Below are 230686 nucleotides of genomic sequence, written 5' to 3'. Positions count from 1 at the left end.
CGCGCCGATCAGGCCGTAGCCCGCGTTGTTCACGAGCACGTCGATCCTGCCGAAGCGCGCAAGCGCCGCCTCGACCGCAGCCGCGGCCGAGCTCTCGCTCGTCACGTCGAGCGCGACGGGCAAGAGGCCCTCCGCGTCCCCGAAGCGCTCGGCGATGCGCTTCGGATCACGCGCGGTCGCGACGACGTAGTCCCCCGCTGCCAGTGCGGCGCTCGTGATCTCCGCGCCGAGCCCTCGCGACGCCCCCGTGATGAACCAGACCCGCTTCGTTTGCTTCGTTTCCATGATGAGCTCCTTTCGACGAGGAGGAACCTAGCGCCGATCGATCGTGAAGAAAATCAGGCCAACGGTTGATGGGTCATGAAGTCCTGGTTCATAATCCGCCCATGGACGGCACATTCGACGGGCTCGCTGCGTTCCTCGCGGTGGCGAACCACAAGAGCTTCACGGCGGCCGCCGCCGGCATGGGGGTGTCGCCGACGGCGATGAGCCAGAAGATCAAGCTGCTCGAGCAACGCCTCGGCGTCGTGCTTTTCCAGCGCACGACGAGGCGTGTCTCGCTGACCGAGGCGGGGGCGAACCTCTTCGCGCGCCTGAAGCCCGCGCTCACGGAAGTCGAGGACGCGCTCGCCGCGCTCGGCGATTACCGCGGTCGCCCGTCGGGGCGGCTGCGCATCACGGCGCCGCGCGCGAGCGGAGCTTGGCTGCTCCCGCCGCTCGTCACGCGAATGGGTGAGCTCTATCCGGAGCTCTCCATCGAGATTTGCCTCGATGACGCCTTCATCGACCTCGTGGCGTCCGGCTTCGACGCGGGAATCCGGCTCGGGGACGCGATCGAGAAGGACATGGTGCGTGTCCCCATCACGAAGCACTCCGCGTGGTCGATCGTCGGCGCGCCGAGCTACCTCGCGCGGGCGGGGCGGCCGCGCAAACCCGAAGAGCTGCTCCGCCATCACGCCATCCGCCAGCGCATGATCACGACCGGCGTCGTCTATCGGTGGGAGCTCGAACGGCAGGGCAAGCCGATGACGATCGACGTTCCCGGCACCGTCGTCGTCAATGACATCGGCCTCATGGTCGCGCTGGCCCTCGAAGGCGCGGGGCTCGCGTACGTGCCCGACGAGGCGATCGCCGACGCCGTCGCCGAAGGCCGGCTCGAGCGCGTGCTGGAGCCCTTCGTGACCCCCGGTCCGGGGTTCTGCCTCTACTTTCCCGCGCGCATGCAGGAGCAACCCAAGATGAAGGTCCTCGTCGAAACCTTGAAAAGCATGCGCGATGACCTCCTCGCCCGTGTACGGGGCGCGACACCCAAAACCAAAACCACGAGCACTGCGTCGCGGAGCAAGTAGTCGCCCCGGACGCTCCAGCTCCGCGGGCCCGGGAGGCTTCTGGGCACATTGTCGCCGCTTCTTTCCTTGCTCCGCCCCGCCTCCGTATGCGATAGAAAGGTTCGTCATGGCGAGCAGCTCCAGCAAAGGGAAGCTCGCGGAAGGCGAGGTCTTCCGGTCGAGCCAGTTCGTGCTCATGCGAGAAGCCGGCGGCAAGCTCGTGCGCATCCGCCGGACCGACGTCCCCCTCGACGATGGGGCCATGTCCGACGTGCTCGCGTTTTTCGACCGGTTCTTCCCGCCGCTCATGCGCACCCAATTCGTCCTGCTGTTCGACTCGCGGGACGCGCCCATGGTCATCGATCGCGACATGGAGCGGCGTATCCACGAGGCCGGCGCGCGGCTCCTTTCGGGGTTCGCCCGTGCGGCCGTCCTTGTCGCGAGCGCCACGGGCAAGCTCCAGGCCGCGCGGATGACGCGCGAGAAGTCTCGGGCGCCCGTGTTCGTCAACGAGACCGAAGCGCTCGCGTACCTGCTTTCCGAGCTTTCATTCGATTGAAGCCGCTTGAGCCCACCGCCGAGACGCGGTAAGCAGGACCCACGAGGTCGGGCTCCCATGACGAAGCGAATGCGCAAGGTCGCGACCGTTGCCGCGTTGTCCGCCGCGCTCGGGGGTTGCAACGCGCGCGCGCTCGTGTACGGACCCGAGCCGCAGCTCTGGCAGCCGAGCGTCGAAATGTCCGGGCTCGGGAATGGCCGTGTCGTCGTCGAGAAGCTGCCGGAAGGTTGCGGCGTCGAGTGCCTCGATCATTGGGGCAAAGGGATCGCGCTCCGGCTGACGCCGGTCCCCGACGATCGTTCGACGTTCGTGGGCTGGGCCGGCGCGTGCTCTGGCACGGGCATCTGCGAGCTCATGCCTGATCAATTCTGGATGACGGCAACGGCTCGTTTTGCCGACCGCTCGTCGGTAGGGACGACCGTCGTCGCATCCCGAATCAACCCGAGCGGCGCCTGGAGCCTCGCTGTCACGGGCGACGGCGACGCGCTCGTCGGCGGCGCGGACACCGACTTTCTATCGCGCTTCGACGCCCGCGGCGCCCGCGTCTTTCGCCTCGACACCCGCGGCGCATCCGCCCGTGCGGTAGCATTCGATCCGGATGGCAACGCAATCGCCGTGGGTATCGCGCGGCGTCCCGGAGGCGACGCCGCGGAGGTCGCATGGCTCGGTCAGGTGGGCGACGCGTCGAGCGCATTCATCGCCAAGATCACGAGCAGCGGGCGCGTGTTGTGGTCGCGCACGTTTCCTGCATCGGTCCTCGCCTCGTTCGACGCGGTCGCCGTCGATCCGGCCGGCAATGCTTACGTCGCAGGCGGCTTTCAGGGACGAATGACGATCGGCAACGTCACATTCGAAGAGCCCACCGGGACCGGCCTCCTTGCACGGTTCCGACCGGACGGCTCACTCGTGTGGGCGCGCGCGTATGTGGGCGCCGGCGTGCGCATGGCCAGCATTGCCCTGACGCCCACGGGCGACGTCGTCGCCGCGACGGGGAGGCTCGCGTCGGAGCAGCGCCCCGTGGGCGCCGCCGTCGTCGCTTTCTCGACGCAAGGCGAAGAGCGCTGGAGCTGGCATAGTGATCCCGTCGAGCTGGACCTCGATGCGATCACCCCCTTGGCCGGAGGTGACGTCGTGGTCGGGGGTAAGATTCGAGGGCCGGTGCACTTGGCAGGTCGTGATTGGCCGCCGCTCGGGCGATTTTGGGAGGACGCCATCATGGTGCGGCTCGCCTCGCCCGGGGTCGAGCGATGGGCGCAGCGCTTTGGTGGGCCAGGACGTGATCGCGTGACGCACCTCGGCGGGGACGGGCATGGCGGACTGATTGCGACCGGTGCATTCACGGGCCCCATGCGCTTCGGTGATCAGGTGCTCGAAAGCGAGGCTTATCGCGTAGAGGAGCCCGGGGGCAGTACACCGCCGCCGGATGGGTTCGTCGTAGGCATCGGTCCCGAGGGCGAACAGCGCTGGGCGGAGCGTTTCGGCCACGCGGGGGACGACACGGTATGGGCCGCGAGCGTGGATACGCGCGGCACCCTCCGATTGCTGCTGGAACACCTGGACGTGCGCGAGCAGGTGCATGACACCGGAAAGACGATCTGGGGCGAGCACGAATATGCGCTCCTTGCGCGTAGCTACCCTTTCCGGTAATCGACAGCATCAAGGCGAAACTCGAGACGGCTCCGCTCGACGCGACCCATGCTCGACAACGTCCCTCCCGGAACCGATGGGCGTGCGCGTGGCCCCCGGATCATTGTGCGGTCGAGGTCCTGATCGACGGCGACGAGGACGCCCCGTACGAACACCTCGTGGACATCGCCCGGCGGATACTGCCGAAGCTCGACAATTTCGAGCACGTGGCCGATCGGCCACACTTTCTCTCAGGGTGACAGGGGTGAGGCGAGGACGAGCGGCACGCTGCGCCTGCATTGACGCATCGCGCAGCCTCGCATTCTGCAACCTGCGTCCTCGGTGGGCGAGTATACTGTGCTTTATGAGGACACAACGACGCAGAGTTCGGCTCGCAAGAGGTTCGCTGGTGCTCGCGTGCGCAGCGCTCACCGGCTGTGGTTCTGAGGTGATCGAACAGCCCCATCCACAGACCACGACGTCAGGGACCAGCACGGATGGGTGGACGACGCTCATCGACACGAGCTGGGAGATCGGTGGGGGCAGCGAAAGTTATTGGTGCGCGACCAAGACCTTCCACGAGGATCTCTACATCAACGCCTTTCGACCCCTCGGTTCGACGGGGACGCATCACACGCTGCTCTTGTGGTCCCACGGCAATCTGCCCGACAGCGAGAACGTCTGCGGACCGACGCTCCACGAGAGCTTGCTGTATGCATCGGGCATCGGCACGGACGACCTGGTTTTTCCTGAAGGGGTCGCGCTCAAGATCCCAGCAGGGACACAGCTCCTCTTGAACCTTCACCTCTTCAACACGACCACGGACCCACTCCCCGGCATTTCGGGCACGCTCGTCAAGACCCTCGCTCCTTCGGAGGTCAAGCAGGAGGCCGAAATGATCATGCCCGGCGCAAGCGGAATCTCCGTGCCCCCGAACAGCCCAGGCTCCGTGCAAGGCGACTGCGCCTTCCCGGGAGACGCGACCCTCATGAGCGTATGGCCCCACATGCACAAGTACGGCACCCATATGCGCGTGACGCACCAGATGAACACGGGCGAGGTCACCCTGCACGACGGGTCCTTCAGCTTTACGGAGCAGAAAAACTATCCGATCACGCCGGTCCCGGTTCTCACGGGAGAGCGCATCCACTTCGAGTGCTCGTACATGAACACGACCTCGAAGACGATCGGCTTTGGTATCAGTTCCGACGACGAGATGTGCTTCCTCGGCCTCTACCGATATCCCAAGCTCGCCTCCGCCTGCCAGTAGGGGCAGCGCGCCGGGCTCTCGAAGTCCGGGGTCGGTTCTCGACGTTCGGCGTGTTGGAAGGGGCGCGTGTCAGGGCTGATAGGGCTGCGTGTCGAACGCGCCGCCGTAATACAGCCCGACTTTCCGGTTCGATTCGGTCCCCGCGAGCCCACAGTTGCCGGCCGTGCCGTACACCTCCCCGGTGAAGTCGGTGTATGCGCAGAAATTGTCGTCGACGTTGTGCAGGCGAATCGGGAAGTTCGCGTCGAATCCGCCCTGCTCGTAGGCCTCGAGCTTCCACCGCTGCTCGTCGCTGTTGTTGCACGGGGCGGTGACCACGGTCCACGGGCCGGCCAGGATGCCGGATTGGGCCAGGCATTCTCCGTTCGAAACGTTTCGGAACCCGAAGGCGTCACCGTCGGGAAACATCTCCCATTGCTGCTTGGGATCCGTCGGCTCGCACGTGCTCGTGGACTCGACCTTGCCGTCGCCGAGGATCATGCACCGGTTTCCGACCTTGAAGCGAATGACGACGAAATCGGATTGGCTGTCGCAGACGTCGCCGACGCCGTCCTTGTCGATATCCGATTGGTCGGTGTTCGGATGCTCGGGGCAGTTGTCCTCGGTGTCGGGGATGGCGTCCCCATCGCCGTCGGCGCCCTGGCAGGAGCCCATGGCCGCGACCGGGCAGATATCACCGTGGCAGCTCCATTGCGGGAAATCGTAGGCGATCTTCGCGCCCCCCGGCGCGCACTCCTTCCCGTCCAGCGAATCGGCCGTGCAGGCGGCGTCGAAGCTGCCGCCGCTGCGCTTCTTGTCGCCGAGCACGATGCGCGACGTGACGCTGCCCGTGAAATCGCCGGAGAGCGTGACGGTCCCGCCCTCGTTGCCATTGCCGCTGAAATCGGTATCTTGAATCAACGTGCCCGTGCCCACGAGGTTGATCTTCCGCGGGACCATCACCCCGCCCTCCTCGACGTCGATCGTGACGGCGTGCGCGCAGGCGTCAAAGGTGAACTTGCTAATGGCGCGGAGGCCGCTCAAGCTCACGTCCCAGGCGACTTGCCCGGAATCGCACTGCTCGAGCCAATCGCCCGTACCCGAAGGATTCTCGCAGCCGTTCAGCATGCACTTCGTTTCGTCCTGCCAGACGGCGAATGCGCGCGCGAGCTCTTGATTCGACCATGGCACCACCGGCTCGCAGTTCTCCTTGCAAGCCTCGCTCTCGACTTTATAGTTGGCCTCGTCCGTGCCCTTCGACCACGCGATGCGGATCAGGTTGAACCCGCATTTGGGCACCGCAATCTGACGGCTCGCATCGAGCCGGTTCGTGCAGTTTCCGCCGTTCCACTCCGGCACCGTTCCATCGGTGGTGAAACAGATCACGGGCTCGTCATCGAGGTTGATCACCTTGACGAGGGAGTTCACCTCCGAGAGGGTGGTGGCGCTGGGAGGGTCGAAGTGCGGCACGGGGGTCTCGAGGCCACCCGTGCCGCAGCCCACGGCAGCAAATGTGAGGAATACAGGAGCAAACCAAGGACGCATGGCCCCAGCATATCGCCGTTCGAGGGCAGGCACTTTGGAAATTTGTTAAATCTTGTAGAGCCCGCCTGTCTGCTGCGCTGCGTCGTCCATCGCAAACGCGCATCTTCTGCGCGCAGAGCGCGCATCTCTGGAATTTCGCTTTCGCAGCCATGGTCCCGCCGGACGTGCCGATGAGGTGCTCCATCATCGTCGCCACGAAATCGAGGCGAGCGAGCGCCGCGGTCCGCTCGCGGACCCCGCGCAGCGTAGCGGGGCAAGAGGCCACGCCGATTCCGTGCTCGGCCAGGACACGAACCTTTCGTTCCTCTTGTCCAGGAATCGCGCTGAAGAAGACCAGCGGTACCCGGCTCGCGAGCGCCTCGGCAAGGGCGAGCCCGCCAGGCTTGGTGTTCACGACATCGGAGACCCCGACCCTTTCACCATGTTATGGTCGAAACCCTGGATCGCGCGGAGAGGCCTTCGATGGGCGTACCGGCGCGAGGCGCGTAAAGGCATCACATACGGCGCGGATGATGGCGTTGCGCTGGGTGAGCGCGACGCTCACATGGCCCCCGGGCAGGTGCCGCACCTCGGCGCCATGCCAATGCTCCGCGAGGCGCTGGGTGGAGTTCGGAGGGACGAAGCCGTCTTCCTGAGCGGCAAGGAGAATGGCGCCGTGGAGGGCGGGGGGCGGAGGAAGGGCCGTGATGGACGCCGGCGCGAGGACGTCACAAAGCTGCCTGCGAATGGCAGGAGACGCACCGCCTTCCGAGCCCAAAGCTCTCCAGTCGGCCATATCGGAGAGCACCCCCTCCTCGAAAATGGGAGCGATGGCGTGCGCGGCGGCGACGGGAATCACGGCGAGGGGTTCCGGATGCAGCGCGGCCGTGTAGGCGGCAAGGCTGCCCCCCATGCTGAAGCCCGAAATCCCGAGGCAGTCGTGGCCGCGCGCGCGCAGCCATTGCAGGAGGGCGAGGGACTCGACGGCGGCCGCACGAAACATGAGCAACAGGTCGATGACCGTACGAACCGCCACGCTCCGTTGCCCGGGAGGACGACGCGCACCATAATAAGGGTTTTCGAGGAGCAACGCGCCGATCCCGTGCAGCGCGAGGCCGTCGGCCAGCGAGCGGCGCCGACCAAACCCTTCGTCTCCCGAGGCGGCGAGGAGCAGGCACACAGGCGGACGCGCGCCGGCTCCAGCAGGCAACACGAGCTGAAATCGTGCGGCATGACAAACGGAAGGCATGAGCTCGCTCGCAGCGGGGCTCTTGAAGCGCCCCTCCTGCACGAGGAGTTGTCCCTCCCGCACGGCCCGCCCGATCACCAGGTCGTGGAGTACGGCAGGTGTCCGCTGTGGCTCGAGCAGCGCGTCGCGCTCGGAAAGCGGCCCCCACCCATCGGAAAAATATCGCGGGGATCGCGACAAGACGATCTGACCAAAAAGAGCATCGAGCCAATGAATTTGCATGGCTTCAGGGCACCGTGGAGGTGACGCGGCATATCACGAGGAGCATGAGGCCCGCGAGCGCCGCGAGCCATTGTGCCTGGTCGGTCACCATTCGTTTCTTGCGGCCCGACGGGAGCAGCACGAAGACCAGACTGAGCACAGCCACGACGAGCCCGACGATCAGCCTTTGCGTGCCCGAGAGGTTCAGGAGGACGAGCGACGCCACGCCCACCGAGGGCCAGACGAAGAGGTGCGGCAGCATGGGCTCGATACGCCGGACATCGAGCACCGAGGCGGTATTTCGGATGCCCGTCTTTCGGTCGACCTCGAAATCGCGGATCTCGTTCCACAGGTCGCCCGCCATGGAGATGGTGCAGATGAAGACGGCGCCCAGAGCGGCGGAACGAGGGAGCTCGGGGGCGCGGGCGTACGCGACGGTGAGAAACTGGAGCGTGCCCAGGAAGAGGCCATGGGAAACGAGATCGATGAAAGGCATGGCCTTGAGCCGGACTCGCTTGTACGAATACAAGAACCCGAGGGCGACGTTCACGGTTCCGAGGAGGACCACGCGCCCCCCGAAAGGCCAGAGGAGCGCGAGGCCCACGAGCACGGAGAGCCAGCTCAGCACGAGCGCCTGGCCCTGCGTGAGCAAACGAGCGCAGATGGGGTTGCGAACGACCTTTTGCGCATCCTTGCTATCGTCTTCGGCGTCCTCGACGTCGTTGATGGCAAAGGCGAAGATCGTCAGCAAGAGATTGCCCATGAAGAGCAGGGCGATGTCCGCTGCCGAAAGCCGCGGATTGAAGAGCGTCCCGAGCGCGACGAGGGCAATGGTGTTGCCGTAAAATTCCTCGACGCGGCTCAAGCGAAGGGTGCCCAGGAAAGGCCTGGTGCGTGTTGCGAGCTGGTTCATATAAGAACGGCTCCTGGAGCCCAGGCGAGGAGTAAGCGTTTGAGAACGTGGTTCTGTCAAGTCCCTTCGTAGCGGACCATGCAAACCAACCTCCGGGCACGCGTGACCTTCACGCTTCCTTCGAGAAGCTGGACGTCGATCTCACGCAGGCGCTCGACCTTTGCGCGAATCGTCACGGGGCGCGCTTGGATCTTGGCCTCGGTCCCATCCCCCGTTGGAAGGAGCAGTCTAAGCGGCTCGTCAGAGCGGCGACGCAACCCATTCGTAGAGGATCGTGTTCGGATCGTCCGCCTCCATCGCGGAGCGAGTGAATCCGAACTTTTTCAGGAGGCCGATCGAGGCGGCGTTCGCAGGCGAGACGAGCGCAATCACTTTGCGGAGCGCGAACACTTCGGCCGCGATCCGAAGCATCGCCGTTCCCGACTCGAAAGCGTACCCGCCGCCGCGAAACTCCGGCAAAAAGGCGTAGCCGATATCGATGTCCGTGTATTGCTCGCGCTTCAGCAGCCCCGACATACCGATCAGCTCACCCGTCGTCTGGAGGGCGACGCCCCAGAGTCCGTGCCCGTTGCGTTCATAGCTGGCGAGCGGTCCGTTGCGAAGGTACGCCTCGGCGTCTTCGAGCGTCCGCACGCCGCGATCGCCAATGTACCGTAGGAAGTCGGGATCATTGACCAGGCGAAAAATGAACGGAGCGTCTGCCAGCGTCAGTTTACGAATCTCGAGCCGTTCGGTCGTTGCGAGCGTGCCGTTCATGATGCCGCCTCTTATGGATGTATCGTGCCGTCAAAGCAAGCTCGTCGTAAAGACCATTCGCCCACTCGAACTGGGACTGCTCGAACGTACCGTCGACAGAGCGGCGTGTTCGGAGGAAGTCATCGTCGTTCATGGGATCCCACGGATGTTCAACGCACCGACGGAAGAGAACCGGCAAGCTCCCTGGACCACGAGGCCGCAAAGGGCGGTATGATGGTCCCGTACTCCTGCCGACACGGAGCAAATTTTCGACGGTTGACGACTGACTTAGTTATGTCAGGACACACTCTGTACGTCTGTTGCATGTAGTGGTGCTCGCGTGAGTTGCTCACGCGGGTGTGCCGGAGGGGGCCCGGAACGAACCAAGCTCGTAGGGGGGGCTTGCGGGGTCGTCGGGTCCGTTGCCGAAGTCATGAGGTTTGTGTCGTCTGCGGATGTTTCGCGGACGAATCGATAACATCCATCATCCGTGGGGAGCATCGCGCGGCTCGGTGTCTCCGGCATGTGCCGGAGCGCCCGCGCGAGACCGTCGACGCGCGATCCGGCACGCGCGAACGGTATTGCTCTGCCCGCAGGAGGCCGCAATGACAATGAATGTCGAACCCAACCGTTCGTTCGATCTGAGGGCTTACCTGAGCATCCGTCGAGCGAGGATCGATGCGACGCTGGAGAGCTATCTGGCCTTCGAAGAACCTCGCGCCCTCTACGAGGCCATGCGCTATTCCCTGCTCGCCGGCGGAAAGCGGCTGCGCCCCATCCTGTGCCTCGCGGCCTGCGAGCTCGCGGGCGCTCGGGCCGAGATCGCCCTGCCCACCGCTTGCGCCATCGAGATGATCCACACAATGTCGCTGATCCACGACGATCTGCCGGCGATGGACGACGGCGATTACAGGCGCGGCCGCCTCACGAACCACAAGATGTACGGAGAAGCGCTCGCCATCCTCGCCGGCGACAGCCTCCTCGCCCATTCGTTCGAGCTCATCGCCCGCCGCACCGTCGGCGTCCCGGCCCAACGAACGCTCGCGGTCATCGCCGAGCTCGGCCGCGCCGCAGGTCCGAGGGGGCTCGCCGGCGGCCAGGTGGAGGATCTCGCGCACGAAGGCAAATACGGCGTCGGCGTGGACGTGCTCGAGGACATTCATACCCGCAAGACGGGAGCGCTCCTCGAGGCGGCGGTGCTCTCCGGGGCGATCCTCGGCGGCGCGGATGCGCTCACCACGGCGCGTCTCCGCCGTTATGCGCAGAGGCTGGGGCTCGCCTTCCAGATCGTCGACGATATCCTCGACCTCACGTCCACGTGCGAGGCGATCGGCAAGAGCGTCGGGAAAGACGCATCCGCCCGCAAGGCGACGTATCCGAGCGTGCTGGGGCTCGCGGAGTCCCGCCGCCACGTGGAGCTGTTGATCGAGCACGCCATGAGCGACCTCGCCTGCTTCGGCGACCGCGCGACGCCGCTCGTGGCCCTGGCCGCGTCGCTCGCCCAAAGCCTTTGATGAGGCCCGGCACATAGAGGTTCGACATGAACACCTTCCCTTCCGACGTGCGGGCCGCGCGCGCCACGAAAAACCCCATCGCGCGCGAACTCTCGCTCTTCTGGTCGTTCGTCGCGGGCGACGTGTCTTCCGCGATCGTCCCGGCGTTCCTGTTCACGCTGGCGGCGTGGAAGACGACGGGCGCGGATCCGGCGCGGCTGCCGGGCGTGATCACGCGCAGCTTGCTTTACTTCTCCCTCTATCTTTATGCCTTTTGTCTCGCCAACCAGGCCACGGGGCTCGAAGAGGACCGGCGCAACAAGCCCCATCGGCCCCTGGTGAGGGGGCTCGTGTCGGTACGCGGCGCGTGGTTGCGCTGGGCCGTGGTGATGGCGCTGTTCACCCTGACGGGCGCGTGGCTCGGGGTCCTCGAGTATGCGATCGGCTGGCAGTTCATCATCCTCGTGCACAACGTCGTGCTCGGCGCGCGCAACTGGGTCGTCAAGAACCTTTGCATGTCGCTCGGGATCCTCGTTCAGCTCGCCGCGGCGTGGCAAATGGTCACGCCCCTCTCGCCGCTCGCGTGGCGGTGGATCCTCTTGCCAGCGGCCGTGATTTTTCCCCTGGTCTCCGTGCAGGACCTGCGCGACATGAATGGGGATCGCGCGGCTGGTCGGCTAACGTTCCCGCTCGTCTTCGGCGAGCGCGCAACACGAATCCTGCTCGCCGTGTCTTTCGGGCTCCTGCCGATCGCCGTTCACATCGCGCTCCTGGAGCCCGCGGGCGCGCGAGGGATCGTATGGGCCGCGGACACCGCCCTCGGCGCCGTCGCGCTCGCCATCGGCCTGCGCGTGGCTCTCTTCCGCACGCCGAGGGAGGATCACATCACCTATTTGCTCTTCACGGGCTGGTATTGCCTGCTCTTGACCACTGCCGTCGTCGTCCTCTGAAGGAATCGAGGTACACCCATGAAAACTGCATCTCCGCCTGGACCCAAAGGGCTGCCACTCCTGGGCAGCCTGCTCGACCTGCGAAAAGACAAGCTCGGCTTCCTGACGAGCCTCGCCAAAACGTACGGCGACTTCGTCCATTTTCGCGTCGGGCCTCGCAACGCATATCTCGTGAGCCGCCCCGATTGTGTCCACGAGGTCCTCGTCGAGCAGCCGAAGCGGACGCCGAAGGAATGGATTCACCAGCGGATCGTAGCGCCGTTCTTTGGCAACGGCGTCGTGACCTCGAACGGCGCGGTCCATGACCGGCAGCGGCGGCTGGCGCAGCCTGCCTTCCAGCCGCGGCGCCTCGACAATTATTGTCGGATCTTCGTGGAACAGGCGCTCGAGGGGATCCGCGAGTGGCGCTCGGGCGGCGAATACGAGATCGACACTGAAATGCTACGGATCACGATCCAGAATGTCTCCTTGACCCTCTTCAGCGCGGACGCGACTGACATCGTCCCTCGCGCCGCATCGGCGATGACCGACATCCTCGGGCTCCTCGGCAGGGAGTACGACATCGCGTTCCCGATCCCCATGTGGGTGCCGAGCGAGTACAACCGCCGCAAGCAAGCGGCCATCCGTGAGATCAACGAGATCGTGATGAAATTCGTGGAGGACTGGCGGAGGACCGGGCAAGACAAGGGCGACCTCCTGTCGATGTTGATGCTCGCCCACGGCGAACGCGGCGACGTGACGCACGACGACTTGCGCGACAACATGATCGCGATGTTCTCCGCGGGTCATGAGACGACCGCCTTCACGCTGGTATGGGCGTGGATTCTGCTTGCGCGACATCCCGAGGTGGAAGCCGCGCTATGGGAGGAGCTCGACCGCGTGCTCGGCGGGCGCCCCCCGACGGCCGACGATTACCCACGTCTCGCCTACACGACGATGATCATCAAAGAGACGTTGCGCATCTACCCGACGGGCTGGCTCTTGTTCCCGCGCGAGACGACCGAGGACCTCGTCCTCGGGGGGTATCCGATCCCGAAGGGGAGCATGCTCTACGTATCGCCCTACGTGATCCATCGGGACCCGACGTATTTCCCCGATCCCGAACGCTTCGATCCCGAGCGCTTCCGGTCGGGGGCCGAGAAGCAGCTCCCCCGGGGGGCCTACATTCCTTTCGGCCTTGGGCCGCGGGTATGCATGGGTCAGCACTTCGCCTTGATGGAAGCCGTGCTCACCCTCGCAACCGTGGCGCAACGTTATCGGGTGTCGATCCTCGCCAAACAACCGCTCGTGCCCAGCGGCAGCCTCGCCCTACGGCCGCCTCGAGGCGTGCAAGTGCGGGTCGACGCACGGTACCCCACGGCCGCTGCGGCGGCGTAATCGCGGATCGGGCGGATTTCTGCTACCTCCGCCCCTCTTCCCGCATGCGGCGCATGCAAAGCGCGAGCGCGTCGCGCAGGCTCGATAACGTGATGACGCTGGACATGTCGATGCCCATGCTGACCATGGTCTGCGCGACGTTCGGCCGGATGCCGGAGATGATCCCCTCGGCGCCGAGAAGGCGGACAGCCCCGATGATCGAAAACAGATGGCCGGCCGTGGCCGTATCGATGACGTCCACGCCCGTCAAATCGAGAATGGCGAACCGCGCGGACAAGCGGCTGACGGCGCCGAGCACGTCATCCATGACCCGCGCGGCGCGCCGGCTGTCGACGACGCCCACCATGGGCAGCGTGAGCACGTGGTCCCATACCTGGATGATGGGGGTCTCCAGGTTTCGGATCACCTCTTGCTGACGCTCGATGAGCGCGAGCTTCGTTTCGAGCTCGGCCTTGGCTTGCTGCAGCTCGGTGATGTTGAGCGACATGCCCACGGTCCCGATCACGTTCCCGTCCGCGTCCTGCACGGGGATGTCGCGGTTGTCCCAGTACTGGCCGTTGTCGCTGCTGACGTGCCGGGTCATCGTGCCTTCGAGGGCCTTCTTCAATCCCGTGGTGTTGTCCGGCGGGTAAAGCGCGAGGGCGTTCTTTCCGATGAGGTACTCGGGCTTGATGCTGGAGAGCTCCAGGCCTTTGCCGTCGGCATAGGTGCACACGCCTTCCTTATCGGTGGCCCATACCAGGATGGGGAGATTGTCGAGAACGACGCGCAGCACCTGCTCGCGGCGGCGCACGGACGACTGCTCCACGTCGACCTCCCCCTCCTTGGGCCGCAGCGACACGTGGACGCGGTCGCCGGAGGACGCGCGGCGCGCGTGGAGGACGAAGGCCCGGGCCTTCGCGCCCTTGCCGCCGAGGAGCACGGTGAACACGGACGGCTCGCTGCTCGCGACGATCGCTGCCCACTCCGAGAGGAAGTGCCCGAAATCCCCTGGATGTACCCGCTCGTAGAGCAAAGTCTCCGGCCTGACGTCGCCTCCGAGCGCGTTTGCGGCCGCCTCGTTGACGTGAAGACAATGCCCTTCGCGGCTGGCGACGATCAGCGCGTCGGGATGCTCACGGAAGAACTCTTGCAATCGTTCCGCGTCGTCGATGGTCTGCATGCTTCACCGAGAAAGCCTGACGACCACATCCCACCACACTTCATGATCTGCTGCTAGAACGAAAGCTCACCCGCCCGCGGTCGCGCAGGAGGCGCGGGGGAAAGAGCGAAGCATCTCACCGCCCTGAGAGGTTCACGAATCGGGGGAGTGCGTTCGGAGTGTCTCTTTACGTGACCTCACGATATTGGGTCGGACAGGTTCACGGTCCCATGTGGGCAGCCATGGGACCAAGCGTCTCGTTTCCACCGATCCTGGGATTGTCGAAATCTCTTGCACCGCGGGCCTATATGTGTATAGGCCCGCGCCGATCCGCCGCCTCCGATCGAATCCAGCCGCACCCGCGACCGCGAGCGAGTCGGAGCAGACTCGCTTCCCCTTGCCAGGCGGACGTGATGATCGGAAAGCCCAGGAGAAGCGTGATTCCCTGGCCGTGAACCTCGTAATGGATGGCGGGCAGACGACGTGACATGCCCGCTCCTCCCTTCAACGTTCGAGGAACCTCGCGATCGCGGAGCCGAGCCAGCGTCCGTCCTCGTAGGCGGGCGAGAGGGGCTCGCCGGTCATCACGGAGACGAGCTCCCAATAGCGCAGCGCGCGTGGATCCTGCGTCCTTCTCATCTGCTCCTCGAATGCGTCGTCGAGGTCCTTGCCGCTCGCCTTCGCGGCCCCGCGGACGAACCGCTCCGCGATCACGCGGGCCTCGGCGGAATCGGGCGCCAGGCCCCGTGCCCGCGCCTCGCGCGCGGCGGCGATGCCCTCGCTCTGCGCGCGGAGAAGCGCCGCTTGGTCGACCTCTTTGCTCCACGTGACGGCCGCCATCACGCGCATGTTCGCGATGAACGTCGGATCGGCGAGAATCTCCGCGAGCTCGATCCACGCTTCGAGCTGCGCGGGCGTGGGATCGTCCGGCAGCTTCGGGGCGCTCGCCTCGATCATTCCTCGCATCCACTCGCCGTCCATGGGCACGCCGTCGGCGACCTGGTCGTAAAAGCGGGAAATGACTGCTTTGCGTTCTTCATTGGAAAGTCGAGTCACGGTCCACAACCTCCTCAAATCGTTTTCGCTGGTCTCTCCCCGAAGCGCGGCGCGCAGCGCGGCGGCGATACGCGAGAGCGAGGCCACGTGGGCTTCGACCGCCGTGAGGCGCAAGCGGAGCGCGTCCTCGAGCGATAGATTCCTGGCGAGCACCTTGCGGATCGTCGCGAGGTCGACCCCCGCTTCGCGGAGCGTCCGCACGAGCTCGACACGAACCACCTGCTCCTCGTCGTAAAGCCGATAATTGGCGCGAGATCGCCGTACCGGCGGCAAGAGCCCCTCGTCCGAGTAGAATCGGAGCGTCTTGACGGGGATCCCCGTCCGCCGCGCCAGCTCCCCGATGGTGAGCGCCTCCCTCTTCGGCATGGCGGCCACTCTGAGGTCTCCACCTGCTGGAGAGTCAAGCAAGAAAAATGTTCACGGGATCCGCGATGCGCGACGCGCGTGGTACCCGGCTTCCGTGATGTGCCCGTCAGATGTTCCTGCAAGAGAAGCGATTGAGAGCTTCGACCCGTCGTTGCTGAGCACGCCTCGACGACGACCGCTTCCGTATCATCTTGAACGGGGAGCGGATTCATGAGGTACGTTTGGCCGATGCTCGCCTGCGCCATCACGCTGCACGCGGAGACCACGTCGGCCTCGGGCTTCGTGCGCGCGGCCGGAGGCCGCTTTCAGCGCGATGGGAAGCCCTACACCTTTCTCGGAGCGAATTTCTGGTATGGCATGAACCTCGGCGCCGAGGGACCTTCGGGAAATCGGGAAAGGCTCTCGCGGGAGCTCGATCGCCTCGCGGCCCTCGGGGTGACGAACCTGCGTATCCTCGCGGCCACCGAAGGCCCGGAGTCCGCGCCCTGGCGGATCCTCCCCGTGCTCCAGCCCTCCCCGCGTGAATACCGCGAAGAGCTCCTCCTCGGCCTGGATTTTCTGCTGAAAGAGATGAAAACGCGCGGCATGGTCGCCGTGGTTTGCCTGAACAATTTCTGGCCCTGGTCCGGCGGCATGGCGCAATACCTCCGCTGGAGCGGCGCGGGGCCGATTCCTTATCCCCCGCCCGAGCCCGGAGGGAGCTGGGGCGCCTATCAGGCCTATACCGAGGCGTTTTATTCGACCCCGGCCGCCGTCGAAGCATCTCACGATCTCGTGCGGATGCTGCTGAGCCGGACGAACCGATATACCGGCGTGCGATACGCGGACGACCCGACGATCATGGCCTGGGAGCTCGCGAACGAGCCTCGGGGCGGGACGAACGTCGAAGCGTTCCACCGATGGATCGAGCGCACGTCGGGCCTCATGAAATCGCTCGATGCCCAGCACCTCGTGACCACCGGCTCCGAGGGCGAGACGCCTTGGCCTCGCGCGAGTGGCCTCGACGTCGTCACGAACCACCGGTTCTCCTCGATCGATTACGTCACGGCGCACGTTTGGCCGCAAAACTGGGGCTGGTACGATCCAGCGAGGCCCCGGGAGACCTACGAGGTCGCTGTACGTGAAATGCGATCCTATCTCCAGCGGCATATCGAAAAGGCGCGTATCCTGGGAAAACCCATCGTGGTCGAGGAATTCGGGTTCCCGCGCGATGCCCGCAGCCACGATCCCGGCGCGACCACGACAGCGCGCGATCGATATTATCGTGCCGTCTTCGACGTGGTGCTCGACGCCGTGCGCGCGGGCGCGCCCGTGGGCGGGGTCAATGTTTGGGCCTGGGCCGGAGGAGGCCGTCCGCGCAGGGCCGGCGGCCTTTGGCAAAGGAACGACCCGTTCATCGGCGATCCACCACACGAAGCGCAAGGTTGGTACGGTATTTACGATACAGACCATTCGACCCTGCGTGTGATCGCGGACTATGCACGCCAAATCGCCCTGGACTCGAGGCGATTGCCCGACTCATCAACCCCATGACGAAAAACGACGAACCAACGTGAGCCGCCATGCGAAAACTCTTGATGTATGGCCTGCGCAGGCAGTACATTCGTAACAGCGGCCACCTGCCACACACGCCAACGAGCGAGGGTTGGACTTGAACGAGCATCCCACGGAGACGCACCGGGACCAGGACCGGGAGACGCTTCTTGCCCGCATCGACCTGCTGGAGCGCGAAAATGTGACACTCCGACGAACCGCCCAGGAAGCGCAGCGGATCTTCGACGGCTCGTGCGATTTCTTGCAACGCTTCGACCTCGCCGGCAACTTCCTCTACATCTCCGCCGCCTGCCGCGCCGTCCTCGGCTACGAGCCCGACGAGATGATCGGAAAAGCTTCGTTCGAGTTCCTCCACCCGGACGACGTCGAACCCACGAAGAAGGAGCAACAGATCTTGCTCGCGGGCGGCCCGCCATCCCGGATCGAGCTGCGACTCCGGCGCAAGGACGGCGTGTACGTATGGATGGAGTGCCGCCCCGTGCTCATCCGGGGCCCGCACGGCGAGCCCCTCGAGTTCGTGGTGACCGCGCGCGAGGTGACCGAGCGCAAGCGCATGGAGGACCGGCTCCGCGCGAGTGAGGAGCGGTTCCGCGCGCTGCTCGCGGGCCTGCACGTGGGCGTGGTCATGCAGGAGCCGAGCGGGAAAAACGTCCTCTTCAACCCGCATGCCCTCACGTTGCTCGGCGTGACCGAGGATCAACTCCTCGGCCGGACCTCGTTCGATCCTCGCTGGGGCGCGGTGTACGAAGATGGCTCGCCGTGCCCGGGCGAGGTGCATCCGATCTCCGTGGCGCTGCGGACGGGCAAACCCGTGCGCAATTTCGTGCATGGAGTCGACCGCCCTGCGCTGGGCGATCGCGTCTGGCTCCTGGTGAGCGCGGCGCCGCAGTTCGACGAGCATGGCGTGGTGACGGGTGCCATCGCGACTTTCACGGATATCACGGCGCGCAAGGAGGCCGAGGATCTGGTGCGGTCGCAGGCCCATATGCTCGAAGAAATGTCGACGCCGCTCGTGCCCATCCGCGACGATATCGTGACGATGCCGCTCATCGGCACCGTGGACGCGCGGCGCGCCGATCTGGTGCTCGACACGCTGCTCACGGGTATCGCGCAGCGGGGCGCGCGCGTGGCGATCCTGGACATCACGGGCGTGAGCGTGGTCGATTCGCACGTGGCGACCACGCTGGTCCGCGCTGCGCAGGCGGCACGTCTCCTGGGCGCGCAGGTGGTGCTGACGGGCATCCGCGGGAGCGTGGCGCAAACACTCGTGGAGCTCGGCGTGGACCTCTCGGGGCTGGTGACGCGCAGCACGCTACAAGGCGGAATCGCCTGGGCGTTCGCGCGCCGCTCGTAAGTATTACTTCTTTTTGCGCCCGCCGATCGCGGCCGGGGCATTTCCGGCGCAGGTCGCGCCGGCGAGGTTGTACGGCGTGTCGAAGAACATGAACTCGTAGACCTTGTCGGCGGCGAGCGCCGCGGAATTGAAGCCCTCGCCGATGCGAATGCCGTTCGCCACCATGAGCACCTGGTGCCCCTCGGCGAGGGCGGTGGCCCGCGGGCCGGGGAACACCTCCATGGCGTAGGTATCCGAGGCGACGATGGCCGGACGGAATTGCGCGAGCCAATGGCATTCGGCGATCCACGGGCCAGGCGCAGCGCCGAGGTACGTCGGCCAGAGCGCCTCGTTCGCCCAGTAATGGCTCCAGCCCGTGCGGATGACGACCACGTCACCGGGCTCGATGCAATCGAGGTCCTCCCAATCCATCGTCGCCTGGAGATCGGCGATGGTGATGCGATATCCGGGCGCGAGGGATTTTCCGTTTGGCGCGATCGCGCTCATATGCCCAACCGCGCGCTTGTAGCCGAGCACGTCGAGGAGCAGGCCCCGCGTGACGATCGGCCCGATGTTCTGGATCCCGAGCGATTTCGTGCCCCCGAGGATGCTGCCCGGCCCGTAGTTCGCGGCCTCGGAATCAGCGCGGGCGAGGGCCTGCCGATCGAGCGGGTCGAGGATCTCGGGGCGCGGCGTGATCTGCTCGAAGCGGTGGCCGCCGTAGAACCAGCCGCCGAAGCTCGGATGACCGAAATCGTCGACCTGGGTCGCCTGCTGGAACGTGAAGGCCTCGAACCGCTCGTCCTGGTAGAAGAACTCGTTCTCCCCGACCGGCCCGTACGCGGCGATCCAGTAATCGGCGCGGCGCGGCGGATCGTGCGGGAAGGCCGGGGTTCCCGCGCGCATGGGTTCGCCAAGCGAATATACCTTCGCGTCACCGCGCGCCCCGAGCTTCAGCGCGTCCTTGCGCTTTGCCTCGTTGATCTCGACCAGCGTGCCGACGGTGTCACCCCACACGTCGAGATCATCCCAGCGCGAGAAGATCCAATCGAGGGTGACAGGGTCGTCGGTGAAGGGCCCGGCGGCGTGCGGGGGCGCAGGGCAAGGCGGGCTCGCGAGGGCGCGCCCCGGAATCATCTGCGCGAGGACGGAGGCGCCCGCCGCGCCCGCCGCGCCGCCGAGGAAATCACGACGGCTCACGCGCGCCTTGTCACCCTGGGCCGCGAACACGTGCTTCAAGAAACGCATAAGCGTTCTCCTTTCGTGCAGCGCAGCCGCAGTCTCGTGGCTACGCCAATCGAGCGTCCAGCGGATCGAACGGCAATGACCGTTCATGATTCACCAAACACGACGCAGCCGGAATTTGCAAGAAATTTCGTGAGGCCCGCGACGTCGCGCAAAAAACGCCGACGACGACGCGCAGGCCTCGTAGATCAGACGGGCGGGAGCAATGCGAGCAGCGCTCGCGCGCCGACCTTCTTGTCGACGACCAGCACGCTCCGAACCATTTTTGCGCTCCCGAACAGCGCCGTCCCCAGCGCTTCGCCTGAAATTTCGAGCCGGCACGCGAGGAGGCGCTGCGGGTAGCGGGAAAGGAGGGCGTCGCAGTCTCGATAAAATCGCTCGCTGCCGTCGTTCGCGAGAAACAGGATCCGCGACACACGGGCGTTCTGAGGGCTGTCAGGGGTTTTCTGATTCAGCGCGTCGAGGCCCTTCTGTTCACTGGCCAGCTTCTCGCTGATCAGCTCGAGGCCCTGGCAGGCGTGCCCGACGGCGAGCGCGCCTCGAAGCTCTGCGGCAAGCGCGTCGGTCATCGGGAGCGTCGCGACCTGACTCCGACCGCGCTCCCAAAGCAAACCCGCGTGCGCGGAGAGGAGGCGCACGAGCGCATCGTGGCGTGGATCGGCGACGACATCCTTCGGCAGCTTGAGGGCAGACATGGTTCGGCCAGGTCTAGCAGAACCTCGGCCCCCTGGCGAAGCGCAACGGTTTTGAAGGACGACGCGGAGAGGATCCGACTCACAACACGCGATCGAGGAGCGCCTCTCCCCGCTCGAACCGCCGCAGGTTGTCCAGGAAATGCCGCACGAGCGCGAGGTGCTCCCCGCGCCGCCCGCCCGCCGCATGCGGCGTGAGGAAGCAATTCGGCGCTGACCACAGGGGATGATCCGCCGGCAACGGCTCGACCTCGGTCACGTCGAGATAGGCGCCCCCGAGCCGCCCGCTCTGCAGCGCCTCCAGCAATGCGCTTTGATCCACCGTCGTTCCTCGCCCCACGTTGTACACGAATGCCCCTTCGCGCATCCGCGCGAGCCGCGCACGATCGAGAAAGCCGCGCGTCCTCTCGTTTTCCGGCAACACGTTCACCACGTGGTCCGCCTCGCCCAGCGCACGATCGATGTCCCCTTCGTGCACCACCGTCACGTGAGGGTCTCCCTCTGCGCGTCGACGAACCACCAGAAGCCGCATTTCGAAGGGCGCGAGCAGCTCCGCGAGCCGTCGTCCAATGGCACCGTATCCGAGGAGCAGCACGGTTTGTCCGCGCAGCAGAATCGACCGCTCGCGCCGCAACACGCTCTCCCAGGCGCGCGTCGTTCGTTGCGCGTCGAGCGACTCGGGCAGCCGCCGCGCCATGGACAACATCATGGCCAGCACGTGCTCGGCGCACGGATCGGCATACACCGTCGAGCTCGTCGTGAGCGCGACGCGTTTGGAGGTGAGCGCTACGCGAATCGCGTCGACGTCGTAACGGGTATACCCCGCGCTCGTCAGGTGCGCCCAGCGAAGGCGTGACGAACCGAGGAGCCCGTCCACGGCCGGCTGACCGAACGCGACGTCGGCCGTGAGCAGCGCGGGGTCGGGCGCTCCGCTCGCCAGATTGGAGGACGTCTTCGCGGAGCCGAACACGAGAGAATGACCGGCCGCCCCCTCCGAGAGCGCGCTGAGCGCCTCTTCCGGAAAGGTCGTGTCGCAAAAGATGGTCAGCTTCATCCGGGGTAACCTATCGCCGAAACAGCCGCCAAGCCTCGGCTCCGTCGAACGGTGGGGTGGGAATCAGGTTCAGCGCGATCAACGCAAGGTTCGTCCTCGTGAGCGTCGACGCGAGATCCCCGCCGAAGCCCCCCGAGGGCAGGAGGCTCGACCAGAGAGGCGCCGTGAGCAGCACCGCGAGCTGCGCGAGGACGCCGCCCCACGCGACGATCGCGCGCTGCTTCATGGTGACGTCTCCCGTCCAATCGCAAGACCCGCCGGCCGCGTGAACGTCGATCGAGAAGACGTGGCCCCCGACCGCACCGGCGAGCAACGCGTGACCGAGCTCGTGCACGAGGACGAGGATCAAAAACCCGAGCCATGCACCCGGCGCAAAGCTGAACCCACAGAGTACGAACGCGCCGAGCGGCATGCTCCAGTGGATGCGAATCGGTGCCCGCCGGAAGTGGCCGATCACGAGGTAGCCGTCACGAACGCGCATTGCCCTCTCCGCCGAGGAGTGTCCCTCGGGCGGCGAGATACGTCAACCTGCACGCGTCACGACGAGCGCTCGACTTCGCCGCCGAACGTTGCTATGAGCTCAGGACCTCGATGCAGATCCACGGCCAATGCCACTGTGCGAACATCTCGTTCACGCTCGTCTGGACACCGGAGCCCTCCGAGATTCCCGCGCGCGCCTGCACATGCTCGTTCTGCACCAAGCATGGCGGCGTGTGGACCTCCTGCCCGACCGGATCGCTCCGCGTGCGCGTGAACGAGCCCTCCCATGTGTCAAAATATGCATTTGGCACAAAAACCGCCGATTTCCACGTCTGCGCGAAGTGCGGCATCACGCCGGTGGTCACCTGCCGCATCGACGGTCGCCTCTACGCCGTCGTCAATGTCAACACGTTCGAAGACGTCGACCCGACGCTCCTCCGGCGCGGCGCTGCGAAGTTGGACCAGGAAAACGAAGAAGCCCGGCTCGCGCGTCGCAAACGGAACTGGATCGCCGAGGTGGAGTACGAGGATGCCACCCCGCGCGACGCCCCCTGATACGTTCGAGGTGCGCTCGGCGGGCTTGTCGCCGCGGGAACTTTCGGCGACCATGCGGTCTCTCTCGCGGAACGACCTCGTCCCCACGCGCCCATGAAGCCCTCTCCACCTGCCCCCAACTCCGCGCCGGCTCACGAGATTCTGAGCCTGCTCCACCCCGATCCGATCGCGCGGCCCGATCTCGAAGAGATGCGCCAGGCCCTCTCGTTCGCATTCGCGAGCGGCGTCTCCGGCGGGCTCTTCAGCCAGGCGCTCGATCGGGCGCCGCTCGCGCCGTCCACATGGGATCCGAAGAGCTTTGCGCAGGACCTGTTCCTGGAGGAGTTCGTCGCCCGTGGATTCCGCGTGCGCGCGGGCGGCGAGCGCGACACGGTCGTGAACCGAGCATTCATCCTCCGCGTCCTCGCGCATCCGCCGACCGACCCTCGCGTGGCGGATTTCCGGCGCGAAATTTTGCGCGAGCTCTCCAGCTCGACCGTCTTTCGCCGCCAGTTCGAGGAGCTTTACGTGCTCGCTTGCCGGCTGCGCGCGGCGCTCGAAGGCGCGACGGCGGGAAAGAAGTTCGACACGACGCGACGGCAGCTCGACGTGCTCGTGCTCGTCAAGGAGGCGTTCGATCGGATGAGCGAATCCTTCGACGGCGCGAAATCCGGCCTCTCGGGCCTGCGCGAATTCGGCGCGTCGGTCCGCGAGACCGAGGGCTATCGATCGATGGTCGATCTGCTCGACTACGACGAGCACCTCGCCACGCTCGGCGTGACCATCCGCGTCGGCGCCGACGGGCGCGTGCGCGGGTTCGAGGTCCGAAACCTCCGCGAGCGTCAGGACAACCCCTTCGTCCTGTCGCCGGCACGAAGGTGGCTCGCCAAGATCGAGATGTTCTTCCGCGGTTATCGCTTCAGCGACGGCGAGGTCATGGCGCGGCTGCTCGACGCGGTCTTCGAGGGCATCGAGGCGCACGTCCTACGGTTCATTCCGCTCCTCGGCGAGATGGAAGTGTACCTCGGTGCGCTCGGCTTTCGGGAGCTCGCGGAGGCCGCGGGCCTCGAGGTTTGCCTACCCGAGATTCGCCCGGCCGTGGAAGGCACGGAGGAACAGCCGCGCAAGCTAATCGGGCTCTTCAATCCGCTCCTCGTCGCGAGCGGCGTCCGCGCCGTGCCGTGTGATCTCGTGACGGATCGGACGAGCGCGACGGTGCTCATCACCGGGCCGAACTCCGGCGGCAAAACGCGGCTCTTGCAATCGGTCGCGCTGGCGCAACTCCTCGCGCAAGGGGGGATGTTCGTGCCCGCGCGCGAGGCGAGCCTCGTGCGGGTCCCCGGGCTCGTCGTATCGCTGATCCAGGAGACGCGGGTGGATCAGAGCGAGGGTCGGCTCGGAATGGAACTCGTGCGCATCCGGGCCCTCTTCGAAATGCTCGGCCCCGGCGCGATGGTCATGCTCGACGAGTTGTGTTCCGGGACGAACCCTTCCGAGGGCGAGGAGATTTTCGAGCTGGTGATCACGCTGCTCACAAAGCTGCGGCCGCAGGCGTTCATCACCACCCATTTCTTGACGTTTGCTGCGCGGCTCGCACGGGAAAATGCGATCGCGGGCCTCCGATTCATCCAGGTGGGGCTCGACGCGGCGCACCGGCCGACGTATCAGTTCGTCGCTGGTGTGGCCACGACATCGCTCGCATCGCATGCGGCGGCGCGACTCGGCGTGAGCCGCGACGAGCTGGAAGGACTCATCGATCGCAACATGCGCGCACCGGCCGCGCGGGCGCGGGAGAGCTGACGTGGCGACGTTTCTAGTGACGCCACGCATGAATCCGGCGCTCCGCGCGCGCGTGGAGCGGGCCGTCAGCCCCAAAGCAAGGGCGCGCCATCACGCGGCGGGCCTCAGCATGGCCTCGCCCTTCGCGAGCCGCGAGGGGTTCCGGCCGGCCAAACTCCTGCCGCTGCTCGCGATCGTGCTCATCGGAGGGCTTTTTGCGGCCATGACGATCCACGAGCGGCGGGAGCTGGAAGCAGATCGAGCCGCGCTCCTCGGCGAAATCGACGGGCTTCGGCCGGGTCTGCCGCCGGGGCACGAGGTGCTCGTCGCGGACACGGAGCGTCTCCTCGTGGAGGCTGCGGCGGACGGGGAACCGCCGGAGATCATCGATCCAGCGCTGCGCGCAGCGGGCGCGCTCGACGCGACCTTGCGCCGGCCTGCGCTTTATGTGCGCGCGCCGGCAGCCGAACTCCGCGAGGTGCGCGGCATCGACGATGCGGCGCGCGGCTCGGACAAAGACGCATTCCTCGTTTGCTTGATGTACCCGCCTACAGCGACATCGGAGCGTGATCTGCTCGCGAAGGTGCGGGGCGTGTACTTCGCCGGGGCGAAGGTCGACAACGAGACGGCGAACGTGCGACGGCTCGCGGAGCTGCGCGTGGGCCTCGCGGTGCTCGCGCCGGCATTCGAGAGCTCGGTGCGGACCGCGCAGGATCGCAATGTGCTGAAGAGAATGCGGAAAGACCTTCAGAAAGCTCCGGTGGATCTCGCCAAGAAGGCAGCCGCCGCGGAGCTGATGCTGGTCGTCGCGGACACCCCGGCCGGGGCACGCGTGACACTTTTTGATATGGCCGCGAAAAAGCCACTCCTGCGGGTGCTCCGGCGACACGAGGAGCTCACTTTGACTTCGCTGGGAGCGACCCACCGCGAAGAACTCGAAGCGTGCAGCTTGGCAGTCGCGGTGCGGCGCGCCGTGACGGAGTAAAGCTCGCGCAGGACGATCGCTTCACATCTTGGGCGAGAACCTCGACCGCATCATCTCGATGTAAGCCTCCTCCGAGGTTTGTCGCCGCGCCTCGACGAGCGGCGCAATGTCCTTCGTGGCGAGATACCGCAGCCGGTCGGTGCCGTCGGTCGCGGCTTCGAACACGACACGCGCGACTTCTTCCGACGTGGCGAGGCCGCGCGCCGCTCGAAGGTCCGCGAATACCTGGGCCGCGCCCTCGACGAACGGCGCGTAATCGGCGATTGGCTCCCTGTGACTCGCCTCCTTGCCGCTGCGCTCGCCGAAGCGCGTGCTCGTCACGCCGCCCGGCTCCACGATCTTCACCCGGATTCCGAGCGGCAAAAGCTCGTACGAGAGCGCCTCCGAGAACCCTTCCAGCGCGAACTTGCTCGCGCAATACGCGGACAGCATCGGGAGCGTGAACACCCCTGCGCCCGAGCTCACGTTCAGCACAACGCCGTATCGCTGCTTTCGCAGGGCCGGAAGGACGGCCCGCGTCACGTCCATCATCCCGAACACGTTTACCTCGAACTGCTCGTGGATCTTTTCGCGTGTCGTCTCCTCGAACACCCCGAAGAGACCAAAACCCGCGTTGTTGATAAGGACATCGATCGAGCCAAACCGGGCGAGCGTTGAGGCCACGGCGACATCGATGCTCACGCGATCCTGCACGTCGAGCCGCGTCACGCTCATTCGATCCGACGCATGAAGCTCCGTCTCCTGCTCCGGCGTGCGCATCGTCGCCGCGACGTTCCAGCCCTCCGCAGCGAACACCTTCGCGATGTCACGACCAAACCCCGACGAACAACCCGTCACGAGAACCGTCTTGCTCATGCCCTCGATCTAAAGTGCACCGACCGATGAAACAATCCGTGCAATCCGGCATGGTCTGATGCAAATTTTGGAACAATGATCCGCGCCAGCTTGATCGAGCTCGAAGCCGTGGTCGCCATCGCGAGCCAGAAGAGCTTCCGCGCCGCGGCCAGGCAACTCGAAATGTCGCCTTCTGCGTTGAGCCATGCGATCTCCGCGCTCGAACAGAGGCTCGGCGTCCGGCTGTTCCATCGCACGACGCGGAGCGTGTCGCTCTCGGCAGCCGGCGAGCATTTCGTCAGGCGCCTGCAGCCGGCGCTCCGGGAGGTCTCGTCCACGCTCGACGAGGTGCACGAGCTGCGTGACACGCCGAGCGGCACGCTGCGCATCAACACCTCGAAAGGCGCCGCGCAGATCGAGGTGCTTCCCATGATCCTCGAAATGCGACGTCGCCATCCCGACGTCCGCGTCGAGCTCGTCACGGAAGACCGCCTCGTCGACATCGTCGCCGAGGGCTTCGATGCAGGCGTGCGGCTCGCCGAGGCCGTGCCGCAGGACATGGTCGCGATCCCCTGCGGCGCGCACCTGAGCATGGCCGTGGTCGGCGCGCCGTCGTATTTCGCGGCCCGCCCGAAACCAACGAGGCCCAAGGACCTTCTCGACCACGAGTGCATCCGCCGCCGCATGGCGAGCGGCCAGGTCTACCGCTGGGAGCTCGAAAAACGCGGTCGCGAAGTGACCGTCGACATCCGCGGCGCGCTGACGCTCGACAACGACGACCTCATTCTGCAAGCGGCCCTCGAAGGCGCGGGCCTCGCGTTCGTGAGCGATCGCGCGGCCGCCGCTGACGTCGCAGCGGGACGCCTCGTTCGCGTACTCGCCGACTGGACGCCGCCGTTCCCCGGCCTTCGCTTGTTTCACCCGAGCCACCGGCTCGTCCGCGCGGCGCTGCGCGCGTTCATCGCGATCGTGCGAGAATCGACGCCCCGCGGGCGCGGTCATGGTAAAGCAGGGAATCCCAAGGAGCGGAACGCATCATGATGACAAACTTCGTCCGGCCCCACCTCGCGCTCCTCGTCGCCTCTGCCATTACGCTCGCCGCATCCTCCACGCGGGCCGAGGCCCCGCTGGGCGCCGCGTCTCCCTCGGACGCAGAGGTCACGCGGCGCATCGCCTTCCTCCAGGCGCGCCTCGACTCTGGCACCGCCGCGGCGAATCGATGGTGGTATGGCTGGTACACGGGGTGGAGCGTGCTGACCGTCGGACAGGGCGTCCTTGCCCTCGCCGTCACCGATCCCGGCCTCCGCGCCGACGCCGCCGTGGGCGCGGTCGGTTCGTCCCTCGGCCTGATTCCTCTCGGGCTCGCGCCGTTTCCCGCGCGTCATGCCGCCGCGGATCTACGAGCGATGCCGGGGTCTACGCCGGAGGAACGAAAGCTCAAGCTCGCGCGCGGCGAGCGGCTGCTCCGGGAAAGCGCCGCGTCAGAGGTGCTCCGCCGCAAATGGTTCAATCACGTGCTCTGCGGCACGGTATCGACGAGCGTCGGCCTGGTGCTGGCGTTGGGGTATGGCCGGCCGGTGACGGGCGCGTTGAGCGCGACGATCGGTATCGCACTCAGCGAGGCACAGATCTTCACGATGCCGACCGCGGCGATTGACGATTGGAACGAATACAGCAAGGAAGGCGGCGAGCGTGTCGGACGCGCGCGGCGGCCTGCGCCGAGTTTTTCGTGGTACGTCGCGCCGCTCGCGGGGGGCGGCGCGGTGGTGGGCGGAGCCTTTTGATGCATGATCCCGCGATGACGACGGTCCGGACGATTCACTATTGGGAAATGGTGAACGACATCAGCAGCGATGCGACCGTCGCGTCGTGCGCAAGAGACAAATGGAGCCCCGGGCTGTCCTCTGCCGGGGGTGGAACGACACGTTTCGCCATGTCGTCGAAGAGCGCCTGTGCTTCGCCACGCAAGCCGAAGCGTACGGCGAAATCGCCCAGGGCAAAGAGCCTCAAGGCAAGCGCAGAACTGTAGGAGGCGGCGTCGCTCTCGGTCGCGAGCCTGGCCCGCGCGCTCTCGATCCACGTGCGCACAATGGCTCGACCAACCTCGACGCTCGCACCGGGGTGCCCCGATGCATGAAACGCGAGCAGCCTCTCGTAGGCCGGCTGGAGCTCTTCCCACACGTAGCCGTGCTCCGCGTGCCCCGTGGAAGGGTTCCGCCTCTGCGCTTGCTCCGAGAGCCACGCACGCAGCTCGGCGTGATGTTCGACCCATTCGAGGTTTTCGGACAACACCGACGCGGCGCGCGTCTGGACCTGCCTCTTGTCGGTGTCGGGCCCGATCATGCTGTGCGTGTTGTCGCCGGTCGGATCCCATTCGGCGATGTCGGCTGGCCCCGCGCGCAACCACCGGAGCACGAGGCCCACGCGTTTGCTCTCCGGCGCGGCGCGGAGCCCGGTCGCGGCGCGCAAGCGACAGAATGCTTCGGAGCTGAACGCTACCTTGCTGCCTTGCGAAAGCGGCGCGACCATCCTGTCGAAGAGGCGGTCCGCGTCGCCGGGGAGCACCCATATCGCCTGCTCCCGCAGCACGTGGCAACGACCATACGAGAATTTCAGCTCCAGAAGCTCCCCGTCGAGGTCGCGCGTCCGCGCGGCAACGGCCTCGGCGGCGGGACGCGCCGGCGCAGGATCTCGGAGCCATTCCTCGTCTGGTCGGAAGACCTTGCGCGCAGGCGAAGGCAGCAGCGTCCTTACGCTGGTGCTGGTGTGCGGTGTCTCGAGGTCGAAAAGCGCGAGCCGCGCGGTGACCGCCAGATCACGCGCGGCTCCGGAAATGCCCCGCGTGAGCGGAAATTCTCCCCGCGCCGCGATCACGCTTTCGAGGAGCTTGCGCGCCTCGTCGGTCAGGCCGAGCTTGGTGCTGAAGACTCCCAGCGGCAACATGCGCTGGAGCACGATTTCGAGCGAGAGGGGGTCGGGCGGGCCCTGGAGCCGCCGCTGCATATCGGGAAGCCATGAGCGAAATAGGCCCTTGACCTGGTCGTCGATGGCGTGCCATGGGGTCCGGTAGATGGCCGTGTCGAGATAGCTCATCACCTTGTCGTGCAGGATCCACGCCGTGCGATCGTCCGTGGACGTCTGAAGCCGCCGGAAAAGCGCTTCCGCTTCGTGTAGGGGAATGCCGTCGCTCACGAGCATCGAGAGCGCCGCATATCGCACATACGATTTCGGCGGCGCTGGGCCGGACTCGCCGGGGGAAAACTGGTACGCGGACAGGCGCGCCTCGTCGAGCTCGGCGAGCCTTCGCAGATAGACGGTTTTTGCGTCCATCACGTCCCGCGTGCTCTGCAGGTCCCCCACGGCGCGGAGGCGCCCTATGAGCCAACGCGAAAACACGACCGGCGTCTCGTCGAACGTCGCCGCGGAAGCCGCGTCGACGAGATCCAAGCGGCATCGAGGTTCGTCGTGCAGGTTGCTGACATCGGGAAACAGCGAGGGGAGTTTTTCGAGGATGTGCGCGCCGACGAGCGGCGTCGCGGCCTCGGATCGTTCGAGCTCCCGGCGCACGAGGCGGAACATCTCGTCGGGCGTGGCGAGACCGACCTGGGGACAGGCGCCCGAGAGGCAAGGAGGAGGACGGCAGCACCCGAGCAGCGCCGTGCACGTCGCGAGGACAGCGAGGATCGAGGGGAACGCTTGCGCCACGCGCAATCCTAGCATCCTGATGCGTGGCGGAATACTTGCCCATCGAGGGAGAACCGTGCTCGGGTCGCGACGACCCCATGGCCACGCTCCATCCACAACGCCGACGCGCTTGGCGCACGCTCCTCGTCCTCGGCGCGGGCCTGCGCGCAAGCTGCGGCGCCGCGGACACGGGCCTCGGCGTAGCCGACGCGGCGCCGAAGCTCCCCGAAGCGCAGGCCGTCGCGTCGATCACCGAATTCAACGACGACCGTGGTTTGCCGGCGCTGCGCTTCCGCCTGCTCAAGCCCTCGGCGCCGTTTGATCGTCTCACGGTGCGCAGGAGCCGCGGCCCCATCGTTCCGAGCTCATGTGACGCGGGCGAACTCTTTGCCACGTTCCCGCAGGCGAAGCTCCGCGGCTCCCGCCTCACGCTGCCCACGACCGCGGAAAAACCGCTGTCGGACGGCGATTCGTACCGCGTTTGTGCTTATCGGAAGGAACGCCTGGTCGCGACCAGTACGCTCGCCGGTGAGCGCCACGTGCCTTGGCTCTCTGCGCACGCCTTGCCAGGGACCATCGAGGTCGGCGTGCGGGTCACGCCGCTCGACGACGACGCCGTCTCGTTTGCGCTCGTGCTCGCCGAAAAAGGAGAGCCGCTCGGCGGACTCGTGCGCATGAATTGCCGCGACGGACGGGTCGTACGCGAGGTCGGACGCGCCGTATTTGCAGCCGCGGGCGGCGACGATTTGACCCTCCCCATCCGGCTTGCTCTGCCGGAAATCCGCCGTGACCGGCGTTATGCGGTGCTCGGCTGCGTGCGCGACCGTGAAGGACGCCTGCACGCCGTGGACGACGCCTGGGGCTCGTCCGTCTCGCTCCTCGACGGCTCCGAGGAGCGCAATATCGTGGCGACGCCGTCCGGCGGCGTTCAGGCCGATCGGCTCGTCGTGGGGCATCACGTGCTTGCGTATGACGTCGCCAAGAAGAAACAGGTCACGACACGCGTACGCGCCGTACGTGAGAAGTCGTTCCCTTCGGTGTGGTTGCGCCTCGACGACGGACGGCGTATCCAGGTCCCTCAGGCGCGCGGGTTTTTCTTGCCAGACGCCGGGACGTTCCGAGCCGCGTCGAAGTTGCAAAAGGGTGACGTGCTCCTCACCTCGTCCGGGGCCCGCCCTCGCCTCGCCGCCGCCCCCAGCGACGCGGGACGGTTTCATGCGGCATGGCTCGACGTCGGCGCGCCGGACGATTGTTTCATCGACGATCTCCTCGTACGCGACGAACGGCCGAGCCAAGCGCGACCCGGTGAACCCGACAAACTCTCCCCTCCGCCGGCTGGCCCCATCGAGCTCGTGCCGGCGCCCTCCAGCTACGATTGCAGCCTCGATGTGACGCTCCGCGTCCGCGAGCTCCCACCGGAGGCCCGCGCCGTCGCCATCGTGGCCGCCCCGCAGGAAAAAGCGCCGGGCGCGCGCACCGCGCTCGCCTGCGACGCGGGCACCGTGGTTCGTACGCTCGATCGGCGGCTGCTCGACGCGCTCCTCGGCGAGCGCGCGCTCCGAACGGCGGACGGCGCGGAGCTCGATGTGCAGCTCTCCGGGGATCCCATCGATTGTGATGGCGGGTATCTGCTCATGCCCTGCTTGCGTGATGCCAAGGGCACGATGCGTCCGTCGACCCATGCCGTGCACGGGATCGCCGGCGCGTCCTGCTTCGCCGCGGGCACGCCCGTCACGACGCCGCGGGGCGAGGTGCCCATCGAGCGCCTGCGGCCCGGCGACGCCGTGATCGGTTATGATGTCGAAAGCTCCGCACGCCGCGTTTTGCAGGTGCGCCGCCTCGCCGAGCGCGAGGAGCGGCCGGTGGCGACGTTCCGGCTCTCGAATGGGGAGGAGTTACGCGTGACGGCCGAGCATCCCATCTTCGTGGTGGGTCGCGGATACCTTCGTGCGCGGGCCCTCGCAATCGGCGATGTTTTGCTCGGTGTGGATAGCGCGCCGGTGACGCTCGACGCGCGTACCGATTTCGACCATCGCACGACGGTGTACGACCTCTCCGTCGATGGCCTCCACAATTACTTCGCCGGCGGCGTCTTGGTGCACAACTACTGATCGGGGCCAAGGAAAACGGCACAGCGGACGAACCCCTCCAGCGGCTTGCCATCACGCGCCTATGCCTTCCTCGCGAGCTTGCGCCGCGTGCGCCATGCTCCCACGATGACACCCAGCCCGAAGCCCGCGACGAACACGACCGCTGCGATGCCGCCGAGGATACGAAGCGGGCTGCGCGCAGAGCGCTCGCCCGACGGCCCCGGTGGCTTTTCCGCGGCGGCCACGACCAGGTATCCGCGAGAACGGCCCGACACGAGGTCCGTCGTACGAATCGCCTTGTAAAGCGACTCGGTCGGCACCCAGGTGGGCGGATACTTGTATCGCGCGACGTCCATCACGAGCACGCGGTCCTTCGCGGAGTTGTAGGCGCCGAGCGGAGAATGGTGGCCCGTGTACTCCTGACCGACCTCCGACCGTAGATAATTCACGACGATGAAATTCGTCGGATCGGCGAGGTTCTCGGCGAGGCGCTTGCGAAAATCCTCCAGCGTCGTGTCCTCGCCGTGAACGACGTCGACGCGTACAGGATGGCAGCGGAGCAGATCCGCGAGCTGCGCCAGCGTGGTCCCGCCTCGCGCGACGGACTCGGGCGTGTAGACGGTGCGCGTGCACGAGTTGAAGAAATCGCCGTGCGTGAAGGTCTGGATGCCCAGTTTGTCGTCCAGCGGCGCGGGCACCTGAAGGGCGTTGAGAATCGTGACGGCGCTCGCAATGCCACACGCAGCAGGTGTCTCCTGCGTCGTGTGGTGTCCGGCAATGTGAAAGTAATCGGCGCGCGCGGCCGATTCGACGAGGAGCGCCTCGCCCTCGCGCGTGTCGAGCGCGACGAGGTCGGCCGGGAGCGCGCTTTGCTGCGCGCGTGCAGGCGCCGCGAGGAGCCAGGTCATCGTGGCAAGCGCCACCGCGGTTCGTCGAAGAACTCTCATTCGTCCCGTGTCGACCATCGGAGAACCTCCGCTCTTCATCACGCGGCGAGAAAGCCGCCGTCGACCGGCAGAGGCGCGCCGGTCACGTACCCCGCGCTGTCGGAGCACAACCAGAGCACGGCGCCAGCAATCTCCTCCTCGGTGGCCATCCGCGACATCGGATGCTGCGCGACGAGGTTTTGGACGATCTCGGGGGCAAACGTCTCGAACTGGCGCATGCTGGGCGTCGCGGTGACGCCCGCACAAATCGCATTGACACGGATTCCCCGGGTCGCATACTCCAGCGCCACCGACCGCGTCATTCCGATGACCGCGTGCTTGGAGGCGACGTACGCGTGCTGCGCAGGCCTCCCGGCCATCCCGAAAATCGAGCTGATGTTGACGATGGAACCTCCTCCCGACGCGATCATCGCCGGGATCTCATGGCGCATGGCGAGCCATACCCCCCGGGCATTGACGGCCATGACGTCGTCCCACACGCCCTGATCGGTGGCGTCGAGCGGAGCCATGTCCCCGCCGCCGGCGCAGTTCACCGCAAAATCGAGTCGGCCAAAATGCTTCACGGTCTCTTCCACGGCACGCGACACCGCGGCCTCCTCCCGCACGTCGGTCGGGACGAAAAGAACGCGCGCTCCCTCTGCTAGCAGCGCCGCGCAGGCCTCACGTCCCGCGTTTTCCCCGCGGGCGGCGATGGCGACACACGCGCCCGCCCGCGTGAATCCGCGCGCCGAAGCGAGCCCGATGCCCGAGCTGCCGCCGATGACGAGCGCGACGCGCCCCGAGAAATCGAATCGGATCATTCACAATTCCTTTCGGCGCTCGGGCTTCCCCGAGCCCAAGCCTTTTCGAATAAAATCGACGGCCTGATGGGCCAGCGCTCGACGGCGCTTGGGCCCGAGCCGCTTGCGGAGGGAATCCGATGCCAGCACTTCGTGGAGCTCGGCCCCGAGCTCCTGGAGCACCACGTCGGTCAATCCAGGGCCGATGATCGTGGCCACGAGGCGCGTCGCCACATCCAAATCGGGCGCATGGAGCGCGCCGCGCTCGGCGCCGACTTCGAGCACGGCCCGGAGTTCCTGAAGGCCTGCTTCGCAGATGGCCTTGTGCAGGCCGCGGACCTCCGGATTCGCCGTCGGATCGGCCGCAGCCGCAGAGAGCCGGGCGAGGCGCGGGTGCTCGACGAGGAACGCCATACCACGCTCGACGAAGTCCTCGAGACGCGTCCAGAAATCGCCTTCCGGGCTCGGCATTCCGACGAACGCGCGCTTCAGGCGCGGCGCCTCCTCGGTAAGGAGCCATCGGTAAAGGTCGAGTTTGTCCTCGAAGTATTGATAGACGCTGCCTTTGGGGATGTTCGCGCGGCGCACGATCTGCGATAGCGATGCCTCGGCGTACGTCCGATCGGCGAACTCGGCGATGGCCTCGTGCACGAGACGCGCGCGCCTCTCGTCGGGGAGCCGGAAAAATGTGCTCTTCGGCATGCGACCGATCAGTCATATGACCGATCGGTCGTACTGTCAAGGATGCCGTGGACGCCCGGCCGGCACGCGTCCGAGGCGCTCGCAACGTCGTGGGGCAACTTCGCGGGAATAGACGCAGGCGCGACCGGTTTCTGGCGTGATGGCCGAACCTCTTTCTGCTCACCCTTCCACCCCTCCCCCTGCGCCTTCGTCCTCGCCGTCGCCACTGTCGCGCCCGCGTCGCCGCCGTCACGTCCTCAAAGAGTTTCTGCCGATGGGCGTCGCCGCTGCCGTCATGCTCATGGCGCGGACCTCGCTCGCCGACCATTACATCGTGCCGAGCGGCTCGATGGAGCCGACGGTCCAGATCGGCGACCGTATCCTCGTCGACAAACGCGCGTTCGGAATTCGTTTGCCCGTGATCGACACGTATATCCTGCCGCTCGCTGAGCCGAAGCCGGGGGACGTGGTCGTCCTGGCGTCGCCCGAAAATGACAGCACGTTGTTGAAGCGGGTCGTTGCGGGGCCTGGAGACATGATCGCCGTGAAGGGCGGCCGCGTCACGCTCAATGGGCTGGAAGCACCCGTCACGCACGAGCGCGGCGGCGCCTGGGAGGCGCTCGGCGAGACGCGCCACCCCCTGCGCCTCGGCGGTCCGGATTTCGGCCCCGTGCGCGTCCCCGACGGCCATTACCTCGTGATGGGTGACAATCGCGGAAACAGCCACGACGGCCGGCTCTTCGGCTTCGTCGCGCGCGACGCGATCCGCGTGTTCCTCCGCAGCGGCGATTTCACCTGGAAAACGCTCTAGCCCGTCCGTCGCCTCGAATCATCCACGGGGCATACCGCAATCCCACCTAGATCCTGCACGTCGCATACCTCCTCGGCCCCGGACGTCCGAGCGTCGGAAATGGGGAGCCGGACGGCGAACGTCGCGCCCATTCCTTCACCGGCGCTCGTTACGCCCACGGTGCCGCCGTGGAGCTCGACCAGGTTCTTCACGATGGCGAGGCCGAGGCCAAGGCCGCCGTGCTCGCGCGTCGTCGAGCTGTCGGCCTGGCGAAACCGCTCGAAGACGTACGGCATGAACTCGGGTTTTATGCCTTGCCCCGTATCGGTGACGGTGATTTCGGCATGACCATCCACGCGGTCGAGCGTGACCTGCACCTTCCCGCCGCTTGGGGTGAATTTGACGGCATTGGTCACGAGGTTCGAGACGACCTGTTGCAGCCGGTTCGGATCCCCGCGCACCCTCCCCGAAAAAGGTCTCGACTGGGATTCGAGCTGGATCTGCTTTGCCGCAGCCGAAGGAGCGACAGACGAGAGGACGAGCGCGACCACATCGTGCAGGTCCACCGCTCGCATGTCCAGGTGCGCCTTCCCGGAGTTGATCCGGCCCATGTCGAGCAGGTCCTCGATGAGCTGTGTCAGGGCGCGGGCATTGCGATCGATGGCCATGAGCCCCCTGTGGAGGTCCTGGTCCTTGCCGTTTGCCCAGCGGCGTAACACCTGCGACCAACCGAGAATGGCAGTGAGCGGGGTGCGGAGTTCGTGACTCACCGTCGAAAGGAATTCATCTTTGAGGCGGCTCGCGCGCTCGGCGTCCGCGCGGGCGACCCGCTCGCTCTTCAGCAATCTCTCGCGCTCGTTCTCGGCTCGCTTGCGTGCCGTGATATCCATTCCGGAAGGGATCAGATGGGTGACGTGCCCCTCATCGTCGCGCAGCGGCGCGAGCTGAAAGTCGACGCAGATGAGTGAATCACCAGCCATACGCGCCGTCACGTCGAACCGAACGACCTCGCCGCGCCTGGCGCGGGCCATGGCATCGTGGAGCCGCGCCTGCGCTTCGGGCAAACCGCTCCACCAATAACAATCCCAAAATTTCTTTCCGAGGACATCGGCGGCAGAGATGTTCGCCGCTTCGAGCGGCGCGCGATTGCACTGGAGAAGCGTTCCGTCGAGGGCCATCACGCCCACGAATGCGAACAGGTTATCGAGGACACGGCGGACGTGCGCTTCGCTCTCGTGCAATGCCGCCTCGGCAAGCTTCCGCTCCGTGATGTCCCGGACGACCCCGAGCATCACGAGCTCGTCCCCCTTGTATTCGATGGCCCCGCTCGATTCCAGCCACACGACGGTACCGTCGGCGTGGATGACGCGATATTCATCCTTGTAGGAATGGGGACCACTCCCTCCGGACCGAGCCTGCTCGATGGCCTCGTTGACCGTCTTTCGGGCCAGCTCGCGGTCGTCTGGATGGACGCTCTCGATCCACCGCTCGTAATCGACCATGCAGCCCCCTCGATGGCCATAAAGCTCGCAGGCCTCCGTGGTCCAAAATGTCCTCCTCGTCGTGAGGTTCCACGTCCAGACGCCGGTCCGCCCCGCTCGGCTGGCGAGGCGCAGCCGTTCCTCGTTCTCGCGGAGCACCTCGCCCCTTCGCCATTCGTCCACGACGGCGGCCAGGACGAGCGTGGTCATTGCGGCCACGGCGACGAATTGCTGGAGAAGCACGAGCTGGAAATGATCTGCGAGGGTGGCAAATGCCCCATACCCTGCCGTCGTGCCCCAGACGGCGGCTGCTGCCACCGGGAGCATGGCCGTCGTCGCGCCCCGCACGCCCCCCGCCAACGCCCCCCACATGAGCGCCGGGAAAATCGCCCATGCGAGGGGGAGGCGGGGCACGTGAGGCCCGAAGATCAACCATGCAACGCTCCCGGCCGTCACCGTGCTCAACAAGAGTTGTAGCCACCACCGAAGGCTCCGGCCAATCGGCTCGCTGCGCGTCCAGCTCAGCACGAGGGGCGCGACGACCAGTACGCCCGCCACATTGCCCGCCCACCAGTTGAGCCACAACACGGGCGCCCACGCGAATGCATGCGCAACCACGCTGGCGAGCGCGACACTCCCGATGGTGGCGCCGACGGCCGAGCTGACGAGGCCGGCGCCGATCAAGGCCAGCACGTCGCGCAGGCGCGTCAGCGCGAGCCGGATACGAACGCGCTCCAGGATCCAGGCTCCGCCCACGGCAGCGAGCGCGTTTCCCATCGCAATGGTGGCCTGGGCCCAGAACGGAAGGGCACGCCCGTCCACGAGAAACGCCACCAGCCTGCCGGCGAACACGGCCGGCCATAAGCGCCGACCGCCGAGCAAAAGGCCGGCGAGGGCGACCCCCGCAGCGGGAAACACCGGCGAGCCCGCGCCGCGAACCGTCGCCCACCGCAGCCCCCAGTCCGCGAGGAGGAAGTAACTCGTGAACAACGCGGCGGCAGAACCAAGGGTGCGGGACCAGTCCGCCTTACCGCTTTTTCCCATGCGCCTACCCCACCGCTTCGTAATGCGCAGCGCCTGGAGTTGCCTCTGCCGTTCGTGGTGGTGTGGGAAGAATTTCGCCGGTCGAGCCGTGCAGCCCGTTCGTTTCGCGGGAAACCGAGCGACGTCAGCGCTCGAGGAGCCACGCCATGGCTTTGGCTATGATCTCGTCGATGTTGTCCGAATCGTGATGCCCCGCGCCGGGTACCCCACGGCCAAGGTCCGACCGATCACCGTGCGCGGACGTGACCATTGGCGCGGTGGATGCCGGTCCGTGGCAGTACGCCCATTTTCTCGGCGACTTCCACGTTGATTGCGTGAATCGCCGCCTGATCGTCTGCGGCCACGCCACGCTCGTGCATGGTCCGGGCGATCATGTTGATCGCCACGCGCACGCTGCAGGCGTGCCCGATGCTCCCGCCAAAGACCTCGGGCTTCACGAAACGAAGGTGTGCGCCGACACGCCGCTCGGCGTGCAGCTTGTAAACGAACGCGTCCTGCATGTGATTGAGCAGCTCGATGATGTCCCGCTCATGCACGTTGCCGTACCCGTCGCCGCCCTCGATCAGAGGGCAGAGCGCGATCTCGCCCGTCGCCTTGATACGCAACGTGGGGGCGGGGCGGAAAAAGTTCTTGCAGCGGAGCTCATCATTGGTGAACGCCGCGAGATCGCCGCGTGAGCGCCGGAGCTTCACGCCCCCGCCGACGTCGATGAAATTGCTCACGTAATTGGAGTCGTCCAGCACGAGCCGCTGCGCAGCCGTGAGATCGTCCGGCTCGGGACCATAGATGCGCCGCGAGAGGCCGGCCATCCACGGTCGCGTCTCCGCGCGGGAGGTGCCCATGCCGACCACGAGAGACACGCGTGGTTCGAGGCCGGCGTCGCGCACCTTGTCGAGCCCTTCGATCACGCGATCGTAGAGGCCCGGCACCCCGCGGCAAGCGTCGTGCACCGCGGCAGGGCCGTCGAGGCTGACAATGACGTGGGTGAGGCCGCGCGCCCGGAGATCACCCAGGTATTCGCGATCGTCGGCATAACGTTTTCCCGCCGCGCGAAAGTTCGTTTCGCCGAAGAACCACCCGCTCGTGATGACGGACGCGTGCGTGCCACCCTGCGCACGGATGTACGCGACGAGATCCAGCCATCCCTTACCGTACAGCGTGACCTCGCCGCCGATGAAATCGAAGCGGCCCAGGCCGAGCGGCACGACGGCGTCGACGACCCGCCGGAGCCGCGTCGGATCGGCCTCGGCGTGCGCTTCCAGGTTCGAATTGCGGCAATGATTGCAATCGAGGTTGCAGACCGTCGTGTACTCGAAGACCACGCGCCGGAGGTGCTCCAGCGGGTTGCGATCGTAACGCAGGCGAGCGGCGTCACGATCCATGCCTTCGGGGGCCGGCTCGATCATCCCGCGCGCGACGAGCGCCGAGAGCTCGGGGCTTTCGTCCTCGTCGAGGACGCCGCGAGAGAAGATCCGACCGAGCCGCCCCACGTCGTCCGCTTCGAGGGCCTGGTCGAGCGCGCCCGAGCGCGCGAGGTGCACGAGGTAGCGGTGCCCGTAGTTGCTGAGAATGAAGCGCATCGACGCCTCCCGCGCGGAGCATCGGAGTCTACTCGATTTCAGCCTCGGGCGCGACGAGATCCAGCGAGTTCCCGCTCATCCAGCCACGAGCGCCAAGAGGGGCAACTCCGGCCTGCAGGTGAACCGCACGGGCAGAACGCTCGTGCCGATGCCGCGGCTCACGTAAATGGGCCCCTTGGCCGTCGTATACATCCCCGATCGAAAGCGCCCCGATCCGGGCGGGAGCCATAGCGGCGCGCCGAAGGCCCGCACCTGTCCGCCATGCGTGTGTCCCGAGAGGCCGAGGTCGAAGCGCGGCGCGTCGCTGGGCAGCTCATCGAAAATGCCAGGCGCGTGCGTGAGAAACAGCCGCGCGGGTCCGGGGGGCGGGGCGCGCAACGCGGCGGAGAGATCGTCGTGCCCGCTGCAAAAATCGTCCGTGGCCACGACGGCAATGCCGCTCGTGAGCCGCGCTGATTCATTCCCGAGGAGCCTCGCGCCGACACGCACGAATGCCCGACGGAGGTCGTCCATCGGGACCTCGCCCCAGTGCTCCCAGTTCCCGACCGTCGCGACCACCTCGCGCCCCGTCGCGGCGAGCGCGCGGCAGAACTCCGAGAGCACGGCGAGCGCATTCGGATCCTCGACCGAGTCGCCGGTCAAGACGACGAGGTTTGGCTGGAACGACTTCATGGCCGCCAAAACGGCGTCGTGCACATGTCCGAGCGAACGCAGATGCAAATCTGAGAGGTGGGCGATGCGGAAGCCCTCGAGGCCCCGCGGGAGGCCTGGGACGGGGATGTCGTGCTCGACGATCTCCACCCAGGCAGGCTCGATCACGAGGGCATCGAGCGCGGCGATCCCGACCGCACAACAACCCGCGACGCGCAGGAGGTCTCGTCGCGTCAGGCGCTTCTGCATCCGAGATCCTAGCAGTCTCAACGGCCCCGCGCCCGTACCGCAGGAAAACGCCGCCGACGGGGTTGCGCGCCGGGGTCTGTCCCGGTACCGTTCGCTGCCATGAACCACAAGGCCCAAGGACGCTTCGATATCACCCGCACCGCCGAACCGCCCTACGATACCCGCGAAGGCGCCACGCTCGGGCGCAGCCGCTTCGAGAAACGATTCGAGGGCGGGCTCGTGGCCACGAGCATCGTGGAGATGATCAGCGCGGTGTCCGGCGTGAAGGGCTCGGCCGGATACGTGGCGATCGAGCGCGTGGAAGGCGCCCTCGACAGGCGCGCTGGGAGCTTCGTGCTGCAACACAGCGGCACGATGGACCGCGGGGCCGCCTCGCTTTCGGTGACCGTGGTGCCCGATACCGCCACGGGCGCCCTCACGGGGCTGCGCGGCCGAATGCAAATCGACATTGTGGGCGGCGAACACCGATACACGTTCGATTACGATCTGCCTGCCGAGCCCACGGCTCCGTGACGCGTAGACGAGCCGTTTGAGTTCGTGGGCTCCGTCGAATGCCGACCGTAGGCCGAGCTGAATGCTGGACCTATCTAGCAATGGGTCTTGGCGCAGGCGCGATCGCTGCACACATAACACCTCGCGCCCCCGTCGAGCCAAGTGACCTTGCAGTGGCCCGTGGTCCCGAAGGGTACGTGGCACTGGATCGACATCTCGCTCGGGCCGGGCGCGGAGCTCTGCAGGTCCTCCAGCGCGTAAAGCATGGTCGCGCCATACGCAGGATCGCAACCGACGAGCCCCCCGGCCGCGTGGATGCCGCAAGCCGCCAGCGTCGCGTCGTCCGTGATCTTGTCGCCCAGTTTGTACGCGACGAACGGTTTCGGTCCGTCGGCGGTGGCGACGTACTTGATGCCGTCGCTGGTCGTTGCGATGCGGATGTAACCCGCTGCATCGCCATAATGACGTCCCACGGCAGCGAGACGATCCGAACGCGAACTCGTCACCCGGGCGAGGGCAGTGCTCGCCGCGAGAAGGACGAAGAGTCCGAGCGCGCCTAGCTTCTTCAGGGGCGTTCTGCGTGTGGGAGTTTTCAATGCACGGCCCCGTCTCGCACAGGACGTGCCAGGCGAGGACAACGGGCGGCGATGGGCACTTGTCATTCCGGTCTACGAGCCCCCGATGTCCGGCGCGCAGAAGCGCTGTCACGAACGCGAAACACCGGGTGTCACGGCGGCGTGACAGTGTCGCGGCGCCGTGTCTCGCGGGGCGGGGCTGCGGCGCATGTTCCATGCGATGGAGCGTGCGCCCAATCGCCTTTCGGCCTGGCATGGGTCTTGTTATGATGGATCGTATCCACGCGACGGATGAAGACGTCGCCTGAACTTCAACTCAAGGACTTGACTGCCATGACGCCCCACCGCTCGCTCCTCCTTGCCGCTGTCATCGGTTCCGGTCTCCTCACGGCGGGGTGTCTCGCAGGGACCGAGGATGGGGTCCGTCCCATCGACGACGTCGGGCTCGAATCGCTCGAGCTCGGCGATCACGGAACCAACAGCCTCGGCACCGACGACTTCCACGAGCACGCGGATATGCTATGGGAAGCGGCGGACCTCAGCATCAACGCGCCGGAGAATACGGCCGTGGCCGCGCTGCTGGCCGACACGGGTAGCCGCACGCTCGCGTATGCAATCCGCTGCGCATTGCCGCAGGGAACCAAGGGGCCCGGCGGTCACGCCGGATGGGGCCACCTGAAGACCACGGCGTCGTGGGCGACGCGCGGCCTCACCCTCTCCGAGAAGCTGGACCTCTTCACGTGCATGATCGTGAACATCAACCCCAAGGAGACGCCGGTGGAGATTCGGCTCACGGGGGATTCTATCACCTCCAACGGCATGTCGTACTTTAATTCCATTAACTTCAACATCGAAGAGGCCCTTTGGGTGGCTCGCCTGTCGGACACGGGAGAACGCGAGTACATCGTCTGGCCCTTGGACGAGATCGTCCTGCCATGCCCGAACACGTACATGTCGCTGCTGACGCGAACGTGCACATCGGGGGACAACCCGGGCGACGCGATCCCCGGCTGCAATGTGGAAATGCGATCGACCCCGGATACGGATTGCACGCAGAACCCCGTCACGAAAAACTGGAGCTGCCTCGGCCGTCCGGCCATCAAGACCTGGCTCAGCACACTCAAAGTCATCGCCGCGGGCCCCAAAGACTGCAACGTTCCTTGATGAAGCAATCTCAGGGGCCGCGCACCGGTGCCTCCCGCGCAAGGCGCCGCGCGGCCTCGATGGCCTGCCGGTCCATCCTCTCGACGAGCGAATTCTCCCGGATGGCCGCCGAGAATGCCTCCAGGGACATCTTCGCGGCCTCCCGCGCGTCGCTCTCCCCCTTGGCCATCGATGCCCGCAGGAGCAAGAGCCTGCCCTTACACGCGAGGGCGCCTGGCATGCGGGGATGAATGGACAACGCCTGCGCGATGAACCCGAGCCCTTGTGTGATCTCGGACTCCGCGCCTCCGCCTCGCCCGCTCCGGAACCGGCCTCTGAGCTCGTAGATCTCGCCAAGCGCGACGTAAAGCCAAGGATCGGCGCGCGTCACGTCGAGGATCGGCAAAACCGAGGCGAGCGCCGCGTCGAAGGAAGCCTCGGTGGTCTTGTCTCGTTGCATCACCCAGCGTAGGGCGATCGTCTCCACCGTGGCGCTCCACACCCGATACTTGAGATCATTCGGCTTCGCCTTCATGGCTTTCTCGAAGGCATCCCTCGCTTCGAGGATGCAGGGCGACGGGTCCTCCCCACGCTCGATATGAAGCCGTGCGCGAATCGAGGCCGCTCTCCCGCGGAGCTTGTGCGTGAGGTTCGACGTCGGCGCGAGGCGCGCGTGCTCCGCGGTGTTTGCGTCGGCCCGGAGCAATGCAGGTGTCGGATCGCCGCCGGATTCGAGCAGGTACGTCGCTTCCATCAGCGCCAGCATGGCGCGAAAGCGATGCGGCACCGACGAGCGCGGCGATTGCTGCTGAAACGCATCGATCAGCGCCTCCGCTTCCGTCACGACGTCGCGCGGGGATTGCCCCATCGCCACCGCTTGCTCCGCCAGCAGCAATCGATGGTCGATCGCTGTGAGCTTCGCATAGGAAAAACTCGGGTCGATCTCGAGGGCCTTGTTGCAACGCCGAAGTCCCTCCTCGATGGAGCGGCGCGCGTCGATGCCATGCATGAATTCGTGCTGGGCACGGGAATAATACGCGGAGCAGCTTTCGTTCAGCGCCCACACGAAGACAGGGTCCCGCAAAAGCGCCTCGTCGTACGCCGCAATGGCGTGGTCGACGGCGGGCACCACATCGAGGCCGCGCTCGCTCGCGTGAAGGACCCGCGTCCGCCAAACCGCGGCCACGACGTACCACGCCATCGGCTCCTCGGCGCCCCTCTGCGCCGCCTTCTCCGCGTGCTCGAGGGCCTTCGCGATCGCGACCTCCGGCTGCTCGTCGGGCGCGTCCCCGACGGCGACATGCCACGCGAAATGCGAATGCAGTTGCGCCAATCGCAGGTGCCCGAGCGCGATCGCGGGGCTCGCGACGATAGCTCTCCCACACGCCTCCTTCGCCGCCTCGAAGCTCGGCCGGAGGGCCTTCTGCGCCGCGCGCGAGCCATTCATTTCCTGCGTGAAGAGCTCGCACATTGCGACGTGCACCGCCGGATCGCTGCTCCCGATGTCGGCGGCCGCGCGATACGCCTCCCCCGCCTGGCCGAACCAATGCGACATCTTTTCGTGATCGAACGCCGCGTCGTGGCCGTACTTCCTCCCCATCGCGAAGAGCACGTCCCCTTCGAGCTTCCGCGCCTCGTACAGCCAAGGCGCCTTCTCGAACGCCTCCCGCGCCTTCACGAGCGCCTCCTCGTGCCGCCCCTCATGAAACGCGATCAGCCCCTCCACGTACGCAGGCGCCTCGATCGCCTCCCCGAGCGCAGCTCTGAGGTGCACGAGCGCCGGCTCCTTGTATTCGGCCTCGATCACCGCGATACGTTGTCTCTTCCGCTCCCCCTCCATCCGCTTCGTGTCCGCGAGCTCTTTCGTGTAGATCTCGCTGAGCGCCATCCCCATCGAAGAATCGAGCCCCACCGACCGAAAGCCCGCGGCCTCCGCGCGCGTCAGGTGCGCGAGCGCCTCCGCGTATTCCTGCAGCGCGAGGTACCCACACCCGAGCGCGTAATGCCCCGGCCCCACGCCGATCTTCCCCAGGGCGTCCATCGAAGACGCGATCTCCTTCAGCCGCTCGCGCACGATCCTCCGCTCGCGATCCATGTCATGAAGCGGCATGCCGTAGGCGTTTCGGAGGAAAAGCTCCATCTCCTTCACGCTCTCGCCGAGTTCGCGCGAGAGCGTCATCTGCATGGAGGCCTGCTGTCGCTCGCGTATCCAGGCCCCGATGAGGACCGCCGCGACGACCAGCGCGACGCTCGCGAGCGCCACCCTGCCTTTGTGCCGCCGCGCGCGTTTCCACAGGACGTATCCGACCGATTGCCGCCGCGCCTCCACCGGATCCCCATCGAGGAACCGCTGCAGATCGTCGCCCAGCGCCTTCGCCGATTCGTATCGCGCCGAAGGCTCCTTTTCGAGGCATTTCATTACGATCGCCTCGAGGTCCCGGGGCACGTCGCGAAAGACCTTACGGACCGGCGGGGGCTCGTCGTGCACGATCCCCTGGAGCAACGACGTGAGGCTGTCAGCGACGATCGGCGGCCGGCCTGCGAGGACGTCGTAGAGCGTCGCGCCGAGGCCATACACGTCCGTGCGACGATCGAGGGAGCGCACCTTCCCCGCCGCCTGCTCGGGCGCCATGAACGACGGCGTTCCCATGAGCGCGCCCGTCACCGTCGCCCCGGTATCGCCCATTTCCCGCGCGAGGCCGAAATCCATGATGTAGGGCTTCCACGCCCCGTCCTCGCCGTGCTCCACCAGAATGTTCGCGGGTTTGACGTCGCGATGCACGAGCCCGAGCCGATGCGCCTCGTGCAAAGCCGATGCGACCTGTCGGACGACGCGCACCTTCTCTTCGAGCGTCATCGCCGACTTCGCCTTGTCGAGCGGCTCGCCATGCAGGAGCTGCATGACGATGAACCGGACATGATCGGCCGTCCCGGCCTCGTACACCTCACACACGTTTTCGTGGTCGATGCGCGCTTGCGAGCGGGCCTCGCGGAGCAGGCTGCCGCCGAGCTCGAAATCGGCGCCGAAGAGGAGCTTGATGGCGACCTCGCGGCCGAGACGAAAATCCCGCGCCTTGTACACGGCGCCCATTCCACCACGCCCGAGGAATTCGAACGCCTCGAAACGCGCATACAACGCCGGCGGGATCTCCGGCGTGTCGGCGTCCGCGTCCGGCGACGCATGTTCCGCGCGCACGCTCTGCGCAGGCGCGTCCAGCGTATGCGTGACGTCGGACGCCGCGCTCGGAGATGCGTGCTCCACGACGGGCGGCGCGCGAGGCGGCTCGGCCTGCTCGACCGTCACGTCCTGCGTTTGTCCGGGCTCGTCCCGTCGCAGCCGTCCGTATTTCATCGCGTCGATCAGGTCCGCCGCGCCGCCGTGCTCTCGGAGATGCCGTCCTTCGCGCGTATCCCGTGCCGGTCGAGCAACCGGTGAAGGAGCTGCCGCGAGACACCCATGGCCTCGGCCGCGCGCGAGATATTGCCGTCGTACTTGCGAAGCTTTGCCGTCGCGTACTTGCGTTCGAGCTCTGCCAGCACGGCCTCACGCGCCTCGGGCAGGGAAAGTTCGAGCAATTTGCCGAGCTTCAAATCCTCCGGATCCACCTTCGCCGCCTCGTCGGCGCGAACCGGCGCGGCGGTGGGCTCGGACGCGTAGCCCTCCTCCGGGCCCAGGATCTCGTGCAAGAGCTCGGGGAACAGCACGAGCCGCGCGATCACGTTCCGGAGCTCGCGCACGTTGCCCGGCCATTCGTATCCGAGCAACATCGGAAGGGTCTCGGGCGGCAGGTCCGAGGCTTTCAGCGGTGGATTGCGGCTCGAAAGGAAGCGCTCGACGAGCAGCGGAATGTCCTCCCGCCGCTCGCGCAGGGGCGGCACCTGGAGCTCGAGCACCGAGAGGCGGAAATACAGGTCCTGCCGGAACTTGCCCGCCGCCACCATGGCCTTGAGGTTCCGATGCGTGGCCGCGACGATGCGCACGTCGATGGCCCGCTCCTGCGTCGAACCGAGCCTCCGCACGGTCCGCGCCTCGAGCACGCGGAGCAATTTCTGCTGCGCTTCGAGCGGAACTTCGCCGATCTCGTCGATGAAGATCGTCCCCTGATGCGCTGCCTCGAAGAAGCCCGCCCGGTTCACCGCGCCGGTGGCCGCGCCCGCGACGGTCCCGAAGAGCTCGGCCTCGATGGTGGAGGACGGGATGGCCCCACAATCGACGATCACGTACGGGCCATGGGCGCGCCGGCTCTCCTGGTGAAGGGAGCGGGCGAGCACCTCCTTGCCCGTGCCGGATTCGCCGAGCAAGAGAATGGTCTCTTCGGATTTCGCCACGCGCTCCAGCCGCGCGAAGAGCGCCCGCATCGCGAGGCCTTCGCCGACCGCGTCGCCGAACGAGCCGCGCGTGGAGAGGGGAAGGACGGCGGCCCCACCGGACGGCTGCACGACGAGCGTCGAATCACCCACAGTGGCGGGCACGCCCGGCGGGAGGAGGGCCTCGACGATACGCACGTCACGAATGAAAGTACCATTCCGGCTCTGGATGTCCTTTAACAGGACGCCCTGCTCGGTGAGGCGGATCTCGCAATGCACCCGCGACACCTTGGGATCCGTGACCACGAGATCACATTCAGGGCTCTTGCCGAGCACGAGGGGCGCGAGCCCGAGGGGCGCCGTGAAGGTTTGCCGATCGGGGAGCGTGACGGTGGCCCGAAGGTTCGGCAGCCGCAGGGATCGTCCCTCGTCGAGGCTCGTCAAGGTGAAGGAAGCGTCTCGTTCGCTAGGCACGGCGGCATCCTAGCCCCCATCACCGCGGAATTTCAACCTTCGCGGCCGTCGGAGGCGTGCCCCGATAGCGTATCGGCGAGATGGCGCCGCAAGAGCCCGAAGCCGGGAATTTGGTGGCCGACGGCCCGCGGTCATTCCCGTCGCGGGGTCACTTCTCCCATATCGACCACGGCGCCCGCCGACGTGCCCGCGGGGAGCTTCGGCGCGTCGTAGCCTTGGCCGCCAGGGAGGCCCGGCTCGCGATGGAGGTGCGCCGCGGGGTAGCCGTGAAAATCCCGGGTCGTCAGGCGGATCTGGCAATCCGCCGCAGGGAGCTCCAGGATCGCGTGGGTGCCATTCACTTCGAGACCCGACTCGACGATCTCTTTCGTGGTCGGGCAAATGCCGACGAGGCAATCGCGCCGCCCCTTGCCCGTGCGGGCGCTGGGATCCGAGCCCCAGCCGTCGGGATTCGTGTACCGAACGGTGATCTTCGTCGAATCGGACGGGGGCCACCCGGCGGCGTCCCGCGTGCCGGTCTTGGAGAACGCCTGCCCGCGCGTCCAGCGAAACTCTTTACCGAGGTCGGCGTACGTCAGATCCTGCTGCTGGAGGAGCTCGCCGAGCGGACGCGGCGCCGGGGCATCCTGCGGAGGCTCGGTGCCCGTCGGCTTGCACGACAGGACCATCAGGCAGACTGCGATCGAGGCTCGATTCATTGCAAGTTCCCCATCATTTCGGCCCGACGAACGAGGCACGCTCGAAGGCGTCCATGTCGTCGTAATAACGGCGGACATTGTCGGCGTACACGGGGCGCGTGTACACATCGATCTGTGGATTGCGGATCGCGTCGATCACCACGTCGGCGACCTCGTCGACGCTCTGCGCGCCCGGCATGGATCGCGAATCGAGCCCGCCGTGCAGGGCATTGAGGCCGAACTCCGTCGCGACGATCCCCGGCGAGACGGTGGTGACGACGATCCCCGGGAACGTGTGCCTGAGCTCGGCGCGCAGGCCGGCGGTGAGGGCGTTCAGCGCGTGCTTGGAGGCCGAGTACGCGGCCCGGAGGGCGAAAAAGGGGATACGGCCGAGCATCGAGGAGACGTTGAGGATCTGCCCCGCGTTGCGCTCCTTGAAATGCGGCAGGATCGCCTGCATACCGTAGAGCGCGCTTTTCACGTTGTCGCGCATCATCATGTCGAGATCGTCGTCCGTGATTTCGGAGGGGGCGCGGGTGATGCCACGGCCGGCGTTGTTGATCCACACGTCGACCCGGCGGAACCGATCGACGGCCTGCCGCGCGAGAGATTCAACGTCGGAACGCACGGTCACGTCCGTGATCACCGCGAGCGCGTCGGGCCCGCACGCAGCGGCGACCTCGGAGAGCTCCTTCTGCCTGCGCGCAGCGAGCACGACGCGCGCGCCCTCGGCCGCCGCCTTGCGCGCGATCGCAGCGCCGATCCCCGCGCTCGCCCCCGTGATGACGATGATCTTGTCCTTCATGCGCACGAGCATGCACGAAGGACGCGCACAGGGGAAGCGCCCCGTCGTCACTTCGAATAGGCCGCGTCGAACTGCTGCCGGAGCGACGCCTTGCGCGCCGGCGGCACCATGAAAACGTTCAGCGATTTTCCGTTCAGATGCGGCACCACCCAGGCAGGGAGCTTCTGGTGCCGTTCGAGCTCCGTGGGCAAACTCTTCGAGCTGACCACGAAATCGTTGCTATAGCTGTTGCCCCCGAGACCGCCGACATACGGCGCCGAGGCCCAAAAGCGGTAGAGCGCGAGCCCTGCGCCGCGCGGGCCATACAGGAGCACCACGCCCGCGGGGCGGACCTCCTTCGGCTCGACCTCGAGGCCCGCCGCCGCGGCTTTCGCCAGCGCAGCCTTGTCCTTCTCGGGCGGCGCGAGGTTCACGGCCACCCCTCGGTCGAGGTCGATCGTCACGAAGTTCTGGCCGCGGATCCCATGCGCGCCGCCGTGGTAAGCATAGGTGTTGACGCTGGCCACGACGAACGGCCCCATGCCGCCCTCGAATCGCACGCCGACGCTGTACTCCTCGAGCGAGCTCTCGCATTGGGTCCCCATCGTCGGATACCCGTGGCCGTCTTTCCACGGCGCCACGCGCTTGCCGTCCTCGGCGCGCACGAGCTCGGGCATCTCCATGTTCGGGTTTTCCCGGACCGGCTGCCCGTTTCGAACGACGACCTGCCCCTCCGCGTCGAACGTGTACTGCGAGCACCCCTTCACGGTCGTCGTCCCGAGCGACCATATCGAGGTCGACGAGACAGCGAGAATCCCCGGGCGCTCCCCCTGGACGACGGGTTTGTCCGCAACCCGCTCCACCCACGACGAGCGAAACCCGCCCACGGCCTTGTCGTCCTTCTGCCAGACGATCACGGCCGTCACGGTCTCCGAATCGAACGGCGGCTCGGGCGCCGGAGCCGCCGCGCTCGGCGCCGCGTTCGACGAGGTAACCGGAGGCGGCGGCAGCGGGGCCACGGGCGCGACCGAAGCGCTCGGCGCCGCCGAAGAGGCCGAAGCGCGCGACGCCTCCGCCTCTCCCCCTCCCCGCTGGCAACCCGACACGACAAACGCGACGAGCAGACCCACACGACACGCGGCGCGCGCAGCTTCCATCGTCGAGGACGGTAGCACCCGCGGACGACGACCGAAATCGCCCGGGCGTTTTTGGTCCCGGAAACGACCGATGAGGTCGCTGGTCTGCTCGGGTGGATGCTCCTGACGGACGCGCGACGCGCGGCGCAGCTCCGCGAGGCCGGGGTGGAGCGGACATCCACGAGCCCGATCTGGAGGTGCCAGCCTCCATGCTTGGCGGTTGTCCCCCTCAACGGCGCCGCCATGAACGACTTGCGCCCCGGAGGCGCTCGCCATGTACATCGATGATTCGCGCGCGAATCGCGGAAATTACGCGGCCTGGTCCCTTTGGCACGACCGGTGCAATTGCCATGGTCACGAACGACGGGGGACGAAGCCCCCAAAGAAAAACACTCGAGCCCTCTCGGAGCTGACCATGAACCTCGCGCACAATCTCTCGCGTTTCGCCCTCTCGTTTGCCCTCTTCGCCCCGTTCATGTCGGGCTGCATTGCCGATAGCAGCGATCTCGACGCCGCGGACCTCTCCGAGGATTCGGTCGCCGAGACCGAGCAGGCCCTCGGCCCGCAGCCGCCGCCTCCGCCGCCCCCGCCGCCCCCGGCGACGTGCCAGGAGATCCGGAACCGGAACCCCAATGCCGGCGACGGTCCTTACCTCCTGCACATCGACCACGACGTGGCCAAGGGCTGGACGGCGTACTGCCACAACATGGCTTCCTCGCCGGCCGAGTACCTCACGCTGCCCAACACCAGCGCGTCGGCGAATTTCTCGCAGTACACCGTGGGCGGCGCCGTCTCGGGGTCGAACGTGCGGACGAGCTACACGAAGATCCGCATCGACCCGGATTCGCTGCTCGTCGATATCGGGGACCAGACATTCTCCTCGTCGAGCGGCCAGCTCACGCACGGCGGCGGGCCGGTCACCTCGATGCCGTTCGGTGTGGGCATGTCGTGCGACGCGTCGCCCTCGGGTGTTGGCAACATCGACCTCACCGGCACGCCGTTCGCGGTGGCGGAGGATGCGTTCCAGGTCGGCGGCGCAGGCTCCTCGGGCTCGGCGGTCTACAGCGTCGACAACCGCGTCGTGAATCTGAGCGGCGGCGGCTTCTGCGGCTGGATCTGCTCGAACCCGGCAACGTTCAACCCCTTCAATGACGCGGGTGACTTCCAGCTCGCCCTCGAGTTCGTCCCGCCCTCCTGAACCCGGATCGCGTCATCCCTCCGCATTGCGAAGGAGCGCCGCCATCCACGCCTCTTCTTCCGCGGCCAACCGCAACGACTTCTCCCGCGCGGCGGCGCGCACTTGCTCGGCCGGGGGGTCTTCGTCCGGATTGTGGTAGGCGCCCAAGAGCCCGATCGAGGTGAGCCATTCGAGTTCGTCGAAGCCGGCGCCGACCTTGCGCAAAAAATCTGCAATCACGAGCGTCAAGAGCTTGAAGTGGCCCTTGTAGGGCAGGCCGAGCGGCCGCACCGGCGCCTCTTCGCTGATCCAGACCGACGCGGTCACCACGAGCGCCTGCGCGGCGACGACCGGCTCGTCCGCGAGGATCTCGACGGCGTCGGCGATCATCGTGAGCGCGTTCGGATCGCGGAGCGCCATCATCCCTTTGCCTTCGAAGTGTCGCGCCTCGATCTCGACCGGCACGACGGTGGCACGGAGCGCGGCCTGCCCGTCGCGGTTTTCCCATACGGGAGAGATCTGGATCCCGGGCGCGCGCGTTTCGGTCCGAAGATTCACCGTGTGGAGTAGGATCGCTCGCGCGTCGTGCATCAAGTCGTCGACGTCCGGGAGCGCGTAGCCCTCCGGAAGCTGGAGGAAGGCGCGGGCGGAGGCTGCATCGAATTCCATGCCCCCCTTCTACCATCGATCGGCCTGGCTCCGCGAGATCGGCGTGCGGAGCGTGGCCTCGAGGACCTCGCCTGCGCCGTTTGGTGATCCCGACGGCCGACGTTTGCGATACCCTCGCCCTCGATGCAGGACGAACTCCCCGAAACGCCACCTACGAAGCCACGCCGCAGTCCGTTTCGGCGCCTCGTCCTGCTCGCGATCTTCGCGCTCACGCTCCCCTTCGATTGGGGAGAGCGCTCTTCGTGCCAGGGAGGCCCGAGGACGTTCACGGGGATCGAGATCCTCACCGAGCGTCCGGAAAACGGCATCAGCATCGCCGTCCTCGTCCTGACGCCGGTCGTGCTCGGCTTGCTACAGCCTCGCATCCGCAATGCCGTCGCGGGCCTGCTCACGGAGTTCGCCTCGATGCTGTTTGCCTCGCTCGGGACGATGTTTTGCTTCGTGAACGCCATCTTCGCGGGCGGCATCGCGCCGTCGAGCGGCCGCTTCTACCCGGCGCCGTGGGTCGCCACGTTGGCCTCGCTCCTCACAGTCATCGACGCATGCCAGGGCGCGGTCGAGCGCATCCGCGACATCGTCGCGGAACGAAAACGACGGGGCGCGATGGCCATGAACGACGAACCTGCAAAGCCTTCTCCCGAACCTTGAGGGCAGCGTTTCCAGGCGACGCTCTTGCTCTTCGCAAGGTCCACGACGGCGAGGCTTGAAGTGGCCTTCCTCTGCGCCCGGAAATACGCTTTACTGCCGCCCATGCGAACCCTGGCTCCCCTCCTCGGCGCGATCCTGCTCGCCGCATGTGGCGCGCCGCCGACGCCACCCCCCACGCCGCCGCCCGCCGCGACGGTCGCGACCGCCACGACGGAGGCCCCGCCGATGAGCAAGCCCGAGCCCAAGGTCGAGGATCCCTACCTCTGGCTCGAAGAGGTCCTCGGGGACAAGCCGCTCGCGTGGGTGGCCGAGCGAAACGCCACGTCGAAGGCAGAGCTCGAAGCCGCGCCCGGGTTCGGCGCGCTGCGCGATCGGTTGCGCCGCATCTACGATTCCAAGGATAAAATTCCCACGCCTCAGGTGCGGGGCAAGTACGTCTACAACTTCTGGCGCGACGACACGAATCCTCGCGGCCTCTACCGGCGCGCCACGCTCGCCGAGTACAAGAAGCCGGCCCCGAAATGGGAGGTCGTCCTCGACCTCGATGCCCTTGCCAAGGCCGAAAAAGAGAACTGGGTCTGGCACGGCGCGGAGTGCCTGTACCCGAAGTACGAGCGTTGCCTGCTGCACCTCTCGCGCGGCGGAGCGGACGCGTCCGTCCTCCGCGAGTTCGACACCGTCAAGAAGCAGATGGTCGAGGGCGGATTCACGCTGCCGGAGGCGAAAAGCTCGGTCCACTGGAAGGACATCGACACGGTGTACGTCGGGACCGACTTCGGCCCCGGTTCGCTCACGGATTCGGGATATCCGCGGATCGTGAAGGAGTGGAAACGCGGCACGAAGCTCGAAAGCGCGAAGACGTTGTTCGAGGGGCAAACGACCGACATGGTCGTGGGCGGCGAGCGCCAGTTCGACCACGGCAAGGAGTTCGACTGGATCTACCGCAAGCCGTCATTCTTCACGGAGGAGCTCCTCCTTCGCAACGGGGACAAATACGAGAAGATCGACAAACCCGAGGACGCGGAGGCGAGCGTCTGGGATGGCCAGCTCCTCCTGCGGCTGCGCAGCGCGTGGACCCTCGCGGGCAAGACGTGGCCGGCGGGCGCCCTGCTCAGCGCGCCGCTCGCGGACTACCGCGCCGGAAAACGTGAAATGACCATGCTCTTCGAGCCGAAGCCGAACACGTCGCTCGAGAGCTACATGGGCCTGAAGACGGCGTTCATGACGGTCGAGCTCGAAGACGTGAAGAGCTCGGTGTTCGTTCACACGCGTACGAAAAACGGGTTCGTCCGGACGAAGATCGACACGTCGCCCATGAGTTCGGTCTGGGCCTGGGCGTATGACGAGCACACGTCGGACGACTACTGGCTCATGGAGAGCAATTTCACGGCGCCGGAGACCCTGGCCCTCGGGAGCGCGACGAAAAAAACGCGCGCCGAGGCCGTGAAGAAGAATCCGGCTTTCTTCGAGGCGGCCGGGCTCGACGTCGTCCAGCGGTTCGCGACGTCGAAGGACGGGACGAAGGTGCCCTATTTCCAGATCGCCAAGAAAAACCTCCCGCTCGACGGCAGCGTGCCCACGCTCCTCGAAGGGTATGGCGGGTTCGAGGCGTCCATGACCCCGTCGTACCACGCGGCGACCGGCGCCGGGTGGCTCGAACGCGGCGGGGTCTACGTCGTGGCGAACATCCGCGGCGGCGGTGAATATGGCCCGGCCTGGCACAAGGCCGCCCTCAAGGAGAACCGGCAGCGCGCGTATGACGATTTCATCGCGATCGCCGAGGACCTCGTCGCGCGTAAGGTCACCACGACGTCGAAGCTCGGCATCATGGGCGGCTCCAATGGCGGCCTGCTCATGGGGGTCATGATGACCCAGCGGCCGGATCTCTTCGGCGCCATCGTGTGCCGCGTCCCCCTGCTCGACATGATGCGCTACCACAAGCTCCTCGCGGGCGCGTCGTGGATGGAGGAGTACGGCGACCCCGACAAACCCGAGGAGCGCGCGGCGCTCGCCAAGTTCTCGCCTTACCAGAACCTCAAGAGCGGCACGCGGTACCCGCGTACGCTCTTCACCACGTCGACGCGAGATGATCGCGTGCATCCGGGCCACGCGCGCAAGATGGTCGCGCGGCTCCTCGAGCTTGGGCAGGATTTGCTCTATTACGAGAACACCGAGGGCGGCCACGGCGGCGCCGCGAACAACGAGCAACGCGCCTACATGGACGCGCTCGCATTCACGTTCCTCGGCAAGCAGCTCGGCCTGCCGACCAAGTAACCCCCTCCCCTCGAATCCCCCCGCGCCGAGCGCTGCCCGGGCACGCGTGTTGCTCTTACGACCCCGAAATGGGCCCGAAACCCAGGTTCGAGATCGCGAGGTATGACATGCAAGGCAGGGCGACGAAGTGGATGTGTGGCATCGTGGCGACGCTCGGCGTGGTGGTCTTGGCGATGGGGTGCAGCGGGAGCGACGGGTATGGGGCGTGCCCGACGGACAACGGGAGCGATGAGGTTTGCGTATGGGAAGGCGGGATCACGTTCGTACCGGACAAGGTCTTGCTGGCCGACGGGTTCGTCTTCGTGCACGGCGAGATGATGTGGTCGCCTTGTTCCATGACCCCAGGCAAACAGATTCGCTCGTACGGCATCGACCCGATGACCGCGGTGACTAAGCGGATGGACGCGCCTGCCGACGCGGAGCCGGTGCCCATCCCCGCCCAAGGCAAGATCGAGGTGAAGCTGGAAGGGACCATGCGCCGCGTGGTCATCGACCCCGGCGCCGCCATCTCCGTGAACAAGTCGAAGCTCCCGATCGGAGAAGTCGTGAACGACGACAACGGAATCACCGTGCCGATCGAGCTCGAAGCCGTCTGCGATGAATGAACGGCCCAGGGTGGGGAACGGCTGCCCCAAGGGGTGGGGAACTCGTTCCCCACCCTGAGGCACGGTTTCGTAATGCGGAACGCCGCCGTTTTCCGCAAAATTCTGCGGATGTGGAGCGACGGCCCAATTTCGTGATCCACCCTCCAGGACGATGGGTCGGTACGCGCATTGCTGAATCGGTCGGCCATGCGAACGACGTCGAAGTGGGCCCTTGTCTCCAACGTGCTCGTCCTTGCCTGTGGCCTCGCGCTGAGCGGCTGCGGCGGCGAGCCGCCGGACGAGCTCGATCCGGCCTCGGCGCTCGGCGGCGACGAGTGGCTGGACGACGGCCCTCCGCCGGGAGAGGAAGCCGTGGACGAGGAGGTCGGCAGCACGAGCGAGGGCGTGAGCGACCTGCCCGCCTTCCAGCTCCCGTTCCCTTGCGGGCAGGTCTGGGCGGGACAAACCAGGACGAACCATAGCCCTCAGAACTCGGTCGATTTCAATCGCAACGACGACATCGGCGACGCGGTCGTAGCCTCGGCCGCCGGAAAGATCACGCGCGTCGCGAACGAGGGCAACACGAGCTACGGCCGCTGGATCGAGATCGACCACGGCAATGGGTATCGCAGCCGGTATGCGCACTTGAACTCGCAGCTCGTCTCGGTCGGGCAGAGCGTGAGCAAGGGCCAGAAGATCGGCACCGTGGGCAACACCGGCGGCTCGACCGGCGCGCACCTCCATTACGAAGTGCGCCGCAACGGCATCGCCATCCGGCCCGTCTTCAATGGCTCCACGGCGTTCTTCTACGGCACCAAGAACTACACGAGCAAGAATAGCTGTGGCGGCAGCGACGGCGGATCCGGCGGGACGTCCGTCACCGGCACCGTGAACACGAATGGCGCCGCTCTCACGGTGCGCGCGGACGCGAGCACGAGCAGCGCCGCGGTGGGCTCGGTCGCGGACGGCGCCAAGGTCACCATCACCTGCCAGAAGAAAGGGACCTCGGTGACGGGCACCTATGGCACGTCGACCCTCTGGGACTTCATTGGGAACGGCTACGTGTCGGACGCTTATGTTTCGACCGGCTCGGACGGTCAGGTCGCGCCGACCTGCAAGTAAGCCTGCCTTCGCCGGGTTCGTCCTGACAGAGAGCTTCCCGCCCGCATCCTCCGCTCCGCGTGTTCCTTGGTCTCCCGGTTGCAAGGGAGTTCGTCACGCGACCGGCGCCGCCTTGCGCATGTAGCGCTTGACGAGCGACGGCCTCCCGGGACCAAGGTAACGCGATGGGCCAGCCACCCAAAAACGGCCAGAAACAAGAGAGCCTCTCGGGTCCGGAGGCGCTCGCGATCGCCGATACGGTCGCGCCGTCTCCACCAGCAGAAAAAGCAGCCCCGATCACGGTGAAGCTGGCCCGCGAGAGGCGCCGCCGGCGCGGCGCGAACCGCGCAGACGAAACGCCGCCAGCGGAGAGCGCATCCCCCGCGGAGGCGCCCACCGAGGTCTCCGCCGACGCACCTGCCGAGATTCCCGCCGATCTGCCTGCCGTCTCCGAGCGCTCCCCGCTCGCGGATCCCAAGCGCTGGGATCGTTACGAGATCGTACGATTCCTCGGCCGAGGCGGCATGGGCTCCGTCTACGAGGCCCGCGACCGGCGGCTCGCGCGTCACGTGGCGATCAAGTTCATCCACGGGGCCGATCCCATCACGACGAAGCGCTTCCTCCAGGAGGCGCGGGCGCAGGCGCGCATCGATCATCCGAACGTCTGCAAGGTGCTCGAGGTAGGCGAGGTCGAGGACAAGGCGTACATCGCCATGCAGCTCGTCCAGGGCCTCTCGCTGAACGACGCGGCGCAGTCGATGTCGATCGACGACAAGGTCCGCGTGATGAAGACGGTCACCGAGGCCGTCCACGCCGCGCACCACATCGGCATCATTCACCGCGACATCAAGCCCGCGAACATCATGGTGGAGAAGAGCGCGGACGCGCCTCCCTCGTATCGACCCGTGCTCATGGACTTCGGCCTCGCGCGCGAGGCCAGCGAGACGAAGGGCCTGACCGAATCGGGCACGGTCATGGGGACGCCGGGGTACATGCCGCCCGAACAGGCGCGCGGCAGCGTCCGCAGCATCGATCCGCGCAGCGACGTCTACAGCCTCGGCGCGACGCTCTACGACATCCTCGCGGGCGCGCCGCCGTTCGTGGACGAGAGCGCCGTCAACGTCCTGCTGAAGGTGCTCATTCAGGACCCGGTGCCGCTGCGGGAAAAGGATCCGTCGATCCCGCTCGCCCTCGACATCATCGTCGGCAAGTGCCTGAACAAGGAGCCCCACCAGCGATATACGACCGCGGCCGAGCTCGCTGACGACCTCGATCGTTTCCTCAACCGCGAGCGCGTGCTCGCGCGCCGCCTCGGGCTGCCGACGCGCCTGTACTGGCGGGCCAAGCGAAACAAGCCGATGGCCTTCGCGGTGATAGCGCTGGTATCGAGCCTCGTGGCGTTCGCCGGCTACGGCGTCCGCACGGTGGTCGTCAATGCCCGGAACGAGGCGATCGCGCAGAAGCGCGCCGAACTCGGGCAAAAGCTCGGCCAGGCGGTGAAGGACCTCGAATGGCTGGTGCGCAGCGCGTACCTCGTGCCGCTGCACGACACGGGCCCCGAGAAAGCCGTCGTCCGCGCGCGCATGGCCGAGATCGAGGCCGAGATGCAGAGCTTCGGCGACCTCGCGGCGGGGCTCGATCGTTATGCCCTCGGCCGCGGCTACCTCGCGCTAAAGGAGTGGGACCAGGCGCACGCGGAGCTCGCGCTGGCCGCGACGCTCGGCGTGCGCGAGCCCGAGCTCGATTATGCGCTCGGGCGTGTGCTCGGCGAGCTCTACAGCCGGGCGATCGAGGACGCGCGCAAGAGCGGCGACAATAGTTACTTCGAGAAACGCAAGCAGGAGCTCGACAAGGAGTACCTCGAACCGGCGCTCGCCCACCTCACGCGCTGCCGGGGTTTGCCGACGGTGCCGGCGAGCTATCTCGAAGGCCTGATCCACTTCTACAACCGGCGCTACGACGAGGCCCTCGCGAGCGCGCGGAGCGCCCGCGGCGGTCTGTCGTGGCTCTACGAGGCCGAGAAGCTCGAAGGCGACGTGTACATGGCCCGCGCCCAGGGCGCAAAGGATCGCGGGGACAACGACGAGGCCGAGCGAGATTTCGCGCAGGCGGTGGCGCATTATGAGCAGGCCGCGGATATCGGGCGGAGTGATCACCAGATCTACGAGGCGCTCGCGGAGGCGTGGATCCGACAGGAGGAGATGGACCTCTACAGCGGCCGTGATCCCAAGCCGAAGCTCGACAAGGCCCTCGCCGTCGCGGACAAGGCGCTCGTGGCGGCCCCCGCGGAGTCGAACGGGCACACGAAAAAGGCATTCGCGTACAATTTCCAGGCGCAATTCGGCGAAGGTCATGGCGCGCCCCGTGAGGACGTCGAGCGACTGCGCCGAGCGCAGATCACCGCGGGAGAACAGGCGATCGCCGTGCACCCGGGAGACGCGTATGCGCACGAGATCATCGGCCTCGCGTACACGAAGCTGGCCGAATCCCTGCTCGACCGGGGACAACCCGTGCAGCCCTTGCTCGACAAGGCGCATGCGTATCTCGAGGGCGCGATCCGCCTGAACCCCAAGTTCCCGTGGGCCTACAATGACTATGGTCTCGCGCTCGGTTACTCGGCCGCGAGCAAGAAGCGACGCAACGAAGATTGCCAGGCGTTGCTCGAGAGGGCCATCGCGTCGACCCGGAAAGCGACCCAGCTCGATGAAGGGTACGTCATCGGCCACAACAATACGGCCGTCTGGCTGACGGACCTGGCCCAATGGCAATCCGACCATGGCCAGAATCCGGAGACGTCCGTGCTCGAGGCGGTGCAGACGGCAGAACGGGCCATTCAAATCAACCAGCGGAATCCCCTGGCGTACGTGAACGCCGGCCTGGCCAGCACGCTCCTCGCATCCTACCGACTGGACGCGGGAAAAGACGGGCGGGAGCTTGGCCGGGAGGCCATCGATCGCTTCAAGGCTGCCCTCGCGATCGACCCCAATTTCGTGTACGTCCAGCACGAGCTGGCCCGCGCGTATCACTTGCTGGGCGGCCACGAGCGGGCCCTCGGCCAGGACCCCCAGCCGAGCCTCGACGCGGGACTGCTCGCGCTCGCGCCTTGTTATCGTATCGAGCCAGAAAACCCCGACTGCAAGGCCGTGGAAGCCTTGCTACGGGCGGCGCGGGGGGCGTGGACGCGGCGCGAGGATCCTGTTTCGTTTTCGTCGCTCGAACAGGCCCAGAGCCTTGCGCGCGCGGCGACCCAAAAAGTCCCCGAGCGGGGAGATCTCTGGCTCTTGCTGGGGCAAGTTTCGCTCGAACGGGTCGAAGCTCTGCTCACGAGGGAGCGGCCGAAGGCGCCGCAGGAGCCGATCGTCGAAGAGGGGCTCCACGGAATCGAAGAGGCGCTCACACGTGCGCCGGGTTTCCCGCGCGCGCTGGCCATCCGCGGCGCGTTGTACCTGCGCAAAGCGCAGCTTCAGGTCGATCCGACACAGAAAAAAATGGCGCTGGAGCGCGCTCGAACGGACCTGTCACAGGCGTTCAAGGGAAACCCGCTGCTCGAACACCGCTACGGGCCGGCAGCTTCCGAGGCCGAACGGCTGGCCAAGGGGCCGTGAATGAGGCGAGCGGCAAGAAGCAAGAACGGGGGGAGGAAGAGGCGAGGAGGCGCGAAACGATTCACAGAGCCGGCGGGACGAAGGTCGTGAACACGTTCGTGTAGCTGCGATTGGGCTCGCGGGTCGAGAAGAACGAGGGGCAATACCAGATTCCGCTTCCAGCGTCGACCAGCGGTGCATTGCAGCGCTTGTTCGCGAAGTTCTGGTTGGGCGACCCCAGGATCGCGCCCGCCAGCACGATGCGGTGCGTGCAGTTCGCGTCGCCCTCGGCGCAGCAGTAATTGCCTTGCGTCGCGAAGCACGCCCGACCGCTGTCCACCGGGTCCGCGGTGTCCGGACCCGCGACGTACGCGGTGGGATTCGTGGCGAACAGGTTCCCGAAGAAGCCGCCCTCCCGGATGGTGAGGTTGGGATCGGTGCAGGCATCACTAAAAGGCGTTCCCCCCGGGCCGACGATGCAAAGCGCGAGCTCCTGGTTGTTCCCGTTGAGCAGCGAGAGCAGGCACGAACTCATGCGTTCGCGTTTGTCCTCGCCCGTGAGCCGATTGGACTTCCAGCCCGGGTAGAGCTCCCATTGCCCCGGGAACGTCTGCGTGCCGTCGTTCGTTGAAATCGTGAAGCTCGGCGCCACCGAGCACTTCGCGATTCCCTTCATCATCGGGGCGCGGTTCGTCCCGTCCGCGGACATCCACGACTCCCATTCCGGTTTCAGCGTGCAGCCCGTCGCGGTCACTGTGCCATTCTTGCAAAGCGGGAGCGGATCCGGGTTCGTGGACGACGTAATGCCAAAGCTGTTCGTCACGCTGCGCTTGAGGGGATCGCTGTCGACGGCAAAGGGCGGGAGGTTGTTACCGCCCGTCGGGCCGGTCGCCTGCACAGCCTCGTCCACGTCCCCCTCGAAATCCTCGATGTCGACGGGCTCACCTCCGCAGGCCGGAAGCGCCGCAGCCGACACGAGGAGCGCGCCTGCGAACCCGAACCGCGAAACCAGATGCGTGAGCTGCGTCGTCATGATGATCGTCCTCCTCGAAGTCCTTGGCATCTGGACTCTCCACGTTCTGTGCCAGCGCTCGAAGCGCCGCGAAAAAGGCCGCTCACGCAACGATTCCCCGCGCGCTCCGCGCTGTGTGGAGGGCCCGGCCTCCAGGCTTGGAGGAACGAACCTCCATCCCCTGGAGGCCCCAGCCTCCATGCCTGGAGGCCCGACCCTCCATCCCCTGGAGGCGCGTCCCTCCAGGGCGGCCGCCTCGACCCGCCACCCCGCCGCGAGCGCCGCGTGGTAACGTGCGGCCATGTCGACGGATGGCACCCTGCTCCTCCGCCCCAGCGCGAAAGAGCTGCGGCTCGAAGGTTTTTCGCTCACTGTGATCGAGGGCCCGGACACGGGGGCCTCGCTGCGCGCTCCGAAGAGCGAGGTCTCCGTGGGCACCGCGCAGGGCAACGACCTCGTGCTCTCCGACCCGACGGTCTCCCGCCACCATATCAGCATCACCGCCACACCCGACGGCTTTTTCCTGCGGGATTTCGATTCCTCGAACGGCACCTGGATCGGCAGCACCCGAATCCTCACGGGATACATCGACGACGGCGCGCGCGTCCGGGTCGGGCGCACCACGCTGCGCGTCGACCTCGTCGACGAGGACATCTGCGAGGCCTTGAGCCCCGAGGATCGATTCGGCTCCGTCCTCGGCGCGAGCGACGCCATGCGCCGCATCTTCGCCGCGTTGCCCCGCATCGCCCCGTCCGAGACCACCGTGCTGCTCGAAGGCGAGACCGGCACCGGGAAAGGTGTCCTCGCCGCGGCGATCCACGAGGCGAGCGCGCGCGCCCGCTCTCCGTTCGTGGTGCTCGACTGCACGGCCATCGCGCCCACGCTCATCGAGAGCGAGCTCTTCGGCCACGTGAAAGGCTCCTTCACCGGCGCGAGCGCCGATCGCCCCGGCGCCTTCGAGCAGGCCGCCGGCGGAACCATTTTCATCGACGAGATCGGCGAGCTTCCGCTCGACATGCAGCCAAAGCTCCTGCGCGCCCTCGAGGAGAAGACCGTCAAGCGCGTCGGCGGCAACCAGCGCATCCGGCTCGACGCGCGCGTCATCGCCGCGACGAACCGTGACCTCCGCACCGAGGTCAACCGCGGCACGTTTCGCGCGGATCTGTATTACCGCCTCAACGTCGTGCGCATTCACATCCCGCCGCTGCGCGAGCGCACCGGCGACGTCGAGCGGCTCGCGCGCCATTTTTATGCCGAGCTCGCGCCGCATCGGACCATGCCGGCCGATCTGCTCGAATCCTTCTGCCGGCAGGCGTGGCCGGGCAACGTGCGCGAGCTGCGGGCCGCCGTCGAGCGCGCGGTCCTGCTCGACGATCCGGCCCTCCTGGCGCTCGGGAGTGGACCTTCCGAGGGCGGCGCGGGCCCTGCCGCGGAAGGCGAATTCGATCTGCGCGTGCCCTACCGCATGGCGAAACAGAGGGCCGCGGACCGCTGGGAGGAGCGCTACGTGCGCGAACTGGTTTCGCGCGCCAAGGGCAACGTGTCCGAGGCGTCGCGGCTCGCGCGCATGGACCGGAGCCATTTGCGGACGTTGATCCGAAAATACGACATTCGCAGCGGGGACGAGGGCGACGGCGGCGAGGGATGAGGCCGAGACGGGCTCAGAAGTGGTGCGCGTCGATGAAATCGTGCGGGGCCAGGATCTGGTAGCCGTTCAGGCTGCACCCGTTGTTCGTCCCCGAGGCCGTGTACGATTCCGGCGCGTTCGCGAGGTCGGCATGCCCGAGCCCCGGGACGCCGCCGGATCCGTCGTATCCGCAGGCGCCTCCGCCGTTCAGGCCCGCGATCTTGTCGCAGAGGCTCTTCGGCGCGATGAAATAATGCAGGTGGGAGTTCGAGCCCTGGTCGAGGACCGTGCCGATTTGATCTCCGCGCTTGACGGTTTGTCCTGGGGAGACCGTGCGCGTGGCCAGGTGGCCATAAAATGAGCACACGCTCGTCCCGTCCGGCATCGGGTGCTGGATGAGGATCACGTTGACGTAAGAACTTCCGTTCGGCGCGGAGACAAGCACGACCCCGTCCGCCACCGACGAGACGGCCGCGTTCGCCGCGCCGGCCTTGCCGATGTCCTCGGCGAGGTGCGCCCCGCCATACACGTCCCAATAATGCCCGAGCACCTGCCAGACCTGCCAGCCGGCTCCACCCGCCGGGCTCGTGCTCTTGTCGCCCACGGGGTATCCGAAGGCTCCGCCGGTCGGCGGCTGTGAATTCGGGATCCCAGGGCCACAACACCCCGCCTTGCAATCCCACGTGAGGACGCCCGAGCCCTTGCAAGCGCCGTTGTTCCCATCGTCGCAGCTCGCGCTCGAATTGTAGAGCTGCGCGAGCACGCCGCACGAGGGGCTGCAGCAGCGCACGCAATCACTCGTCGGCGTCCCCGTCCCCGCGCACCAGTTGTGGGTGCCGTCGTCGCAGGTAAAGGTGCCCCCGGGCCAGCCATTGGCCTGGGCCAGATCCGCGCAGCTCGCTTGCCCCCCGCCACCGCTGCCGCTCGAGCCCGGGTTCGTGCTTCCCTCGACGAGCGCCTCGATCTGGCATTGCGCCACGGGGTTGCCCGGGTTGCCCCCGTTCTCCCCCTCGACGAACGTGAACGTCAGGACGCCGGGATCGTAGCCGTACACGGTGTATGTCCACGTATACGGCCCGGATCCCCCCACGCCGCCCCATTGCGAGGCGGGCGCCCCCGGCCCGGTCACCTTCATGTTGACGTAGGCATAGGGCGTCTGGTTCGTGTACGAGACCGTGAGGATCGGCGAGGTGATGGGATTGCTGTCGAACGCGAATCCCGCGTCGCACGGCAGCATCGGCAAGCTCCCGCCGCTCCCCGAGCCGGGCCCCACGCCCGTCGAGGACGTCATTCCGCCCATCCCACCGCCGCCGCCCATTCCCGCGCCGCCCGTGCCGGGCCCGGTCGTGCTGCTGCTGCCCCCTTCCCCTCCGCTGCCCGAGGACGACGACGCGCCCGGCGAGGAGCACGCGAGGGGGAGCATCGCCAGCAGAAAAAGACGCGAGCGCATGGTTCGTGACGCGAAGGGCATGGCACGGACGAGACTATCGAACGAATGGCGGTGAGGGAAGCCCTTTCACCCTCTCATGCCACGAGGAGACGCTCGATGATCGCGCCATACTGGACGAGGTGCCGAATCCCGAGAAATCGTTCCCGCACGCGCGCGCGCGCCGCGGCCCCGAGGCGCTCCGCCAAAGCCCGGTCCGCGAGGACCCGGTGCAGCTCGCCCGCGAACGTATCCAGATCGGTCGGATCTCGCAAAAGGACCCCGCTCACCCCGTCTTCGATCTGATCCTGGATCCCGCCGACGGCGCTGGCGATCACGGGCCGCGCCTTCCACATGGCCTCCGTCACCGTGAGGCCAAACCCCTCGTGTAGGCTCTTTTGCGCGACGATCGTCGCGTGGCGCTGCAGCGCATTGACGATCACCGCATTCTCCTCGACGTCCGCGGTCGGCAGCATCGCGAGGTGGACGTGCGCACGGATGGCCGGCGGTTGTTCGAGAAAGGCACGGTAGACGGCCTCGAAGACGGCGGGGCCCTCCGGATCGTCGGCCACCGCGCGCACGTTCGGGCCCGCGAGCACGAGGTCGACCGTGGGGGCGGCGTGGTTCTGGACCAGGATCGAAAAACCGCGCAACACGCCGAGCATGTCCTTCAGCGGGTCCCAGCGGGACACCTGCACGACGAGCGGCGTCTCCCAGGCGGACGCGCGCCCGAGCCGAAGGATGTCGGCCGATCGCTCCACGCGCCCGGGCGTGCCGTCGCTGCGCACGAACGCATAACGAGGCGATGGTGGCGGAGGCCCTTCGAGGATGCCCACGTGGACCAGAATCGAGCGGACGGTGTGCTCGTCGAGCTCGATGTTCTTCGCGGAGAACGCGTCGATGCTGGGCTGGACGATCGACGCCCGCCCGTCGCGATACCGCGCTGGGACGTACCTCTGCCGGGAAAAAATCATGCACCCGACGCCGTCGAGGTAACGGGCGAGGAACCGCCAGCCGAGCTCGACCTCTTCATTCGTCTCGTCCGCGCCGATGTGGCACCGCCAGAGGACCCGCGCGCCCGCGGCGAGCAGCATCGGCGCAAGTCCCGCGGGTTGTGGGTCGTGCAGCAACACCACGTCGCCGGGGCGGACGAGCTCGCGCAGCTCGACCGCATTGCGGGAGAGGGTCTTCGCGTATACGTGATGCGCGGCCTCGTCGAGCGCAGAGCCATCGCCGTGCTCGCCGTGAAGGGCATGGTGCAGGCGCTTCGTGATGCGAAAGAATTCGGGCGCGCCGCCGATGGTCAACCAGCGCACGTCGAGGCCCGCGCCGCGCGCGTACCCGAGGAGCGAATGCAGCATTTCCGCCACGCCGCCGCCCACGGCCGTCGAGTTGACGTTCCAGATGACGCCGCCGGCCAGCCGCTCGTGGAGACCCTGCGCGAGGGCTCGCGCCTCGTCGACCGCGGTTTGCCCCAGCAGGGGCACGAAGCGTTCGAGCGAGCGAACCTGCGCGGGGACTTCCTGCACGAGGGGCATCATCGGCCTTCTAAAGCCGACGACCCCGTTCAGGCGGACAGGCGGACGATTTTCTGCACCGCTTCCTCGTCGTGGCCCCCGAGCGCGATCACGTCGGGCGCCTCGGGCGGCTCGTACGGCAGGTCGAAGCCGGGCAGCCCCGAGACCTTGCCCTCGCGCGCCGCGGCATAAAGTCCTTTCGCGTCGCGCTCCGCGCAGCGCTCGGGTGAGGCGCGGACGTACACCTCGAAGAAGCGGGGCGCGACGGCGCGCGCCTTTTCCCGAAAGACACGCAGATGCGCCGTCGCCGGCACGAGCACCACGTGCCCTTGCCGCGCCAGCATCGCCGCCAGGTTCCCCAGCGTTTCATAGAAATGGGCCCGCGCCTCCTCGCCATACCCCGGCGGCGGCCGCATCGCCGCGCGCACCACGTCCCCGTCGAGCAGAATGCTCGGTCTGTGTTCCTCGACAAACTTCCGAAACGCCCGATCGGCCAGCGTCGATTTCCCCGCCGACGGGAGCCCCGTGATCCACACGACCGCGCCGTTCACGAGAAGAGCCCTTCCGCCTCGTCCGGATCGAAGCTCGGCGCGTCGAGGACACGCTCGACGAACCCGAGGAGCGCGTCCCGCGTGCTCGCGTGAATCGACGGATACCAGCGCGGATTGCAGAGCACGAGCGCCCGCCACGCGAAGAAGGGTGCGGCCACGGAGAAGAGCTCCCGATCCCCCGTCACGTCGAGGTACGTCTGGAAAAACGTCCGCCAGAGGGTCCGGAACGCGCCGTTCCACGAGCCGGGGGCTTCGAGCGCGAAGAACAGATAATTGATCGACAAACACGTGACGTCGTCCGCGGGTTCGCCGGCCGAGCCGCGGCTCGTGTCGAGGAGCCGAGGTTCACCCGCGCGATCGAAGACCACGTTGAACGGGTGGAAATCGCCGTGCGTGCGGCGGAGGCGCTCGCCGCGGCCCTTGAGCTTCCACCGCCACGCGAGGCACCGCTGCTCGATGCGGAAGAGCCGCTCGGGCGACGCCATCTCCACGCCCACCGGATACCCGTCGACGAGCCCGAAAATGCCCTCGCCGTGGCCGAGGAGGTCCCGGATCGCGCGCCGGTAGGTCGCGGGTCCGTCCTGACGAACCGCGTGGACCTCCGCGCAGAGCCGCGCGAGCGCCTCGCAGCGAGCGACGTCCCGGTCCGTGAGGGCGCGCTCGCGGGCGATCCGCCGGAGATCGTCGGCGTAGACGTGCCCCTCGACGTATTCCGTGACGAGGTAAAACTCGCCGCTCCGTCGCAAAGACGCGAGGCGGCCGTCGTCGAGGACCGCGCCCACGTCGAGCGCGCGTACGTGCCGCGGGATGCGCGCGAAGCTGTCGAACGCGAGGAGCAGGTTCGCGGCCCGGTCCGCGCGCCGGTCGTGCCCGAATTCGTCGGGTTTGGCCGTGTGCAGGCAGAGGTCGCTCTCCGCGCCGTCCGGCCTGCGCACCCGGATTCGCAAGGGCACGCCATATCCAATGGCCTTGCCCGTCGCCCCGCCGTCGTCGTCCTCGTCGGGGCCGAGCCGCGAGACCCGCAGCACGGCCGCGCCCGGCATGACGCCGGCGACGAGCTCGCTCACCTCGTCCTCGATCTCGGGCGGCTTGGCTCTCGTCATCACGTCACCTCCGAAAGGGTTCGGACGAACGGCGCGCGCCGTCATCCGTTGTCGTCGAGCGCGTCGGCCAGGGCGCGGAGCGCGTCGGTCGTCGTGAAAACGCCAACGACGTGCCCGTCATGCATCACGACGGCCGCGCCGTACCGGTGCTCCGCCATCTCGCGCGCCACGCCCGCGAGCGGGGTGCTCGGCGCGGCGGTGAACGGCAGCGGGGTCATCGCCTCCTCGACGCGGAGCTTGGCGGGATCCACGTCGCGGAGCGCCTCGACGAACGCGAGGTCCCGCTCGGAGAGGATTCCGATCAGCTTGCCGCCCCGAAGGACGGGCAGGTGCCGGATGTCGTGCTCACGCATGAGTTTGTGCGCCTGCACGAGCGTCTGATCGAAGCCGATCGAGTGAGGGCTCCGGGCCATGTAGTCCGAGACGGCGGGGTTCTTCGTGTTCATGGGGTCCTCTGCGGAGAAGCATAGCAAAACCGTGACCAGACGCGCTCGCGCGGCGCCTCACGGCGGCTCGTGGTCGCGCAGGCGCCAAACATGCGCCGCTGCGCAAACGGTGCGCTTCGCATCCCGCTTCGGGTCCGGCCTCCCGCTTCGCTTGTCGAGCCCGGACGTACCGGACACGCTTGTCGAGCCCGGACGTACCGGACACAATGGCGGTCGAGAGCCATGAAAGCCCCGGACGATCGACTCCAAGCCCTCGACGGCGCGCTCCAGAGCGCGCTGGACGCGCTCGCTGCGCATCCGTGGAAGAGCCGCGTGGACGACGTCGCCCGCGCCGTCGCCGCGACCGATGTCGGGCTGCGGGTGATCCTCGCCGCGCAGCTCACGGCGAACCTGTGGCATTCGCGCCAGTACGACGAGGACGAAGCGTATCGAGAGGAGCAGGATTCCTACGAGGGCGCGGTCGTCACGGCTGCAAGCGTGGCGCGGGAGCTGCTCGCGTACGAGGAGGTCGAGGGGTATATGCTCGCCCATCCCGGGAGCCGGGAGGTGCAGGGGCTCCTTTCGTACAAGGAGGCGACGGATCGAATGCGCGCGAGCGTGATGAGGCAATGCCGCGTCGCGCGGTGATCGAGGCCGGCGTCAGCTCCCCGTTTCGATCGAGATCGGCACGACCAAGGCCACGCCTTTGCCGGACGGCGGCGGAGGATACGTGCTGCTCCGGAGGACCCGCAAGACGCAGCCCTTCACGGGCTTCCAGGCGTGATGGTTCCCGGACACGTGGTGGACCGAGGAAAAGTCTGTTGCGCCAAACCGATCGATCATGAATCCGATCTCGAACGTGGTGACCCCGTCTCCCTCGGGCCCGGGTCCTGCGTCGTTGCATGGACGGAGGCGCGGGGAGAGGCGCTCGATGTGCTCCGCGAGGGCGACGGCAGGATAACCCCCTCCGAATGTCTTCCACGCGCCGAGGGTCACCTTGGCGCGCGGCCCTGGACCCGGCTTGGGCTCGGCGCCTGCCTCCGTGGCGTCGACCGCGGCCCCATGCTCGCGCGCGCTTCGTCGCTCCGCCGCGGCGAGGGCGAGCCTCATCCCGCACCGGCCCCGCGCGCCTGCATGGTCGCGACGACCTTCATACGGAATGTCGTTGCAATCGGTCAGCGGTACGTCCGGGAACAATGCTTCGACGTCGAATCCTCGGAGGTCGCAGGCGCGGGCGAACGCCTCGACGGCGTTATCGTCGCTGTGGGCCGTGATGAGGTGCTCGGCGAGCTTGTTGCATGCCTCGACCTGCCCCGCCTCGCATCCCGGACGATCCGCCTCGACCTCGGCGATCCAGCGCTTGCGTGTCCCGAGGCAGCTCCCGTCCTTGCCTCCGCCCTCCGGCAGCGCGCAATACCGCTCGGAAGCGGAGGCCGCGCGCGTGGCGTCTCGCCCGAGCATCAGGCGCGACAGCTCCTCGCAACGCGACGCGGCCCCAAGGGAGCAGGCCCGATCGATCAGATCCACGAGGCCCCGCTCGGCCTCTTCCACGAAGGGGTCCGACGGCGCGCCTTCGTGTTTCTGGGCGTAGCGCACCTGGGTCGCCTTCGCGCGGATGCCATCGATCGCCTCCGTGCACGCGGCGAGATGACCGCCGAGGCAACCCTTGCGGAAAGCCCCGAGCGCACCGTTTCCCCCGCCGGCCGCCTCCGGTTCTCGTTTCCGCTGGCCCAGCGTGTGACACCCGCCCTCGCCCGCGATCCCCTCGGCGCACGCGCGCTCGCATGCCTCCGTGTCGCCGGCGATGCAGGCGCGCGTCGGATCGGGCCGCGGTTTGCAGGCGCAAACCACGGCGATGGCGAGGAGAAGCGCGCGCATGACCCGATGGTACCCGCGCCTCCGTGCCACACAAAGTGTCGCACCGTGACCTCATGGGGAAGGATTGAACCCGAACCCGAGTAAGCGCTATCATCATCCTTGGGGGAAGTGTGCGCGCGAAGGCAGCGCCACTTCCGGGGTGCGCATGTCGAGGGAGAAAATTACGATGAAAGAGCAAGCATTGGGCGTCGAGGCGCTTCGTTCCGAGGTGGCGGACCTACGGAGGCGCCTGCAGGAAGCCGAGATGCGCAGCAGCACGCTCCGGGATCTCATCGACTGCGTGCCCGGCGCTGTGTGGGAAAGCTGGTTCGTCGAGGATCCGAGCCGCGGTCGTGTCGGTTATGTGAGCGGACAAATCCTGGACATGACCGGCTACACGCCGGACGAGTGGCTCGCGATGCCGAGCCTCTGGTCGGATCTGGCGCACCCGGAGGACAAAGGGAAAGTGCTCGTCTCGAACGAGCATCTCGAACGAGACGGCCGTACGGTCCTGCGATTCCGCTGGATCCGCCGGGACGGCAGGCTCCTCTGGATCGAAGCCCAGACCGTATGCGTACGCGAACCGGACGGACGCACCGTGGGGCTGCGGGGGATCATCATGGACGTGACCACCGCCGTCCGCGCGGATCAGGACCGCGCCGATGCCCTCCTTCAACAGGAAGCGCTCCGCGCTAAAGAGGCGACGCTCCTCGAGCTCTCCACGCCGCTCATCCCCGTGAGCGACGCGGTGATGGTCATGCCGCTCGTCGGCGACATCGACCCGGCGCGCGCGGAGCGGGCGATTACCGTCCTGCTGGAGGGCATGGCGAGAAGCGGAGCGCGCGTGGCGATCCTCGATATCACCGGCGTCCCGCAGGTCGACGCCGAGGTCGCCGACGCGCTCGTGCGCGCCGCGCGTTCGGTCACGCTCCTCGGGGCCGAGCCGATGCTGACGGGCATCCGCCCCGAGGTGGCGCAGACGCTCGTCTCGATGGGGATCGACCTCTCTGGAATCGGCACGCACAGCACCCTGCAAACGGGTATCGCCCATGCGATGCGTCGCGCCCGCACTGGATAAAAGAACAGCTCTTTCTCGAAAGCCGGGACGCACCCCGGGATCAGCGAATTCCTCCTACGATCACGCTGGCGAACGATGTAAAACTGTGCTGATGTATGGGGTTTCGAGGGGGGATCATGAAGAAGCAGCATACGCTCACCAGGGTGCAGTGGGGGTTTCTCGTGGCACATGCCTGGGCGGAGACCTCGTTCCGCCAGCAGCTCGAACAGGATCCTTCGAGCGCCATCAGAAACTTCGCAAAACAACAATTCGGGCTCGAAATCGACCACGACGTCGCGCTCCCGCTCGATTTGCCGTTGCCGCCGGCCGATCTCGCGGTCGAAGCGCTCACGCTGGGGATGGGGCTCGGTCCGGCCCCCGCGACGGCGTGCGGCTGCGGCACAGCGGGTGAGGTTCATTCGGGCGCCGTGAGAAACTGATCGAAGACGGCATCGCCCGACCGCTCATGCTCGCCCGCCCACGTTTCAAGCATTCCTATCGCGTCGAGCCCATCGAGGGCGAGGGCGTCTACCTTCTTTGGGAGGGTGGTAGCCACGTCCTCCACGGCCGAACCTATCAGGCGCTGGTACCTCTCCTGACCGGGGCGCTGACCGAACAGGAGATCTGCCAGCGCCTGGAGGCGCACGTTTCGCCCGCCGAGGTTTTTTACGCCATCACCATGCTGCGCAAGGGCGGATTCGTCACGAACGACGAAGCCGATATGCCTCGCGCGGAGGCCGCCTTTTGGGACGCGCTCGGCGCCGCGCCTGCGCAGGCCCGCGAGCGCCTGCTTAGAGCGCGCGTCGCCCTCGTCGCCATGGGCGACGTGGACACGCGCGCGATTGCCGAGGCCCTCGCCGAGCTCTCGATCGAAACGGCCGCTGAAGGGGAGCTGCCCCTCGTCGTCGTGGACGATTACCTGCACCCCGATCTCGAAGCCTGGAACCGGGCCCAGCTCGAAAAAGGAACGCCGTGGCTCCTCGTTCGACCGGCCGGCAGCGATGGCTGGCTCGGGCCGCTATTCTTTCCCGGCAAAACTGGCTGCTGGCGTTGCCTCGCGCATCGCCTGGAGGGGCATCGCCGGGTCGAGCGTTATCTGGAGCGCCGCACGGGCAAACCCGTGCATCCGCCCGCCCTCGCCGCGCTCCCCTCCACGCGCCGCGCCCTCGCCGCCACGATGGCCACGGCCGTCGCGCGCTGGGCCGTGCTGGACGAGATTCCGGCCCTCGAAGGACGGGTCGTCACGATGGACACGACCTCGTTCGAGAGCCGCACGCATCTCCTCGTGCGGCGCCCTCAATGCCCGGCGTGCGGGAATCATGAAAGGATCGCGCGGGGACAAGAATCCCCCGTCCTTCTCGAACCCACGCCGCGCACGTTCTCGGCGGACGGCGGTTTCCGGCAGGCGACGCCCGAGGAAACGTACGTGCGGCTCGCCCATCATTTGAGCCCCGTCACGGGCATCGTGAGCCGCCTGCACCGCAACATACGCCCCGAGGACGACCCTCGGCTCGTCTTCTCGTATTCGACCGATCACAATTTTGCGCAGATGGCGCACGACCTCTCGTCGCTCCGCAGCAGCCTACGCAGCCATTCCGGCGGCAAAGGTCGAACGGACATCCAGGCGAAGACCGGCGCGATCTGCGAGTCCATCGAGCGATATGCGGGCGTCTTCCAGGGTGACGAGGCGCGCGTCCGCGCGGTCCAGGCGGAGCTCGGCGAGGTGGCGATCGACCCGGTCGCCTTGATGGGGTACAGCGCGCGTCAATACGACGAGCGCGCGTGGTGGAATCGGCACGGCGAGATGAGCACTTGGGTGCCCGAGCCCTACGTTCCTGCGCAATCCATCGAATGGAGCCCGGTCTGGTCCTTGACCGAGCAGCGGCGGCGCTATGTGCCCACCGGGTTCTGTTATTATGGCTATCCGTTTCGCGAGGGCCCCGTGTTCACCCGAGCAGACTCGAATGGCTGCGCGGCGGGCAATACACGCACCGAGGCCGTGCTTCAGGGATTTCTGGAGCTCGTGGAGCGCGACGCTGTCGCGCTCTGGTGGTACAACCGCCTGCGCATGCCGGGGGTGGACCTCGGGAGCTTCGAGGAGCCTTATCTCCTCGCCACCGTCGCGCACTGGCGCGCCCGAGGGCGCGAGCTGTGGGCCCTCGACCTGACGAGTGACCTCGGCATTCCCACGTTCGCCGCGATCTCCCGGCAGATCGAGGGCCCCTTTCCAGCGATCCTGTTTGGCTTCGGCGCGCACCTCGACGCTCGCCTGGCCTTGCTCCGCGCAGTCACCGAGCACAACCAGCTCATGCCGTTCGCGTTCACGGGCGACGCAGGCAAACCCTCGCCGGGCGGGCTGATCGTTGATTGGTTACGGCAGGCGACGCTGGAGTCGGAGCCCCATTTGCGGCCGAGCGACGCTCCGCTCTACGCGTCCCGTAAATTCGCGCCGCCCGTCGGCGAGGACCTCCGGGAGGCGGTCGCGTTTTGCATCGAACGCGCCCGCGACCGCGGACTCGAAACGTTGGTGCTCGATCAAACCCGGCCCGATACGAGCCTCGTGGTGGTCAAGGTGATCGTGCCGGGGCTCCGCCATTTTTGGGCGCGCCTCGGCCCCGGCCGGCTTTACGACGTGCCCGTCGCCATGGGTTGGCTCGAATCGCCTCTCGCGGAGGAATTCATGAATCCCTACCCGATGTTCGTCTAGCCGCGCGCGGCGGAGGAGACGTTGCCATGATGGAAACCTGGCGAAGACGGCTCGGCCTGCGCTTCCGCGAAGGGGTCACATGGAGCCGGGACGCAGGCGGCGCCGCCCAGTTGACCTCGCCCTCGTTCTCCCCGATCTCGCTCGGGGCATTGCCGCAGGCTTTGCTCGCCGCATTCGAGCGCCTCGACGCCGAGGGCCCCACGCTCGAAACGCTGACCGAAGGCCTCGCCGCGCAGGACGGGCCTCTGGCCGTAGCTACGTTGCTCCACCACCTCCGCCGTCTGGAACAGCTCGCGCTGCTCGCGTATGTCGTGCGCGACGGCGAGACCACGCTATCGTCGCTGTACCCCATTTCGCCCTGGTTTTCCCTGGGCAGCGGAGACATCGACCCCGCGCGTCGTTACGTGCTCTCCCGCTTCGCGTATCAGCGCCGCGACGGCGAGGGCCTCGTGCTGGAATCGCCCCGCTGCCACGCGCTCCTGCGCATCGAGGACGCGCATGCCGCGGCCCTCTGCTTCACGCTCGCCCGCCCGACCACGCCCGCGACGCTCGCCGTCTCCGGGGCCAGCCCCGACGCAATGGCAACCTTCGTCAGCTTGCTCGTCGCGGCCGGTTTCGTGATCCCGGCCGAGGATTCGGGGCGTACCGAGGAAGAACAAGCATTCCAGCTCGCAAGCTGGTCCTTCCACGACCTGCTTTTCCACGCCCGCAGCCGCCCCGGCCGCCATTCCTGGCCTTGCGGCAAAACCTACCCCTTCCGCGACCGCGTACCGCCGCCGCCCGCCCTCCGGCCGCCACGCGCCTCGGCCCCACCTCCCCTTCCCCTCCCTCGCCCGGACCTCGACGCGCTCCGCAAAGCCGATCGCCCCTTCACCGCCGTGCTGGAGGGCAGGCGCACCGTGCGCGCCCAGGGGCGTGATCCCCTCTCGGTCGAGCAGCTCGGCGAATTCCTGTACCGGTCCGCGCGGGTCCGCGCGCTGATGCCCGCGACGCCCGCATCCGGTTACGACGTCACCTCGCGCCCGTCCCCCTCCGGCGGCGCCTGCCACGACCTCGAAATCTACCTCGCGATCGATCGCTGCCGTGGCCTCGACGCGGGCCTCTACCATTACGATCCCGCCGCGCATGCCCTCTCGCGCATCCAGGGACGTACGCCCGAGGTCACGGCCCTGCTCACGGGCGCCGCGCTCGCGACGCTCCGCGCCGAATTGCCACAGGTGCTCATTTGCCTGGCCAGCCGGTTCCAGCGCGTATCCTGGAGTTACGAAGGCATCTCTTATTCGGTCACCCTCAAGAACGTGGGCGCGCTTTATCAGACGTTTTACCTGGTCGCGACGACGATGGGGCTCGCCTGCAGCGGCGTAGGACGGGGCGATTCGGACCTCTTCTGCAAGGCCGCCGGCACCGAGTATTACGCAGAGACGAGCGTGGGCGAATTCGTGCTCGGCAGCCGTCCCGAGGAAGGCGAGGAATGAGCCGCGCTCGTGTCGACATCGAGGGTAGCGCCCGACCGCCCCTGTTCGGCGCCGTGCTCCAGGGCGACGTCTCCCCCGACGAGATCATGACCGCCGTGCTTTGGTTGCGCACCCCGGAGTGCTCTCCGCCGCTCGTGGAGACCGCCTGGAGCGTGGTCCGGACCCGCGAACCCTGGTCGCACGAGCGTTATGCCGCCACCTATGCAGCGAGCCCGGAGGACGTCGCGCGGATCGAGGCGTTTGCCCGCGCGTATGATCTTTCCGTGATCGACGTCCATCGGGCTGCGCGAACGGTGACGCTCTGTGGGACCGCGCAATCGTTTGAAGTGGCACTCGGCGTAAAATGGAAACGCCATGCCTACCGGGGAGAAATCGACGTCACGCACGACGCGCCCCTCTCCGTCCCCGCGAGCCTCGACGGCATGATCCTCTGGGTTTTCCTGCCCCGCAACGCGCCCATCACGAACGATAGCCCGCCGCTGCGAAGACGCACCGACGCCCCGCCGGCCCCGCCCGCCGCCACCCCTGACAAACCATGGCGCTTTCACCCACCGTCCCGCTTCGCCGAGCTTTACGATTTTCCGGCCGAGCTCACGGGGGAAGGCGTATGCCTCGGGGTGCTCTCTCTCTACGGCGGCTTTTCCCACGACGACATGCGGATCTTTTTCGAGGGCCTCGGCATGCGCGCGCCGGAGATCCTCACCGTGGGCCCCAACCGCTGGGCGACCGGACCCGACACCTGGGCCAATTACGAGGTCAGCATGGACGCGCAGATCGCCTTCTCCTGCGCGCCCGGGGTGCGCCCGGTGGTGTATTTCTCCGGCGCGCGTGGGAATGCCGACACCACGACCTACAGCTATTTTCAGCTCTTCAACGCCGCGCTCTTCGATACCGAGAACCGGCCCTCCGTGCTCACGCTCAGCGCGGGGCTGCCCGAGGATCTGCCCGGCGTATGGACCCAGGCCGAGGCCACGCGGATCAATGAGCTGTTCGTTATCGCCGCCATCCTGGGAATCACCATCTGCCTTCCCTCGGGCGACTCCGGATCCATTTTCCCCATGGCGCAGGGCATGTTCTCGGCGCCCTCGCTGGTCTATTTCCCGGGCTCCAGCCCCTGGGTCCTCTGCTGCGGGGGCACGACGCTGATCCTCGACGAGCGAGGCGCCCGGAAAGACGAGGTGGTGTGGAATCGCCTCGCCGACACCATGCTCCTCGCCTATGGCCATGCGGGCAGGATCGCCCACCTCGGTAGCAGCAGCGGCGGCGTGAGCGGTTATTTCGAGCGCCCCGCATGGCAGGCCCGCGCCGCCATCCCCGTCCGGACCTTCGCCACGTTCCGCGACTGGGTCTTCACCGAGCCGGCGAGCACGTTCGCCGGCCGCGGCTGCCCCGACGTCGCAGCCCATGCGGATTTTTTCGACGGATACCGCATCTTCGTGGACGGCGCCTATCGGTACGGCGGCGGGACGAGCGCGTCCACGCCGCTCCTCGCGGCCCTCGTGGCCCGCCTCTGCCAAGGCGTGGGGCGGCGGCTCGGGTTCCTCAATCCGCTGCTCTATCGATTGCAGTTGGAGGAAGGGGCGAACGTCTTCCGCCCTATCGTCGCCGGCAACAACGGCGGATATGCCGCCTCGTCCGAGGCTGGCTGGAACGCCTGCACCGGGCTCGGCGCCCCCCGCGGGCGCGCGCTGCTCGAAGCGCTCCGCAAAGTGTATAGCGTCTAGGGCGTCGCCCCCGCATGGGGGCGCACCTCGGCGCCCGCGGAGGTCGTCCCGGCAAACTCCATCGTGCCGTCGTCCACCTCCCCGAAGCGCAAGGCCGCGATGTCCAGCAGGTAATTCTGATTCACCTTCCACGGCTTCTTCGAGCCCTGCCTCGGGAACGCGCCGACCGCGCGCTGGACATACCCCGACGAGAAGTCGAGCAAGGGCAACTCCTCCATGTCAGAATCGCTGCGACGCGGCGTGCACCGACGCGCGCCCATCGCGTCCATGTGGGTCAGCAGGCGACAGACGTATTCGGAGACGAGGTCGGCCTTCAGCGTCCACGACGCGTTCGTGTACCCGAATGCGCACGCCAGGTTCGGCACGTCGCTGAACATCACGCCCTTGTAACTGAGGAGCTTCGACGACTCCATGCGACGGCCGTCCACCACGACCTCCATGCCGCCGAGGAAAAGGAGCCGGAGCCCCGTCGCCATGACGATGAGATCCGCTTCGAGCTCCTCTCCCGACACGAGCTGGAGCCCCTTCTCGGTGAACGTCTCGATATGGTCCGTGACGACCGACGCCTTGCCCGCCTTCACCGCCTCGAAAAGATCCCCGTCCGGCACGACACAGAGGCGCTGATCCCAGGGATTGTATCGGGGCGTGAAATGTTTGTCGACGTCGTAGTCGGACCCGAGCTGCCCTCGCACGAGGTCGACGAGGCGCTTCTTCACGCCCTCCGGCCTCCGCCGCGCGAGCTGATAAAAGAACATACCCACGAGCACGTTTTTCCAGCGCGTGACCTCGTACGCGACATGCGAGGGGACACGCTGCTGGAGCCAGCGCGCGATCACGTCCTGGGACGGGAGCGACACCACGTAGGTCGGCGAGCGCTGGAGCATCACCACGTGCGCGGCCTCCTTCGCCAGCTCCGGCACGAGCGTGACGGCCGTCGCGCCGCTGCCGATCACGACCACGCGTTTTCCACGATATTCGATGTCGTCCGTCCAGAATTGCGGGTGCACGACGCGCCCCTGGAAGCGCTCGGTGCCCGAGAATTCGGGGGTATATCCCTTGTCGTAATCGTAGTAGCCGCTGCACATGAGCAGGAAGTTGCATGTGAAGCGGACGAGCTCCTTCGACGGGCCCCGCTCGGCCTCCACCGTCCATGCCGCGCGCTCGCTCGACCAAGAGGCCCGCACGACCCGGCAGCCGAACCGGATCTTCGATTCGATCCCGTCCTCGCGGGCCGTCTCGCGGATGTACGCGAGGATCGCCGGACCATCCGCGATCGCCTTCCGCTCCTTCCACGGCTTGAACGAGTAGCCGAGCGTGTACATGTCGGAATCGGATCGGATGCCCGGATAACGAAAGAGATCCCAGGTCCCGCCGATGGCCTCGCGCCCCTCGAGGATCGCGAAGCTCTTTCCTGGGCATCGGGTCGTGAGGTGGTGGGCCGCCCCGATCCCCGATAACCCTGCGCCCACGATGATCACGTCGAAATGTTCGGACATCTCTCGCACCTGCTCGTCACGCTCCGCAGACGAGCCCACCGTAGCAGGACGAGCCGGCACTGGCTATCCTCCGTGGTATGCCGGCTCCCTCCTGCCGCGTGTGGCGGGTCCCTGTCCCGCGCCGCCGTCGTCGCGTCCGCCGGTTCGTGGAAGGTCAGCCCTTCCAGTGCGGGGGAATCGTCTTCGCGTAATAGGGCAATGCCTCGATGCGCTTCATCCACGCGGCGATGCGGGCGGGCCACCGCTCGCCGAGGCCGTGCGCGGGCAGCCGGTCGTCGACGCGGCGGATGGCGCGGATGTGCGGGTACACCGCGAAATCGGCGAGCGAGAGCTCACCCACGAGCCAATCGCCCGTGAGCCGGGCCTCCCATCGCGCAAGCTCTGCGAGGATCGCCGCCTGGGCCTCGGCGATCTTGGTCGCGTCCCGCGCTTCTTCTTTGGTGTACAAAGTTTCCTGGAACAGGCGTCGCTGCACCGGGGCGATGTAGCCGTCGGCCTCGGCAGCGAACTGTCGGGCCTGCGCGCGCGCGGCCACGTCGCGCGGCCAGAGCGGGGCGTCGGGGAATCGTTCTTCGAGGTACTCGACGATCGCGTTCGACTCGGCGATCACGAGGCCGTCATGCACGAGGACGGGCACCTTTCCGCGCGGGTTGATCGCGAGATATTCGGGGGTGCTTGTCTCGTCGCGGTCGAACGAGAGCAGCTTCCAATCGTAGTCGAGCTTCTTGTGCTCGAGCGCGAGCCATACCTTCCAGGCGTACGGCGATCCGGAGCCGTAGTAGAACGTGAGCGACATCGAAAGGAGCCTCCTTCGCAGCCGAACGCGGCCGGGCCCGGAGTAAAACCACTCGAAAGGGCGAGGTCAACCACCCGCGAACGACCTGCTTGTGCTCCGCATTGTCTGAACGTATGATCAGTCCATGGTCCCTCTCCGCACGATCGCGCTCGACGAGACGCACCACGTAGAGGTCGGCGCCCTGCCGGAGGCCCTGGTCCCGGACGCCGCCGGCTTCGAGGCGCTCTGGGCGCTGCACCCCGATGCGTTTCACGAGATCAAGATGCACGGCCGCCTCGTGCGCACGCCGCGATGGCAACAGGCGTACGGCGCGGACTACCGCTACACGGGCAACACGAATCGCGCGCTGCCGCTCACGCCCGAGATGGAGGTCTGGCTCGGCTGGGCGCGCGAGACGTTCGATCCGCGGCTGAACGGCCTGCTCTTCAACTGGTACGACGGCGCGGAGGGTCATTACATCGGAAAACACCGCGACAGCGACATCAACCGCATCGAGGGCTCGCCGATCGTCACGATCTCCTTCGGCGAGGAGCGGGTGTTTCGAATGCGGCCGTGGCGAGGAAAAGGGTTCGTGGACGTCCCCGCCGTTCCTGCGGGGGTCATCGTGATCCCGTGGGACACGAATCGAGCCTGGACCCACGAGGTCCCCGCGCCCAAGGGCGCGCGCGGGCGGCGGATTTCGATCACCCTCCGCGGGTTTTACAGGTAAAACCGCACGCCGCCGAGCCATGCCGCGGCATGGCGCTCCGCCTGGGCGGCCCATTCCAGTTCAGCCTCGGCTCACCCATTGCAACGCAAGTGCACAGCAGCACGAATGCTCGCCATGCCTAGGTTTGCCCAGTTTGCATGCTTGCTGGTCCAACCAACCGCGCATCCTCGGGCGTGTCCCTACGGGTCATCCCGACGCAGAAATCAATGCCACACGGGCGGGCTCGGGATGCAAAGAAATCCTTCCCGTCCTGGTCACGACGATCTCAGGGCGGACGAAACCCGCGGTCGCCCGGCCCCCGAGGCCATTCTGAACATGGCTGCCATCTCCCGATCGTGACGAGGCTCCAGCAGAAGCGAATCCATGTTTTCCGAGGGAAAAGCGCACGAACACGAGGGATTGCAAAACGACGGACGGGCCCTCCATTCGACCCTGCCGCGGGCGTCCTCCATGCAACACCTCGGAGGCCCCATGGACCTCGACGATCTGTGTGCGCGTTTCGTAAAGGCTCAGCTCGCAGGCGATCGGCGTGAAGCTTTGCGCCTGGTGCTGGAAGAAGGCGTCGGGCGCGGCGCGCCGACCGCGGAGCTGTCCCTGCGCGTCCTCGAGGCTGCTCAACGCGAGATCGGGCTGCTCTGGCAGGACAACCGGATCAGCGTGGCCGACGAGCACCTCGCGACCGCGATCGCGCAGGTCGTCCTCACGCACCTCTACCGCCTCTCGCCCGCCTCACCGCTCATCAGCAAGCGCGTCGTCTTCGGCTGCGTCGAGGGCGAACACCACGATTTCCCTGCGCGTCTCGCCGCCGACGCCCTCGACCTCGCGGGCTACGACGTGCGTTTCCTCGGCGCCGACGTCCCCACCGAATCGCTCGTGTCCATGCTCCACAGAGAGCGCCCCGATCTCGTCGCACTCTCGGTCACCATGAGCTTCAACCTCCGCTCGCTGCGCATGACCGTGGCGCGGCTCCGGTCCGCGTTCGGCGACGCGCTTCCCATCCTCGTCGGCGGCGCCGCGTGCAGCACGCTCGCCGATCCCGCGGGGGACCTCGGCGCCGACGCGTTCGCCCGCGACGCCCGCGAGCTCATCGAGGTCGCGGGCCGGCTGGTCGCCCACGTACGGCCCCAGGCCCTCGGAGGGACGCCATGAACGAACGAGCGGATGCGCGTTGGCTCTCCGAAAGCCGCGAGCTCGCGCTCGCATGTGACGCGCACGGGATCATCCAGTGGGCCGACGTGCGCGCGCGAAACCTCCTCCGCGCGCACCCCGGCGCCGCGCTGACCACGCTCGCCGTGCCCGGCACCGAAGAAAAAACGCAAGCGCTGCTCTCGCGCGCGGTGGTGAGCGAAATCCGCGGCTGGGAGCTCTCGCTCGTCTGCCACGGAAAGCCCGCCACCGTGTCGTTCTGCGCGCGCCCGAACGGCGAGGGCGGCGTCGAGCTCTTCGGCTTCGTGTACCCGGAGGGCTACGGCGGCGCGATCGAACATCTCAGCCGCGCCCTCACCGAGATCGTGAACCTGAACCGCGAGATCGTGCGGCAACAACGCGAGATCGAGCAGCAACGGACGGAGCTCACACGCACGCACCGCGAGCTCGACGAGTCGAACCGCGGCGTCGTCACGCTTCACGCCGAGATCGAAGAGAAGGCCGACGCACTCCGACGCACCTCCGAGGTCCGCAGCCGCGTCCTCGCCAACGTGAGCCACGAGTTCCGCACGCCGCTGCACTCGATCCTGGGTCTGTCCCAGCTCCTGCTCGACGGCACGGACGGCCCGCTCAGCGAGGAGCAGCAGAAGCAGCTCCGCTTCATCCGCACCTCGGCCGAGGAACTCTCGCAGCTCGTCAACGACGTCCTCGATCTCTCCAAGGCCGAAGCGGGCAAGGTCACGCTGCGCGCGGACCTCTTCATGGCGTCCGACTTCTTCGCCGCGCTGCGCGGCATGCTCCGGCCTCTCTTGCCCTCGCACCCCGGCGTGGATCTCCTCTTCGAGCTGCCCGAGGGCGACATCACGCTCGAGACCGATCAGGGCAAGGTCGCTCAGATCCTCCGCAACCTCATCACGAACGCGCTCAAGTTCACCGAGCAGGGCCGTGTCGTGGCGAGCGCCGTGCGTCGCGGCGACGAGGTCGTCTTCCGCGTGCAGGACACGGGCATCGGGATCGCGGCCGCGCACTTCGATCGCATCTTCGAGGAGTTCGGGCAGATCGACGGACCCGTCCAGCGCAAGCACAAGGGCACGGGCCTCGGCCTCGCCCTGTCGCGGCGCCTGGGGGAGCTACTCGGCGGGACGCTCGCGGTCGAGAGCGAGCTCGGCGAGGGCTCCACCTTCACGCTCACGATCCCCGCCACGCACCCCGAGGTCCGCGAGCTCGCGACGCTCGCCGCGCGCCCGCTCGATCCCTCCCGCTCGCCGGTGCTCATCGTCGAGGACGACCGCAAGACGATGTTCATCTACGAGAAGTTCCTCTCGCTCGCGGGCTTCCAGGTCGTGCCTGCGCGCACCGTCGACGACGCGCGCAAGCAACTCGGCACGTTCCGCCCTGCGGCGATCGTGCTCGACATCATGCTCGAAGGCGAAGCCACCTGGGATTTCCTGGCCGAGGTGAAGCAGAGCCCGGAGACGCGCGAGATCCCCGTGCTCGTCGTCACCGTCACCAACAAAGAGCAACGCGCGCGCGCGCTCGGCGCCGACGAGTTCTGGCTCAAGCCCGTCGATCAGGATCACCTGCTCCGCAAGCTGAAGAGCGTGGCGCGGCCCGGCACGCCGACGCGGCTGCTCGTCATCGACGACGACGAGCGGGCGCGGTACCTCATGCGCAAGCTGCTCGAAAAGACGCCCTACGAGCTCATCGACGCGCGCACCGGGCCCGAGGGCGTGGAGCTCGCGCAGAAGCTCCGTCCCGAGGTCATCCTCCTCGACTTCCTGCTCAAGGACGTCACCGCGTTCGACGTCCTCGACGACCTCAAGGCCGATCCGCGCACGCGGGGCATCCCCGTGGTGATCGTCACGTCCCACGTGCTCGAGCCCTCCGAACGCGAGCGGCTCGTGGCCGAGACCGAAGCGATCCTCTCGAAGGACAGCCTCTCGCGCGAGATCGCCATTCACCGCATTCGCGACGCCTTGCGGAAAGCAGGAGTGGGCACCTCATCGAGCACGGAGTGACGGGACGCATGCAACGGAACAACGGCAAGGCGCGGGAGCATGGGGGCAAGGTCCTCAACGTCAACGACAACGAAGCCGCGCGTTATCTCGGCACGACGATGCTCCGCAGGGCCGGCCTCGACGTCGTCGAAGCGTCGTGCGGCATGGGCGCGCTCGAGATGGTCCACCGCGCTCCGCCCGACGTGGTGGTGCTCGACGTCAAGCTGCCCGACATCGACGGCTTCGAAGTCTGCCGGCGCATCAAGGCAAACCCCCACACGGCGGGCGTGAAGGTCCTGCACACGTCGGCGACCTTCGTCTCGCTCGACAAGAAGGTGCAGGGGCTCGACATCGGAGCCGACGGTTATTTGACGCAACCCTTCGAAGCCACCGAGCTCGTGGCCACCGTGCGCTCGCTCCTGCGGCTCGCGCAGGCCGAGCGTGAGCTCCGCGCGCGCGCCGATCATCTGGCCGAAGCGGACCGACGCAAGGACGAGTTCCTCGCCATGCTGGCGCACGAGCTCCGCAACCCGCTCGCGGCCATCACCGCGTCGCTGCCGCTGCTCGAACAACGCGACGCCATGAACAAGGGCGAGCGTCGCGCCCGTGAGGTGCTGCGCCGCCAGACCGTGCACCTCGCGCGGCTCGTCGACGATCTGCTCGACGTCTCGCGCGTCACGCAAGGCAAGATCGAGCTGCGGCTGGAGCTGGTGGATCTGAAGAGCTTGCTCGCGCGCGTGGTGCTCACGACGCGCGAGCGCGGCACGAACGCGCGTGGCCAGACGGTCACGCTCGCGCTGCCGGACGTGCCCGTGCAGATCCGCGGCGACATCACGCGCCTCGAACAGATCTTCACGAACCTGCTCGACAACGCGAGCAAGTACACCGACGCCGGTGGTCACATCCGCGTGAGCCTCGATCCGATCACGTCCGGCGGCGCCACGTTCGCGCGCATCACGGTGCGCGACGACGGCGTCGGCATCGCGGCCGACGCGCTCCCCATGATCTTCGGCCTCTTCGCGCAGGCCAGCGTGACGCTCGCGCGCTCGCGCGGCGGCCTCGGAATCGGCCTCACGCTCGTTCGCACGCTCGTCGAGCTGCACAGCGGCGAGGTGGAGGCGCGCAGCAAGGGCATCGGGCATGGCGCCGAGTTCGAGGTGCGCTTGCCGTTGCTCGGGCTCGCCGAGGCGGGCGAGCGCGCGTCGCAACGAGGGACCACCGAGCTCCGCCGGCGGCGCGTCTGCATCGTGGAGGACAACGTCGACGCGCAGCAGGCGATCGGCGACCTCTGCGAGATGTGGGGCCACGAGGTCCACGCCGCATCGGATGGGATCGTGGGCGTCGGGAAAGTGCTCGACCTCCTGCCGGACGTGACGCTCATCGACATTGGCCTGCCGGGCATCGACGGGTTCGAGGTCGCGCGGCGGCTGCGCGCCGATCCGCGCGGAAAAGGCCTCTGGCTCGTGGCGCTGACGGGGTATGGCTCGCCCGAGCAACGCACCTCTGCGCTGGCGGCCGGGTTCGACGTGCACCTCGTCAAACCGGTCGAGGTGCACAAGCTGCAAGAGCTGCTCGACGCGGGGCCGCCGGCCCTGCGTGCCTCGCGGTTCTGATTCGGCTGAAGGGCGAGCGTCGCTTTTGTGAGCCGTTCTGGTTTTCCGGGAGCCCGCCCTTTAAGCTTGCCGGTATGCTCTCGAAATTCTCCATTACGGGGCTCACCCTGCGAGGCCATCTCGACGCGTTCAAAGCGGTCGACGCTCCGCGCACCATCTATACGAGGTACGGACTCGGCCGCGTGGGACCGAACGGAGAGTTCGAGTTCCACGAGACGTGCCCTATCGACAAGCTCGTCCGGGCGGAGAACGAGCTGTGTGCGCTCATCGGTCCGCAGAAGGCCTTCGAGATGGGCGTCGCGGGCATGAAATACGCCGAGAGCCCGCCCGGCGTGACCGACATCGTCACGGCGATGCAGATGTTCGACGCCGCATACCATATCAATCACCTGGAGAACGGCGTCCCCATGTTCGATCCGGAGACAGGTACGATGCGCGAAGGCATCGGTCATTACCGGTGCCTCTCCATCTCGCGGCACCGCGCCGTCATGGAAGTGGACGTGCCTTACCCCTGCGATTTCGACCGCGGACTCATACAATCCTGGGCGCGGCGGTTCGAGCGCACCGCGCTCGTCACGCACCTCGAGCCCTCGGTCTGCCGAAAAAACGGCGCCCCGCGATGCCGTTACGAGGTGAGCTGGAAATAAAGCCGGGTGGCCGGTTTTGTGTGGCGCAGCCGAGGAGCAAGAAAACAGCCGCGACCACGGGGCCCCGAGGGATGGTGCGCATGCGGCGCGGGCGCTACCCTGCGGCGCGACAAGTAAGGAGTCCTCATGCACACGCGTAAGCTCGGTCCTCTCACGGTCTCTGCCCTCGGCCTCGGCTGCATGGGCATGAGCGATTTTTACGGCCCGCGCGACGAAGCCGAGTCGATTGCCACGATCCACCGCGCGCTCGATCTCGGCGTCAACCTGCTCGACACCGCGGACATGTATGGGCCGTTCACGAATGAAGAGCTCGTCGGCCGCGCCATCGCGGGCCGGAGGGGCGAGGTCATCCTCGCGACGAAGTGCGGGATCGTGCGGGATCCGAACGACCCGCGCGTGCGCGGCGTCAATGGCACGCCCACGTACATCCGGAATTCATGCGACGCGAGCCTCCGCCGCCTCGGCGTCGACGTGATCGATCTGTATCAGCTCCACCGCGTGGATCCGAAGACGCCCATCGAGGAGAGCGTGGGCGCGATGGCGGACCTCGTGAAGGCGGGCAAGGTGCAGGCGATCGGCCTCTCGGAGGCGAGCGCGGCGACGCTCCGGCGCGGGCACGCGGTGTATCCGCTGGCCTCGGTGCAGACGGAATACTCGCTCTGGACGCGGGATCCGGAGGACGACATCCTTTCCGTCTGTCGCGAGCTCGGCATCGGCTTCCTCGCCTACAGCCCCCTCGGCCGCGGCTTCCTCACGGGGCAAATCAAGCGCTTCGAGGACCTCGCGCCCGACGATTTCCGCCGCAGCTCGCCGCGCTTCCAGGGGGAGAACTTCCAAAAGAACCTCGACCTCGTGGCCAAGGTGGAGGCGCTCGCCGCCGAGAAAAGCGTGAAAGCGTCGCAGCTCGCGCTCGCGTGGGTGCTCGCGCAGGGCGATTTCATCGTGCCCATTCCGGGCACGAAGCGCCGAAGCTACCTCGAAGAGAACATCGCGGCCGAGGCCATCGCGCTCTCGGCGGACGATCTCGCGCGCCTCGACGCGGTCATGCCCCGCGGCGCTGCGGCCGGGCCGCGTTATGCTGAGGTGAGCATGCGTCTCTTGAATGCATGATCGACGCGGGTAGGCGCTCCCGCCCCGTGGCGGGAGCTTGCCCACCTCCGCGCCCCCCTGGTGTTCCGTTGCCTGTCCGCTATCCTGCGGGATGCTCTCGGAATTCGCGGCCACCGCCCCCATCATCGAAAGTTACTTCGACGCGTTCAAAGCAGTGCCTGACGCCCCGCGCGCCGTCTTCGCGAAATACGGGCTCGTCCGGGTGGGGCCGAGCGGCGAGATCGAGATCCTGCCGGCGAGCCCGCTCGACAAGCTCATTGCCGCACTGAACGAGTTGCTCACGCTCGTCGGCCCACAGAAAGCCTTCGAAATGGGCAGCCAAGTCGTCAACCACGCCGCCATTCCGCCCGGAGCGACCGACATCGCCACGGCGATGCAGATCTTCGACGCTGGATACCACCTCAATCACCTCGAAAACGGCGTGCCCATGTTCGACCCACAGACGGGCACGATGCGGGAGGGCATAGGCCATTACAAGTGCGCATCCGTCTCCCGGCACCGCGCCGTCATGGAGGTGGATTCCCCCTACAACTGCGATCTCGATCGCGGAATCATGCAGGCTTGGGCGCGGCGATTCGAACGCACTGCGCTCGTCACGCACCTCGAGCCCTCGGTTTGTCGAAAGCTTCGCGGGCCGCGTTGCCGTTACGAGGTGAGCTGGAAGTAGAGAGCGGCACGGAGTCCTGGAAACCAGAAAGGAGCTTGCCCTTGTTTCGTTCCATCTTCACCACGATTTTTTTCCTCCTCGGCGCGGCAGCGTTCGGCGCTTGTGCCTCGAGCGGTGATCCCGACGCGGGCAGCACCTCGTCGAGCAGCAGCACCTCCTCGGGCACGGGCGGTGCGGGCGGCACAAGCGGGTCAGGCGGCACAGGCGGCACGGGCGGCGCCGGTGGGTCTGGCGGCGCGGGCGCGCTTTTCAAGGCGCCAGCCTCGTACGTCGTCGGTGCGGACCTCTCTCCGCCCCTTTGGCTCGCCGGCGGTGACCTCGACGGAGACGGCGCGACGGACATCGTCACGGCCAACTCCCAGCAAGACAATACGTACACGATCCTCCGTGGCAAAGGCGACGGCACCTTTGGCCCGCCGGAGACGTTCCCCGTGGCCATGAACATGAACACGATTTTGCTCTTCTCCGTTGCCATCGGCGATCTCTCGGGGGACGGCAAAGCGGACATCGCGCTTTCGCACCTCGGTACGGTCTCCGTCCTCGTGAACCAAGGCGACGGCACGTTCCCGCCGCAGTCCATGAGCGCGAGTTACGAGGCCCTCGGCCAGGGAATGCACCTCGTCGTGCGGGACGTGAATGCGGACGGCCTCGAAGATTTGATCGTCCCCGGCCAGTCGGGCATCGGCGTGCACGTGCTCCTCGGCAAACCCGACGAGACGCTCGCGACTGCCATCACCTCCCCCGCCGGCACGGCGCCCATCAGCATCGCGACCGCCGATTTCGACGGCAATGGATCGCTCGACCTCGCCGTTGCCGCATATGACGACGTGAGAATCCTCCTCGGTCAGGGCGACGGCATTTTCGCCGCAGCGATCGGCTATCCCGCGGGGAAGCTCGCGCGCGCCGTGGCGACGGGCGACTTCAATGGCGACGGGCACATCGATCTCGTTGCGGCGAACGCGGAGAGCAACGACATGTCCGTGCTGCTCGGCAAAGGCGACGGCACCTTCCAGGCGGCCGTGCACCACCCCTCCGGCGGCGCGCCGATGGCCATCGGCGTCGCAGACTTTGACGGCGACGGGCACGCCGACGTGGCGGTCGAGAATTTCACGACCTCCGACCTGTCCCTTTTCCTCGGCAACGGCGACGGCACCTTCCAGCCCCTTCAAAAGCTCGCGCTCGGCCTATCCCCGAACGGCTTGATCATCGACGATTTCGACAAAAATGGCCGTCCCGACATCGCCGTCGCCAATCATCAGGATCGCGACGTGCTCGTGCTCCTCAACGCCGGCCCCTGATCGCCCACGCAATCCCGCTCTGGAGCGTGCCCGCGGCCTGCGCTGCATGAACGAGCGCCTGTGCGACGTGCGTGTCGACGATACGGATGCCCGTGACATCCAGGATCGCGACCGTCGCCTGGTGGCGTATTCCTCGTTCATGACATTTCCCCCGAGTCTTCGCCCCTCCTCGCTCTCATTGGGAGCGTAAAGGGCAACGCACGTTCAGGACGCGCACAGGCGACGCCTTCAATCCGTGAGACAACCAACCGATGAGCCGTCGGGACGGGGTGCGGATACTGTGGTGTCATCAGCGTGGGTACGTCGCACCTTTCCACGAGAACGAGCGAGCCTCCTGCGGCCGGCAGCGGCGGCGGCGTGGTCGTCCGGGCCCTCCCATTCGTGGGGGACGACGCCGTCCTGGTAACCGCCGTTCGCGCGGGCAACCGCGCGGCGACCGCGGCGCTTTACGATAGGTACGAGGCGCACGTCATGCGGACGCTCGTCCGCGTGCTCGGCGCCGATCGCGAGCTCGCCGATATCCATCACGACGTGTTCGTCCGCGCGCTCGGCTCGATCGACGAGCTGCGCGACCCGGGCGCCTTGCGCGCTTGGCTCACCTCGATCGCCATTTTCACCGCCCGAACCTGCATCTTGCGCCGCTCGCGCCGATTCTGGCTCCGGCTCTTGCCGTGGTACGAAGTCCCCGAGGTGGAGGCGCCTCTGCCGAACAGCGAGGTCACCGAAGCTCTTCGCGCCACGTACACGATCCTCGATGGTTTGCCCGTCGACGAGCGGATCGCCTTTGCGCTGCGATTCGTCGGGGGGATGGAGCTCACGGAGGTCGCGGAGGCGTGTGGCGTCTCGCTCGCGACCATCAAACGGCGGCTCGCGCGCGCCGAGGCCCATTTCACCGAGCAGGCGCGGGAGCACCCGGCCCTCTCGGACTGGCTCGAAGGGAGTGCACGATGGGGAGCTCCGAAGAAGCGCTGATCCGGCTCGGCCGCAGGATCGGCGCGGAGCAGGACGAGATCCTCCGCCGACGGGCGCCCGATCCCGAGGCGCGCGCGCGCCTCTTCACGGCCGACGCCGCGCGGCGGGCCCATCCTTCCCGGCAAACCCGAAAACGGTTTGTCGGGGCAGCGCTCGGTGTGGCAGCCGCGGCGTGCCTGCTCCTTTGTTTCGTCCTCGCGCAACGCCCGCTCACGTTTCACGTCGGCGCGGGCGAAGGGGCCTACGCGGGCAGGGCCGGGGCCTTCATCGCGACGCCGACGGGGCGCATGGTCCCGGTGGTCTTCTCGGACGGAACACGCCTCCGCATCCAGCCGGATTCGAGCGTCCGGATTGCCTCTGTAGATCGCGCGGGCGGGCGCGTCGTACTCGAGAATGGCGCGCTCGAAGCCACCGTCGTGCACCACGAGGGCACACGCTGGCTCGTCGACAGCGGCCCCTTCGAGATCCTGGTCACGGGCACGCGTTTTCATGTCGCCTGGGATCTCGCCGCCGAGCGGCTCACGCTGCACCTCGTCGAGGGCTCGGTCGTGGTCGCGGGTCCCATCCTCGGCGAAGGAATCGCCCTGCGCAGCGGCGATACGCTGGAGGTAAACCGCAAGGAGGGGCGTTTCGTGATTCACCGGGACAACCCGGAGACACGCGAGGCGCCGGACGTCCCCCAGAATGCGGCAGAGCCGCCGTCCCTGCCCGAGGACCCGCCCGAAAAAACCACCGATGCGCCGCCGCCTGCGCCCCACGTCCCGCGCGCCGCGCCGCCGCGCAAGACACCCCTCCCACCCGCACCGCCGGGCCCCTCGTGGCGTGATCTCGCGGCCTCGGGCAAATACAAAGACGCCCTCGAAGCGGCGGACCGCGAGGGGCTCGACGCCATTTACGAGGCAGGGAGCGCGGCCGATCTCCGCGACCTCGGCGACGCCGCGCGCCTGACTGGTGATACGGCGCGCGCCGTGGAAGCGTTCTCGGCGCTGCGACGGCGCTTCCCCGCCGACGAGCAAGCCGCCGAGGCAGCCTTCCTCCTGGGAATCATCGCCTTCGACAAACAGGGCGCGCACGCAGAGGCCGCGCGCTGGTTCGCGACCTACCTGCGCGAGCGCCCGCGCGGCAGGCTCGCCCGGGAGGCTGCGGGGCGGCTCCTCGAAGCGCGCCTGCGCTCTGGGGACAAACCCCTTGCCCGCGAGGCGGCGCGCGCGTATCTGCGCGATTTCCCGGGCGGCCCTCACGCCGAGGTGGCTCGGGCGGCGGCGGGGGACGAATGAGGGCGGCATCGCTCTGCGCGTTCCTCGCCATGATCTCCTTCCCGCTCACCGAGGCACGCGCGAGTGGCGAGCCACGGATCGTCCTCGTCGCGCCCGCGAAGGACGAGGGGATCGCTGTGCGCATCCGGGCCGAGCTCGAGGCGCTCCATTTCGAGGTCCTCGACGCGGAGATGGAGGCGGGGCCGCCGGCGCGCGAGCCGCTGGAGGAAGCCGCGCGCAAAAACGACGCGGTCGCGGCCGTGCGGATCGTCCCGTCGAGCGCAGGCGTCGAGGTGTGGATCGTCGATCGAATGACCGGAAAGACCGTGCTCCGCGAGCTCGTCGCGGAGCACGAGCCTCCCCACGGCGGCAGCGCCACGATTGCGCTCCGGGTGATGGAGCTGCTCCGGGCGAGCCTCATGGAGCTCGACGCGCCGCGGCCGCCGCCCGGCGAGGTGGCCCCACCGCCGGTCATTCGGGAGATCCTCGCCCCTCGCCCCGCCGAGGCGCCGCCCGCCGCCGCGCGCCCCAACAAACCGCCTCTCCTCACGCTCGAGCTCGGACCTTCCATGCTGATGAGCCCAGGCGGCATCGACCCCTCGGGGCTCCTCCATACGTCCCTGCACATCTTGCGGCCGAGCGAGCGGATCGGGATGAGCGCCTTCGTGTCGATCCCGGTTGTCCCGGCGAACCTCCTCGGCCCCGAGGGCGTGGCGACCTCGCGGATCGGCCTGCTCGGCGTGGGGTTTCGGGGGGCCTTCGCGCCTCACGGCGCCGCGTGGAACGTGAACGTGGGCGCCGGGCTCTCGGCGGTCCTTCTCCATTTCGAAGGCCGCCCCGCGCGCTCGTATGCGGGGACGACCGAGACGCTCTTCACCTTCGCGCCGTACCTTCGCGCAGGGCTCGGCTACGCGGTGACGCCGCACCTTCGAATCCGGGCGGACGTGCTCACCGGCGTGACGGTCCAGCGTCCGGTCGTCCAATTCGTCGGTCGCGTGACCGCGACCTGGGGTTTGCCCTTTTTCTCCCCCTCCCTCGGCGCCGATCTCTCCTGGAATTGAAAGAAAATATTTGCGACTTGAGCCGTGTCGACGGGCTCTGGAGACTGTTCGGGGGAGAGGTGCTCATGTCGCTACGAAATGGTGTGCGAAGTGGTGCTTTCGTCGTTTCGATGGTCCTCGCGGGTCTGTTCTCCGCTGCGTCCGGGCTCCTGCCCGGCTGCAATGTGATCGTCGCGGAGCCCATCCAGACGTCGAGCGACGTGGGGAATCCATGTATCCCCTTCGTCGAGCTCGACGCGCGATTCGCCGGCTCGAAGGTCACGGAGCGCAGCATCGTGACGAATGATTTCCAGCAATGCGAGACGGGGATCTGCCTGATCAACAATTTCCAGGGCCGCACGAGCTGCCCGCTCGGGCAACCCGAGCCGACCCCGTGCACGGGCCCCCTGGACGCGAGTTGCGGCCCGGACCAATCGTGCGTCGAATCGGGCGTCGTCCCGATCCCTTGTGATCCCCAGGCGGCGGACGGGGGCGCCTCGCAATGCGCGAACTACGGCGGCGCATGCAACGCGGAGCGCAGGTCCTGCGCGTGCGCCGCGGACGACCATTGCCCCCAGGGCACGACGTGCGACGTAGGAACGAAGGAATGCAAGAAGTACGTCTGCCACGTGCCCGGGAGCTGTCAAAGCGAGGACGCGAGCGTGGCCGAAAATGAGGGCAAGAGCTGCTGCGTCCCCGGATCGGACGCGCCGGTCTCGAGAGCCGTCTGTGGCCAGTGCAGGCCACGCCCTCCGGAGAAAGCAGTGTATTGTTCCTGCCGCTGCGGCCCCGCGGATGGCGCCCCCGACGAAGGGAACTATTGCAACTGCCCGGACGACTTCGAATGCAAGGAACTCGTCCCCTACGTCGGGCTCGGCGATACGGCGGGGAAGTATTGCATCAAGAAAGGGACGGCGTCGGACGGCACGTGCGGCGTCGTGGACGGGTATTTCGACCCCGCCGCCTGCAAGGGCGTCGGTTTTCCCTGAGCCTCCCGTCCCTTCATCCCCGCCCGCCGCGGCCGCGCGGATGCGCGCGATCGAACGGCACGCCGTGACGCCACGCCTCGCCCGGGGTATCCCCGCGGTCGCTGACCACGCCCGTCGCAGGCCTCTCGCCCTCGCGCCCGGTCTCTTGCACGTGTTCCTGCGCGAGGCGCTCGCTCTCGACGGTCTCGATGTCCTGCCGGACGCCCTGTTCCGCGGGCTCCTCGCCCTTCGACTTGCTCGGTCCCTGATTCTGGTTTGCCATCGCGTTCACCCTCCTGGCGCGGATCTCGGGCCGCCCTACGCCCGCGGCAAGTGAGAAGCCGCGGATCGTCACCCGCAGCCCGCGCGGCGCCTCCGCCTCAAAACGAAGCTCGAAGCCCGCACGCCGACAAACCTCGCTCGTGATCGCGAGCCCGAGGCCTGAGCCACGCGGGTCGCGACGGCGCGCTTCGTCCGATCGAAACGTCCGCTCTCCGAGCCGCGGAATCTCCGAAGGCAGGACCCCGGGCCCGTCGTCGACGACCGTGAGGCCAAAGCGCGCGTCTGCCTCGATCCGCAACACGACCGCCACGTGCCCACCGCGCTCGCCATACGAGACCGCATTCTCCACCACATTGCCGAGGGCCTGCTCGCACGCCACGGGGTGACATCGGACGGGCACGGCCTCGTCCGGGACCGCATGCCCGAGGGCAATGCCGCGCCGGCGCGCGAGCGCCGAGAGACGGGCGACCACGCGCTCCACGGCGTCCACGAGATCCACCCCTTCCCCGCTCGCCACGGGATCGAATCCTTGCTCGAGCTCGGCCGCGAGCCGCAGATTGCTGACGAGCCCCGCGAGGTACACGCAATCGCGCAGCGCCCCCGCGAACACCTCGCCCTGCGCGGGCTCCGTCGCTTCATCGGCCGCTCGCTCGACGGCGAGCTGGAGCGAAGCGAGCGGCGTCCGCAGATCGTGCGCGACGTCCGACAGGTGCCGCTCGAGGTCCTGCCGTCGCTGCAAGAGCCTCGCGGCGTCGTCACGAATGCGCGCATGGGCTCGATCGAGCGCGGCGGCCACGCGATCGAGCTCGTCGTCCTCTGCGCGCCGCGCCGGCTCGTATCCGCACGGATCCCCGACACGCGTGGCCGCGCCATACAGGCGACGCACCCGCGACGACAGGGGCCGTACGACCAAGAAAAACCCGAGCGCCGCCGCGGCCGCCGTGGCGCCGAGAACCCCGACGATGCCGGCGAGGAGCACGCGCGGCTCGGGTGGACGCGCGGGCCATACGGCTTGCAGCACCGCGCACGGGCCCTCGTTTGCCGCGCGAAACTGCGCGAGCCCGCCGCCTCCGGTCCACGGGGCCACGAGCTCCCCTTCGACGGTCCCGGGAACCGGGCCGAGGCGCGCATGGAGCGCTCGATCCAGCGGCGGAGCGTCGGGATTCTCCGAGGTGAGCGTCCGGGCATCATAGGCGTAAATCCGCGGTCCGTCCGGCAGCCCCGCCGACCATTCTTCCGGCCGCTCCTCGCAGCGCACCTTGCGCCGAGCCGAGGAGCGTTCGAGCCATTGGCGCATCACGTCGGCCGCCATGCGCTGCGTCGCATACCGTGCCGCCAAGGCCGCGCTGATCAGGCCCACGCCGCCGCTCAGGATCGACACGATCAGGATCCGCATCGAGAGATTGCGCAAAAGCTTCATCCCTCGTCCTCCGGCGGCTCGAATCGATACCCGATCCCCCACACGGTCACGATCGCCGCGGCCCCGCCCTCGCCGAGCTTCTTGCGAATCCGCGCGACGTGCGAGTCGATCGTGCGCGCGTCGCAAGGTTCGAGCGAGGACGACGCTCCCTCGGCGAGCTGCTCGCGCGGAATGGCCCGGCCCGGACGCTCGACCAGGTACGCGAGCACATCGAGCTCGGCGCGCGTGAGCGGCAGCGCCGCCTCGCCTTGCCGCGCCACACGGGCGTCGAGGTCCACCGTCACGCCGGAAAACCGTACACGCCGTCGCGGCGCCGCCGCGCGCAAGCCGAGGTGCAGGCGGATCCGCGCCACGAGCTCCTCCAGGAAAAACGGCTTCGGCACGTAATCGATCGCCCCGAGGTCGAACGATCGCAGCCGATCGGGCAGATCCGTGCGCGCCGTCAAAACGATCACGGGGATTCGCCGCCTTCGATCGAGATCCGCCAGGATTTCGAGGCCGGATCGTTCGGGCAACATGAGGTCGAGCACCACGAGATCAAAAACGCCTCGGAGCGCCGATTCGAGCCCGGCGCGACCGTTCGTCGCGAGCTCCACCCAAAACCCCGCGGCCACGAGCCCGCGCACGAGCCCGGCGGCGACGCCGGGGTCATCCTCGACCACGAGCACGCGCGTCGTCATGCCCGAGGGGTATCACCCGCCGCGCGCGCCTGGGAGACAATCTCGCTCGCCTCCACGACCCGTCAACATTTCGCAGGCACGATGGCCGGCATGGATCGATATCACGGCACACGCGCGGCGCTGCTCGCCCTGATGAGCGCGGGGGCGGTCGGCTGCTCGAACGCGGATGGTCAAAGCTCCTCCTCATCGCCCGGCGCTTCTCCGACCTATTACCGAGACGTCAAACCCGTCCTCGACGCGAAATGCGCGGGGTGCCACACCGCAGGCGGGATCGGGCCCTTCGCCCTCACGACGGTGGAGGACGTGGTCTTGCGCAAGGACGCGATCGTGGCTGCGGTGCAAAGCCGGCGCATGCCTCCCTGGCCCCCCTCGCCGGAGTGCGCCGAGATTGCGCACGACCCCTCGCTCACCGAGCCGCAAATCGACTCCCTCGCGCGCTGGGCGAACGCGGGCGCGCCGCTCGGGGATCCGGCGGATTTCGTCGCGCTTCCGGGGGATCCGGGCACGCTCTCCCGCACGGACCTCGACCTCCCGATGCCCGAGCCCTACACGCCCACGAAGGGGCCCGACGATTATCGTTGCTTCTTGATCGACTGGCCGTACGACACGACGAAATTCGTCACGGGCCTCGGAATCACGCCAGGCAACGATTCCATCGTCCATCACGTGGTCGTGTTTTACGCGAAGCCGAACGCAGTCTCCACGTACGAGGCCTACGACGCGGCGGAGCCGGGCCCCGGGTATACCTGCTTCGGCGGGCCGAAAGGGGACGACAAGGCCATCGAGGGGCCCTCGGGATACGGGATCCTCGGCGGTTGGGCGCCTGGCTCCTTCGGGCGGGACGCCCCCGCGGGGACGGGCATCGAGGTCCCGCCCGGGACCAAGATCATCCTGCAGCTCCATTACAACACCGCCCACGGCACGCCGGAGCCGGATCGAACCACGGTCGCCGTACGGATCGACGATACCGTGGAAAAACCCGCCTTCTCGATGCCATGGCTCAACCCCGCGTGGCGCAATCCGGGTGGGATGGTGATTCCAGCCGGCGATTCCGACGTCGTGCACACGTTCGAGCAGGACGCGGCCACGGCCGTCTCGATCTTCACGAAGGGCGCGCTGCCCGCGGACCAGCCTTTTACGTTGCACACCGTCGGTCTGCACCAGCACCTGCGCGGAAAGAGCATCTCGACGTCCCACACTCCATCCGGGGGCACGGAAGCGTGCCTCGTCGACATCCCGAAATGGGATTTTCACTGGCAATCGCCGTACACCTTGCTCGAACCGCGCCAGATCATGCCCGGCGACAAGCTCAGGATCGAGTGCCACTGGGACAACTCGGCGGCGAACCAGCCGCTCGTGAACGGCGTCAAGATGCCCCCCGAGGACCTTCAATGGGGCGAGGGGACGAACGACGAGATGTGCCTCGGCTGGTTCTACGTGACGCCGTGATCAGCGTGGCGCCCGGCGCGCGCCTCGGAGCCGCGGCACGATGTCCGCGAGCCGATGCCCAAGCGCCACCGCCGCCGGATCCCGGAACCGGACGTGAAAATGCGTCGCGTGCCCCCAGGCGTGGCGAATCAGCGTGTCCCTCTTCGTGGGGCTCGGAAAAACGTCCTCGGCCGGGCGCTCGCCCTCAGGCAGGGACGCAACGTGCGCTTGCAAGAGCCGCTGCACCGAGACGTCGATGAAGATCATCTCGACGTTGCCTCCCTCGATCAACGACCGCACGAGCGCCCACGTGCGCGCCGCGTCGAGGTTCTGCGCCGTGGCGCGCTGGTACCAGGTCGCCTGCGTTTTGTAGTAATATCCAATATCGGCGTCGAGGCCGGATTGATGGCTCCGGTGGGGCTTCAGCCAGCCGCCGCGCTCGCGGGCGATGTCGCCGACATAAAGCGAGGGTGAGCCCGGAAAACACCGCCGCACCTCCCGCACCGCGCGCTCGATCGAGCGAATGACGAGCTCCGTGCCCCAGCCATACCCGCCCGCGCGCAGGAGGCCCTCGGAGTCCTTGAGCTCCACGCCGCCGAACAGCGACCCCCGCGTCGGCGACCCCAGCGACGCCGAGCCGAGCGTCTCGGGTTTCTCCTTGGCGAGGCGAAACAGCTCCGCTGCGGGCGGCGGCTCGGACACGCGCACCTCGATCGCAGGCTCCGGCGCACAACGCGCGGGCACGTTCGGCGCCTCCGCCGGGGCCACCGCCGCAGGCACGTCGTTCGGCGGCGCAGGCGCGAGCACAGACGCGACCCCCGGCAGCGCTCCCAAGCGAAGCGCGGACGTCACCGGCGCGGCGGGCGCCCCGTCGTTCGCGCGCGAAGGCGCCCCGCGCTGCGCGGCGGCGACCACGATCGACGCCGCAGCGACGATCACGATCGCGGAGCCCAGGGCGCGCGGGGGCACGGACCTCACCCCTCCATTCTACGCCGAAAACGCTCGCAGGCAGCCCACTTCGTGGCGCGCCGATGTTGTGAGCCCCAACGGATCTTCCCATCGCGTCCGCCAGACCCAGGCGTCGTCGCAGACAAACACCGCGCTCGTCCCGCCTTCCGCCTTCCCTCCCTCGGCTGAATGGTGTAACCGGCAGTACGTGGATTTGCGTCCGGGTGACCGTGTCGATCGCTACACGCTGATCCGGCCCCTTGGGGAAGGTGGACAGGGGGCGGTGTGGCAGGTGGTCGATCCCCTGGACGAAGGGGCCACGCGAGCCTTGAAGCTCGTTCACCTCTCGGAGGCGGGGCAGGCGGCGTTCGCGCGCGCCCGGCGCGAGGCGAAGATCCTCGCGGCGCTCGATCACCCGGGGCTCTGCGCGTGCCACGCGTTGTTCGAGGATCTCGACAAGGGCCTCGTCGGGGTCGTGCTCGACCTCGTCCAGGGCTCGACGCTCGACGCAGCGATGCACGATCGGCGGATGTCCAAAGGACATCGGTTCGCCGCGCTCGTGCAGGTGGTCGACGTGCTCGCGTACGTGCACGCGGCCGGACTCGCGCACCGCGATCTGAAGCCGGCGAACGTGCTCGTGACGGACGCGTTCTGGGAGACCCCGCACCAGCCCGGAGCGGTGAAGGTCATCGATTTCGGGATCGCCGTTCCGATCGGCAATCCGCAGCGCTTGACGGCGGTCGGCGGCGTGATCGGGACCGTGCGGTATCTCGCGCCCGAGCTGTTCCGCCCGAGCCCGAGCCGACGCGCAGCAGCCGAGGAGAGCTGCGCGCGCGACATGTTCGCGTTCGGCATCATCGCGTGGGAGCTGCTCTGGGGCACGCACCCCGCAGGCCTCGGCCCTTCGGCCTCGTTCGAGGCCATGGCGCAGAGGTACGCGGACATCGAGGCGGGGCGGAGGCCCTGGCCGAGCCCGAGTTTGTCCGGGCCGTGGGGCACGGCCATCGCGGCGTGCCTCTCGCTCGGGCCGGAGGATCGCCCGGAGCACGGCGCCGCGCTCGCGTCGGTGCTGAAGACGGGCGCGCCTCCGCCGAGCCGGCGCGCGCCTTCCGGCGCCCTTCCCTCACGCACCGAGCCCCACGCGCCGGCCCCGGCACCGTTCGTCCCGCGCACGGAGCCCATGGCCCCGGCCGCGAGGACGGCTCCGATGCCCGCGCCGCGGCATTCGTCGGCCCCCGTGCGTCGGGACGAACCCTCGGGGCGCGGGGCGCGGGGCGCGATGTACGCGCTGGCAGGAGCAATCGCGCTCCTCGCAGGGGCCATTTACCTGAAGCCGCCCGGGAAGTTCGCTGCGGACGACGTTCCGCTGCTGTCGCTGCCGACGCCAAACCCCAGCGGGACGGCGCTCGTGCCGTCGTCGTCGCCCCCGAAAACCGTCGAGCAAAACCGCGCCGGCGTCTGCTGCGGCGGACTCGCTTGCAACACCACGAAGCAGGACACGCGCGGGACGTGGTGCGAGAAAAAACCCGAGCAATGCGCCAAATGCAGCTCGGGCCGGCCCTATGTCCCCGGACGCTGCGCAGAGATGTTACCTCTGGATCGGCCGTTCCTGCTGCGGCTTGCCCATCTCAACGGGGGACAGGCGGACCTCTCGGTCTGCTTCCGCCGCGCGGACGATCCCCGAAGCGAAGAGCAATGTATCGCCGCCGCTGACGGCGCAGACCCTTCGCGAGACGGTGGAATCGCCCGGGAACGACGTCTCTCCGTGACGGCCGGCCAGCTCTCGCACAAGCCGGGCCTGGAGATCACGATCAAGGATTCCCGCGGCGAGACGGTCGCCCACGGGAACCACATCTTTCACCCGAAAGGACTCCTGACCTCCGCGCTGTGTGTCGGGACGGAGTTCCGGATTGGCGACAGGCAGATCCCCGTCGCGTTTTACCTCGACGATCCATCGCCATGAGCCAGACCACCACGGAAGAGCATCGACCGCCGGCGCGGGACGACGGTCCGAGCGGGGAGCCCGTCCTGCTCGCCGCGTTCCCCACGCCCGCCGCCTTTCCGCTGCCGGGCCCGAGTGAACCTTTGGGCCGCGCCTTCCTCGCCGAGCGCGGCGTGATCGACGGGGAGGTCTCGAGCAAGCACCTTCGATTCTCGCGGCCTGGAGGACGCATCCACGTCGAGGACCTCGGCTCTCGCAATGGGACGTTCATCGGCGGCCATGCCCTTCGTCCACGAGAGGCCGTGCCGCTCGAAGACGGCGCCGTCGTGCGGATCGGCCGCACGATCCTCGTCTTCCGAGAACGATTCGAAGGCCCGCTTGCCCCGGAGACGCCGCTCGGGACGCTCGTCGGGCCCTTCGGATTGCAAAACATCCGCAGAGACCTCGCGCGGCTCACCCATCGGCCCGTGCCCAACGTGCTCATCCTGGGCGAGACGGGGACGGGCAAGGAGCTGCTGGCCGAGCAGGTCACGCGCGCGCTCGGCCGCGCGGGCAAACCCTTCGCCGCCGTGAACGTCGCCGCCATGCCGGCCACGGTCTTCGAGGCGCACCTGTTTGGCTGGAAAAAAGGCGCGTTCTCGGGCAGCGCGGACGGCGGCGAAGGCATCCTGCGCGCCCACGCGCGTGGCACGGTGTTTCTGGACGAGCTCGGCGAGCTCGCGCCCGAATTGCAGCCAAAGATGCTTCGCCTCCTGGAGAACCGGGAGGTCTTGCCCGTCGGCGAGAGCAGGCCAGTCAAGGTGGACGTCCACCTCGTCGCCGCGACGAACCGCGACATCGAGGACATGATCGACGCCGGGACCTTCCGGCGGGACCTGTACGCGAGGTTTCTGGCGCGCATCGAGATCCCACCGCTCCGCAAGCGACCCGAAGACCTGTTTGCCATTGTGGAACATCTTTTTCAAAGGCGCAGGGTGACGCTCGACCCGCGACGGGTGGAGGTGGAAGCGCTGGAGCGGTTGATGCTCGCGCCCTTCCGCGCCAATGTGCGCGACCTCGACCTCCTCGTGACCTACATGGAGCCGAGCGGCGGGCTCACCCTGCGCGCCGTCTCCGAATTCCTGGGCGTAGCGGCGGGGGACGTCGGCGCGCGGCCGCTCTCACGCGAACTCGTCAATCGTGTGCTCGCCGAGTGCAAAGGAAACAAGTCCGAAGCAGCGCGGAGGCTCGGGGTGGACCGGGCGAGGCTCTTGCGGCTCCTGCGCAAAATCGCCGAAGAGGGATGACGCCTCAAAAGGCATAATCTCCCCCGCGCCCCTGGAACCGGACGAGCGAAAAACGAACGCTGTCCCAGGCCGCGTCCAAGCCGACCTCGAGGATCGGGCGGCCGTAATGGTGTACGCTGTCCATGTCGTCGAAGAAACGGCCGGCAGGATCCACCATGGCATAACTGCCGAGGATGTCCTCGTGGTCCTCGGGCACGAGGGCGACGCCGCGCGCCTGCACGCGCTCGTGCCGCGCGACGAACGCACCAAAGGCCTCCGCGGTGCACAGAAGCGGCTCGACGCGCCCAGAGTTCTGGCCGTCGATCGGCAGCACGCGCAAGACCTTCCATCGCTCCGGGCGGAGGGCGAGGATCAAATCGGACATGTCCTCGTCGGCCTGAAGCGCCGTGACCACGGTGTTCACCTTGATACGCATGCCCAGCGCGCGGGCCTGCTCGGTCATCTCGATGTACCTCGTGGTGGGAATGGCGCTGCCCCGCACGGCGCGCCCGAGGGCCACGTGTGTCTCCTCGGACACGCTGTCGATGCTCAACGTGAGCCAATCGAGCCGCCCCTGGAGCGACGCGAGGACCTCGTTCTTCAGGCGGGTACCGTTCGTGACGAGCATGGTCACGGCCCCGCGCTCCTTCGCGACCTCGATGAGCTCCGGGAGCCAAGGGCAAAGCGTTGGCTCGCCCCCGGCAAACGTGATCTTGCGGAATCGTTCTGCGAGGAGCTCCACGACGCGGATGGACGCGGCGCGAGGCAAATGGCCGCGGGGCAGATCCGTCGCTGCGATGTCGTCGAAGGTCGCAAAACAATGACGGCACCGCATGTTGCACGGCTTCCACAGGTGGTAGTTGACGGACGGGGGCATGGGTCGAGGCATGGCACCGGGCGTGCGGGGGCAAGGACGCACGCAGGCCCGGAGGAGCGAAGGTCATGCCATCCCCATCCGCAGGAAAAATGCTTGTTCTTCCGAGCGTTCTCGCTTGGGCCGGGTGGTCGCGATCAGGAGGATGGACGCGCCTGACCGATCGCGATCACCACGCGCCTCGACCGCGCCGCCTGCGCCCCGTCAAGCGGCGGCGTGCGCCTCGCGCTCGAGCCCCTCGACGAGTTTGTCGAGGACGACCTTCGTCCCGTGCTCGCGCCCCTCCGGCGCGTCGTGTCCGTCGAGGAACGCGCCCTGCTCCGTGAAAACGAGCCGCGTCCCTTTGCCCTCGGCCTTGAGCTCGATCGTCACGAGCGACACCGAGATCCGCGTCTCGTCGCGGTGCATGTCGTACGTGTAGACGATTCGCTGGTTCGGAACGATGTCCTGAAAACGCGTCTCATTCATGTAGATCGGGCCGCCTTTCGGGCCGCCTCGATACATCTCGTGGCCTCCGACGCGGAAATCCAGCTCGTGGGTTGCGCCCTCGTGGCAGCCGAACCACTTGCGCTTCTGTTCCGCCGTCGACCAGGCGGCGAACACCCGCGCCGGCGAGACCTGGAAAAACCGCTCGATGACAAAAGTCGTATGCGTGACAGATCGTTCGGTCATGATTCATTCCTTCGATTCGGGTTCGTCAGGATGCTCGGCGAGGTAATCGCCGAGGCGGTCGAAGCATCGCTCCCAGCTCGCGCGTCGTTCGGCGATCCATTGCTCGGCCGCCCGCAGCGCCGCGGGTTCGAGCCGACACGTGCGCACCCGCCCGGCCTTCTCCGAACGCACGAGGCCGCTCGTCTCCAGCACTTGCAGGTGCTGCATCACGGCCGGAAGCGACATGGACAGCGGCCCGGCGAGCTCACTCACCGAGGCCGGTCCGCGGCTCAAGCGCTCGATCATGACCCGACGGGTCGGGTCCGCGAGCGCCTGAAACATACGATCAAGGGACGCGCTTTGGTTAAGCACGTGCCTAAGTATCGACTCCGAGCCGGGGTTGTCAAGAAATAGTTTGGCAAACGGTTAAGTGTTGCGCCCGACAGACAAAAAAATTTTGGGGGCGTGTCGATCTGGCCTGCCCTGGTTCGTCGTGACCATGAAGCCCGGTCGGGGAGCCCAGTCCGACCCAGCCAAGAAACAAGGAGACCCACCCATGCGATTCATGATCTGCGCCGCCCCCGACCCGAACGCCCCGAAGACCGAGGGAGCCCCGCCGAGCGACGAGCTCATCGCCGCCTACATGAAATTCAACGAGGACATGACGATGGCCGGCGTGCTCGTCACGGCCGAGGGCCTGAACCCGGCCCAGGAAGGCGCGCGCGTGGCGAACAAGGGCGGCAAACGCGTCGTGCTCGACGGTCCGTTCGTGGAGTCGAAGGAGCTCGTCGGCGGGTTTTACCTGATCGACGTGAACAGCCGCGAGGAGGCGATCGAATGGGCCCTGCGCTGCCCCACGGGGATCGGCCACGACGACATCCTCACCATTTTGCCCATGACGGGCGCGGAAGACATTCCGCCGGAGATGATGGCCATCGTCGAGAAGGCCGCCCCGACGTGGCTGCGGACGTTTTGGAAAAAAAAGTAGAGGGGCTTGTCGATCCGAACGACGCTCGTTCGACGTATCGCTGAAGGCAAGAAGGAGAGACGACGATGAAGTTCATGATTCTGGTCAAGGCCACCAAGGACAGCGAGACCGGCGTTCTTCCCAGCGAGGAGATGCTCGCCGCGATGGGGAAGTACAACGAGGAGCTCGTGAAGGCCGGCGTGATGCTCGCGGGCGAGGGGCTGCACCCGAGCTCGAAGGGCGCGCGCGTCCGGTTCTCGGGGAACAACAGGACCGTGATCGACGGGCCCTTCGCCGAGACCAAGGAGCTGCTCGCGGGCTTCTGGCTCTGGCAGGTGCGGTCGAAGGAGGAGGCCATCGAGTGGGTCAAGCGCATGCCGAACCCCATGCTCGAGGAGAGCGAGGTCGAGATCCGGCAGGTGTTCGCCACGGAGGACTTCGCGCCGAGTGATCCCACGGGCGAGCTCCGAGCGGCGGAGGAGCGCCTGCGCGCCCAGGTCGAAGGGAAGAAGTAACGGGACAAACCCTTGCGCGGGCGGAAGAAGATGCTCTGATCGGGGGCCGTGACGGCCTCCGCTACGCACCGAGCGATCGACGCAGTCTTCCGGATCGAGTCGGCCAAGCTCATCGCAGGGCTCGCGCGCATCGTGCGCGACGTCGGCCTCGCCGAGGAGCTCGCACAAGACGCGCTCGTCGCCGCGCTGGAGCGGTGGCCAGAATCGGGCATCCCGGAGAACCCGGGCGCCTGGCTCATGGCCACCGCGAAGCACCGCGCGATCGATCTCGTGCGGCGGAGCAAGCGGATCGAGCGCAAGCACGAGGAGATCGGCCACGCGATCGAGGCCGACCGACACGCGGCCGTGCCCGACCTCGAAGCCGCGATCGACGAAGACGTGGGCGACGATCTCTTGCGCCTCGTGTTCACGGCCTGTCACCCGGTGCTGTCGACCGAGGCGCGCGTCGCGCTCACGCTCCGCTTGCTCGGCGGATTGACGACCGAGGAGATCGCGCGCGCGTTCCTGGTGCCGGAGCCGACCGTGGCGCAGCGGATCGTGCGCGCCAAACGCACCCTCGCCGAAGCGAACGTGCCGTTCGAAGTCCCGCGCGGCGAGGAGCTCGGCGCCCGTTTGTCGTCGGTGCTCCAGGTGATTTACCTGGTCTTCAACGAGGGGTATTCGGCGACGGCCGGGGACGACTGGATGCGGCCGGCGCTCTGCGAGGACGCGCTGCGCCTCGGCCGCATCCTGGCCGAGCTGCTGCCGAAGGAACCGGAGGTCCACGGGCTCGTCGCGCTCATGGAGATCCAGGCCTCGCGCGCGCGGGCGAGGGTCGGTCCGAAGGGCGAGCCGATCTTGCTGCTCGATCAGAACCGCGCGCGCTGGGACCACCTGCTGATCCGCCGGGGTCTCACAGCCCTCGCGCGCGCCGATGCGCTCGGAGGCGCGCTGGGACCGTACACGCTGCAAGCCGCGATCGCTGCCTGCCATGCGCGCGCGCGGACGGCAGAGGAGACGGACTGGAAGCGCATCGCGGCGCTGTACACGGCGCTCGCCGAGCTCACGAACTCGCCCGTGGTCGAGCTGAACCGCGCCGTCGCGTTCTCCATGGCGTTCGGCCCGGCCGCGGGGCTCGTGCTCGTGGACGCGCTGGTCTCGGAGCCCTCGCTCGCGAGCTACCACCTCTTGCCGAGCGTCCGCGGCGACCTGCTCGCCAAGCTCGGCCGCGACGCCGAGGCGCGCATGGAGTTCGAGCGCGCCGCGTCCCTCACGCGAAACACGCGCGAGCGCGCGCTCCTGCTCGAACGCGCTGCCGCCTGCGCGGGCGCGTCGCTTCGTACGGATTGACCCTGGAGATCACCATGTGCCGGAACATCAAGACCCTGTTCAACTTCGAGCCCCCCGCCACCGAGGAGGAGATCCGCGCGGCGTCGCTGCAGTTTGTCCGCAAGCTGAGCGGCTTCAACAAGCCGTCGCGGGCCAACGAGGCGGCGTTCGAACAAGCCGTGGAAGACGTCGCCGCCACGGCGCGCGCGCTGATGCAATCCCTCTCCACGACGGCGGAGCCGCGCGATCGCGAGGTCGAGGCCGAAAAAGCGCGGGAGCGCTCACGGCAGCGGTTTCACCGCGATTGAATATTTTTCCTTCTTTTGCCATAACGCCCCGGACAGGAGGCGCAGGCGTCGTGCTCTCGCCTCGTGCCCGTCCACGGGCTCTGGCACGATGCCCTCATGCGAATCACCGCTCTCCTCGCCTGCACCCTCGCCCTCACGGCATGCGAGCGCGGTGGTCCTTCGGGATCGCCCGCAGATGCGACGGCAGCGCCGCCTCCCAGCGTGGCCGCGCCGGTTGTCTGGACACCCCCGTCCGCCTCGACCGAGCCCGCCGCCGCAGCGCCCACGGCCAGCGCGAGCGCGGCTCCTTCTGCGGCCCCGGCCGCGGCGAGCGCCGAACCTTCGGACGCAGGCGCACAGGACGCCGCCCCGCTCGCCGATCCGAGCCGCCTCACGCTCGAAGGGCGCGCCGTGCAAGGCGGGCTCCTCCGCGCGAAGCTCGACGGGAAATTGGGCAAAATGGCGTTCCCCGGGCATCGGGCCATCGTCAGCGACGAAGGAGACTTCTTGATCGCGTTCGGGCGCAACGCCCCGAAGCAGGAGAAGATCACCATCACGTTCGAGGACGGTCAGGTGCTCGAACGTGTGTTCGACGTGGAACAACGCACGTTCGAGACCGACAAGATCGACAACCTGCCGAAGGACATGGTCGAGCTCGACATGCCCACGCGGGTCAAGCTCACGCAGGCCGAGCAAAAGCTCGACGCGGTTCGCAAGAAGTACACGAAAAAGACCTGCTTCAAGGAGCCGTTCATCTGGCCCTCGAAAGGCAAGGTCACCTCACGGTACGGGCAGCCGCGCGTGCTCAATGGCACGGACGGCGGGATCCACTGGGGCGTCGATATCGCCGTGCCCACCGGGACGCCGGTGCGCGCGCCGGCCTGCGGGACGGTGGTGTTCGCCGAGAAAAACCTCCCGCTGAGCGGCGATACGCTCATCATCGACCACGGGCAGGGTTTGACGTCGACCTTCATCCACCTGAACGGCTTCGCCGCCAAGGTGGGGGACGAGGTGAAGCAGGGTCAGACCGTCGCGCGCGTGGGGATGACCGGCCGCACGAACGGGGCGCACCTCGATTGGCGCATGAACTTCTTCGAGGTCCGGATCGACCCCGAGCTTTTGGTCACCTCCGAGAAATGACCGTCACCGCCTCGGGAACCGCGTCCGGAGGTCGTAAATGACCTTTTCGATGTTCGGGTTCTGAGGAAAACACGCGCGCCCGAGCGTCTCCAGCACGAGGCGCGCGCGGAAGTCGCCGTCCTTTTGCGCGCGGTCGAGCAGGGTGAGTTTGTCCACGCACGGGGCCGTCCGCAAGTCGAGCGCGATGCGCATCGCCGGCGACGCCTTCGTGAGCCGCGTCTCGTCCTGCAGGAGTTTTCCGGAGGCCACGGCGATCGGCGCTTTTCCTTGTCCCTCGACGAACGCGTAGAGCATGTCGAGCCCGTCGCTCCCGAGGTCGTTCGCGAAGAACTCGAGGAGCTCCGCGTCCGCGTTCTCCCGCGAGAGCTGAATGGCGAGGCCCTGCACGAGCTGCGAGAACTCGCGATCCTTGAACGCCTCGGGCGCGCCTTTGCCGAGATCGATCACCACGCGACTCGCGCCCCTCCAGTCCTGGTACCGGAATGCGTCCTTGAATTTTTTCTTCGCGCCATCGATGGCCTCCGCCGACATCGTGGACACGGGAACCGCCGCGGATGCCGAGGGCTCGGGCGCGGCCGACGCCGTCGCCGCGGGGGCGGCCTCGGTCGCCGACGGCGCCGGCGTGGCTGCGGACGCGGTCGGCTTGGGCGCGGCCGTCGCTGTCACCGTCGCTTGCGGCACGACCGGCGTCGTCGCATTCTGCTTTTGCATCACGAGGGCCGCATACGCCGCGCCGCAACCGAGCGCCACGCCCACCACGATGGTGAGCACGGTGGACGCCTTCGACTTCTTCTTTCGAGCGGGCGACGTCGGCGACTCCGTGAGTTCGATCGCGTCGGTCACCGGCGGCTCGACGGCCCTTTCCTTCACCGGTTCGTCGGGCAGCGGCTGCGCCAATGGCAGAATCGGCTTCGGCATGGACGCCGCCGGCTTCGAGATGGGCGCGTCCGCGCCTTCCGAGGGCAACGTCGGCGCGGCCGGCCTTTGCGACGGCGCCGGCGGCTTTTGCGACGATGTCAGCGCGGGCGGCCTTTGCGACGGCACGGGCGGCCGCATCGAGGGGACCGACGTGCGCATGCTCGGCTCGCCGTCGTACCCCTCGCTCATCGGGGCCGCGTCGTCCTCGCCTTCGGCTGGAGGGCCCATCTCCCGCAATGCCTCGTCGATTGCTCCCGCGAGCTCGAACCCCGACTGATATCGATTGTCCGGCTGCTTTTCGAGCAGCTTCCGCACAACGGCTTCGAGGGGCGCCGGCACCGTCACGCCCGGGCAACGGTCGGAGATCGCCGGGGGCGGCTGGAAGCGGTGCTGCATGAAGAGCTCGACGGGGTTCACCGCTGTGAACGGGTGTTTGCCCGAGAGCATCTCGTAGAACATCAGGCCGAGCGCATACAGATCGCTGCGCGCGTCCACCGCGTCCATGCCGTCGGCGGCCTCCGGCGAGAGATACGCGATCGTACCGAAGATCGTGCCGGCCACGGTCAGGGTGCCGTACTCGTCTTCGTCGCCGATCGAGGCGCGCGAGTCTTGCCGCTCCCTGTCGCCCGCGGAGAGCTCGTTGACCTTCACCTTCGCGAGGCCGAGATCGATGATCTTCACGGTCTCGGCCGGACCGTCGACGATCATGATGTTGCGGGGCTTGAGGTCGCGGTGGACGATGTCGAGGCGGTGGATCGCATCGAGGGCCGAGGCGAGCTGCCGCGTCAGGCGCGCGGCGCGGCGCGGCGGGAGCGGGCCGGTTTGCAAGAGCTGATTGAGCGTCTTGCCCTTGACGTACTCGAGGACGAGGAAGTAGCTCCCGTCCGGCAGCTTGCCGAAATCGGTCGCGCTCGCGACGTTCGGGTGCTGGATGTGCGCGCCGGCGATCGCTTCCCGCTCGAAACGCTTGACGAGCTCCGGGAGGTTTTCCGTCTCCGGGTGGAGGATCTTGATCGCGATGCGCTTCTTCAGCAGCAGGTGCTCGCCGCGGTAAACCGCGCCCATCCCGCCCATCGCGATGAGCTCACGGATGCGGTACCGATCCGAGATCACGCGATCGATCAGGCCGCGTGCGCGGTCCTGGGCCGCCCGGTCCGCCTGCGATGTGCCGCCTTGGGGTTGCTTGGAGGTCATGTCGGGGAGCGAGATCGCGCGTGGGGAGCGACCTCGGGGGTCGAGGTCGAGGATACGGTACCTGCTCGGCGCGCGGCCGCCTAGAGGGATCAAGGTAGGGCGACCGCCTCGAACGATCCCGCCGCGCGCCGGGAGGCTTCCCGAGGAGCGCTGGTCGGCCTACCATCGAGCCGCTCGCCCCGCGCCCCCGCGACCTCCGAGCACAGACCCGACGCCCAGATTGCGAACGCGGGGACGTGCCTAAGAAAAAGCCCGAGCCAAAGCCACTCGAAGCACTCCAGGTATGCTCGCCGGACGAGCCCAAGGGTCGAGGGAACACGGAAGGGGAACCATGCGCATCCGCGATTTGCTGGGAATCGAGCTCGACATTCTCCAGGCCCCCATGGCCGGCGTCCAGGGGAGCCGGCTCGCCATCGCCGTCTCCAATGCGGGCGGGCTCGGCGCCCTCCCCTGCGCGACGCTCGGCCCCGACGCGTTGCGCCGCGAGCTCGAAGCCCTCCGCAGCGGGACGAGCCGGCCTTTCAACGTGAACTTCTTCTGCCACACGCCGGTCACGCCGAGCCCCGCCGAGGAGGCCCGCTTCCGGGAAAAACTCGCGCCGTATTACGAGGAGCTCGGCCTCGACCCGAACCTCACGCCCGCGGGCGCTGGGCGCGCGCCGTTCACGCACGACGTCGCCGACATCGTCGCCGAATTCGCGCCGCCCGTGGTCAGTTTCCACTTTGGATTGCCAGCGGCCGATTTGCTGGCGCGGGTCAAAGGTTGGGGCGCCAAGGTTCTCTCGTCGGCCACGACCGTGGAAGAGGCGCGCTGGCTCGAAGCCCACGGCGCGGACGTGATCATCGCCCAGGGCCTCGAAGCGGGCGGACACCGCGGCCACTTCCTCCGATCGGACCTCACCGAGCAAATGGGCACGTTCGCGCTCCTGCCGCAGATCGTCGACGCGGTGAAGGTCCCGGTGATCGCGGCCGGCGGCATCGCCGATGCCCGCGGCGTCCGGGCGGCGATGGCGCTCGGCGCGGCCGGCGTGCAGATCGGGACCGCTTATCTCCTCTGCCCCGAGGCCGATACGAGCGCCGTGCATCGCGCCGCCCTGACGAGCGCCGCGCGCCATCACACCGCCCTCACGAACCTGTTTTCGGGGAGGCCCGCGCGCGGAATCATGAATCGGCTCATGCGCGAGCTCGGCCCCATGAGCCCGGACGCGTCGCCATTTCCGTGGGCAGTCGCCGCCGTTGCGCCCTTGCGCGCCCGGGCCGAGCGCAATGGCAGCGGAGATTTCTCGCCTCTCTGGGCCGGTCAGAATACGAGCCCCCTCGCCGAGGTCGACGCCGCCACCTTGACGCGCGCGCTCGCTCCGCTCGACGCCCACCGGGAGATCGGATAGCCTCGAATCATGCAAAACAGAAGCGTTGGTTCGATTTTGCGTGCGCCTCGGCGTGCAGGCATTTTCCTCGCGGCCGCGGCGCTCGTGTCGTGCTGGAGCTCGCTCGCGGCGGCCGAGCAGTTCGTCGTGGTCGACGAGACGTACGAGCACACGGCCGACATGCCGGACTCCCATTACCGCGTCGAGCCGCGCGCCGGATCGCCCTCGAACTGGAAGAGCCCGATCGATTACACCACGGGCACGGCGCACATGCACCTCGAGGTCTACACGAAGCCGACGGAGACGCCCACGCGTTTCCAGGCCTGCTTCGAGGCGCAGCCGACGTATGCATGCGTCGGGCAGGCGCCCGCCTACACGACCGTGGGCGTCTACGACTGGGCGACGAAGTTCTCGGATTTCTGGTCGCCGCCCGGCACCGCCGTCGACTGGTCCCTCGGGTCGGGCAAAATTGCGCTCATCCTGAAGGACACGCAGAACGGAAAGCCGTCGGCGGACAACGTCGGTGCCGATACGGCCGCACAGTACATGCCCACGAAGGTGCGGTTCGTCGTGACGATCGTCTCCGCAGGGAGCACGTACGTGCCGCCCGCGCCGGTGGAAATGGACGCGGGTGTCCCCGACGACGCGGGCGCGGGCTCGTCCACGGGTGCAGGCGGCAATGGGGGGAGCGGCGGCAACGGCGGCAGCAATGGCGGCACGGGTGGCGATCCGGTGAACATCCATCCGGTGAACGACTCGGGATGCTCGCTCTCGACGACGAATGGCGCCGCGCAAGGTGCCTGGCTCCTGCTCGTGGCACCGGCACTTCTCGCGATCCGGTCGCGCCGCAAGCGGTCCCGGTGAATCGACATCGTTTTCGGGCCTTCCGCACCGCCGCGGCCCGAAGGCGCCTCAGGGGTGGAGCTTTTCGTGCTTCGCCAGCATCTCGACGAATTGCGTGATGCGCTTCTGACGCGTCTCGGTTTTCTTCGCAGTCTGGATGCGGAACAGGACGGCGTAGCGGTTCGTCGCGTTGAGCGTTGCGAAGAACGCGGCGGCGCGAGGGTTTTTCTCCAGGGCGTCCGAGAGATCGAGAGGCACGGTCGCGCGGCTTGGAGAGTCATAGGCCTGGTCCCAGCGGCCGTCTCGTTTCGCGCGCTCGACCTCCGCGAGGCCCGAAGGCTGCATCTGCCCGGACGCGATGAGGGCCAGCGCCTTCTCGCGATTGATCTTCGACCAGATGCTCTTGGGTCCGCGCGGCGTGAACTTCTGGAGCCACGCCCCCTCGTCGAAGCTCTTCTTCTGCCCGTCGATCCAGCCCCAGACGAGCGCGACTTCGAGCGCCTCCGGATAGGTGACCGACGCGACGCCGGAAGCCTTCTTCGCGAGCTTGAGCCACACGCCGCGCGACGAGGCGTGGTTCGAGGCGAGCCAGGTCGACCACGCGCGCGGATGCTCGAACGCGACGATGGGCGCTTCCCCCACGGGGGTCGCCTTCGCTGTCGTCTTCGTAGGCGCCGTCGTTTTTCCCGTCGTCTTTGTCGTTCCTGTCTTTTTCATGCAAATCGTCCCGCTCCCGCGCGCAGCGCCCCGACTCTACAGGAGGCCGGGTTTGGAGGACAAGACCTGGCGGGTGAATCAAGGTTGGCCTTCCGCAGGGAGGTCGACTAGATTCGTGGCGATGCCTGCGGTTCGAGCCTCGACGATGTGCGCGCTGCTCCTCACCGCCGTATCGTGCGGGAAGCCGCCGACAACGGCGGGCCCGCGTACGCCGGCCTGGAGCGAAGCTCCCGCTGCGCCGACCTCCGCGGAAGCGCCCGCTCCGGTGAAGCCGATTCCGGAGGCCGAGCGTCCGTACGGCCCGCTGTCGATCACGGCGAGGGTCGCGGAGACGCCATGGGCCGAGAGGAAACGCGCGATGCGGCGGAATGAAGAGCGGCGCGTCGACCTCGCGGCCATGCGCGAGGACATTGCGGCGCTCTCCACTGCCATCGACCTCTTTTTCGTTCCGCGCACGCCCGATCGAAAAGAAGCGCTGGCGTTCGAGCAGCATCACTTCGGCTTGCTCCTGAAGCTCGCACCTTATGCGGTGGACAGCACCCACCACGCCCTCCTCTCGATCGGCGAGCGCGTCGGCTTCTGCGCGCGTCCGCCCGACGAGATGTGGCATTGCGATCCGTACTTCACCCCGCGGCCGACCGCCGATCCGACGAGGGCGCCTTACGAGGTCAGTGTCGCGCCGTCGGGCATTGCAACCCTCACGATCCGCGACCTTTCGAATGCCTACGATCCCGCATGGGCGCGGCTCTCGACCGACCTCACGCAAGTGACGCGCGCGAGCGGCATCGTGATCGACATGCGCGCGGCGTGGGGCCACGATCCTCGGCCGCTCCTCCCGTGGCTCGAAGGTCTCACGGGACGCTCGCCCCTCGCACCTCTCCGCGAAATCCGCCGCCCCCCCGCGCTGACACGATACGTCGATGCCTATCGAGCGAAATATCGTGCCGAATCGCGGGATCCCGCTCCATGGCAGGCGCTCCTCGGAACACCCTCCACGACGAGCGCCTCGGCGCCCCCGCTGATCGCGGTGGTGGTCGGGCGGCATTGCGAATCGGCGTGCGAGCTCGTCGCCCGCGTGCTCGAGACGTATGCGGGTGCGTCGGTCGTGGGCGGCGTGGGCAGGAGCGGCCGGCTCCACCACGACGAGCCGGCGATGCTGACGCTCCCGCACTCGCGCATCGACGTGTATTTCCATGCGACCGAGTACCTGCTCTCCCCCGAGATCGAGGCGAAGACGGGCCCGACGCACGCCTGGCGCTCCCTCGGGGCCGATCCGGTCGATTTCGATGGAACGGCGTACGCGACCCGGGAAGTCGAGATGCGCATCAAGAACCCCGCCGGGTGGCCCACGCGTTGTGATGGATATCGCGGCTACCCGCAGAAGGAAGCGCTCCCCGAGCCATTCCGGAAGAAAATCCAGGGCGCGTTTTCCCCGAACGACCCGCGTTGCAGCGAGGGCTCGCTTTCGATCACCGTCACGACGGACCTCCCGGCCAGCGCGGTGCGCCGCTTCGTCGAGACCTGCCCGCCGCCGACGCCGATGCTCGGGAGCTACGTGCTAGGCCAATTCAACATGAGCTCCCCCGCGAAGGACCCGTTCGTCGTCGTGTCCAGGCTGGCGCAGAGCGACGTCGTGCAATCGATCCGGATCCAGTGCGCACGTCCTCCGGAGCCCGACGGAAGATGACTCCTCAGCGCGTGGCGCAGGAGAGGCTCGAATCGTTCACGTTTATTTGATTTTGTCGCGCTCCTTGCACGCGTCCTCGTCGCCTTCCTGGCAGCCACGGTCATACAACTTGCGCGCCTTCTCCGGATCCCGCGCGACCCTGTCGCCCTCCGCGAACGCCTTCGCCGCCGTGTTGCAGCCTTGCGTCGCGCCGTGGGCGCAGGCGCTTTCGTAAAAACGAATCGCCGCCGGCCAATCCGCCGTGACATCGCGCCCTTCCTCGTAGGCCATGGCCACGTGCAGGCACGCCGTGCTCACCTCGCCCTCGCAGGCTTTTTTGTAGAGCTCCATCGCGCGCCCGACATCACGGGGGACGCCCATTCCCTGGATGTACATCACCCCGAGGCCGTTGCAGCTCGGCGCATATCCGCCCTGGCATCCCTTTTCGAATGCCGCGAACGCGCGCTTGTTGTTGTCCCCCTCCTTGTCCTTCGGCGTCATCAGGGCGAGTCCGAGCGCATGACAGCTCGCAAGCTCGTTTTTCTGGCAGCCTGCCTCGTGCGCCGTGATCTCGCCGGCATCCTTGCCATTGCCGGCGCCGTGAATGAACACCATACGGCCCTTCTCCGACGCCGCTTCGGGCGCGGGCGGCGGAGGCGCGGACGGTGAAGGCGCGGACGGCGGGGAAGGGTCCGCACCGCAGCCGATCTGCAGGGCAGCCGCGGAGAACAGGAGCAGGAAGCGCAGGGTCACAACCGTGAATCTACCAACCCCCGGGACGCGGGGAAAGAGGCGCCGGCAGGAATCGAGGCTTCACATTTTGGAGCGAAACTTTCGCACACGTTGCCCTGCTCCTCCCCCGACGGCCTCGCCGAGGGTCTGTCCGGCTGGCGGCTTCAATCATTGGGGCACGACCTCGTAGCCCGGGGCATCGGCGCCCGTGACGCGCGGGGGTGGCTCGTCCGCGCAGCCCGCGCCCGCGACGAGGCTCGCGAGGAGCAGACCTCGACGGCGAGGACCATCTCCTGCTTGTGAAGTCAAGGCTTCCTCGGTACGCTCTTCCGCGCTCCGCGCCGCATGGATGGCGCGGGGAGGGCGACGCAAGCCGGTGCTTGCGCGCTTTTTCGCGAATCCCCCGAGGGAGGTTGGTGCGTGTTCTGTCCGACCTGTGGTACGCCGAACGTCGATGGCGCGCCCACGTGCATCAAGTGCGGCAATCACCTTCAGGGAGCAGCTCCGCCCCCGGGGTGGGGCGCGCCGCAAGGGTATCCGGGCATGCAGCAAGGGTATCCCGGCGCGCAGCAACAAGGATGGGGCGCCCCTCCGCAGCAGCAGGGATGGGGGCCGCCTCCGCAAGGGTTCGGGAACTACCCGGCCCCCGCGCAGTTTGGCCTGGTGCCCGCGGCGTACAGCGGGATGGCCGGCCCGAAGGGGACGACGCGGGATCCCGTGATGGTCCTCGTGTTCAGCTTCTTTTGCTTCTACGGCGTCTACGTCGCGTGGGCCATGCTGAGCGAGCTGCAGGCCTACACGCAGGACGACAACTTCAAGCCGTGGAAGATCTTCATTCCGATCTACAACCTCTTCTTCTGGCACAGCGAGGTGCCGGAGCAGGTCAGCAAAGCCAAACGAATGGCAGGCTGCCCGAACCCGTACGCGAACGGGTTTTACGAGCACGCCAACGTGGCGCTCTACTCCCTCGCCAAGGACCTGAACGAGGTCTGGAAGTGTAGCCCCTAGCGCGCCGCTCCACGCCGCGCGCGATTTTGCGCGGCGCTTGCATCGACGGTCGATCCGCGCGAAGACGCGCACATGTTGACGATTTACGGATGCAAGGGGTGCGGCTCGGTGGTGGTCGAGGCCGCGTGTGAGCTCCTCGGTGAAACCTACGAGCGCCGGGAGGTCGAGCCCTGGACGCCCGGCCCTGCGCTCGACGCGCTGCGCGCGCTGAACCCCCTCGCGCAGGTGCCCACGGTCGTGCTCCCGGACGGCCAGGTCCTCACCGAGAGCGCGGCCATCCTCCTCTGGCTCCTCGAACGCCACCCGCAGACGCCCCTCGCCCCGCCGCCCGGCGACCCGAAAAGGCCGGCATTTTTGCGCTGGCTCGTCTATTTCGTGTCCAGCATCTATCCGATGTACACCGTCGGCGATTTCCCCGCGCGGTGGGTGAAGGACGAGGGCGCGCAAACCGAGCTCAAGGCGGCGACCGTACAGCGGACGCTCGATTGCTGGCGCTCGCTGGAGCAGGGGATCTCGCCCGGAACCTATTTGCTGGGGGAATCCATGACGATCCTCGACGTCTACGCGGCGATGATCTCCCGCTGGCGCCCCGGGCGCGAGAAGATCCGCGACGTCGCGCCGCGCTGCATCGCCGCGGCGGAGCGGGCCGAGGCGCACCCGGTCGTGGCGCGTGTCTTCACGCAGTTTCCGGTGTGAGCGGGTAGAGCCTTGCGGGCGCCGACGCCGGGCCCCACGCGATATGCGGAGGCTCCCATGCCCGAGAAAAAGACCATCGAGCGAGCCCGGCGGGATCAGCGCGAGGGCAAAGCGCCCACCACGCAGGCCGGCGAGTTTGTCCGCGAGGAGATCGAGCACGTCAAGGAGGGCAAACACGGGGTGAAAAACCCCCGGCAGGCCATTGCGATCGCCCTCTCCAAAGCGCGCCGCGCCGGCGTGGCCGTGCCGCCGCCCGCCCCCGGCAAAGCCAAGGAGCGGACGCGGCGGCAGGCGAAACGTGACCTCGAAAAAGGGAAACAAGAAGGCCCGCTCCGCAAGAAGGCGGCCTGACGATCACGCGATCGCCGCCCGGCCCTCCGCTCCCCGCGCGCCTGCGCCGATCCGCGCGCTCCGGAGCACGCCCACGGACACCACCAACGCGACCAGGGTCAAGAGCAGCCCGCCCAACGTCCCGGGTCGCCCGGCCTCCTTCAGGCCCGTGAGCAAGATGCGCGTGACGTCCGCGTCCGGCGCGCGCGCCGGATCTTCGAGGAAGGACAGCACGGCGCCGACGTTCGTCCACACGCCGACGATCGTGGCGATCACCGTCGTCGCGGAGAGGGCCGCGGTGAACGCGAGTTTGCCGCGGTCGGGGGCCGCCGCATATCGCACGGCCGCGCCGAGGGCCGCACTGCCGGCCGCGAGAACCATCCACATCCCGAATCCACCCTCGCACATGAACTGAACCAGGCTGAAACCACTCATGGCTCGCTCCTCTCGTTTCATTCCGGACAGCCTCATCGCCGTCCTTTCATGAGCAGAGAACCCGAGCCCACGGCGGGCGTGACAGGGCGAGGTCGATTTTTTTTCGAGGCGTCGGGACGTGGTACGATGCGGACACGATGCCGGGGGGTGAGGCGATGACGGGCAACGAGCAGACGTTCACCATGGCCGTGGAGAACCCCAGGAAGACGGCCATCGCCTTCTCGCTGACCATCGATCCGCTCGAACACATCGCGGGCGACGTGGCGGGGCTCGTCGCGAATTTCGTCTTCGAGCTGCTCGGGATGTTTTTCGCACGGTCGATCGCCTCGAAGGCCAACATGGCCGTCATCGAGATGGTCACCGACGTGATGGAGCATGACGGGGACCGCCAAGGCCCGCTCGGCGTGCGCGTCCGGATCGAAGGCGACACGCTCGAGATCACCATCGCGGGCCCGGACGTCTCCACGCGCTTCGAGCAGATCGCGAACGCCGAGGACCCGCGAAAAGTGCTGGCCGATACCGTGTACAAACGGCGCACTGACAAGGCGGAAGAGGGCCTCGGGCTGATGCGTCTTATCAAGGCCTCGAAAAAGGGGTAGCCTCGAATCATGTCGATCGATCCGGCCCGTCTCGCACGCATCCGGGCGCGTCTCGTCGCCGCGGCGGCCATCACCACGACGGCGGCCGGCTGCGCGAAGCCGATCATCAACGATCGGATGGGCGGCCCGCCCGAGGAGACGATCAACGAGCCGCCCCGCGAGGAGCAACACCCGATCAACGATCGGATGAAGGAGCCCCCCGCGGCCCCGACGGCGGAGCCCGCGCAGCCGCAGCCCGACCCGACGACGCCCCCCGGCCAGAGCCCCATCGCGCCCCATCACGTCAACACGCCGAAACCCGCGGACGGCGGCGCCAAGTTCAATCCGCCGGATCCCGGCCAGACGATCAACACGGCGCCCAACCAGCGCTGACCCCAAAAACCCCGGGCCCCCATGCGAACGCCGGTTCCTCTCGGCACCACGGAGCGCCTCTTCGGCACGCTCCACCGTCGCATGCTGGATCGTGGCTACGAGGTGCCGCCCTGGGATCGTTTGAGGGCCGACGATCTCGACGCCGAGGACGTGGAAATCGCCCGGAGTGCGTGGGCCGCGCGGACGGTCGCCGAGTACCGATCGATGATCGTGTTCGGCGAGCTCATCGCGCGGTTCGGGGAGGTGGGCTTGCCCCTCGAAGTGACGACCGCCGCGTCGCGCCTGCTCTCCGACGAAGCCCGGCACACCGAGCTCTGCGCGCGCGTGGCCGACGCGCTCGGCGGGCACGACGGCGTTGCTTTGAAGCCCAACGATCTCCGCTTGCACCACAACGACCTGCCCGCCCACCTCTTCGTGGCGCGCTGGACGACGTCGATGTTCTGCGTCGGCGAGTCGGCCTCGGTCGCCATTCTGCGGGTCCTCCTGGCCCACGCGAAAAACCCCTGCATCGAGGCGGTGCTCCGGATCCTGCTCCGCGACGAGATTCTGCACGATCGCTTTGGCTGGGCGCTCGCGCGCCTCGTGCTGCCGCAGCTCACGGACGACGAGCAGGAATGGCTGGCCGCCGACCTCGCGCACACGTTCGCCCACTACGATCGCGCGCACGGCGCCTCCGATTCGGATACGGGGGACGCGGTTCTCCGCGGGGACCTCGGCCTCGCGCCCGCGCGCGCCCGCAGCGACGCTTTCCACCACCGAATCGACACGGTGATTCTCCCGTCGCTCGCGGGCCTCGGCGTACCCGCCTACGAGGCCTGGATGCTGCGGTCCGAGGTCTGAGTCACTTTCCGCGCATGCAAATCTTGATTGCATCGCGGAGGTTCGAGACCGTCCGCGCGCCGGCGAACCCTGCGCCAAGCGAAATCAAGGTCTGCGCCACGGCCGGCCGAATGCCCGTTACGATGCTCTGCGCGCCGAGGAGCTGGATCGAGCGAATGATCCGCACCACGTGATCGGCCGTCGCCTCGTCGACGCTCTCCACGCCGGTCAGATCGAGGATCGCGTAGGTCGCCGCGTGCGCCACGACGGCGGAGAGCATACGCGCGGTAATCTCGGACGCGCGCGCCTCGTCGAGCGTCCCCACGACGGGGAGCGCGAGCACGCCGTCCCATACCTGGATGATCGGCGCCGACATCGCGTGAATGGCCGAGCGTTGCGCCTCGATGATCGCGAGCTTCTCTTGCAGCTCGAGCTCGCGCCGCTTGAAATCGTCGATGTCCTGGAAGGCCCCGACCAGCCGGATCACCTTTCCGTCCTCGAACACCGGATGCCCCGAGGCGCGCACCCACAGGCGTCTTCCCGTGGCTGTGAGGATTTGCAGTTCGAGGTCGTACGCCTCTCCCCGCATGCAGCCCTCGACTGCGGCTGAAATGACGGGGATCGCTTCGGGCGTGTAGAAATGGATGGCCGTCTCGATGACCGGCCGAAACCCCGCCGGCACCTCGTGGATGCGGTACGTCTCCTCGGTCCAGTAAAGGTCTCTGGTCCGGTTGTCGACCTCCCAGCCGCCGACCCGGGCCGTCGCCTGCATCTTTTGAAGCACCTCTTCGCGCCATCGGGCCGCGTCCGTGCTCTCCTGCGCGTATACCTCGCGCCCGGTCACGTAGATTGCTTTGTCCTCGGTCACGCGCCGGAGCGAAAGAGTGACCGCCCGGGCGCCGAGGTCGCGATGCAGCAGCCGTTTCGTGATCCGGAGCGTCGCGTCGCCCTCCCCGTCACCCTCGAAAAAGGCCCGCACCTCGGCTGCGTCGTCGGGGTGCACGATCCTCGAGAACGACTGCCCGAGGAGCGCCTCCTTCACGTATCCGAGCACGTCGCGGAATGCCCGGTTCGCCTGCACGAAGCGTCCCCCCCGATCCAGCACAGCGAGCAAGTCGCCGGAGGTCTGGAAGAAGCGCTCATAAGAGAGCGCGCGTACGTCTAGGACGGTTTCCATGCGTCGATGGACATTGCGCCGACGGGAGAACCCTTGTCAATCGAGGCGTATCGAAGCCGGCCTGGATGTGCGCTGCGCGTCGCACGCAAGTCCGCCAGCCGTTTGACGCACGCGCAAACCGGAAGCGCGCTCTCATGAGAATGGCGCTTGTGTCGCGCACGGAAACGGAGTTATGTGGAAAACTCGGGGCATACGTTCCTAAAGGAGGCCCATATGACCAAGACCTCATTTGCATCCGTAGGTCGGCGCGCGAAGGTAGCTCTCACGGTGGCTGGGGCAGCGGCGGCCGTGGCGCTTTTTGCAGGATTCATTACCCCCACCCCGAACGGGTGGAAGCTCGCGGCCGAGCTGGAAATCGCAAAACTGCCGGTTTGTTACGCGCTCGGGACCGACGCGATCGGGCGCGGGGACCTGCAGGCCGGCAAGAACATTTACGCCCCCTGCTTCAAGAGCGACGCGGAGCTCGCGGTCTATTTCCCGGGGACCCCCTTCAATGGTCCGCCGAGCTCCACGGCGATCGGCGCGAACGCCTGGGCCGATTTCGTCGAAGGCGTGTTCACCACGAGCGGTTACACGTCGACGCAACACCTCATCGGCAGCATCGACATCAACGTGATCGACGAGGACGAGGCCACGATGACCTCCTACCTGCACGCGACGCACGTCCTGCCCGACGGCACGATCGACGTGGCCAACGGCACCTACGAGGACGAGGTCATTCGCGTCAATGGCACCTGGAAGATCAAGCGCCGCACGCTGAAGCTCATTACATTCTTGAACCTCGGCACGCCCACCCCCTGAACATCGCCTTTCAAGGCGCGGGGAGGGGCGGCGGCGCGGCGCCGACTGGCTCGGCGTGGACCCGCGTGTGCACGACGCGCCGCCGCCTCGCTCCGATGTTGGTGACATCGAAATCGAACTGGAAGCCAATCATGATGGCGTCCGGGGGCAGGTGCGTGGTCGTCATGGGGCTCGACAACCGATCGTCACGCACGCCGGGGAGCGTGACGATGCTCGTGTTGCCACCCATCAGGGCGGGTCGGGGATTCGAGACGACGTCCTTCGTGCCGGCGGGCAAGACGAGCTGGCTCTTCACGCTGACGAACACACGCCCGCCGCCGGCGAAAGCAGTCGGCATCGGGAACACGCGGCCCGCGAATTGATCTTTTACGGCGCGGGCAATTCGCTCCCATTCTTTTCGATCGCCGCCCTTGGCCACGACGACGTCGACGGTGGCAATTTGCCCGCGTGCGTCGAGCGTGAGGAGGAACGTGCTGTCGGATTCGGGGGGTGTACTCGAAGACCGGACCTGCTCCGTGACGGCCGACGCGAGCGTCCCGGCCGCGGGGAATCTCGCCTGCTCGGCGCTCCCGGCGAGGACGGCCTGCGCCGTGGGTCGAATGGGCGCGGGCTTCGGCGCCGCCTCGCGGGGCATGGCGCCCGGGACCGCCCATACCGGCGGACCAGCGAGCGCCGGGAGGGCGCCTCCGCGCGGGGGTTCGTCCGGGGGGCCGTCGTAATCGGAAGCGCCGGCCGGGGGCGGTGCAGGGCTCGGGGAAGACCCCGAATTCGGCTCGGGCGGCGCGGACGTCTGCGAGGTCGTACGACGCGGAAGGACCGCCACGCGGAGCGCGGGCTCGGGGGCCGGCGGGGGCGTTTCCAGGGCGCCACGCGGGGGCTCCGAGGACGCGGCGGGCTCGATCGGGCGGAGGTCGATCCAAAGCTCGGGGGCCCGCTCGAAGGCATGCCCGATCGTCGACAGTTCGAGGGGGCGGGGCGGGACGGCGCGCACGAGCAGGAGCCCCGCCGCGTGCAAGGCGAGCGCGGCGAGCAGCGAGAGCGGAATCCGGCTGCGTGCGGTGGGGCTCAAGGTGGATGATCCGTGCGTTGCAGGAGCCTGCCCGCGTATTCACGCGGGCGCAAGGATCCCGTTATCGAAAGGCCTCCGTCGCGGCCGTGATGCGCCGCACCCCCATCGAGCAGGGCAGCATTCCGTCCGGCCGCAGGAGGGCCTGCCAATCTGCGCGCAAGGCCTCTTCGAGGACCGACACGCGGGCGGGTACCATTCGAGTGACGTCGTACGTCTCCCGGAACAGGGCGAGGACCTCGTCAGGCGTGCCCGACAGATCGACGTGGATGGGCTCGATCCGCACGTTCACGAAAGGCTGGAGCAGCTCCCGGAGCCCCTCTTCGCCGTAGGTCCGAGGGTCACCGATCGACGGCCCCTCGAAGGGCTCTTCGCGGAGGCGACGCACGAGCATCGTCCACGCGTCCTCGGTCGGCGCCGCGATGCGGCCGCCCACCACGGCCGCGAAGGTCCCGCCGGGCCGCAAGACGCGCCGCACCTCGGCGAGGACCTCCTCCACGGGGCGCATCAACATGAGCGCGAGGTGGCACGTGACGAGGTCGAACGAAGAGTCCTCGAATGGAAGTGCCTGCGCTCGCCCCTGGACGAGAATCGCCTCCTGCCCGAGACGCGCGCGCGCCGCCGCGAGCTCGCCTTCGCTCATATCGATCCCCACGGCGCTCTGGATGCCGTAGGATCGAAGCAGCGAGAGCAACGCGCCGTCGCCGCACGCGAGATCGAGCACGCGATCGCCCGGCCGCGCGTGGTCGGCGAGCCATTCGTAGGTCGAGGGTTTTCCGCGAAGGAACGCGCGCGACGTGGCCCCGGGGCGAACGTCGTGCCAGCGCCGAAGCCAGATTTCGGAGGGATCCATGGCCGTTACGTACCATGGAGCGCGCGGAGTCTGCTACCCTCGTCCGCCGTGGGAAAACTCTATGACAGCCTCGATGACGAGCTCATCGAGTTCATCCAGCGGCAACACGTGTTTTTCGTCGCCACGGCGCCGCTCACCGGCGACGGCCACGTGAACCTCTCGCCCAAGGGCTACGATACCCTGCGCGTGTTCGGCCCGCGCACGCTCGGGTACCTGGATTTCGCGGGGAGCGGCGTCGAGACGATCGCCCACGCCCGCGAGAACGGGCGTATCGTGCTGCTCTTTTGTGCCTTCGAGGGCCCACCGCGCATTCTGCGGATTCACGGCCGCGCCGAGGCCTTCGAGCCGGACGACCCGCACTTCGCCGCCCTGCGCGAGCCCTTCGGCCCGCCGCGCGTGAACGAACGGGCGCTCCTGCGCATCGAGGCGACGCGGATCGCGACGTCGTGCGGCTATGGCGTGCCCCTGTACGAGTTCGTCGGGGAACGTACGCAGCTCGCGGATTGGGGAGAAACCAAAGGGGCCGAGGGGATGCGGCAGTATATGGAAAAGAAAAACATGACGAGCCTCGACGGGCTGCCGGGGCTCCACCTCGGCAAGCCCCGTTGATCGGTCCCTGGAAAAACGAAATAGCCTAGCCGAGGCGCTCCCGCGCGAGCGCCGCCGTATACGACTCGGGATCCCGCTCGGTCACGAGCCGCCATACTTCGGCCGCCCGCTCGGCCCGCCCGAGCGACGCGAGCGTATCGCCCCACGCGAGCAGGCCATCCCCTCCCTGTCCGCGGAAAACATGCCGCGCGCCTTCCTCGAACCGCGCGAGCGCCTCTTCGAAGCGGCCCTCGCGCGCCGCGATCCGGCCGAGCAAAAAGAGCGCATTGCGCCGCGACGACGCGCGTTGTGCGACCGCATCCCCGCGGAGAACCGCGCGCCGCGCAGCCGCAGGGTCCCCCTCGGCGAGGCGCACGAAGGCCTCGGCGAAATGGTATTCGCTCCGGAAATCGTCGGGGAGATCATTCTCACACGCGAGTTCGAACAGGGCGCGCGCCTCCTCGGCGCGCTCCTGCGAGGCGAGGACCCACGTCCCGTGCAGCGCTGCTCCCGTGCGGGCGAGCGCGTCGCCGGTGTCGAGGGCCCGCCGTGTATGCGCGAGCGACGCCTCCCAGCGGCCGAGGTTCGCCAGCGCCTCGGCCTCGTTGATGCATAAAATGGCGTCGTTCTGCGCGAGCGACCACGCCGCGCGACGCGAAAGCGCCCGCTTGTAATACCCCGCGGCGACATCCACGCAGACGAGCAGGTTCACGACATAGAGGGCGAACTCGCCGCTCGGCTCCTCGAATACGGGGATGTCGTCGATCGCACGGCAAGCCTCCTCCACCCGGCCCTCGTAATAGAGCGCCATCGCGATCTCGGCCTGCACGTAGGCCGCGGGCAGACGGCCGCTCGACGCCGCGAGGAGCAGCCTCGACGTCGTGAACCACCCGCGGCCCCGTGCCTGCCGCGCATACGAGCTCAGCTTGGCCGCGGCCTCGTACGAGATGAGCCGATCCCCCACGAAGGCCCCGGCCGCGACGAGCCCGACAAAGAGCCAGGCCCCCAGAAAGAGCTCGTAAAACCCATTCTCGTCCATGCTTCACCCCGCGAGGGGGCGCCAGGGTACGGCAGGTCGTGCGGCCGGGACAAGCTATTTTTCATCAGGCGCTCGTGCCCCCCTTTCGCGCGGCCTGCGCCCGGCGCACGTAATCGTAGAGCGCCGGGTCGTGGCCCTGCTGCGCCGCGAGGCCGGGCTCGTTCTTGTACATGGTTTCGAGCGACCGGCGAATCTCCGGGTTTCCCCCGGTGAACATCTCGACGAGCTCCATCCAGCGCCCGGCGAGCGCCTGCACGGCCGGATCCTCCGGCGGCGTGCCCTTCTCCATTTCCGCGCGAACCTTCGCGATCAGCGCCGGCCATTCCGCCTGCACGGCCTGCATCGCCTCCTCGCCGAACGCCTGCCGCCGCGCCTCGAGCTCCGCGAGCTGCTCCTTCGTGTAGTAGTTCTCGATCATGTTCATCACCTCGATGGTCTTCAAAAGTTCGTCGGCCGATACGCGCTCGCTCTTGGCGAACCAGGCGGCGAGCGCCTCCAGGCGGCCGAGGAGCTTCCGGGTGAGCTCCATTTGTTCTTGCAAACGCGTGATGTGCATGTGGACGATGGAAAGCGGCGAGACGTCGGACCGCGCGAGCAGGGCCCGAATCTCGTCGAGCGACATGCCGAGCTGCCGCAGCGATAAGATCTGCTGCAGCCGGGCCACGTCCCCCTCCCCGTAAAGCCGATACCCCGCCCGAGAATGGTCGGACGGCGAGAGGAGCCCAATCTCGTCGTACCAGTGGAGCGTCCGGATGGACGTCCCCGTGGCCTTCGCCAGCTCTCCCACCTTCCACGCGCGCTTCTTCGCGCCCTTGTCCTTGCGCTCTCCAGCAGCCACGAACGGGACTCTAGGCCCTCACGCGACGTGAGGGTCAAGAGGCCCCGCGAAAAAAAGGAGGGGTAGTCGGGCCGCCACGGCCCGAGGTACCCTTTGCCATGATCTCCCGCATCCTCCTTGGCTCCCTCGCGCTCCCTCTCCTCGCCGTTTCCCTCGCCGCGTCGTGCAGCGGCAATGGCGGCAGCTCCTCCGCCTCCTCGAACGCCACCGCCTCGGGCGGCACGGGCGGCTCCGGCGGCACGGGCGCCGACCCCGGGACCGGCGGGTTCGTCTCCGTCGGCGGCTCCGGCGGCGGGCCCGACGTCTGCGACCCGCCCGACGTCCTCGTCGTCCTCGACAGGACCCTCACGATGCACAAGACCCCGGAGGGCGGAACCCCGAGCGACGGGCCCGATTACAAGAGCTCGAAATGGTTCCAGGCGATCACGGCCGTCGAGCAGCTCGTCGCGCCGCCCCTCGACAAGGGCATTCGGTTCGGCGTCGAGCTCTGGCCCAAGGACCCGGGCGGCGGCGCCTGCATCACCCTCGCCGAGCGCGTGCTCAATACGAAGCAGGCGACGAACCCGGCCTGCCAGGAGGGCGAGGTCCTGATCACCCCGGGCCTCGATCAGGGCACGGCCATTCAAGCCCTCCTCGATCCGGCCACCACCACGCTCTGCACGAGCACGCCCACCGGCAATGCCCTGCTGACGGCCGAGCAGCACCTCCAGGGAATCGCCGTCCCCGGGCGCGAGCAATACGTCGTGCTCGTGACCGACGGCGCGGACTGGGACCAATCCTGCCCCGAGCCCAATCCCTTGCCCATCGCACAGGCCCTCATGAAGAAGGGCATCAAGACGTACATCGTCGGCTTCTCCGCGACCGGCGACATCCAGCCCGGCGGCGTCGGCGCCGAGTTCCTCAACAACATGGCCTGCGCCGGCGGCACCGCGAAGGGGTTCCCGGCCTCCTGCACCGACGACGGCAATGGCAACTACACGTCCACCGATCCCACGGGCGCGCCGCTCTACCTCAAGGCCGGCAACGCGGCGGAGCTCGCCCTCGCGCTCAAGTCAATCGGCGGCAAGCTCTGCTGCAATTGCGGCGACACGTGTGATCCCCCCGAAATCCTCATCGCCCTCGACCGCACGCTCACCATGCACAAAACCCCGAACGGCGAGACGCCCGCGGATGGCCCCGATTACGCGAGCAGCAAGTGGCACCAGGCGGTCACCGCGATCGAGAAGATGGTGGCCCCGCCCCGCGACGCGCACGCGCGGTACGGCCTCGAGCTCTGGCCGAGAGACCCTGGCGGAAACACGTGTATCACGCTCGCGGAGCGGGTCACGGACACCAAGCAGGCGACGAACCCATTCTGCGAGAACGGCGAGATCGTCGTGCCCCCGGCCCTCGGCAGCGGCGCCGCCATCCAGCAATACCTCGATCCGGCCACCACCCGCCTCTGCATCAGCACGCCCACGGGCCAGGCCCTCTTCACGGCGACGGACCACCTCCTCAAGAGCGTCACGCCTGGCCGCGACCAATACGTCGTCCTCGTGACCGACGGCGCGGACTGGGACCAGTCTTGCCCCGATCCGAACCCACTGCCCATCGTACAGCAGCTCGCGGCTTCGGGGATCCGCACATTCGTGGTCGGCTTCTCCGCGGAGGGCGCCATTCAGCCGGGCGGCGTCGGCGCCGCGTTCCTCAACGACATGGCCTGCGCGGGGCAGACGGCCAAAGGGTTCCCGGCGGGCTGCCAGGAGGGACCGGGCGGTTTCGTCGCCAAGGACCCGAACGGGGACGTCCTCTACCTCCAGGCGAGCGACGCCGCGGGCCTCGACAAAGCGCTCTCCGGCGTGGCCGACGACCTTTGCTGCGACTGCGTCAAATGACGCAGGGCCGCCGGACGGCCCTCCCCTCCCTCCTTCTTATCGACATCACCTGAGCCCCCTCGCGGTCCCACGGACCCGAGTTCAGCAGAAGCAGAATCCCCCCACCCCCTCCAGGCGAATCCCTCGGTTCGCCTCGGAGATGGCGTACGCGCGTCGAAAATTCGTCATCATGCAATTGACTCACATTGCTCTTGAAAGGCGAACCCATTTATGTAGGATACACTTGGGCTCGGCATTTGCTCATGCCCGGATCGCACGATCGCAACTGGCGAACGTAATACCTCCTTTTGTGCCGATGGGACGATCTCGGTTGGATCGCCCCATCGAGAAAGAGGCCCCATGTCCACGAAGCTCCCTCCGGGCGAACGGCATTCCCCTTCACAGGAGAGCGAGGCGCGCATCTCGATTTTGCGTCGCCGCGTCGTGGCGACCCTCGGTTTTGCGGCTGCGCTCGCGACGCTCGCGGCGCCGGCAGCGGCCGAGGCCTCCTCTTTTGCGCTCTTCGAGAGTGGTCAGGTACGACCCCTCGCGCTTTCTCCGGATGGGAGCCGGCTCTATGCCGTCAACACCCCCGACAACCGCCTGGAGATTTTTCACGTCACGACCCTCGGCCTCATCCATCTCGGCTCCGTCACGGTGGGCCTCGAGCCCGTCGCGGTCGCGGCGCGGAACAATGACGAGGTGTGGGTCGTCAATCACCTCTCCGATAGCATCAGCGTCGTCGACGTGAAGCCCGGCCTTGCGCCGCGCGTCGTACGTACGTTGCTCGTCGGCGACGAGCCGCGCGACATCGTCTTTGGCGGACCCGGCAAGAACCGCGCGTTCATCACGACGGCCCACCGTGGTCAGAACGTTCCTTTCGACCCCCAGCTCACGACCCCTGGTATCGGCCGGGCCGACGTATGGGTCTTCGACGCGGCGAATCTCGGCCCGAACACGCTCGGAGGCACTCCGCTCAACATCCTCACGCTGTTCACGGACACGCCGCGCGCGCTCGCCGTGAGCCCGGACGGGTCGCGCGTGTACGCCGCCGGATTCCATACCGGCAATCGAACGACGTCCCTTCATCGGGACCTCGTGGCGCAGCTCGGCGGCCTGCCGGCGCCGAGGGTCGATTCGGACGGCGTGAAGCAGCCGCCCACCGCGCTCATCGTCAAATTCGACGGACAGCATTGGGTCGACTACGACGGGGACACCTGGGACGGGGTCGTCAACTTCACGCTCCCCGACAAGGATGTCTTCGTCATCGACGCCGCGGCGAACCCGCCGGTAAAGCTCCCGGGCTCGTCGGGCGTGTATTCCGGCGTCGGCACGATCCTCTTCAACATGATCGTCAACCCGGCGAACGGAAAGGTCTACGTCACGAATACCGAGGCGAACAACCTCCAGCGGTTCGAGGGCCCGGGGACGTTCGCCGGCTCGACCGTGCGCGGCCACCTCCACGAGTCCCGGATCTCGATCCTCAAAAATGGCACCGTGAGCTCGCGGCACCTCAACAAGCACATCGATTACAACGCCCCCGTCGCGCCGCTCCCGAACGCCACGAACGCGAAGAGCCTCGCGACCCCGGTCGGAATGGCCATCACGCAAAACGGCCAAAAGCTCTACATCGCGGCGCTCGGATCGAGCAAGATCGGCATCTTCGACACGGCGCAGCTCGAAAACGACACCTTCGTCCCGAGCGCATCGAACCACATCGTCCTCGACGACGGCGGCGAGCCCGTGGGACCCACGGGCCTCGTGCTCGACGAGGCCCGCAATCGCCTCTATGTGCTCACGCGCTTCGACAACAAGATCGCGGTCGTGAACCCCACGACGAAAGCCGTGCTCGCGCGCGTCCCGATGTACAACCCCGAGCCCCCGAGCATCACCGAAGGCCGCCCGTACCTCTACGACGCCCGGTTCAGCTCCAGCAACGGCGAGTCGTCCTGCGCGAGCTGCCACGTCTTCGGCGATTTCGACAGCCTCGCCTGGGACCTCGGCAATCCGGACGAGACCACGATCCCCATGCCGGGGCCGGTCGCCCTCGCGCTGCCGGAGTTTTTCGAAACGTTCGACAACCTCGACGCCCTCAAGGGCCCCATGACCACGCAAAGCCTGCGCGGAATGGCGAACCACGGCCCGATGCACTGGCGCGGCGACCGCACCATGGGCAACGCCGAGCCGAGCGCCCAGCCGAACGACGGCACCTTCGACGAGCGCGGGGCCTTCGCGACGTTCCAAGGCGGATTCGTCGGCCTGCTCGGGCGCACCCAGCCCATTCCGCCCGACGACATGGAGGCATTCACGGATTTCGTGCTCCAGATCATGTATCCGCCGAACCCGATCCGGCACCTCGACAACTCGCTCACGCCGGATCAACAAGCCGGACGCGACCATTTCTTCACGCCCGACGCCGCCATCCTCGCCTGCGAGGACTGCCACCAGCTCGCCCCCGACGCGAACGCCGCGTTCGGCGAGCCATTTCCGGGTTTCTTCGGCACGGACGGGCGGTACGTCCTCAACGAGGTCCCGCAGCCGATGAAGGTCCCGCACCTCAGGAACCTCTATCAAAAGGTCGGGATGTTCGGCATGCCCGCGGTGCCGTCGATTCTCCCGGGGCACAACGAGCTCACGGGCGATCAGGTCCGCGGGTTCGGCTTCCTCAACGACGGCGCCGAGGACACGATCTTCCGCTTCATGCACTCGCCCGGGTTCGACCTCCTGAGCGGCTTCAGCCCGAACGGGTTCGACGATCGTCCCGGCGGCGACGGCGATATCAAGCGCCGCCAGGTCGAGCAATTCCTCCTCGCGTTTGATTCCAACCTCGCGCCGATCGTCGGCCAGCAGGTCACGTGGACGAGCCACAACGGCGCCGCTGCGAGCGGGCGCCTCGACCTCTTCCTCGCGCGGGCGGACGAGGGCGAGTGCGACGTCGTGGCGAAGATGCGATTCGGGCTCGAAGAGATCGGCTTCTTGTATGTCGGCGCGAGCCAGTTCGTCTCGAGCCAGCCGTCGTTCGGCCCGCTCTCGCGGGCCATGCTCGTGCTCGTCGCGAACCTCCTCCACACCGAGCTCACCTTCACCGCCGTCCCCCCTGGCTCCGGCGAACGAATCGGCATCGATCGCGACGACGACGGAATCCGCGACGGCTACGAGTGAATGCAGCACCGCCGCGTGGAACCGTTGTAGCACAAAATACACCGCTCCAACCACGCAGCGTACCTCCCAGGATCCAGCGTCGACCCAATGACGAGAACACAACGCCAGAAAAACGATGCGATGAGAGCACAAAGCCTTGTTACAGACCGCGGCACCGGATAGCCTCGTGCTCTTGCGGGGGGACATGTCCAGGGAGCTGTCATGTCCGCCGAGCCCATCCATCGTGCAGCCGATGACGTCCAGGGGGTCTCCTTCGAGGGTTTCACCGCGCTGACCCCCATCTACGAAGGGGCCGAGACGCTGGTGTTCCGCGGGGCGAGGATCGCCGACGGCGCCCGGGTCGTCCTCAAGCAGACGAAAAACGAATATCCCACCGTCCGGGAGGTCGGCCGCCTGCGGCGCGAGTTCACGATCCTGCGCGAGCTCGGCGTGGAGTGCGCGCCCGAGGCGCTCGCGCTCGAAGAGCACGGCCGCGGCGTCGTCCTGATCATGGCCGACATCGGCCATCCGACCCTGCGCGAGATCCTGGAGAGCCGCAAGCTCGATATCGAGACTGCGCTCACGATCGCGCTATCGATCACGAATGCGCTCGCCGCGGTCCACCGGAAGGGGATCCTCCACAAGGACTTGACCCCACGGAATGTCTTGATCGAGGCGTCGACCTGGACCGCGCACCTCATCGATTTCGGCATTTCCGCGCGCATCTCCCGCGAGCTCCACGCGCCCACGGGGCCGCGCTCGCTCGAAGGGACGCTGCTCTACATGGCCCCCGAGCAGACGGGGCGCATGAACCGGGCCGTCGATTCCAGGACCGACCTCTACTCGCTCGGCGTGATCCTCTACGAGATGCTGACGGGCTCGGTGCCATTCCCGCAGCGCGAGCTCGCGGAGATCGTCCAGAGCCACCTCACGCGCCCCCCGGTGCCGCCGCACGAGGTCGTCCCCGCGGTGCCCCCGCCGCTCTCCGACCTCGTGATGACGCTGCTCGCAAAGACGCCGGAGGAGCGATACCAGAGCGACGCCGGGGTCCGGGCAGATCTCTCCGAATGCCTGCGGCAATGGAAAGCCTCCGGCACCATCACGCCCTTCCCCCTCCGGCAACACGACAAGGCGCCCGAGCTCCGCCGCGCGCAGCGGCTCTACGGCCGCGACCATGACATCGAGGCGCTCCTCCAGGCCTTCGGCCGCGCCCGCGCGCGCGGCCCGGAGCTTTGCCTCGTCGCCGGCTACTCCGGCGTCGGCAAATCGGCGCTTGTCCACGAGATCCACAAGATCATCGCGCGGCACGGAGGCGGCTTTTTCGCCGCCGGCAAGTTCGACCAGATCTCGCGCGACGTCCCGCTCGCGCCCGTCGTACAGGCGCTCCGCGAGCTCGTGCAGCAAATCCTGACGGAGCCGCCGGAGACGCTCGCGGCGTACAAAAACGACCTGCTCACCTCCCTCGGCGGCAATGGTGGTCTCCTCGTCGAGCTCGTCCCCGAGCTTGAGCTCGTCCTCGGCGCGCAGCCCAAGGTCTCCGACCTGCCGCCCGATCAGGCGAAAAACCGCTTCGAGCTCACGCTCCAAAATTTCCTGCACGTGTTCGCGAGCGAGGCGCACCCCCTCGTGATCTTCCTCGACGATCTCCAGTGGATGGATCCCGCCTCGCAGCGGCTCCTGCACCTGCTCCTCACGGACGCGTTCAGCCGGCATTTGCTCATCATTGGCGCGTATCGCGACAACGAGGTTTCTCCCGGCCACCCGCTCTCGACCCTGCTCGACGAACTCGCGAGCTCGGGATTTTCGCCGGCGAGGATCCACCTCGCGCCCCTCGATCGCGACATGGTCGGGAGCCTCGTCGCCGACACGCTGACGAGCAAGCCCGAGGAGGTCCAGACGCTCGCGGACCTCGTCTACGAGAAAACGCAGGGCAACCCGTTCTTCGCGCACCAGTTCATGGTCGCCTTGTACGAGCGGGGCCTGCTCCGCTTCGATCCGGAGGGCGGCGCGTGGCAATGGGACGACACGGCCATCCGCGCCGCGAACGTGACCGACAACGTGGTCGACTTGATGGTCGGCGTCCTCCGCCGCCTCTCGCCGGAGACGCAGCACGTGCTCGAGCGCGCGGCGTGCATCGGCCATTCCTTCGATTTTGGCTCGCTCGCGACGATCGCCGAAAAACCGGCGACCGAGGTCTCCGCCGCGCTGTGGGAGGCGCTCCGCGCGGGGCTCGTCGTGTCGCTCGACGGTGATTACAGGTATCTCGAAGCCGGGCTCGGGGGCGGCGCGCGCGAACTCTCGGCGTCGCTCTTCAACGTCCGGTACCAGTTCGTCCACGACCGCGTCCTCTCGGCCGCCTATACGCTCGTCGAGCCGGAGCAACGAAAGCAGCTCCACCTCTCCATTGGCCGCCTGCTCCGGAAGCGCTCGGGCGAGCGGCCGCGCGACGACGAGCTGCTCGACCTCGTCCACCATTTGAACCTCGGCGCCGCGGCCATCACCGATCGGGCCGAGCGGCTCGACCTCGCGGAGATCAACCTCCGCGCCGGACAAAGGGCGAAAGCCGCGACGGCCTATCACGCAGGGGCCATTTACACGCGCGCGGGCATCGACTTGCTCGACGTGACCGACTGGGACGAGCATTACGACCTCTGCTTCTCGCTCTACATCGAAGGCGGCCAGAATGCGTACCTGAGCGGCGATGCCGCGGGGGCCGAGGCGCTCTTCCTCGAACTCTTGCGCCGCGCGAAGACGGACGTCGAGCGGGCGACGGTCCAGAGGCAACGCATCTACAACAACGTCTCGCACGGGCGCTTCGTCGAGGCGGTGCAGACAGGCAGCGAGACGCTCGCGTTCCTCGGGCATCCCTTGTCGATGGAGGAGCTCGGTTCGCCCGCGGTGATGATGTCCGAACTCGAGCAGCTCACCACGAACCTGCGCGGGCGCTGCATCCTCGACCTCGCCGATGCGCCGGAGGCTTCGGATCCGGTGGTCCGATCGGTCCTCTCGATCCTCGACGCCATCTCGGACAGCGCCCACCACCTCAACCCCATTGTGTTCTCCGTCATCAACTTCCGGGCCGTGAACGTGGGCCTCGTGCATGGCCACACCGAGCTGTGCCCGTTCCCCTATGCGTGCGTCGGCTACGTGCTCGCGGGGATGTTCGGCCGCGTGAACGAGGGGATGGAGTTCTGCAAGCTCGCCGAGGACATCAACAAGAAATGCCCGAGCGCGATGCAGCTCTCGCGGCTCCACATCCCCTGGGGGAGCTGCGCCCACATGCAGCACCCGATGCGAAAGGCCAACGAGAACTGGGCCGTCGCGCGGCAGAAGGGCCTGGAGACCGGCGAATACTACATGATCGGCACCGCGTGTTTCCTCGAGACGATGGGGAACGTATTCGCGGGCAATCTCATCGAAGAGCTCGTCGAGGAAGCCGAGAAGCACCTCGCCATCGTCCGACGCACGCGCATGCCGGCGAACCTGGCCACCATGACGGTCGTAAGGCAGACCGTCGCGTGCCTCGCGGGCAAGACGCGGGATCGGACGTCGCTCGACGACGAGACGTTCCACGAAAAAGAGTTCGTCTCACGCCTCGATGACGAGCATTTCGGCAACGCAAAGATCCACCACGCGATCCTGAAGACGCTCGTCTGCCTGATCCACGGCCAGTACGAGGATGCCTGGACGTGGTCCGAGGCCGCCGAGCGTAGCCTCGGGTTTGCCGGCGGAAACCTCGCCTCGAAGGTCCACCCCTGCCTCCGCGCCCTCGTGCTCCTCGGCCTGCCTCGCGCCGAGGCGCACGAGGAGGCCGAACGACGGGCGGAGATCCTGCACAAATGCCGCGCGGAGATCACGCAGCTCGCCGCCTGGTCCCCGAAGAGCTTCGCGCACCTCGAAGCCCTCGTGAACGCCGAGGCCGCGCGCACGGAAGGGGACCTGGAGGGCGCGATCCGCCTCTACGAACGGGCGATCACGCTCTGCCAGGAGAACAAGGCCCCGCATTTCGAGGCGCTGGCCGGCGAGCTCTGCGCCAAGTTCTACCTCAGCATCGGCGCGCCGACCGCGGGCGGCGGCTACATGAAAAACGCTTACCGTGCCTACGCGCACTGGGGCGCGGCGCCGAAGGTCGTGGCGCTGGAGAACGAGGCCACGCACATCTGGCCTTCGCTCCGCGAGGTCTCGCGCACACGCGGGTCTTCCACGACGGCCAGTTCGAGCGCATCGCTCGCGACCCGCACCCTCCTCGGACAAACCAGCCTCGGCAGCCTCCGCGACGCCGCGCTCGTCGTCCGGGCCGCCCAGGAGATCGCGAGCGAGATCGACCTGCCCAAGGTCGTCGATCGGCTCGCGAAGCTCGTGCTGGACAACGCGGGCGCCGACCAAGGTTTGCTCATCCTCGCGCGGGACGGAGAGCTCCTCGTCGAGGCGACGTTCCGGCCTTCCGGCAGCACGCTCGACGTGGGGCACGGCCAGCCGCTCGAAGACGTGCAGGCGTGCGCGAAGAGCGTCATCCACTACGTCACGCGCACGCTCGACCCGGTGGTCCTCGACAACCCGCGCAAGGCCTCGCGGTTCTCGGACGACCCGTACATCCAGGAGTTCGCCCCGAAATCGATCCTCTGCCTCCCGCTCCTCCACCAGGGCCGGCTGAGCGGCGCGCTCTACCTCGAGAACCGCATGACGGCCGGCGTCTTCGACGTCGCGCGTGTCGAGCTGCTCGCGCTCCTCTCCTCGCAGGCGGCCATCGCGATCGAGATCGCGCGCCTCATCGAGAACGCGCACGTCGCGAACGAGCAGGTCAAGCGCGCGAACGAGCGGCTGGAGATGGAGGTCGCGCACCGGACGGAGGAGCTGCGCCGGGTCAACGACAGCCTCTTCGACATGAACCAAGCGCTCGAAATGGAGCTCGGCCAGCGCCGCGAGATCGAGCAGGAGCGCGCGGCACTACACGAGCAGGTCATCGCGGGGCAACGCCAGCGCCTGGCGGAGCTCTCGACGCCGCTCTTGCCGATCACGAACGACATCGTGGTGATGCCGCTCATCGGCACGATGGATACCGAGCGCGTCGAGCAGGTGCTCAGCGTGGCGCTCGACGGCGCCCAGCGCCTCGGGGCCCGGGTCGTGATCCTCGACGTCACGGGCGTGAAGCACGTCGACACGCAGGTCGCGGGCATGCTGGTGAACGTGGCCGCCGCGCTCCGCCTGCTCGGCTCCGAGACGGTGCTCACGGGCATCGCGCCGCGGATCGCGCAGACGCTCATCGCGCTCGACGTCGATCTGAAATCGTTCGTCACGATGGGCACGCTCCAGAGCGGCATGGAGTACGCGCTCCGGCGCTGCCGTCACGCCGACCTCGCGCCCGCTCGTCGAGGCGGCCCGCACCGCTGAGACAAGGGCCACCGCCCGCCCCGACGGTTCACGCGGGGCGGGCGGCTCCTTAGCTGACGAGCGGAATCCGACCTTCAGGGCGCAGCGCAGAAATCGCCGCCCTTGGCGCCAGGCATGGCCGGCAGATCGATCGGCGTCGTGTCCTCGTCGATCGAGAGCACGAAGGCCACGAGGTTCTCGATGTCGTTCGCGCCGGTGAGGTAACTCGGCGCGGCGAGCGCCTTGTTGTGGGCGACGAACGTATTCGAGAACAGCTCCTCGAGCGTCCGCGCGTTGCCGGCGTGGAAGAACGGCGCGCCCACCTGCATGCCGAGCAGGGACGGCACGTTGAAGCCCTTGCCGATCGCCTCGTCGCCCTGGGCCTTCGCGATCATGTCGGCGCGCACCTCGATCACGTTTACCGTGGCCGGCGAGATCCCAAACGTGCCCACGGGGCGGAGCACGCACTGGATCTGGTCGAGCCCGGCGTTCTTCGGGCTCGGCGAGCGCATGAACTGGTTGCCCGCGGTGGCCGGGAGCAAGGCCGCGGGGAAGCCGGCGGCGAGCAGCGCGTCGCCCTCGTACGCCTTCGCGAGCAGCGCCTCGTTCGTCGCCGCGGACGGCGTGTAGAACCGCTTCGAAAGCGTCCACTTCGCCCCGCCGTGGCAGCCCTGGCAGCTCCCGCCCTCCATGAACAACGTCATGCCCGCGGCGACCTTCGCCGGGTCGAGGTTCGAAGGCTTGCGCGGCGAACGCAGGCTCCGCGCGTAGGCCTCGAAGTCGTCCCAGTCCTTCCGCACGCTGTCCGTGTCGTGGATCTCCTTCGTCGAGCCATTCAGGCCCACGGCGCCCGCGGGCGCGTATTTCGCCGTGTCCGCGAGGTTGATGCGATCCGTGTTGGCCGGCGGGTTGCTCTCCGTCGTCACGAGGGCGCCGACGCCGCCTTGCGTGCCGCGCGCGCTGTTCTCGAAGTCGTGCGCCTCTTCCTGGAACGCCGTCCAGCCGAAGATCCGCTGATCGGTGGGATCCTTCGACGCGTAACTCCCATCGAGGCTCGTCGCTTGCCGCGGCCCGCGGGCGAAGTACCACGTCACGTTGTCGCTCAAACCGTCGATGTGGCACGTCTGGCAAGAGACCCACGCTTGGCCCCGGAGCGACCAGCGCCCGAGCCCCGTGTTGAAGATCCGCTTGCCGCGCAGGACCGACATCCCCGCCGCGTCGGCGGGCAGCGGCGTGGTCTGCACGACGCGCGCCGTGCCGAGATCGGAGCCCGCGACGACCTGCTTGCCCGGATCGATCGCGAGGGCCGACACGTTGCGGCTGATGTCGTTCGCCACGAACGCGAACGGATGCGTGTTCGCCACGGCGACGCCGATCGGGCCCACGCCCTTCAGGCTCTCCGCGAGCGCCTGGGGCGCGAGGTCGATGAACTTCTTGTCCGTGGCGCCGACGCTGACGACGGCGCCGCTCGTCTCGTTGAAGTTCACGCGGAACACCGCGTCCGCGCCGTTCGCCGGCACGTACGCTTCGCCCGTCGCCCCCACGAACGCGATGTCGTTCGCGACCAGCGGATACCGGCGGCTCGCGTCGTCGGCCACGCTCGCGCTTCCGTACGTGTCGCGGAAGACGCGGTTCAGGTTCGTCGGCGCCCCGGCGACGGCCGCGTCCGTCTTCGTGTCGAGCACGTTCACGACCGGGTGCACCACGGTCTTGTTGTTCGTCGGGATCGCCCGGCACGCGCCGTTGCCGCCGATCGGTCCGGCGCCCTGGCACGAGCCCGCAGGCGCGTCGCCGCCGCAATCGGCGTCGGTCGAGCAGCTATACGTGCAGGAGCCGACGGTCGTATTGCACGTGCTGAGGACGTTCACGTTCGTGCATTGCGCGTTCGTCGTGCAGGCGTTCTTCTGGAACGGGCCCACAGGGCCGGCCGGCGACGCGCAGATCGACGTGACGTAGGCGAGATCCTTGTGGATCGTGATCGACTGGAGCTGGTTCGCGAAGCAGCCCGTGGCTTGCCCCTTGTGGTCGACGAAGCCCGTGTCGTCGACCGACGGCAGGGCGATCGTGGCGACCGCGCCGTCCGCGGCCTTCACGCTGTAGACGATGCCTGCCCAGTTCGTGTCGACGTTCGACACGCCCTGCGCGTTGATCTGCTCGGGGGCCGTGCGCTGGGCGAAGAACTCGGTCGCGTAGATCTTCTCGTCGGCGTCGTCGGCGTCGCCGTCGTTCGTGATCGCGAGCGAGCGCGGGTGCGCGAGCGCGGGCCGCGCCTTGTCGGCGGCGACCGAAGGTCCGAGCAGGCCCGTGCCGGCGAGCGGCCCGTTCAGATCGATCGTCTTCGACAACGTCAGCGACGCGAGGTCGATGAGCGAGAGCGTGCCGTCGACCCAGTTGGCGACGTAGAGCGACGTGTTGTTCGGCGTGATCGCGATGGCCGTGGGCTCCGAGCCGACGGCGATCTCCTTGCCCATGGTGGGCGTGTCCTTGAGGTCGCGGATCTCCACGACCTTCTGGTCCTTGCGAAGCACCACGTAGGCCTTGTCGCCGCAGCCGTCGATCGCGACCTGCCAGGGCTCGCCCCCCACGACGATCTCGGCCTTTTTCGTGAGCGTCGGCAGGTTGTCCACGGGATTGTATTCGACCGAGAGCACCGTCACGCTGCCCGCGTCGCGGTTCACGGCGACGACGGTCGTGTCGTCCGCCGAAATCGCGACCGCCGCCCCGCGCGTCGCGCCGGGCGCGGGCGTCGTGCAAAGCGCTGCGCCGCCCCCGGCGCCGCCTTGCCCGCCCATTCCGCCGCCGCCCATTCCGCCTTGCCCGCCGGCGCCGCCGCCGCCCGTATTCCCACCGCCGGTGCCGCCGCCCGCGCCGCCCGTGCCGGAGCCCGAGGACGAGCTCGTCGCCGTGGATGGATTCGTCGGTTCGTCGCTGCAACCGGCCCCGGTCACGGCGCTTCCCAGAAACAAAGCGCATACACCCGCGAATGCGCCTCCCAGACGACGCCGCACGGGCCTGCTCATCGAAGGTCTTTGCATCGTATCCCCTTCCTTTTTTCGATGTGCGCCGGCACCCCCCATGGCCGGAGACACATCAAGCTGGAGACTACGCGCGAGCCGACCTTCGGTTTCGTTATTTTTCGACGAGCGAGCAGCGCGTGATCGTCCCCGTCACGACATTGTCGCCCACGGTGATGTAGAGCTGCTCGTCATCCCGGAGAAGGTCGAGCTTCGTATTCCGATCGACCTTGGCTTCGACGGCATCGAGGAAGGTCGGTTCGATTCGCCACACCTCGATCGCCTCGACCTTGTGAATGACGCGCGACGACGCTTCGCGCTGCAAAAGCGCGAGCGGCGCGTGCGTGAAGAGCGCGACCCGGCGCGCGGCCTTGGCGGCCTTGTGCAGCCGCTCGGCCGAGGGGGATCCGATATCGATCCAGGCGACGAGCAGCCCCGTGGGATCACGAATGACCACCGGCGGCTCTTCCGTGGAGCAGAGGCCCTCTTTGCTGAACGTAATGCCTTCTTCATAGCTGAGGCAGTAGGCAATCGTACGCGTCAGCAAATATCGCATGCTCTCCGACGGGTGGCGCGCGAGGCGGAGATCGAAGGTCTCGTAGACCCCACGATCGACGTCGGAGAGGTTCACCTGCAAGTGGTAGATGGTCGCGGTCAGGGCCATGGGCGGCCGCAGGATAGCGGAACCAGGGCAGCGCGCCCGGGCGACACGCCTGCCGCCGCGGGCATACGCTCACCACCGGAGCCCACCGAGCAGGATCCCGACGTTCCAGGTTCCTTCGATCTTCCTTGCCCTCCATCAACTACCTGGGTAGTATTACTCAGGTAGTAGCTGACGAGGAACACGTGTCGAACAAAGACAAGGGCAAGGACGCATTCGAGGACGAGGCCGAGGGGGGGCAAAAGCTCACCCATCTCGGCGCTTTGCAGCTCGCGATCATGCGCGTGCTCTGGGAGCTCGGCGAGGCCACGGTCACGGACGTGCACCAGGCCTTGCTTTCGGAGCGTGGCCTCGCGCCGACGACCATCGCCACCATGCTGAAGAAGATGGAGGAGAAGGGCGTCGTGGCGCACCGCGCCGAAGGCCGAAAATTCATTTATCGGCCCACGGTGAGCGAGGACCAGGTCACGCGAGGCATGGTCTCCGACCTGACCGAGCGCCTCTTCCGGGGAGATCCCGTGGCGCTCGTATCGCATCTGATCGCGCGCCACGAGATTCGCGCCGACGAGCTCTCCGAGCTCGAACGAATGATCGCCGCGGCCAAGAAGGAAGGGAAGCGATGAACACCCTCGTGGGATGGTTGGTCACGTACCTAATCCACAGCACGGCCCTCCTCGGGGGCGCGTGGCTGTTCGATCGTTTGTCGCGGAATCGCCCCGATTGGCAGGAACTCGCGTGGCGCGTCGCCCTCGTGGGCGGGCTCGTCACGGCCACCGTGCAGACGGCCGCGTCCCTCCGCCCCGTGGGCGGGACCTTTTCGCTCGCGGAGCCCGCGCCCACGGCCCGCGTGCTCGACCGCGAAATGCCCCGCGCGACCGAAATCATCGTCACGACGGACATGGGCCCCGCGACGCACGTCGTCGTGACCTCGACGAAGCCGAGAGCCTTCCTGCCCAAAACGAAAGCCACGTCGGCGGCGAAGCCCTCGCGCGCGGCGTTCCTTTCGTGGTCCAAGGTCCTCGTGGCCGGGTGGGCGATCGGCTCGCTCTTCTTGCTCGGCTCGCTCGCGCACGCCTGGAGGTCCCTGCGCAAGCGCCTCGAAGGCCGGCGGAGGCTCGAAGGGGGTCCGCTCGGCGATGTCCTCGCCACGCTCGCAGCGCGTGAACCTGTTTGCATGCGGGCGCCCTTGCTCAGCGCGTCCGAGAAAGTGAACGTTCCCATGGCCCTTGGTATTCGTCGTCCAGAAATCTGTTTGCCGGAGCGCGTGACGAAAGAACTCGGCCCGGACGCCCAGGAGAGCGTGCTCGCGCACGAGCTCGGGCACGTGGCGCGGCGTGATCCGCTCTATCGATTGGCCACGAGCATCTTTTGCCGGGTGTTCTTCTTCCAGCCTTTGAACTGGCTCGCAGCGCATCGCCTCGCGGCAAGCGCGGAGCTCTTGGCCGACGATTGGGCCGCGCGGCGCACGGCGCGCCCGCTCGACCTCGCGGAGTGCCTGACGAAAGTGGCGCGCTGGGTCCACCGGCCGATGACGGGCCTGCCCGTGCCGACGATGGCGGCGGGGACGAGCGAGCTGCGGCAGCGCGTCGAGCGCCTCGTGCGGGGCGAAGGCATGACGGCGGAGCCGCGCAAGCCGCTGTGGGCCGCGCCGATCGTCGCATTCGTCCTGACCGCGTTTACGCTGCTCGCGCCTTGCGCCTGCGGCGTGGCCGAAGCGAAGGGATTGCCCCCGGCGACGCCCGTCGCCAAGAAGGGCGCCGCGCCCGCGAAGCCCACGCCCGCCGCCCTCGCGGACGAGGACGAGGACGAGGATACGGACGAGGAGCCCGTCTGCGAAGGCCCGAAGCACAAGCGAAACGACAAGCGCCACGCCAAGGCGGAGAAGCACCACGGCGAGAAGCACGCGCATCACCGTCGTTACGTGCCCGTCGCGCAGGACGACGACGACGACCAGGACGACGACGACGACGACCAGGACAACGACGACGCGGACCAGGACAACGACCCCGCGGACCAGGACAACGACGACGACGACCAGGACAACGACGACGACGACCAGGACAACGAAGTCGCCGTCGCGCGTGGCCCGCGGATCCGCATCCACATGCCGGCGCCGAGCGTCGATATCGACTTCGAGCAGATCGACGCCGACCTCGACCGCGCCCTCGCCGACGTGCGCAAGAACGTGCACGACGAGGACGCGCGGAAGCTTGCCGAGCGAGAGATCAAGCGGGCGCGCAAGGACGCGCGCAAGGAGCTCGAAGACGCGCGCGAAGAGATGCAGGAGCGCCTGCGCGAGCTGCGCGAGCAGATGCCGGAGATCCGCCGCCGGGCCATGGAGAGCGCCCGCGAGGCGTCCGAGCAGGCGCGCGAGGACGCGCTCGAAGAGGCGCGCGACGCCGAGGAAGAGGCCACGAAGGCGCAACGAAAGGCCCGCAAGGCCCGCAAGAAGGCCCAGCACGCCGTGCCGCCGGCGCCGCCCGTGCCGCCTCCGCCGCCGGCGCCGCATGCCGCGCCGCATCCCATGCCCCATCCGTCCCCGATGCCGCACCTGCCGCCCATGCCGCCGGGACATCGTGGCGTGCCCGCGCCCCCCGCGCCGCCCATGCCGCCTGCGCCGCACGGCGCGCCGATCCCGCCGCCGCCGCCGCCTCCGCCGGCGCCCTGAAAAACCCCGCCGCAGGCGAATCGACAATCAGCAACACGGCCCCGGAGAGCAGTCTCCCTCCCTGCTCTCCGGGGCTCTTTTTTTCGAGCTCGCTGCGCGTGGCCGCCGCGCGCGCTAGCATCCGCCCGAGCAAGGAGGAAACCATGGATCTCGGATTGACGGGAAAGCGGGCGCTCGTGACGGGTTCGACCGCGGGAATTGGCCTCGCCGCTGCGCACGCCCTGGCGAGCGAGGGCGCGCATGTCACGGTGAACGGTCGGACCGAGTCCCGCGTGCAGGGCGCCGTGGATGCGCTCCGGCGCGCGCTGCCCGGCGCGACGATCGAAGGCATCGCGGCGGATCTCTCGACCGCGGCCGGATGCCAAGCGCTGATCAAGAAGCTCCCCGACGTCGACGTGCTCGTCAACAACATGGGCATCTTCGAGCCCAAGCCGTTCGAGGAGATCCCGGACGAGGACTGGCTCCGGTTCTTCGAGACGAACGTGCTCAGCGGCATCCGGCTCTCGCGCCATTACGTGACCGGCATGCGGGCCCGGAACTGGGGCCGCATCGTGTTCGTGTCGAGCGAGTCGGGGATCCAGATCCCGACCGAGATGATCCATTACGGCATGACGAAGACGGCGCAGCTCGCGGTCGCGAAGGGCATCGCCGAGACGTTGCGCGGGACCGGCGTCACCGTGAACAGCGTCCTGCCGGGACCGACGTCGTCCGAGGGCGTGGGGGCGTTCGTCTCCCAGCTCGCGGCGGCGCGCGGCGTGGACGCCGCCACGGTCGAGCGCGAATTCTTCGCCACCGCGCGGCCGACCTCGATCATCCAGCGCTTCGCCACGCCGGATGAGGTCGCCGCCATGATCACCTACGTGTGCAGCGCTCGCGCGTCGGCCACCACGGGCGCGGCGCTCCTCGTGGACGGCGGCGTGGTGCGCTCGATCGCGTGACCCACGGGCCGAGCGAGCGGGCGAAATCGCCCCCAAGATGCTCGCTCGTCGGGCTGCTCTCCGCGGGTCCGCCTCCTGCTCTTCGTCCTCTGGACGAATGCATGCCTACGACCTCATCCTCACGCTGACGGGCGGGCTCGTCGCGGCGCTCCTGCTCGGCATGATGACGCGCCGCCTCGGCGCTTCGCCCATCCTCGGCTACCTCCTCGCCGGCGTCGTCGTCGGCCCGTGGACCCCGGGGTTCGTGGCCAACCTCGAGCTCGCCGGGCAGCTCGCCGAGGTGGGCATCGTCCTGCTCATGTTCGGCGTGGGATTGCATTTTCAGCTCGGCGACCTCCTCAAGGTCCGGCGCATCGCGGTGCCAGGCGCGGTCGTGCAGAGCCTCTTCGCCACCGTGATCGGGGCCGTGGTCGCCGTCGCGTTCGGGTGGTCCACGTCGGCCGGCCTCGTGCTCGGGATGTCCGTGGCCGTGGCGAGCACGGTCGTGCTCATCCGGATGCTCACCGATCACGACGCGCTCGAAACACCGCACGGGCACGTCGCCGTCGGATGGCTGATCGTCGAGGACATCTTCACGGTCGTCATTCTCCTGATGGTCCCGGTCCTCGCATCGTTGCGAGGCACGGACGCCTCCCCTGTGCAGGCGGTCGGGATCGTCGGCATTGGATTGCTCAAGCTCACCGCGCTCATCGCGCTCGTGCTCGTTATCGGGGCGCGCGCCGTCCCCTGGTTCCTCACGCGCGTCGCGCAAGCGCGCAGCTCCGAGCTCTTCACGCTCGCCGTCCTCGCGGTCGCGCTCGCCGTCGCCACGGGCTCCGCCGTCATTTTCGGCGCGTCGATGGCGCTCGGCGCGTTCCTCGCGGGTATGGTCGTCGGGCAATCGAAGGTCAGCCACCAGGCGGCCGCGGATGCGCTCCCGATGCGGGACGCCTTCGCGGTGCTCTTCTTCGTCACCGTCGGCATGCAATTCGACCCGCGCTCCCTCATCGCGCAGCCTGGGCTCGTCCTTTCGGTGCTCGGAATCATCCTCCTCGTCAAACCCCTCGCCGCGCTCGTCGTGGTCGTGGTGCTCGGGTATTCGGTCCGGACGGCGCTCACGGTGGCGATCGGGCTCGCGCAGATCGGCGAATTTTCGTTCATCCTCGCGGACGCGGCGAACAAGGTCGACCTCTTCCCCGCGGAGGGGCGCAGCGTGCTCGTGGCGTGCGCGATCGTCTCGATTGGCCTGAATCCCTTGCTCTTCCGGCTCATGGATCCCCTCGAAGAATGGCTGCGCAGACGCCCGACGCTCTGGCGCGGGCTCAACCGCCGCGCCGAGGCGCGCGGGGAAGCGCTCCGGGAGCAGGCCCCGAAAGAGCCGACCCGCGCATGCGACATCCGCGCGATCGTCGTGGGGTATGGCCCCGTCGGCCGTACGGCCGTGGACATCCTGGATCGATTCAACGTCTGCTCGGTCATCGTGGAATTGAGCATCGACACCGTCACCGAATTGACGAACAACGGCCGAATCGCCGTGTACGGCGACGCGCGCAGGGCCGAGGTCCTTCATGCGGCGGGCATTGGTACCGCCGACTACCTCGTCGTGACCACGCCGAACCCGGAGACGCGGGCTGCGGTGGTCAACGTGGTGCGCAGCCTCCAGCCCGACCTGCCGATTTTTGTGCGGGCCCATTACATCAGCGAGCGTCAGGCGCTGGAGACGCACCGCGCGACGGCGGTTTGTTACGAAGAGGCCGAGGTCGCCGTTCGGTTGGCGGAGATGCTCCTAACAGAAATCGGCGTCGAGGCAGCGCAGATCGAGGCAGAATCGCTCCGCATTCGCGAGGAGCTCGGGCCCGGCGCGTCGCCGTGACGCGGCGCGTCCGCCGGGATGCGTAGCACGTATTCGGCTTGCAGCCCGCGACAAGCCCGGGATACGATGCCTCCACGGTGCGCGGATCATGCGCCCGGGCGGGAGGGAACGACATTGAGCTCGCATTTCACGAGGCCCCGATACAATTACACGAGGCACCTCGGCGCCGTGTCGCTCGGCGTCGGATTGCTCGCCGCGCCGGCCACGTCGGCGGCGCAGTCGCAAAAGGCGCCCGCTGCGCCGCCTCCCCCGGCCGCGGCGGCGCCGGCGATGCCGCCTCCCCCGCCCCCCGGCGCGGTGGCGCCGCTCCCGCCCGGCACGCCGCCGCCGGGCGTGCAGCCGGGCCAGCCCCCGTACCCGTATCCGTATCCCTATCCCTATCCGTACGGGCAACCGGGGTATCCGTATCCGCCTCCTCCCGGGTATGGCCCTCCTCCCGTCGATACGACGGAGATGAAGCCCGTCATGCCGTACAAGGGAGGCGTCGTTCCCCCGGGGTATGTGCTCGAAGAGCGCATGCGGAAGGGCCTCGTCATCGCGGGCAGCGTGGTCTTCGGGACGTTTTATCTTTTCACGGCGATCGGCGCGTCGGCGGCCGAGTCGGATCGGGCCCCCTGGCCGGCGCTGTTCGTGCCCGTCGTCGGCCCCTTCATCGTCGCCGGAGCGGGTAAATTCAGCGGGAGCGATGAGATCGCGAGGCCCCTGCTCGTGCTCGACGGCCTCATCCAGGCCGGCGGCGCGGCCATGCTGATCGCGGGGATCGTCGCCAAGCAAAAGGTCCTCGTGCGGGAAGACCTCGCCGCGCGTCCCGAGTTTTTCGTGGGCCCGAGGTCCGTCGGAATGAAAATGAGCTTCTGAGGGATGTCGCCCTCGCCCGGGGTCAGCCTTTCCGCCGCCGTCGCGAAAGCCCCCACGCGAGCGCGCCGAAGGCATAAAGCCCGAGCCCCGGCCCGGCGCCATCCCCGAGCCGGCACCCACAACCGCCCTCGTCCTCGGGCGAGCCGCCTCCGCCATTGCCGCCCGCGCCACTGCCGTCCCCGCCGCCCCCGCCCACGCCGCTCGACGAAGCCCCGGATCCGCCGTCGGGCAATCCGCCGTCCGGGAGCGGCCCGACGCCTCCTCGCTCGAACGCGCCGAGATCGGGCGCCGCGCCGACCACGAATCGATCGTTGATGCCCTCGATCACCACGCCGACGTCGACGAGCCCGCTCCCCTCCACCGGCGTGAAATCGCCGCCCTCCGCGTCCTCGTATTTCGGCTCGATCTGAAACCCGTGGCTCTCGATCGTGCCCGAGGCCGAGAGTTCCGCGATGCTCGCGTATTTCACGTCGATCCATTTCACGAACCGCGGCGTCCCGTCGAGGATGTCCGTGAACAGATCGTCCCAGTCGAGGTCCACGGGCCCGCTCGGCGTGACGCTGCTCTCGATGACGTAGCGGTGCGAGGTCCAGATGTTGTTTCGCGTGATCAGGTTTGCAAAAGGAATCGTCGGGGCGATCGCCTGCGCCTCCGCCAGCCCCGCGGCCGGGCGGCTCGTCGTGTGATACACGAGCATGAACCCTTGTGAGCCGTTGTTCACCTTGAGCGCGTGCTCCTTGAAGCCGTCGATCACATTGCGCACCACGAACAGCGGGCCGACCTCGATCGGCGCGAGCGAGACGCCGTTGAGCACCCCGCGCATGTGGTTGTTCCAAAAACGGACGTTCACGCAGGCGCCCTCGGGTTCGAGCCCGTCATCGCCGTGCTCGACGAGCACGTTCTCGTACACGTCCGTGTCCGGGGTGATCGTCTCCGAGGCGTCGTCGAAGCTGCCGACGTACACCCCATTGAAGGTGCCGGTGAGCTGGTTTCGCCGGACGACGTTCGCGCCGCCGCCGGTGATGCTGATGGCGCTCGCCTCGGGGGTATGGTTTTTGACGGAGCTCCAGGGCCACGACCAGATGCTCGTGTCGCGGACGACGTTGTCCTCGATGACGTTCTCCGCCGCGAGGGGCCTGCGCACCCGGACGCCGCCGTTCATGTGGTGGATGTTGTTCCTCCGGATCCACGCGCGCGCCGTGTCGCGCACGTCGATCCCCGCGCCCTCGGCGTCGGCGCCGAGATGACGGATCTCGAAGCCCTCGACGACGACGTCGGTCACGGTGTCGAGAAGAATGCCGACGTTCCGGATGGCCACGTGAACCACATGCCCGGCCGGGGATCCCCCGTCGGGCAGCTTCAAGTAAATCCGCCCTGCGGCGGCGTCCACGTAAAAGCCGCCGGCGAGGCCCGCGGCGGCCGATTGCAGATCCGCGAGGGAGCTGTAATCGTAGAGGCGCGTATCATCCACGGCGACATACTGGGACGCGCCGGAGAACGGCGCCGAGTAGATCCCATTGCCTTCCGATTGAAAGACCGAACCATCCTCGAGCGCAGGATCCGAGCCGTCGACGATCGCGCCCGGCGCGGCGACGAACCAGACCGGGTTTCCCGCGGCGCCGCCGTGATTGCCCGCGACCGTCACGGTCTCGCGATAGACGCCCGCCGCGACGTGCACGACCGTCCCCGGCCCGGCCGCGGCCGCAGCCGCGCCGATGCTCTTGAAGGGCGAGGCTTGCGAGCCGTCGTTTCCATCCGAGCCATTCTTCGCGTCCACATGAAGCTGCTTGCTCCCCAGCGGCGGAGGCGCGTCGTCGCGCGTGCGGATCGTCCCCGTCGCCTCCTGGGGCCCGCCGTTGTCGGGATCGTCGAGCGTGACGCGCACCTCGTATTCGGTCGCAGGCTCCAGGAACAGCGCGCTCCCTCGGCGCCCGCCGGGCGTGCGGAGGAGCGGATGACCGGGGGTGAAGCTCGCATCCCCGGCCTTGCGGAACGCGAGCTTGACGGTGGCATCCCCATCGTCATCCCCCGTGACCGCGGCCGTGACGCCCACGGCGTGAATCGTGGGCCGGAGCGTGAGGCTCCCGAGCGTCGACGTATCCGCGGCGCGGGCGGAGCCGGCGCTCCCGACGACGAGCAGGAACAGGGAAGAGGCGAGAATCTGGCGTAGAGGGGATCGAAGCATGGGCCGGAATCCTACGCGCAACCGGGACGGAGCGAAAATAGAATTTCGCAGTACGTTCCGGGCACACCTCAAAAAAGCGGGATTTCCCGCATTGCGGTCCACGCGCTGGCCGGGTATGAGCCAAAGAACGACGGAAAAGGAGACCACGCCATGACGAATGCAATGCCCGCCATGAACATGCCGATGCCGATGATGCCCTCGTCCATGCCCATGATGGGCTCACCCATGCAGGGTATGCCCATGATGAACATGATGCCCGGGATGCCCGGCATGATGCCCGGCATGATGCCCGGCATGATGGGCATGATGCCCGGCATGATGCCCGGCATGATGGGCATGGGCATGATGCCCAGCATGATGAACATGATGCCCATGATGGGCATGATGGGTATGGGCATGATGCCCGTGACGTGTCGTATGACCTATGAAATGACGAAGGACGGAATCACCTGCAAATTGACCCCGGGCGAAGGCATCTCGCTGGACATGATGAAAGAGCGCTGCGAGGCCATGGCCCGCATGATGTCCGCCGGCGTGCCCATGATGATGATGTGCGGCGGGATGCCGATGATGATGTGTATGCCGAGCCCGACGAAGTAACCCGCGCGGCGGGTCACTTCCAGGTCACATCGCGGGCCAGACGGGCACCCAGAACCAGACGGGCACCCAGACGAGCAGGACCGGCGCCGACGGCGTCTTCTGGCGCTGCTCGTCTGCGCGCTTCCTTCGCACCTCGTCGAGATCGATCACACGAGCGCTGCGCTGGTTCATCGGACGACCCTCCAACAAAGCGTGACGACGTCCAAGATAACGGACGTCGTCCGTTCGATCAAGTCCCACGGAAGATCTAGCCCCGAAGCCGAGCTCATCCGAGGCCGAGCTGCTTTTCCAGCGCATCCACGGTGTTCTTCGCGTCGAGGAGCGAGGAGGTTCGCGCTTCTCGGTAGAGCCGGATCGCCTCGGACTTGTTGCCGGCGCGCAGCGCCTCGGGATCGCCGCCAAATCTTACGGGGACTTCGCGCGTCTTAGGCGGTCTCCGGAGTCTGCCATGAGAGATCTCGCGTTTCGCACGTCAATCCCCCTCCTCCTCGTCGCCGCCGTCCTCTTCATCCTCGGCTGCGGGCCGGCCGCGTCGCCTACGGGCGCGCGGGACCCGAATGCCGTCCGCGTGGAGGCGCTCCTCGGTTCGCCCATGCTCCTCGCGAACGGGGACAGCACGGTCTACGCCGTGCTTCGTATCTCCACGGCCGCGCGCCCCGCGCGCGAGCGTGGCCCTGTGAACGTCGCGCTCGCCATCGACACCTCGGGCTCGATGGAGGGCGAAGCCATCGTGGCCGCGCGCCGCGCGAGCCTCCAGGTGATCGACGCGCTGAAGGACGGCGATCGGCTCGCGGTCATCGTATTTCATTCGAAGGCCGAGGTACTCGTCCCGTCGACCGAGCTCGACGCCGAGGTGCGCGAAGACGCGCGGAAGCGCATCGCGGCCATGGAAGCGCGCGGCACGACTGAAATGGCGGACGGGCTCCAGACCGCGCTCGACCAAGTGCTCGCGAATTACAACCCGAATGGCGTGAACCGCGTCGTGCTCCTCGGCGACGGAATCCCGAACCAGGCGGCGAACCTCGAATATACCGCGAAGCGCGCGGCCGACCGCGGCGTCGCGGTCACGACCCTCGGGCTCGGGCTCGATTACGACGAGACGCTCATGGGGAAACTCGCGGACCTCTCCGGCGGGCGATACAGCTACATCGAGAGCGCAGACAAACTTGCCGGCTTCTTCCGGGAGGAGCTCGAACGCCTCGACACGGTGTACGGCCGCCAGGCCTCCGTGACGCTGACCCCCGGCCCCGGCGTGCGGATCGACGCGATCGTTGGCACGGAGATGATGTCGCCGGCCGGCGCCGCGTACATGCCGCTCGGCGACATCGTGCGTGGCGACACCCGCGACGTCGTCGTTCGAATGACGGTGACGCCTCGCAAGGCGAATGTGCCGATCGAGCTGCTCGACGCGGTGATCACCTTCGACGACGCGCTCGAGCAGGCCGGCCGCCTCGAACGCCGCCTCTACTTCGGCGCGCGGACGACGCTCGACGAGGGCGAGGTCGCGAAGGCGAAAAACCCCGCGGTCGACCTCTCGGCCGCGCTCGCCGAGGCGTCCGCGACGACGCTCCAGGCGCTCGAGTTCGGCAAGCAGGGCTCGTACGTGCACGCGCGTGGGCTTCTCGAAAAAGGCGCCGCGGCGGCGCTCGCGCAATCGAAGCGCACGCCAAGCGCTGAACTCGAAAAACTCGCAACGAACATGACGTCGGTGGCCAAGGACATGCCGGAGGTCGATCGCCCGGCCCCTCCGTCGGCCTCGCCCTCGGGCGGCGAGTACGAATTCTCGGACGACACGATGGCCGCCCCCATGACCTCGGAAACACCGTCCGTCGTTCGCAATCGCAAAGAGGTGCACCAGAAGGCGGTCAAGGCTCTCCATTGAGAGATCGCGGGTGGACGAGGCCTTTCGCTTGTCGGCGGGCCGAGGCTCGCGTTACCATCCGCGGCCATGCCCATCGAGCTCGACGGTTTCAAGCGCGGATCCTTCACCCACGACGGCGCCGAACGGGACGTCTACCGCCGCGGCAGCGGGCCCGGCGTCGTCGTCATGAGCGAGATTCCCGGCATCACGCCCCAGGTCATTCGTTTCGCCGAGCGCGTCGCCGCCGAAGGATTCACGGTCTTCATGCCGCAGCTCTTTGGCACGCCCGGAAAGCCGTTCAGCACCGCCTACGCGGCTTCCCAGCTCGCGCGCGCGTGCATCTCGCGCGAGTTTGCGGTGCTCGCCGCGAACGAATCGAGCCCCCTCGTCGATTGGCTGCGCGCGCTCTGCCGTCACGTGCACGCCGAGCTCGGCGGCAAGGGCGTCGGCGCGATCGGCATGTGCATCACCGGCAATTTCGCGCTCGCGCTCATGGTCGATCCGTCGGTCGCGGCGCCCGTGCTCAGCCAGCCGTCGCTCCCGCTCGGCCTCGGCGCGGCGCGCCGCGCGGGCATGCACATCTCGGAGCGTGATCTCGCCGCCGTGAAGGAGCGATGCGCGTCCGGCGCGCAGGTCCTCGCGATGCGATTCACGCACGACCCTCTTTGCCCGGGCGAGCGCTTCGTGTCCCTTCGCAAGGAGCTCGGCCCCGCGCTCGAATCCATCGAAATCGACTCGGGTCCGGGCAACACCTGGGGCATCCAGCGACTCGCCCATTCGGTCGTGACGAACGACCTCGTCGACGAAGCCGGTCACCCCACGCGACAGGCGCTCGACCGCGTGCTCGCCTTCTTCGGCGAGCGCCTGCGCGGGTAAGCTTCAACGCCCCGTTCGCCGCCGGACGAGCCGCAGCGCGACGAAACCCATTACCACGACAACCCCAGCGCCGACGGGCCCCGGCGCGTCGCCCGCTTCGCCCACGCGACACCCCGCGCATCCGCCCTGCGGCGGCGCGGGCGGCGGCCCGGATGCATTCGTGTCGGTCGGCGCCGGGGACGCGGAGCCCGCGGGCGGCGGGGTCGTCTCGGGGGCCGCTGCATACATCGCCGGCGCAGGCACGAGCGGACCGCTGTCGATACGCGTCTCGCTCTCGTCGCGCTGGACGAGGGCGGCGAGCTCGATCCCGCCGCGCTTCGCGAACGCGAGCTTTTGCGCGGCCTCCGTGCCCTTGTGCGCCACGCCGCCCGGCGGCCCGCCCCAGATCCCGCGCCGCGGATTCGGACACGTCACGGCTCCGGTCCACGCGTGCCGGATCGCATAACGTCCCTGGAAGTTGTTGATGCCGCTCTGCACCGCGCCGGTCTCGAGCTTCGCTCCATCGGTCAGGAATTCCCGGCCGCCGACGATGGGCGGCGCCGCCCGGAACACGAGGTCCTCCCCCAGCCCGTCCTTGCCATATCGCAAATGCAGGCGCGTCAGGACGAACCCGCTCCCTCCACGCCAGCGCGGCATCGGCCTCGGCATGGGCGCGGGACCCACCGCCGGAGCACCGGGGGACGGCCCCGCGACCTGCTGCGCCTCGCCGATCGCGTCCGCGCCGAGCGTCGCCAGATCCGAGCCGTCGAGCGTGGGCCCGGGACAAGGATCACACGACCCCGCGTCCCACGCATACTCGGTGATCGCTGCCTTTGGCTGCCGCGCGAGCGTGCGGTCGAAGAGCGCCGCGTAAAACGCGCCGAAATCGTTCCGGACCTTGTCCTTGACGTCGAGGTTCGTCGGAATGGCGACGTTCGGATAGTTCGCCGTCTCGTACCGCTGCCCGCGCGCGAGGATGTGGACGATGAGGTCCTGCGTCCCCCCGGAGTTCACGAGCCCGAGCCGCACGGGCAGGGCGAACGTCTCGCTATCGTAATGAAACCGGAGCGGCGAGAGCATCGCCTGCCCATTCTCGAAGCGCACCTTCTTCGTGTCGACCTTGGCCACGAAGAACTTGCTGCCGCCCTGCACATAAGGGCGGAGCAAGGGCTCGGCGCCCGCGGGGATCTTGTACTTCTCTTGGCGGAGCCAGGTATCGAGCCCAAGCGAATCGCGCGCGCTCAGGATGACGACCTCGTACTCGCCCACCGTGAATTGCGCCTCGATGGTCACGCCGAGGTCGGCTGCGCTCTCCCTCGCGGGCCCCGAGGACATACGCCTCACGGTGCCCGGCGCGGCCATCGGCATTGGCGGCGGCAGCGGCGCGCAAGGGTCCTGCTCCCAGTATTCGACGAGCCGCGGCGCCGCGAGTTTGTCGACCTTGTCGAACACCGCCATGGGCAAGGTCTTGACGTTCTCCTTTTGCAGCACCACGGGCACCGGGACGACCATCGCGAAGTTTTCCGGCGGCCCCTGGTAGTTGTTCTGCATCGAGAGCACGGTCCGCGTGCCCTCGCGCATCAGCACGACCATCGTAGCGTTGTTGAAGAGCTTCGTGGAATCCGCGCCTGCGACATAGAAGCCGCAAAAAGCGTCGACGGAGGACGCGGTCGTGATCGCGGCGAGGGCGAGGGGAACGGCGAGGCCGAGGGCGCGCAGGCGGGACAACATGAACGCGATGTTCCCACGAGCGTTTTCCGTCACGCAAGGGCAAGATCGCGGCGGGGTGGACATCACGGCGCGATTCCGGTAGCTCTGGATGTCACGATCCCCGGGAGGAAAAACCATGCGCGCCGCCCTGCCCTGCGCTCTCCTTGCGCTCGCCGCCCTCGCCCAGCCGGCTCCCGCCGATGCGTTTTGTGGATTCTATGTGAGCGGGGCCGATTCGAAGCTGTACAACAACGCCACCTTGGTCGTCCTCATGCGCGACGGCACCCGCACGGTGCTCTCGATGCAGAACAACTACCAGGGCCCGCCCGAAGATTTCGCGATGGTCGTCCCGGTGCCGGTCGTCCTCGCCAAGGAAAACGTGAAGACCCTGCCCGCCGAGGTCTTCGGACGCGTCGATCGCCTCGCCGCGCCGCGGCTCGTCGAATACTGGGAGCAGGATCCGTGTACGCCGCCGATGCGCGCCTTGGAGTCCGTGCTCCAGTACGCGCCCTCGCCCACGTCGGACGAGGGGGGCCAGGAGGAAGAGGCGGAGCGGCACGGCGTCAAGATCGAGGCCCGCTTCAGCGTCGGCGAATACAACGTCCTCATCCTGAGCGCGCAGGACTCACTCGGGCTCGACACCTTCCTGCGCGGCCAGAGATACAAGATCCCCGCGGGCGCCGAGCCGTACCTCCGTCCGTACGTGACCGCCGGCAGCAAATTCTTCGTGGCCAAGGTCGACGCGAAGAAGATCCACTTCGAGAACGGCATGGCGCAGCTCTCGCCGCTCCGGTTCCATTACGACAGCGAGAGCTTCAACCTGCCCGTGCGCCTCGGCCTCATCAACTCGGCCGGCACGCAGGATCTCATCGTCCATGTCCTCGCTCGCTCGCGGTACGAAGTCGCGAATTACGAAAACTACGCCATTCCCACGAACGTCCGCGTCAAGGAGCCGGTGAAGCAGAGCTTCGGCTCGTTTTACGCGACGCTCTTCGACAAGGTCCTCGAAAAGCACCCGCGGGCCGTGGTCACGGAGTACGCCTGGGACGCGGGGTCCTGCGATCCCTGCCCCGAGCCGCCGCTCGGCGTCGCCGACCTCGCGACCCTCGGCGCGGACGTCCTGCCCGAGTATGAGGGGCGGCGCGAAGTCCCGCCCGAGCTCGCCAACGCCTTCACGTTGACGCGCCTCCACGTCCGGTACGACAAGAATGCCCTCGGCGAAGATCTGGTTTTTCGCGCCGCACCGCCGATCCGCGGCGGGAATGGCGTCCCCGATCCGGAGGGCAAGATGGAGCCGGGCGCGATGTCGAGCGGCAACAATTCTTTCCAGGGTCGTTACGTCATCCTCCACCCGTGGGAAGGGCCCATCGAATGCGAGACGCCTCGGCGCGGGATCTGGGGCGGACCGGTGAAACACATCGCTGGGGAGGGTGCTACCCAGGTCGCTACCAATACGGCGTTCGCTCCGCGAGGCGTCGAACTCGCTTCGTTCCTCGATTCCTCGGCGGGCGGCCTCGCGTCTCAGGAAGCAAAGCTCCCGAGTGGTCCGGTCGCGGAAGAACCTTTCCCGACGTTGCCCTCGAAGGGCGGCTGTGCGAGCTGCACGACGACAAGCTCGCGGGATGGCCTCGAAGCGATCTTCGGAGCCGCTGCGGCTGCGGTGGGGATGGTGCTGCGGCGGGCCTCTGCGCGCTCGAAGCGCGGCGCGGCCTGATCACGACACCTACACGAAGGAGCGCCTCTGGAGCGCCGCGCGTAGCTCGGCGACGAAGGCCTCATCGGCGACGTCTTTCGGCACCGCCCCGTGGGCGCCCAGGGATCGCGCCATCCGGGTGAGCACATTCGCCTCCATGTTGCTGCAAAGCAGGACGCGGACCTCGCCAAGCCCGATCGAATCGCGGATCATGCGGATCACGATCGAACCATCGAGCTTCGGCATGTTCACGTCGAGCAGCACGAGGTCGCAGCGCATATCGCGTATGGCCTGAAGGACGCCCACGGGCCCATTGTGAAACCGCGCCTCGAAGCCCATCTCCGCGAGCCTCTGCACGGCGCTCTCACCAAACCTCGCGTCGTCGTCGATCACGAGGACACGCGTACGTCTCATGAGGCCGCTGCTGCCCCTTCCCGAGCGCGGGGCGCCCACATCCTCGGACCGGCTGCCGTGCGACGGAAGGACGCTCGTAAAACCGTTCGAGGTGGAGCTACTTGAAAGGTATTTGGTATCATTCATGGGATCCGGGGAGCTCGGACCCCGTGATGCCGGTTGTAGCCCGCCCCCTACGGGCCGGCCATGAGACCAAGGTCCCATAACCTGTACGTCGACACACAAGCGCACGCACGACGTCAGGCGGCGATGCCCTCCACGATGGCGATGGAGTTCGCGGTCGGAATCACGCGAGCGATCTTCAGCCCGGCGGTATGAAAAAGGGCCGCGAATTCGGCTTCGGTGCGCTCGCGGCCGGGCACGACGGTCAGCATGCAGAGATCGAGCGCCTTGCTTGGGTGATCCGTGTTCCCTGGGGGCACGAGCGCGTCGACGACGAGCACGCGCCCTCCCGCGACCATCGCGCGCCGGCAATGTTTCAGGATGTTCATACACGTATCATCCGCCCAATCGTGAATGATCCGCTTCAGCACGTAGACATCCGCGCCGTCCGGCACGGAGGTGAAGAAATCGCCGGCCATGCGATCGACGCGCTTGTCGAGCCCCGCCGCCGCGATACGCCCCGGCTGCCCGACGACCTCGAGCCTATCGTAAAGCACGCCTCGCACCGAGGGATATCGTCGCAGCACCTCGACGAGCAATCCGCCGAGGCCCCCGCCCACGTCCACGACGCGCGAGGCGGCGCCGAAATCGTAGGCCTCGGCGATCGCCCGATTGTCCGCGTCCGAGACGCCAGCCATCGCCTTATCGAAGACCTCGCCGATCGACGGATGTTCGCTCATGTATTCGAAAAACCCAACGCCGTGCCGAAAGTCAAACGCACACTCGCCGGTTTTGACGGTATGAGGGAGATGAAGCGCGGCCTCCATCGTGGGCGGAAGCGTGCCGAGCTGCACGACGCCTTGCAGGGAGAAAGGCACGCCCGTGCGAAGGAGCTCGGCGGACGGCGTGAGGTGGAATCGCCCGTCATCGTCCTCGGCAAAGACGCCCTTCGACGCGAGCACGCGGAGGACACGGTAGAGCGACAAGGAATGGGCGTTCGCCTCGGCCGCGAGCTCCTCCGCCGTCTTCGGCCTCGATGCGAGCCGGTCTGCGATTCGGAGCTGCATGACGGCGTTGAGGGCGCCTGCATGAAAGCATCCCCAAGCGAGATCCATGATGATTCCAACGGGCGATTGCATGGATTCCATGGCATTCAGCGTATCAAGCGCGTTGGAGTCGAGCAAGGCACGTAGCCGACGGTTGACCCCCTCGCGCGGTACCGGATACCGTGCGGACGTTGGCTGAGCATCTGGATAAAAACCGTCCCGGCTCCGACGGCTCGGTGTTGCCCGGGCTCGACGGGCTTCGTGCTGTCGCCGTCGTCCTGGTCTTGCTTTATCACTAGCAGCTCGTGGGTCTCGGGCTCACCCTGGCCCTCGGCCTTTCGGTTCTCTTCATTTACGGTCCTACAGGGCTGCGCTCCTCGATTGGATACCCGATAGGCCTGAAACACGGGTATGCCTACATCTGGGGCTACTCCCTCATCAACGTGTCGAGCGTGCTGCTCATCGAGTGCCTGGTGCGCGGCGCTTTCCTGACCCGCTTCTTCGAGCACCCCGCCCTCGCCTACCTGGGCCGGATCTCCTATGGCGTCTACGTCCTGCATTTTCCCGTGCAGGCCCTGGTCGAGCGCGCCCTCCCGGCTTCATCCGTCCTCCTACGGATGGCCATGCAGTTCGCGTGTACCCTGGCGAGCGCGAGCGTGTCCTATCACTTCTTCGAGCTCCGGTTTCTGCGATGGAAGGACCGGTGGTTCGGCTACGCGAAGCCCCGGTCCGAGCGGGACGTTATCACGCAGAGCGGATGAGCCCGCTCACCCCTTCACGGCCCCCGCCGTGAGCCCCGCGATGATCCGCCGCTGGAAGACGAGCGCGAGCAACACGAGCGGCGTCGTCACCAGCACGGAGGCGGCCATCATCTGCCCCCAAGGCACCTCGAAGGCCGAGCTCGTCGTCGCGGAGAACGAAAGAATCGCGTGGGTCACGGTCCGTTTGTCCGGGGTCTGCATGAACGAGAGCGCGAACAGAAGCTCGTTCCAGGCGGCGATGAAGGAAAGCAATCCCGTCGTGACCATCCCAGGGGCCGCGAGCGGAAGCATGATCTTCGCGAAGAGCTGCAGCGGGGAGGCGCCATCCATGTAGGCCGCCTCTTCGATCTCGACAGGCACGGCTTCGAGAAACCCGGTGAGCACCCAGATGGTAAAGGGCAACGTGAAGACGAGATACGTCAGCGTCAGGGCCGGCAGCCGGTTGTAGAGGCCGAGCGCATTCACGAGCTGGAAGAGCGCACCGAGGACCGCGATCTGCGGAAACAGGGTCATCGACAGGATCACGTAAAGCACGAGGCTCCGGCCACGGAATCGGTACCGGCCGAGTGCGAACGCCGCGAGCGCGCCGATGGCGAGGGAGACGAGCGTCACGGAGCTCGCCACGAGGACGCTGTTCAGCGCCGCGCGGAGAAAATCGTCGTTCGCGAGGACGCGACGATAATGTTCCAGCGTCGGGTGCTCCGGCCAGAATCGCGCGGGGGTCGAAAAGAGCTCGGCGTTCGTCTTGAACGAGGACACGAGCGCCCAGCCGAACGGGAATACGAGATATACGACGAGGAAGACCACGGCCATCCCGAAGGCCGCTCGCCGCGCCACGCCCCGAGCCTTCATGTTTCCCTCCGCTGGAAGAGCGCGATGTAGATCACGATGAAGACGGCGATGACCAGGAAAATCGCGGTGGAAACGGCCGAGCCGTATCCCACGTCGGAGATGCTGACGAGGATCTCGTGAGCATAGGTGGCCAGGGTCTGCATGTCGGGCCGGCTCCCGAACATCACGTAAAAGACGTCGAAAACACGCAATGCGTCGAGCGTCCGGAACACGAGCGCGACGAGGAGGGCCGGCCGGAGGAGCGGCAGGGTGATCCGCGTGAACGCTTGCAGGCGCGTCGCGCCGTCCACACGTGCGGCCTCGTAAAGCTCGCGTGGGATGAGCTGCAGGCCGGCGAGCAGGAGCAACGCGACGAAGGGCGTCGTCTTCCAGACGTCGACGAGGACGGCCGCAGGGAGCGAGGTCCTCGGGTCCGCGGTGAATGCGATCGGCTCGTAAAGCAGGCCCAGGCGATTCACGAGGACGTCATTGAAGACACCATATACATCATTGTACATCCATTTCCACATCTGTGTGGATACGGCCGTGGGGATGGCCCAGGGCACGAGCATGGCGGCGCGCACGGCGGAGCGTCCCTTGAAACGCGCATCGAGGAGCAGCGCAATGCCGAGGCCGAGGGCGAGCTCGAGCACCACGGTGATCACGGCGAAGAGCACGGTGAGGAGCAACGCGTCGAGAAAAAAACCGTCGTGGGCAAGCTCCACGTAATTCGACAACCCCACGAAGCGCGCGGGCTCCTCGCTGCCGAGCCGGGTATTCGTGAGGCTCAAATACAGGGTGTCGCAGAGCGGATAAAGCGCCACGAACGCCGTCACGATCAGCGCCGGTGTGAGGAACGCCCACGCGACCCTCGCGCGCCTCTTCGCGCGGATCCCCGCGACCTCCGCTTGCCTCTCCGCCTCGCCCGTCGTCGTGCTCATCCCGTGTCCCCTCACCGCAGCGAGCGCCGGATACGCCGAGCGATCTGCTCCAGCGCCTTCTCGGGGTCTGTCCCGTAAAGCGCCTTGCTCACACCCTGGTAAAATGCGATTGAGACCTCGTTGTACCTCGCCCCCGCCTGGTTCGAGGGCCTCGCGACCAATGTCGCCCCCCGCACCCGCTCCAGGAAAGGCAACACCCGCGCGACGTCCGGATCGCTCTGCACGGCGGGAATCGTGGGGATATATCCGCCGACGAGCGCCCGGAAGCGCTGCACCTCGGGCGAGCAGAGATACCCGACGAACGCGACGGCCGCGTCGGGAAACCGCGAATATCTCGAAACACCGAGGGTCCAACCGCCCAGGGTCGCACTGCTCTCGTACCCGGGCTCGTGCGGGAGGGGCGCGACGTCGAAGCGCCCCTCGATGCGCGATCCCTTCGTGTTGCCCGCTGCGTACGCGTACGGCCAGTTGCGCATGAAGGCCGCATTTCCGCCCTGAAACACGTTGCGCGCGTCCTCCTCTTCGTATCCCGTCACGCCAACCGGCGAAATCGTCCCAACGAACCCGTGGAAGCGCGCGAGTGCCTGCGCGGCCCGCGGATTCTCCACCGTAGGCTCACGGCCCTCCAGGATCGCACCACCGCCGTAGGAATGAATCCATTCGAGTGCATTGCACGTGAGCCCCTCGTACGCCTTGCCCTGCCAGACGAACCCGGCAAACGAACGGCTCCGCGCGCGCTCTCCTCTCTGAATCGTCCGCGCCATCCCTTCGAGCTCGTCCCACGTCGCCGGGGGTGCGTCATATCCGTACTTCTGGAGCAGATCACTCCGGTAATAGAGCATTCCAAAATCGGTAAAGTAGGGCATGGCCACGAGCCGCCCTTGCACGGTGTCGTTCTTGATCGCAGCTTCGAGGTGCGTCGCCGCGAGGCCCCCGAGCGCCGCGCCGAGATCGAGCAAATGCGGGGCGAAAATGCCAGGCCACACGATGTCGAGCGAAAGGACGTCCACGTCGGCGGAGCGCGCCTGAAAGAGGCGCAGGTAACTCGCATATGTCTCGGTCGCGTCGCGCGGGCGCAGGACGACGTCCACGATGGCGCCCGTGTCCAGCGCGAACCGCCGCGCGAGCGCACGGTCGATCGCGGCGCCGATGCCGACCGACTCCGCGTAAAACACGAGCCGCGCGCCCGCATGCCGCTCGGCCCTGAGCACGCGCGGCGGCGGCATGCCGACCTCGGGGAGCTCTTCGGCCGCGTCCTCCGCGGATGGCGCACGACGACAGCCAGAAATCAACGCAGAAAGCGGGAGGACGGCCGCAGCCGTGAGGAACGAACGTCGGGTCTGCTCGCCTCCTCCGATGGACATGACGACATCGTTCCCTGATCGGGCAGCGACGTCAAACGTTTTGTCCTCAAACGGATCGCGTGCTCATTTGTCCGGAACGATCAGCCGCAAGGCGCGGGCGATGACCTCGATCGAAGCGCGCTCAGCGCGCGGGAACTCCTCGCCGTCGAGCTGGCACGGCGGGGGCGCGCCGCCTTCGGGGACGCGGAAGTGGACGTCGATCCGAGAAGCCCGGCGCGTCCCGGGAGGCGCGGTAGGCGCGACGAACCCGGCGCGCGCGAGTGGTCCGATGGAGAGGCCCACTGTGGCGCGCCGGAGCCAATCTTGCCGCGTGGGAAATGGGAACACCTCAAACAGGCCGTCATCGTGGCGTGATGTCGGATCGACCACCCATCCCCCTGCGTAGACGCGTGTCCCTCGAATCAAGAGTTCCGTGAGCCGCGCCTCGAAGCGCGCGTCGTCAGCGACGACATTCACCACGAAATCGACGTCCGGATTTTGCGAAGCGACGAGCGTGCGAATCAGAGCACCGGCATACACGAACTCGTCACGATAAAGCGCAAAAGCTTTCCCCAACCGCCGAGCCCGATCTCTGTCCACGTTACGCGCCGCAATCACCGCGGCGCCGATGCCAAAGCCCACCGAATCAAAAAATGTCGCGCGCGCAACCGTCCTGCCGGCGCCGTCCATCGCATGGAGCTTTCCCGCGTCGAGCCGCGTCTCCCGCCCGGCCGCGAGGACCCGCACGTTCCGCTCGAGCGCGCGCTCCCCGGCGCGCAAACCGAAGCTCCGACCATGGTTGTTCGCGGTCCCCGCGGGCAGCATTCCGAGCGCAGCCGAATCCCGGCGCGGGCTTTCGAGTAGCCCTTCGGCGACCTCGCGGAACGTGCCGTCGCCGCCCATGGCAATGACGCATCGATAAGGCTCTTTCGTGAGCGCATCCCGCACCGCCTGCACGGTTCGTCCGCCGGGCGCCGTCGGCAGGAGGCGGGCGGGGAGCCCTGCCGCACGAAGCAGGTGCAATGCGACGTCGATGCGCGCCGCATTGCGCCCGCTCTGGGCCATGGGGTTCGCGACGAGGAGGTGCGTGAGCGCCGTCATGCAGGGGCTGAGCTTACCCGATACGCACGGGCGTTTCACGCGCCCGGTCCCCTTCCCCTCGCGCCCGCGTTCGGATAGCTTCGGGGGCGTGCTCCCGCGCCCCGAAGACGAGATCTCGCTGCCCATGGAACTCGCGCCGATGCGGCGTTTTGCGCTCGACGGCGCGCTCCTTTGCTTCGATCGACGCACGGGGCTCACGGCCGTGTGTGAGGGGCCCGAGACGGCGCATCTCCGCATGCGCGCGCCGCGCGTCGTGCAGTTCTCGATCACGAACGCGTGCAATCTCTCCTGCACGTTCTGCTCGCGTGACGTCACGGCGCGAAGCGCCTGGAACGCGGAGGAGGCGTTCGTCCTCTTGCGCGATCTTGATCGGGCCGGCGTGCTGGAGGTCGCGTTCGGGGGCGGCGAGCCGCTCGTGTTCAAGGGATTCGCGGCGCTCGTGCGGCGCCTCGACCTGGAGACGCGCCTCTCCGTCAGTTTGACGACCAACGGTATACGCCTCGACGACACGATGATCGCGGCGCTCACACCCCACGTGGGGCAGATTCGGCTTTCGATCTACGACGACGTCGACCATCGGCCCATCCTGGCGCGGCTCGCCCGGAGCGGCGTGCGTTTCGGCGTGAACTGGCTCGTGACGCCCACGCGCCTCCCGGGGCTCGCGTCGTTCGTCCTCGAACTCGTGGAATCAGGTTGTCGAGACATCCTCCTTCTTTCCTACAATGGCCCGGATCACGCCTTGCACCTCGATCACACCGAAACGTCGGAGCTCGCCCGCGTCGCGCGTGTGCTCGGGCGCGGGCTCGCGGGGCGCGCGACGCTCAAGCTCGACATCTGCTGGGGCGAGCGCATGGCGCCCGTGCCGCGCCTCTTCGGTGGGCGTCCCTGCTCCGCGGGCCGTGAATTCGTGGTGATCACGAGTGAAAAACAGGTGAGCCCATGCAGCTTCCATCACCTGCGCTTCCCCGCGGAGACCGCCGAGGACGTGCTCCGCATATGGGAAACCCATGGTACCGCGCTCGCCGCGCCGGCACGCGAGCCTGGGTGCGCGCGGACGCCGGGGTTTGGTCTCGACGGCTCTCCGCGGCGATTACCGATGACGGGGTGACTCCGATGCGCATCTACCTCTACCAGGCATTCGCCAGCAACAACAGCGGCAGCTATACGCTGGTCGGCACGTTCAAAGACGAGGCCACGGCCGAAGAGGTCGCGCGCCTGCTCGCGGAGGTGAGCGCAGCGCATTCCGCGTGGCTCGAACGTCCCCGCGGGGCCGACGACGGCCCTTCCCCCCTCGACGAGCTGGTGAAGCGCGAGGGCTTGCGGGGAGACAAACCAGGCCGCGACGATGACTGGCCATTGTACGACGGTGGCCCCCAGGTGGTTGCTGCAGGCAAGCAGGTGCTTTTTTACTGCTCTTTCACGTTAACGATGCCGGCCGTCATCGGAGAGCTCTTTTATGCACGAGGCGGCCGCGTCCAGATGGAGCTCGACCATGCGCACGCGGAGATCGCAGTCGAGTTCGACATCTGGCTCCCGTACGATAAAATCAAGGACAAGGACGAGCGGCGGGAAAAGCTCGACGCCTTCGAGGCACGGCTCGCGGACGAGCTATCCGCCTGGACGAGGCGTGATGAAGAGGATACCCGCCCGCAGATCGAGCCGGCGTGGTATCATGGAGAGTGGGGCACCCGGCACGTGGCCGTGGTCTTCCGTGATCTGGTCGAGGGCGTGCAGGGCGTACGAACCCTCGCGCGGGAGATGGCGGTGGAGCTCCATTTCAAGGTATGGGAGTGCCCCCATGGAGTCCCCGATCCATTCGCGTTGCTTCGCGGGCCCAGGATTGAGGAGTAGGCGCCCGCCCTAAAGCGGAGATTTCACGTCGAGGGGATACCTCGCGAAATCGGTCCCGCCGCGCCCATCCCGCAAAACGAGCCACAAGAACACCCGTGAAGCCTCGTCGGGCGCGCTCCAGCCGTTCGACACCGTCGTCGCCAGGTCCTCGCTCGACCGCCCGGTCACGTCGCTCTCGAAAGCCCCAGCGGTCGTATACCAGGAGACCCGCAATGCCTCGCGCTGGTCCACGAGCGCTTGCTTTCTCGGATCGAAGGCAGGGTAGACCTCGGCGTCGTCGGCGCTCCAGCCAACCTCGAATCGCACGTCTCCACCCGCGGGCAAGGCGTCGAGCGACGTGGGCGCGCCATTCACGAACGCATGCAGCGGAGCGAGCTTCGGGTTTCGATTGGGCGCGCGCCGCTCCGCGTACTCCACAGCAACGTCGAGGGGCACATTCGGCAAGTTGCACGTGATCCGCTCCAGGACAATCGCGGTCCGCTCCAGGGCCTCCACGCGAACTGGCTGGTAAAATCCACCCGTCGCGTCGGGATCCCGCGGGCGGAAATCACCGGGAGGCGTCTCGGGACCGAAGAGCGAACAGGTATCGGTCGGCGTCGCCGCCGTCACGCTCACGGAAGCGCCCACGATGGGCCGCACGGCGTCTCCGAGACACGCGGTGCTGACCGAGCCGTTTTCCGTGAGCGGCTTGGGCGCTGCGCAAAAGGCCCAGCGCACAACGGCGCCCTGGAGATCGCCGTCCGGCGTCACCACGAGCGCCTCGTATAGGACGGGCGCGCCTGGCTTCGATTCGGGCGGCTCGCTGCGCACGGCGAGGATCCGCGGACCCGTCACGAGCGACTCCCGCTCGGCCTCAGCAGGGAGGCACCCCGCGACGACGAGGCACACCGTTTCCCACGATACGCGTCGCTTCACAGTTCGACCCTCGCCCCCAGAATGGCCAGCACCGGCAACCCCGAGATGAAACTCTTGCGGCTGAAATCGTAGTTGTAAATGATCTCCTCGGGGTTGTCCTGGTTCGTCACGTTGGTGACGTCGAGGGAAAGGACGACGGACGCGCGGCGCACGGAAATCGCCTTCTGCACGCGGAGGTCGAGGGCCTGGAAGCTCGGGAGGCGTGTTCCATTCTGCGTGCCGAAGATCGGCTGGAAGTGGCCAGCCGTTGTATCATGGAAAGAACCCACGACAGGAGTGCGCGGCGCGCCCGTGGCGTGACGGAACCGAACGCCGAAATTCCATCCACGCCATTCGTAGCCGGCTGTCGCCGTGAGCACGTGCGTCTGATCGTGATCAAAAAGCCGCGACGACGTATCCCCCTCATAACGTCGTTCGCTGCGGCTCGTGGTGTAGGCGATCCAGCCGTAGAATCCATTGCGGAGCAGCCTTCGCGCGAGGACCTGCACGCCGAAGCTCTCGCCCTCGCCGTCCTGCGTGAGCGCGGCCGCGAGATGCGGCGTGGGGAGCCGGCTGCGGACCACGAGGTCGTCGCGCGACACGAAAAAGCCGGTCACCTCGACGTCGAAGCCCGCGGGCAAGCGCACGGACGCGCCTGCACTCGCGTGCGCCGCGCGGGAGAGCACGAGGGTTGGCGCGCCGAACACCGGCCCGAGGTCCTCCGCCGACGGTGGTTGGTGGTAGAGGCCGCCGCTCGCGGAGATCGTCACATGCTCCACGGGGGACACGCTCACCGAGAGCCGCGGATCCAGCGCCGGCAGGAGCCGGGACGAGCCAATGCCGGGAGTTTGTCCCACGCGCGGCGTGCTGCGGGATCCCTCCACCAGAAACAAATCGGCGCGTAGCCCCGGCGTGACGAGGAAGGGCCCGAGCCGCAGCTCCGCGACGAGGAAGGGGCCGACATCGACAATGTTCGTACTCCAATCGTCCGCATTGACGTCGCTCCCGGGCGGCTGGCCAAAGACGTAAAGATCCCCTTCCCTCGGAGGCAACGTGAGCGAGCCCTGGCGGAATAGGCTCGCGCGGGACGCGAGGGCGTCGACGCCGGCCGTCACGGCAACGTTGCGCATGATCGGCGCGCGATACGAGGCTCGCAGCCCATACCGCCACGTAAGCGTGTCCCGCGCCTGCGGCACCCCGCCGAACGAGGCATCTCGCCGATCCCGATCCCGCCCGAAAAACGGAACGATGACGACGTTCGCGCCGTCGGGCAGGGCGCGCGTGTAACGCAGATAAAATCGTTGAAACGAACTCTCGGTCGATTCGACACGCGTGTTCGCGGGGTCGGATGACGGCTGCGTGCGCGTGAGCGCGTCCCCCGCGCCGAGGAGCACGGCCGAGATCTCCTCGTCCTCCCGGAGCGCGAGGGAGGCCTTGAGCTGATAATCGTGATACCGAGGAATGGGCACGATGTCGAGGACACTCGGCGGGGCCACGGCGGAGACGAGCCTATCGAAATGGCTCGCGCGGGCCGCGGCCGCGACGCGCACGCGATCCCCCACGGCGGCGCTCACCATGCCCGCGGCGTCGAGAAAATCTGCGCCGATCGAACCATGTATGCCCTCCGCCGGGAGATCTCGCGTGGTCACGCGGACGAGGCCGCCGAGCGCGCGGCCATATTCGGCGCCATACGCGCCGGGCGTGAGGTCAATCGCCTGCACGAGGCCCGAGGGGAGCACACCGCGAAGGCCATTTCCGTGATAAAGCGCCGGAATCTCGACGCCGTCCACGGTGACGCGGCTGTCGCCCGGCGCGGCGCCCCAGAGGACGAGCCCTCCCCCGAAAAACCCGCCCCGCGCGACGCCGGGCAAGCTCTCCACGATTCGAAGCGCATCGTCCCGGGTCCCTGCCACGCGCCGAGCCTCATCGGCGCGGACGGTCGCGCGCCCTGGATCACGTTTGCGTGGCGCCGCACGAACGGTGACCTCCGCAGGCTGTGGTTCGTCGGAATGGGCCATCCCGGAAAACGAGCACGCGGCCAGCACCGCGGCCATACACGCCGCGTGGCTCCTCACGGAAGATCGAACTCCACCGCAAGGACGCCGGCGCCCCTGTCGTGCGGCATGGCCTCGTCCGTGGGTCCGCTCTGTCCCGCAGAGCGCGCCAAGGAGACGCCACTCCGGAACACGTCCACCGACCAGTTCGCGAAGCCCTCGCCGCAGAGGGAAAACGTATCGACGCGGACGATGTAATGCCCGATCGGCGGGTCGTTCTTCCAGACGACGTTTTCCATGCGCCTGCCGTCGATGACGCACCCCGCATTGGAGTCGAAATCGAGGAGCGCGCCGGACTGCCACGCCGTGGGATCCACCGGTTGCCCGGGCGGCGGAGGCTCGTACGAATTGATGTTGCGCTTGTAGATCTCGACGCCGCGCGGATCGACGACGTGCAGGTCGAGGTCGGCCTCGCGATCCCACCGGAGCGAGACGACGAGGTTTCCCTCGGGCGCGGTGAGGGCCGTGGCTTCGAGCGCGTGACGGCTCGTGAGGCCGAAGTGGCCGTCCGCATCGACGGCGCGCACGAGGAGCTCGTACGACCCCGCGCGCATGTCGGGCGAAAACGAGAGCGAGACGTCGAACGTGGGGAATGCCGGCGATTGCACGTCAGGCAGGCCCGCGGGGACGATCCAGTATCCTGCATCCCCCGAGAGGCCGAGCGCGACCGCCGTCGCCTCCGGCGCCAGGGACCCCCGCAATGGTTTGTCGATCTGCCCTGTCCGCACGCGATTCGTGCCGAGGTTCACGGCGACGACGCCGGGCCCGCCATTCTCCTGCGGCATCGGCCCCTCCACATACGAGCCGGGCGCGACACGCATGTCCGCAAAGAGCCCCGGATCGGACGATACGCCGCCGCAGCCGACGAGCCCCCCAAAGATGAGCACGAGCGCGGATCGCCTCAAAACGACACCTCCCCGCGGATCGCAAGCGAATCGTCCCCGAGCGTGGTCGGCAGGCCACCCGCCGTGCGGCCGAGCGCGTTGTTCCGGTGATCGTATTCGAGGACGACGCGCAAGGCGGGAAAGGAGTTGTCGCGGGCAAACGTCCACGTGGGAGGCGTGTACCGGAGCGCAGCGGCGATGGAGACGGTGGAGTACGTGCTGTCGCGGGGCACGAGGTCCTTGCCGCGTTGCTCGCTCGCGTCCTGGTCGGGATTGTACCGATCGTAACGCACGCCGATCATCACATATCGGCCGAGCTCCTGGGCGATTCCGACATGAAAGCCGAGTTCGCGGAGATCACGGCCTGCGCCGATCGGATCGGCAGCTTCGACGCCACGATCGAGGTTTTGCGCGCGCACGATTTCTCCGAAGAGGCACGCTTCCCCGACGACGGGTAGCTTCGCCGTGACGCGCAGGTCGGCGCCGAGCGCGAAGCGGTCGAAGTTCTCGGAGGGCGTGGCCGCGGTGCCCGGAATCGCGCGAATCTCGGTCCCCTCCACGAGGCCATTTTCGTTCTCGTCGCGCCACACGAGGACGTCTTTCGTGCTCGGCGTGCCCCGGTGTAGGCCCGTGCCGGAGAGCGCGGAAAACCCACCCTGTACGCGCAGCCTCGCGAGCGGCCTCGTATCGACGCCGATGCGGCCGAGGACGTCCTTGCCTCCGTTCGGATCCCGCGCCGGGAAAAACACCTGCCCGACCGGCTCGCCGTTCATGAGGGCCACGGCATACTGAAAGACACGATAACCGCCGGAAAGGCGCAAACCCAGGTCGTAGTTGCCCGGAAACAGCGCGCGGCTCGTCGTGGTGCGTTCGAGGAAGAGGCGGCTCCGCTCGCGCTCGGGTCCTTCGATGCCAAAGGGAATTTTGAAGAGGCCGAGCGTGGCCATGACATAGGGCGGCGCCTCGACGTTCGCGCCTTGCCAGCGCGCCGAGACCTCGGCCTCGATGACACGCGCGGCAGGCCCCTCCACGGTGTTCGCGTCGAGCTCGAGCGCGCCGCTCACGATGTGTGCGCTCACCTCGGCGCGGAGGCGCGCACGCGTGATCGTGAATCGGTCCTCATTGAGCGGCGCGCCGGTCGCCGGGTTGATTTCGTCCTGCGACGATTGCCGATACGCTACGGCGTCGGCCTGCACGTAGCCCGAGAGGCGCAGGCGCACGGGGGGCTCGGATGGCTTGGGCTTGGTCTCGGCCCGCGCCGACCCGACCGCGCTCGCGACGAGCAGGCTCGCGAGCGCGATGAGCCGCCGAAATGCCCGGTCAGGGCAGCGGCGGAAGCGAGCCATCGGCATTCAAGAGGGGCAGGTTCACGACCTTGTCGACCTTCTCCGCGTCGGTGCAGGCGTTGATGATTTCCACGTGGCTCGTGGGCTCGGAGAAACATTCGGGCCCGCTCCCGCCGGCCCCGCCGCTCCCGCCGGCCCCGCCACCGCCGCCCGCGCCGCTGCTCGACGAGTTACCCGAGGGGTTTGCCGGCGGATTCTCCTCGCCGCACGCGCTCGTGAGCAGGACGAGGACGAAAAGCCCCTTGAGGACGTATTGCGTGTTCATTTCGCCTCGCAGAAGCCGTGCCGGCACTTGCCACCGCCACATTCGCCATCCCCGCCGCACGTCTTGCACGTCGCGCTGGGTTGTCCCACGCGGCTCTCGAAGAAGCAGCCACACGGCTCGGGTGCGCTATAGAGCGAAAGGTCACCGCCCTCGAAGAACCGCGTGACCGCCATCGCGCAGTCGGGGACGAGGCCCTTCGAGATCACGACATCGAGCGGGTCGAACTCCGGCGCAGGCGCGACGGTCTTCGAGAGGACCATGTCGACGAGGTACCGAACGCGGGGATTCGTCACGGTCCCCTGCGCGTCGACCGGCGCGAGATACACCGTGGGAGACCAGATCGTGTAATGGCCGTCCCGCACATTGCGTTTGTCGAAGGACGTCGCCGTGGAGTCGGGATAGTAGGCGTGTTTCTGCTTGAACGCCTGGAACGCGAGCGCTGCGACCTTGTCCCGATTGCCGTCGTAGATCTCGGCGCCGAGGATGCCGATCGTCTTCTCGGGGCTCGGCGAGGTGGCGACGCCGTTCAGGACCTCGGACGATTTGTCGAGCATCACCCCTTTCCATTTCGCGCCCGGCACGCCGATGGCCGCGGCCATCGTGAGCAGCGTGCTCTTCGTCGTCGTGCGGATGAAAAAAAGCGATTCGTCCGTCCAGGGCTCGACCTTTCCCTGCGCGCCGAAGCCGAAGACGAAATACGCCTCCTCCGCCGTGATCGCGCGCTGCGAGTTCGCCTCCGGGACGATGAAGACATACGGCTGCACGGGCCCCTGGAAAAGGCCGATCCCGGCGGGCGGCGGCGAGGGATCACAGGAGCTCACGAAGAGCGCCGAGATGGCGAGGTCGAGGGGGACGCCGTTCGGATCGATCGTGCACTGGGGCGCGGGCTTGCTCGGATCCCACGTCGGGTCCTCGGCGGCCGAGGGAATGTAGCGCGGGTTTGTCGTGAGCTTCGTGCCCTGGTACATCGCTTCGATGTTCGTGCACGAGCCGCTCGTCTGGTAGATGAGCGTCATCGGGCTCGCCTGCGAGGCGCGGAGCTTCTGGCCAAGCGCCTTGAGGAGCGGCTCCTGCGTGTCCCCGCTCTGGATGTAGACAGGGTTTGGCAGGGCGCTGCAATCCAGGGCGAGCGCCGCGCGTGGGGAAAGGAGCGCTGCGAGCGCCCCCAGCATCAAGGTTTGTCGGATCAATCTCAAGGGATGCTCCTTCCAAACTGCAAATGACCGGCGCTCGTCGCGTCGTACCCCGCGTGGTGAACGAGCCGGGCGCGGTATTTCCCGCTCTGGACGAGCTCGCAGAGCGCGAGGACGCGTCGGTCGCCAAGGTGCTCGGCGCGAAACACGAGGCCGTACGCCTCGGCCACGACGGGCGTGAACCCGAGCCCCGCGTGCGCGGCCCATGCGCGCGACGCGAGCGCGATCTCGGCGTCCCCACGCGCGACGGCCATGACCGCGTCCCTGTGGGAGCGATATTCCTCGGCGTGCGCATAGGCGCGCTCGGGCTCGACCCCCTCACGGGACAAAGCCTCGTCGATATGGTGGCGAATACCCGCGGTCCGCGGCCGCGACGCGAGCCTGCGCCCCGCGATGCTGGAGAGCCTGCGCAGCCGCAGGCCCTTGCGATGCGCGAGCCCGAGCTCACGGACGGCGAGGTGGAGCCATGCGAGTTTCTCCCCCCCGAGCGACGCAGGAACATGGTCCCCGTGGCAGCCCGCGCCGAGCACGGCGCCACGCTCCAGCCCGACGAGGCCGGTCGCATGATCGGCGAGGACGAAGCCCACGAGCGGGGCGGATCGATCACGGCCCTCATCGAACAAGGCCTCGATCGCGAGATCTCCATTCGCCGCGAGCAGGGGCGGAGGGGAGATCGCGGGCGCCTCCACCGGCGCGGCGGCAGGCGCGCCCCGGCTCCATGCGAGCACATCGGCCTCGTCGTAACGCCACTCGTCGCCGACGCGGCGCGCGGGAAGCCCCCGTTTGAGGAGCCGGTAGACGTGTTTCGGATGCACGCGGAGCAGCGCCGCGACCTCATGGGTCGTGAGCAAGGCCGCGGGCCGTCGGAGAGGTGCGTCGTTACCCAAGGTGGTCGGATGTTACCTAATGTTACCCGTGAGGGACAAAAGATCGCGACGATCGGGTCGGGCGCGACCTCGGGTTCCGTTTCGGGTGGAGGGATGCCGCGCCCGGTCAGGGCGCGGCAGGGAGGGGAAACGAGAGGGAGAGAATCAAGCCGACCGACGGCGACGGCGCAGGCCGAAGGCCACCACGACAATCAGGGCGCCCATGCCGCCGGCCGTGGACGATTCCGACGCGGTCCGGCAGCCGCAGCTACCGCCGTCGGTCGTTTGTCCGCCGCCCGCGCCGCCATTGCCACCCGCGCCACCGGCACCACCGGCACCACCGGCGCCACCATTGCCACCCGCGCCACCGGCACCACCGGCACCACCGGCGCCACCATTGCCGCCGTTGCCGCCTGCGCCGCCGTTGCCGCCTGCGCCGCCTGCGCCGCCTGCGCCCATGGAGGGCACGCACCACTGCATGGCCGTATCACACTCGTACTCCGGGGCGCACATGCTGTCGTCCGTGCAGCTCGTCGCGCACTTCGTCCCATTGCACGCATACCCGGGCACACACGACGTCTCTGTACCAACGGCGCATGTGCCATTGCCGTCGCACGTGGACGGGTTCGTCTGCGAGGTGCCCGTGCACTTGCCCGGCGCGCACTCCGTGCCGGACGCGTAGACCGCGCACGCGCCATTGCCGTTGCACTGGCCATTCTGGCCGCAGGTCGAGGGCACCTGGGCCGCGCACTCGTTGTCCGGATCCGTGCCGTTCTTGATCGAGCCACACGTGCCGTCCGCGCCCTGGCCCTTCTTCGCCGTCGAGCACGCCACGCAGCCGCCGTTGCACGCCGCGTCGCAACAGACGCCGTCGACGCAGAAGCCCGAGCCGCACTCCGACGCATTCGCGCAAGGCGTGCCCGGCGAGCCCGCCGGCTTGCAAGCGCCCGCCGTGCAGACATTGCCCGGCAAGCACTCGTTGCTGTTCGTGCAGGGGTTCTTGCACGTGCCAGCCGAGCAGACGTACGGCGCGCAGTCCTGCCCCATCGCGTCGTTCACGCACTGGCCCGTCCCATTGCAGATCTGGCCCGTAACCACGCTGCCCTGGCAGGTGCTCACCCCGCAGGAGGTGCCCTGCGGGTGGAGCTGGCAGGCGCCCGTGCCATTGCAAACGCCGGTTTGTCCGCAGCTCGACGCCGCCTGCGTCGCGCACTCGTTGTCCGGATCGACGCCGACAGCGATCGGCCCGCACACGCCGTCCATGCCGTTGCCCTTCTTCGCCACGGTGCACGCCTGGCAAACGCCGCCGCACGCCGTGTTGCAGCAGACGCCGTCGACGCAGCTCCCCGACTGGCAATCGGAGCTCGCCGTGCACGACTCGCCGTTGCCGAGCAGGCCCACGCACGCGCCGTTGACGCACGAGAAGCCGGACGCGCAATCCGCGCCCGTCGTGCACGACGACTTGCACATGTTCGCCCCGCACGCGTACGGCGCGCAGTTCGTTGGCATGCCGCTCGCCGCGCACGTCCCGGCGCCGTCGCAGGTCTGCGGCTGAAGCGCGCCGCCATTGCAGGTCGCGCCGCAGCTCGTGCCCGAAGCGTAGAGCTTGCACGCGGCCGCGCCGTTGCAGCTCCCGGTCGTGCCACACGAGCTCGCGCCCTGGTCGGTGCACTCGTTGTCCGGATCGGTGTCGACCTTGATCGGGCCGCAGACGCCGTCGGTGCCCGCGCCCTTCTTCGCCGCGGAGCACGCCTGGCAGGTGCTCGTGCAGGCCGCGTCGCAGCAGACACCGTCCACGCAGAAGCCGCTCACGCATTGCCCGCCGACCGAGCACGCGGCGCCGTTCGCGCCCGGGGAGGCGTCCGAAAGGATCCGCGCGCGGGCCCGCTCCGAGCCGTACGGCTGCTGCTGATCGAACCGGTAGTACGCTGCGAGGACCTCCTGCGACTTGCCCGCCGCGAGCTGCGGCCGGAGCTCGAGCTGGAGCGCGTCGTTCGCCACGACGAACCCGCTCGAATCCTTGTTCGTGCCGGTGCTCGAGATGCGCGCGCCGTAGACGTCTTGATAGTTCACGGTCGTACGATCGTCCTGCCAAACGACCCAGTACTGCGTACCGTCCCAGGCTGTGGTGGGGAAGTTCTGGGTGTTTGACGCGCTGCTCACGTTGATGCCGACGACGTCGAGCACCGTGCCCGCGGCGTTGACGCGGGCGCCGCGCACGTCGGAGGCGTCGTTCCAGGCGACGAACCAGTCCACCCCGTTCGACGCGACCGAGGCGTTCGTCTCCGCCGCGCCCACGACGGCCGACACGGGGATCGCGAGCGCGCCCGCGTCGAGGACCGCGCCGGCCGGCGTCACGCGCGAGGCGAAGATGTCGTTCGCGTTCGTCGGCTTGGTCCAAGCGACGAGGTAGTTCGTGCCGTTGTACGCGACCGCGGGCAACGAGCCGCCGCCGGTCGAGAGCTTGATGCCCGCGGGATCGAGCACGTTCGACGACGGCGCGACGCGCGCGGCGAAAATCTCCGCGCTCGTGGCGTCGCGCCACGTGACGAGCCAGTTTGTCCCGTCCGCGGCGACGGCAGGGTTCGTCTGGTGACCGGCCGCCGTGTTCACCGGGATGCCGCCGGCGTCGAGCACAGCGCCGGTGCTCGAGACGCGCGTGGCAAAGATGTCGTCGTTGCTGCTGCCATTACGCCGATCCTGCCAGGCGACGAGCCAGTCGACGCCGTTCGCCGCGACCACAGGCACGTACTGCGAGTTCGTCCCCTCCGAGATCGCGAAGCCCGCGGCATCGAGCACGGCGCCCGTGCTGGAGAGGCGCGCGCCCCAGATGTCGTTCGTGGATCCCGGGCGCGCGTCCTCCCAGACGACGAGCCAGTTCGTCCCGTTGAAGGCGGCGCGCGGAGAACGCTCGTCGTTCGCCGCACGGGAGAGCAACGTGCTCGTGGCGTCGATCTTGACGAGCGCGTTCGACAAGCGGAGCCCGTAGATGTCGGCCAGGTTGTTCCCTGCGACGCCACGCGTGTCGCTGAAGGCCGTATAGAAGTTCGTCCCGTCGTGCGCCGCGCCGACGGAGCTGCGGGTGCCCATCTCGCTCGTCAGCGGCGTGGCCGAGACGAGCACCGCGCCGCCCGAACTCACGCGAGCGCCATAGGCCTGGTTCGAATCGTCCCAGAACACGCCGTAGCCGTTGCCCGCGAAGGTGACGGTGACCTGCACGGGGTCGGACGAAGTGACGCCGTTTCCGATGGTGAAGCCGTTCCCCGCGTCCATGGGCGCGCCGGCCGACGAGATGCGCTGGCCGTAGATGCTGTTCGCGTTGTTGTAGTTGTCCCACGCGAGCAGCCAGTTCACCCCGTCCGACGCGATCCCGAGCTGCGAGTAGGGACAAATTGCCGAGCCGCTGCAGGCGACGATGTCACTCGCGTCGAGCACGGTGCCGGCCGGAGATACGCGTCGCGCGGCGACGCGGTAATAGGTCGACCCCGTGTAGGTGTTGAACGCGACGAGGTAGTTCGTGCCGTTCCAGGAGACCGCCGTGTCGTTCGAACTGTACGACGGCTGCGCGATGGCCACGGTCGATGCGTTCACCGTGCCGTTCGTCCCCACGAAGTTGCCGCGAATCTGGTTCGAGAGCGTGTGCACGACGAAGTAGTTCGTGCCGTCGAATGCGATCGACGGTTGGCTCTTGCCGCCGCCGGTCGTGACCGCGATCCCGTTCGGATCTTGCAAGACGCCGGCCGCGGTGACGCGGGCGGCGTAGATGTCGTCGGCGCTGTTCCGGCTGTCGACCCAGACGACCACCCAGTCCGTGCCGTTGGTCGCCACGGCCGGCTGCGATTGGTTGGCCTTCGCGACCGCGATCGGGATGCCCGACGTATCGAGCACGGTGCCGGCCTGAGACACGCGCACGCCGTACACGTCCGCCATGCTCTGATAACGCTCGTCCGTCCAGACGACGAGGAAGGTCCCGCCCGCGAACGAGACCACGGTATCGTACTGCGTTCGGTTCGCCGCCGCATACGCGGGCGTGTCGATCGCGATCTCAGGACCGATCACGGGATCGAGCACCGCCGGATACGCGCTCGCGTCGAGCACCGACGCAGGCACGCGCAGCACGATGCGCCCGTCCACGAAATCCGCGTCGACGTGCGTGCGCACGCCGTTCGCGTCGACCCACGTGGCCACGCCGTATCGCACGCCGAGCCCCGTCGCAGGATCCGCGAAGTGCAAGCCGCCCTCGGTCTCGCCGAGGAACGACTCGCCCGTCACCACGATCTTGACCTCGAGATCCCCCTCGCCCGTCGGGCGCTCGGCGAATTCGAAGCTCTGCTCGACGCCCTCCTCATCGTTCTCGAGGTGCTCGACCACGGCGCCGCGCTGGATGCCGAGGCTCGCGTCGGGCCGGACCGCGGCCTTTCCGGAGCGTCCCTCCGCAATCGATCTTCCGCCGCGGGTGATGCTCTCGAGCGACGCGACGAACGGCGCCGTCGTGCCCTCCTCCGGCGGGGCGAGGTCGCTCTCGCTCGGCCACACCGTGAGCGCCTCGGGGCTCGCCTTGACGGCGTACGTCGCGTGTCCCGCCGAGAATACGCCTCCCTCGGCGCGATACCCGAAGTGCGTCCGCCGCATGACCGTGTCGAGGTCGATCGCCTCGGTCGGGTTTGTCGCGGCTGCGGCCGGCGCCGTCGCGCCCGCCTTTCCCTGCGTGCCCGCGTCGCTCGCTTCGCTGCTACACCCTGCGAGCGCGGCGAGGATCAGGCTGTGACAAACCCAGCCGATCGTCGCGCCGCGGAACCTTTTGCGCGCGGCGCGCGTGAATGGAACGGATCGAGATTGCATATCTCCCACCAGGTGAATGCTCGCCCCGCAATACGTTGCCGCGGCTCGAACAAGCCGGGACCGTCCGGAGCGGCCGCATCGGACAGCACCGGACGGCGCACGTCAAGGCCGCGGAAAGGCATTCGGTGGCGTCACGTCCTGTCACCGGGTGTCGGTCCGTTCGAGCACGTGTCCTGCGATCCGCACGAAGAGCGCGCAGAGCGAGGCCACCAGTATGAGCCCCAAAGGTCCGATCCACGCAGCCGCGGCGTCGTGCCACACGAGGCTCGGCAACGTGATCGCGGATCGCAGGGCCGCGCGGCCCTCGTAGACGTCGGGCCGATAGATCATGACGGCCGTCGGCATGAGGGGCAGAAGCCAGACGAGGGATCCAACGAGAAGCGCGTGGAAGGCATCGCGCATACGCACGAGGAGCGGCAAGAGCAGCGCGAGGAGGAGCAGCGCGAACGCGGTGAGGAAAAGCCCTCCTCCGAGCGCGCCGGCGGCGCTGACCATGTCGCCCGGCGCGAGGTGCGGGAGGATCGAGAGCCCCGTGGCGATCGCGATGGCCGCGCCGGTGAGCGCCGCGGCGCCGAGAATGGGCCCTACGCGGGCGGCGAGGAGCACGCGGGCGTGGATCGGCTTGGCGAGCAGGACTTCGAGCTGTCCCTCTTCCCGCGCCGTGACGATGGCACCGAGCAGGCCGGCGAGCCCCACGAAGTAGGGCGCGAAATAGGCGGCCATCAGGTCGTTGATGAGCAGGACCGACGCGAGGCCCCGGAGGTCGAAGGCCTGTTCGAGGAAGTGAAGCGCGCGCGCGGGGAAACGCACGAGAAGGGCGTGGGTCCCGAGCACGCCGAGGCCGCCGACGAGCGCCGCCACGATCGGCGCGCGGCGCGGCGCGTGCCGTGCTTCGAGGAGAAAATAATCTCGGAGCGAAGCGGTCTCGGTCATGGTCAAGCCTCCATGCGGCGCACGCCGGCGGCGCCGATCGCGATCGCGGCGAGCGAGAGGAGCGAGAGCGCGAGCATCGGCGGCGCGAGGTCCTTCGGGCCGAGGTGATCGAGGTTTCCGAGGGCGAGCGCGCCGAGCGACATCGGGTTCACGAGCGTCAGGTTCCGCCACGCGGGCTGGTAAAACCCGATGAGCGACAAACCGAGGAGCAGGCCGAGCACGGCGAGCCCGATCAGCGCGGAGGCTCCGCGGTGCTTGACCCAGCCGGCGATCGCCGCGGAAAAACAGGTCGCGAAGATCGCCGCGAAGAGGTGCGGGGTCATCGCGGCGAGGAAGGCCAAGGGCCGGAAGCCCGGCACACGCGCGGTGAAGTACACGAGGCCGAGGAGCTGCGCGCCCACGTGGAGCGTGGCCATGACGGCGCACGCGCTGACGGCGCGAAGCGCGAAATACCGCGGCATCGAGAGGGGTTTGGCCGCGAGGATCGAGAGCACGCCGATGTCACGCTCGCGCAGGACGATCCCGCTCGCGAGGACGACCGGGAGAAACGCGATCATCTTGTTCATCGCGAGGTCGATCCACACGTACATGAAAAGCACGAACGGGCCGCCGTGGCCGAACCACGCGGCGATCGCTTCCTGCACGTGCGCGGGCGGGCGCGCGAGCATGACCGGAATGGAGAGCACCGCGTAGAGGAGCATGGCCCCGCAGAGCCACGTCTTGCGCTCGCGCAGCGTCGCGAGATAGTCGAGCCACTGGAGCCGGATCATGCCGCCTCCTTGCGCACGAGCGCGAGGTAGAGGTCATCCATCGTATGCGCGCCGTGCTGCGCTTTGAGATGATCGACGTCACCGAATGCGACGAGCCGTGCGCGATGCAGGACCGCGACACGCCGGCAAAGCGCCTCGACGTCGGAGAGGATGTGCGACGAAAAGACGACGGTGACGCCCTTGTCGCGTGCGAGCTCGCGGAGCAGCTCGAGCAGCTCGTGGCGGCCGAGCGGATCGAGGCCCGAGGTCGGCTCGTCGAGCAAGAGCACGCGCGGCTCGTTGAGGAGCGCCTGCGCGAGCCCCACTTTTTGCGTCATGCCCGTGGAAAAACCTCGCAACGCTCGATCCGCGGCGCGCACGAGGTCGAAGCGCCGGAGGAGCGCCTCGGTCCGCGCCGCGACGACGTCGCGCGGGAGGCCAAACATGGCGCCGACGTAATGCAAGAACTGGCGGGGCGTCATGTCCGGCGGCAGCGTGTAATGGGCCGGCAAATACCCGGCGGTGCGGCGAATCTCGATCGTCTCGCGCCCGACCTCGCGGCCGAGCACACGCGCCGTGCCGGAGGTGAGTGGCGTCAAGCCGAGGAGCATGCGCAGCGTCGTCGTTTTGCCCGCGCCGTTGTGGCCCATGAAGCCGAAGACCTCGCCGGACTCGACCGCGAACGTGACCCCGTCGACGGCCGTGACCTCTCCAAACCGCTTCGTCAGGCCCTCGACCTCGATTGCATGCGTGGTGGTCATCGCTTGGATCTCCTTTGGGGTGTGGGCCCGGCGCGTTTCGCGGGCGGTGGGCTTTTCGGCGCGGCGAGCCCCGCGCGGAAGACGTCGAGGATCGCGTCGAGCGCGCGTTCGGTCGAAAAGATGCCGAGCTCGGCGATCATGCCGAGGTGCTGCGGCGCGAAGCGCAGGACCCCGATCACGATCGGCACCGCGTCGCGATCGATGTCGGCGCGGATCTCGCCGCGCGCGATTCCCTCGTCGACCCAGCCGCGGATCATGGCGACCTGCGCCTTGCCTTCCTCGACCTTTTGCGAATCGGAGGTGAGCCCGAGCGCACGGAGGTCCGGGTCCTCGTGGAGCAGCTTGCCGAACATCGGGTCCGCGAGGAGCTGGCGATACGCGAAGCGCAGCGTGGCCACGAGGCGCTCGAGCGGTGACGCGATCGACATGACCTCCTCGGCATAACGAGCGCCGATCGCCGCGAACGACTGCTCGACAACCTCGCGCAAAAGCGACTCCTTGTCGGCGAACTCGAGGTAAAGCGCGCCTTTCGCGCAGCCCGCCTCGGCCGCGACCGCGTCGAGGTTCGTCCCCTTGAAGCCATGCTGGGTGAAGTGCCGCCGTGCAGCTTCGAGGATGCGCTGGCGCCGCGCAGGATCGCGTGGCTTCTGGCTACGTCGTGCGACCATCACGACCACGGTGACTCATCTGGTCGTTCGAGTCAACTTCAAGCATGCGAGAGCGAGCCCGCGGGGTTCGCGAACTCGCTTCCGCGGGCGTGGGGGCTGCGCTCAGTCGATCTTTTCGCCGCGGGCCACGGTTTTGCCGTCCGCTGTCACGGCGACCTGAAGCTTCTCTTTCCCTTTTTTGATCTCGGCCTTGTAGTGGATCTGGCCGTCCTTCAGCGTGAGCTGCTCGACCTTCTTGATCTCGCCCCCTTCGGCCCAGGTCCGTATGGCGTTCTGCGCCGCGGTCGGCAGGTTTGCGAACGCGACCTCGGTCTTCTTGGCGTCCTTGTATTGCTCGCTGAGCGTCTTCTGTGCGTGTTCGTCGACCGCGAGGGCGGGCGACGCGATCAGCCCGATCGCGAGCGAGGCGAGCAGGGCCCGGAACATACGCTTCATGATCGTCTCCTTCCGGTTGGATGCCTGCCGCGGTCTCCGCGGAAGGCTCCCGCCCCGCACATGCGAGTCCGGTGCCGATTGCCACGTGAACGTGACGCGCAGCAATCGCATCCCCGTAACGCTCGGAGAACGAAAGGAGAGCAGCACGAGGGCGCCCTCGGCCCTCGCCGCGCCCCCGTTCAAAAGAGGTTCAAGCCGCCCGCTCCTCGCGCGCGGTCGCGTCGAGATAGGCGCGCCCCACCTCGGATTCGTCGAGGAAACCCACGATCCTGCCCGCCTCGTCGACGACGGGCACTTCCCGCACGCCCTGCGCGAGCAGCACCTCGGTCGCCTTCCTCAAATCATCGTCCGGCCGCACGGTCACCGGCGGTTGCATGGCATCGGCGGCGAGGGTCAATGGTTCGAGGTCCCGCTCCGTCGCCAGCAGGCGCACGACGTCGCTCGTGATGACCCCGGCCATTTTCCCCTCCCCGTCGAGCACGGGAAACACATCCTGCCAGCCCGTGTCCGAAGCGAGGCGGAGGACCTCGGGCACGGGCGTCGCGAGGGCGAACTGCACGTAAGGCCGGCCGGCGATCATCACATCAGCGACCTTGAGGGAGCCGAGCACGTCGAGCACGCCCGGCGGATGCGCGGGGGAGTCGCGCTGCGTGGGAACCTGCGCCGAATAAAGCGAGCGGTCGCGCAGCGCCACGAATGCAATGCCCTCGGCGAGCATGAGCGGGACGAGCAAGTCGTAGCTACCGGCGAGCTCGCAGACCATGACGAGCGAGCCGAGCGGCACGTGCGCGACGCCCCCGTAAAACGTGCCCATGCCGACGAGCGCGAATGCGCCGGGATCGATGCGCGGGTCGCCGATCGAGAGCGCCGCGATGCGGCCGAACGCGCCCCCGACGAGCCCGCCAATCGCCAGGGAGGGAGCGAAATCGCCCGCGCTGCCGCCCGTACCGATGGTGAGCGAGGCCGCGAGAATTTTGATGGCCGCGAGCGCCACGAGCAGCTCGACGGCCTGCCATCCCTCGGGCAACCACGACGCGCCCGTGATGGCCACCTGCGCGGCGCCATACCCACCGCCGAGCACGCCAATCCCCTGCCCGTCGGGCACGACGTGCCGCCCGGCGAGGAGCAAGAGCAAGGGCACGGCCACGAGCCCGAGCGCGAGGCCGCCGACGCCGGGGCGCGCCCAATCCGGGACCGGCAGGCGCGCGGACGTGCGCTTCACGAACGCCATCACCTTGAGAAAAACGATGGCGCAGAGCGCGACGAAGATCGCGAGGAGCGCATACAGCGGGAGGTGCGCCGGGACAAATGGATACCGCGGCGCGTGCGCGAAAAGCGTGGCCTCGCCGAAGACGGAGATGAAGACCGAATACGATAGGACGCTCGCGAGCAGCGCGGGGACGAGCGCGTCGCTCTCCACGTCGTCACGATAAAGGACCTCGGTGGCGAGCAGGGCGGCGCCGAGCGGCGTCCGGAAGATCGCGCTCATGCCGGCCGCGACGCCAGCGATCATGAGGAGCCGCCGCTCGCGCGCGGAGACCTTCAAGGTCCCTGCGACGAACGAGCCGAAGGCCGCGCCGATCTGCATCGTGGGCCCCTCGCGCCCGCCCGCGCCGCCGGTCCCGAGCGTGAGCGCGGAGGCGAGCGCCTTCACCCATACGACGCGACGCCGGATGAGCCCGCCGTGGTGATGGAAGGCCTCGATCATCGCGTCGCCGCCGCCGCCGCGGCATTCGGGCGCGAGGCGCGTGAGCAGGCCGCTCGCGAGGCCGCCGAGCGCAGGCAAGATCATGAGGAGCCAGGGACGGAAGGACCCCATGCCATGCTCGCCGAAGAAGGACTCCCCCGCGGCGCGGAGGGCGCGGTAACCGGCGAGGCCCGAGAGAAAGAATCGATCCAAAACCTCGATGGCCGCGAAAAACACGACCGCGACGACACCCGCCCCGACCCCGACGAGCGCGGCGTGGAGCAAGGTGCGGCCGACGAGGCGGAGGTCGATGGGCGAGGCGTCGACGAGGAGCGCGGAGAGCAGGCCCTGCGCGCGCTGCGACGGGAGGGGCGTCCGTGTGGCGGAAACGCCCGGTTTTTCCGGAGATGGATCCATTTCGCAGCAGTTCGTCTAGAGGGCCGCCGAGTCTAGCACGCGGGCCACGGAGCGTCCGTGCCTTCGTGCCAGACATATTTGCACTCAAACGAACATCGTACGAGATCGTACTTTATGGAGCGGTCGAGGACGGCGCCTCGGTGAGGGCGCGGCGGCAGCGTGCAGCAACGAGCCGTCGATCCAGGGCAGGACGGCCTCATCGTGGGCTCGTCATGGCCCCCACGGCGGCCCGCGCGACGTCGGCCAAGGCTGCCTCGCGCGTCTCCTGCGGCGCGCTCGACTCCGTCAAGAGGGCCACGATCACGAGCTTGCGCCCGTCCGGCAGCGTCACGATCCCGATGTCGTTCGTCGCGCCATTACGTCCCTCGGTATCGTCGGATGACCCCGTTTTATGGGCCAAACGCGCGTCCGGCGGCAGGCCGGCGCGGAGCCGGCGAGGACCGGTCTTCGTGCCGTGCATGATGTCGAGCAGGACGCGCGTCGAGGCCGGCGTGAGCATCTCCCCGCGATCGAGCTTCAAGAGAAAATCCGCGGCGGCCTCGGGCGTGGTCGTATCACGGGGATCTCGCAGATAGGCCTCGAAGGCACGCACGTGTTCGTCCTTCGGCAACCGCTCGACCGCGGCGTCCATCCCCTTGCAGGTGGACATGGCAGGCTCGTACGCGGCGAGCCCGTGGAACTGGAGCTGCAAATCCCGCTCGTAGCGATCGACGTGCAGCGCCGTCACGCCCGACCGGGCGAGCATGGCATTGACGCTCTCGGGGCCGCCGATCTCGTGCATGAGGACGTCCGCGGCCGTATTGTCGCTCACGGCCACGGATTGCGTGAGCAGGTCGAGCACCGAGAATGATTGCGTTTCGCCCTGAAATGCCTCCGCGAGCGGGCTCCAGCAGACGCTCAGTTCGTCGCGACGCACCTCGATCTTCGTGTCGAGCGAGAGCGCGCCCGCGTCCACGCGCGCGAGCACCGCCGCGGCGAGCGGCGCCTTGAACGTGCTTTGCAGAGGAAACCGCTCACCGGCGTGATGCACCCAGCGCTGCCCCGAGCTCGGCTCGACCACGGCGACGCCGAGCCGGCCCCCCGCGCGCGCTTCGGCCGCAGCGACGTCCCGTTCGAGGCGCGTCACATCGAACGCGCGAGGCGGGGCGGCACAAGCGCAGAGGAGGAGAGCTGCAGCGAGGAGTGACAAACGTTGCATGATCCGCGACGAACGCACCAGGCCCGTGCCACATTCCCGCGACGGCGTACGTCGAGGATACCCCTCGGACAAACCACACGATTGACGCGCGCGCGCCCGGGTCCAAGGTTCGGCCAAAGGGGGGGTCGGTGGTCGAAATCAAGCGGACGGACGATCTCGAGACGAGCGAAGATCTCGCCTTCGAGCGCACGAGCATGCGCGTCCGTCGCGTCGGCAGGGCCTTGCTCTTCCTGTTCGTGCTGCTCGCCGCGCTCGGTCTCTTCGGGGACGGTCCATTGAGCCACGCCCGCGCCGGCGACGCGTCCGGGCTTTTCGTCCGGTACGAGCGTTTCCTCCGCGTGGACGGCACGACCCGCTTCGAGATCCACCCGCGCGTGCAGAGCTCAGCTGCCCCGCGCCGCCTGCGCCCCGTGCGCCCCGGTCTCCTCCGCTTCTCCCTCGCCGAGGAGGGCAGCCCCGCGCTCGATCTCTCGCTGTTCGTGTACCCGTGAGGCCGTGGCCATGAACCTCGTCGTGCGCGCCGTCTGCGTTTACATGGCCCTCCTCGTCATCTTCCGCATCGCGGGCAAACGCGCGCTCGTGACCGTGACGACCTTCGATTTCCTGCTCCTGCTCATCATCAGCGAATGCACGCAGCAAGCGCTGCTCGGGCAGGATTCCTCCATCACGGGCGCCATCATCCTCGTGGGGACGCTCGTGAGCCTGGAGCTTGGTTTGTCTTGGCTCAAGTGCCGGAGCACGAGGTTCGAGCGCTGGCTCGACGGCACGCCGCTCGTCATCATCGAGGATGGCCGCATTCTGCGCGAGCGCCTAGCCTGGCTGAGCGTCGATGAGAAGGACATCTCCTGGAGGCGGCGCACGTGCAGCACGGCCTTTTGCGCCTCGATCAGATCCGCTACGCGCTCGTCGAGCGCAACGGAGAGATCGCCATCATCCCCTGGAAGGAAGGGCGCTAAAGCTCAAGCCTGACCGTCCCACGCGCTCACTCCGCGCCGCCGAGCGCCTGGAGCGTCTTGCTCCACTTCTTTTCGGCCGCGATCTTCTTCGGCGACCGCTTGTCGTGGTCCGGCTTCGCGGTCCCGGACCAGCCAGCGCCCATCAGGAGCGTGACGTTCTTCGCCGCCTCGTCGTCACTCTTGCCGAACTGCACGGCCTCCCATACCGCGAGCTCGCCGCGGGGGCACGCGTCGGGCTTGATTCCGTGGTCGATCGCCGTCTTGGTGAATTCGTAGCTCCGACCGACGAGCGGACAACGGCGGTGGGCCTCGGGCCGGGTCGATTCGCGCATGTCGGCGCCGGCTTCGAGCAGAAGGGCCAGGGCGGCCGCATTGTTGTATTGCGCGGCGCGGCCGACGGCCTCGTCGAGCGCAGAACGGTCCGGCTTTCTGGCGAGCTCGGCTTTGACGTCGTCGAGATCGCCGTCGGTCGAATAATACGCGAGCATGCTCCCGTAGGTCGCGGTGAGCGCGACGATCTGAAGACCGCGGCCGACCATGACGAGCAAGGCGAGCGCGCCGAGGAGGATACCGGCCCGCACGAGCGGCTTGCCTTTGGCCTCGGTGAACTTGCGGCGAACGAACCCGCCGAAGACCGTGAGCGCGACGATGAGCACGCCGGCCGCCGCGAGGCCTATGACCTCGTCCCAGTGCTTCGGCAGCGGCGTGCTCGTGCCAGACACCGAGAGCGCGAGATTGAGGTCGAACGCGGTGTTGAGCACGCCGACCAGGGCGACGAGCACGCAGGCTCCGCCGATGAGGATCCCCAAGAGCCCGACAATACCCACGTCCGATGATGACTTCGACTCCGCCATACGCCGCTCCTCGTTCGTCGAGCCGGACTTATCGCAGAAAGCCGCCCCGATGGGAACAGGGAGCGCCGTGGCGACGAAGGTGGAAGATGCCAAGGGGTACGCCGGTGCAGGTGTTCGCAGGATCCACATGCTGGGCGCATGCGGCGGTTCCTGGCTTGACAATCAACCTGGTTCTCCGCTGATCTCCTCCGTTATTACGGACGACAGCCACGCTGCCATAAAGCTCCAACGCCTCCCTACGAGTCAGCCATGAACAACCCTGTCGGAACGAGCGACCTCTCGGCGCAAATGCGCGCCTTGAGCGTCTACAACATGTGGATCTCGCGGATGATCTACGTCGCGGCCAAGCTGGGAATCGCCGACTTGATCGAGGAGGGCCCGCGGAGCAGCGAGGACCTCGCGGCTTCCTTGGGGGTCGACGCGGGCGCGCTCCATCGGATGCTCAGGGCCCTCTCCGGAGCAGGGGTCTTCGCCGAGCTACCGGAGAGGCGGTTTGGCTCGACGCCCCTCGGCGCGACCCTGCGCACCGGCGCCCCCGGCTCCATGCGCGACTTCATCCTGCTGTTCGGCGGCGACGTCTACGCGCGCGCCTGGCTCGATCTGCTCTCCAGCGTGAAATCCGGGAAAACGGCCGTCGAGCACGTCTTCGGTGCCCCGCTTTATCCTTATCTCGCGGGCCACCCCGAGGACGCCGAGCTCTTCGACAAGGCGATGACCAGCTTCACCTACGTCGATACCAACGCGGTCGCCGCCCGTTATGACTTCTCCTCGTTCCGCACGGTGGTCGACGTCGGCGGCGGTCATGGCAGCCTCCTCGTCGCCGTCGCCGAGAGAAACCCAGAGCTCCGGGGTATCCTCTTCGATCAGCCGCACATCCTCGAAGGGGCACGGGCGCGGATCGCCGCGAGCACGAGCGCGGCGCGCTGCGAGGTGGTCGCCGGGAATTTCTTCGAGGCTGTCCCCAGCGCCGACGTCCACATGCTCAAACACATCATCTGCAACTGGGACGACGACGCGGCGATCCGAATCCTGAAGTGCTGCCACCGCGCGCTCCCGCCGGGCGGGCGAATCCTGGTCATCGAGTCCGTGATTGGCCTCTCTGCGCCCGCCGAGCTGCTCGACGTCCACCTGCTCACGGTGGTCGGCGGGCGCATGCGCTCCGAACAAGAGCACCGGGATCTGCTGGACGCGGCGGGCTTCCGTCTGACGCGCCTGCTCCCCACCGACGTCGGCTTGCAGCACGTCGTCGTCGAGGGGACACGCGCGTCATAAAGCGGGCCGCGCGACGAAGGGGGGACATCACCAGAAAAACTCTGCACGTTCGAGGTGGGACCGTGGATCTATCCTTCGACCCGCGTCATCCGGACTTTATCGAAAATCCTTTCCCGGCGCTCCTCCACCTCATGGAGCACGAGCCCGTCTTCTGGAGTGAGAAACTCCATGGATGGGTGCTCACGCGTCATGAGCATGTGCGCGCGTCGTTGCGTGATCCGCGGCTGTCGGCCGATCGCGTGCGCCCGTTCCTCGCCCATTACAAGGGTCCGGAGCGCGGGGTGGTGCAAGACCTCGTCGAGCGCCTGTCGATGTGGGCCTCGTTCAACGAGCCGCCGGTGCACACCAGGCTCCGCGGCCTCATGAACAAAGCCATGACGTTGCCATCGGTCCTGGCGCTGGAGCCGCGCGTGCGCGCGCTCGCCGACGAGCTGATCTATGCAGCGCTCCAGCGTGGCGAAATGGACATGATCGCCGACTTCGCGTATCCGCTCTCCGCGACGATGATCGCCGAGCTGTTCGGTGTGCCGCGCGCCGACGTCCCCTTGCTGAAGAAGTGGTCCGACGAGCTGGGCGCGTTCATCGTCCAGTCGCGCACGCTCGCCAACAAGTACGCGATCGCCGCCGGCGGCCTCCGCGCCATGACGTCCTATTTCGAGGACGTCATCGCGGAGCGGCGTCGGCACCCCCGGGAGGACATGCTCTCGCGTCTCATCGCAGCCGAGGAGAAAGGCGATTTCCTGAGCGCGGAGGAGCTTTTCGCGTGCTGCGCGCTCCTCTTCTTCGCAGGGCACGAGACCACGACGCACTTGCTCGGCAACGGCATGATCGCGCTGCTCCGCCACCCCGAGGCGCTCGCCGAGCTTCGGGATCGGCGCGCCGACACCATGCTGATGAGCTCGGCCGTCGAGGAGATGCTGCGCTGGGACGGGCCCCTGCTCATGATGGCGCGCGTCGCCGCGGAGGACGTCGAGCTCTTGGGCAAGCGCATCCTCGCAGGCTCGCGTGTCTTCCTCATGATTGCCGCGGCAAACCGTGATCCGCGGGTGTTCCCGGATCCGGATCGCTTCGACATCCACCGGCAGGACAACCGGCACATCGCCTTCGGCAACGGCATTCACTATTGCATCGGAGCGCCGCTCGCCCGCCTGGAAGCGCGCGTCGCCTTCCCACGTCTGCTCGAACGCTTTCTCGCGCCTGAACTCGCCACATCGAAGCTCGTGTGGCGGGACGCCTTCGTGGTGCGTGGGGTCGATCAGCTCCCCATTCGTTTCGCGCGGCCCGCCCCTGCACCAGAACCTTGAACGCTACCCCTGCCCCTCCCCCGGGACGCGCGTCGCGTCCGTTGGAGGTGCAAGGATGTCACCGCGCACGGCGCGGGAGAACAGCTTGTGCCATTGCGCGATGCCGAGGTCCGCGCGGACGAGTTTATGATCACGCACGTCCGGCTCGCGGGGCGACGTCGACATCAGCATGCGCTGATCATCGGGCTGCACGAGCGTGAACTCGGCCCACAAAGAGAGCGCCGCGAGGAGCTTGCCTACGACAGGCAGCTCCACGAAGTATCGCGCAAAGATCCACGTCGCCTCGCGGTCGACCGGCGTGCACGCGACGATAGCGCACAAACGCGGCCCGAAGCGGAGGAACACGAGCCCAGGCAGCCGCGCATCGATCCAAGCGCGAAAACCACGCTCCGGGCCGTCTCCGGATCTCCGCAACGCGCCGAACGTGCGCACCGAGTTCCCCTCGACCTTCACCTCGTACGGGTCGAGCCGCGTCCCGATGCCACGCAAATATCGGCCGTGCGCGAAGGGCACGTGGTGCATGTCGAGCATCCCCTCCATCACGCGGAGCTGCGGCAGCGGCCACACGGTCTCGTGGTCCCACGCATGTCGATCCGTTTCAGGCAGCTCCTCGAACCACGGCAGCGGAGGCCGGTCCGAAGCGCCGTCCCCGTGCCATAACCACACGAGGCCGCGGTGCTCGCGCACCTCGTATCGGCGAATCGAAAGATCACGTCGGCTCGGCTTGCCTTCGGGCTCGCAAGGCATCCCCGTGCATTCGCCCGCGGTCCCGAAACGAAACCCATGATACGGGCATGCGAGCTCGCCCGCGATCACGCGGCCAAGGCCGAGGTCTGCCCCGCGATGGGGGCACCGCGCGTCGTGGGCCAGGATTTCGCCGGTCGCGCTGCGCCAAAGGACGAAGGACCGGCCCAGCCGCCGCACGGTCCGCGGTCGCTCGCGGACGTTCCGCGCGGACGCGATGGGAACCCAGCAATCACGCGGGAGCGGCGGCTCCGCGCCTTCGAGCATCGGAAGCGAGTGTCTTTCGCCGCGCGTCCGTTGTGGCATGTTCATGAACCCCTCGATGGTCGAGGATGCGCACGCCGAGGACCCTCGTCAGTGACATCGGACGCCAGAAACGCTGACTTCACGCGACAACCGACCCACAACGCGCGCCTCGCGGGCCGCATCGTCGATGTCGCGGCGGCGAGCGGAGCGGATCCCGCGGCCCTCTGCCGCGCGGCAGGTCTGTCGGGCATCGACCTCGGGTCGCCGGAGACGCGCGTGCCCCTCACCTCGATCTACACGCTCGTGGAGAACGCCGCGGCCGCGGTCGGCGCGCCGCTCTTCGGCGTGAAGGTCGCGTCCGGCGTCGATGTCGAGATCTTCGACGTGCTCGGCTTCCTCGTGCTCACGAGCCCCACGTTCGGCGTGGCTATGGAGCGCATCCTGCGGTACCAGCGCCTCTGGAACGACGGCGAGCGGTATTCCCTCGTCGTCGAGGCCGGGCGCGCGCACCTGCGGTACGAACCTTTCGGCGCCGCACGGCCGGCGCACCGCCTCATGGCCGAGATGTTTGCCTTCGACGTCGGCGTGAATGCGCCCAAGCTCGTCGCCGAGCCCGTCTTCCCCGAGGTCATACGATTTCGAGGCGAACCACCACCCGACCATGCAGCTTATGAAGCGGTATTCCACGCGCCCGTGACCTTCGCGTCGCCGATCGACGAGGTGGTGCTGCCCGTGGACCTTTTCGAGAGGGCCATGCCGCTCGCCAACGAGGCCATGCACGCGTATTTCCAGCGCCACGCCGACGCGGCGCTCGCGCGGCTCGGCGCCGACGCTTCGCTCCTCTCCCGATTACGCACCTTCGTCGCCGATCGCTTGCCCGAAGGCGGCGCCTCCCTCGCCGCGGCCGCGGCTTCGCTCGGCATGAGCGGCCGTACGCTCCAGCGGCGTTTGCACGCGGAGGGCACGTCCTTCGAAGGCCTCGTCGACGGCGTCCGCCGCGCACGCGCCATGGCCTACCTCGACGCGCGCGTCTCCCTTGCAGAGGTCGCCTATCTCCTTGGGTATGCGGAGCCGAGCGTGTTTCACCGCGCATTCAAGCGGTGGACGGGCATGTCCCCCGAATCGTGGCGAGCGGCGAACACGCGCGGGACGTCGCGCTGAGGGCTCAGCTCGGCGGTGGGCCCTCGTTCTCGAGGTGCTTCTGCAGGAGCCCGAGCTTGTTCCGCGCGGAGAGGACCTGCTGCCGCAACGACTCCGCCTCGCGCGAGAGGTCGTGCGCTTCGGCCTCGCGGGCGTCGTGCATGAGCTTTTGCGCGCCCTCGACCACCGCGCCGAGCCCTTCGAGCGCCTGCGCGATCGAGGCCCGGAGCTCCGTGCGATCGGAGCCGTCCCCGGGCTCGCGTTTGACCGCCGCGGCGCGCTGCATGATCACGTTGACCTCGGCTGCCCGCGCGCCGAGCTGCGCGAACCGCTCACGCAGCGCCATGAACCTCGCAGCGCACGCGTCGATCTCGACCACGCGCGCGTTGATCGTCGCTGCCGCGGCGGCCTGCCGGTCGCGCGCGGCGTTCACGGCCTCGACGAGCGACTTCAGGTGTTCGGCGAAGCGGCTTTGCGAGGCCGCGGCGTCGCTCGTGGCCCGCGCCGCCTGCTCGAGCCCCTTCTGCGAGTTCAGCGGCGCCCGCCCGACCCCCGCGGCGAGCTCCTCGAAGCGCCGCAGCTCTTGCTCCAGGGAAAGCGCTGCGGCCGCAAGCTCACCTCCCTCGTCTCGACGACGATCGTCCTTGCTCATACGACGAGCATACCCACGCACGCGTGCGGCGCGCCATCACCAATGCACGCCGCGCGCACATGAGGGCGCGGGCGGGCCCGCCCTTCCCGGTCGTCGGGGCCGGACGAACGCTTCGCGTGTTCGTTCATTTGGGCACGGGCGGGATCACCACGTCGGTGAGGGTGACGGCATACCCGCCGGCCGGATATGCGTACGACGCGTAGCTGTCGAGGCCCCATACCACGAGCCCGAACGGCCCGTCGCTCTTGGCCGTGTGCCGGCCGTTCTGACAGCCGTTCACGCCCACCTCGGCGCGCATCAGATCCACCGTCGTCACCTCGAATCGGCCGTCCGAACCGGCCGGCTTCCAGCCGGAGATGACGCCCAGGCAATCGACGGTGACCTCGGAAAAACCCTTGCTCGTCTTCACCCGCGTGAGCGAGAGGTTCGTCGTCGGATAGGTGGGGTCCGTGAAGAAGACGTAGTTCGAGAGAAACTGCTCGGGCGGCAGCATGATCACGAACTCCTCGTCGCCGAGGTTCTTCTCGAAATTCGGCGCCGTCGCGCCCTCGCGCGTGCCGCCCGGGATGTTGCTGGTATCCATGATCTGCGCGATCGAGAAGGGATGCGCCCCGTCCTGGCTCGACACCCGGAATGGTCCCGTCGCCTGAAAATCGGCGATCTGGCCCTGCGCGAGTGTCTGCGGCGCGCCGGCCACGGGCGGATCGAACGTGAGCGTCGTGCCGTCCGCGACGCCGACGATGCGGTAATGGATGTTCTCGGGCTGGAGATCCTTCCTGCGTGTCTCGTAAGGCGCGGCCACATATTCGTTCGCGAGCGCCGAGACCGGCAAAATCTGCTGGTGCGTGGCCTCTCCCCCGGGCGCCGGCATGGGTTGCAGCCGGAAGAAACGATTTCCCGTGATGACGGCAACGGGTTTGTCGCTGAGCACCACGCTCCCGGAAGGATCCGACGAACTCGCCGGGAGCTCCCATTGCAAGTACTCCCCGGCCGAGAGCGTGAAGCTCGCCGGCATTCCCTTCGGCGCAGCAGGAAAATTGGAGCCCGCGGGCAGGTCGACGGTCGGGAGGAGGTCGACCTTCGTGTCGTCCTCGGTCGCGAGGACGTGCGCGAAGATCGGCCCCGGCGGCGTGGCCGTGCCCTTGGGCGTGGCCATCACGATGTAGTTCGTGCCCCACGCCGAGGTCGGGAAAAGAAGCTGCGCGCTCGGGAAAAAGGACTCGGCGCCGCCGTACGGTAGAATGTCGTATGCGCTCACGGGCGTGTCGGAGACGATATGGAACGCCTCGCCGCGGCCCGTGCCCGGGACGAGCGTCGACGCCTCGATCGCAGGCGGGACCGGGCAGGTCAGCGGTTTGCCCGTCTCCGGCATGATCGAATTCGGATCGTGCGAGAGGAAAAGCACCGCGACCTCGCCCTCCGGAATGCCCTCCGCGGGCACCGCCGGCCACGACGATTCGGGCATGCCGTTCTTGGGGATCCGGCCGAACTGCGTCACGTCGAACGATTGCCCGCCGCGCGTGACGGACACCTTCGCGGGCCGGGGCCAGGTGTTCGTCAGGAAAACCGCCAAGCAGGGCGGGAGCGAGGGAGGATAGGAGCCGGCGGTCGTGACGCGGAAATTGCAGCCGACGTTGCCTTTGCTCTCGGCGGCGGCGTCGCAGGCGGGCGCGCAGGCCCCGTCGAGGCAGCCCTGATCGGCGGGACAAACCGAGACGACCTGCCCAGCCTCGTCGACGATCGAGCGCAGATCGGGGCTACAGGCAAGGGCGCCGTTCGCATCGGGCCCGCCGTCGAAGAACACGGCCCCTTCGCCGCCCGCGCCGCCCGTGCCGCCCGCGCCGCCGTTCGCGCCGGCGCCCGACGCCCCGCTGCCCTGCGTATCCTGGCCGCACGTCCACGTCGCGAACGCGACGCATAGGGCGAGCGTGCCCTGGACCGCCGTCACGCCTGCTGCCCGCATCTTCGACCTCGTCCTCATCACGGCCTCCGCCCTGCATCTCTCGAAATGCCCGTCCCCTTGGATATCCGACGACGCCGCGTCCACGCAATCCCCAGGCCGGCCGCGAACACGAGCATCCCGGCGCCCTCCGCGGCCCCCGCCGTTGTACACCCGCCGCAGCCGCCGCCGACCACGCGCGTCTCGGGCTTCACGCCCGCCGGGCAGAAGAAGACCACATCGCCAGCTCCCTGCTTGTGGCGGCAAGCCTCCGCGAGCCCTTTCTCGCGAAGGGGGCCAGCGCACCGATCGAAATTCGGCTGATCACCAGGGTCCCGATCATAATTCCAGTAGCATTGCTGACAGCCGAGCCCTTCGACGTCGCAAACATTGTGGGGTCCCGCCACGTCGGCGGCGGCGATGGCGGTGAAGGTCGAGAGCGCGATGACAAGGAGTGTCGAGAAAAAGATGCGCACGCGTGACTTGTAGCCCATGGCGTGAGAACTGTCGATCACCTCTCGGACTTACACGCGGCTTCCGATCAACGTCCGGTGAATGCAATGGAAGCCACGACATCGGCGGGCGCCTTTTCGACCGTGCGCCCCTTCCGCCCCGTCACCGCCGTCGCTTCCCCGAGCGCCTTTCCCAGCGCGGCGCGCGACGCGCGGGCCGCCGCGTCGAAGAGCGGGCCGAGCCCATCGTCCGCGAGCCTGCGCGCCTCGTAAAGCCGCCCCGGCGGCGCCGTGAGCGAGCCGTCGATCGTATTCGTCACCGAAAACGCGAGCGCGAGCCGCCCCTCCTCGCCGCCGATCGTCACGGCCGCGTCGATCCCCCGAATGGCCGCCTCGCCGAGCAACCGAAGCTCCGCGGGAAACAGCGGTGCGTCCGTCGCGACGATCGCCACGAATCCGGGCGAAACCACGCGCGCGGCGCCCACCCCGCGGGGCGCCCCGCCGTTCGCCGCGAGGAGCACACCCACGACGAATGCATCCTTGCCGACGCTCGCCGCGGCCGATGCGTCCCCCACGCCGCCTTTGCATCCGAGGGCCACGAGCCCGCGGCCCATACCCACGCTCCCGCACGCCGGCGGTTCGCCGCGCGCCGCTTCGCAGGCCGCGAGCACGTCGTCGTGTTTCACCCGCCGGCGCCGGAGATCATTCAAATACCCATCGTCGATTCCCACCACGATGGGCGGCCATCCATCGTCGACCGGCAGCTCCGGATCCCGCTTGTGACCCCGCGTGATCAACGCGTCGTAGGCCGCGCCCACGCTCGTCGCATTGCAAAGCACGATCGGGGAGGCAAACGTGCCGAAATCCTCCGCCACCTCCACGCCCGTCCACGAGAGCCCTCCGCCGGCCGAATAGGCGCCGAGGGAAAACTTTCGATGATGCACGGACGGCGGGCACGGCATCACCACGGTCACGCCCGTCTGCACGTCGCCCTCGGCCACGGTCAGGTGAGCGACCTCGACGCCGGAGACGTCGGTGATCGAATTGCGTAACGTGCGCTCGGCCGGCATGGTCTCTGCGTGACTCCTAGCGCCCCGGAATCGGGCGCCCATACTTGCGCATGATGTCCGGCAGCCGGTCGAGCGGCAATGCGTGGGCCGTGTTTCCGTGGATCCCGGTCATCGTCCGGGCCATCGCGAGGGCATTGAGAACAGCCTCCTCCGTGGCCTCGACCGCCGCCTCGTGCGCCACGCTGATGTGCTCGTCGTTCCAGACGGGCACATCCATCGACGCCGCGCCGCGCCGGACGCGGACGCCCGTCGAAAAGAAGAGCAGGAGATCCCCCGATCCGTGCATCGAGACCGCGCCGGTCCGCGCGAGCCCGAGCGCCATCCGCTTCGCGAGGCGGCCGAGTTGCACCGGCGTCATCGGCGCGTCGGTGGCGCCGATGATCAAAATCGATTTCGACTTCCGGCCCTCATACGGCATTCCCTCGGTGATCTCGCGACCCACCGGCACCCCGTCGATCCGGAGCTGCGCCCTCCTGCCGTGGTTCGTCTGCACGAGCACGCCGAGCGTATAATTCCCCATGGCTGCGGGCAGGCGCCGCGACGCGGTCCCGATCCCGCCCTTGAACTCGTAACACAACATGCCCGTGCCGCCGCCCACGGCCCCCTCCTCGACAGGCCCGCTGCGCGCCGCCGAGATCGCCTCGCGCACGTGCTCCTCCGTGAGGTGTCGCCCCTCGGCGTCATGGAGAAACGCCGCCCAGGTCTCGCCCACGATCGGCGTGGGCACGGGCGCGCTGTCGCCGATCTCCGGATACCTGTCGAGCATCCACGCGAGCGCACCATCCATCACGCGGCCGATGTTCGACGTGTCGGTCAGGAAAATCGGCGTCTCCAGAAGGCCATGCCGATCGATCGTGGAGACGCCCGTGAGCTCGCCATTGCCGTTCAACGTGAAGCGCGCCGCGGGGATGTTGTCCCGCCAAACGTCGTCGCCGGGCAGGATCACGGTCACGCCGGTGCGAATCGGCCCGCGGCCGGGCACGAGCGGGCCTTCGCCCTCGATACGCGTCACGTGCCCCACGCGCACGCCGGGCACGTCGGTGATCGCATTCCAGCGACCGGGCGTGAGCGAGCCGATGCCGATGCCGAGGTCCCGGATCCTCCGGCGGGCGGGCGGCGCGCGGGGCGACTCGACCGGTACGACGCTGCATCCTGCGCTGATGGCGGCGAGCGCGCCGCCGGCCAGGAGCGCGCGGCGCGAGACTCTTCCGGTGTCGCTCTTCACGGCCATCGACGCGAGTATGGAGGTTCGCGCTGCCGTTGGGAAGCGCTTCGTGCGCGTCGCGGATGAACCCCCTCGCCTTCAGGCAGGGTCGCGCCGCCGCTTCGAACCTCGAGGGCGGACCTGCGCTTCAGGACGATCGCCGAGGAGCTGCCGAACGAGCAGGCGCGCGAACGGCGCGGCCCCCGCAGGCGCGTGAAGGGCATGCGGGACGAACCCCTCGCAAAGGCGCGGCGCGAGGCAAACCATGTGAATGGCGGACCAGAATGCGGCGACGCGGTGGCGTTGCTCTTCCTCCGAGCCCGCCGGCAAGACGGGGCGTACGCGAAGGAAAAACCCTTCGAGGAAGTCGCGATATCGCTGGACGGTCTTGCCCGTGTAGTCCTGACGCACGATGGCGTCGTGCAGGTGCGCCGCGCTGAGGCGCGGGTACCGGACGGCGTCCGGGAAAAACGCAGGTACGAAGCGCTCGAGCGCCGCGCGAACGTCCCCGCCCTCGGCCTCGACGAAGGCGTCGAGCTCGCGGAGCTGCTCGCCGAGGCCATTCTCCAGCGTGCGCGCAAGCACCTCCTCGACGAGCCGCTCTTTGCTCCCGAAATAGTAGTTGATCGCGGCGACGTTCACGCCCGCTTCCAGGGCGATCGCGCGCACCGTGAGGGCCTCGATCCCTTCCCGCGCGACGACCTCGATCGCGGCCCCGAGGATCCGCTCACGCGCGCCGCCTTGCTCGCCGTCCCTCACGGCTTCCGGTCTTAGCGCAGATCCCGCGAGGCGGTCGAGCCCCTCCCGCAGCCGACGTCGAAATCCTGCTGCTCGTTGAACGAACCGGTCGCCTCAAACAACTGTTTGAAACAACCGTTTGAACTGCTGCGCCGTGGAACGCAGCAGACGGGAGAGGTGCGTCATGAGGGAAGGAAACGCCTGGGAAAGCAGGGCATCGGCGATCGTCTTCGTGGGATTCGTGGCCGCGTTGGCGCCGGCGTGTGGCGCCGAGCCGACGCCCACGCCCACGTGGTATCGGGACATCCAGCCGCTGGTCGATCGATCCTGCGCTGCGTGCCACGACGGGAGCGGCGTGGGCCGTTTGAACCTGCGAGACGTCGCGACGGCGCGGGCGCTCGCCCCCACGATGGCCGCGCGCGTGGAGGCGGGCGAAATGCCGCCCCCCGCGCTCGATCCCTCGTGCCGGCCTTATGCGGGCGCGGAGAGAATGTACCTCGGCGCCGAAGATCGCGCGCGCTTCCGCGCCTGGGCCGACGCGGGCGCGCCGCTCGGCGACCCGAGCGAGGCCACGGCAAAGCCGGACAACGTCGCGCACATCGACGACCCGGACCTCGTGCTCGAAATGCCCGAGGCGCACGAGGTCGCCCCGGACGACGACGGCAACGAATACTGGTGCGTGGTGCTCGACAATCCGCTCGCGGCGCCCGCGTGGATCAAGGCGCTCGAGGCCGTGCCCGGCGACCCGCTCGTCGTGCATCACATCGGGCTCTACCGGGACGCGGGGCACGACGCGGGCGCGGGGTACGGCGTGCCGCCGGGCACGAAGGGTTTTTCGTGCCGAAATCCCGTGCTGGAGCTCGATTGGCAGCTCCTGCACGCGTTCGCGCCGGGCGTCTCCGTGATGGAGCTCCCGAAGGACACGGGCATCCGACTCGATCCCGGCGAGCAGATCGTGATGCAGATGCATTATTACGCCCCCAAACCGGGCGCGCTCGATCGGTCGGCCTACCGGATGCGCCTCGCGACGGAGGCGCCCGCCGCGGAGGTCTTCATGGACGTCTTTGGCCCGGTGCCGTTCACGATCCCCGCAGGCGTCTCGCAGCACGTCGAGCGGAGCGTGATCACGAACGAGGGCGCGCCGACCACGATCTACGGCCTGCTGCCGCACATGCACCTGCTCGGCCGCTCGTACGACGCGTGGATCGAGGACGACGCGGGCGAACGCGCGTGCGTCGCGCGAGGGGATTTCGATTTCCACCACCAGGCGCTTTACGTGTTCGACGAGCCCATGCAGTGGCAGCCGGGTCAGCGGCTCGTCACCGAATGCACCTGGGACAACTCGGCGACGGGGAAAGGACAAACCCATTTCCCGCCGCTCGACGTCGCCTGGGGCGAGGGAACGAACCAGGAGATGTGCTTCCTCGTGGCGTACTTGTCGCGGCCTTGAAGCCCCGCGCTAGATATAGCCGAGCTCGATCGCCCGGAGCACGGCCTTCGTCCGATCCCGCACCCCGAGCTTCGAGAAGATGCTCGACGCGTGGTTTTTCACGGTCCCCTCGGCCGTGCCCAGCATCTCGGCGATCTCGCGGTTGCTCGCCCCCGAGGCCATGAGGCGCAGGACCTCGACCTCGCGCGCGGTGAGCGCGGTGGGCGGCTCGATCACGGGAACGTCGGACTTCAAACGATCGAGCCCGCGCAGCACGCGCTCGGTGATCGCCGGGTTCCAGAGAGTTCCGCCCGACGCGACCGCGCGGATCGCCTCGGCGAGCTGATCGAGGCCGATGTCCTTCAGCAAAAACCCCCGCGCGCCGAGCCGGATCCCCGCAGCGGCGACGGCGTCGTCGTCGAACGTCGTGAGCAGGATCGTGGGCGGCACCTTGGGCTTTCCGCGCAGCGCCGTGAGCACGTCGACCCCGGTTTTCCGCGGCATTCGTACGTCGAGCAGGAGCACGTCGAGCGCGGTCGTCGCCACGATCGCGAGCGCCTCCTCCCCGTCGCTCGCCTCGGCGGCGACGCGGATGTCGGGCGTGAGCGCGAGCAGGCTCTTGATGCCCTGCCGCACGAGCGTCTGATCGTCCGCGAGCAAAACGTGAATCACGGCGCAGCCATCGTCCTCGCGCGCGGCGGGACGACCGCGCGCCATTCAAACCCTTTGCCCGGACCAGGCGTCACGGTCAAGGCCCCGCCGAGCGCCTCGATCCGCTCACGCAAGCCCGAAAGGCCGCTGCCCTCGGCGGCGCCCTCCGCGCCCCGCCCGTCGTCGCGCGCTTCGAGCACGAGGCCCTCCGGCCCCGCGGCGAGCCGGATCCACAAATGCTCCGCACCTCCGTGGCGCACCGCATTCGTGATTGCCTCCTGCACGCCCCGAAAGAGCGCGTGCGCCAGGGCGTCGTCGTCGATCACGAGCCCCTCGGCGAGATCGACGTGCACCTGCGGACGCGGCACCCCCGCGGCGAGCGCCTCGATCGCGCGCGGCAGGTCGAGCGTGCGCTCCTCGCGCATCGCGCGCACGACGCCGCGCACCTCGGCGAGCGTGCTCTTCGCGAGTTCGTGCGCCCGCGCGAGGGCCTCTTCGCCCGGCGAGGTGCGGCGCGCGAGCTCCAGGTGGATGCTCATCGCCGTGAGGTGATGGCCCACGGCGTCGTGCAATTCGCGCGCGATGTGCAGCCGCTCGGCCGTACGCGCGCTCTCGGCGAGCATCACCTGCGCGGCGTGGAGCTCGGCGTTGACGCGCGAAAGCTCGGCACGCGCGGCCGCCTCGTGCCGCGCCACCGTCCCGATCGTGGTGGCGAAGAGCTGAAAGCCGAGGACGCCCGCCGTCCAGAACGCCGCCTGCGGCACGTCGGCGCGCCCCACGTAAAAGGGGAAAATCGCCACGGTCTGCGCCGCGACCCAACCGAGCGCCGCGCCTCGCGACAGGAGGAGCGACGCCTGCGCCGCGACGATCGCCAAGAGCCCCGCTTCGAGCCACAGGTTCCGCAGATGCACGAGCACGAGCGCGGAGATCGATTGCACGGCGAGCAGCACGATCCGGCTCGTCGGCCCGAGCCTATCGAGCCGCGACGCGCTCGTGACGAATGCCCCGAGGTACGCCGCGTGCGCCGCGAAACTCGCGGCCACGGTCGCATCGCGGAGGCTCGCCGGGTCCCGCGCGAGCGGCAGCAGGAACGGCTGAGCGATCGCGGCCCACGCCAGCGTCCCGGCGACGAAGAGCAGCATCCGGGTGGGCGGCGGCCGGTCCATGCGTGGGGCATCGTAGCGCCTCCCACGCTCGCCTGTGCCGAAAGTCATGGTGGAAATCGACCAAGGACCATGACCAGTGGCACAGGCCCCCTCTTCTTTCGCGCCCCACGATGGAGGTCATGGCGAACGTCACCTCGTTCCTCTCGACCTCGAACAAAACCCGCGCCGCGGACGGCGCCGCGCCCTGCTACGCTGCCGGCGCGATGACCGAGACGAAGGCGGCGGAGGCGCCTCGCAAGCGGCGGAGAATCGGGCGAGCGGCGCTCCTCGTGCTGCTGGCGGCGATCGTGCTCCTCGCGCGGCCCGCGGATCGGCACCTGCGCGCGGCCTCGCTTCTCCTGCGGTTCGCGGACGAACGCGCGCAAGGGTTCTTGCCGGCCTACGGAAAACACACGCTGGACGAGCGCCTGACCGAGGTGCCTTCCGCGCGTGGCCCGGTGCGGGCGCGCGTGTATTCGCCCGTGGGCGTCAAGAATGCGCCAGGCGTGGTGATCGTGCATGGCGTCCATCGCTTCGCCATCGACGAGCCGCGCCTCATGCGGTTCGCCCGCGCGATCGCGGCCTCGGGCGTCGTCGTGCTCACGCCCGAGGTGAAGGAGATCGCCGAATATCGTATCGATGCGGCTTCGATCGAGACGCTCGGCGCGGCCGCGCATTCCCTGCGCGAGCGCCTCGGCGGCAAGCCCGTGGGCCTCATGGGCATGAGCTTCGCGGGCGGGCTCGCGCTCCGCGCGGCGGCGGATGGAGCGTTTGCCGAGGACATCGGGTTCGTCGTGGCGATCGGGGCGCACCACGACATGCGGCGCGTGCTCGAGTTTTTCAGGAAGAACGAAACCTCGTGGCCGGACGGGCACAAGGAGGCGCTCGCCGCGCACCCTTATGGCGCGCTCGTCCTGCTTTATTCGCACGTCGAGGCCCTCGTCCCACCGGCCGACGCGGCCGCGGCGCGCGACGCGATCCGGCTCTGGCTCTGGGACGATCGCGAGGCCTCGAAGGCAAAGCTCGCGGAGCTCAGCGCCGAGGCGCGGACCCAGGTGGAGGCTCTGCTCGAAGGAAAGGCCGACGTGCCGGCGCTCATCGACGAGATTGCGAAACACCCGGAGCAAGCGCTCTCGGTCTCGCCCGCGGGGCACCTCGGCGAGCTGCGCGCCCCGGTGTTCTTGCTTCACGGCGCGACGGATTCGGTGATTCCGGCATCGGAGACCCAATGGCTCGCCCACGACGTCCCGCCCGCGCTCCTCCGCGCCTCGCTCGTGACGCCGGCGGTCGAGCATGTCGAGCTCCGCGGAGAGCCGTCGCTCGCGCAGCAATGGGAGCTCGTCCGGTTCATGGCGGGCGTGCTCGACGTGGCGAAGGACTGAGCGCTGCTTACTGCGTGCAGGCCAGATAAACCCGCAGCGCCTCGAGGTCGGTCTCGTTCAGCTTGCCGGTCGGGGGCATCGCGCCCGCCGCGGCTTCACCATACATCTCCGCCGCCTCGGCCCTCACCTCGTCTGCCGACGAGAAATCGTACCCTCCTGCCGGCGTGCCGTTCGCGTAATTCGGATTGTGGCATACCGTGCAGGAATTGGTGAGCACGCTCTGGCCTGCGGTCTGCTGTGCGGACGAGTCGGTCGGGCATGTTCCGAGCCCCTCGCTGTCGCTGCCGCAACCCGCGAGGGCGCCAAACGCAGCCAGGGAGAACGACAGCAAGCACACAAGCATCTTCTTATCTGTAAGTGTGGACATAATTTCCACTCTACGGGGATGGCGCGGCGTGGCAACACGAAACTGCGGCCCCGTTGCCTTCCCGTTTCCGTTGGGGCAAGGATGCCCCCCATGAAACGACGACTGCTTGCGCTGGCCCTCGTGGCCATGCCGATGCTCGCTTGTGGTCCCTCGACGCCGGAAGCGGCAAACCCCGAGGGGACGACCACCGAGACGCCCCCCACGACGACCGCCGCGCCGACGGCCACGCCGGAAGCCGCGCCCACGGCGACGCCGACGGCCGCGCCGAAGGCCGAGCCCTCGCCCGAGGAGCTCAAGAAGGCCAAGGCGGCCCAGGAGCTCGCCGCGGACCGCGCGAAGTGGGAGGCCGAGGCCAAGGCCGAGGACACGCGCTTCACGCCGGAAATCCACGCCGAAGCGAAGAAGCTCGCCGAGGCGAAGTACGCGTCGCTCGACGCTGCGCTCAAGGCCGTGCTCGCGGGCAAACACCGCGTGCCCAAGAACCTCGAGCGTGACAAGTACCGCCACCCGACCGAGACGCTGAAGTTCTTCGGCCTCACGCCGAAGCTGACGGTGCTCGAATACGGCCCCGGTGAGGGCTGGTGGACGGAGCTGCTCGCGCCGACGCTGGCGACGCAGGGCAAGCTCCTGGTCACGACGACCGACCCGAAGGGCCCGGCCGACGCGCGGAGCACGTTCTACGGGCAGCGCCTCGCGCGCTTCCTCGATCGCTCGCCCGAGCTCTACAGCAAGGTCGACCGCATCGTGATCGACGGGAAGAACCCGAAATTCGGCCTGGAGAACAAGGTCGATCTGGTGATCGTGATGCGCTCCTTGCACGGCCTGCACCGCGACAAACTCCTGCCCGGCTTCCTCGCCGAGGCGTTCAAGGCGCTGAAGCCCGGCGGCGTGCTCGGCATCGAGCAGCACCGCGCCAAGGCCGACGCGGACCCGGACAAGAGCGCGGAGCAGGGCTACCTGCCCGAGGCGTTCGTGATCAAGCAGGCCGAGGCCGCGGGCTTCAAGCTCGAAGGCAAGTCCGAGGTCAACGCGAACCCGAAGGACACGAAGGACTACCCCGAAGGCGTCTGGACCCTGCCGCCCACGCTGGAGCTCGGCGACAAGGACAAGGACAAGTACATGGCCATCGGCGAGAGCGATCGGATGACGCTCAAGTTCGTGAAGCCGAAGAAGTAATTCCCTCGCACGACCCAAGGACGGGGGCGCATCGGACTAGAAGGACCATGCACCCCCGTTCGCTTTTGTTTCCAGCGCTCGCTGCCGTCGTGCTCGCCGTCGGGTGTGCGGGACGGGATGCGCGGAAGGTCCCTGCGCACGCGGCTCGCGTGACGCCTGTTCCGGCTGCGTCGAAGAAGAGCGCGGCGCCTGCTGCGAACGCCTGGCCCTCGCGCCCCCTCGTGCAGTTGACGCACGATTTCCAGGAGATCGCCGGTGTGGCGATGTCGGCCGGGGGCGCGCGCGTGGCCGTCGCGGACCATGAAATGGCAGCCGCCGGGTGCTTCGGTTACACGAATCTCGAGGTCACGGTTCACGATGGCGCGCGAGGTGACGAGATCGCCTCGCTCCATTTGCACGACCTACGCCTCGACGAAATGGCCTTCACGCCCTCGGGCGAGACCCTGGCGATCGTGGCCAGGCGTGGAATGGGCGGTTTCGGCGGCCCCGCTGCGACGCTCGCGCTCCTCGACCCGCGCACGGGCGAGTCCCATACCTTCGATCTCGAACCGCCGTCCGGATATGGCGGGCTCCGGCTCTCGATCGCCGAAAATGCCGTGGCCGTGGGCGCTTTCCTGGACGGCAGGGTCGTCCTGCGGAAGCTCCCCTCGGGCGAGCCGCTCGCCACGTTCACGGATCCTTCCTTCACCGCCATGGCGCTCTCGGAGGACGGGAGCACGCTGGCGCTCGGCACGAAGGACGGGCGGATTCGATTGCGCGGTTTGCCCGAGGGGCGCGCGGTCGGGGATCTCGCGAGCCCGTCCGGTGCGCCGCGGAGTCTGCGTTTCCAGGGGGATCGCCTCATTGCGGCGGCGGAAGGCGGGCAGGTCTGGGGCGTCCCCGTCTCCGGGGCTCCGCCGATGCTCATCGGGAAGCTTCGTCCGGACGCGAGGTTCGTCGGTGTTGCCTCGGATGGGCATATCGTCGACGTTTTGCAACAGGAGGACGTGGCGAGCGTGATGCAGGGCGGGAGGTGGTTCACCGTGCCGCCGCCCGAGGATAGATATGTCGAGGCCGTGGCCGCGCTGTCGCCGGAGGGAGATCGTGTCGTCGCGGCGCGCGGCCCGCAAGTCTTTCTTCGGCGCCCGCGAGACCTCACGTCCGACGGGATCACGCTTGGTCCGCACCTGCAAGGCTCGGCCCTGGGCGCAGGCCCACTCCCGGACGGAGCTGTGCTGTTCGGCGCGATATGGAAAGACGGGACGGCTCGGATTTGGAATGTGCGTACGGGACAACCAATCGTCCTGGAAAATGGTCCGCTGCCGCCGCTATCTTCGCTGGCGATCCATGCAAAGGGGGCCGTGGCCACGGTAGACGAAGGCGGCACGGCCATTGTGTGGGAGCGGCAGGGCACGACGCTGAAGCCGCGCCACTCCGTGCGGACGAATGGCCCCGCGAGCGTGATCGCGTTCGACGTGTCGGGGGATCGGATCCTCGTCGGGACGCGGCGCGGCGAGGTCGTGATCGTCGATGGCTCGACGGGACAACCGCGCCGTGTGGTATCCACCGGCGGCAAGGCCGTATCCGGCATAACAATGCAGGACGAAAGGACGGCGTGGATCTGGGGCCCCCGGGAGAACGTGCTGGAGCTCGACGCCGAGACGGGCAAGGTCGCGCTGAACGACGAAGCTGGCGTCATCGGCCTGCTCGGCGGCGACCCGAATGCGCCGACCCAGCCCTCGGGAACGGCCAAGCCGCGACTTCGGCTCGATTGCTGGAACGCGGTCTGCGGGCTGGCCGAGGAGGACCCGTCCCGCGCCGGGGATCCGGTCCGCATCCTCGCGAGCTTCGGCATGCTCGATCGGCCGGGCGCGGCGTTCGTCATGGCCGACGGACGCGTGGACACGCTGGGCACCACGTCGGGCGAGCTTTTCGTGTGCCGCGAAGGCGGAAAAACTTACCCGTTCTCCCATTGCCGCGACCTCGTCGAAGTGCCAGGGCTGCTCGGGCGGCGCCTCGACGAGGTTTGTGCTCAGGGCGCCGCGGTTTGTCCGAGATAACGCGCCGGATCGATCGCCTCGCCATTGTCGCGCACCTCGAAGTGAACGTGCGGACCGCCCTCGGGCGCGCCGATCTCGCCGAGGACATCCCCACGCGTCACGGCCTTGCCGACCTCTGCTTTCACGTTCGCGAGGTGCCGATACCGCGTCTCGATGCCGCGGCCGTGCGCGAGGACCAGCACGGGCTCGCCTTTCGTGTTCTTCTCGATGCGCTCGACCGTCCCGTCGAGCGGCGCGAGCACCGTGGTCCCGGGCGCGGCCGCGAGGTCCACGCCCTCGTGCGGCGCGCTGGTTTGTCCGGGCGTTGCGCCGCCGAAATGCAAGGTCACGCGGGCGCCGGGCAGCGGGTGCGCCGAGCGGGAGGCCATCTTGCCGCGCACGCGCTCGCGCCACGTCTCGTACGTCGTCGAGCGCGCCGCGTGCCGCTCGTTCCACATGCCCGTGGCGAGCGCGCGGTATTTCTCGGTCTCCTCGGAGAGCTCAGCCTTGCCGTCGAGCCACGCGCGCACGCGGCCCTCGCCGCCGTTGTACGCCGCGGCCGAAAGCTCGAACGCGCGCGTCGGGTCTTTCTTGCCAAACTCGACGAGCTGCTTGCCGAAGTACGAGGCGCCGAGGTCGAGGTTGTACGCCGGATCGAGCAGGCGTTCGTCGGCGTGATCGGCGATGCCGAGCTCCTTCGCGACCGAAAGGGCGGTGCCGGGCATGAGCTGCATCAGGCCGAGGGCGCCGGACGAGCTCTTCGCCTGCGGATCGCCGCATGATTCGACGATCGTGAGGATCGCGATCGCCTCAGGATCGACGTTGTGCTTCCGGGCGGACGAGGAGATGGCCGACTCCCAGCACGAGACGGCAGGCGGAAGCCAGGGAATGCCGAGCGCGGCGGCCTGGGCCTTGGCTTCGGTGAGACCGGGTTTTTCCACGGCGGCCGGCTGCTCTCCGCCACAAGCGGCGAGCGTCGCGAGCGCGAGGCCGAGCGTGCTCGCGAGGGCGAGCGCGGGCGCGGCGAGGGCGCGGCCCGTGGGCGCGTGGTGCGTGGTTCCATCGATCAGACGTCGAATCCTCATGACGAGCGAACCTCCATTCGACCCGAGCGCGAGCTCGGGCGTGCGTGCGCGCATCCCCTCCAGCGCGGCGAGAGCGCGGGCATAACGAACCGGGTCTCCGACAACCGCCACGGCGTCGTCGTCGCAGAGGTGCTCACGCTCCCTCCGCGCGACGCGGGAGACCCAGTGGACGGCGGGGTGATAGAACAACGCTGCCTCGACGATCGATTGCAGGATGTTCGTCACGAAATCGAACCTGCGCACGTGCGCGAGCTCGTGCGCGAGCAGGGCCGTGAGGCAAGACGGCGGAAGATCGGCGAGCGCGGCGAGCGGCACGAGCACGACAGGCCGGAGCCAGCCGATGACCATGGGCACGTCGACACGATCGGATCCGAGCAGCCGCACGCCGCTCCGGACGCCGAGACGCCGGGCGAGTTTGTCGAAGCGAACCGTGAGCGCCGAGGAGACGGGCACGGTGTGATGGCGAATCAAGGACGAGAGGCGCGCGAGCCCCACGGCGATCCGGGCCGACATGAAGAGCGCGCCGGTGACCCACGCCATCACGACGATCGCGGGCCAGAGAGGCGGATGGCCGCCTTCCGCAGGCGCGGAGAGCGGGGCCCAGCCGTTCGGCGGGACGAACGGATCGACGGCGAGGGCCGCGTTGAAATAGGCGAACGTGAGCGGCGGCGCGAGCGCCATGAGCGCGAGCGCGGCGCAGGCGGCCGTGTACCGCGCGGCAGCGTGGCTGCGCGGCAGGCTCGCGAGGGTCGCGGCGAGGAAAAGGGCGATCACCGCGCCTTGCCAGAGGAAATGCAGGAGCGCGAGCCCGAGCGCCGCGACAAACGGCGAGGAGGCGAGGTGTGCGAGGCTCATTTCGACCTCTTTCGCTCGATGTCGTCGAGCAGCGCGCGAATCTCGGCGAGCTCCTCGCGGGAGGCACGCTCGGTCGAGAGCGCGCGCATCACGAGCCGCGACGCCGAGCCGCCGAAGGCCTTTTCCACGAGGTCATGCACGAGCCCTTTTTGGGCCTGGTCCTCGGGAATGATCGCTCGATACACGTGGCTCTTGCCCGCCTCGTCACGCTCGACGAGCCCTTTTTGGGCCATGATCTGCATGAGCTTGAGCACCGTGGTGTACCCCGTGCCCTGCACGGGCTTGAGATCCTCGTGGACCTCACGCACCGTCGAGGGGCCGCGGCGCCAGAGGACGCGCAGGATCGCAAGCTCCGCGTCCGTGGGGAGCGACCTGTTCACCATGGGGACGACGATCTACGAAGTTCTTCGTAGATGTCAAGCGACACGCTGCATTTTCTCCGGGACGTCAGGATCCGTCCACGATGCTCACGCTCACGCGGGTCCGCATCGCGGGCCGTGCGCCGTCCACCCCGGCAGCGGCGTGTTCATCGCCGGAGCAATCCCCGCCAAACTCCATGGCTTTCGGGCGGAGGACTCCGGGGCCACGACGGCGTGATCCCACGCCGGTCGACCAGGCTCAGTTTTTCCCGGTCGACGCGCTAGTTTTTTTCTCTTGTACTGAGCATCCGTTCATGTCAAGTAGCGGGGCCCAGGGAGGTACTCAAAGACATGTCCATCAAGTTTTATTTCTCGCCGTACTCCAGCGCGGTTCGCACTCATTGGGCGCTCGAAGAGCTCGGCATCCCGTATGAAGGGGTGCGAATGGATCTGAAGGCGGGCGATCAGAAGAAGCCCGAGTTCCTGAAGCTGAACCCGAACGGCAAGGTCCCGACGCTCGTCGACGACGGAGTGCCGTATTTCGAGTCCGCGGCCATCAACATCTACCTCGGGGAGAAATACGGCGTGGCGAAGGGCCTCTGGCCGAAAGCCGGCACGCACGCGCACGGGCGCGCGATGTCGTGGACGGTATGGGCCGCCGCGTCGCTCCTCAATGCCGGGACGCGGATCATGATCAATACGTCCCCGGAGGTCCCGGACGAGCAGAAGAACGCGGCGCAGGGCGAAAGCGCGCGCAAAGAATTCGAAGGGCTGCTCGACCTGCTCGACGCGGAGCTGAAGGACAAACCCTACGTGACCGGGGACTCGTTCACGCTGGCGGACGCGCTGCTCGCGGCCGATCTCTGGTGGTACCAGATGGGGGTCGTGCCCTCGCTGGCCCGCTGGCCCCACATCCAGGCGTGGACGGCCCGCTGTATGGAGCGGCCTGCGTTCAAGCGGATCTCGACGGGCTGAACGTCAGCGCGGCGAATCCACGGCGGGCGCTCCGGAGAGCACCGGGGCGCTCGTCTGCACGGCCACCACGGCCGCGTCGACCTGCGCCAGAATCGCGCGGGCGTGCGCGAGCATCGTCTCCCCCGACGGCAAGAGGCGCACGCCGCGCGCCGTCCGCTCGAAGAGCGCGACACCAAGCTCCTCCTCCAGGCTGCGGATCTGCCGGGTGAGCGGCGGCTGCGCAATCCGGAGGCGCGTCGCCGCGCGGGTGACGTTCCCTTCCTCGGCCACCGCCACGAAGTACTTGAGCTGCGCCAGGCTCATGCAACGATCGCTACCACGACTCGCTCCCGGATCCAAGCGCCCCGCGTGAGCCATATCGAAACGGTATTGGATCTCGTCCGCGAGCGTCTGCATCCTCGCGCGTACCATGCCGTCCATCGACATTCAGACGCCCCGTTCCGTCGAAGCCATGCGCCTGGCAGGCCGCGCCGCCGCCGGGACCCTCGCGACCGTGGCCGCGCGCCTCGCCCCCGGCGTGCGCGCCGACCAGATCGATCAGTGGGTTCGAGAAGACACCACGCGCCGCGGCGGACGTCCGAGCCAGCTCGGCTACCACGGCTTTCCCGCCTCGGTCTGCGTGAGCCGCAACCACGTGGTCTGTCACGGCATCCCGACCCCCGCGGAGGTCCTCGCCGACGGGGACATCGTCAATGTCGACGTGACGACAGAACTCGGCGGCTATCACGGCGACACCTCGGCGACGTTTTTCATCGGCCGCCCGTCGCCGGAGGCGAGGCACGTGGTCGATGTCGCACGCCGCTGCCGCGACGCGGGAATCGCGCAGGTCCGCGACGGCGCGCGGCTGGGCGATATCGGCGCGGCGATCGACGAGCTCGCGCGCCGCGAGGGATGCTCGGTGGTGCGCGAATACGGCGGGCACGGCATCGGCCGCTCGATGCACGCCGCGCCGCACGTGAGTCACGTCGGCCGGCGCGGCACGGGAATCAGGCTCCGCGCGGGAATGGTCTTCACGATCGAGCCGATGGTGAACCTCGGGGGCGCCGAGGTGCGGCTGCTCGGCGATGGATGGACCGTGGTCACCGAGGACGGCTCGCTCTCGGCGCAATTCGAGCACACGGTGGTGGTGACGCGGAAGGGCTGCGAGATCCTCACGCCCGAGCCGGAGATGGCCCTGGCCGCTGCGCTGTAGGTCGCGTGGCGGGGCGGCGCCGGCGTGAAGGGCCGGCGCCCACGAACCCGACTTCAGTTACACTGCTTCTGGAGCTGCTCGACGGCCGCGGTGCAGCCCTTGATGAGGCCGTCCCTCGTGGCCGGGTTCGCCGCGAGCGGCTTCCAGGCCTGCGCGCTCTGCTTCATCGCCGGCTCGAGCATGGGCTTGAGCTCGGGCTTCTTGCCCATGCATTCGGCGACCTTCTTGAAGTACGCGTCGCACTCCGGGACGCCAATCGATTCCGCCGCCGGCGCCGCCGCGCCCGCGGCCTCCGTCGGCTTGGTCTCGGTGGTCTCCTTGTTGCCGCAGGCCGCCGCGAGCAACATCCCACCCACCATCACGAACCCAACCGCGAGTTTCTTCATCTGCGTCTCCGTCCTTTGTCGGCGCGTGCGCCGGGAGGCGGCATCCTGCCACAGGCGCGCGTGACGGATCGAGAAACCGGACGTGATCACGCGGAGGGCCGCGTGTTCGGCCGCTCCCGGGGCTCAGGCGGGTACGGCCTCCTGCTCGGTGCGGTTCCAGTGTCGGTGCTGCGCGATCGCCTTGACGAAGTCCTGGAGGAAGACCGTGAGATCGCTCGCGCCGCGCACCGTCACCACCCCCTCGGCATGGAAGGTTTGTCCCGCCGCCTGCACGCTCGCCATGGTCACGCCCTTGATGCCCGAGGCGAGGAGCAGCTCCACGCCCTCGCCCGTCGCCCCGATGGGCTTGTTGTGACGGAACGCCTCGTTGACGAAATGGATCGGATCCCCGAGCTTTTTCATTGCCTCGACGCTCGCCGCCCCGCCGGGCACGAAGACGGCGTCGTAAAGAATGGAGCCGACGTGGATGCTCGCCTGATCGACTTCGACGTCGCCTCCCTCCGCGGCCTCGATCGTGCCGAGCCTCGACGAGATCACCTCCACCTCGGCTCCTTCCGCGACGAGCGCATTGCGCACCGCCGAGAGCTCCGCGAGGCTCACGCCCTTCTCCGCGAGGATGGCGATCCGGCGCGTGCGTATTGAATTCTTCACGGTGTTCTCCATGCTGAGCGCGGGCGACGCGGCCACCGTGCGTTTCGTCGTGAGCTTCTGCGCCACGGCCTGCGCGGCCTTCTTCACGGTCGCGCCCACGCTCGCGGGCGCCGTGAGCCCGAGCCCGGTGGCGACGGCCTGGCCAAAGGCGACGTCGACGCGCGTGAATCGCTCGACCATCCGCTCGCGGATCGCCTTGCTCTGGCACTTGCCGAGCTCGAAGACGGCCGCCTTCACGAGGTGCTCCTTTTCGGGCATCGACATGCTGTTCCAGAACAGCGTCGCCTGGGTGAAATGGTCCCCGAAGCTCTCGCTTCGCGCGCGCTGCTTCACCCCGGCGAGTTTTTCCGGGTAATGTGTGAACGTGCCCGCGCCGGGGCCCGCGACCATCGGGCAGCCGCCGCCGAGCGAGTTCGGCGTGTAATGCGCGCGCCCCGTGGGGACGCGGTGCTGGTGGAAGCCGTCCTCCTGGTGGTTGTCCACCCGCGCGAGGGGCCGGTTGATCGGTATTTGCGCGAAATTCGGCCCACCGAGCCGCGTGAGTTGCGTGTCGAGGTAGGAGAAGAGGCGCGCGTGCATCAGCGGATCGTCGGTGAAATCGATTCCAGGCACGACATTCTGCACGCAAAACGCGACCTGCTCTGTTTCAGCGAAGAAATTGTCGGGGTTCCGGTTCAAGACGAGCTTGCCGACGCGCCGCACGGGCACGAGCTCCTCGGGGACAATTTTCGTCGGGTCGAGCAGATCGAAATCGAAGCTGTCGGCCTCGTCCTCCTCGATGATCTGCAGGCCGAGCTCGTACTCGGGGTAGGAGCCCTTCTCGATGGCGTTCCAGAGATCACGCCGGTGAAAATCGGGGTCCTTCCCGGCGATCTTCTGGGCTTCGTCCCAGACGAACGAATGCACGCCGAGGAGCGGCTTCCAGTGGAATTTGACGAACCGCGATCTCCCTTCCTCGTTGACGAGCCGGAACGTGTGGACGCCGAAGCCCTCCATCATGCGGAAGCTCCGCGGAATCGCGCGGTCCGAGAGGATCCACATGAGCATGTGCGTGGTCTCGGGCACGAGCGACGCGAAATCCCAGAACGTGTCGTGCGCCGACGAGGCTTGCGGGATCTCGCGGTCCGGCTCCGGTTTGACGGCGTGGACCACGTCCGGGAACTTGATCCCATCCTGGATGAAGAAGACCGGGATGTTGTTGCCGACCAGATCGAAATTGCCCTCCTCGGTGTAGAACTTGGTCGCGAATCCCCGCACGTCACGGACCGTATCGGCGGAGCCGCGGGAGCCGACGACCGTGGAGAAACGTACGAAGACCGGGGTCTTCACGGAGGGCTCCTGGAGGAACCGCGCGCGGGTGAGGTCCTTCAGGGATTGATAGACCTGGAAATACCCGTGCGCCGCCGAGCCGCGGGCGTGGACCACGCGCTCGGGGATGCGCTCGTGATCGAATCGCATGATCTTCTCGCGGAAGTGAAAATCCTCGAGGAGCGTGGGACCTCGGGCAGAGACCTTGAGCGAGTTATCGGTATCGTCGACGCGGATCCCCTGGTCGGTTGTCAGGTACGTACCGGCCGAATCTTTCCGTTCGGGTTCCAGGTCGCGAATTTTTGCCTGTTCGTCGAGCGGAATTGTCTTGCGCTGCGCCATCGTGCCCTCCCTCTTTGCGACCTCGACATGACACAAAATCGACCGCCGAGCATGTCCGTTCGGTCGAAATGGCGAGGCCATCGAAATGATGAAAGGAATGGCGTTCGACCCGGACGCGCTCTGCGCGAGCGCGTGTGAGTGCTCACAGATTAAAGATTTTGTGCCTGACGGATGTCGATGCAACGGGAATGCTGTAGCATGTGCGCTCGCTCGGCGGCGGCCTGCGCGGCGACACGCGGGCGCTCTTCCTTCTTTCGTCGTCGCCGGGCGGAGGAGGACACGTGCTTCGATTGGCTTGGACCTCGATTGCATTCGTGGTGGTGGTCTGCGTGCTCGGCTGCTCGGCCTCCGGGACCACGCCGAAGGGAACCGGCGGCGGCGGCGCAGGCGGCTCGGGGGGCGAAGGCGGCGGCCCGCTCTTCGACGGCGGAATGGAGACCGACGGCGGCAAGGACTGCAACGAGCGGGCGAAGCTCGTGTATCTGCTCGCGCAAGAGAATGCGCTCTATAGCTTCTCGCCGCCCACGCTCGCGTTCCAGAAGATCGGCGTGCTCTCGTGTCCGGCCACGCAGGGCGCGTCGCCCTTTTCGATGGCGATCGATCGCGACGCGACGGCGTACGTGCTTTACGACGACGGCCATCTGTTTCGCGTGAGCACCGTGGACGCGTCGTGCGAGGGCACGTCGTTCGTGCCGAAGACCGGGGCGTTCGGGCGGTTCGGAATGGGCTTCTCGACCGACGGGCCGGACGCCACGAAGGAGACGCTCTACGCGGCGGATTACGGGGGCAGCGGGCTCGGGCGGATCGATCTCGCGACGATGGAGCTCGAGACGCTCGGATTTTACGACGCGATCTTCGACGCGGCCGAGCTCTCGGGCACGGGCGACGGGCACCTGTGGGGGTTTTTCACGACAGCCCCGCCCATCGTTGCCGAGCTCGACCCGAAGACGTCCCACGTCCTCTCCCAGTCGTCGCAGCCGAGCCTCGACATCGGCACGGCGTGGGCGTTCGCGTTCTGGGGAGGCGATTTCTATCTGTTCACGTGTCCCGGCGTGGCCTCGCGCATCGATCGATATCGCCCCAAGGACGGGACCACCGTCAACCTGAAGTCGAACATCGGCTTCCGGGTCGTCGGCGCGGGCGTCTCGACCTGCGCGCCGCTCGAACCCCCGAAGTGACGTTCGGTTTCCCAGCCCACTGCTCATCACGGTTCCACAAAAGTCGACTGACAGATGTTGACTTTTGTCAGCGCGTTATTGATACTTCCCGCCATCCAACTTCGCGACAGGAGTCCGCCATGATCACGCGTTCGCTCGGCTCGAAGGGTCCTCGGGTGTCGGCCTTGGGCCTCGGGTGCATGGGTATGTCCGATCTCTACGGCCCGTCCGACAGGGCCGAGAGCATTGCCACGATTCACGCAGCGCTCGACGCAGGGATCGATCTGCTCGATACGGGCGACTTCTACGGTATGGGGCACAACGAGCTGCTTCTCCGCGAGGCGCTCGAAGGGCGAGCCCGCGACAAGGTCGCCATCAGCGTCAAGTTCGGCGCGATGCGCGATCCTGCCGGCGGTTGGGTCGGCATCGACGGGCGCCCCAGCGCAGTGAAGAACTTCCTCACCTACTCGCTGCGCCGGCTCGGCACCGATTACGTCGACGTCTACCGCCTGGCACGCGTCGACCCGGCCGTGCCGATCGAGGACACGGTCGGCGCAATCGCCGAGATGGTCAAAGCCGGCTACGTCAAGCACATCGGCCTCTCCGAGGCGGGCGCGGAGACGATGCGCCGCGCCCACGCGACCCACCCGATCTGCGACTTGCAGATCGAATATTCGTTGATCTCGCGCAGCATCGAGGCCGAGATCCTCCCCACCGCGCGCGAGCTCGGCATTGCGATCACCGCGTACGGCGTGCTCTCCCGCGGCCTCATCAGCGGACACTGGTCGAAGGAGCGCTCGATGGCGCCCACCGATTTCCGCCAGTACAGCCCGCGCTTCGCGCCGGAGAACCTCGACAAGAACCTCGCGCTCGTCGAGGCCTTGCGCGGCATCGCCGAGGCGAAGGGCACGACCGTCGCGCCGATCGCCATTGCGTGGGTGCTCTCGCGCGGGAGCGACATCATTCCGCTCGTCGGGGCGCGGCGGCGCGACCGCCTCACCGAGGCGCTGAGCGCGCTCTCCATCGAGCTCGGGCCGGACGACCTCGCGCGGATCGAGCGCGCCGTGCCGGCCGGCGCGGCCGCGGGCGAGCGTTATGCCGCGTCTCAAATGGCGCACCTCGACAGCGAACGCAGGGCGCATTGACATGGTCGAAGAGGCGCTCACCGCCGAACGAATCCTCGAAGCGGCCGAGGAGGTCCTCCGCCGCTTCGGGCCCGCCAAGGCCACGGTCGTCGACGTGGCCCGCGCGCTCGGCGTCAGTCATGGCAGCGTGTATCGGCATTTCCCGAGCAAAACGGCATTGCGAGATGCCGTGGCGGAACGTTGGCTCACGCGTGTATCGAAACCGCTCGCGGAGGTCGCCGCCGAAAAGGGCCCGGCCCCCGAGCGCCTGCGGCGCTGGCTCGGTCTGCTCTTCGAGCTGAAGCGAAAAAAGGCGCGCGACGAGCCCGAGCTCTTCGCGACGTACACGAATCTCGTCGCCGACGCGCGGGACGTGGTCCGCGTGCACGTCGAGACGCTCGCCATGCAAGTCGCCCGGATCCTCACGGACGGCGTGGAGCAAGGCGAGTTCACCCTCGACGATCCGGTGACCTCGGCCTGGGCCGTCTTCCACGCGACGGCGCGGTTTCACAATCCAATCCACGCGTCGGAGTGGTCCGACCCGGGCATCGATGCGGCCTTCGAGGGCGTGTGGTCCCTCCTCCGCGGCGGCCTCGGCGCGCGAGAAGCCCCCGCGAAGGTGCGCACGAAACCCTCGAAAAAATAACCTCAGGATCCGTTTCGCACTTCAGCGCTCGCGCCTGCAGTGGTGAGGGTATCGACGATCAGGCGCGCCTCGTCGCGCGTGATCCACCGGCGAACCACGACAGGCGCCGACTCCACGAGGTCCTTCGCCTCTTTCACGGGCATCTCCCACAGCGCACGCACGGCCTTCACGACAGCGAGCTTGTCCTTTCCGATGTCCAGGAGGACCACGGAAAACTCCGTTATCTCCTCGTGAGGGTCCGGCGGCGGCGCGCCCATAAAAAACTCGTACCGTGGAGGCTCGACAACCGCCAGGAGGCCGAAACGCTGCACGAGCTCGTCCGCCAGCTCTCCAAGCTCCTCGGCCGTGAGGCTTTCGAGGTACGCAATGACCTCCTCCCGCGTGACGCTCATCTCTCCCCCTCCGCCTGCCTTCGCTGGGCGAGCAACGAGAGCACCGAGACCATTCTCTCCTGCTGCGTCGTCCGCGTGACCACGTTCCCCTGTCGATCGTGGGCGTACCGTACGCAAAGCCGACTCCCCGGAGGACACGTGGACAAGAGGCGGTCGGCTTCGCCGCGCGTGAGCTCGGAGAGATTCGTGACGTGCAGGTCGCAACGCTCGCATCGGCGCGCGCGTTCGTCACCCGTCATCGCTTGCCAGTCTTCGCGGCAGGGCTCGGCGATACGCAGCGTGCTGAGCTTCATGGAGCCATGATGTATCACGCGGCGGCCCGTGTTCGGAAGGTGCATCGCCGGACGGGATGCGGTAGACATCGCTCGCACATGAGCGAAACGCAAAGCGGAGGCGACTCGCTGCCGAAGGAGACGCGCAAGAGGGGGCGGAAGGTTTTCCGCTGGATCGGGATTGGATTGCTCTCGATCGTGCTCGGGCTCCTCGGCTGGGACGTCGCCACGTTCGACCGCGGCGCGTGGCAGCGCGATTTCGAGGCGCTCGAGGCCGCGATGGCAAACGAATACGCGAACCTCGACTGGATGGTCGAGCATCGCGGCGTCGATCTCGCGAAGCTCGACCGCGACACCCGCGCCTCGCTCGGCAGCGCGTTCACGCGGGTGCAGGCCTTCCTCGCCCTCCGTCGCTTCGTTCGCACGTTTCAGGATCCCCATTTCAAACTAACGAGGGGCGCCGGGCGCCCAAGCGCGCCGCCGTCGGACAACGGCGCGGCGCCTCCCGCTCCCGTCGCGAGCTGCACGGCGGCGGGGTACGAGGCGCGCCCGGTCGATTCGCGTTTTCCGTTCAAGAAAATGCCCGGGTTCACGGCCGTGCACGAGGCGCCTTTCCCCGCGGGTGTGGCCGGCGAGCTCGGCGTGATTCGGATCGCCCATTTCGGGGAGGACAAGTACCTCCCCACCTGCGAGGCGGTCTTCACCACGGGATTGGATGAGGACGCCTTGCGGGCCGGGGTCCGGGCCAAACTCCAGGAGGCCTTGCAGACGGCGATCGGAGCGCTGCGGGATCGCGGGGCCAAGCGGCTCCTCGTGGATCTCACCGGCAATGGCGGCGGCACGGAGTGGGTCTCGGAAGCCGTGCCGCTGTTCACAGGCGGCACGCTGCGACGGAGCAAAGCCCGGATCGTCTCGCCGAGCTGCGATCGGACGCCGGTCTGGAAGGGCGAAAAGGTGTGCTCGATCTTCGGCGAGCCGCCCGGGACGGCGACGCTCGAAGGCAAAACTGTCTGGAAGGGACCGCTGTTCGTCCTTGTGGATCGCGGCACGGGCTCGGCCTCCGAGGATTTCGTCGCCTGGCTCAAGGACAATCACACGGCCACGATCCTCGGCGCCCGCACGGCAGGCGCGGGATGTGGATACGTGAATGGCGGGGGGCGCGTCGAGCTTCGGGAGATCGGCTTCGAGGTGCGAATGCCGAACTGCGCGCGTTTCCTCGCCGATGGGACGAACGAAGTGGAGGGCATCGCCCCGGATGTCGCTCTCCCGCTCGACAAGTCCGACGGGGAAAAAATCACGGCGCTGACGGCCGCGATCGCCGCGACGCGGGATTGAACCCCGCCCGCAGGGATGGCACCATCCAAGGCGTGCGTTGTTCGGCTGTCGGGAGGGAACCCATGCGTCTCGCGTCGCTGCTGCTCGTGGTGTCGCTCCTTGGCGCCTGTGGCTCGACGCCGCCCGCGGTCCCGCGCGCGAGCAGCTTCAAGGCCGCGCCCACGCCAAGAGTCGCAGAGCCCGCTCGGCCGCGGCTCCCGAAAGAAGAAGTGACCTTCGCCTTTGATCGTGGCCTCTGGCGTCTCGAAGGGACGCTGACGCTGCCGACGCGCGAGGAGGGGGAGCGCGTGCCCGCCGTGGTCATCGTGCACGGCAGCGGCCCCATGTCGCGCGACGGCGTGATGCGTGGACAGATCGGGCTCGGCTTCGGCTTCGAACTCGCCGTCTACCAGCGCCTCGCCGACGCGCTCGCCGATCGTGGGTACGCTGTGTATCGGTACGACAAACGAACGTGCGGCGCATTCAACGATTGCGCCGATGGCGGCTTCACGTCCGTGCCCTACTCCCTCCTCGAAGTGGAGTTCGCCACGACGGAATACGTGCTCGACGCCGAGGCCGCGCTCGACGCAGTCGCAGAGCGCCCCGAGATCGATCCCGATCGCCTCTTTTTCGCGGGGCACAGCGAAGGCGGCGAGCTCGTGCCCGTGCTCCTCTCGGACAGGCCGCGGGTACGCGCCGGGGTCATGCTGGCGCCGCCCTTTCACACGATGACCGTCTTGCTGGAGCAGCAAAGCGAGCGCGTCCGCTGGTCCTTCACCATGGCCGGGCAGCCGGAGCGCGCCGAGGCGGAGGGCCGTGAATTGCTCGCCGCTGCGCAGGCGCTCCGGCAAATCGAGCGGGGGACGCACCTCGGCGCGCCCATCCTCGGGCAGCCGCCGGGCCTGTGGGAATCGTGGATCGAGCTGGCGAGGCGGGCGCCCGAGCTCGCCCGGAAGCTCGACAGGCCGCTGCTCGTGCTCGGCGGGAGCTACGATTACAATGTCGCGCCCTCGGAGATCGAGAGCTGGGCGAAATGGCTCGACGGCGCGTCGCGCGCCCCGCATCGGGTGCGCGTGCTCGATTGCGTCACGCACGCCCTGAACTGCATCACGCAACCGGACGCGACGCGGATCAAGCCGGACGACATCGGGCGCGACATCTCCCCCGCGGTGCTCGCGGAGGTGTCACAGTTCCTCGATGCCCACGCCGCGCGTGCCAAGCTGACAGAAGCAGGGCGTTGATCCGCGGCGCGCGGGTCATTTTGTCGCCCGTCCGGGCAGGCCCCGAGCCGTTTTCGCGGGGATCCGCAACGTTCGAAAGCTGGCACGAGGCTCGCTTGTTCCCTTGGTTCATGGGATCCGACGCCCGTTTGAAACGATGGTTCCCCGCGGTCCTGGTGCTGCTCGTGGCTCTCGTCGCCTATTTTCAGGCAGCCGGGCTCGGAAGGCTCGTCTCGTCGAGCCTCACGGGTCCGCCGTTCGAGCCGCTCTCGCCGAGGCCGTCGATGAAGGTGCGGAATGCGCTGGCCGCGCTGCAAGACGAGAAACATGGCGAGGCCATTCTCGGGCGAAACCCCTTCGATTCGATCACCGGCCCGCTCACGCGCCACGGTCCGCCGGACGACGGGGCCCCAGAACCCGCCGCGCCGCTCGGGGATCCGTACGCCGATCCGATCTGCGACGCGGCCAAGGTCTTGCTCATCACGGAGTCCGACGAGGCGCTCTGGTCGTTCGCGGCCATTGCAGGGTCGGACGGCAAGGCCACGCTGCGGCGGCTCGGCGACGACATCGGCGGGCGCACGGTGCACGCCATGGCCTGGGATCGTGTATGGCTCCGGCAAGGCGCGGCGCGGTGCCAGCTCCCCTTGCACGAGCCGCGCGAGGGCACGACGGCGCGGAAGGAGCCGGGCAACGCGCTGTCGAAGCCCGCCACGGGCTCGCGTGTGCCGCCCGAAATCGCTAATGGAATTCGCAAGGACGCGGACAACCATTACGTCGTGGAGCGATCGATCGTCGATACGATCCTCGAACGTACGGACCTCCTCGGCGCGGCGCGTTTGGTGCCCGTGCGCGAAAGCGACCGGGTCGCTGGCATGCGGGTCAGCGGCGTCCGACCCGGCTCGTTGCCCAGCATGCTCGGGCTTCAGAATGGGGACCGGCTCGACAACATCAACGGATTCGAGATGGGAGATCTCACGAAGATGATGGAGGCGTTCGCGCGGTTGCGCGCCGCCGACCGGCTTGACGTCCGTATCGTCCGCGGCGGCAAACCCATGTCGATCGAGGTCGAGATACGTTGACGCGCGCCGTCGAGCCGCGCCCGCTTCGTCAGCCGCCCACGAGGCGCCCCGAGCGATAATCCTCGAAGGCCTGCCGGATCTCCTCGGCCGTGTTCATCACGAAGGGCCCGCGGCGCGCAATGGGCTCGCCGATGGGCTGCGCCGCGAGGAGCAAAAGGCGCGCCCCGGTGGCGCTCGTCGAGACGGCCGATCGTCCCGCGCCGAGCACGGCAAGCTCGCCCCGCGCGACCGGCGTGCCCTCGGGCCCGATTCGCGCGGCGCCGTCAATGACGTACACGAATGCATTGTGCTCGATCGGCAGCGGATGTCGGAAGCTCGCGCCCGCCGCCAGCGTGACGTCGAGCAAGCTCGGCGCGACGACAACGCCGTCCACGGGCCCACGCCGGCCGCCTGCCTCCCCGGCGACCACCCGCACGCGGGCGTCCGCGATATCGACCTCGGGAATCGCCGACGGCGGGATGTCTTGATACCGCGGCTTGATCATCTTCTGCGCGGCCGGGAGGTTCACCCAGAGCTGAAAGCCCCACATGAGCCCCTGCTCCTGTTTTGGCATCTCGGAATGAATGAGCCCGCGCCCCGCGGTCATCCATTGCGCGCTGCCCGGGCCGAGGCGTCCCCGATTCCCCACGCTGTCCCGGTGCTCCATCGCGCCGTGGATCATGTACGTGACGGTCTCGAAGCCGCGGTGCGGATGATCGGGGAATCCCGCGATGTAATCGTCGGCGCGATCGGTGTGGAACTCGTCGAGGAGGAGGAACGGGTCGAGATCGGGGAGGGCCTGGCCCCCGAGCGCGCGCGAGAGCCGCACGCCGGCGCCGTCCCGCGTGGGCTGCGCCTGGACGATCCGCCGCACGGGGCGCGCGTCGGGATCGAGCCCGCCCCCCGCGGCGAGGGGCGAAGGCGCGTCGGTCTCACGCGAGAGCAAAGCGAACGTCGCCACAGGGAGGGCAGCCCCCGCGGCGAGGAGGAAGTGGCGCCTGGTCGGGACACGGGCCATGCACGCAAGGGTAACGCGCGCGTGGCCCGTGCACAATCGTCGGAACTCAGCTCCGACGGCCGCGCGGAGGACGCGGCGGGCGCGGTCCTCGGGGGCGCTGCGGCTCGGGCGCGAAGGCGCGGCGCGGCTCCGGACGCGCTGCCGGGCGCGGCTCCGGGCGCGCTGCCGGGCGTGCTGCGGCCGTCTCAACGGGAGGCGCCTGCCCCTCCGCGACGGGAATCCGGCGGCGGAGCAGCTTTTCAATGTCCGCGAGCAAGGCGCGCTCCTCGCTGTCGCAGAACGAAATGGCGCTGCCCGTCGCGCCCGCGCGGCCCGTACGGCCGATCCGGTGCACGTAACTCTCAGGCACATTCGGCAGGTCGTAATTGATGACGTGCGAGACGCCCTCGACGTCAATGCCGCGCGCCGCGATGTCCGTGGCGACGAGCACGGGCGTGACGCCGCGGCGGAACCGGTCGAGGGCGCGCTCGCGGGCGCCCTGCGACTTGTTGCCGTGAATGGCGAGCGCCTCGATGCCGGCACGCACGAGCTGTTCGGAAATGCGGTTCGCCCCGTGCTTCGTGCGGGTGAAGACGAGCGCGCGCTCGACGCTCGACGCCCGCAAGAGCCGTTCGAGCAGCGCGCGCTTGTCGGCCTTCTCGACGAAAAAGATCGATTGCTCGACCGTATCGGCCGCCGCGCGCGCGGGCGTGACCGAGACGCGCGCCGGGTCGACGAGGATGTTGTCGGCGAGCGCCGCGATCTCGCGGGGCATCGTGGCCGAGAAGAAGAGCGTCTGCCTTTGCTTGGGCAGCGCGGCGACGACACGCCGCACGTCGTGGATGAAGCCCATGTCGAGCATGCGATCGGCCTCGTCGAGGACGAAGACCTCCACGCGATCGAGGCGCACGAACCCTTGCTGCATCAAATCGAGGAGGCGGCCGGGCGTCGCGACGAGCAGGTCGGGGCCCTTCGCGAGGTTCTCCTCCTGCGGGCGTTGCCCCACGCCGCCGTAAATGACGGTGTGGCGAAGGCCGAGGTGCCGCCCGTACGCGGTCACGCGCTCGCCGATCTGCGCGGCGAGCTCGCGCGTCGGCGTGAGGACGAGCGCGCGAATGCCTCCGTGGCGTTGTGTCTTCGAGAGGCGCTGGAGGATTGGCAGGACGAACGACGCCGTTTTGCCGGTGCCGGTCTGCGCGCAGCCGAGCAAATCACGGCCGGAGAGCGCCTCGGGGATCGACTGCGATTGAATGGGGGTCGGACGCTCGTACCCCTCTTTGACGAGGGCGCGCACGAGCGGGGCCGCGAGGCCGAGCGCGACGAACGCGGCGCCCGGGGCCTCGGAGGCCATGGAAACGGAAACGAGCGGCGCGCTGCCCTCGGCACGCGGCGCCTCGACGGGGGCCGCCATGGGCCGCCCGGGAACGGAAAAAGTCACGATGAAAATGCTCTCTCGCGGCCCGAACCCGTGAAGGGTGTGCTTGTCGCTCTCCCCCTCCCGCCGAGCCGCCAGGGTTCGGGAAGGGCGTGAAACGACCCGTCTGGCCGCTCCACTGCGGCGCAACACGCATCAAGGTGCGCACCGCCACGCCTTCCCGGTCGCCTTCGTTCGGACGCAAGCACGCGGGGCTCTGCCCGCGCATGCTCGCCGGATAGGATCGTGAGCACGAGCGTGGTAGCGCACGGCAGCCGCACGCGCAAGCGTCATGTTCGCCACGCTCCGCGCCGTCGAGGCTTGACAGCACGTCGCGCGAGGCCCTCAGATCCGCCCCCATGGCCGCCTCATTTCGTGAACGACTGGAAGCCATGATCGAAGCGCTGCGCGCGCACCCGGACGTCGAGGTGTTCGACTTCCGTCTCGGCTCCCCGGCCGCCGGGGCCGTGCTCTCGCGCGCGGAGCAAGCCGCCGGCATGACGCTGCCGGACTCCATTTTGGAGTTTTACACGGCGCACAACGGCGTTTTTCTGGAATGGGGCCTACGCGGCAGCACGTATACCCGGACCGACCCGTACGACTTCCCCGATTACGACGCGCCTCCAGGCTGCATCAACCTGCTGCCCATCAGCGCCGCATTCCAGCCCGACTGGCAGATGGATTTCCACGTGAACGAGCTCCTGCCGGGACAGGAAGAGCTCTTCTTCGGCCAGAAGCTCGATTCCGAACGACCGCTGAAGGCCATCACGATCGATAACTTCAGCAAGTACAACCACGCCGATTTGATCATCGGCCCCGAACCCGTGGTCCTCGTATCCACCGATCACGGGGCCGATCTCGATAGCTCCGATTTCATGTCGTTCGAGACCTACCTCGAGGTCACGCTCGCCGTGTTCGGCTCGAACCGCTTCGCCGCCGTTCGCGCGGACCAACCCGCGCGCCTCGTTTCGCCGCGCGAACGGCCGACGCTCGACGCGATCGTGGCGCACGTGCGCGAGGACGAGCGATAATCCGCGCAGACGCGGCGCGGGCTCAAAACGTGCCGACTTCGCCGAGCAGCGACCCGGCCTCGATCAGGTCCACATGGCCCCGAGGGGCCGACACGCCCGGCTCCCAGCGCGCATCGACGGCCAGCTCGAAGTTGGAGCCGCAACTGCTGCAATTGTCCCCCGACCCACCGCCCGCGTACACGTCCGGGAACGGGTTCTCGTCGACGACGAAGAACAGGCGAAGGTGCGCAGCCCCGTCGTCGCCCCGATAAAGCTCCCCGCGCTGCTCGTGTGCGAGAATGCCGTCGCCGCTCGAAAGCTGCCCGAGCACGAGGACCTTCAAATACCCGTCGGCACACTCGCTATTGCGGTCGAAGTAGGCCACCACCGGCGAACTCTCGGTGTCGGCAGCGAGAGACCAGCTCACGGCGGTCTTCGTTCCATTGGCCCACGCCACGTCGAAGCTCCCGGACCCGCCCGTCGCATCGAGGGCCTCCTGTCCGCTCACGCCGAGGGGCGTCGATTCGGTGAGGCCATGCTCCACGGACGGGCCCACCGGCGAGAAGGAATCGCAGGGATCGGCACCGATCTCCCCCGTCTGTCCCCCGGTCGTCGTGCACCCCACGAGCAGCCCCGCCAAAGCCCAGCAAGCAAGTCGTACGTTCATCGAAAGCCTCCTTCGCCCCTCCAATTGCCGCAGCGCGGGAGCCAGCGCAAGCGCCGCGTAGCGCACATACGCATTATCTATCGTGCCGATCTGCTAGAATCGATGCATATATGCGATACAAGAAGGCGCAGTACGACGGAATCGCTAAGGATTTCTGCCGAGTGATCCGCGGCCGACGCTCGCAGCGGCAGCTCAGCGTCCGGCTCGGGTACGGGACGAACGTCGCCTTCGGCTGGGAGTCCGGGCGGCGCTTTCCCACGCTCCCCACGCTGCTGCGCGTCGCGGCGTACAACGGCGTCGACGTTCATCGCGCGCTTTCGGATTTCGTGCGCCAGGAGTCGGCCCTCGGCGTAGATGTCGCCGTCTCCGACCCGGCCCTCACGGCTGCCTTCTTTCAGATCCTCAAGGGAGGCCTGAGCAACGCCGAGATCGGCTCCCGCATCGGGCGCAGCGCCTCCCAGGTATCGCGCTTCATGGCGGGCACCTCCCAGCCCCGGCTCCCCGACGTGCTCGCCATCGTCGACGCGACCACCGACCGGCTCCTCGACTTCCTCGCCCTCTTCGTCCCCCCGAGCCTGCTCCCCTCGGTGGCGCGCGACTTCCGTGTGCTGGAGGAGCGGCGCCGGATCGCGACCGAGCTCCCCTGGTCCCACGCCGTCCTGCGCGTCCTCGAGCTCGCGAGCTACGCGGCCCTGCCCTGCCATGACGATGCCTGGGTCGCCGCTCGGCTCGGGCTCCCCGACGACGAGGTGCGTGTGTGCCTCGAAGCCCTGTCACGAGCGGGCCTGGTCCGATGGCACGAAGGGCGGTACGAGGCCACGGCCGAGACGGTCGACATGACCCGAGGCCCCGCCGAGCCGCGGCAACGGTTGAAAGCGCACTGGCTCGACGTCGCCGCGCGTCGACAGCTTCGCGGCGCTCCGGGGCTCTACTCCTACAACCTGGTCAGCGTCGCGCGCCGTGATCTCGAACGGCTGCGGGCCTTGCACGTGCGGTACTTCCACGAGCTTCGCCAGATCGTGTCGGACTCGCGCGAGCCCGACTGCGTCGCGCTGGTGGCGATGCAGCTCTTCGAGCTGGGCGCGTGAGGCACTGCACGCTCGGCCCCCAGCATGCAGAGATTTCGCTTGAAGGCCGGGCACCTTGACACCCAACGTGGCTCGCGTTGTCCTCACGGTTCCTCGCCGAGGAAGAGCGCCCATGCTTCGTTTCTGGCAACGCCGCAAAGACGATCCGCGCGTGGGCCCTCCGTCCCCGGAAGGGGCCGACGAGGGCGCGGCGCGCGCGGCGGAGCTCGAAAAAGCGACGTTCAAGCCGGGGATGCAGATCGCCGGCAAGTTCACGCTGCAGCGCCTCATCGCCGCAGGCTCGATGGGCACCGTCTTCGAGGCCTGGGACATGTTCGTGGAGCGGCGCGTCGCGATCAAGCTGATGCACCCGAACTACGATCGCGACCCCGCCATGATCGCCCGCTTCCGCCGCGAAGCGCAGACGACAGCCGCGATCCAGCACCCGAACGTCGTCACGATCCACGAGGTCGGGCAGCGCCGCGACGGGACGTTCTACATGGTGCAAGAGCTGCTCGAAGGCGAGAGCCTGCGCGAATACCTGGCGCCGCGCGGCCGGCTCACCGAGCACGAGGCGATGACGATCATGGTCCCGATCATGGGCGCGCTGATCGCCGCGCACCGCCGGGGCATCGTGCACCGCGACATCAAGCCGGAGAACATCGTCCTCACGGACTCGACGTCCGGCGAGATCGTCCCGAAGCTCATCGATTTCGGCCTCGCCCGCGTCAACACGCTCGACCCGAAGCGCAAGCTCACGCTGAGCGGCGTCGTCATGGGCACGCCCGAGTACATGGCGCCCGAGCAGGCGAAAGGAGATCCGGGGATCGACGCGCGCGCCGATGTCTGGTCCGTCGGCGCGGTCCTCTTCGAGCTGCTCTCGGGGAGGCGCCCCTACGACGGCCCCACGCACCAGGCCGTGCTGATCAAGATCGTCACGGAGGCACCGCCGATCCTGTCCACGCTCGTCGACGACATCCCCGCGGCCTTCCTGGAGGTCGTCCAGGGCGCCCTCGTGCAAGCGCGCGAGGGGCGCTACCCGTCGATGCAGGTCTTCCGAGACAAGCTCGTCTTCGCCTACGAGAACATCTCGCACCGCGTGGTGCTCGCGCCGACGCGAGGCCCGAAGGACGAGGACGAGCACACGCACGAGCCGCACGAGGAAGCAGAGGCAGCGTACGAGGCCAGCGGCGCGGACGTGCTGGAGCTCGACCCGGCGGATCTCGTCCTCGACGAGGACACGGTGACCGAGCTCGACGAGGCGATCGCGAGCCTCGCGAGCACGACGATCGCCACGCTCCCACGCGCGGAGGTCGAGTGGCGCGACGCGGCCGCGCTCTTCCCGGGCGCGCCCCCGACCGCCGACGAGAACGCCGCGTTCGACGCGCTCGGCGTGAACGCGCTGCGCGACGCGGAGACACACGCGGTGCGCGCGATCGAGGCATCGGGCACGCCGGAGACGATCGCGCGCATGCGGCTCGTGCAGGCGATCGCCCATCGCTGGCTCGGGAACACCGCGGAGGCGAGGCGCGCGGCCGAGGAGGCGATCACGGGCCTGCCGCGAGGGAGCACGGCCTATCACGCCGCGCTCGGGCACCTCGTGATCGCGTCGGGCAGCATGGGCGACGTCGCGCGGATCGGCGCGTTCGTCGACGAGCTCGCGGCGCTCGCGCGCGAGGGCGTGACCACGGAAGCGCACATCGTGACGGCGGCGCGCCTCGTCATCGCGCTCGTGCGCGCGGGCCTGCCGGATCGAGCGCACGAGGTCTTCGCCGGCGCGCAGCGACTCGCGCAGCGGCACAGCGTGGTGAGCTCATTCGTGCTCGCGTGGCTCGACGTGGCGCGCGTGGAGATCGCGCTGCACGAGGGAGATCTCATCGGTTACGTGCGACGGGTCGAGTCGGCCGTGGAAAACTTCACGTCGGCGGGCGACATGCGGAACGCTTGCCTGCAGCGCTGCAACATCGGCAATGCGTACGTGCAGCTCGGCGCGTATGCCCTCGCGGTCGCGGCGTTCCGCGAGGCCCAGGCGATCGCCGAGCCGATGCAGCTCGACTTCGTCTCCTCGCTGCTCGCGAACCTCGGCTACGCGCTCGCGCAAATGGAAAACCTCACGGAGGCGATCGCCGTGGAGACAGCAGCGCTCGAGCTCCTCGTGCGACAGGGCAACCGGCGCGGTGAGGGGTTCGTGCGGGTCTACCTCTCGATCATCCTGCGGCTCGCGGGGCGCACGGACGAGGCGCTCACGATGGCGCAGCACGCGATGGAGGTCTCCGAGGGTGTGCCCGCGGCGCGGGCCTGCGCGCTCGCGCTCATCGCGGCGATCGCGATCGCCCGGAACAACGTGCGGGAGGCGTACACGAAGGCCTCGGAGGCGATGCAGATCCTCGGACGGCTGGAAGGGATCGAGGAGGGCGAGAGCTTGATCCAGTGGACGTACGCGCTCGCCCTTCGCGTGAACGGCGCCGAGGAGGAGGCGCTCCGCCGCATCACGGAGGCGCGGCGGCGGCTGCTCAAGCGTGCGGATCGGATCAGCGATCCGCGCTGGCGGCAGAGCTTTTTGGAGCAGGTGCCCGACAACGCGCGGGTGATGGAGTTCGCAGCGATCTGGCTTGGCGAGCGGTGAGAGGCGCGGACGTGGGCGTGGGCTACGCCGCGTCTCCGATGTAGCCGCCGTACGCCTCGATCCTCGCTTCGAGCCTCGAAGCGAGCGGCGCGCTCCCCGGGCCCAGCGCCGAAAGGATCCGCCTCGCCTCCTCGCGGTACGCGATCCGTTTTTCGCGCGACCAGTACGACGGCGGCGCGGCGAGGTTCGTGATGCGGTCGGCGAGCTTCACCATCCACACCTCGCGGGGCTCGCGCTGGATGCGCGCGAGCGAATCGGCCATCCGCTCTTCCTTCGGCAGGCGCGCGTCCTTGCTCAGCGCGCGCACCCCGCGCGCCACGGAATCGCCGAAGATCCTCGTGATCTCGTCCTCGGACGCGCTCGTGTCCTCCAGCGTGTCGTGGAGCAACGCGCACGTCACGGCCAGCTCCACATCGAACGTGTCCTTCATCGCGACCGCGAGGATCTCCGCGGCGACGGTGGCGACGTGGGTGATGTACGGATGCTGCGTGCCGGGCACGCGTTGCGCGCCGTGGGCCTCGGCAGCGAAGCTGAGGGCGCGCGCGTACGTGTCGGGGGAGAACGTCATGCGGGGATCGTACCCCGCGTTCAGCCCGAGAGCTTCTCCGACAGCTCCCACAGGCCTTTCGCCGCGGCGTCGTTCCTCGCGAGGCTCGTCGTGCGCGTGAGCGCGCGATCGAAGAAGTACTCCCCGCTGTACGACGCGGCTTCGTCGCTCGTCGCGAGCCAGATGATCGTCTCAGCGCCCTTCTCCGGTGTGCGCGCGAAGAGCGCGGCGGCCGCCTTGACGAAGATCGTCGCGATCGGACCGATGTTCAGCGCGAACCCCGTGCGTACGTAGCCGGGGTGCATGCAGTTCGCCGTCGCGCTCGACCCCACGAGGCGCCGGGCGAGCTCGCGCGTGAAGAGGATGTTGGCGAGCTTCGAGTCGCCATAGGCGCCAAAGCCGGCCTTGCCTTTCCGCTTGGCGACCGTCGCGAGATCCATCTTGCTGACTTTGTGGGCGTCGCTCGACGTGCTGACCACGCGGGCCTTCGGCGTCTTCTTGATCAGGTCGAGCAGGCTCGTGGTCAGGACGAAGTAGGCCATGTGGTTCAGGGCGAACGTCATCTCGATGCCGTCGGCGCTGAGTTTGTAGTCGGTGAAGACGGCGCCGGCGTTGTTTACGAGCACGTCGAGCCGGTCGTACTTCGCGCGAAAGCCCTCGGCCACGGCGCGGGTGTCGGCGATGTTCGAGAGGTCGCCGAGCAAGAGCTCGATCTTCTCGTTGCCGCTCGCATCCTTCAGCTCCTGCACCACGCGCTCGCTCTTCTCGCGGCTCCGGCCGACGAGCACGAGCGTCGCGCCTCGCTGCGCGAAGTCCCGGGCGGCGGCCTTGCCGATACCTTCGGTCGCGCCCGTCACCAAAAAGACTTTGCCTTCGAGATCTTTCGCCATCGCGTAGCTCCTTGGTCGAGGCCGCATCTGTAGCGCACGCCTGTGCTGCCGGGGAGATGCGCGCACGAAACGTTGATCGACGACGCCGCGCGCGGTAACGAGTCGCCCATGACGAGCTCCTCCAGGGACGCGCTCTTCGAGCGGCTCGCGGCCCTCGGCATCGAGACCGAGACCGTCGCGCATCCGCCCGTCTTCACCGTGGAGGAGGCCAAAACCCATCGCGTGCGGCATGACGGCACGCACGTGAAAAACCTCTTCTTGCGCAACAAGAAGGGTGCGATGTGGCTCGTCGTGCTCGACGAGGATCGCGCGGTCGACCTCAAAGACCTCGGCCGCCGCATCGGCGCGGGGCACGTCTCGTTTTGCTCGCACGAGCGCTTGCGCCAGCACCTCGGGGTCGAGCCTGGGTCGGTCACGCCGCTCGCCGCGATGATGGACAAGGACGGCGTGGTGCAGGTCGTGCTCGACGCGAAGGTCCTCGCGCGGGATCCGGTGCACTGCCATCCGCTGACGAACGACCACACGACGGCGATCCGGGGGACGGACCTCGTCCGGTTTCTTCGGGCGACGGGGCATGACCCGGCGGTGCTCGACCTCGACGCCCCTGCCGCGCCCTCTCTATAAGGAGAAGGACTGCGGCACGACGGGCAACTTCACGCTTCGCCCCAGGTGAAGGCGAGGTGGAAGAGCTCGCGGCTGCGTTCCATGTCGTCTCGACGGGCGCGGAGGATGACTTCGTCCCCGTCGGTCCCGAGCATGTAGCCGACGGTGATCTGGCCGCAGAGGCGCGACACGACGAGCTCGAGCCCGGGCAGGATGGTCCATTGCAGGCAAAGCGGCTCGCCAGAAGCTTCGATCCAAATACTCATCGCACATTCACCTACCCAGGTGGGTACGGCTTCCTCCTAACCCTAGGTAAATGTGTCGAGGGGGCGTTTTGTCCGAAGAGATCATCGGGGCCGGTGATTTTTCCTGGCGGGGGGTTCGGCGTGGGCTCCCTGGGTGAACGGGTTTGGGAAGTAGAACCTCCCGGCAGTTAAGTGTGTTGAGAAGGTAGATCGTCCACCAGAAACGACAGGAAGGTGTCGATTTTTGCGGAGACCCCCGGAAGGTTGGTCCGCGGACGGTTCATGTGTCCAGGTAGGGGGTGGTTCGTGGAAAAACCGCGACGGGTTCGTGCTCAAAAACTTGCACGAGGTTGGCGCTTGTCTCTTTCCTCCGTGACAAACCGCGTGCTACTGAATCCCGGGACGCACCAATGAGAAGTTGTTAAGTATCTGTCTGTTGAATCGTGGATGCTTGGGGAGGCGTGTGCCGGAATCTCTAGTAGAGCACGTGTGCATTTGATTTTGGGAGCTCGTCATGCGTCTGTGGAAATACCTCGCTCTGCCTGCAAGCTTGCCATTCATTGCCCTGGCGTGTGGTGATGTCGGCTGGAGTGAAGATCTGGACTTTCACTTTAAGTGTGTCTGCGGAATAGGCACGCCTGAAGAGTTTGCTGAGTGTATCGAGCTGGGTTATCCCCCGGATCCGGAAACTTGCCCCCCCGATGCAGGCACGGTCGGGTGCCCTGGCGTGTGTGCCCCTGATACGCCTGCCGGCTTTGAAGGCCCCGTCCTCGTAGCCACTGGGCCCGCCATCGGTTTGCCCCTCTGCCCGTTGGGTACGAAGGAGGCCATTTGGGCCTGGGCCGACCCGCAGCTCGGACCTCGTGACTGCCCAACATGCGCCTGCGGCGAACCTCCGGGTACCTGCGAGTTACCGACGTCCTGGAATACGCACACCACCGTTTGTCAAGCACCCATACCACCAGCGAGCGCGTCTTTCGATGCGCCGACAAACTGGGATGGATCGTGCACCACCACCAACGCTCTTTCGGAGGGCAAGCTCTGTGGTGGTGTCCCCTGCGTCCGCTCCCTTTCCGTGGCCCCACCCGTGGTTGTGGAGGGAGATTGTCCCGTCCTGATCCAGGGGGAGGAGCCAACGGACCTCCCGATACCCTACGACGGGACCATCAACGAGTGGCCGGCGCCAATCTCGGTCGCGGCACTGGCTTGCGAGAGCGACGGGAAAACCCCGTGCAAGTACGCCTCCTGCTCGCCGGATCCGCCATCTTCTTTCGAGGTCTGCGTGTACGCCACAGGGGACGTTGATTGTCCTCAAGATTGGGCGAAACGCACGTTGTTCTTCGAGGGGGGCACCGACAAACGCGCGTGCAGCGCTTGCACTTGCTCTCCACCCACAGGAGGCTCGTGCACCGTTCAGATCCACGTATACACGGACAGCGCCTGCACGAACGAGCAACTATCCCCGTATGTCTCTTCGGACATGTCTGCTCCCTGCTACGATCTGATGTCGGGTATCTCGCTCGGAAGTAAGAAAGCCGAAGTCATCGAAAGGTTGCCCGGCACGTGTTCCTCTCATGGTGGTGAGTCCACAGGCGAGATCGAGATGCAGAAACTCATCACGTTCTGCTGCCTCGCGTAAAGCCACCTTGCTCGATCCCACCTCTAGCTGGTAGGGTCGGGCACCATGGCTCTCCGCGGGGGGACGGTACTGGCAGCGTCGTTCTGCCTCCTGGCAGCGCCTGCCGCCGCACAGGAGACCTATCGACTCGACTATGTGCGCGAGGCCGGTGCAGAGGGTTGCCCGACCGAGGTCGCGTTCCGTGCTGCCGTCTCTCAGGAAGTCGGACGAAATCCGTTCCTACCTGACGCACCGAATCTCCTCACCGTCATCTTCCGACGCTCCGAAAAGAAGGTCCGAGTCTACATCGTGGCCAAAGCCGCCGCTGGCTCGGAACAAAGCGCGCCCGAGCACCAAAAACCAGCCTGGGACTGCGCTGGATTGTTGCATCACGCGGCCTTCAGCGCCGGGATGCTCATCGATCCACTGGAGGCACCGGAACCTGAGCAACCGGCCGCTTCTCCACCACCTCCCCCGGCTCCGCCGCTGCCATCTCCACGGCCAAGCCCTCCACCTGCACCCTCCCCTGTGCCAATCGCGCAAAGAACACCTGCGCCAAGGTCGGTGCCACCCATTCGCCTCTTATTCGCCGCTGCTGGCGGCGCTGCGTTCGGCAGCACGCCCGCGTTGTCACCTTCACGGACGGTCGGCGTGGGCCTACGACAGGGCCCGCTCTCCGTAAGCGCAGAATTTCGTTCCGATTTGAACACACGACGTATCGAAAGCGGATTCCGGGTTGATGGCTCGCACAATTTCGGAACGATTGCCCCCTGCTGGCATGTGCGCGCCGTTTCACGGTGGCAACTGGACAGATGCGTCCTCCTCTCAATCAGCTCGACACTGGCAAGCACCGAGCACGATTTCAAGCTGCTGCAGGGCGAGGACAGCAAAGAAACCCTCACCTGGGGCATCGGCGTCCGCGGTGGATTGTCGTACACATTCGGCACGTCCTGGGCCTTGTTCAGCCGTCTCGACGTCCTCCTCGTTCCCGCACCGCCGGTTGTGGAGTCAAACGGCCGCGAAATCTGGACCTTCCCCTCCGCCTCCGCTGCGGTTCAGGTTGGTCTCGTTTACGCCTTCGACGTGACCCACCCCACCGCCAAACCCCCTCCCCCGCCACTTTCTCAAAAATTTTCTCCGACCGTCGGTACATCGGAGGGGTCTGACGACATATAGCAGCGGAGGCGCAGCCCATCATGCTAGCCGCGGTCGACACCACACCCACACGGGAGGAGTTCCGGACGTTCTACCAGGAGAACTTCCGCATCGTGTGGCGTACGTTGTCTCGCCTCCGGGTCCGTGAGGCCGATGTGGCCGACCTCGTGCACGAGGTCTTCGTCTTCGCGTACAACCACTTCGACGAGATCCCTGCCTATCCTCAGGGGTGGCTCGCGCGCGTCAGCTACGAGATGGTCCGGAACTACCGGCGCAAGGCTGTGCGACGGCTTGAACGACTCGCCCCGCAGGTGGTCGAAGCTGCGATCGATCAGCACTCGATGGCTGAACCGACGACGACGGTCGTCCTCGAGGCGCTCGAACGGATGCCCGAGGACCAGCGGATGCTCCTCTTGCGGTATCACGTCCATGAGGAGCCGCTGCATGCGCTCGCAAAGAGCCTCGGCATCGCACGCTCGACCGTGCAGCTCCGCCTCGCCGCTGCCGAGACGACGTTCGAGGGGTGGCTCAAAACGCTCCTCGGGATGGATCCAGAAAAGGACTCGCGGGCGAGTCTATTTGCGTCGTTCTCGCTGGCCGGGTTTCTGCCGCAGACCTGGAAGTCATGCGACGTTCTCGCCAAGGCTGAGCTCGACGGCTGGGACCGTTTGTCGCAGGCGATCGATGCTTCGAAGATCGCCTCGGGTGCGCCGAGGCGCGAGTCGGCTTCATCGCTCGGACCTGGACTCGGGAAGTCGGGTCTCCCCTTCAAACTCACGATCGCGTTTACCGTTGCGCTCCCGTCCGCGCTCGCAGGCATGCTCTTCGGGCATCTCGGTGGGGGTATCGCTTCGGCGCAAACGGTCGGGGCGCCATCGCTCCGCGCGACAGCGCCCCAGGTCGCGGTCATCGCTGAGGCCTTCGTGAAGAACACATTGTCGGGCGATTTTGCGAAACCGAGGGATGTACCGCCCTCCCCAGAGCAAGCGCCCACAGCTCGCGCCAAGAATGAGGACCCCGAAGTCCCGCTGCTTTCGCGGATGCGAGCCTTGATCAAAGACAATGATCCGAGAACGGCTCTTGAGACACTCGAGGAGCATGCGCGCCGCTTTCCCAAGAGCACGCATGTTGACGAGACCGCGAGACTCAAGAGAATAGCTGAAAAGAACCTCGCTTCGATGATTGCGAAAGAGTCCACGAAGCCCGCAGTTCCGACCGAGGACAAACCCAACCCTTGACCGGTGCGTGGGACCGTATCCCACGAAGGATCGTCGTTCGCAGCCGGCCGCGTTGCCTCTCATTCTGGGCGAGCATGGTGGCGCGGCCGCCTGGGGACGACGATCCACGATTTCGACAATGATCACCGCTCGTAGGCGGCCCGTCGTGGCAAAGACGAACGGAGGACCCCTGCTCGCGCGCACGAAAACAAGGCCAATCCGAGAAGGTTGTCTCGACGGGTCGCCTACGAGCGGTGATCAAACAAAAAACGGGAGGGAGCCATGCCCACGTTGCCAGAATCGTCGGACGACAACGTCCCGATTGGAATCCACGAACGGCCGACCTGGCCCGAGGACATGCGGCCGACGATTGTCGATCCCTCCTGCGTTCCCGAAAATGGATGGCGGTCTCGCCTTCTGGATCTGCTCGGTCGAATCCGCGCACGATTCAGCCGCACCCCCGTGCCGCCGCCGCTCCCACCCGTGCGCGAGCGAACGAGCAGCGCGCCTACACTCGTCTCCTCCGGTGTGTTCGTCTTCGAGGAGATTCTTTCGGGATTGTGGCGTCTCCCTCCGGAGCAGCTCGACGCCGTCGTGCGCCTCGCCGATCACGTGCGCGAAGCGCGAGACGCGGGGCCGGATGCCGCAGTAGAGGCTCGAATCCTCTACGTGCTCGCCCGTCTCCTGCCCGCCCCGGGCGAAATCGTATCACTCGCGCTGCTCCGGGACAAACTCCTTGGCCTCCCACGTTCGACCGTGGATCAAGGCCTGCTCCGGCTGGAGGCGAACGGGAGAATCGTGCTTTTTTCCGCGCCGGTAGGCGGAGGGCTCGCAGGGACGGGTGGTTCACCGGGGGCGGGAATCGAGCATCCAACACGAGGGAATCTCGAACGTT

202 protein-coding genes and 1 pseudogene (2 of these 203 running past the window's edge) are annotated in these 230686 nt (G+C 67.7%); 101 read left to right on the top strand and 102 right to left on the bottom strand.

Translation table 11 applies throughout. The features are described from left to right. Window positions 1-285 carry the beginning of an oxidoreductase gene (locus tag QHF89_RS03855; protein WP_136966004.1) on the bottom strand. It extends 564 nt beyond the left edge of the window, so 285 of the gene's 849 nt are visible here — the first part of the coding sequence; it begins with the start codon at window positions 283-285; its stop codon lies beyond the left edge, outside the window. Window positions 286-386: 101 nt separating this feature from the next. Here QHF89_RS03855 and QHF89_RS03850 point away from each other — a divergent pair, with 101 nt between their 5' ends. The 4 genes from QHF89_RS03850 (at window position 387) to QHF89_RS03835 (ending at window position 4783) form a co-directional block, all read left to right on the top strand. Continuing rightward, window positions 387-1349: a LysR substrate-binding domain-containing protein gene (locus QHF89_RS03850; protein ID WP_136966005.1), complete on the top strand. Its 963-nt coding sequence runs from the start codon at window positions 387-389 to the stop codon at window positions 1347-1349. 106 nt (window positions 1350-1455) lie between these two features. Continuing rightward, complete coding sequence (locus QHF89_RS03845) at window positions 1456-1887, top strand: hypothetical protein (RefSeq protein WP_136928088.1); 432 nt, start codon at window positions 1456-1458, stop codon at window positions 1885-1887. Between the two features lie 57 nt (window positions 1888-1944). Then, complete coding sequence (locus QHF89_RS03840) at window positions 1945-3534, top strand: NHL repeat-containing protein (protein ID WP_136966006.1); 1590 nt, start codon at window positions 1945-1947, stop codon at window positions 3532-3534. Window positions 3535-3961: 427 nt separating this feature from the next. Then, entirely contained in the window at window positions 3962-4783 is an 822-nt protein-coding gene (locus QHF89_RS03835) for a monooxygenase (RefSeq protein ID WP_284720014.1), read from the top strand. Between the two features lie 69 nt (window positions 4784-4852). Here QHF89_RS03835 and QHF89_RS03830 read toward each other — a convergent pair whose 3' ends face one another. From QHF89_RS03830 to QHF89_RS03815, 4 genes are all read right to left on the bottom strand, one after another. Then, window positions 4853-6307, bottom strand: a complete 1455-nt coding sequence (locus QHF89_RS03830) for a thrombospondin type 3 repeat-containing protein (protein WP_136966008.1) — start codon at window positions 6305-6307, stop codon at window positions 4853-4855. Between the two features lie 424 nt (window positions 6308-6731). Beyond that, the gene (locus QHF89_RS03825) at window positions 6732-7757 is read right to left on the bottom strand and encodes an alpha/beta hydrolase family protein (protein ID WP_136966009.1); all 1026 of its coding nucleotides are present in this window, start codon (window positions 7755-7757) and stop codon (window positions 6732-6734) included. Between the two features lie 4 nt (window positions 7758-7761). After that, window positions 7762-8601 (bottom strand): UbiA family prenyltransferase, encoded by an 840-nt coding sequence (locus QHF89_RS03820; RefSeq protein ID WP_284720012.1) that lies wholly within the window; start codon window positions 8599-8601, stop codon window positions 7762-7764. 288 nt (window positions 8602-8889) lie between these two features. Beyond that, window positions 8890-9405 carry a GNAT family N-acetyltransferase gene (locus tag QHF89_RS03815; protein ID WP_136966011.1) on the bottom strand — a complete coding sequence of 172 codons (516 nt, stop codon included), beginning with the start codon at window positions 9403-9405 and terminating at the stop codon, window positions 8890-8892. 584 nt (window positions 9406-9989) lie between these two features. Between QHF89_RS03815 and QHF89_RS03810 the strand changes: the two genes are divergently transcribed. From QHF89_RS03810 to QHF89_RS03800, 3 genes are read left to right on the top strand one after another with little or no spacing between them, the layout of a single operon-like run. Then, entirely contained in the window at window positions 9990-10898 is a 909-nt protein-coding gene (locus QHF89_RS03810; protein ID WP_136966012.1) for a polyprenyl synthetase family protein, read from the top strand. 26 nt (window positions 10899-10924) lie between these two features. Further along, window positions 10925-11827 carry a UbiA family prenyltransferase gene (locus QHF89_RS03805; RefSeq protein ID WP_136966013.1) on the top strand — a complete coding sequence of 301 codons (903 nt, stop codon included), beginning with the start codon at window positions 10925-10927 and terminating at the stop codon, window positions 11825-11827. An 18-nt stretch (window positions 11828-11845) separates the two neighbouring features. Continuing rightward, complete coding sequence (locus QHF89_RS03800) at window positions 11846-13204, top strand: cytochrome P450 (protein ID WP_136966014.1); 1359 nt, start codon at window positions 11846-11848, stop codon at window positions 13202-13204. Window positions 13205-13226: 22 nt separating this feature from the next. Here QHF89_RS03800 and QHF89_RS03795 read toward each other — a convergent pair whose 3' ends face one another. Both QHF89_RS03795 and QHF89_RS03790 read right to left on the bottom strand, forming a co-directional pair. Beyond that, the gene (locus QHF89_RS03795) at window positions 13227-14366 is read right to left on the bottom strand and encodes a PAS domain-containing protein (protein WP_136928098.1); all 1140 of its coding nucleotides are present in this window, start codon (window positions 14364-14366) and stop codon (window positions 13227-13229) included. Window positions 14367-14849: 483 nt separating this feature from the next. Beyond that, complete coding sequence (locus QHF89_RS03790) at window positions 14850-15767, bottom strand: helix-turn-helix domain-containing protein (RefSeq protein WP_136966015.1); 918 nt, start codon at window positions 15765-15767, stop codon at window positions 14850-14852. A 210-nt stretch (window positions 15768-15977) separates the two neighbouring features. Here QHF89_RS03790 and QHF89_RS03785 point away from each other — a divergent pair, with 210 nt between their 5' ends. Both QHF89_RS03785 and QHF89_RS03780 read left to right on the top strand, forming a co-directional pair. After that, on the top strand, window positions 15978-17300 hold the full coding sequence (locus QHF89_RS03785) for a glycoside hydrolase 5 family protein (RefSeq protein ID WP_136966016.1): 1323 nt from the start codon (window positions 15978-15980) through the stop codon (window positions 17298-17300). A gap of 118 nt (window positions 17301-17418) precedes the next feature. Next, a complete protein-coding gene (locus QHF89_RS03780) occupies window positions 17419-18675 on the top strand; it encodes a PAS domain S-box protein (RefSeq protein WP_284720011.1) in 1257 nt (418 codons plus the stop codon). Window positions 18676-18678: 3 nt separating this feature from the next. On the opposite strand, the gene QHF89_RS03775 is transcribed toward QHF89_RS03780, so the two are convergent. The 4 genes from QHF89_RS03775 to QHF89_RS03760 all read right to left on the bottom strand — a co-directional run bounded on the left by QHF89_RS03775 (window position 18679) and on the right by QHF89_RS03760 (window position 22126). Beyond that, window positions 18679-19902, bottom strand: a complete 1224-nt coding sequence (locus QHF89_RS03775) for a cyclase family protein (protein WP_284720010.1) — start codon at window positions 19900-19902, stop codon at window positions 18679-18681. 185 nt (window positions 19903-20087) lie between these two features. Further along, window positions 20088-20594 (bottom strand): hypothetical protein, encoded by a 507-nt coding sequence (locus tag QHF89_RS03770; RefSeq protein WP_136966019.1) that lies wholly within the window; start codon window positions 20592-20594, stop codon window positions 20088-20090. 79 nt (window positions 20595-20673) lie between these two features. Continuing rightward, the gene (locus QHF89_RS03765; protein ID WP_136966020.1) at window positions 20674-21645 is read right to left on the bottom strand and encodes a D-2-hydroxyacid dehydrogenase; all 972 of its coding nucleotides are present in this window, start codon (window positions 21643-21645) and stop codon (window positions 20674-20676) included. Between the two features lie 10 nt (window positions 21646-21655). Continuing rightward, the gene (locus QHF89_RS03760) at window positions 21656-22126 is read right to left on the bottom strand and encodes a M50 family metallopeptidase (protein WP_136928105.1); all 471 of its coding nucleotides are present in this window, start codon (window positions 22124-22126) and stop codon (window positions 21656-21658) included. Window positions 22127-22236: 110 nt separating this feature from the next. On the opposite strand from QHF89_RS03760, the gene QHF89_RS03755 reads away from it, so the two are divergent. The 3 genes from QHF89_RS03755 to QHF89_RS03745 all read left to right on the top strand — a co-directional run bounded on the left by QHF89_RS03755 (window position 22237) and on the right by QHF89_RS03745 (window position 25423). Next, the gene (locus tag QHF89_RS03755) at window positions 22237-22680 is read left to right on the top strand and encodes a GFA family protein (protein ID WP_136966021.1); all 444 of its coding nucleotides are present in this window, start codon (window positions 22237-22239) and stop codon (window positions 22678-22680) included. Between the two features lie 93 nt (window positions 22681-22773). Continuing rightward, window positions 22774-24459: a MutS-related protein gene (locus tag QHF89_RS03750; protein ID WP_136928107.1), complete on the top strand. Its 1686-nt coding sequence runs from the start codon at window positions 22774-22776 to the stop codon at window positions 24457-24459. A 28-nt stretch (window positions 24460-24487) separates the two neighbouring features. Then, the gene (locus QHF89_RS03745; protein WP_284720009.1) at window positions 24488-25423 is read left to right on the top strand and encodes a hypothetical protein; all 936 of its coding nucleotides are present in this window, start codon (window positions 24488-24490) and stop codon (window positions 25421-25423) included. Between the two features lie 21 nt (window positions 25424-25444). Here QHF89_RS03745 and QHF89_RS03740 read toward each other — a convergent pair whose 3' ends face one another. Further along, the gene (locus QHF89_RS03740) at window positions 25445-26278 is read right to left on the bottom strand and encodes an SDR family oxidoreductase (RefSeq protein ID WP_136966023.1); all 834 of its coding nucleotides are present in this window, start codon (window positions 26276-26278) and stop codon (window positions 25445-25447) included. Between the two features lie 75 nt (window positions 26279-26353). Here QHF89_RS03740 and QHF89_RS03735 point away from each other — a divergent pair, with 75 nt between their 5' ends. Both QHF89_RS03735 and QHF89_RS03730 read left to right on the top strand, forming a co-directional pair. After that, window positions 26354-27298: a LysR family transcriptional regulator gene (locus QHF89_RS03735; RefSeq protein ID WP_136966024.1), complete on the top strand. Its 945-nt coding sequence runs from the start codon at window positions 26354-26356 to the stop codon at window positions 27296-27298. Further along, window positions 27295-28041 carry a hypothetical protein gene (locus tag QHF89_RS03730; RefSeq protein ID WP_136966025.1) on the top strand — a complete coding sequence of 249 codons (747 nt, stop codon included), beginning with the start codon at window positions 27295-27297 and terminating at the stop codon, window positions 28039-28041. Before QHF89_RS03735 ends, QHF89_RS03730 begins: the two co-directional genes overlap by 4 nt. Before the next feature lie 37 nt (window positions 28042-28078). Here the strand turns inward: QHF89_RS03730 and QHF89_RS03725 are convergent, their stop codons facing one another. After that, entirely contained in the window at window positions 28079-29962 is a 1884-nt protein-coding gene (locus QHF89_RS03725) for a hypothetical protein (RefSeq protein WP_136966026.1), read from the bottom strand. Between the two features lie 77 nt (window positions 29963-30039). On the opposite strand from QHF89_RS03725, the gene QHF89_RS03720 reads away from it, so the two are divergent. Continuing rightward, window positions 30040-32052, top strand: a complete 2013-nt coding sequence (locus tag QHF89_RS03720) for a Hint domain-containing protein (RefSeq protein WP_136966027.1) — start codon at window positions 30040-30042, stop codon at window positions 32050-32052. A gap of 59 nt (window positions 32053-32111) precedes the next feature. Here QHF89_RS03720 and QHF89_RS03715 read toward each other — a convergent pair whose 3' ends face one another. The 3 genes from QHF89_RS03715 to QHF89_RS03705 form a co-directional block, all read right to left on the bottom strand. Beyond that, on the bottom strand, window positions 32112-32939 hold the full coding sequence (locus QHF89_RS03715; protein ID WP_284720008.1) for a phytochelatin synthase family protein: 828 nt from the start codon (window positions 32937-32939) through the stop codon (window positions 32112-32114). A gap of 77 nt (window positions 32940-33016) precedes the next feature. Next, entirely contained in the window at window positions 33017-33778 is a 762-nt protein-coding gene (locus QHF89_RS03710; RefSeq protein ID WP_136966029.1) for an SDR family NAD(P)-dependent oxidoreductase, read from the bottom strand. After that, window positions 33779-34459: a TetR/AcrR family transcriptional regulator gene (locus QHF89_RS03705; protein ID WP_136966030.1), complete on the bottom strand. Its 681-nt coding sequence runs from the start codon at window positions 34457-34459 to the stop codon at window positions 33779-33781. A 253-nt stretch (window positions 34460-34712) separates the two neighbouring features. On the opposite strand from QHF89_RS03705, the gene lepB reads away from it, so the two are divergent. Continuing rightward, entirely contained in the window at window positions 34713-35249 is a 537-nt protein-coding gene (gene lepB / locus QHF89_RS03700) for a signal peptidase I (RefSeq protein WP_284720007.1), read from the top strand. Here the strand turns inward: lepB and QHF89_RS03695 are convergent. The 3 genes from QHF89_RS03695 to QHF89_RS03685 form a co-directional block, all read right to left on the bottom strand. Further along, on the bottom strand, window positions 35246-37753 hold the full coding sequence (locus tag QHF89_RS03695; protein ID WP_136966032.1) for an ATP-binding protein: 2508 nt from the start codon (window positions 37751-37753) through the stop codon (window positions 35246-35248). The genes lepB and QHF89_RS03695 overlap by 4 nt on opposite strands. A 227-nt stretch (window positions 37754-37980) precedes the next feature. Further along, entirely contained in the window at window positions 37981-39333 is a 1353-nt protein-coding gene (locus QHF89_RS03690; RefSeq protein ID WP_136966033.1) for a radical SAM protein, read from the bottom strand. A 75-nt stretch (window positions 39334-39408) separates the two neighbouring features. Next, window positions 39409-40233, bottom strand: a complete 825-nt coding sequence (locus QHF89_RS03685) for a metallophosphoesterase (protein WP_136966034.1) — start codon at window positions 40231-40233, stop codon at window positions 39409-39411. A 99-nt stretch (window positions 40234-40332) separates the two neighbouring features. On the opposite strand from QHF89_RS03685, the gene QHF89_RS03680 reads away from it, so the two are divergent. Further along, the gene (locus QHF89_RS03680) at window positions 40333-40746 is read left to right on the top strand and encodes a DUF3224 domain-containing protein (RefSeq protein WP_136966035.1); all 414 of its coding nucleotides are present in this window, start codon (window positions 40333-40335) and stop codon (window positions 40744-40746) included. Window positions 40747-40820: 74 nt separating this feature from the next. Here the strand turns inward: QHF89_RS03680 and QHF89_RS03675 are convergent, their stop codons facing one another. After that, window positions 40821-41198, bottom strand: a complete 378-nt coding sequence (locus QHF89_RS03675; RefSeq protein ID WP_136966036.1) for a hypothetical protein — start codon at window positions 41196-41198, stop codon at window positions 40821-40823. A 393-nt stretch (window positions 41199-41591) separates the two neighbouring features. Here QHF89_RS03675 and QHF89_RS03670 point away from each other — a divergent pair, with 393 nt between their 5' ends. Next, a complete protein-coding gene (locus tag QHF89_RS03670) occupies window positions 41592-42464 on the top strand; it encodes a hypothetical protein (RefSeq protein ID WP_284720006.1) in 873 nt (290 codons plus the stop codon). A gap of 10 nt (window positions 42465-42474) precedes the next feature. Here QHF89_RS03670 and QHF89_RS03665 read toward each other — a convergent pair whose 3' ends face one another. The 5 genes from QHF89_RS03665 to QHF89_RS03645 form a co-directional block, all read right to left on the bottom strand. Continuing rightward, the gene (locus tag QHF89_RS03665; RefSeq protein ID WP_136966038.1) at window positions 42475-45795 is read right to left on the bottom strand and encodes a serine/threonine-protein kinase; all 3321 of its coding nucleotides are present in this window, start codon (window positions 45793-45795) and stop codon (window positions 42475-42477) included. An 8-nt stretch (window positions 45796-45803) separates the two neighbouring features. Further along, entirely contained in the window at window positions 45804-47225 is a 1422-nt protein-coding gene (locus QHF89_RS03660) for a sigma 54-interacting transcriptional regulator (protein WP_136966039.1), read from the bottom strand. 131 nt (window positions 47226-47356) lie between these two features. Next, window positions 47357-47923 carry a hypothetical protein gene (locus tag QHF89_RS03655; protein WP_136966040.1) on the bottom strand — a complete coding sequence of 189 codons (567 nt, stop codon included), beginning with the start codon at window positions 47921-47923 and terminating at the stop codon, window positions 47357-47359. 13 nt (window positions 47924-47936) lie between these two features. Further along, complete coding sequence (locus QHF89_RS03650) at window positions 47937-48707, bottom strand: SDR family NAD(P)-dependent oxidoreductase (protein ID WP_136966041.1); 771 nt, start codon at window positions 48705-48707, stop codon at window positions 47937-47939. Window positions 48708-48754: 47 nt separating this feature from the next. Then, entirely contained in the window at window positions 48755-49843 is a 1089-nt protein-coding gene (locus QHF89_RS03645; protein ID WP_136966042.1) for a hypothetical protein, read from the bottom strand. 394 nt (window positions 49844-50237) lie between these two features. Between QHF89_RS03645 and QHF89_RS03640 the strand changes: the two genes are divergently transcribed. After that, window positions 50238-51020, top strand: a complete 783-nt coding sequence (locus QHF89_RS03640) for a GON domain-containing protein (protein WP_284720005.1) — start codon at window positions 50238-50240, stop codon at window positions 51018-51020. A 12-nt stretch (window positions 51021-51032) separates the two neighbouring features. Here the strand turns inward: QHF89_RS03640 and QHF89_RS03635 are convergent, their stop codons facing one another. Continuing rightward, window positions 51033-51668: a hypothetical protein gene (locus tag QHF89_RS03635; RefSeq protein WP_136928130.1), complete on the bottom strand. Its 636-nt coding sequence runs from the start codon at window positions 51666-51668 to the stop codon at window positions 51033-51035. A 123-nt stretch (window positions 51669-51791) separates the two neighbouring features. Here QHF89_RS03635 and QHF89_RS03630 point away from each other — a divergent pair, with 123 nt between their 5' ends. The 5 genes from QHF89_RS03630 to QHF89_RS03610 all read left to right on the top strand — a co-directional run bounded on the left by QHF89_RS03630 (window position 51792) and on the right by QHF89_RS03610 (window position 59880). Further along, window positions 51792-52316: a hypothetical protein gene (locus tag QHF89_RS03630; protein WP_136966044.1), complete on the top strand. Its 525-nt coding sequence runs from the start codon at window positions 51792-51794 to the stop codon at window positions 52314-52316. Window positions 52317-52541: 225 nt separating this feature from the next. After that, window positions 52542-54590 carry a prolyl oligopeptidase family serine peptidase gene (locus QHF89_RS03625; protein ID WP_136966310.1) on the top strand — a complete coding sequence of 683 codons (2049 nt, stop codon included), beginning with the start codon at window positions 52542-52544 and terminating at the stop codon, window positions 54588-54590. Window positions 54591-54697: 107 nt separating this feature from the next. Continuing rightward, complete coding sequence (locus QHF89_RS03620) at window positions 54698-55195, top strand: hypothetical protein (RefSeq protein WP_136966045.1); 498 nt, start codon at window positions 54698-54700, stop codon at window positions 55193-55195. Between the two features lie 186 nt (window positions 55196-55381). Next, complete coding sequence (locus QHF89_RS03615) at window positions 55382-56296, top strand: peptidoglycan DD-metalloendopeptidase family protein (protein WP_136966046.1); 915 nt, start codon at window positions 55382-55384, stop codon at window positions 56294-56296. Between the two features lie 164 nt (window positions 56297-56460). After that, a complete protein-coding gene (locus QHF89_RS03610; RefSeq protein ID WP_136966047.1) occupies window positions 56461-59880 on the top strand; it encodes a protein kinase domain-containing protein in 3420 nt (1139 codons plus the stop codon). A 61-nt stretch (window positions 59881-59941) separates the two neighbouring features. Here QHF89_RS03610 and QHF89_RS03605 read toward each other — a convergent pair whose 3' ends face one another. Further along, window positions 59942-60892 (bottom strand): hypothetical protein, encoded by a 951-nt coding sequence (locus QHF89_RS03605; RefSeq protein ID WP_136966048.1) that lies wholly within the window; start codon window positions 60890-60892, stop codon window positions 59942-59944. A gap of 280 nt (window positions 60893-61172) precedes the next feature. Here QHF89_RS03605 and QHF89_RS03600 point away from each other — a divergent pair, with 280 nt between their 5' ends. Beyond that, window positions 61173-62519 (top strand): sigma 54-interacting transcriptional regulator, encoded by a 1347-nt coding sequence (locus tag QHF89_RS03600; protein ID WP_136928135.1) that lies wholly within the window; start codon window positions 61173-61175, stop codon window positions 62517-62519. 13 nt (window positions 62520-62532) lie between these two features. Here the strand turns inward: QHF89_RS03600 and QHF89_RS03595 are convergent, their stop codons facing one another. The 5 genes from QHF89_RS03595 to QHF89_RS03575 all read right to left on the bottom strand — a co-directional run bounded on the left by QHF89_RS03595 (window position 62533) and on the right by QHF89_RS03575 (window position 67541). Beyond that, window positions 62533-63948, bottom strand: coding sequence for a M23 family metallopeptidase (locus QHF89_RS03595; protein WP_284720003.1), 1416 nt, complete (start codon window positions 63946-63948; stop codon window positions 62533-62535). A 74-nt stretch (window positions 63949-64022) separates the two neighbouring features. Further along, window positions 64023-65465 carry a glycosyltransferase gene (locus tag QHF89_RS03590; RefSeq protein ID WP_136966050.1) on the bottom strand — a complete coding sequence of 481 codons (1443 nt, stop codon included), beginning with the start codon at window positions 65463-65465 and terminating at the stop codon, window positions 64023-64025. Window positions 65466-65491: 26 nt separating this feature from the next. Further along, window positions 65492-65992: an adenylyl-sulfate kinase gene (locus tag QHF89_RS03585; protein ID WP_136966051.1), complete on the bottom strand. Its 501-nt coding sequence runs from the start codon at window positions 65990-65992 to the stop codon at window positions 65492-65494. Then, entirely contained in the window at window positions 65989-67095 is a 1107-nt protein-coding gene (locus QHF89_RS03580; RefSeq protein ID WP_136928139.1) for an aminoglycoside phosphotransferase family protein, read from the bottom strand. Before QHF89_RS03580 ends, QHF89_RS03585 begins: the two co-directional genes overlap by 4 nt. Window positions 67096-67136: 41 nt before the next feature. Next, entirely contained in the window at window positions 67137-67541 is a 405-nt protein-coding gene (locus QHF89_RS03575) for a CBS domain-containing protein (protein WP_232379414.1), read from the bottom strand. A gap of 222 nt (window positions 67542-67763) precedes the next feature. On the opposite strand from QHF89_RS03575, the gene QHF89_RS03570 reads away from it, so the two are divergent. Beyond that, window positions 67764-68168, top strand: coding sequence for a hypothetical protein (locus tag QHF89_RS03570; protein ID WP_136928140.1), 405 nt, complete (start codon window positions 67764-67766; stop codon window positions 68166-68168). 12 nt (window positions 68169-68180) lie between these two features. On the opposite strand, the gene QHF89_RS03565 is transcribed toward QHF89_RS03570, so the two are convergent. Next, window positions 68181-69398, bottom strand: a complete 1218-nt coding sequence (locus QHF89_RS03565; RefSeq protein ID WP_136966052.1) for a hypothetical protein — start codon at window positions 69396-69398, stop codon at window positions 68181-68183. Window positions 69399-69564: 166 nt separating this feature from the next. Here QHF89_RS03565 and QHF89_RS03560 point away from each other — a divergent pair, with 166 nt between their 5' ends. The 5 genes from QHF89_RS03560 (at window position 69565) to QHF89_RS03540 (ending at window position 76340) form a co-directional block, all read left to right on the top strand. Then, on the top strand, window positions 69565-70455 hold the full coding sequence (locus tag QHF89_RS03560; protein WP_284720002.1) for a PAS domain-containing protein: 891 nt from the start codon (window positions 69565-69567) through the stop codon (window positions 70453-70455). A 116-nt stretch (window positions 70456-70571) separates the two neighbouring features. Then, window positions 70572-70874, top strand: a complete 303-nt coding sequence (locus tag QHF89_RS03555; RefSeq protein WP_136928143.1) for a hypothetical protein — start codon at window positions 70572-70574, stop codon at window positions 70872-70874. Between the two features lie 26 nt (window positions 70875-70900). Next, entirely contained in the window at window positions 70901-73141 is a 2241-nt protein-coding gene (locus QHF89_RS03550; protein ID WP_136966054.1) for a TOMM precursor leader peptide-binding protein, read from the top strand. 26 nt (window positions 73142-73167) lie between these two features. Further along, window positions 73168-74616 carry a SagB family peptide dehydrogenase gene (locus tag QHF89_RS03545; RefSeq protein WP_136966055.1) on the top strand — a complete coding sequence of 483 codons (1449 nt, stop codon included), beginning with the start codon at window positions 73168-73170 and terminating at the stop codon, window positions 74614-74616. Continuing rightward, window positions 74613-76340, top strand: a complete 1728-nt coding sequence (locus QHF89_RS03540; RefSeq protein ID WP_136966056.1) for a S53 family peptidase — start codon at window positions 74613-74615, stop codon at window positions 76338-76340. The genes QHF89_RS03545 and QHF89_RS03540 overlap by 4 nt, the downstream gene beginning before the upstream one ends. On the opposite strand, the gene QHF89_RS03535 is transcribed toward QHF89_RS03540, so the two are convergent. Then, a complete protein-coding gene (locus QHF89_RS03535) occupies window positions 76337-77836 on the bottom strand; it encodes a flavin-containing monooxygenase (protein WP_136966057.1) in 1500 nt (499 codons plus the stop codon). The two genes, QHF89_RS03540 and QHF89_RS03535, sit on opposite strands and share 4 nt — an antisense overlap. 154 nt (window positions 77837-77990) lie before the next feature. Then, complete coding sequence (locus QHF89_RS03530) at window positions 77991-78632, bottom strand: glutathione S-transferase family protein (protein WP_136966058.1); 642 nt, start codon at window positions 78630-78632, stop codon at window positions 77991-77993. 124 nt (window positions 78633-78756) lie between these two features. On the opposite strand from QHF89_RS03530, the gene QHF89_RS03525 reads away from it, so the two are divergent. From QHF89_RS03525 to QHF89_RS03470, 12 genes are all read left to right on the top strand, one after another. Beyond that, a complete protein-coding gene (locus tag QHF89_RS03525) occupies window positions 78757-79341 on the top strand; it encodes an alpha-ketoglutarate-dependent dioxygenase AlkB (RefSeq protein ID WP_136928149.1) in 585 nt (194 codons plus the stop codon). 471 nt (window positions 79342-79812) lie between these two features. Beyond that, entirely contained in the window at window positions 79813-80490 is a 678-nt protein-coding gene (locus tag QHF89_RS03520; protein ID WP_136966059.1) for a cobalamin B12-binding domain-containing protein, read from the top strand. Continuing rightward, window positions 80487-82505 carry a response regulator gene (locus QHF89_RS03515; RefSeq protein WP_136966060.1) on the top strand — a complete coding sequence of 673 codons (2019 nt, stop codon included), beginning with the start codon at window positions 80487-80489 and terminating at the stop codon, window positions 82503-82505. Before QHF89_RS03520 ends, QHF89_RS03515 begins: the two co-directional genes overlap by 4 nt. Before the next feature lie 8 nt (window positions 82506-82513). Beyond that, entirely contained in the window at window positions 82514-84097 is a 1584-nt protein-coding gene (locus QHF89_RS03510; RefSeq protein WP_136966061.1) for an ATP-binding response regulator, read from the top strand. A 182-nt stretch (window positions 84098-84279) separates the two neighbouring features. Beyond that, entirely contained in the window at window positions 84280-84744 is a 465-nt protein-coding gene (locus tag QHF89_RS03505; RefSeq protein WP_284720001.1) for a hypothetical protein, read from the top strand. Between the two features lie 126 nt (window positions 84745-84870). Continuing rightward, window positions 84871-85854, top strand: a complete 984-nt coding sequence (locus QHF89_RS03500; RefSeq protein WP_136966063.1) for an aldo/keto reductase — start codon at window positions 84871-84873, stop codon at window positions 85852-85854. A gap of 91 nt (window positions 85855-85945) precedes the next feature. Further along, entirely contained in the window at window positions 85946-86521 is a 576-nt protein-coding gene (locus tag QHF89_RS03495) for a hypothetical protein (protein ID WP_136966064.1), read from the top strand. Window positions 86522-86562: 41 nt separating this feature from the next. Further along, a complete protein-coding gene (locus QHF89_RS03490; protein ID WP_136966065.1) occupies window positions 86563-87819 on the top strand; it encodes an FG-GAP repeat domain-containing protein in 1257 nt (418 codons plus the stop codon). Window positions 87820-88113: 294 nt separating this feature from the next. Further along, on the top strand, window positions 88114-88791 hold the full coding sequence (locus QHF89_RS03485; protein ID WP_284720000.1) for an RNA polymerase sigma factor: 678 nt from the start codon (window positions 88114-88116) through the stop codon (window positions 88789-88791). Then, a complete protein-coding gene (locus tag QHF89_RS03480) occupies window positions 88767-90068 on the top strand; it encodes a FecR domain-containing protein (protein ID WP_136966066.1) in 1302 nt (433 codons plus the stop codon). Before QHF89_RS03485 ends, QHF89_RS03480 begins: the two co-directional genes overlap by 25 nt. Before the next feature lie 29 nt (window positions 90069-90097). Then, on the top strand, window positions 90098-91108 hold the full coding sequence (locus QHF89_RS03475) for a hypothetical protein (protein ID WP_136966067.1): 1011 nt from the start codon (window positions 90098-90100) through the stop codon (window positions 91106-91108). Window positions 91109-91173: 65 nt separating this feature from the next. Then, window positions 91174-92076, top strand: a complete 903-nt coding sequence (locus tag QHF89_RS03470; protein ID WP_136966068.1) for a hypothetical protein — start codon at window positions 91174-91176, stop codon at window positions 92074-92076. 13 nt (window positions 92077-92089) lie between these two features. Here the strand turns inward: QHF89_RS03470 and QHF89_RS03465 are convergent, their stop codons facing one another. Further along, window positions 92090-93757 carry a sensor histidine kinase gene (locus QHF89_RS03465; protein WP_136966069.1) on the bottom strand — a complete coding sequence of 556 codons (1668 nt, stop codon included), beginning with the start codon at window positions 93755-93757 and terminating at the stop codon, window positions 92090-92092. After that, window positions 93754-94437 carry a response regulator transcription factor gene (locus QHF89_RS03460; RefSeq protein ID WP_136966070.1) on the bottom strand — a complete coding sequence of 228 codons (684 nt, stop codon included), beginning with the start codon at window positions 94435-94437 and terminating at the stop codon, window positions 93754-93756. The genes QHF89_RS03465 and QHF89_RS03460 overlap by 4 nt, the downstream gene beginning before the upstream one ends. 90 nt (window positions 94438-94527) lie before the next feature. On the opposite strand from QHF89_RS03460, the gene QHF89_RS03455 reads away from it, so the two are divergent. Continuing rightward, window positions 94528-95886: a monooxygenase gene (locus QHF89_RS03455; RefSeq protein WP_284719999.1), complete on the top strand. Its 1359-nt coding sequence runs from the start codon at window positions 94528-94530 to the stop codon at window positions 95884-95886. Here the strand turns inward: QHF89_RS03455 and QHF89_RS03450 are convergent, their stop codons facing one another. Then, a complete protein-coding gene (locus QHF89_RS03450; protein WP_284719998.1) occupies window positions 95887-96843 on the bottom strand; it encodes a penicillin-insensitive murein endopeptidase in 957 nt (318 codons plus the stop codon). A 58-nt stretch (window positions 96844-96901) separates the two neighbouring features. Here QHF89_RS03450 and QHF89_RS03445 point away from each other — a divergent pair, with 58 nt between their 5' ends. Both QHF89_RS03445 and QHF89_RS03440 read left to right on the top strand, forming a co-directional pair. Beyond that, complete coding sequence (locus QHF89_RS03445; protein ID WP_284719997.1) at window positions 96902-98776, top strand: protein kinase domain-containing protein; 1875 nt, start codon at window positions 96902-96904, stop codon at window positions 98774-98776. Then, window positions 98773-100041 (top strand): FHA and sigma-54 interaction domain-containing protein, encoded by a 1269-nt coding sequence (locus tag QHF89_RS03440; protein ID WP_136966074.1) that lies wholly within the window; start codon window positions 98773-98775, stop codon window positions 100039-100041. Before QHF89_RS03445 ends, QHF89_RS03440 begins: the two co-directional genes overlap by 4 nt. A gap of 4 nt (window positions 100042-100045) precedes the next feature. Here QHF89_RS03440 and QHF89_RS03435 read toward each other — a convergent pair whose 3' ends face one another. The 3 genes from QHF89_RS03435 to QHF89_RS03425 all read right to left on the bottom strand — a co-directional run bounded on the left by QHF89_RS03435 (window position 100046) and on the right by QHF89_RS03425 (window position 101917). Next, window positions 100046-100897: a viperin family antiviral radical SAM protein gene (locus QHF89_RS03435; protein WP_284719996.1), complete on the bottom strand. Its 852-nt coding sequence runs from the start codon at window positions 100895-100897 to the stop codon at window positions 100046-100048. 201 nt (window positions 100898-101098) lie between these two features. After that, on the bottom strand, window positions 101099-101566 hold the full coding sequence (locus tag QHF89_RS03430) for an SRPBCC family protein (protein WP_136928164.1): 468 nt from the start codon (window positions 101564-101566) through the stop codon (window positions 101099-101101). A gap of 3 nt (window positions 101567-101569) precedes the next feature. Beyond that, a complete protein-coding gene (locus tag QHF89_RS03425) occupies window positions 101570-101917 on the bottom strand; it encodes an ArsR/SmtB family transcription factor (RefSeq protein WP_136928165.1) in 348 nt (115 codons plus the stop codon). 184 nt (window positions 101918-102101) lie between these two features. Between QHF89_RS03425 and QHF89_RS03420 the strand changes: the two genes are divergently transcribed. The 5 genes from QHF89_RS03420 to QHF89_RS03400 all read left to right on the top strand — a co-directional run bounded on the left by QHF89_RS03420 (window position 102102) and on the right by QHF89_RS03400 (window position 105762). Then, complete coding sequence (locus tag QHF89_RS03420) at window positions 102102-102533, top strand: YciI family protein (protein WP_136966075.1); 432 nt, start codon at window positions 102102-102104, stop codon at window positions 102531-102533. Between the two features lie 65 nt (window positions 102534-102598). Further along, a complete protein-coding gene (locus QHF89_RS03415; RefSeq protein WP_136928167.1) occupies window positions 102599-103027 on the top strand; it encodes a YciI family protein in 429 nt (142 codons plus the stop codon). Between the two features lie 48 nt (window positions 103028-103075). Then, on the top strand, window positions 103076-104356 hold the full coding sequence (locus QHF89_RS03410) for an RNA polymerase sigma factor (RefSeq protein WP_136966076.1): 1281 nt from the start codon (window positions 103076-103078) through the stop codon (window positions 104354-104356). A gap of 14 nt (window positions 104357-104370) precedes the next feature. Next, window positions 104371-104643, top strand: coding sequence for a DUF2277 domain-containing protein (locus QHF89_RS03405; protein WP_136966077.1), 273 nt, complete (start codon window positions 104371-104373; stop codon window positions 104641-104643). 96 nt (window positions 104644-104739) lie between these two features. Continuing rightward, entirely contained in the window at window positions 104740-105762 is a 1023-nt protein-coding gene (locus QHF89_RS03400; protein ID WP_136966078.1) for a M23 family metallopeptidase, read from the top strand. Window positions 105763-105765: 3 nt separating this feature from the next. Here QHF89_RS03400 and QHF89_RS03395 read toward each other — a convergent pair whose 3' ends face one another. Continuing rightward, complete coding sequence (locus QHF89_RS03395) at window positions 105766-107874, bottom strand: serine/threonine protein kinase (RefSeq protein ID WP_136966079.1); 2109 nt, start codon at window positions 107872-107874, stop codon at window positions 105766-105768. Window positions 107875-108205: 331 nt separating this feature from the next. Here QHF89_RS03395 and QHF89_RS03390 point away from each other — a divergent pair, with 331 nt between their 5' ends. Together QHF89_RS03390 and QHF89_RS03385 are read left to right on the top strand one after the other, a co-directional pair. Beyond that, the gene (locus QHF89_RS03390; RefSeq protein ID WP_136966080.1) at window positions 108206-109261 is read left to right on the top strand and encodes an NAD(P)H-dependent flavin oxidoreductase; all 1056 of its coding nucleotides are present in this window, start codon (window positions 108206-108208) and stop codon (window positions 109259-109261) included. A gap of 9 nt (window positions 109262-109270) precedes the next feature. Beyond that, a complete protein-coding gene (locus tag QHF89_RS03385) occupies window positions 109271-110104 on the top strand; it encodes a hypothetical protein (protein ID WP_136966081.1) in 834 nt (277 codons plus the stop codon). 48 nt (window positions 110105-110152) lie between these two features. Here QHF89_RS03385 and QHF89_RS03380 read toward each other — a convergent pair whose 3' ends face one another. Beyond that, entirely contained in the window at window positions 110153-110800 is a 648-nt protein-coding gene (locus tag QHF89_RS03380) for a YdeI/OmpD-associated family protein (protein WP_136966082.1), read from the bottom strand. A 265-nt stretch (window positions 110801-111065) separates the two neighbouring features. Here QHF89_RS03380 and QHF89_RS03375 point away from each other — a divergent pair, with 265 nt between their 5' ends. Continuing rightward, window positions 111066-112487, top strand: a complete 1422-nt coding sequence (locus QHF89_RS03375; RefSeq protein ID WP_136966083.1) for a hypothetical protein — start codon at window positions 111066-111068, stop codon at window positions 112485-112487. A gap of 42 nt (window positions 112488-112529) precedes the next feature. On the opposite strand, the gene QHF89_RS03370 is transcribed toward QHF89_RS03375, so the two are convergent. Next, window positions 112530-113219 (bottom strand): tetratricopeptide repeat protein, encoded by a 690-nt coding sequence (locus tag QHF89_RS03370; RefSeq protein WP_136966084.1) that lies wholly within the window; start codon window positions 113217-113219, stop codon window positions 112530-112532. A gap of 147 nt (window positions 113220-113366) precedes the next feature. Next, window positions 113367-113507, bottom strand: a complete 141-nt coding sequence (locus tag QHF89_RS03365) for a hypothetical protein (RefSeq protein ID WP_284719995.1) — start codon at window positions 113505-113507, stop codon at window positions 113367-113369. 111 nt (window positions 113508-113618) lie between these two features. Between QHF89_RS03365 and QHF89_RS03360 the strand changes: the two genes are divergently transcribed. From QHF89_RS03360 to QHF89_RS03350, 3 genes are all read left to right on the top strand, one after another. Continuing rightward, on the top strand, window positions 113619-114206 hold the full coding sequence (locus QHF89_RS03360) for a zinc-ribbon domain-containing protein (protein WP_284719994.1): 588 nt from the start codon (window positions 113619-113621) through the stop codon (window positions 114204-114206). Window positions 114207-114278: 72 nt separating this feature from the next. Then, window positions 114279-114902, top strand: a complete 624-nt coding sequence (locus QHF89_RS03355) for a glutathione S-transferase family protein (RefSeq protein WP_136928177.1) — start codon at window positions 114279-114281, stop codon at window positions 114900-114902. A gap of 57 nt (window positions 114903-114959) precedes the next feature. After that, window positions 114960-115253, top strand: a complete 294-nt coding sequence (locus QHF89_RS03350) for a DUF6496 domain-containing protein (protein ID WP_170228926.1) — start codon at window positions 114960-114962, stop codon at window positions 115251-115253. A 3-nt stretch (window positions 115254-115256) separates the two neighbouring features. Here QHF89_RS03350 and QHF89_RS03345 read toward each other — a convergent pair whose 3' ends face one another. Further along, window positions 115257-115667: a hypothetical protein gene (locus QHF89_RS03345; RefSeq protein WP_136966086.1), complete on the bottom strand. Its 411-nt coding sequence runs from the start codon at window positions 115665-115667 to the stop codon at window positions 115257-115259. Window positions 115668-115804: 137 nt separating this feature from the next. Between QHF89_RS03345 and QHF89_RS03340 the strand changes: the two genes are divergently transcribed. The 3 genes from QHF89_RS03340 to QHF89_RS03330 are packed head-to-tail and all read left to right on the top strand — an operon-like array spanning window position 115805 to window position 117478. Then, window positions 115805-116266, top strand: coding sequence for an ATP-binding protein (locus QHF89_RS03340; RefSeq protein ID WP_136966087.1), 462 nt, complete (start codon window positions 115805-115807; stop codon window positions 116264-116266). Between the two features lie 9 nt (window positions 116267-116275). Next, window positions 116276-116638, top strand: a complete 363-nt coding sequence (locus QHF89_RS03335) for a hypothetical protein (RefSeq protein ID WP_136966088.1) — start codon at window positions 116276-116278, stop codon at window positions 116636-116638. A 21-nt stretch (window positions 116639-116659) separates the two neighbouring features. Continuing rightward, complete coding sequence (locus tag QHF89_RS03330) at window positions 116660-117478, top strand: hypothetical protein (RefSeq protein ID WP_136966089.1); 819 nt, start codon at window positions 116660-116662, stop codon at window positions 117476-117478. 1 nt (window position 117479) lies between these two features. Here the strand turns inward: QHF89_RS03330 and QHF89_RS03325 are convergent, their stop codons facing one another. After that, window positions 117480-118634 (bottom strand): PAS domain S-box protein, encoded by a 1155-nt coding sequence (locus QHF89_RS03325; RefSeq protein WP_136966090.1) that lies wholly within the window; start codon window positions 118632-118634, stop codon window positions 117480-117482. A gap of 267 nt (window positions 118635-118901) precedes the next feature. Between QHF89_RS03325 and QHF89_RS03320 the strand changes: the two genes are divergently transcribed. Next, on the top strand, window positions 118902-119435 hold the full coding sequence (locus QHF89_RS03320) for a nuclear transport factor 2 family protein (protein ID WP_284719993.1): 534 nt from the start codon (window positions 118902-118904) through the stop codon (window positions 119433-119435). Window positions 119436-119445: 10 nt separating this feature from the next. Here QHF89_RS03320 and QHF89_RS03315 read toward each other — a convergent pair whose 3' ends face one another. Further along, window positions 119446-120504, bottom strand: a complete 1059-nt coding sequence (locus QHF89_RS03315; RefSeq protein ID WP_136966092.1) for a hypothetical protein — start codon at window positions 120502-120504, stop codon at window positions 119446-119448. Window positions 120505-120565: 61 nt separating this feature from the next. Then, the gene (locus QHF89_RS03310; protein ID WP_136966093.1) at window positions 120566-121354 is read right to left on the bottom strand and encodes a class I SAM-dependent methyltransferase; all 789 of its coding nucleotides are present in this window, start codon (window positions 121352-121354) and stop codon (window positions 120566-120568) included. A gap of 48 nt (window positions 121355-121402) precedes the next feature. On the opposite strand from QHF89_RS03310, the gene QHF89_RS03305 reads away from it, so the two are divergent. Beyond that, window positions 121403-121963, top strand: coding sequence for a pyridoxamine 5'-phosphate oxidase family protein (locus tag QHF89_RS03305; protein WP_136966094.1), 561 nt, complete (start codon window positions 121403-121405; stop codon window positions 121961-121963). Between the two features lie 25 nt (window positions 121964-121988). Here the strand turns inward: QHF89_RS03305 and QHF89_RS03300 are convergent, their stop codons facing one another. Then, window positions 121989-122981 (bottom strand): tetratricopeptide repeat protein, encoded by a 993-nt coding sequence (locus tag QHF89_RS03300; RefSeq protein WP_136966095.1) that lies wholly within the window; start codon window positions 122979-122981, stop codon window positions 121989-121991. Window positions 122982-123045: 64 nt separating this feature from the next. Then, complete coding sequence (locus tag QHF89_RS03295) at window positions 123046-123819, bottom strand: MerR family transcriptional regulator (RefSeq protein ID WP_136966096.1); 774 nt, start codon at window positions 123817-123819, stop codon at window positions 123046-123048. Window positions 123820-123917: 98 nt separating this feature from the next. Here QHF89_RS03295 and QHF89_RS03290 point away from each other — a divergent pair, with 98 nt between their 5' ends. From QHF89_RS03290 to QHF89_RS03280, 3 genes are all read left to right on the top strand, one after another. Further along, window positions 123918-125693: a vWA domain-containing protein gene (locus QHF89_RS03290; protein ID WP_284719992.1), complete on the top strand. Its 1776-nt coding sequence runs from the start codon at window positions 123918-123920 to the stop codon at window positions 125691-125693. A gap of 339 nt (window positions 125694-126032) precedes the next feature. After that, window positions 126033-128834 (top strand): hypothetical protein, encoded by a 2802-nt coding sequence (locus QHF89_RS03285; RefSeq protein WP_136966098.1) that lies wholly within the window; start codon window positions 126033-126035, stop codon window positions 128832-128834. A gap of 201 nt (window positions 128835-129035) precedes the next feature. Further along, window positions 129036-134204, top strand: coding sequence for an AAA family ATPase (locus QHF89_RS03280; RefSeq protein ID WP_136966099.1), 5169 nt, complete (start codon window positions 129036-129038; stop codon window positions 134202-134204). A gap of 74 nt (window positions 134205-134278) precedes the next feature. On the opposite strand, the gene QHF89_RS03275 is transcribed toward QHF89_RS03280, so the two are convergent. After that, the gene (locus QHF89_RS03275) at window positions 134279-137131 is read right to left on the bottom strand and encodes a YncE family protein (protein WP_136966100.1); all 2853 of its coding nucleotides are present in this window, start codon (window positions 137129-137131) and stop codon (window positions 134279-134281) included. 181 nt (window positions 137132-137312) lie between these two features. Then, entirely contained in the window at window positions 137313-137861 is a 549-nt protein-coding gene (locus QHF89_RS03270; RefSeq protein WP_136966101.1) for a YaeQ family protein, read from the bottom strand. A gap of 182 nt (window positions 137862-138043) precedes the next feature. On the opposite strand from QHF89_RS03270, the gene QHF89_RS03265 reads away from it, so the two are divergent. From QHF89_RS03265 to QHF89_RS03245, 5 genes are all read left to right on the top strand, one after another. Continuing rightward, complete coding sequence (locus QHF89_RS03265) at window positions 138044-138481, top strand: BlaI/MecI/CopY family transcriptional regulator (protein ID WP_284719991.1); 438 nt, start codon at window positions 138044-138046, stop codon at window positions 138479-138481. Further along, complete coding sequence (locus QHF89_RS03260; RefSeq protein ID WP_136966102.1) at window positions 138478-140526, top strand: M56 family metallopeptidase; 2049 nt, start codon at window positions 138478-138480, stop codon at window positions 140524-140526. Before QHF89_RS03265 ends, QHF89_RS03260 begins: the two co-directional genes overlap by 4 nt. A 143-nt stretch (window positions 140527-140669) precedes the next feature. Continuing rightward, window positions 140670-141464 carry an SDR family NAD(P)-dependent oxidoreductase gene (locus tag QHF89_RS03255; RefSeq protein ID WP_136966103.1) on the top strand — a complete coding sequence of 265 codons (795 nt, stop codon included), beginning with the start codon at window positions 140670-140672 and terminating at the stop codon, window positions 141462-141464. A 97-nt stretch (window positions 141465-141561) separates the two neighbouring features. After that, window positions 141562-143316 (top strand): cation:proton antiporter, encoded by a 1755-nt coding sequence (locus tag QHF89_RS03250; RefSeq protein ID WP_136966104.1) that lies wholly within the window; start codon window positions 141562-141564, stop codon window positions 143314-143316. A gap of 114 nt (window positions 143317-143430) precedes the next feature. Further along, complete coding sequence (locus tag QHF89_RS03245) at window positions 143431-144174, top strand: hypothetical protein (protein WP_284719990.1); 744 nt, start codon at window positions 143431-143433, stop codon at window positions 144172-144174. 22 nt (window positions 144175-144196) lie between these two features. Here the strand turns inward: QHF89_RS03245 and QHF89_RS03240 are convergent, their stop codons facing one another. Continuing rightward, window positions 144197-146359, bottom strand: coding sequence for a right-handed parallel beta-helix repeat-containing protein (locus QHF89_RS03240; RefSeq protein ID WP_136966105.1), 2163 nt, complete (start codon window positions 146357-146359; stop codon window positions 144197-144199). A 68-nt stretch (window positions 146360-146427) separates the two neighbouring features. Next, window positions 146428-146724, bottom strand: coding sequence for a hypothetical protein (locus tag QHF89_RS50110; protein ID WP_284719989.1), 297 nt, complete (start codon window positions 146722-146724; stop codon window positions 146428-146430). Here QHF89_RS50110 and QHF89_RS03230 point away from each other — a divergent pair. Then, window positions 146714-146959 carry a hypothetical protein gene (locus QHF89_RS03230; RefSeq protein ID WP_284719988.1) on the top strand — a complete coding sequence of 82 codons (246 nt, stop codon included), beginning with the start codon at window positions 146714-146716 and terminating at the stop codon, window positions 146957-146959. The two genes, QHF89_RS50110 and QHF89_RS03230, sit on opposite strands and share 11 nt — an antisense overlap. 24 nt (window positions 146960-146983) lie before the next feature. Here the strand turns inward: QHF89_RS03230 and QHF89_RS03225 are convergent, their stop codons facing one another. Then, window positions 146984-147130 (bottom strand): hypothetical protein, encoded by a 147-nt coding sequence (locus QHF89_RS03225; protein WP_284719987.1) that lies wholly within the window; start codon window positions 147128-147130, stop codon window positions 146984-146986. A gap of 277 nt (window positions 147131-147407) precedes the next feature. Between QHF89_RS03225 and QHF89_RS03220 the strand changes: the two genes are divergently transcribed. Then, window positions 147408-148841 carry a vWA domain-containing protein gene (locus QHF89_RS03220; protein ID WP_136966106.1) on the top strand — a complete coding sequence of 478 codons (1434 nt, stop codon included), beginning with the start codon at window positions 147408-147410 and terminating at the stop codon, window positions 148839-148841. 66 nt (window positions 148842-148907) lie between these two features. After that, window positions 148908-149696, top strand: coding sequence for a dienelactone hydrolase family protein (locus tag QHF89_RS03215; protein ID WP_136966107.1), 789 nt, complete (start codon window positions 148908-148910; stop codon window positions 149694-149696). A gap of 3 nt (window positions 149697-149699) precedes the next feature. Here the strand turns inward: QHF89_RS03215 and QHF89_RS03210 are convergent, their stop codons facing one another. After that, a complete protein-coding gene (locus QHF89_RS03210) occupies window positions 149700-151406 on the bottom strand; it encodes a DUF2330 domain-containing protein (protein WP_136966108.1) in 1707 nt (568 codons plus the stop codon). A gap of 115 nt (window positions 151407-151521) precedes the next feature. On the opposite strand from QHF89_RS03210, the gene QHF89_RS03205 reads away from it, so the two are divergent. Further along, window positions 151522-153099 carry a DUF2330 domain-containing protein gene (locus QHF89_RS03205; RefSeq protein ID WP_136966109.1) on the top strand — a complete coding sequence of 526 codons (1578 nt, stop codon included), beginning with the start codon at window positions 151522-151524 and terminating at the stop codon, window positions 153097-153099. A gap of 9 nt (window positions 153100-153108) precedes the next feature. Here the strand turns inward: QHF89_RS03205 and QHF89_RS03200 are convergent, their stop codons facing one another. Next, window positions 153109-153492, bottom strand: a complete 384-nt coding sequence (locus tag QHF89_RS03200) for a response regulator (protein WP_136928202.1) — start codon at window positions 153490-153492, stop codon at window positions 153109-153111. 239 nt (window positions 153493-153731) lie between these two features. Continuing rightward, window positions 153732-154742 carry a methyltransferase gene (locus QHF89_RS03195; RefSeq protein ID WP_136966110.1) on the bottom strand — a complete coding sequence of 337 codons (1011 nt, stop codon included), beginning with the start codon at window positions 154740-154742 and terminating at the stop codon, window positions 153732-153734. Between the two features lie 203 nt (window positions 154743-154945). Here QHF89_RS03195 and QHF89_RS03190 point away from each other — a divergent pair, with 203 nt between their 5' ends. Further along, window positions 154946-155401, top strand: coding sequence for an acyltransferase family protein (locus QHF89_RS03190; protein WP_136966111.1), 456 nt, complete (start codon window positions 154946-154948; stop codon window positions 155399-155401). Window positions 155402-155407: 6 nt separating this feature from the next. Here QHF89_RS03190 and QHF89_RS03185 read toward each other — a convergent pair whose 3' ends face one another. From QHF89_RS03185 to QHF89_RS03170, 4 genes are all read right to left on the bottom strand, one after another. Continuing rightward, window positions 155408-156253, bottom strand: a complete 846-nt coding sequence (locus QHF89_RS03185; RefSeq protein WP_136966112.1) for a carbohydrate ABC transporter permease — start codon at window positions 156251-156253, stop codon at window positions 155408-155410. After that, complete coding sequence (locus QHF89_RS03180) at window positions 156250-157173, bottom strand: carbohydrate ABC transporter permease (RefSeq protein ID WP_136966113.1); 924 nt, start codon at window positions 157171-157173, stop codon at window positions 156250-156252. The genes QHF89_RS03185 and QHF89_RS03180 overlap by 4 nt, the downstream gene beginning before the upstream one ends. Window positions 157174-157184: 11 nt before the next feature. Next, the gene (locus tag QHF89_RS03175; protein WP_136966114.1) at window positions 157185-158537 is read right to left on the bottom strand and encodes an ABC transporter substrate-binding protein; all 1353 of its coding nucleotides are present in this window, start codon (window positions 158535-158537) and stop codon (window positions 157185-157187) included. 63 nt (window positions 158538-158600) lie between these two features. Next, window positions 158601-159617, bottom strand: a complete 1017-nt coding sequence (locus QHF89_RS03170; protein WP_284719985.1) for a diacylglycerol/lipid kinase family protein — start codon at window positions 159615-159617, stop codon at window positions 158601-158603. A gap of 88 nt (window positions 159618-159705) precedes the next feature. Between QHF89_RS03170 and QHF89_RS03165 the strand changes: the two genes are divergently transcribed. Together QHF89_RS03165 and QHF89_RS03160 are read left to right on the top strand one after the other, a co-directional pair. Further along, entirely contained in the window at window positions 159706-160725 is a 1020-nt protein-coding gene (locus QHF89_RS03165; protein ID WP_284719984.1) for a radical SAM protein, read from the top strand. Beyond that, window positions 160722-161468 carry a hypothetical protein gene (locus tag QHF89_RS03160; RefSeq protein WP_284719983.1) on the top strand — a complete coding sequence of 249 codons (747 nt, stop codon included), beginning with the start codon at window positions 160722-160724 and terminating at the stop codon, window positions 161466-161468. Before QHF89_RS03165 ends, QHF89_RS03160 begins: the two co-directional genes overlap by 4 nt. 9 nt (window positions 161469-161477) lie before the next feature. Here the strand turns inward: QHF89_RS03160 and QHF89_RS03155 are convergent, their stop codons facing one another. The 15 genes from QHF89_RS03155 to bla form a co-directional block, all read right to left on the bottom strand. Beyond that, window positions 161478-162383 (bottom strand): hypothetical protein, encoded by a 906-nt coding sequence (locus tag QHF89_RS03155; protein ID WP_136966118.1) that lies wholly within the window; start codon window positions 162381-162383, stop codon window positions 161478-161480. Beyond that, window positions 162380-164275, bottom strand: a complete 1896-nt coding sequence (locus QHF89_RS03150; RefSeq protein WP_342763951.1) for a TonB-dependent receptor — start codon at window positions 164273-164275, stop codon at window positions 162380-162382. Before QHF89_RS03150 ends, QHF89_RS03155 begins: the two co-directional genes overlap by 4 nt. 158 nt (window positions 164276-164433) lie before the next feature. Continuing rightward, entirely contained in the window at window positions 164434-165321 is an 888-nt protein-coding gene (locus QHF89_RS03145; protein WP_136966120.1) for a hypothetical protein, read from the bottom strand. Continuing rightward, window positions 165318-166646 (bottom strand): hypothetical protein, encoded by a 1329-nt coding sequence (locus QHF89_RS03140; protein ID WP_136966121.1) that lies wholly within the window; start codon window positions 166644-166646, stop codon window positions 165318-165320. Before QHF89_RS03140 ends, QHF89_RS03145 begins: the two co-directional genes overlap by 4 nt. Then, window positions 166621-166911 carry a hypothetical protein gene (locus QHF89_RS03135; protein WP_284719982.1) on the bottom strand — a complete coding sequence of 97 codons (291 nt, stop codon included), beginning with the start codon at window positions 166909-166911 and terminating at the stop codon, window positions 166621-166623. Before QHF89_RS03135 ends, QHF89_RS03140 begins: the two co-directional genes overlap by 26 nt. Then, window positions 166908-168107, bottom strand: a complete 1200-nt coding sequence (locus QHF89_RS03130; RefSeq protein WP_136966122.1) for a hypothetical protein — start codon at window positions 168105-168107, stop codon at window positions 166908-166910. Before QHF89_RS03130 ends, QHF89_RS03135 begins: the two co-directional genes overlap by 4 nt. After that, complete coding sequence (locus QHF89_RS03125) at window positions 168104-168991, bottom strand: helix-turn-helix transcriptional regulator (protein ID WP_284719981.1); 888 nt, start codon at window positions 168989-168991, stop codon at window positions 168104-168106. Before QHF89_RS03125 ends, QHF89_RS03130 begins: the two co-directional genes overlap by 4 nt. 144 nt (window positions 168992-169135) lie before the next feature. After that, window positions 169136-173812: an RHS repeat domain-containing protein gene (locus tag QHF89_RS03120; protein WP_136966123.1), complete on the bottom strand. Its 4677-nt coding sequence runs from the start codon at window positions 173810-173812 to the stop codon at window positions 169136-169138. Between the two features lie 141 nt (window positions 173813-173953). Continuing rightward, window positions 173954-174745, bottom strand: coding sequence for a hypothetical protein (locus QHF89_RS03115; RefSeq protein WP_136966124.1), 792 nt, complete (start codon window positions 174743-174745; stop codon window positions 173954-173956). 2 nt (window positions 174746-174747) lie between these two features. Then, window positions 174748-175515 (bottom strand): hypothetical protein, encoded by a 768-nt coding sequence (locus QHF89_RS03110; RefSeq protein WP_136966125.1) that lies wholly within the window; start codon window positions 175513-175515, stop codon window positions 174748-174750. Next, a complete protein-coding gene (locus QHF89_RS03105) occupies window positions 175512-176255 on the bottom strand; it encodes an ABC transporter ATP-binding protein (RefSeq protein WP_136966126.1) in 744 nt (247 codons plus the stop codon). Before QHF89_RS03105 ends, QHF89_RS03110 begins: the two co-directional genes overlap by 4 nt. Further along, a complete protein-coding gene (locus QHF89_RS03100) occupies window positions 176252-176923 on the bottom strand; it encodes a TetR/AcrR family transcriptional regulator (protein WP_136966127.1) in 672 nt (223 codons plus the stop codon). The genes QHF89_RS03105 and QHF89_RS03100 overlap by 4 nt, the downstream gene beginning before the upstream one ends. A gap of 102 nt (window positions 176924-177025) precedes the next feature. Continuing rightward, window positions 177026-177358 (bottom strand): hypothetical protein, encoded by a 333-nt coding sequence (locus tag QHF89_RS03095; RefSeq protein WP_136966128.1) that lies wholly within the window; start codon window positions 177356-177358, stop codon window positions 177026-177028. A gap of 190 nt (window positions 177359-177548) precedes the next feature. Continuing rightward, complete coding sequence (locus QHF89_RS03090) at window positions 177549-179462, bottom strand: chloride channel protein (protein ID WP_136966129.1); 1914 nt, start codon at window positions 179460-179462, stop codon at window positions 177549-177551. 196 nt (window positions 179463-179658) lie between these two features. Then, on the bottom strand, window positions 179659-180660 hold the full coding sequence (gene bla, locus QHF89_RS03085; RefSeq protein ID WP_136966130.1) for a class A beta-lactamase: 1002 nt from the start codon (window positions 180658-180660) through the stop codon (window positions 179659-179661). Between the two features lie 128 nt (window positions 180661-180788). Between bla and QHF89_RS03080 the strand changes: the two genes are divergently transcribed. Next, window positions 180789-181151, top strand: a complete 363-nt coding sequence (locus QHF89_RS03080; protein WP_136966131.1) for a hypothetical protein — start codon at window positions 180789-180791, stop codon at window positions 181149-181151. A gap of 10 nt (window positions 181152-181161) precedes the next feature. Continuing rightward, window positions 181162-181616 (top strand): annotated as a pseudogene (locus QHF89_RS03075) (DUF421 domain-containing protein). 26 nt (window positions 181617-181642) lie between these two features. On the opposite strand, the gene QHF89_RS03070 reads toward QHF89_RS03075, so the two are convergent. Beyond that, a complete protein-coding gene (locus QHF89_RS03070) occupies window positions 181643-182470 on the bottom strand; it encodes a hypothetical protein (RefSeq protein ID WP_136928225.1) in 828 nt (275 codons plus the stop codon). A gap of 249 nt (window positions 182471-182719) precedes the next feature. On the opposite strand from QHF89_RS03070, the gene QHF89_RS03065 reads away from it, so the two are divergent. Further along, the gene (locus QHF89_RS03065) at window positions 182720-183742 is read left to right on the top strand and encodes a methyltransferase (RefSeq protein WP_136966132.1); all 1023 of its coding nucleotides are present in this window, start codon (window positions 182720-182722) and stop codon (window positions 183740-183742) included. Between the two features lie 62 nt (window positions 183743-183804). Then, the gene (locus QHF89_RS03060; RefSeq protein WP_136966133.1) at window positions 183805-185046 is read left to right on the top strand and encodes a cytochrome P450; all 1242 of its coding nucleotides are present in this window, start codon (window positions 183805-183807) and stop codon (window positions 185044-185046) included. 3 nt (window positions 185047-185049) lie between these two features. Here QHF89_RS03060 and QHF89_RS03055 read toward each other — a convergent pair whose 3' ends face one another. Beyond that, window positions 185050-186057 (bottom strand): Rieske 2Fe-2S domain-containing protein, encoded by a 1008-nt coding sequence (locus QHF89_RS03055; protein WP_136966316.1) that lies wholly within the window; start codon window positions 186055-186057, stop codon window positions 185050-185052. 90 nt (window positions 186058-186147) lie between these two features. On the opposite strand from QHF89_RS03055, the gene QHF89_RS03050 reads away from it, so the two are divergent. Continuing rightward, a complete protein-coding gene (locus QHF89_RS03050) occupies window positions 186148-187197 on the top strand; it encodes an AraC family transcriptional regulator (protein WP_136966134.1) in 1050 nt (349 codons plus the stop codon). A gap of 4 nt (window positions 187198-187201) precedes the next feature. Here the strand turns inward: QHF89_RS03050 and QHF89_RS03045 are convergent, their stop codons facing one another. The 6 genes from QHF89_RS03045 to QHF89_RS03020 form a co-directional block, all read right to left on the bottom strand. Then, window positions 187202-187828: a hypothetical protein gene (locus tag QHF89_RS03045; protein WP_136928229.1), complete on the bottom strand. Its 627-nt coding sequence runs from the start codon at window positions 187826-187828 to the stop codon at window positions 187202-187204. A 124-nt stretch (window positions 187829-187952) separates the two neighbouring features. Then, on the bottom strand, window positions 187953-189809 hold the full coding sequence (locus QHF89_RS03040) for an IgGFc-binding protein (protein ID WP_136966135.1): 1857 nt from the start codon (window positions 189807-189809) through the stop codon (window positions 187953-187955). Next, on the bottom strand, window positions 189809-190282 hold the full coding sequence (locus QHF89_RS03035) for an MYXO-CTERM sorting domain-containing protein (RefSeq protein ID WP_136966136.1): 474 nt from the start codon (window positions 190280-190282) through the stop codon (window positions 189809-189811). Before QHF89_RS03035 ends, QHF89_RS03040 begins: the two co-directional genes overlap by 1 nt. Before the next feature lie 26 nt (window positions 190283-190308). After that, window positions 190309-191289, bottom strand: a complete 981-nt coding sequence (locus tag QHF89_RS03030) for a P1 family peptidase (protein ID WP_284719979.1) — start codon at window positions 191287-191289, stop codon at window positions 190309-190311. 16 nt (window positions 191290-191305) lie between these two features. Next, window positions 191306-192520: a DmpA family aminopeptidase gene (locus tag QHF89_RS03025; RefSeq protein WP_136966138.1), complete on the bottom strand. Its 1215-nt coding sequence runs from the start codon at window positions 192518-192520 to the stop codon at window positions 191306-191308. Between the two features lie 72 nt (window positions 192521-192592). Continuing rightward, window positions 192593-193252: a TetR/AcrR family transcriptional regulator gene (locus QHF89_RS03020; RefSeq protein ID WP_284719978.1), complete on the bottom strand. Its 660-nt coding sequence runs from the start codon at window positions 193250-193252 to the stop codon at window positions 192593-192595. 163 nt (window positions 193253-193415) lie between these two features. On the opposite strand from QHF89_RS03020, the gene QHF89_RS03015 reads away from it, so the two are divergent. Beyond that, on the top strand, window positions 193416-194681 hold the full coding sequence (locus QHF89_RS03015) for a monooxygenase (RefSeq protein ID WP_136966139.1): 1266 nt from the start codon (window positions 193416-193418) through the stop codon (window positions 194679-194681). Between the two features lie 9 nt (window positions 194682-194690). On the opposite strand, the gene QHF89_RS03010 is transcribed toward QHF89_RS03015, so the two are convergent. Then, window positions 194691-195332 (bottom strand): response regulator, encoded by a 642-nt coding sequence (locus QHF89_RS03010; RefSeq protein ID WP_136966317.1) that lies wholly within the window; start codon window positions 195330-195332, stop codon window positions 194691-194693. Beyond that, window positions 195329-196477, bottom strand: coding sequence for a sensor histidine kinase (locus QHF89_RS03005; protein WP_284719977.1), 1149 nt, complete (start codon window positions 196475-196477; stop codon window positions 195329-195331). Before QHF89_RS03005 ends, QHF89_RS03010 begins: the two co-directional genes overlap by 4 nt. A gap of 119 nt (window positions 196478-196596) precedes the next feature. Here QHF89_RS03005 and QHF89_RS03000 point away from each other — a divergent pair, with 119 nt between their 5' ends. Next, window positions 196597-197838: an alpha/beta hydrolase family protein gene (locus QHF89_RS03000; protein ID WP_136966141.1), complete on the top strand. Its 1242-nt coding sequence runs from the start codon at window positions 196597-196599 to the stop codon at window positions 197836-197838. 7 nt (window positions 197839-197845) lie between these two features. On the opposite strand, the gene QHF89_RS02995 is transcribed toward QHF89_RS03000, so the two are convergent. Then, a complete protein-coding gene (locus QHF89_RS02995) occupies window positions 197846-198205 on the bottom strand; it encodes a c-type cytochrome (protein ID WP_136966142.1) in 360 nt (119 codons plus the stop codon). A 90-nt stretch (window positions 198206-198295) separates the two neighbouring features. Between QHF89_RS02995 and QHF89_RS02990 the strand changes: the two genes are divergently transcribed. Both QHF89_RS02990 and QHF89_RS02985 read left to right on the top strand, forming a co-directional pair. Next, window positions 198296-199381 (top strand): methyltransferase domain-containing protein, encoded by a 1086-nt coding sequence (locus QHF89_RS02990; RefSeq protein ID WP_284719976.1) that lies wholly within the window; start codon window positions 198296-198298, stop codon window positions 199379-199381. A 149-nt stretch (window positions 199382-199530) separates the two neighbouring features. Beyond that, a complete protein-coding gene (locus QHF89_RS02985; RefSeq protein ID WP_284719975.1) occupies window positions 199531-201420 on the top strand; it encodes a WD40 repeat domain-containing protein in 1890 nt (629 codons plus the stop codon). On the opposite strand, the gene QHF89_RS02980 is transcribed toward QHF89_RS02985, so the two are convergent. After that, complete coding sequence (locus tag QHF89_RS02980; protein ID WP_136966144.1) at window positions 201393-203339, bottom strand: peptidoglycan DD-metalloendopeptidase family protein; 1947 nt, start codon at window positions 203337-203339, stop codon at window positions 201393-201395. The genes QHF89_RS02985 and QHF89_RS02980 overlap by 28 nt on opposite strands. Further along, complete coding sequence (locus QHF89_RS02975) at window positions 203336-203722, bottom strand: BlaI/MecI/CopY family transcriptional regulator (RefSeq protein ID WP_136936550.1); 387 nt, start codon at window positions 203720-203722, stop codon at window positions 203336-203338. The genes QHF89_RS02980 and QHF89_RS02975 overlap by 4 nt, the downstream gene beginning before the upstream one ends. 327 nt (window positions 203723-204049) lie before the next feature. Between QHF89_RS02975 and QHF89_RS02970 the strand changes: the two genes are divergently transcribed. Further along, window positions 204050-204673: a glutathione S-transferase family protein gene (locus QHF89_RS02970; protein ID WP_136966145.1), complete on the top strand. Its 624-nt coding sequence runs from the start codon at window positions 204050-204052 to the stop codon at window positions 204671-204673. Between the two features lie 3 nt (window positions 204674-204676). On the opposite strand, the gene QHF89_RS02965 is transcribed toward QHF89_RS02970, so the two are convergent. Next, window positions 204677-204976, bottom strand: coding sequence for a LysR family transcriptional regulator (locus tag QHF89_RS02965; RefSeq protein WP_136933843.1), 300 nt, complete (start codon window positions 204974-204976; stop codon window positions 204677-204679). A gap of 106 nt (window positions 204977-205082) precedes the next feature. Here QHF89_RS02965 and map point away from each other — a divergent pair, with 106 nt between their 5' ends. Then, window positions 205083-205865, top strand: a complete 783-nt coding sequence (gene map, locus QHF89_RS02960) for a type I methionyl aminopeptidase (protein ID WP_136966146.1) — start codon at window positions 205083-205085, stop codon at window positions 205863-205865. 53 nt (window positions 205866-205918) lie between these two features. Here map and QHF89_RS02955 read toward each other — a convergent pair whose 3' ends face one another. Together QHF89_RS02955 and QHF89_RS02950 are read right to left on the bottom strand one after the other, a co-directional pair. Continuing rightward, window positions 205919-206251, bottom strand: coding sequence for a hypothetical protein (locus QHF89_RS02955; protein WP_136933845.1), 333 nt, complete (start codon window positions 206249-206251; stop codon window positions 205919-205921). A 123-nt stretch (window positions 206252-206374) separates the two neighbouring features. Then, entirely contained in the window at window positions 206375-208552 is a 2178-nt protein-coding gene (locus QHF89_RS02950) for a catalase (protein ID WP_284719974.1), read from the bottom strand. Between the two features lie 281 nt (window positions 208553-208833). Between QHF89_RS02950 and QHF89_RS02945 the strand changes: the two genes are divergently transcribed. The 3 genes from QHF89_RS02945 (at window position 208834) to QHF89_RS02935 (ending at window position 211479) form a co-directional block, all read left to right on the top strand. After that, window positions 208834-209730 carry an NHL repeat-containing protein gene (locus QHF89_RS02945; RefSeq protein WP_284719973.1) on the top strand — a complete coding sequence of 299 codons (897 nt, stop codon included), beginning with the start codon at window positions 208834-208836 and terminating at the stop codon, window positions 209728-209730. A 119-nt stretch (window positions 209731-209849) separates the two neighbouring features. Further along, entirely contained in the window at window positions 209850-210854 is a 1005-nt protein-coding gene (locus QHF89_RS02940; RefSeq protein ID WP_136933848.1) for an aldo/keto reductase, read from the top strand. 1 nt (window position 210855) lies between these two features. Further along, window positions 210856-211479, top strand: a complete 624-nt coding sequence (locus QHF89_RS02935) for a TetR/AcrR family transcriptional regulator (protein WP_136966149.1) — start codon at window positions 210856-210858, stop codon at window positions 211477-211479. A 2-nt stretch (window positions 211480-211481) separates the two neighbouring features. On the opposite strand, the gene QHF89_RS02930 is transcribed toward QHF89_RS02935, so the two are convergent. Both QHF89_RS02930 and QHF89_RS02925 read right to left on the bottom strand, forming a co-directional pair. Beyond that, window positions 211482-211871: a ribosomal protein bL12 gene (locus QHF89_RS02930; RefSeq protein ID WP_284719972.1), complete on the bottom strand. Its 390-nt coding sequence runs from the start codon at window positions 211869-211871 to the stop codon at window positions 211482-211484. After that, window positions 211868-212164, bottom strand: a complete 297-nt coding sequence (locus QHF89_RS02925; protein ID WP_284719971.1) for a hypothetical protein — start codon at window positions 212162-212164, stop codon at window positions 211868-211870. The genes QHF89_RS02930 and QHF89_RS02925 overlap by 4 nt, the downstream gene beginning before the upstream one ends. Before the next feature lie 78 nt (window positions 212165-212242). Here QHF89_RS02925 and QHF89_RS02920 point away from each other — a divergent pair, with 78 nt between their 5' ends. The 3 genes from QHF89_RS02920 (at window position 212243) to gspC (ending at window position 215756) form a co-directional block, all read left to right on the top strand. Then, window positions 212243-213478 carry a S41 family peptidase gene (locus tag QHF89_RS02920; protein WP_284719970.1) on the top strand — a complete coding sequence of 412 codons (1236 nt, stop codon included), beginning with the start codon at window positions 212243-212245 and terminating at the stop codon, window positions 213476-213478. 62 nt (window positions 213479-213540) lie between these two features. Next, on the top strand, window positions 213541-214698 hold the full coding sequence (locus tag QHF89_RS02915; protein ID WP_136966152.1) for an alpha/beta hydrolase family protein: 1158 nt from the start codon (window positions 213541-213543) through the stop codon (window positions 214696-214698). A gap of 128 nt (window positions 214699-214826) precedes the next feature. After that, window positions 214827-215756 carry a type II secretion system protein GspC gene (gene gspC / locus QHF89_RS02910; protein ID WP_284719969.1) on the top strand — a complete coding sequence of 310 codons (930 nt, stop codon included), beginning with the start codon at window positions 214827-214829 and terminating at the stop codon, window positions 215754-215756. Between the two features lie 28 nt (window positions 215757-215784). Here the strand turns inward: gspC and QHF89_RS02905 are convergent, their stop codons facing one another. Both QHF89_RS02905 and QHF89_RS02900 read right to left on the bottom strand, forming a co-directional pair. Next, complete coding sequence (locus QHF89_RS02905; protein ID WP_136966154.1) at window positions 215785-216753, bottom strand: pirin family protein; 969 nt, start codon at window positions 216751-216753, stop codon at window positions 215785-215787. A 46-nt stretch (window positions 216754-216799) separates the two neighbouring features. Further along, window positions 216800-218083: a DEAD/DEAH box helicase gene (locus QHF89_RS02900; RefSeq protein ID WP_136966320.1), complete on the bottom strand. Its 1284-nt coding sequence runs from the start codon at window positions 218081-218083 to the stop codon at window positions 216800-216802. A 455-nt stretch (window positions 218084-218538) separates the two neighbouring features. Here QHF89_RS02900 and QHF89_RS02895 point away from each other — a divergent pair, with 455 nt between their 5' ends. Continuing rightward, a complete protein-coding gene (locus QHF89_RS02895) occupies window positions 218539-219177 on the top strand; it encodes an SMI1/KNR4 family protein (protein ID WP_136966155.1) in 639 nt (212 codons plus the stop codon). 22 nt (window positions 219178-219199) lie between these two features. Here QHF89_RS02895 and QHF89_RS02890 read toward each other — a convergent pair whose 3' ends face one another. Continuing rightward, window positions 219200-219823: a hypothetical protein gene (locus QHF89_RS02890; RefSeq protein ID WP_136966156.1), complete on the bottom strand. Its 624-nt coding sequence runs from the start codon at window positions 219821-219823 to the stop codon at window positions 219200-219202. Between the two features lie 110 nt (window positions 219824-219933). Between QHF89_RS02890 and QHF89_RS02885 the strand changes: the two genes are divergently transcribed. Beyond that, window positions 219934-220911, top strand: coding sequence for a DUF4423 domain-containing protein (locus QHF89_RS02885; protein ID WP_136966157.1), 978 nt, complete (start codon window positions 219934-219936; stop codon window positions 220909-220911). A 112-nt stretch (window positions 220912-221023) separates the two neighbouring features. Beyond that, on the top strand, window positions 221024-223516 hold the full coding sequence (locus tag QHF89_RS02880; RefSeq protein WP_136966158.1) for a protein kinase domain-containing protein: 2493 nt from the start codon (window positions 221024-221026) through the stop codon (window positions 223514-223516). A gap of 22 nt (window positions 223517-223538) precedes the next feature. Here the strand turns inward: QHF89_RS02880 and QHF89_RS02875 are convergent, their stop codons facing one another. Further along, window positions 223539-224084: an HD domain-containing protein gene (locus QHF89_RS02875; RefSeq protein WP_136966159.1), complete on the bottom strand. Its 546-nt coding sequence runs from the start codon at window positions 224082-224084 to the stop codon at window positions 223539-223541. A gap of 20 nt (window positions 224085-224104) precedes the next feature. Then, window positions 224105-224953 carry an SDR family oxidoreductase gene (locus QHF89_RS02870; protein ID WP_136966160.1) on the bottom strand — a complete coding sequence of 283 codons (849 nt, stop codon included), beginning with the start codon at window positions 224951-224953 and terminating at the stop codon, window positions 224105-224107. 108 nt (window positions 224954-225061) lie between these two features. On the opposite strand from QHF89_RS02870, the gene QHF89_RS02865 reads away from it, so the two are divergent. Beyond that, on the top strand, window positions 225062-225577 hold the full coding sequence (locus QHF89_RS02865; RefSeq protein ID WP_136966161.1) for a prolyl-tRNA synthetase associated domain-containing protein: 516 nt from the start codon (window positions 225062-225064) through the stop codon (window positions 225575-225577). Window positions 225578-225606: 29 nt separating this feature from the next. Here the strand turns inward: QHF89_RS02865 and QHF89_RS02860 are convergent, their stop codons facing one another. Continuing rightward, the gene (locus QHF89_RS02860; protein ID WP_136966162.1) at window positions 225607-225822 is read right to left on the bottom strand and encodes a hypothetical protein; all 216 of its coding nucleotides are present in this window, start codon (window positions 225820-225822) and stop codon (window positions 225607-225609) included. Between the two features lie 2299 nt (window positions 225823-228121). On the opposite strand from QHF89_RS02860, the gene QHF89_RS02855 reads away from it, so the two are divergent. The 3 genes from QHF89_RS02855 to QHF89_RS02845 all read left to right on the top strand — a co-directional run. Continuing rightward, complete coding sequence (locus tag QHF89_RS02855) at window positions 228122-228595, top strand: hypothetical protein (RefSeq protein ID WP_284719967.1); 474 nt, start codon at window positions 228122-228124, stop codon at window positions 228593-228595. Between the two features lie 20 nt (window positions 228596-228615). Then, window positions 228616-229812: a sigma-70 family RNA polymerase sigma factor gene (locus QHF89_RS02850; RefSeq protein ID WP_136966164.1), complete on the top strand. Its 1197-nt coding sequence runs from the start codon at window positions 228616-228618 to the stop codon at window positions 229810-229812. Between the two features lie 462 nt (window positions 229813-230274). Continuing rightward, window positions 230275-230686, top strand: the 5' portion of a protein-coding gene (locus QHF89_RS02845) for a hypothetical protein (protein ID WP_136966165.1). Its footprint extends 53 nt past the window's final position; 412 of the gene's 465 nt are visible here — the first part of the coding sequence; its start codon is at window positions 230275-230277; its stop codon lies off the right edge, out of view.

This window comes from Polyangium sorediatum, from assembly GCF_029946465.1.
Taxonomy (GTDB): domain Bacteria; phylum Myxococcota_A; class Polyangia; order Polyangiales; family Polyangiaceae; genus Polyangium; species Polyangium fumosum.
Note: the sequence above shows the minus strand (reverse complement) of the source record. Positions and strands in the feature narration are given on the sequence as shown.

What these genes read in the sequence shown, in the direction of transcription:
- QHF89_RS03540 (WP_136966056.1), top strand. Translation starts at nt 74,613, where the DNA reads ATGAGCCGCGCTCGTGTCGACATCGAGGGTAGCGCCCGACCGCCCCTG.
- QHF89_RS03390 (WP_136966080.1), top strand. Translation starts at nt 108,206, where the DNA reads ATGCGCATCCGCGATTTGCTGGGAATCGAGCTCGACATTCTCCAGGCC.
- QHF89_RS03090 (WP_136966129.1), bottom strand. Translation starts at nt 179,462, where the DNA reads ATGGATCCATCTCCGGAAAAACCGGGCGTTTCCGCCACACGGACGCCC.
- QHF89_RS02860 (WP_136966162.1), bottom strand. Translation starts at nt 225,822, where the DNA reads ATGAGTATTTGGATCGAAGCTTCTGGCGAGCCGCTTTGCCTGCAATGG.
- QHF89_RS03715 (WP_284720008.1), bottom strand. Translation starts at nt 32,939, where the DNA reads ATGACCTGGCTCCTCGCGGCGCCTGCACGCGCGCAGCAAAGCGCGCTC.
- QHF89_RS03215 (WP_136966107.1), top strand. Translation starts at nt 148,908, where the DNA reads ATGCCCATCGAGCTCGACGGTTTCAAGCGCGGATCCTTCACCCACGAC.
- QHF89_RS02895 (WP_136966155.1), top strand. Translation starts at nt 218,539, where the DNA reads ATGATCGAAGCGCTGCGCGCGCACCCGGACGTCGAGGTGTTCGACTTC.
- QHF89_RS03750 (WP_136928107.1), top strand. Translation starts at nt 22,774, where the DNA reads ATGAAGCCCTCTCCACCTGCCCCCAACTCCGCGCCGGCTCACGAGATT.
- QHF89_RS03260 (WP_136966102.1), top strand. Translation starts at nt 138,478, where the DNA reads ATGAACACCCTCGTGGGATGGTTGGTCACGTACCTAATCCACAGCACG.
- QHF89_RS03800 (WP_136966014.1), top strand. Translation starts at nt 11,846, where the DNA reads ATGAAAACTGCATCTCCGCCTGGACCCAAAGGGCTGCCACTCCTGGGC.
- QHF89_RS03560 (WP_284720002.1), top strand. Translation starts at nt 69,565, where the DNA reads ATGAAAGAGCAAGCATTGGGCGTCGAGGCGCTTCGTTCCGAGGTGGCG.
- QHF89_RS03200 (WP_136928202.1), bottom strand. Translation starts at nt 153,492, where the DNA reads ATGAGACGTACGCGTGTCCTCGTGATCGACGACGACGCGAGGTTTGGT.
- QHF89_RS03795 (WP_136928098.1), bottom strand. Translation starts at nt 14,366, where the DNA reads ATGCAGACCATCGACGACGCGGAACGATTGCAAGAGTTCTTCCGTGAG.
- QHF89_RS02925 (WP_284719971.1), bottom strand. Translation starts at nt 212,164, where the DNA reads ATGAAGCTCAGCACGCTGCGTATCGCCGAGCCCTGCCGCGAAGACTGG.
- QHF89_RS03015 (WP_136966139.1), top strand. Translation starts at nt 193,416, where the DNA reads ATGAGGGAAGGAAACGCCTGGGAAAGCAGGGCATCGGCGATCGTCTTC.
- QHF89_RS03325 (WP_136966090.1), bottom strand. Translation starts at nt 118,634, where the DNA reads ATGGAAACCGTCCTAGACGTACGCGCGCTCTCTTATGAGCGCTTCTTC.
- QHF89_RS02870 (WP_136966160.1), bottom strand. Translation starts at nt 224,953, where the DNA reads ATGGCGAAAGATCTCGAAGGCAAAGTCTTTTTGGTGACGGGCGCGACC.
- QHF89_RS02900 (WP_136966320.1), bottom strand. Translation starts at nt 218,083, where the DNA reads ATGGCCTCCGAGGCCCCGGGCGCCGCGTTCGTCGCGCTCGGCCTCGCG.
- QHF89_RS03185 (WP_136966112.1), bottom strand. Translation starts at nt 156,253, where the DNA reads ATGAAGGCTCGGGGCGTGGCGCGGCGAGCGGCCTTCGGGATGGCCGTG.
- QHF89_RS02940 (WP_136933848.1), top strand. Translation starts at nt 209,850, where the DNA reads ATGATCACGCGTTCGCTCGGCTCGAAGGGTCCTCGGGTGTCGGCCTTG.
- QHF89_RS03500 (WP_136966063.1), top strand. Translation starts at nt 84,871, where the DNA reads ATGCACACGCGTAAGCTCGGTCCTCTCACGGTCTCTGCCCTCGGCCTC.
- QHF89_RS03005 (WP_284719977.1), bottom strand. Translation starts at nt 196,477, where the DNA reads ATGGACCGGCCGCCGCCCACCCGGATGCTGCTCTTCGTCGCCGGGACG.
- QHF89_RS03070 (WP_136928225.1), bottom strand. Translation starts at nt 182,470, where the DNA reads ATGGCGGAGTCGAAGTCATCATCGGACGTGGGTATTGTCGGGCTCTTG.
- QHF89_RS03455 (WP_284719999.1), top strand. Translation starts at nt 94,528, where the DNA reads ATGGATCGATATCACGGCACACGCGCGGCGCTGCTCGCCCTGATGAGC.
- QHF89_RS03515 (WP_136966060.1), top strand. Translation starts at nt 80,487, where the DNA reads ATGAACGAACGAGCGGATGCGCGTTGGCTCTCCGAAAGCCGCGAGCTC.
- QHF89_RS03690 (WP_136966033.1), bottom strand. Translation starts at nt 39,333, where the DNA reads ATGCGCTTCATTCTCAGCAACTACGGGCACCGCTACCTCGTGCACCTC.
- QHF89_RS03525 (WP_136928149.1), top strand. Translation starts at nt 78,757, where the DNA reads ATGGTCCCTCTCCGCACGATCGCGCTCGACGAGACGCACCACGTAGAG.
- QHF89_RS03300 (WP_136966095.1), bottom strand. Translation starts at nt 122,981, where the DNA reads ATGGACGAGAATGGGTTTTACGAGCTCTTTCTGGGGGCCTGGCTCTTT.
- QHF89_RS03285 (WP_136966098.1), top strand. Translation starts at nt 126,033, where the DNA reads ATGTCCACGAAGCTCCCTCCGGGCGAACGGCATTCCCCTTCACAGGAG.
- QHF89_RS03395 (WP_136966079.1), bottom strand. Translation starts at nt 107,874, where the DNA reads ATGACCTCCAAGCAACCCCAAGGCGGCACATCGCAGGCGGACCGGGCG.
- QHF89_RS02930 (WP_284719972.1), bottom strand. Translation starts at nt 211,871, where the DNA reads ATGAGCGTCACGCGGGAGGAGGTCATTGCGTACCTCGAAAGCCTCACG.
- QHF89_RS03280 (WP_136966099.1), top strand. Translation starts at nt 129,036, where the DNA reads ATGTCCGCCGAGCCCATCCATCGTGCAGCCGATGACGTCCAGGGGGTC.
- QHF89_RS03805 (WP_136966013.1), top strand. Translation starts at nt 10,925, where the DNA reads ATGAACACCTTCCCTTCCGACGTGCGGGCCGCGCGCGCCACGAAAAAC.
- QHF89_RS02955 (WP_136933845.1), bottom strand. Translation starts at nt 206,251, where the DNA reads ATGAAGAAACTCGCGGTTGGGTTCGTGATGGTGGGTGGGATGTTGCTC.
- QHF89_RS03610 (WP_136966047.1), top strand. Translation starts at nt 56,461, where the DNA reads ATGGGCCAGCCACCCAAAAACGGCCAGAAACAAGAGAGCCTCTCGGGT.
- QHF89_RS03565 (WP_136966052.1), bottom strand. Translation starts at nt 69,398, where the DNA reads ATGCGCGCGCTTCTCCTCGCCATCGCCGTGGTTTGCGCCTGCAAACCG.
- QHF89_RS03140 (WP_136966121.1), bottom strand. Translation starts at nt 166,646, where the DNA reads ATGGCTCGCTTCCGCCGCTGCCCTGACCGGGCATTTCGGCGGCTCATC.
- QHF89_RS03310 (WP_136966093.1), bottom strand. Translation starts at nt 121,354, where the DNA reads ATGGATCCCTCCGAAATCTGGCTTCGGCGCTGGCACGACGTTCGCCCC.
- QHF89_RS03110 (WP_136966125.1), bottom strand. Translation starts at nt 175,515, where the DNA reads ATGATCCGGCTCCAGTGGCTCGACTATCTCGCGACGCTGCGCGAGCGC.
- QHF89_RS03220 (WP_136966106.1), top strand. Translation starts at nt 147,408, where the DNA reads ATGAGAGATCTCGCGTTTCGCACGTCAATCCCCCTCCTCCTCGTCGCC.
- QHF89_RS03550 (WP_136966054.1), top strand. Translation starts at nt 70,901, where the DNA reads ATGCTCGCCCGCCCACGTTTCAAGCATTCCTATCGCGTCGAGCCCATC.
- QHF89_RS03330 (WP_136966089.1), top strand. Translation starts at nt 116,660, where the DNA reads ATGCGAACGCCGGTTCCTCTCGGCACCACGGAGCGCCTCTTCGGCACG.
- QHF89_RS03470 (WP_136966068.1), top strand. Translation starts at nt 91,174, where the DNA reads ATGTCGCTACGAAATGGTGTGCGAAGTGGTGCTTTCGTCGTTTCGATG.
- QHF89_RS03630 (WP_136966044.1), top strand. Translation starts at nt 51,792, where the DNA reads ATGCAGGACGAACTCCCCGAAACGCCACCTACGAAGCCACGCCGCAGT.
- QHF89_RS03615 (WP_136966046.1), top strand. Translation starts at nt 55,382, where the DNA reads ATGCGAACGACGTCGAAGTGGGCCCTTGTCTCCAACGTGCTCGTCCTT.
- QHF89_RS03830 (WP_136966008.1), bottom strand. Translation starts at nt 6,307, where the DNA reads ATGCGTCCTTGGTTTGCTCCTGTATTCCTCACATTTGCTGCCGTGGGC.
- QHF89_RS03055 (WP_136966316.1), bottom strand. Translation starts at nt 186,057, where the DNA reads ATGCTCGAAGGCGCGGAGCCGCCGCTCCCGCGTGATTGCTGGGTTCCC.
- QHF89_RS03765 (WP_136966020.1), bottom strand. Translation starts at nt 21,645, where the DNA reads ATGAAGCTGACCATCTTTTGCGACACGACCTTTCCGGAAGAGGCGCTC.
- QHF89_RS03810 (WP_136966012.1), top strand. Translation starts at nt 9,990, where the DNA reads ATGACAATGAATGTCGAACCCAACCGTTCGTTCGATCTGAGGGCTTAC.
- QHF89_RS03605 (WP_136966048.1), bottom strand. Translation starts at nt 60,892, where the DNA reads ATGACGACGCAGCTCACGCATCTGGTTTCGCGGTTCGGGTTCGCAGGC.
- QHF89_RS03350 (WP_170228926.1), top strand. Translation starts at nt 114,960, where the DNA reads ATGCCCGAGAAAAAGACCATCGAGCGAGCCCGGCGGGATCAGCGCGAG.
- QHF89_RS03575 (WP_232379414.1), bottom strand. Translation starts at nt 67,541, where the DNA reads ATGAACACGAAGAACCCCGCCGTCTCGGACTACATGGCCCGGAGCCCT.
- QHF89_RS02950 (WP_284719974.1), bottom strand. Translation starts at nt 208,552, where the DNA reads ATGGCGCAGCGCAAGACAATTCCGCTCGACGAACAGGCAAAAATTCGC.
- QHF89_RS03620 (WP_136966045.1), top strand. Translation starts at nt 54,698, where the DNA reads ATGCAAGGCAGGGCGACGAAGTGGATGTGTGGCATCGTGGCGACGCTC.
- lepB (WP_284720007.1), top strand. Translation starts at nt 34,713, where the DNA reads ATGGGCGTCGCCGCTGCCGTCATGCTCATGGCGCGGACCTCGCTCGCC.
- QHF89_RS02885 (WP_136966157.1), top strand. Translation starts at nt 219,934, where the DNA reads ATGCGATACAAGAAGGCGCAGTACGACGGAATCGCTAAGGATTTCTGC.
- QHF89_RS03255 (WP_136966103.1), top strand. Translation starts at nt 140,670, where the DNA reads ATGGATCTCGGATTGACGGGAAAGCGGGCGCTCGTGACGGGTTCGACC.
- QHF89_RS03790 (WP_136966015.1), bottom strand. Translation starts at nt 15,767, where the DNA reads ATGCCGAAGAGGGAGGCGCTCACCATCGGGGAGCTGGCGCGGCGGACG.
- QHF89_RS03665 (WP_136966038.1), bottom strand. Translation starts at nt 45,795, where the DNA reads ATGAAATACGGACGGCTGCGACGGGACGAGCCCGGACAAACGCAGGAC.
- QHF89_RS03205 (WP_136966109.1), top strand. Translation starts at nt 151,522, where the DNA reads ATGCGCGCCGCCCTGCCCTGCGCTCTCCTTGCGCTCGCCGCCCTCGCC.
- QHF89_RS03670 (WP_284720006.1), top strand. Translation starts at nt 41,592, where the DNA reads ATGAAGACGTCGCCTGAACTTCAACTCAAGGACTTGACTGCCATGACG.
- map (WP_136966146.1), top strand. Translation starts at nt 205,083, where the DNA reads ATGCCGTCCATCGACATTCAGACGCCCCGTTCCGTCGAAGCCATGCGC.
- QHF89_RS02970 (WP_136966145.1), top strand. Translation starts at nt 204,050, where the DNA reads ATGTCCATCAAGTTTTATTTCTCGCCGTACTCCAGCGCGGTTCGCACT.
- QHF89_RS03760 (WP_136928105.1), bottom strand. Translation starts at nt 22,126, where the DNA reads ATGCGCGTTCGTGACGGCTACCTCGTGATCGGCCACTTCCGGCGGGCA.
- QHF89_RS02935 (WP_136966149.1), top strand. Translation starts at nt 210,856, where the DNA reads ATGGTCGAAGAGGCGCTCACCGCCGAACGAATCCTCGAAGCGGCCGAG.
- QHF89_RS03735 (WP_136966024.1), top strand. Translation starts at nt 26,354, where the DNA reads ATGATCCGCGCCAGCTTGATCGAGCTCGAAGCCGTGGTCGCCATCGCG.
- QHF89_RS03230 (WP_284719988.1), top strand. Translation starts at nt 146,714, where the DNA reads ATGATGAACATGATGCCCATGATGGGCATGATGGGTATGGGCATGATG.
- QHF89_RS03705 (WP_136966030.1), bottom strand. Translation starts at nt 34,459, where the DNA reads ATGCCGAAGAGCACATTTTTCCGGCTCCCCGACGAGAGGCGCGCGCGT.
- QHF89_RS03730 (WP_136966025.1), top strand. Translation starts at nt 27,295, where the DNA reads ATGATGACAAACTTCGTCCGGCCCCACCTCGCGCTCCTCGTCGCCTCT.
- QHF89_RS03355 (WP_136928177.1), top strand. Translation starts at nt 114,279, where the DNA reads ATGTTGACGATTTACGGATGCAAGGGGTGCGGCTCGGTGGTGGTCGAG.
- QHF89_RS03210 (WP_136966108.1), bottom strand. Translation starts at nt 151,406, where the DNA reads ATGTTGTCCCGCCTGCGCGCCCTCGGCCTCGCCGTTCCCCTCGCCCTC.
- QHF89_RS03495 (WP_136966064.1), top strand. Translation starts at nt 85,946, where the DNA reads ATGCTCTCGGAATTCGCGGCCACCGCCCCCATCATCGAAAGTTACTTC.
- QHF89_RS03840 (WP_136966006.1), top strand. Translation starts at nt 1,945, where the DNA reads ATGACGAAGCGAATGCGCAAGGTCGCGACCGTTGCCGCGTTGTCCGCC.
- QHF89_RS02905 (WP_136966154.1), bottom strand. Translation starts at nt 216,753, where the DNA reads ATGGCCCGTGTCCCGACCAGGCGCCACTTCCTCCTCGCCGCGGGGGCT.
- QHF89_RS03755 (WP_136966021.1), top strand. Translation starts at nt 22,237, where the DNA reads ATGCAGATCCACGGCCAATGCCACTGTGCGAACATCTCGTTCACGCTC.
- QHF89_RS03685 (WP_136966034.1), bottom strand. Translation starts at nt 40,233, where the DNA reads ATGCAGAAGCGCCTGACGCGACGAGACCTCCTGCGCGTCGCGGGTTGT.
- QHF89_RS03555 (WP_136928143.1), top strand. Translation starts at nt 70,572, where the DNA reads ATGAAGAAGCAGCATACGCTCACCAGGGTGCAGTGGGGGTTTCTCGTG.
- QHF89_RS02880 (WP_136966158.1), top strand. Translation starts at nt 221,024, where the DNA reads ATGCTTCGTTTCTGGCAACGCCGCAAAGACGATCCGCGCGTGGGCCCT.
- QHF89_RS03345 (WP_136966086.1), bottom strand. Translation starts at nt 115,667, where the DNA reads ATGAGTGGTTTCAGCCTGGTTCAGTTCATGTGCGAGGGTGGATTCGGG.
- QHF89_RS03415 (WP_136928167.1), top strand. Translation starts at nt 102,599, where the DNA reads ATGAAGTTCATGATTCTGGTCAAGGCCACCAAGGACAGCGAGACCGGC.
- QHF89_RS02995 (WP_136966142.1), bottom strand. Translation starts at nt 198,205, where the DNA reads ATGTCCACACTTACAGATAAGAAGATGCTTGTGTGCTTGCTGTCGTTC.
- QHF89_RS03040 (WP_136966135.1), bottom strand. Translation starts at nt 189,809, where the DNA reads ATGAGGACGAGGTCGAAGATGCGGGCAGCAGGCGTGACGGCGGTCCAG.
- QHF89_RS03520 (WP_136966059.1), top strand. Translation starts at nt 79,813, where the DNA reads ATGGACCTCGACGATCTGTGTGCGCGTTTCGTAAAGGCTCAGCTCGCA.
- QHF89_RS02850 (WP_136966164.1), top strand. Translation starts at nt 228,616, where the DNA reads ATGCTAGCCGCGGTCGACACCACACCCACACGGGAGGAGTTCCGGACG.
- QHF89_RS03600 (WP_136928135.1), top strand. Translation starts at nt 61,173, where the DNA reads ATGTCGACGGATGGCACCCTGCTCCTCCGCCCCAGCGCGAAAGAGCTG.
- QHF89_RS03435 (WP_284719996.1), bottom strand. Translation starts at nt 100,897, where the DNA reads ATGCCCCCGTCCGTCAACTACCACCTGTGGAAGCCGTGCAACATGCGG.
- QHF89_RS02965 (WP_136933843.1), bottom strand. Translation starts at nt 204,976, where the DNA reads ATGAGCCTGGCGCAGCTCAAGTACTTCGTGGCGGTGGCCGAGGAAGGG.
- QHF89_RS03545 (WP_136966055.1), top strand. Translation starts at nt 73,168, where the DNA reads ATGATGGAAACCTGGCGAAGACGGCTCGGCCTGCGCTTCCGCGAAGGG.
- QHF89_RS03405 (WP_136966077.1), top strand. Translation starts at nt 104,371, where the DNA reads ATGTGCCGGAACATCAAGACCCTGTTCAACTTCGAGCCCCCCGCCACC.
- QHF89_RS03535 (WP_136966057.1), bottom strand. Translation starts at nt 77,836, where the DNA reads ATGTCCGAACATTTCGACGTGATCATCGTGGGCGCAGGGTTATCGGGG.
- QHF89_RS03030 (WP_284719979.1), bottom strand. Translation starts at nt 191,289, where the DNA reads ATGCCGGCCGAGCGCACGTTACGCAATTCGATCACCGACGTCTCCGGC.
- QHF89_RS50110 (WP_284719989.1), bottom strand. Translation starts at nt 146,724, where the DNA reads ATGTTCATCATGCTGGGCATCATGCCCATGCCCATCATGCCGGGCATC.
- QHF89_RS03115 (WP_136966124.1), bottom strand. Translation starts at nt 174,745, where the DNA reads ATGACCGAGACCGCTTCGCTCCGAGATTATTTTCTCCTCGAAGCACGG.
- QHF89_RS03105 (WP_136966126.1), bottom strand. Translation starts at nt 176,255, where the DNA reads ATGACCACCACGCATGCAATCGAGGTCGAGGGCCTGACGAAGCGGTTT.
- QHF89_RS03680 (WP_136966035.1), top strand. Translation starts at nt 40,333, where the DNA reads ATGAACCACAAGGCCCAAGGACGCTTCGATATCACCCGCACCGCCGAA.
- QHF89_RS03655 (WP_136966040.1), bottom strand. Translation starts at nt 47,923, where the DNA reads ATGAATCGAGCCTCGATCGCAGTCTGCCTGATGGTCCTGTCGTGCAAG.
- QHF89_RS03440 (WP_136966074.1), top strand. Translation starts at nt 98,773, where the DNA reads ATGAGCCAGACCACCACGGAAGAGCATCGACCGCCGGCGCGGGACGAC.
- QHF89_RS02920 (WP_284719970.1), top strand. Translation starts at nt 212,243, where the DNA reads ATGAGCGAAACGCAAAGCGGAGGCGACTCGCTGCCGAAGGAGACGCGC.
- QHF89_RS03385 (WP_136966081.1), top strand. Translation starts at nt 109,271, where the DNA reads ATGCAAAACAGAAGCGTTGGTTCGATTTTGCGTGCGCCTCGGCGTGCA.
- QHF89_RS03290 (WP_284719992.1), top strand. Translation starts at nt 123,918, where the DNA reads ATGATCTCCCGCATCCTCCTTGGCTCCCTCGCGCTCCCTCTCCTCGCC.
- QHF89_RS03850 (WP_136966005.1), top strand. Translation starts at nt 387, where the DNA reads ATGGACGGCACATTCGACGGGCTCGCTGCGTTCCTCGCGGTGGCGAAC.
- QHF89_RS03570 (WP_136928140.1), top strand. Translation starts at nt 67,764, where the DNA reads ATGAAAGCCCCGGACGATCGACTCCAAGCCCTCGACGGCGCGCTCCAG.
- QHF89_RS03775 (WP_284720010.1), bottom strand. Translation starts at nt 19,902, where the DNA reads ATGCGTTTCTTGAAGCACGTGTTCGCGGCCCAGGGTGACAAGGCGCGC.
- QHF89_RS03000 (WP_136966141.1), top strand. Translation starts at nt 196,597, where the DNA reads ATGGCGAACGTCACCTCGTTCCTCTCGACCTCGAACAAAACCCGCGCC.
- QHF89_RS03400 (WP_136966078.1), top strand. Translation starts at nt 104,740, where the DNA reads ATGCGAATCACCGCTCTCCTCGCCTGCACCCTCGCCCTCACGGCATGC.
- QHF89_RS02865 (WP_136966161.1), top strand. Translation starts at nt 225,062, where the DNA reads ATGACGAGCTCCTCCAGGGACGCGCTCTTCGAGCGGCTCGCGGCCCTC.
- QHF89_RS03595 (WP_284720003.1), bottom strand. Translation starts at nt 63,948, where the DNA reads ATGCGCTCGCGTCTTTTTCTGCTGGCGATGCTCCCCCTCGCGTGCTCC.
- QHF89_RS03045 (WP_136928229.1), bottom strand. Translation starts at nt 187,828, where the DNA reads ATGAGCAAGGACGATCGTCGTCGAGACGAGGGAGGTGAGCTTGCGGCC.
- QHF89_RS03095 (WP_136966128.1), bottom strand. Translation starts at nt 177,358, where the DNA reads ATGAAGCGTATGTTCCGGGCCCTGCTCGCCTCGCTCGCGATCGGGCTG.
- QHF89_RS03530 (WP_136966058.1), bottom strand. Translation starts at nt 78,632, where the DNA reads ATGTCGCTCACGTTCTACTACGGCTCCGGATCGCCGTACGCCTGGAAG.
- QHF89_RS03815 (WP_136966011.1), bottom strand. Translation starts at nt 9,405, where the DNA reads ATGAACGGCACGCTCGCAACGACCGAACGGCTCGAGATTCGTAAACTG.
- bla (WP_136966130.1), bottom strand. Translation starts at nt 180,660, where the DNA reads ATGCAACGTTTGTCACTCCTCGCTGCAGCTCTCCTCCTCTGCGCTTGT.
- QHF89_RS03340 (WP_136966087.1), top strand. Translation starts at nt 115,805, where the DNA reads ATGCCGGGGGGTGAGGCGATGACGGGCAACGAGCAGACGTTCACCATG.
- QHF89_RS03465 (WP_136966069.1), bottom strand. Translation starts at nt 93,757, where the DNA reads ATGAAGCTTTTGCGCAATCTCTCGATGCGGATCCTGATCGTGTCGATC.
- QHF89_RS03380 (WP_136966082.1), bottom strand. Translation starts at nt 110,800, where the DNA reads ATGAAAAAGACAGGAACGACAAAGACGACGGGAAAAACGACGGCGCCT.
- QHF89_RS02875 (WP_136966159.1), bottom strand. Translation starts at nt 224,084, where the DNA reads ATGACGTTCTCCCCCGACACGTACGCGCGCGCCCTCAGCTTCGCTGCC.
- QHF89_RS03250 (WP_136966104.1), top strand. Translation starts at nt 141,562, where the DNA reads ATGCATGCCTACGACCTCATCCTCACGCTGACGGGCGGGCTCGTCGCG.
- QHF89_RS03335 (WP_136966088.1), top strand. Translation starts at nt 116,276, where the DNA reads ATGTCGATCGATCCGGCCCGTCTCGCACGCATCCGGGCGCGTCTCGTC.
- QHF89_RS03480 (WP_136966066.1), top strand. Translation starts at nt 88,767, where the DNA reads ATGGGGAGCTCCGAAGAAGCGCTGATCCGGCTCGGCCGCAGGATCGGC.
- QHF89_RS03170 (WP_284719985.1), bottom strand. Translation starts at nt 159,617, where the DNA reads ATGACGGCGCTCACGCACCTCCTCGTCGCGAACCCCATGGCCCAGAGC.
- QHF89_RS03740 (WP_136966023.1), bottom strand. Translation starts at nt 26,278, where the DNA reads ATGAGCAAGACGGTTCTCGTGACGGGTTGTTCGTCGGGGTTTGGTCGT.
- QHF89_RS03510 (WP_136966061.1), top strand. Translation starts at nt 82,514, where the DNA reads ATGCAACGGAACAACGGCAAGGCGCGGGAGCATGGGGGCAAGGTCCTC.
- QHF89_RS03240 (WP_136966105.1), bottom strand. Translation starts at nt 146,359, where the DNA reads ATGCTTCGATCCCCTCTACGCCAGATTCTCGCCTCTTCCCTGTTCCTG.
- QHF89_RS03845 (WP_136928088.1), top strand. Translation starts at nt 1,456, where the DNA reads ATGGCGAGCAGCTCCAGCAAAGGGAAGCTCGCGGAAGGCGAGGTCTTC.
- QHF89_RS03120 (WP_136966123.1), bottom strand. Translation starts at nt 173,812, where the DNA reads ATGCAATCTCGATCCGTTCCATTCACGCGCGCCGCGCGCAAAAGGTTC.
- QHF89_RS03420 (WP_136966075.1), top strand. Translation starts at nt 102,102, where the DNA reads ATGCGATTCATGATCTGCGCCGCCCCCGACCCGAACGCCCCGAAGACC.
- QHF89_RS03580 (WP_136928139.1), bottom strand. Translation starts at nt 67,095, where the DNA reads ATGACGAGAGCCAAGCCGCCCGAGATCGAGGACGAGGTGAGCGAGCTC.
- QHF89_RS02915 (WP_136966152.1), top strand. Translation starts at nt 213,541, where the DNA reads ATGCGTCTCGCGTCGCTGCTGCTCGTGGTGTCGCTCCTTGGCGCCTGT.
- QHF89_RS03180 (WP_136966113.1), bottom strand. Translation starts at nt 157,173, where the DNA reads ATGAGCACGACGACGGGCGAGGCGGAGAGGCAAGCGGAGGTCGCGGGG.
- QHF89_RS03745 (WP_284720009.1), top strand. Translation starts at nt 24,488, where the DNA reads ATGAATCCGGCGCTCCGCGCGCGCGTGGAGCGGGCCGTCAGCCCCAAA.
- QHF89_RS02890 (WP_136966156.1), bottom strand. Translation starts at nt 219,823, where the DNA reads ATGAACGTACGACTTGCTTGCTGGGCTTTGGCGGGGCTGCTCGTGGGG.
- QHF89_RS03225 (WP_284719987.1), bottom strand. Translation starts at nt 147,130, where the DNA reads ATGAACCAGCGCAGCGCTCGTGTGATCGATCTCGACGAGGTGCGAAGG.
- QHF89_RS03460 (WP_136966070.1), bottom strand. Translation starts at nt 94,437, where the DNA reads ATGACGACGCGCGTGCTCGTGGTCGAGGATGACCCCGGCGTCGCCGCC.
- QHF89_RS03025 (WP_136966138.1), bottom strand. Translation starts at nt 192,520, where the DNA reads ATGGCCGTGAAGAGCGACACCGGAAGAGTCTCGCGCCGCGCGCTCCTG.
- QHF89_RS03785 (WP_136966016.1), top strand. Translation starts at nt 15,978, where the DNA reads ATGAGGTACGTTTGGCCGATGCTCGCCTGCGCCATCACGCTGCACGCG.
- QHF89_RS03100 (WP_136966127.1), bottom strand. Translation starts at nt 176,923, where the DNA reads ATGGTCGCACGACGTAGCCAGAAGCCACGCGATCCTGCGCGGCGCCAG.
- QHF89_RS03640 (WP_284720005.1), top strand. Translation starts at nt 50,238, where the DNA reads ATGAACCTCGCGCACAATCTCTCGCGTTTCGCCCTCTCGTTTGCCCTC.
- QHF89_RS03635 (WP_136928130.1), bottom strand. Translation starts at nt 51,668, where the DNA reads ATGGAATTCGATGCAGCCTCCGCCCGCGCCTTCCTCCAGCTTCCGGAG.
- QHF89_RS03625 (WP_136966310.1), top strand. Translation starts at nt 52,542, where the DNA reads ATGAGCAAGCCCGAGCCCAAGGTCGAGGATCCCTACCTCTGGCTCGAA.
- QHF89_RS03650 (WP_136966041.1), bottom strand. Translation starts at nt 48,707, where the DNA reads ATGAAGGACAAGATCATCGTCATCACGGGGGCGAGCGCGGGGATCGGC.
- QHF89_RS03270 (WP_136966101.1), bottom strand. Translation starts at nt 137,861, where the DNA reads ATGGCCCTGACCGCGACCATCTACCACTTGCAGGTGAACCTCTCCGAC.
- QHF89_RS03175 (WP_136966114.1), bottom strand. Translation starts at nt 158,537, where the DNA reads ATGTCCATCGGAGGAGGCGAGCAGACCCGACGTTCGTTCCTCACGGCT.
- QHF89_RS03135 (WP_284719982.1), bottom strand. Translation starts at nt 166,911, where the DNA reads ATGAACACGCAATACGTCCTCAAGGGGCTTTTCGTCCTCGTCCTGCTC.
- QHF89_RS03825 (WP_136966009.1), bottom strand. Translation starts at nt 7,757, where the DNA reads ATGCAAATTCATTGGCTCGATGCTCTTTTTGGTCAGATCGTCTTGTCG.
- QHF89_RS03430 (WP_136928164.1), bottom strand. Translation starts at nt 101,566, where the DNA reads ATGACCGAACGATCTGTCACGCATACGACTTTTGTCATCGAGCGGTTT.
- QHF89_RS03720 (WP_136966027.1), top strand. Translation starts at nt 30,040, where the DNA reads ATGGCCACGCTCCATCCACAACGCCGACGCGCTTGGCGCACGCTCCTC.
- QHF89_RS03710 (WP_136966029.1), bottom strand. Translation starts at nt 33,778, where the DNA reads ATGATCCGATTCGATTTCTCGGGGCGCGTCGCGCTCGTCATCGGCGGC.
- QHF89_RS03475 (WP_136966067.1), top strand. Translation starts at nt 90,098, where the DNA reads ATGATCTCCTTCCCGCTCACCGAGGCACGCGCGAGTGGCGAGCCACGG.
- QHF89_RS03770 (WP_136966019.1), bottom strand. Translation starts at nt 20,594, where the DNA reads ATGTCTGCCCTCAAGCTGCCGAAGGATGTCGTCGCCGATCCACGCCAC.
- QHF89_RS02975 (WP_136936550.1), bottom strand. Translation starts at nt 203,722, where the DNA reads ATGGTGAACAGGTCGCTCCCCACGGACGCGGAGCTTGCGATCCTGCGC.
- QHF89_RS03590 (WP_136966050.1), bottom strand. Translation starts at nt 65,465, where the DNA reads ATGATGCCCCTCGTGCAGGAAGTCCCCGCGCAGGTTCGCTCGCTCGAA.
- QHF89_RS02990 (WP_284719976.1), top strand. Translation starts at nt 198,296, where the DNA reads ATGAAACGACGACTGCTTGCGCTGGCCCTCGTGGCCATGCCGATGCTC.
- QHF89_RS03695 (WP_136966032.1), bottom strand. Translation starts at nt 37,753, where the DNA reads ATGGGAAAAAGCGGTAAGGCGGACTGGTCCCGCACCCTTGGTTCTGCC.
- QHF89_RS02980 (WP_136966144.1), bottom strand. Translation starts at nt 203,339, where the DNA reads ATGAGCCTCGCACACCTCGCCTCCTCGCCGTTTGTCGCGGCGCTCGGG.
- QHF89_RS03645 (WP_136966042.1), bottom strand. Translation starts at nt 49,843, where the DNA reads ATGGAAGCTGCGCGCGCCGCGTGTCGTGTGGGTCTGCTCGTCGCGTTT.
- QHF89_RS03065 (WP_136966132.1), top strand. Translation starts at nt 182,720, where the DNA reads ATGAACAACCCTGTCGGAACGAGCGACCTCTCGGCGCAAATGCGCGCC.
- QHF89_RS03195 (WP_136966110.1), bottom strand. Translation starts at nt 154,742, where the DNA reads ATGGAATCCATGCAATCGCCCGTTGGAATCATCATGGATCTCGCTTGG.